Below are 230,686 nucleotides of genomic sequence, written 5' to 3'. Positions count from 1 at the left end.
CCGCACCGACGGGGCGGAATGGACGGCTTCCGACTACAATGTCCACTTCACCCAGCAACCGGCTATCACGCAGCTGCTGCAACGGCTGGTGTTTCTCTGCGCCGAGGATCACCCCAATAAGGACCTATTTGTCCGGATGCACCTGCGCGAATTACTGATCCGGATTATGCAGACGGAATCCCGGCAGTATCACCTGCGTACGGCAACGGACCGGGCCACCCGCAGCCCGCTGGCCGCCGTGATCACCTACGTCCGTAATCACCTCGACGAGAAACTTACCGTAGCCCAGCTCAGCCGCATTGCCTGTATGAGCGAATCGGGCTTTTACCGCGCCTTCCGCAACGAACTGGACTGCTCCCCCGTGGAATTCATCAATCGCGAACGACTCAAACTCGCCGCCAGCCTCCTGCTCGACCCCGATCGCAGCATCCGCGAGGTGGCCCTCCGCTGTGGTTTCAACAGCGTGAGCTACTTCACCCGCAGTTTCGGCGAGCAGTTCGGCCGCAGTCCGGGTGCGTACCAGGAGGAGCAGGTCGTGCTCAGTCTCCCCAGTACCGGCGGAAAGTAGGGCGGAAACTGTAGTGACGATTACGCCGCTGTTGCTCGAACAGCTCGGCCAGTTGACGGGCTCCGTCGGCGAAATACTCCAGCAGGACCTCCGCTTCGGCCATGGCCGCCGCGTCGGCAAAGGCCTTCACCGTACTATCGTGGTAGGCCTCGCTATCGATGCGGCGGGCGGCGATGTATTCGGCCATCAGTTCGGCGCGGTAGAAGTGCAACTCGACCAAGTCCTTCGGATGGATGCTGATCTCGGCGAATTTCTTGATGATCTTCCGCGACTGCGACCGGCCCCGTTTTCCCCGCCCCCGCGCCGGAAAGAAGGACTTGCGCAAATTCGCCTTGTACTTGTCGACTACCCGTTTGGCATCGCCGAGTTCCATCTGGTAGTACTCCTTCAGCACCGGGAAGCGGGCGTACAGGCGCTGCAATTCGTTGCGAAGCTCCTCCTCTTCCAGGTGATTGACGTACTTATTGAAATCGCGTTTCATACTCGCGAAGGTACTCTGGCGCAGAATGGCGGCCATTTTTCGACGTGGCCATCGGTCCCATCGTCCTCCAATGTTAACTCCAGGTTAATTTTTTCACCCTCGTCGGTACGCTAAGTCGTCGGACGACTAGTCGCCCGACGACTAGCGGCGCGACCACTACCCGCGCGACCACTTCTGCCGCGCCGATACCCCCAACATCAGTGAGCACGGATGGTCCATGGCCAACAGGCAATAGCAATGGCGAATCAAGAAAATCAGGTGGTGGGCCTATGCAATTCGTCGGCGGCGTGCATCCATATGAAAAACCACACCGCCGTGAAAAAACTACCCGTCTTCCTACTTTCCCTTTTTGCCCTGCTCTTTTCCGGAGGGCTCGCCGCTTCCACTACCCCGATCACCGGTACGGTAGTTGACGACGATGACGGGCTGCCGCTTATCGGGGTGGCCGTCCACCTGGTTGGCTCGACGATCGGGACCGTATCCGACATTAACGGCTCCTTCAGCCTTACGGTGACCTCCGAAAAGCCGACCGTCCAACTCAAGTTTTCCTATACCGGCTTTCAATCCACGACCGTGAAAGCCAAGCCCGGGGAGGACCTGGGCACCATCCGCCTGTCTTCGGCCGCCACCAATCTGGAGGAAGTGGTGGTTGTCGGCTATGGAGTCCAACGGAGGCGGGATGTCTCTGGCTCTATACAGGGAAAGGTCGCCGGTGTCGCTTTATCAGGCGCTTACCAATCCGGTCACCCGCCCTACGAGCGTGGTAAGCCTGAGCAGTACAACGCCATTGAGGAGAACGGGTGGATAAACGCTTCCGAACAGTCTGTCAGCACGCTCAGCACCGACGTCGACCGGGCCAGCTATGCCAACGTCCGCCGGTTCATCAAAGAAGGGAGCCTGCCCCCCGCTGACGCCGTGCGCAGCGAGGAAATGATCAACTACTTCAACTACGACGATCCGGCGCCGACCGGCCAGGACCCCATTGCCCTGACCACCGAAATAGGTCGTTGCCCCTGGAACGCCGACAACCGACTCCTGCGGGTCGGGCTCCGGGCCCGGGACCTCCCCAGATCGGAATTCCCCCCCGCAAACCTGGTCTTCCTAATCGATGTCTCCGGCAGCATGCAGGGCCCCGACCGACTCCCCCTCCTCAAGCAAAGCCTGATGATGCTCGTTGACCAGCTGCGGCCTGAGGATAAGCTGTCCATCGTCGTCTACGCCGGTGCGGCCGGTCTTGTCCTCCCACCCACCCCGGGCGACCGGGGCAGCGTGATCCGCGAGGCCCTGGAACAACTCAGCGCCGGGGGCAGCACGGCCGGTGGTGCCGGTATCCAGCTGGCCTACCAGACTGCACTGGAAAACTTCATTCCGGGCGGAAACAACCGGGTTATTCTGGCCACCGACGGTGACTTCAACGTGGGCACCCAAGACCAGAACGGACTCGTCAAGCTCATTGAAAGCAAGCGCGAATCCGGCGTCTACCTCACCGTTCTCGGCTTCGGGCGTGGCAATTACCAGGGCGGCACCATGCAGGAACTCGCCGACCGCGGCAACGGCAATCACGCCTACATCGACGGCGTCCTGGAAGCCAAGAAAACGCTGATCGAAGAATTCGGCGGCACGCTGGTCACCGTGGCCAAGGATGTAAAGGTCCAGCTGGCATTCGACCCGAAGCAAGTCGCCGCCTACCGGCTCATCGGCTACGAGAATCGGCTACTCGACGAGGAAGACTTCGACGATGACACCAAGGATGCCGGCGAGATGGGCGCCGGCCACCGCGTGACCGTGCTCTACGAGATCGTTCCCGCCGGTCGCGGTACCGGAGACCTGGGCCAACTGCGCGTCCGCTATAAAGCGCCCGAAGGCGGCTATTCCAGAAAGATGACGCAGCCCGTGTCCGCCGGTCCGGAAAACCCGTCCAATGACCTGGCCTGGGCCGCTGCCGTCGCCGAGTTCGCCATGCTGCTACGCGACAGCGAATACCAGGGCACGGCGAACTACACCGACTGTATCGCCCGGGCCCGTGCGGCCCGCGGGGAGGACCACAAAGGCTACCGCGCTGAAATGATCGGCCTGATGGAACAAGCTTCCGGAATGGCTAAGAAGTAGCCTCCCCCTTTGGCGCGCCGTAAACCTAACTAGCAACTTTAACTAACCCATGTTAACTCCAGGTTAATTTTCAGACCCTCGTCGGTAGGCTAAGTGGTCGGACGACTAGTCGTCCGACCACTAGTGGCGCGACCAATACTCGTCCGACCATTAGCGGTTGGACCAAACGCGGCGCGACCACTACTCGCGCGACCAATACCGGCGCGACCACTACATTCGGCCATGCCCACGCTTACCCTGCCCCTCACCCGCGCCGAAGACGGCACCCAGTACGCCGGTGTCTACGCTACCGTATTCCTGATCCCCGCCCCGGCCATCGTCGACATCCTGGCGCGGGAAAAGAATGCCAACCGGGTCATCTGCCGCATCAACGACGAAGGGGAGGTCCACGTCGGGCTCATGCACGACGGGCAGGGCGGCTATTTTATGACCGTGAACCAACAGCTCTGTAAGCAGTACGGTCTGGAAGTCGGCGATGAAGTGCAACTGGAGTTCCGGCCCGACGATAGCGAATACGGGATCCCGGTACCCAAAGAAGCCAGGGAGCTGTGGGATCTCGACCCGGAAGCGCGCACCGTCTTCCATCAGCTCACGCCGGGCCAACAGCGCGGACTGCTCTACCTGATCGACAAACTGAAGCGGCCGGAAAGCCGGGCCAAGAAGGCCGTCCAGATCCACGAGTACCTGAAGTCGGTGGACGGAAAGCTCGACTACCGCCAACTCAACGCGTACATCAAGGCGGATAACCGGTAGCGACGACCACCGGAATACCTACGGCCCCTAATGGCGGATTTCTCTTCTCCTGCGCCCCGGCGCAATAGGCAACGCACTATCTTACTGGCAAATTGAGACGATGAAATCAACCGCTACCCTGCTCGTTTTGCTGTGCTTTTTGGTCTCCCAGGCGCTCCCGGCGCAGGGGGCGGCCGATACTAGCCGCAGCGAACGCTACAAAAGCCTCGAATTCCGCAACATCGGACCCTACCGGGGCGGACGGACCAACGCCGTCACCGGCGTGCCCGGCCAGCCGCTGCGCTACTACTTCGGGGGCGTGGGCGGCGGCATCTTCCGTAGCGACGATGCGGGGCAGAGCTGGCGCAACATCTCCGACGGACAGCTCAATACCGGTTCCATCGGCGCCTTGGTAATAGCGCCCAGCGACCCCAACGTCATTTATGCGGGTACCGGCGAGCACGCCGTACGGGGCGTGATGACCTCGGCCGGCGACGGGGTATATAAATCCGTCGACGGCGGCGATACCTGGACCCATATCGGACTGGAAGACAGCCGCCACATCTCCGAAATTATCGTCCACCCCTCCGACCCCGACCACCTCTACGTAGCCGTGCAGGGCGCGGTGCACGGCGACAGCGAAGTCCGCGGCATCTACCGCAGCACCGACGGCGGCGCGAACTGGGAAAAACTGTTCTACGTCGACGCCACCACCGGAGCGGCCGACCTCAGCATGGACCCCTCCAACCCCCGCATCCTCTACGCCGGCATGTGGGACCACCGCCGCTACCCCTGGCAGGTGCGCAGCGGCGGACCGGGCAGCGGCATCTACAAGTCCACCGACGGCGGCGACAACTGGGAACGGCTCACTGAAGGCTTGCCCGACACCCTGGGCAAAGTGGCCGTGTCTGTCAGCCCGGCCATGCCGAACCGCATCTACGCCAACATCGAAGCCGAAGGCGACAAGGGCGGCGTCTACCGCTCCGACGACGGCGGCAAAAACTGGCGGCAGGTGAACAGCGACCGCGTAACGGTAGCCCGGGCCTGGTACTACATCGAGATCTTCGCCGACCCGGTCAACCCGAACGAAGTATACGTACTCAATGCCCCCGTGCTGCACAGCATCGACGGCGGCGCCTCCTTCTCCACCATCTCCGTGAACCACGGCGACCAGCACGACCTCTGGATCAACCCCGAGAATCCGGACAATATGATCCTGGGTAACGACGGCGGGGCCGCGATCACCTTTAACGGCGGCAAGAGCTGGAGCACGCAGAATAATCAGCCCACCGCCCAGTTCTACCGGGTCATCGCCGACGAGCAGGTGCCTTACCGCATCTACGGCGGCCAGCAGGACAACACCGCCGTCGACATCGTCAGCCGGACGCGCGGCGGCGGCATCGGCACCTCCGACTGGCACGCTACGGCGGGCGGGGAAAGTGCCTTCCTGGCCTTCGACCCGAAGAACCCGCGCTACGTGATGGGCGGTAGCTACCAGGGCAACGTCTCGGTGTACGACTCCGAAACCGGCACTGAGGTCGACGTGATGGCCACCCCCGTCGCCGGCCTCGCTACCCCCCCCTCGGAAATGAAGTACCGCTTCAACTGGAACGCGCCCATCGTGACCTCCCCCCAGGACCCGAGCGTGTTTTACCATGGCGGGAATAAGGTCCTGAAGTCCACCGACCTGGGCCGCAGCTGGACCGAGATCAGCCCCGACCTGACGCGCAACGATACCACCAAGCTGGTCGACGGCGGTGCGCCCTTCACCAACGAAGGCGCCGGCGGGGAGATCTACGGCACCATTACGTACATGATCGCCAGCCCCCACCAGGCCGGCGAACTCTGGGTGGGCACCGACGACGGCCGCGTCTGGGTAACCCGCAATGAGGGCGGCGACTGGACGGAGATCACCCCGAAAAATATGGGCGAAAAGCTGGTGCACGCCATCGAGGTGTCCCCGACTAATCCAGGGACAGCCTACCTCGCGGTGACTAACTATAAATTCGACGACTTCACGCCGGAGGCCTACAAAACGACGAACTACGGGAAGTCCTGGGAGTCCATCGGCGAAGGCTTCGGCGAGGAAGAGTTCGTCCGCGTGATCCGCGAAGACCCCAAACGCCCGGAACTGCTCTACGCCGGCAGCGAACGGGGGCTCTACCTCTCCTTCGACGGCGGGGAAAGCTGGGAAAAGCCCCGCTTCAACTTACCGGACGTTCCCATCCTGGACCTGGCCATCCGCGACAACGACCTGATCGTGGCCACCTCCGGCCGTGCCTTCTGGGTACTAGACGACCTGAGCGCGCTCCAGCAGACGGCCGGCACCATGCCCGACGATCTGACCCTCTTCGAGCCGAAGCCCACGTACCGGTATACCCTCAGCTCCGGCGGTGGCATGGAAGCAGGCGAGGGACAAAACGTCGCCAGCGGAGTCATCTTCGACTACTACCTCCCTACAGAGATGGACACCACCGAAGTGACCCTAGCGGTACTCAACGCCAACGGCGCGGTCATCCGCCAGTACAGCAGCCAACCGAAAAAAGGGAAGAGCTGGCCCGGTGGCCCCCCAGCCCCTACGGCGCTCCCGACCCAGGCAGGCTTCAACCGCTTCAACTGGGACCTGCGCCGCGAAACGCTGCCCGCGGTCGACGGCATCTTCGTCCTGGGCGATTACCGCGGCGGGCTCGTGGCTCCGGGCACCTATACCCTGCGCCTGGCTACTCCAGCGGATACGGTCACCACCAAAGTGGACATCCTGGCCGACCCGAATCTGGGCGCCAAAGCGCAGGAGTTCGCCGCCCAGGAGGCAATCCTGACCGATGCCGAGGATGCGGCCCGGGACATTCACCGCTCGGTCACGCGCCTCCGCCGGGTACGGGCGCAGGTGAAAGCACTCAACGAGAACCTGGCCGAGACGTCCGGTACGGATGCCCTGGTCCGGAAGGGGAAGGACATCATCCAGCGCATTACCGCATGGGAAGAAAACCTGATCCAACCCAATCAAAAGACCTTTCAGGACGTGGTCAACTTCCCGAACCGCCTGAACGCCGAGTTCATGAGCCTGAAGAGCCGGGTCGACGGGCCGGTGCCGGTGGTGACCCGGGGCGCGAAAGAACGCCTGGAAGAACTCCAAACCGACTGGCGCAACTACCGCCAGGTGCTGGATCGCATCATCGATGAGGATGTTGCCGGATACAACGCCACCTACCGCGAGCTACAACTGCCGGCGATTATCATCCCGCCCGCCGACGAAGCAACAATGCGGTAGCTTTACCGTCACCCAAAAGACCGCCAAATGAAATGCTTCCTGACCTTGCTTGCCGTCAGCCTCTTCGTCCTGCCGTGTACGGGACAGGCGATCGATAGCAGTAGCTTTACCGTTCCCTTCACGAAATTCAGTCTGGACAACGGCCTGGAGGTAGTCCTGCACGTGGACACGTCCGACCCCGTGGTGGCCGTGGCGCTGACTGCCCACGTCGGTTCGGCGCGGGAAAAGGAGGGGCGTACCGGATTCGCCCACCTCTTCGAGCACCTGCTCTTCCTGGAGTCGGAAAACCTGGGGAAAGGCGGACTGGATAAAATGAGTGCCCGCATCGGGGGTAGCGGAGCGAACGGTTCCACCAGCCGCGACCGCACGAACTACTTCCAGACCGTTCCGAGCGATGCCCTGGAAAAGATGATCTGGGCCGAGGCGGACAAACTGGGATGGTTTATCAATACCGTGACGGAGCCCGTCCTGGCGAAGGAGAAACAGGTAGTCAAGAATGAGAAGCGGCAGAGCGTGGACAACCGGCCCTACGGCCACAACAACTACGTGATCGACAAGAACCTCTACCCCGCCGGCCATCCCTACAGCTGGCAGGTGATCGGCTCGCTGGAGGACCTGCAAAACGCCACGCTGGCCGACGTGAAGGAGTTCTTCCGTCGCTGGTACGTACCGAACAATGTGACGTTGGTGATCAGCGGTGATTTCGACCCCGCCCGGGCCCGCCGCCTCGTAGAAAAATACTTCGCGGAAATCCCCGCCGGCGACCCCATCGAGCCGCTTCCGCCCCAACCCGCCGACCTGGACCAAAGCGTGCGGCTATCCCACGAAGACAACTTTGCGCGGCTACCGCAACTCACGATGGTGTGGCCCACCGTACCCCAGTACACCCCCGATGCTTACGCGCTCGACGTACTGTTGCAGTACCTCTCGGATGGTAAGGAAGCCCCGCTGAACCAGGTGATCGTGGAAGAAAAAAAGCTGGCCCCCGAGGTCAACTTCTACGGCTACAACTCCGAGCTGGCCGGTGATGCCCGGCTTCAGGTACGTGCCTTCGCCGATACTCCCCTGGATTCGGTGAACGCCGCGGTACAGCAGGCTTTCACCCGCTTCGAGCGGGAGGGTATCCCCGCCGCCGACCTGCAGCGCATCAAGGCCGGACAGGAAACCCAGTTCTACGCCGGCTTATCGAGCGTGCTGGGCAAAGGGTTTCAACTGGCCCAGTACAATATTTTCGCCGGCGATCCGGGATTCGTGGAAGACGACATCCAAAACATCCTGGACGTGTCAGCGGATGACGTACGCCGGGTCTTCGAAACGTACATCCAGGAAAAACCCTACGTGGCCACGAGCTTCGTACCCCTCGGACAGCCCGATCTGGTCCTGTCCGGCAGTACCCGGGCCGAAGTCGTGGAAGAGAAAATAGAAACCGGTGCCGAGGAAGAAGTGGATCCATCGGTAACGGCCGAATACAGCCCAACTCCCTCCACTTTCGACCGGTCGGAAGAACCCGCTTTTGGCGAGGAATTACGCATCACGACCCCGGAGATCTGGCAGCGGGAACTCGCTAATGGCCTCAACGTATACGGTGTTGAGAACGACGAGGTGCCGCTGGTCTACTTCACGCTGGTGATCGATGGCGGGCAACTCCGCGATTCGCTGGTTAAGCCCGGCGTCGCCTACTTCCTGGCCGAGATGATGACCCGCGGAACGAAAACCAAGACGCCGGCGGAGCTCGAAAATGCCATCGAACTACTTGGTGCCAGCATCACCGTCCGGGCGGGAACTGAATCGATCACCGTTTCCGGCACGACCCTGGCCCGCAATTACCCCGCCACGATCGATTTACTCACGGAAATCCTGCTGGAACCCCGGTGGGACGTTGAAGAAATAGAGCTCGTCCGCCTGGAAACCCTCAGCCGGCTGGAGCAGGACAACGCCGAGCCCAACGCGATCGCGGGCAACGAGTGGGATAAGTTGCTGTACGCGGAGAACGACATTCGCAGCCGCAACATCCGGGGAACGAAGGCTTCCGTAGCGGCCATCACCATGGCGGACCTGCAAACCTACTACGAGCGCTTCCTTTCGCCCTCCGCCAGCAACTTCCACCTGGTAGGCGCGCTCGACGAGGCCGAGGCCATCACCGCCTTGGAGGACCTCACGGATCGGTGGGAGGCGAAGGAAGTCCCGGCCATAGACTGGCCCGCCGTCCCTGTCATCGATACCGCACGAGTGTATTTCTACGACGTTCCGGGGGCCAAACAGTCCGTGCTGCGGATCGGCAACCCCGCCCTGGCGGCGACGGACGATGACTACTATCCTGCCACCGTAATGAATTACATCCTCGGCGGCGGCGGCTTCGCTTCCCGGCTCACCCAGGAACTGCGGGAAGGCAAGGGCTATACCTACGGCATCGGTTCAAGATTCAACGGTACGGCGGACTCCGGAACCTTTCAGATTAGCACCGGAGTACGGAGCAACGTGACACTCGAAGCAACGGAGGCCATCAAGGCCATCCTGGAAGGTTACCCCGACACCTTCACCGAACAGGATCTGGAAACCACGCAGAGCTTTCTCACCCGGTCTAACGCCCGCGCTTTTGAAACGGCGGGCGCCAAGCTTGGCATTCTCGAAAACCTCAGTGCCTACGACTGGGAGGTCGATTACCTATCCAAGCGGGAAGCCACCGTGCGGGCTATGACCCGCGACCGGATCCATCAACTCGCCTCCACTTACCTGCAACCCGAGCGGATGATCTGGTTGATTGTGGGTGACGCGGAAACGCAGTTGCCCCGGCTCAGTGAGCTGGGATTTGGGGAGCCGGTTAAGCTGAACTAAAGCGTTCGAGCCATTAACGGACATCACCTCGACCTGAAAGGTCTCAACCTTGGATTCCACTCGACCCGTGAATATTCCAGGATCGAACGCCCTCCGGACGGAGATAGCAATCCACACAGCTCGACCTGGAAGGTCTCAACCTTGGAACGCAGTGGCGGTTTGCGACAATCCAGGGTCGAGCGCCCTCCGGGCCGAGATAGCAACCTACACCTCTCGACTTGGAAGGTCTAAACTTTGGATTACACTCGACCCGTGAATATTCCAGGATCGAACGCCCTCCGGACCGAGATAGCAACCCACTTCTCCCGACTAGGAAAGTCTCGACCTTAGATTACACTCGACCCGTGAACGTTCCATGACCGAGCGCCCGCTGAACCGACATCGCCTACGGCTATCATGCCCAATTAAGGCTCACTCCTCATTCTTACGCCCCCGCAATCCATTCCTCCACCTTCTTCTCCAAAACCGCCAACGGCAGACAGCCACCCTCCAGCACCAGATCGTGGAACGCCTTGATGTCGAAGGCATCGCCAAAAGCCTCCTCGGCACGGGCGCGCAACTCCCTGATCTTCAGCTGGCCGACCTTGTAACTCAGCGCCTGGGCGGGCATGGCCATGTAGCGCTCGATCTCGGCCACGATGCTGGCCTCGCTTTCGGCCTCGTTCTCCAGGCTGTACTGGATGGCCCGTTCCCGGCTCCACCCTTTGCTGTGGATACCGGTATCGACCACGAGCCGGATGGCCCGGTGCATTTCCGCGCTTAGCATGCCGAAATACTGATAGGGATCTTCGTATAGCCCTAATTCCTTGCCCAGACTTTCGGCGTAGAGGGCCCAACCCTCCCCGTAGGCACTGTACCAAAGGTTACGGCGGAAGGCGGGCAACGACTCGTTTTCCTGCTGCAAGCTGAACTGGTAATGGTGACCGGGAATAGCCTCGTGCAAAAACAGGTCTTCGTCGCTGAAGACATTGTATTCCTCTACCTCCGGGATCGGGACGTAGAAGATACCCGGGCGCGAGCCGTCCTGACTGCCGGGGTTGTACTCCGCCGATGCACTGGCTTCCCGGAAGGCTTCGGTACGCCGCACTTCGAATTCCGTCTTCGGAGTCTTGTTGAAGAGCCGATCGAGCTGGGGCTGCATGCGCTCGTGGATGGCCTCGAAGTTAGCGATCACTTCCTGCGGATCGTCGAAGGGCATGAGGTCGGCATTCGTTCGCACGTAGTCGAAGAACGCTTGCAGATCGCCCTCGAATCCGACCTTCGCTTTGATGCCCTCCATTGCTTCGCGGATGCGCGCTACTTCGCTCAGGCCCAACTCGTGGATCTCGTCGGCCGTCATGTCCGTCGTGGTGTATAGCTTGATCAGGTAGTTGTAGTAGGCCTCCCCCTTTGGCAGAGCATCGATCCCGCTGGTTTCCCGTGCCTGGGGAACGTATTCTTCCCGGACATAGGTGGCCAGATCCGTGAAGAGCGGAATCATGCGCTGCCCGACCATGCCCCGGAAGGCGCCCTGCAGTCGTTCCCGCTCCTCGGTGGGGAAGGTGTCGGGGATCCTATTTGCCGGACCGAAAAAAAGGTGCTCCTCCACGGGCTCGGCTGCCAGTGATTCCAACTGCGGCAACAATTTGAGGGCCAGGGAGCGGGGCAGTAAGTAGCCCCGGGCCGCCCCCCTTTCCATGTTCACCCGGGCGGTATCCATCATCACGGCGAAGTCCTCGGCCCGCGCCAGCCAGTTATCGTAATCTTCCACGGTCTCGAACGGCTGGGCGCCCGCGCCGCTGGCCAGTTGCCCGATCATCAGGTGGGGCCCGGTGAACTGGTCCAGCGGGAGCAGCTGGGTAGCGAAGTCCGCCCCCTGCAGCGCGATGTTGAGCTCCCACTTCAGGACGTCGTAGCTCACCTGATCCGTGGCGCCGAGAACTGACCGATCCACCTGATTGAGCTGGTTGAGGTAGTCTTGGTAGAAGCCGCGGCTCTCCGCCTTGTATTCGTCGGTCAGGCTGTTAGGAAGGCGGTCGTTGTAGCGGTCATCACCGAGCATGGTCGCCTCCAGGGGGTTGAGCTGGAGCCGCCCCTCCTGGTAGGAGGTCAGCAGCGCTTCGAAGGCAGCCTCCGCCGGGGCATCCGTTTCCCGTTCCGTTTCGGGTGGATCACTTTCGCAGGCGAAAAAAGCAAGGCATAACAGGACGATCAGGAAGCGCATAGGGAAGGTAGTTATCGTAGAAGCAGCCAGAGGCGGGCGCCGGCGCGCAGGAAATCAGGGTATCTCCGGTCGGAACACTTCACACTAAAGAAAATCCATGCCAAATGTAAGATTTCACCGCTTTCAGCAACTTACCAGTCACTATGCTAAGCGAAGAAAGCTTTTTACAGTGCTTGAACCGGCACCGGGGCATCCTGCTGAAGGTCAGCCGGATCTACGCCGACCGCCCGGAAGACCGGCGGGACCTGCAACAGGAAATCACGTACCAGCTGTGGAAGGCCTATCCCACTTACCGGGGCGATAGTCCCTTCAGCACCTGGATGTACCGGGTGGCGCTGAATACCGCGCTCGGCGGCTACCGCCGCCGGACGCTCCGGCTATTCTTCCCGGACAAGCTTCCGGATGCTCCGGATACCGGGACCGAAGACCCGTCCCTCACCCGTCTCTTCGCCGCGATTAGACAACTGCCCCGTTCCGATCGGGCACTCCTGGCCTTGTATCTCGATGATTTGTCGCTGTCGGAGATCGGGGAGGTGCTGGGCATAACCGCCAATAACGCCGGCGTAAAGCTGCACCGCGCCAAAGCCAAACTCAAAATCATTTTAAATCCCCCGTCATGAACCTGGAATCCGCTAAGCAAAACTGGCAACAAATCGACAAAGACATCCCCCCACTCCTCCCCGCCGATCACCTGGAAGTCCGCTGGTCTCACCCCGCGCTCCGGGCACTGCGGCGACAACTCCTTTTCGAAGGTGGGTGCTGGTCATTTTTTCTCATCCTGTTCTATTCCGGGCTGGACGGAGATCAGCGGCCCTGGGGCTGGACGGCGGCATTGGGGTTGAGCTTGGTCTTGCTGATTCTCCACGCGATCGTTGGCTACCGACTGGCCGGTCGTCCGGTCGGGGCGATGCCCCTCTACCAGGCAATGGCGGAGCAAATCCGAACCATTCGCCGGTATAGCTGGCTGTCGATCGGGTTACGCATCCTTACCCTGCTAATTCTTTTCGGTTTCCTGTTATCGTACGTACCTGCTCTTTGGAATACACCCCGTCTATGGGCGATCGGTACCATCGTGGTGTGGACTGCCGTCGCCCTGTTTATTCATTATCGGCTCTGGCGCGGCCGGATTAACGCATTGCAAACTACGCTCGACGAACTGAAAGCGTAGCCTCCGGAGCCTAATAGGCGATTTCCAGCACCTCGAGCTTCCGCACCTCATTACCCAGGCGAAAATCCGCGCGCTCCCCTACCCGCAGGCCGGTGATCGCCTGAGCGATAGGCGCGGTGAAGCTGATTTTCTTCTCCCGCACGTTGGCTTCGTCCACGCCAACGATCTGAAATTCCTGCTTCCGGTTGCCGGGTTGCTGCAGCAGCCTGACCCGCGCGCCGAAGCGGACCTCGTCTTGCGGCTGCTCACCGGGATCGAGCACCCGCGCACTCGATATGCGTTGGCTGAGCAGGTTGAGCTTGCCGTCGATAACGGTAGCGGCCCGACGGCGCTCGTCCTCATTATCGCCCGATAGTTGCGACTTATCCGCCTCCAGCGCATCGCGTTCGTCTTGCAGAGCCCGTAAACCGGCGGGCGTGACGTAATTGGTGGCCCCCACGGGCAGCGGCGGGCGGAGCGGTATGATGGGTAGGGTTTCCTGGTCGGATTCTTTGACAAAGCCTCTTGACATGATCGTTGGTGTTTTCTATTTCTATTGCTAACGGAAGCGGGTGGCAGGGAGTTCCCGAAAGCCGGTGGTCGTCGGCGGGTTCCGCGGCAAATTGCGGTATCATTGCACCCGATGGCCGAACACCTCCGCTACTGGTTTTTCCGCATTACATCCGCCCTGCGGTGGTACTTCCGCGCGCAAACCCGCTACGACGTGCACTCTCCCTTCCTGAGCGCTTTTGTCCGGGAGGTGTATCATGACCGACGGAGCTACTACGCATTCGGGCTAATCGATCGGATCCGAAGCTATTGGTCCGGGCAGGAACAAGCGGTCAGGCTACTCGAACTGGGAGCACCGAGCAAGACAACCACCGAACTTCGGCGAAGCGCCGCCAGCCTGGTACGCACGAACGCGATAGGCGACGCATCCGGCCGCCTGCTGTTTCGGATGTGTTTGTGGCTCAAACCGCAGCGGATCGTCGAGTTCGGGACCAATGCCGGGATATCTACGCTGTATCTGCACCTGGCCGACACCCGCACACCGCTACAGACGGTCGAAGGCAATCCGGAAGTTGCCGAGCTGGCCCGCACCACCTTTTCCAGGGCAGGGGCTACTCCTTCCCTGTCCCTGTTCAACGAGCGGTTTTCGGACTGGCTGGAGGCGCGGGAGAACGGGGATAGCAAACGGACCCTCTTCTTTCTGGACGGCGATCACCGCCGCGAACCGACCATCGCGTACGTACGGGCCATGCTCAAGCGGTCTACGACGGAGAGCGTATTCGTAGTGGCCGATATCCACTGGTCGAAGGAGATGGAAGCTGCTTGGGAAGCGTTAGAGCGGTTACCCGAAGTGACGGCTACCCTGGACCTCTACCATTTCGGGCTGCTTTTCTTCCGGTCCGAACTGAATGGTCCGCGCCTCACGCTTATCCCTACCCGGTTTAAGCCCTGGCGGATAGGCTTTTTTTAGGGGTTCCTTGTCCGTCGAAACGAGGATGCCGTGACCTCATTCGTAGTCGTCCCAATCCTCCACTTCCCCCCGGCGTGCATACTCGATCCGGTCGAGCAACCGCAGGATGATGTCGATCCCGGCGGCGTTGACCCCCAGTTCGTTGTGCAAGCGGAGCGCCCGTTCGATGCGGGGTACCTGGGTTTCGGGAATGAGGATCACCTCGGTCGGTGTTTGTACTTCGAAGATGCCGTGGTCCAGAAATTCTTTGATCACGACGGTCTCGCACTGATGGAAGGTGCAGAACTGCTCGATGGTGATGTAGGCTACTCCGGAATTCATATGCTTCGGTTGTCTTGGCTAGCGACCGGCCAGTCGCTCAAAGGTTTCCTTTTCTTCCCCGGACAGGCTTGCGGGGAGTCGGACGGTCAGCTCCAGGTAGAGATCGCCGCTCGCCTGCCCCTTGTATTCGGGTAGCCCCTTGCCCTTCAATCGTACCCGTTTTCCGTTGGGTGTGTTTGCCGCTACCGGAAGATTTACCGCCCCGGTGGGCGTATCGACGGTGATTTTCCCCCCGAGGAGCATCGTGTATAGATCGACCTCTACCGACTTATACAGGTCGGCTCCTTCGCGCCGGTAGGCGGGCGGTGTGTTTACCCGGAAGGTGATGAAAAGATCACCGGCGGGACCGCCCCCGGCACCGGGACTTCCTTGTCCGCGCAGCCGAAGGGTTTGTCCGTCCTCCACCCCGGCCGGAATGGTTACCCGGAGTTGCTTGCCGTTAACCGTGAGGATCTGCTTATTGTCTTCCAGCACATCCTGCAGGTCGACGTGTAGTTCGGCCTCGATGTCTCGCCCCCGGAAGGCTCTACTTTGGCCGCCAAACCTTGCACCCGCGCCCCCGCCGCCAAACATATCGCGGAAAAAGTCCGAAAAGTCAGCTCCTTCGCCGCCGGAGGTGTAGGTATACTCCCCGCCGAAGGGATTGCCGCCGGCAAATCCGCCCGTGGCATTCCCCCGTTGTTGACGGGCCTGCTCGAAAGCCTCGGCGTGCTCCCAATCCTTGCCGTACTTATCGTATTTGGCGCGTTTTTCCGGGTCGGAAAGCACGGCGTACGCCTCGTTGACAGCCTTGAACTTTTGCTCCGCCTCCGCGTCGTCGGGCGCTACGTCGGGGTGGTACTTCCGGGCCAGCTTCCGAAATGCTTTTTTCAGTTGCTTTTCGTCGGCGGTTTTATCGACGCCGAGCGTCTGGTAGTAATCAATGAATTGGGCCATGAGGATCGCTAATTTTCGCCGTCACCACGGTGGAGGGTCGGTACTACGAGCGCAATAATTGTGCCAACGGCCGTGCCTACCAGTACGTCGGTGAAAAAATGGCGGCCCGCACGCATCCGTCCGTAGCTCACGGCAGCCGGCAGTAATGCGGCGCCTAACCATACGTAGGGACGGGCGCTGCTGTTGGGATGCAAATCATTGTACAGCTTGGCCGAGGTGATGGCAAAGTAGGCGGTAGTAGCGCTGTGGCCGCTGAAGAAGGAGTAGCGGCTGGTTTTTCGCATCTTGGTATCCAGGGGCGCGTCCGGGTTGTAATTGTAAGGGCGGGGCCGGCGCACGAGCACCTTAGTCAGGTTGTTGAGGCCCGCATTAATCATGGCTCCCTGAAAAACGACCATGGCTATTTCATTAAAGTTATCCCGCCCAGGTCGATCGAGGAGAAGGAAGAAAGGGCTGGCGAAACTGGCGAGAAGCAGTTTGTCGGTCGCTTCGTCCGCCCTAAGGCTGAGGTGGCGGGTACTGAACATGTCGATACCGGGAATGCGGTCGATTTCCAGGATGCTGATGTCGTCCTCCGTTAGTGGCACGACCCGGCGGTCGAGCAATACGGAGGTCGTGGTCAGGCTGCCGCCGAGCCCCAGAAGGACGGCATTCGTGGTGTTACTCGGGTTGTAGGGTTGCAGGCCTTGGGCCGGCAACAACTGACTGACCAGTAGGGCAAGAATGAAATAAAGCAGCGTTAACGCTCGGTACATAGACGGGATCGTTGTAGTTGGCTAACGATGGGGCGGTAAAATTGTGCTACTCCAACCCCAATTCGGCACGCAGTGGCTGGTTGGCGTTCGCGTTCTGCGACCAGTAAGCTTCCGTGCGCTGCCGGCGGAGCGTAGCAGTGGTGGTGAGCTCGGTGCCGCCACTGGGGTAGGTTTCCGTCCACTGGCGGATAATGTACGGGGAAGCAGTTTCGTAAGTGACTTCCAGCCGTCTGGGAAGCTCCAAGTATTCGAGTACGTAGGTGCGTAAACTGTCTCCCAGATTGGTTGTGGATGCCCGGGCCGTAGCGGCGACGTAGGGCTGATGGGTCATGAGGAGATAGCCGGTATTCGGAATTACCCGGAAGGTGCCCTCCGGCAGTGCCCCGCCGATGCGGATGCGGTTGAACACTTCGTCTTCCAAAAAGTCGGCCGCCAGGGGTTCCTCCCGATCCCCTTCCCGTTCGAAGTAACTACGAAGTTGCATGCGCCAGGTATCGTCGCCGGCATAATTCAACTGGGTGTAACTCTGGCCGCACCAGTCCTGTGAGCTGGTCGTCACTTTCAACGTATGGGGATAAGCCCGACCGTCGGTGGGGGTGAACACGGAGGTCATGAGCGAATAATCGTAGATCCCGGTCACGAAGCGCCGGATCAGGTTGGTCTTCAGTACGGAAGCCGACGCAGCGGCTCCCGCCTCCGCTTCGCCTTCATCCTTTACCTGGCGATCGGCCAGAAAGGGTTCGCTTACCTGTATGAGTACGGCTTCTCCCTCCCGTAGTTCGCCGTAGCGCGCCTGGGTCAGATCATAAGTCGTGATCTCGGCCTCGCCTCGGTACCAATAATCGGGCAATTCTCCGGAGAAAGCGCCCGTTCCGGAAGCTACTGTGGTGGAATCGGCAACAATGTTGGAATCGTTGCCAACGTTACAGGCCTGCAGGAGCAATCCCAAAAGGATGATCCGAATAATTTGCATACACGTACAATGAATCACCCCAACCGGCCACTCTTGGCACGGTCGGGGGAATAGTTCGAAAAAGTCTTACATTAGCGGCGATAGTTTACTAATGCACTCATTGTACTTGTGGCTCCGTCTTCGGGCGGAGCCCAAGCTTTGGTAGGCTTGCCCCCAGTCCCGAATATATGCGGACCGCTCATCTAATCGTTTTGGCCCTGATCTTGTTCGGCAGCCGGTCCGTTTTCGGCCAGTCGCGCGACCGGCTTCGCGCCGTGGAGGCCTTCGACGACGGCATGCAATACATTCTGGACGGAAAGCTGAGCCGGGCAGCCAAGCGGTTGCAGCAAGCCGCCGATTACGACCCGACGTTCTTACCCGGTGTTCGTTCCCTGGGTACGGTGTGCGGTTTGCAAAAGGACTTTGACTGCGCCATCGAATCCTACCGGACCGTACTGGAGGCAGATTCCACCTTCTCGCGCTTATTATACTTTCAGCTTGGGGAGGCTTACCTCCAGGCGGGGGATGCCCGTCAGGCCCTCGACTATTTCCAGCGCTTTCAAGCACTACAGGATCGGGATCGCGGTGCCTTCGGGCTGATGGGCGATCAGGAGATGGCCACCGAGCAACGCATAGTAGATCAGGACCTCGACCGGAGTATTCTGTCAGCGCAGATTTCCGCCGACAGCACCAACTACGTCAACGCCACCAACCTATTGAATATGGGGGCGCCGATCAACAGCGAGGACAACGACTATTTCCCCTTTTTCACCAACGACCTGACGGGGGTGCTGTACACCCGGCAGGAATCCCGCGGCGACGAAGACCTGATCACCGCCAAACGCCGCGGCACGACGGGTAAGTTCCGGACATCCCGTTTCGGCACCTTCAATACCCAGCAACCGGAGGGGATGTGTACGCTGGTACGTGACGGCGAAACCATCTTTTTCACCCTCTGCCACGAAAACGAGGGCGGCGGCGGCTGCGACATTCATTCCGGCGTGCTCATCGACGGGCGTATCGAGCATACCGAGCAACTGCCGAACTACCTGAATTCCCCTACCTGGGATTCCCAGGCGGCCATCAGCTGCGATGGCCGGCAACTCTTCTTTGCGAGCACCCGCCCCGGAGGCATCGGCGGAAGTGACCTGTACCGCTGTTATCGATTGCCGGATGGCAGCTGGTCCGAACCCATTAATCTGGGGGCCGGCGTAAATACCCCCTACGACGAGGAGGCTCCTTTTCTTAGCAACGATGCCGAAACGCTCTACTTCTCCAGCATGGGCCACGAGAGCCTTGGCGATCAGGACATCTTTTACAGCCGCTGGGATCCCAGCCGGGAACGGTGGAGCAAGGCCATGAACATCGGACCGCCCGTCAACAGCCCGGCGCGGGAACTCGGCTTTCACTTATCCGCCGATGGCCGGCAGGGCTTTTTCGCTAGCGACCGGGCCGGGGGCATGGGGGGATTAGACATTTATAGTTTCACGCTTAACGAGGAACTGACCGGCAAGGAAGTCACGTACGTAAGTGGCTTCGTGACCGATAGCCTCACCGGGGAACCGATCGCCAACCAGGAAGTGCCCGTAGCCGGTGGAGACGTATTTCGCACGAATTACGCCGGTCGTTTCTTCATCTGTGCGCCACCCGATGCGCCGCTAACCCTACAGGTGGATAACGCGGCCTACGATCCCTACCGACATACCTTTTCCATTCCCCGCTGGGACAATACCACGCCCTACCGGATCAACCTGCCCTTGACCAAATCCGGCGCACCGCCGCCCCCCGAGCCTGAAGTAAAACCCCGGGAGACCTATACGGAAACCTTGCAGGCCCTTTTCGCCTTCGAGGAATACGAACTCACTTCCGAGCAGCAAAGCGCCCTGCGGGTGTTTGCCGATTCCCTGGATCGCGAGCGGATCGCCTCCATCGCCCTTATCGGATTTACCGACGAGACCGGTGCGGTGGATTACAATATGCGGCTCAGCCAGAACCGGGCGGAAGCCGTCGGAGCTTACCTGCGGAAGCTCGGTATCAACCCCGCACTGATCGTAATCGAGGAAGGAAAAGGAGAGATCGCCGGCCAGCGGGAAAAAAAGTTGAATCGTAGGGTGGACATTGTAGTCACTATGTACGGGGGATAACATTCGCCTACCGAACAATTGGGGTCGCTAGACATTTTTCTCTTTCACATCAAGCGATACTTTTCCATTACCCTTACTGTTCCGAATATGCGATATCCTATCCTTTTCTTCCTGGCTTTAAGCTGTAGCGCCCTGACCGCCCAAACCGAAGCCAAACCATCCTACTGTGAGGAAGCACCTGCCACCTACGGCGAGGCTGGTGTGCCCGGAGGCGAATCCGCTCCCTCCTTACCCAAATTTTCCACTACCCCGACTACCGAGTATAAGGTGCAGGTGGCCATTCTGCGGTACACCGACCCCGCCGAATATCCCTTTCACCCTACCTTAGTAGCGCGTTACCGCCCATGCGAACAGGTTTGGGTCGTAGAAAGCCGCGAAAGCTTCACCAACCGTGACGAAGCGGTCGCCCTACAGAAAACCCTGGAAGACGCCGGATACGGTGACAGCTACATTACCGATCTGGTAGCTTACCAATAATTTACCTCCTATGCGCCTCGTGCTCCTCCTCGGACTTTCCCTCGCTCTCAATCATTGCGCTACCGAGACGGAAGCCCCTACCGAAGCATTCTACGGCGCGGAGTTTTCTACCACCGACGTGCGGCCGGCGGAGTCCCTGCTGGCAACCTACGGGCAAGAAGCCCTCAGGGACTCCGTCCGCACCACCCTACGCGGGACCGTTAATGAAGTCTGCCAGGCCAAAGGATGCTGGATGACGCTCACGGCTGGCAACGGCCAGGAAATGACCGTAACCTTCCGGGATTACGGTTTTTTTGTGCCCAAGGACATCGGTGGCAAGGAAGTCCTTATGCATGGCATGGCCTATACCCAACTAACTCCGGTGGAGGAGCTCCGTCACTTCGCAGCGGACGCGGGCCAGTCCGAAACGGAAATCGCCGCCATTACCGAGCCCCGCAGCGAACTCCGCTTCCTGGCGGAGGGGGTTCGGGTGCTACCGGAATAGGCCATACAATCATAATGATTGTATATAGTCAGTCGCCTAAATGTAGTACGCCCGGAACGGAAGGGGTAAATACATAAGTTGCTGTTTTTTAGCTAGTTATAATTTTGGCACGCCATTTGATATCTCTATGGCGAGTAACCGCGGGTTAGACCGCAAACATTATAACAGTAAGCTATCAGCACTATGACTAACCAAGAATTTACCCAGGAGATTAACAAACTTGAGAACCTGTTATTCTCTTTTGCGCTTCGCCTGACGCGTAACCACCAAGATGCTCAGGACCTGATGCAAGAAACCAGCATGCGTGCCTACCGTCACCGCGATAAATTCACGATGGGCACCAACTTTAAAAGCTGGGTATCTACCATCATGCGCAACACTTATATCAACCGCTACCGCAAGGAAAAAAGCCGCAAGCACGTGAACCAACCCATTGAGACTTTCACTTTCGCACTCGAAAGCACCAGTGCTATCCCTAACCAGGGCGAGCATGACATGCGCCTTAAAGAGCTTAACCGCATGATGAGCACGATCGGGGAAATCTACAGTGTACCCTTCCTGATGTTTTACCGCGGTTACGAATACAAAGAGATTGCCGCCCACCTGAACATCCCTATCGGCACCGTCAAGAGCCGCATCTTCCTGGCCCGCCAGAAAATGAAGGGTATGATCGGCAGCAGAAACTAGGCCTCGGCCCTACCGACCTATACAGAGCAAATTCCTGAAACTAACTATTACGCTTGAGAGACCAGAGTATCTAACTAGTTTGAGACACTAGGATTTATTTGAGAGACTTTGACGCACTATTACACAGACACTTTTAGACGCTTTTACAACAGACACTTTTAGACACTATTTTAAGGACAGACACGATTTGAGGAAGTTTTGGAGCAAACAGCACTTGACAATGCATTTTCCAGATTAACCACGACTTCCATATATTTCACACTATCCAATTCCCGGTGAAGATCATTTCCCTTCATCGAAATTGGATCCCAGGGGGCCGGCACTTAGCCGGCCCTTTTATTTTTCCGCTATTTTCACCGCCGTTATGAACGAGCAATTTCTCGCGCGGCTCTACCGGAATCACCTCCAGGCCAATACCCTACCCTCTCCCCGCCTCATCGAAGAATGGCTGGACGGGTTGCTGGCGTTTCTGTTCCCGGAAATGAGTACCCTCAAGTTCACGTCGGAAGCGGCCTTTCGCGACCACTATCGCACGAATGATTTAAAACTGTACTCCATCCTTTCCGGCATGCCGGGGCGGGGGGGTGCCGCGTCCGGCGTGGATGAAGTGCGTAGCGCTTTCGAGACCCGGCTCCCCGGTATCTACGATAGCCTGGTGGAAGATGCGGAAGCTATCCTGGCCGGAGACCCTGCTGCGGTGAGCCGGGTAGAAGTGATTACTACCTATCCGGGCTTTTACGCCATCGCGGTTTACCGCATAGCCCATGCCGTGCACGAGCTAGGCGTGAGCCTGTTGGCCCGGATGCTTACCGAGATCGCCCACGGTAACACCGGTATCGAGATCCACCCGGGTGCCCGGATCGGTCGCCGGTTTTGCATCGACCACGGAACGGGCATCGTTATCGGAGAAACCGTCGACATCGGCAGCGACGTTAAAATGTACCAGGGAGTGACCCTCGGGGCCCTCAGCGTAAAGAAGGAAATGGCGCGTACGAAACGACACCCGACCATCGAAGACGGGGTCATTATCTATGCGGGTGCCACCATCCTCGGGGGCGATACGGTTATCGGTACGAAAAGCATTATCGGCGGGAATACCTGGATCGTAAGGAGCGTACCGCCGGATAGCCGGATCTACTACCGGGAGCCAAAATTCGAATGATCGAGGTCGACTGACCGGTATGCAAGCCGTTTTAAATCATTACCTTCACGGTATAAATAAATTGCGTAGGCCGGAGAAAAATGGCTTGCGCCCAACAAGCCCCAATGGATATTACGCCCAATGACACCCCGGAAGAGGAGGTTGTCTACTTTGACGAACTCAATCTCGTCGACGAATTACTGGATGCCCTCGATGATATGGGCTTCGATAAATGCACGCCCATTCAGGCGCAGGCTATCCCTCCTTCGCTGGAAGGCCGTGACGTACTCGCGGTCGCCCAAACCGGCACCGGCAAAACCGCCGCCTTCCTCCTTCCGATCCTGGACAAGCTCACCCGGAACCCGGTAAAGAAGGTGAATACCATCATTCTCGAGCCCACCCGGGAATTGGCCATGCAGGTAGACCGGCAGCTCGAAGGCTTTAGCTTCTATACGCCGGCCTCGTCCATCGCCATCTACGGGGGGCGGGACGGCCACAGCATGGAACGGGAAAAGAATGCCCTGAAAACGGGCGCTCCCCTCGTAGTCGCTACCCCAGGGCGTCTGATCGCCCACCTGGATCTTGGCTACGCGGACCTGAGCGGTGTAAAGCATCTCGTGCTCGACGAAGCGGACCGGATGCTGGATATGGGTTTCGTCAATGACATGCTCAAAATTATCGACCTCCTGCCGAAGGAAGGCCTGCAGATCCTCTTCTACTCCGCTACCATGCCGGGCAAGATCCGCAAGTTCTCGAAGGAGATTCTAAAAGACCCGGTGGAGATCAGCATCGCCATTTCCAAGCCGGCGGAAAAGATCGATCAGAAGGCCTTCGACGTGGCCGACTGGGCCAAGATCAGCCTCATCGAGCACATCCTCGAAGACAAGAAAGAGCTGGAACGCATCCTCATCTTTTGCGGGCGCAAGAAAACCGTCCGCGATCTCACCCGACGCCTACAGCGTAAGGGACACAAAGCCGAATCCGTCTCATCGGACCTCGAGCAACAGGAACGGGAAGACCGCCTCGGCGACTTCCGTTCCGGAAAGATCCCGATCGTCATTGCTACCGACGTACTAAGCCGCGGGATCCACATCGACGGCATCGATCTGGTGATCAACTTCGACGTCCCCGGCGACGCGGAAGACTACGTGCACCGCATCGGCCGTACCGCCCGCGCCAGCGCCGAGGGGGAAGCCATTACCCTCATCAGCAAGGAAGATCGTCAGCGCTTCAAGCGGATTGAAGAACTGGTAGAAAAGAAGGTCAGACGCATCCCGCTTCCCGACGAACTCGCCGATGCCGAACCGCCCCAGGGCACAGGAAGCCGAGACGACAAAGGTGGCCGGGGAGGTAACAAGAAAGGCGGCAAAGGCCGAGGCAGAAGTCGTGACAATAGCAACCGCTCCGGGAATTCCCCGTCTTCGGCCCCCGCCAGCGAGGCAAAGGCTCCGGATACGGGTGACCAACCGAAAAAGAAATTCGGCCGCCGCCGTCCACGTCGGGACAAGGGCAGTGGGGGTGGACAACCTTAGCGCTTCGGACGGACCTAAGCGCGAAACGACTGGGGGCGATGGCTAGTGGCAACTTCGGTTGGCTGCCCGGCATGCTCCCTACACCGCTTTCTGATATCCTTCGCTGGCCATTGGCCCACCGATGCTCATGCCTCCGTCAACGTCGTAACTGACGCCGCTGATAAAGGCTGTTTCGTCACTAGCCAGGTACCGCACCATGCTGGCGATCTCGGCGGGATGGCCGGGCCGCTTCGCGGGAATGTACTTCCGCTGCTGATGCAGTGCGTCCTCCGGGTGGGCACTGTTCATGGGGGTGGACACCTCACCGGGACGTATGCCGTTAATCGTCACATTCGTTCCCGCAAGCGCATAAGCGGCACACTTGATGAAACCACCGAGTGCGTGTTTGCTCATGGTATACACCGTGTCTACCGGATTAGCGACATGCTCGTGCACGCTCGTCACGACGATGACCCGGCCGGGCGTCTTTCGCGGTGAGCCGATTTCACCGGTCAGCACCTTCCGGGCCATGGTGGCGATCTCCTCGAATTTGCCCCCGGAACGCTCCGCGTCCATCCCTAACATATAGCGTACCCCGCGCTGGATGGCCAGCACCGCCCCGAAGGTGTTGATCCGGAAAAGGTTTTCGAGATCGGCGAGCTCCAGTTCGGGAAACACTTTCATGCTCATTTGGCCGGCATTACTGACAAATACATCTAAACCGCCCAGTTCCCGTACCATCGCGTCGACGGCCGGTCCGGCGGCCCCGGCATCCGCGAGATTCATATGCTGCACAACAGCGCGTCGACCCAGTCGGCGGATTGCCTCCGCCGTGAGTTCGGCGTCGTCGCGGTGGTGGGCGTAGGTGAGGGCCACGTCACATCCGTCTTTCGCTAGCGTCAGGGCGGTGTAACGACCGATCCCGGTATCGCCACCGGTAACGATGGCATTGCGGATACGCCCGGCGGGAAGACCGCGCTGTCCGGGTGGAGTAAGGGTTTCCAGAAGTTCGTCTACGGTAGTGACCTTGCTGTTCATCGTGGGGTGTTTACCGTATGATGTAGCCGGGTCCGCCGCTTGTTCGCCCGTGCAACGGCCCACTAGCCGTCTGATGCGTTTAACGGGCTGCGCCCGGCACTTTCAGGGTCTTAAGTCCCGCAGGGAAGCGAAAACCAGGTCGGCAACGGCCCCCGCCCCCTCCGGTTGAAAGTGGGTGTTGTCGTCCTGACCGTCGGGGTAGGCCGGATACTTGCCGGCCGGGAGGTTCATGAAATAGTGGGTCGTGACGTATTCCCTACCGCGTTCGCTGAAGGCATCCATGGATAGCTGGTTCAGGTCGATGATGGCGGTACCGGTTTCTTCGGCAATGGCTTTGGCCGCCTCGGGATACTCACCGTGGACGTTTTCCAGGTGGCCGTTTTTCCACGGATAATTGCGGGCTACCGGAGTGAGGATGATCGGCGTAGCCCCCCGCTCCCGGCTCTGTGCCACGTACAGGCGCAGGAATTCTTGATACCCTTCGACGTCCACGTACCGCTCCGGTTTGCCTTCGGCGGCGTCGTTGTGGCCGAACTGCATGAGTACGAGGTCGCCGGGGCGCAGGAGCCGATGCACTTCCCGCCAGCGCCCCTCCTGGAAGAAAGTCCGGGTGCTGCGTCCGCCCCGCGCCCGGTCGTCGACGATTACGCTGTCCGCCGAAAACAAGCCCTGAAAGGCCGACAGATCGGTCGTGTCGAAGCGCTCCTGCATCACCTGCCCCCATCCCGTCACCGGGTAGCGGGTCTGCATATAATTCTCTCCCGGTTCGTAGTTGTCGGCATAATCCGCTACGGTGGAGTCACCGATCAGGTAGAGGGTCACTGCCCCTGGACCAGGCGACGCACAACCGATAATGCAGAGCAGCAAACAGGCCAACGGGAAAGAACTAAAGCGAACGTACATATCGATCGGATCGGGTTTCCCCAAATTTATTCAACGGGGTAGTGACGCCCGATAAAGGCACGCAAAGAGCTAGCCAGATGGTGAAAATTGCGCAGCATTAGCTTCCTCCCCGGGCAAAGTAGGCGCTGATATCGGATGAGCGGGACACGAACGGAGGTATCTGCTTGCACCGGGCTCGATTCCTTGCACCCGCGCGCCGCCGCCCGGCCTGGCTCGCCCACGAGGTTTTGGGTTTAGCGCCGGACTTCTCCGTCCCGTCCCTTTTTCAAATAGCCGATGTAGTCCGCGACGTTGCGAACCTCCGTGTCCGAGAGGATGTCCCCGAAGGCAGGCATGGTACCCAACCCTTTGCGGATCTGGTAGCGGATGGCGAACTTGGGCAGTGGCTTGTTGATAATGGCCGGACCAACGGCCGCCATACCTCCGGGGTGGCAGGAATTGCAGTACTTATCGAACAGAACCCGCCCCTCCGCCAGCGCCTCGGTGGGCATATTTACCACCTCGGCCGCCGGGCGCGTACGGGGGGCAGAGCAAGCGGTAACAACCGTAGCGGCCAGAAGGTATAGCAGTCCGGCGATGATGGGCAGTTTCTTCATCGGGTTTTCGTTATTTTCCAAACTACGCCGGTTCCCTCCCGGGGCATCGGCCCCTGCTCATCGTCCAGGGTAAGGATGCCGAAGTCGACCACGTACAGGGCGTCGCCCGCCGGATCGAAGCTGACCGATACCGGCCGCTCCAGCCCACCGCTGCGCAGCCAACTGGCCGGTCCGTTCTTGGGGCTGTTATTGACGGCGAAATCTGCTACTACGCCCGTTTTGACGTCCACCCGGACCACTTTATAACCCACCGGCGCCAGGGCTTTACCTACGGTCGGTGCCATGTCGCCGAATTCGGCTACAAAGGCCTGGCCGGCGAAACCGAAAGCAGCGCCGGGGGAGAAGTCCAGTCCGTTCGCCGAGGCGTGGACACCGAATTTAGCAACCGCTTCCGCCGGTGCTCCCGGATCTTCGGCCAGGATACGCTGCGGGTCGTTTTTGCCCGGAAACTCGAGGGAGGCCACCGGGATGCCGGAATAGTAGTCCGGCCATCCATACCACGATCCCTCCTCCACCTTCCAGAGCAGGTCGCCCGTACCCCAGGCCGGGCGGCTTCCCCGCACGTCGTACATATTGTCGGTCACGTAAAGAGCCCCGTCGGCGTCCAGGGCCAGACCGTAGGGGTTGCGGAAGCCCCAGGCTACCAGTTCGGCCTCTCCCCCATCGACGGGTACGCGTAGCACCGCTCCGCCACAGGGAATGGCGCCGGGAATCACCTGGCCGTCCTGCACGGTTTCTCCGTAGGGGGAGTAGGGCCCGGTGACCGCCTCGTCGTCGGGCTCATCCGTCAGTACGTTTTCGGTAGTGGAGTTTACGCCCCGGACGGTGATATCCTCGCAGGGGATGTCGTGAAAGTCGGTAAAGCGGTGAAGCCAGCCGTAGGCCGCGTTATCCGTACCCACTACCGCGGCATTGGTGGCCGTGCCCTGGCCGAAGTAGACGTATCCGTCGCGGACTACCGGTCCGTTGGTGTGGTGATCGCCCAGGCTGGGTAAATTCTCCACGAGTATCTCCGCCGTGCCCGCCTCGCTGACCTGGAGAATCTTGCCGCCTTCCAGCTGTCCTCCCTCGGCAATGTAGAAGTAGCCGTCGTCGAAGGTGATGCCATTCCAGGGACCATTGCGCTCCCCGGCGTACACGAGGGTGGTATCTCCGTCCGCGCCGATCCGCAGTAGCTTCGGTTGGAGGAAAACTTCCCCGTACGAGTAGCCTGCCTCAATGACGTGGGGGGTTCCGTCACCGTCGAAGGCGACCGCGGTGGGGAAGGTCAGTCCGTCGGCCACTACCTCGATCCGGTAGCCTTCGGGTAACAGAACATCCTCCGGGTCGGGCGTTCGCCCCTGCGGAGTATAGGACAACTGACCACCCCCCTTCGAGGGAAGAAGGCCGTAACATCCCACTAGCAGCAGGGCGGCAACCAACAGCGTGGTAAGGCGGATGATGTACTGCATGTGCCGGCCGTGTATTGAGTTCTAGATTCACTATTCTACGCGAGTGCCGGCCCGAATGTTCCCGCCTTCAACAACTGTTGGCCTCCTTCAGATCCCGAAGGGAAACGTTTCGGGCGTCATGCCATCCGCTGATTCCGGGTGCGGTGCATCCATTCGGTCCAGGCAAGGAAAGGTAAGCCTGATTTTCGCGGTAGGATAGGTCGACGGATCACGCGCATAGCTCGGGTAGCCAGGGGTTCGATTCACTTGGCAACCGGCAGATCATACGGCCTGGTTCGCCTGTTGTTCTCCGAAAAGCGACGAACTACCTGGTAGTGATCGGCGAACCTACTCCCAGACCAAAACGCAAGTGGTGCTGTTTGACCGGAATTCGGGCGTCGGGGCGCGGGAACCGGCAACGCGATAAACGGAAGCGGGCTCAGTCACCAGCTATCCCCGCCAACCGGAACATCTCCCCGATATCCTCCGCTAGGGGAAATGACCGCATCGGCGGAACGTTCGCTCCGCCCGGATTGCCCAGCGGCACTTTTCCCACGAACGATTTTACCCCACCGACCAGCAATCTGGGTAATTGCCCGGCAATTTCCTTCCCGCTCTTAATTCGAAAACCGAATCGCAGCATTACCCAATGCACGTACGTATGCGGCACCGGATAGCGCTGACCGATCACGTGGGCGCGTTCGAGGTGATGCCAGGCCGTGGGCAGATCACCGCGGTTATACGCTTGGCGGTACGCCGCCATCTCCCGGATGAAATACGGCTGCAAGGTTTCGGGAAAGCGGGTGTTCAGGGTCATGATCCGATGGGCTTATCGAAATAAAAACAGTTGAATTCAGGGGCAAGTTGCCTACCCCGCAACGGCCGGGGGCCGGCTGGATGGACGATCGATACCTACCGGGCCGAGCCTTCCGCATGCAGCTGGTCCCGAACGGGATTGTCGGAGGAATGGAACCGGATTGCCGGAAAGCGAGCGGGTATATCCGACTCGGCTGGCGGTAATGACAACCAATTCAGGTGGCTAGCGATTACCTTTGCGACCCCAATCGAAGCCACAGCATGCAAGCCCTTACCCCCCGCCACGACCAGTTCCGAAACCGCCACATCGGGCCCTCCCCCGAGGAGACCGACGCCATGCTCCAAACGATCGGTGTCGACTCGCTGGAGACCCTTATCGACCAGACCGTACCGGAGAACATCCGGGTCCGGGAGCCCCTCAACATCACTTCGCCGATCAGCGAGTACTACTACCTCCAACACCTGAAGGGTATCGCGGACCGCAACAAAGTATTCCGCAGCTTTATCGGCATGGGTTACCACGGTACCATCACGCCGTCGGTGCTGCTCCGCAACGTGTTCAGCAATCCCGGCTGGTATACCCAGTACACCCCTTACCAGGCGGAGATCGCCCAGGGTCGCCTGGAATCGCTGCTAAACTTCCAGACCATGGTCAGCGACCTGACGGGCATGCCGGTAGCGAACGCCAGTCTGCTCGACGAAGGTACCGCCGCCGCCGAAGCGATGACCATGTTTTACGGCCACCGGAACAAACGGGCCAAGGAGCAACCGGCCAACGTATTCCTCGTTTCCGACCAGGTGCTGCCCCAAACGCTGGCCGTACTACAGACCCGGGCCGAGCCTTTGGACATCGAAGTGCGGGTCAGCCCGGCCGCCGACTTCGAGCTCGACGCGGATAAGGTCTTCGGCATCCTGCTCCAGTACCCCGGTGCGAACGGTCAGATCGCCGACTACCGGGAACTGGCCGAATCGGCCCGCAAGAAGAATATTACCGTAACGGTGGCGGCCGACCTCCTCGCCCTGACCCTGCTCACCCCGCCGGGCGAATGGGGAGCGGACGCCGTTGTGGGCAACACCCAGCGCTTCGGCGTGCCGATGGGCTTCGGTGGGCCCCACGCCGCCTACTTTGCCACCCTGGATACCTACAAGCGGCAAATCCCGGGTCGGATCATCGGCGTAAGCCAGGACCGTCACGGCAACTTTGCCCTTCGCATGGCGCTGCAAACGCGGGAGCAGCACATTCGCCGCGAGAAGGCGACTTCCAATATCTGTACGGCCCAGGCCCTGCTCGCGAATATGGCGGCGATGTACGCCTGCTACCACGGGGCGGAAGGACTGACCGCGATCGCCAAGCGCACCCACCACTTCGCCGTCATCCTGGCGGATACGCTGAAGAAAGCGGGCTACACCCTGGCCACGGATGCCTTCTTCGATACCCTGCAGATCGATCTGGCTCCGGAAAAGCGGGCCGAAATCCGGCAACGGGCGGAACGGAACGGGTACAATTTCTTTTATCCCGAACAGGGAGGCATCCGGATCAGCTTCGACGAGACGGTGGCGACGACGGACCTCCAGGCTATTTGCCGCATCTTTGAGGCATCGCTGGACTACCGGGGTGCCGAACTGACTGACGACGGGGGGATCAGTGGTATCGAAACCCGCATTGCTCCCGCGCTCCGGCGCAAAAGCCCTTTTCTGACGCACCCGAACTTCCGGAACTACCGCACGGAAACGGAAATGATGCGCTACCTCAAGCGCCTCGAGAACAAGGACCTGAGCCTGATGCACAGCATGATTCCGCTCGGTTCGTGTACCATGAAGCTCAACGCGGCTACCGAATTGATTCCCGTGAGCTGGCCGCAGTTCGCCGATATCCACCCCTTCGCCCCGATCGAGCAGGCCCAGGGCTACAGCGAACTCTTCCGCGAACTCGAGCACGACCTCGCGGAAATTACCGGATTCACCGCCTGTAGTCTGCAACCCAACAGCGGTGCCAGCGGGGAATACGCCGGATTAATGATCATCCGCGCCTACCACCAGCACCGGAACGAAGGCCACCGCAACGTAGCGCTGATCCCGGAAAGCGCCCACGGCACCAACCCCGCCAGCGCGGTAATGGCGGGCATGCAAGTCGTGGTAGTCAAGAGCGACGAGGCCGGCAACGTCGATATGGACGACCTGCGCGAGAAAGCCGAAAAGCACGCCGAGAACCTGGCCGCGCTGATGATCACCTACCCGAGCACCTACGGGGTCTTCGAAACCGGGGTGGTGGCGATGTGCAAGCTGGTGCACGAGCACGGCGGCATGGTCTACATGGACGGCGCGAACATGAACGCCCAGGTCGGACTGACCAGCCCCGGTCGTATCGGCGCCGACGTCTGCCACCTAAACCTGCACAAGACCTTCGCCATTCCCCACGGCGGTGGTGGCCCGGGCATGGGCCCGATCTGCTGCAACGAGGCGCTCGCTCCCTTCCTCCCCGGACACCCGCTCCAGAAAACCGGCGGACAGAAAGCCAGCTCAGCGGTAGCTTCCGCCCCGTGGGGAAGTGCCAGCATCCTGCTCATCAGCTACGCTTACATCAAGATGCTCGGCGCCTCCGGACTGCAGGCTGCCAGTGAATTCGCCATCCTGAACGCCAACTACATCAAAGCCCGGATCGAGGATACCTACGACGTACTCTTCACCGGTGAGAACGGCCGCGCGGCCCACGAGCTGATCCTGGATCTGCGTCCGTTTAAATCCGTGATGAGTGCCGGCGACCTGGCCAAGCGCCTGATCGATTACGGATTCCACGCTCCTACCCTCAGTTGGCCCGTAGCCGGAACGGTCATGATCGAACCCACCGAAAGTGAAAGCAAGGAAGAACTGGACCGCTTCTGTGACGCCCTCATCGCCATTCGCGAGGAGGCCGACGAGGTGGCGCGGGGAGACGCCGACGCCCAGGACAACGTACTGGCCAACGCCCCCCACACCATCGCCGAGCTCACGGCCGACGAGTGGGTCCACGCTTACAGTCGCGGCAAAGCTGCCTATCCCCTGCCCTACCTGCAACAAGGGTTCAAATTCTGGCCCAGCGTCGCTCGCGTGGATGACGGATACGGGGATCGGAATTTTGTCTGTACGTGTCCGCCGATTGAAGAGTATGTTTAGGATATAGGGGGTAGGGGGGGTAGTAGGTAGGGGGGTAGTATGTAGGGGGTAGTAGGTAGTATGTAGGCCATAGCGTGTGCTGCTACATTACTACCCCCTACTACCTGCTACCCTAAACCCCCACTCCAGCACTCGTCGGTCATCTCCAGCGGTGAGTAAAGTGTTTCCATCCAACCAGGTTAAGGTATTGACGCTGTTAACGTGCCCCTTATCCCGGACGACTTCGATCACCTTGCAGAGGGATAAGTCGGAAGTACGCCACAGTTTGACGGTCTTGTCGCGACTGGCCGTAGCCAAATAGTGCCCCTCGGGGTGGACGGCCAGGGCGTTTACCGTCATGAGGTGAGCGACCACGGTTTGTTCTCGTTTCAGCTGACCATCCAGTACGGACCAGCGGCTTAGTCCCGCGTCACGCCCACCCGAAAAGAGGTATTCGCCATCGGGGGAAAATCCGAGCGCGAAGACGGACGGGGCGTGGGCGGCCGTACTAGCCAGGGGAGCGAGGCCGCTTCGTTCTAGCAGGTATACCTTTCCGTCGCTGGCCCCGATGGCTAAGCGATCGTAAACCGGGTCGTAGACAATACGCCGCAGGGAGTTGCGCGACAGGGGCACGCTTTCCTTCCTTCTGGCAGTGGGTACGGACCAGACGGTTAGGACGCCATCGCCGCCTACGGTGTATAAATCCGCCCCTACCCGTACTACCGAAAACACGCCATGTTGGTGGTGGGCTACGTGGCGATTGCGCTCCGGGGCATCGGGGTAGAGCCAGTGTACGCCCCCATCGAGTGCGCCGGCGACCAGTCCGTCGGGAATCGTTGTTACGCACAGGAATTTCCCTCCTTCCACATTGGCCACCACGCGCCCGAAATCGACGTCTTCGCGGTGCCAGTGGACCAGAAATCCATCGGCTGCTGCGGTGTAAAACCCCTCCCCGGCGGGGTGCAGATCGTAAATAGCGGCGCGGTGACCGGAACGGGTGCTTTGGCGGTTCAGCATGGATAACGCGAACAAGGTGTTAGGAATGAGGGTTTTACCGGTGTATGAAATATGTTTTCTCCATCATATTAGTCTGGACAATGGGGTATTTGTTGCCCCTTTTTACTACGCTATTGCAGGCACTGCTGGCGATGTTATTCATTTGTCTGGTCGTACTTTGCGTGGCGTACTACATCCATACGCGCATTACCGCGATCCGTTTATAGAAGCTACTTCTTGCCGCTCTTTTTTCACGAATCCATCCATCCCCCCGGCGAATGGGGGCTTTGGCGCATCGACGAGTCCGAGGACTGGCTACGACGCGAACTCGGCGTCCACGCCCACGAGGAACGGCAGCTGTCTCGGATCAAGGGGGAAGAACGCCGCCGAGAATTTTTGGCCGCGCGACTATTGTTGCACCACATGAGCGGTCGCGATGACCGGGGAAGTTTACTAAAGGACACCGATGGGAAACCGCACCTAGCGGATTCGCTGTTCTTCGTTTCCATCAGCCATACGGTCGGTTATTCCGCCGCGATGGCCCATCCGCGCGTCTGCGGAATCGACGTACAGCGCCTGGTTCCGCGGATTACCCACCTAGCCCCGAAATTCGTTGGTGAAGTAGAACAGGCGCAGCTGGTTCCGTCCAAAGAACTTCTGCAGCTCCACCTGATCTGGTCGGCCAAGGAGGCCATGTACAAGGCCTACGGACGGCGGCAGTTAGATTTCAAGGAGCACCTTACGGTTAACCTGGAAGGGTACGGGAGCGAACGTACCGCGGCCACCGGGCACATTCAGACCGCCGATACCCGGATGGAGTTTACTTTGGATTGGAAAGTATACGGGGACTTTGTGCTCGTAGCGGCGGTAGAAGTTTGACGGGGTCCTTGGCATAGCATTGGTGGCGCGCGTTGGGCTTCGGCTTAGCCGGTGCTTAGGGGTCGGGATGCGCTCCGGGTAACGCTGTCAGATACAGGATCTACTGGAACCAGCTGGCGTATTCTAGATAGGCAGCGGCGATGCGTTCGATCGTGTCCGCACGCTGGTCGGGAGCGAGATTCTTGATCTTCTTGGCGGGGATTCCGGCGTACACGCTGTTCGCTTCGCAGCGCATACCGACCGGAACAACGGCACCGGCACCGATAATCACGTTGCTTTCCACTACGGCATCATCCATGACGATGGCGCCCATACCTACGAGGACACTATCATAGATCGTGCATCCGTGCACGATGGCGCGGTGCCCGATGCTTACGTCGTTACCGATGGTGGTGGCCGAACGCTGGTAGGTACAGTGAATACAGGCGCCATCCTGAATATTGACTCGGTCGCCGATCGTGATGCTGTTTACATCACCCCGAACGACGGCGGTAAACCATACACTGCACTGGTTGCCCATGGCGACCGCCCCGATTACGGTGGCGTTTTCCGCGAGGTAGCAATCGACACCGAAGGATGGGGTATACCCCCGCACGCTTTTGATGAGGGCCATTGCTTCAGATCATGTCCTCGTCCTCCTCCTCGACCTTCTTCCGGCGACGGCTTTTCTTCTTCGGCGCCGGTTTGGCCTTCGGCGGTGGCGGCTTCTTGATTTTCGAGATAATCTTGTTGGGGCCTTCCTTACGTTCGTTCGCCTGGCGGGCAAGGTCCTGGGCGGTCACGTCCATAATGCCACTGGCCTGCAGCTTCATGCCTTCCAGGCTCTTGGTGGTGGTCGGAACGGCTTCCAGCCGTTTGCGGTCGATGAGCTTGCCGGTAACGGAGCAGACCCCGTACACCTTGTTCTTGATGCGCAGCATGGCGTTCTGCAGATCCTGGACTTGATCGCGTTTCCGGAGCACCTGCTCGTTGAGCATCTCCAACTGATTAACGGAGCTACTGTCTTGGGTGTAATCCGCTCCGAAGCCCTCGGAGATATTCTCGGAGAACTCACTGACCTGATCGCGCAGCAGCTGCAGCTCCTTCTTTGCCTGCTGGTAATTTTCCTTGATAATTTCTTTAAACTCCTCGAGTTCTTCGTCGCTATATCGTTCCATTCTTAGCTACTTCATTCAAATTTTGAGTGGCGACACCGGGACGGTGGGCCGCACCGGGCGGCATAATACGCACTCGGCGGGATCATTGGTATACTTTTCTACGGGAATGCTGTTCAACCTCCCGTACGATAGTCACTTCCTCTTAATGCAACCCCTATCGCAGTAAGCGGTTTATAAAACACTACCCAAGACCGGGCAATTGTTATTTTTGCCCCCGAAAACCTCTTCCCATGGCCATAATGATTACTGACGACTGCATCAACTGCGGAGCCTGCGAGCCGGAATGCCCGAACAACGCTATCTACGAGGGCGGTGTAGAATGGACGATTTCCGACGGCACCACCATCAGTGCACCGTATACGATCGAGACGGGTGAGACCGTCGGGCCGGACGAAGACCAGGAGCCGGTGAGTGACGAATTTTATTACATCGTTCCCGACAAATGTACCGAGTGCGTAGGCTTTCACGAAGAGCCGCAATGCGCCGCGGTTTGTCCGGTAGACTGCTGCGTTCCCGACCCCGAACGGGAAGAAAGCGAATCCGTACTAGCGGCCCGGCAGAAGACGTTGCATGCTTAGGATAGCGGTATCTTCGGCGCTATTCGCAATTTTTGCCCGTGCTCCGACTGTTGACCCCGATTTTTTTCCTTCTTTTCACCAGCTGTTTGCTCGCTCAGGGTGCGCCCCTGCCGGTCAACGAGGAGGGCTACGATCTCGTACAGCGTCTCTTTAACCGCTACGGGTACCGCGAATTCGCGGCTCCGGCCGCCGATTTCAACCTGCGGCCGGCCAGTCGGGGCGACCTCGTCCGGTTAATCAAGACTTACGACACCCTGTACGGCGCCGATTGGTCGCGGGTTGATCGCTACCGCGTCGACCGGTTCTACCAGGATAACAACGAGTGGCTATCGCTGCCGGCTTTCGACCCGGGTGAAGATGCGGACCGAGCGCCCTATTTCATCGGGGAAGGCTTTGCCGTGGCGGCCGAAAGCACCCCGCTGTACCAGCGCTCCGACCGGCCGATCCTGGGTACGTTCTACGAAACCCCGGCTTTTCTCTTTCAGCACAACCGCCCGGACTTCTATATCCGAGCCAATCCTATTCTGGACTTTCGGTACGGAAAACAGGCCAACGAGGAGCAGGATTACTTCTTTAACCAGCGGGGGTTACGGTTGCGTGCGGGTATCGACGACCGCTTTTTCCTGCACTTCGAAATTCTGGAAACCCAGGCCGGGCTGCCGAATTACCTGGTCAATTACTACCGGGAGCGCATGGCGCTACCCGGTGCGGGATTCGTCAAAACCGAGTTCTCGCTTGACCTGGCGAATATTACCCGTGGCTACGACTACCTGAACGGAGCGGGATATTTATCCGTGGACATCAGCCGCCACGTCGGTGCCCGGATCGGTTACGGCCAGCACTTCATCGGGGATGGCGAGCGATCCATGATCCTGAGCGATTTCAGCAACAACTATCCCTTCCTGGAGCTGAATTGGCGGATCTGGAAGTTCCACTATCGCAACTTGTTTGCCGAATTAACGCAGGGCCCGGTGGCCGATCTCAATAACGGCATCCCCCTGCCAAAGAAATATCTTGCGGCCCATTACCTCTCCGTCAATATCGGCAAGCGGCTTTCCCTGGGGCTTTACGAAGCAGTGATCCTTAGCCGGGAAGACGGTTTCGACTTGGCCTACCTCAACCCCGTTATTCTCTACCGCACCGTGGAGGGCAGTATTGGAAGCCCGGACAACGTGCTGATCGGGTTGACCGGTAATTACCGCCTTCCCTACCGGACCACCGTGTACGGTCAGTTTGTGATCGACGAGTTTAAATACAGCGAATTGTTCGTCGAACGCCGTGGTTGGTGGGCTAATAAATGGGGCTACCAGGTTGGGCTCCGACACACCGATCTGGCGGGTATCGACCAGCTCGACCTGGTACTGGAGCGCAACCAGGCCCGACCATTCATGTATACCCACGACGGGCCCAGCAGCTATACCCAGGTCACCATGCCGTTGGCTCACCCGTTGGGAGCGAACTTTACGGAAAACCTGCTCGGTTTAGATTACCGCCCGCTGCCCCGTTTACACCTGAGCGGACGGTTTTATCTCATCGATCAGGGGGAAAGCACGGAGGATCGGGTGATCGGAGACGATGTCTTCCTGTCCAGCGACTTACGCCCCGCCGATAAGACCTACGGTAACGAAATCGGTCAGGGAGTCGGATACACGAACACCATCATCCAAATACGGGCCGGCTACGAAGTCAAGCCCAACCTATGGCTGGAGGCCGAATTTTTCTCCCGCCAAAAGGATTCTCAGTCCGCCTCCCGCGACCTGGAGACTACCCTCCTCAATGCGGGCATCCGGTGGAACGTCGCCCGGCGGCGGGAGGCTTTCTGACGGTTCAACCGGTAAATACGACGCTTCGGCGTAGCTTCCTTGCGGAAGCCTTTACCCGCCGGCTATTTAGCAGGAAATACCCTGCTATGCACCAGCCTTACCTACTGCTCCTTTTCCTGTTGCCCTTCGGCCTGAATGCCCAACGTATAACGGGAACGCTCGTCGATGCTCAATCCGAAATGCCGCTAACCGGCGCCACGGTGGAACTTGTACTTACTGGCCATTCCAGGGGTACTACGACCGACCTGGACGGCCGGTTCACGATCCCGGACGTTCCCCCCGGCCGGCAAACCTTGCGAATCAGCTACCTCGGCTACCAATCCCAAACCATTCCGAACATCCTCATCACCGCGGGCAAGGATGTGAGCCTCGACGTTACACTCGAGGAAAGCGTAACCAATCTCCAGGCCGTGACCGTAAGTGCCGGCCAATCCCGGGGGGCCGTCAATGAAATGTCGACCATCTCCACCCAGCAGTTCACCGCCGAGCAGGTGAACCGCTTTGCCGGAGGGCGGGCGGACGTAAGCCGCCTCGCCGGCAATCTGGCCGGGGTGGCCACCGCCGACGACAGCCGCAACGATATCGTCATCCGCGGCAACAGCCCCGCCGGCCTGCTCTGGCAACTGGAAGGCATACCGATCCCTAACCCCAACCACTTTGCCACCCTTGGCACCACCGGCGGCCCGGTCTCCGCCCTCAATCCCAACCTGCTCGCCAGCAGCGACTTTTCCACCTCCGCCTTCGCCGCCGAGTACGGCAATGCCCTTTCCGGGGTGTTCGATCTACGCCTACGCCGGGGCAATCGGGACCGGTACGAGTTCATGGGACAGCTTGGCACCTTTTCCGGTCTCGAGGCGATGGCGGAAGGCCCCATCCCGGGCGGCGGCTCCTTCGTAGCGAGTTTGCGCAACAGCTTCGTCGGGCTCACCGAAACCCTCGGTATCGATATCGGCACTAACGCCACCCCCGATTACCGCGATTTCACCTTTAATCTCGACTTCGGCAACGGCCAGGCGGGCTCCTTCTCTCTCTTCGGTATCGCCGGGACCAGCAACATCGACTTCCTCGCCGCGAAGGTTGACTCAACGGATCTCTTTGCCAATCCCGGCCGCAACAGCTACGCACGCAGTTACTTCGGCGTGGTCGGCCTCCGACACAACCTAATCACCGGAGAAAACACCTACCTGCGTACCGTAATCAGCGGAAACTTGCAGGGCAATACCTTCCGGGAGTTTGCCGTAGACGAAGAGCTAGCGGATGACCTGATCTATTCCGACGTAGCCGACCGCACCACGGGCATCAATGCCAAATCCTACCTGAACAGCAAGTTGTCTACCCGTACGACCCTGCGAGCCGGTGTTCAGGCTGACCTAAAACAACTCCGGACCCTGGTCGATGACCGCGACGGGCAGCCCGACCGCGACGAAGACGGCCTTCCGGACCTGGATCGGCTACGCGACTTCGACGGTACCTTCGGCATTCTCCAGGCCTTCGGGCAGGCCCGCTACCGGGCCGGAACCCGCTGGACGCTGAACGCCGGTCTTCACCTGCAGTACTTTACCCTTTCCGAAGCGTTCGCCGGGGAGCCCCGCCTGGCCGCCGCCTACGAAGCGAACCCCGCGCTGACCTTCACCGCGGGCTACGGCCGCCATTCCCAGGTACCGGCTTTACCGGTCTTCTTCTTCCGGGATCTGACTACCGGCCGGAGCGATACCAATCAGGACCTCGGGTACCTCCGGGCCGACCACTACGTAGTGGGAGCGGCGCTGAATCTGGGACCGGCTTGGAAGGTAAAAACCGAAGTATACTATCAGTACCTTTTCGAGATTCCCGTCGATGGCTTCCCGTCGAGTTTCTCGATTCTGAACGCCGGCGCGGATTTTGTTTTCCCGGAGCGCGGTAGCCTGGTCAACGAAGGCACCGGAAAAAACTATGGGGTGGAACTGACCATCGATCGGACGTTCCGCGACAACTGGTACCTGCTGCTTACCGGCTCGGTCTTCGAAAGCCGGTATACGGGTAGTGACGGAATCGAGCGCAACACGGCATTCAACAATGAATACGTCGGCAACCTGCTGGCCGGCAAGGAATGGCCCTTCGGCAAGGGAGGCCGCCACCGGTTCACCCTTAACACCAAGCTGACCGGCTCCGGCGGCCGTTACTTTAGCCCGGTAGATCTGGAGGCCAGCCGGGAGGCGGGCGTGGACCTGCGCGACGAGGCCCTGGCGTTCACCGAACGCTACGCCGGTTACTTCCGCTGGGACCTCAAATTCGGCATACAGTTTAACTCATCGAGCAAGAAGTTCAGTCAGAGCTTTTTCATCGACCTGCAGAATCTCACGAACCGGGAGAATATCTTCCAGGATCGGTACAACCCCGTTACCGGAAACGTCAACACCGTGTACCAATCCGGTTTCTTTCCGGATGTCCAGTACCGGGTGCAGTTTTGAATTATCTTGAGACTATGTTCCTGACCCGCGAAGCACGCATCCGCTACTTAGGCTTTGACGACCACTGGGCCATCGTGCTGGGAGTTCCAACCCTCGCCGCCCTGGCCTCGGTCATCTTCGTGGCCGGCCAGGAACTACCCCCCTCCGCGTTGGGAGTATGCATGGTGATGAGCCTGTTGCATACCTCCTTGTACTGGTGGCTCAACCGAAGGGGGGTCGTCTACCTTCGCGCCAACTATCCGCTGAGCGAGCAAACCCTGCGGAGAATTATCTTCATGCTCGCCTACTCCGCCACCCTGGTGATCGTCATTGAGGGCACCCTGAACGGGCTGGTGTTCCCCCGTCTGGCCTTCCTGGAGCAAGCCGGCTACGGAAAAGCATCCCTCCTCTTCGAAGCCTGCGTAGCCCTCACGCTTTGCCTGCTGGTGCTGGCAATCTATGAGTCGGTGTACTTTTTTAGCCGCTACCGACACAGCGTACTGGAGCAGGAGCGCCTGACCCGGACGAACGTTCAGGCCCAATTGGAAATCCTCAAACAGCAGGTTAACCCCCACTTCCTATTTAACAGCCTCAATACCTTGGTCCAGGTCATACCGGAAGATCCCCCCAAGGCAGTCCTCTTCACCCAACGGCTCTCCGCGGTGTACCGGCGCATCCTGGAATACCGGCAGCGAGACCTAATCACGCTGACGGAAGAGATCAAGGCCCTGGAGGATTATATTTTCCTCATGCAAACCCGTTTCGAGGACAAGCTGCGGATCGTATGGTCGGGCGCCGGCGCGCGGGAGCAATCCATTCCGGAACCGGAGAGTCAGGACGCGTACATCGTTCCCCTCTCTCTCCAGCTAATCGTTGAAAACGCGATCAAGCACAACGTGGTCAGTCAGGAATGCCCCCTGACCATCGAGATCGCGGTTTCACCGGATACGGTCACCGTGACCAACAACCTTCAACCCCGCAGCCAGCGGCAGGTGACTACCGGCTGGGGGCAGCAAAATATCCGCCAGCGATACCGGCTGACCGGCGACCGGGAAATGACGGTTGTCGTTACCCCTACCCATTACCGGGTCAGTCTTCCGCTGGTACGAGTAAAATCCGCCGCTGCTTATGTTACCGCTTAGTTGCTGGATCCTGGAAGACGAGCCGCCCGCCCTCCGCCGGCTGGAACAGGTATTGGCGGAAGTCTCTCCGGCCACCCGCATTACGTTCACCACCGATTCCCTGGCACCCGCGCGCGCCGCCCTGAACGAACGCCCGCACCCCGCTTTGATCTTCAGCGACATTCAGCTGGCGGATGGCGTGAGCCTCGACCTGTGGGAGTCGGCCCCCTGCCAGTGTCCCATCATTTTCACTACGGCCTACGACCAGTACAGCATCCGGGCCTTTCGCACCAACGGCATCGATTACCTCCTGAAGCCGGTTTCCGGCGAGGATCTTTACCGCGCGCTAGAGAAGCTAGGGCGACTACAAGCGACGCCGCCTCCGGACTGGCGGGCGCTTTCCGAATTGCTTATTCCTCCGAAAAAAGCCTACCGCACCCGTATCCTGGCGCGCTACCGTCAAGATTGGGTGCCGGTATCGGTCGAAGACCTGCGCCAAATCTATAGCTCCGATGGCATCACCTTTGGCGTCTCCGCCGATGGCAAGCGATATCTTCTCGAGGAGAGCCTGGATCGATTGGCGGAAGCACTGGACCCCGCCCGGTGGTTCCGGATCAATCGGTCGCAGATCGTCCACATTCTTGGCGTGCGCAAATTAAGCACCTACTTCAACCACCGCCTGGTTCTCGAACTCGATTCGGAGGGCGGGGGCGACAACATCGTCAGCCGCCAGCGGGTGAAGGACTGCAAGGAGTGGCTGGGGAATTGACTTACCTTTGCCACATGGCTTTACCCACCCCCGCTTTTATCATCGAAGAAGACCTGCTCCGCCGCAACCTGGAAATCATTTCCGACGTCGCCTCCGCGGCCGGCGTAGAAATTATCCTGGCACTGAAGGCCTTCGCGTTCTGGCCGGCCTTTCCGCTGATGTCGGAGTACCTGTCCGGGGCAACGGCAAGCAGCCTCAACGAAGCGAAACTCATCAAGACCCAGTTCGGCCGGCGCCCCCACGTGTACGCACCGGTCTACCGGCCGGCGGAATTCAAGGAACTGGCCGGCATGGCCGAGCACCTGACCTTCAATACGCTTACGGAGCTCGAGCGAAACCGGCCCCATTGGGAAGCACTGGGGACCAACGTGGGGCTGCGGGTGAACCCCCAGTACAGTCCGGTGGAAACCGACCTGTACAACCCCTCCAATAAATTCGGCCGCCTCGGGGAGACGCTGCCGAACCTGCCGACTAAGCCACCGAAGGGGCTCAAGGGACTACACATCCATACCCTCTGCGAAAGCGACGCCGCGGCCACCGCCACCCTGATCGAACGTACCCGGGCGCAGTTCGGCCACTACCTCGAGCAGATAGAGTGGCTAAATCTCGGCGGCGGCCACCTCATGACCCGCGAAGGATACGACCTGGATCTCCTCATCACTACGCTGCAGAACCTGCGCGAACGGTACCCTAACCTACAGGTGATCCTCGAACCGGGCAGTGCTCACGTCTGGCAGACCGGTTACCTCAGTGCCACGGTGCTGGACATTGTCAATAACTACGGTTCGGCCACCCTGATGCTGGACGTCAGCTTCACCTGCCACATGCCGGACACCCTGGAAATGCCCTACCGGCCGGTGGTGCGGGGGGCCAGCGCGACGGAGAAAACCGGCTTTGCTTATCCCTATCGCCTGGGAGGAATGAGTTGCCTGGCCGGCGATTACCTGGATACGTACTACTTCAAACAGCCGGCCCGGGTCGGCGACACCCTTATCTTCGAGGATATGGCGCATTACACGACGGTAAAATCCACGATGTTTAATGGCGTTCCGCACCCGGACATCGTGCTGGTCGGTGAAGCCGGCGAAATCGTGTACCGCCGCAGTTTCGATTTTGCGGATTACGAGCGCCGGATGGGGTAGCGCCAGTCGTCCGCACAGCTCCGCTGGTCGGCCGACGGGTCGGTGGGGAAAGGCATGACCCGTGGTACTTCGCTACGGTAGCTGGGCCGACGAGCAGCACCAGTCGTCCGCACAGCTCCGCTGGTCGGCCGACGGGTCGGGGGGAAAGGCATGACCCGCGGTACTTCGCACGGTAGCTGGGCCGACGAGCGATCAGCTTCTCTTCGGCGGTAGCGTCTTTTACCGATAGCTCGGCGGACCAGCGACCTACGCCGTGGCCGAGTTGATGAAGTACACCCCACCCAGTAGGACCGCCCCCGCCACCATCGATTGGACGGTGATCACTTCTCCGTTCAACATGCCACCGAGCAGTACGGCCACCACCGGATTCACGTAGGTATTGGTGGAAACCTTATCGGCACTGACTTGGCCGAGCAGGTAGTTGAAGGCTGAAAACGCGAGGATCGATCCGAAGAACACCAGAAACAACCAAGCGTATGCGGACCGCGTCGTCAGCTCCTGCCAGGACCATCCGGCCCATTCGTCGATCGCCAGGCTGAAAACGAGTAAGATGACCCCCGCGCTGATCATTTGCATGGCGGTGGCCCGCATCCGGTTTTCTCCCAGGTCAAGCCGCTGCCGGAGCAGCATGCCGGCTCCCCAGCAAACCATACCCGTGGTGATCCCCAACAATCCCTTCAGGCTATCTCCCCCGCCCCCCAGGGCAATGGGCTGGGTAATCAACAACATCATACCACAGATGCTCACGAATGCCCCAAAAAACGCTTTGAGGGGCGGACGGCTGGAGAGGGCACCCCACATCATCAGCATGACCACCAGGGGCTCAAAGGCGATGATCAGGGAGGTGGTACTCGTGGGAATGTACTGCTGGGCCCACACCACGGCTCCCGTACCCACACTCAGGAGCAAAACGCCAATGACGGAGCTATTGACCGCCTGCCGCGGGGTGGGAAGGGAACGGTCGCCCCGCAACAGGGTAAAGGCGTAAAGGAGCAGGCCGGCCGCCAGGAAACGGGTACCCCCCATACCGAAAACGGGGATGGAGCCGATGGCCCAGTAGTTGGCCAGGTACGTGGCGCCCCAAACGATGTAGGTAACGAAGAATGCCAGGAGAATGAAGAGGCGGTCGCGTCCCATATTGAAACTGTACTTTTGCGGGGTATCTAAGGAGAGTAGCCGCCCGATAGCGGGCCGGACCTCCGATAAACTCAGTGTTAATGACCGACTTTGCAAGAATACTACCCCTGAGCGCATTAGTTCTGCTCTGCTTCACCTTTTTTGGCTGCGAGGGTACCACCGGAGAAACAGCCCCCGCTAGTCAGGCAGCGGAAGCACCCGCCCGCGCGACCTCCGGCCTCGATATCGTCTTCGTGAAGGTCGATAGCCTGCAAGCCGGTTATACCGCCGTGGCTACCGAGCTGCAACGCCTCGAGGCCAATTTCCTAAAAGCGCAACAGAGCCACGCCGGCCGGGTACAAGCGTTGGAGACGGAAGTAAAGGGCCTGCAGAATCAAATGCAGCAGGGGCTGCTGGCTCCGAATAAAGTCCAGGCCGAGCAGCAGCGCATCGCCCGCAAGGAGCAGGAAATCATGCAGCAGCGCGACCTGGCCCTCAATAGTATCCAGGAAGACCAGATGCGGATCCAGCAAAACTTCAGCGAGCGGGTCCAGGCGGTGCTGGAAGAACTGCAGGAAGAAAACGGTTACGATTTTATCCTCAATCAGGGGCAAAACTCGGCGGTACTCGTTACGAACGACGCCTACGACATCACTAACCTGGTACTGGAGCGGCTGAACGCGGCATCCGACACGATCCAGTAGCGCCAAGGCATGCCCCTTCCCTTTCTCTTTCAGATCGGATTCCTCCCCGTAGATATTTGGGACATCTTCGACGTACTGGTCGTCGGTTACCTCATCTACTGGCTGTACCGATTGCTGAAGGGAAGCATCGCCCTGAACATCTTTGTCGGGATTGTAGCCCTCTTTTTCAGCTATCAGGCCTTCACGGCGCTGGGCATGGACCTGCTGAGCAACATCCTCAACCAGTTCATTCAGGTCGGATTCATCAGCCTCATCATCATCTTTCAGCCGGAGGTGCGGCGCTTCCTGCTCCTACTGGGTAGCGGCACCATCAAGCAGCGGGACAGCTTCTGGAACCGCCTACTCGGCCGCGAAGAATTTGATCGGGAACATGCCCCCCAGACCGCCATCGTGCGCCGAGCCTTCCTGCGCATGGCCCGGCAGCGCACGGGTGCGCTCATCGTGTGTACGCAGGACGCTGACCCGGACACCGTTATCACGGGAGGTACGGAGATCGACGCTGACATAAGCTACGGGCTGCTGGTGAGCATATTCCATAAGGAAAGCCCCCTCCACGACGGGGCGGTGCTCATCTCGAACCGACGGATCGTGAAGGCCAGTGCCATCTTACCCGTGTCAGAAAACTCCGACCTGCCCGCGGCGGTAGGGCTGCGGCACCGCGCGGCCGTAGGCGTCACGGAGAAAATCGACGTAGCCTGTTTCGTAGTTTCGGAGGAAACGGGTAAGATCAGTTTCGCGCACGGGGGTATTCTGGAGCGGGGCATCTCCGAAGAGCGGCTCACCGAGCTGCTGGATATGTATTTGTAGAGGCCCCGGGTCCCGGAGCTTCACCCTAAATCACCGTCTGCTTGTTCCGGCCCAGTAAAAAGTACAGGATGGCGCCCAGGAAGGGAATGACCAGAATCACCACCCCCCAGATCAGCTTTTTCTCCATGGGATAGGGCTTTTTGATCAAATCGATTACGGCCCACACGACGAGGATGAACGCCAGGATGCTACCGATGGCCCAGATACCAATACCGGCACCGACCGCTTCCCCGGCGGATACGTCCTCCCCGCAGGCAGTCAACAATACGGCTAGTAAAGAAAGCAAGGGGGTATAACTGCGTAGTTGCATAGTATAGCGTTTGCTGGTATAACCCGGCACCCGTCCCGCCATGTTCGGCTTTCCGAATTATCATTGCACCCGCGCCCCGGCGCCCTAACCTTGGGGCGGCGTGCGCGTTAGCCAACTAAAACCGAAGCGCATGACCACCCAGGAATACATCGACCAGCACCGCGACCGCTTTTTAGAAGAACTCAAAGCGCTGATCCGCATTCCCAGCATCAGCACCGCCTCCGAGCATAAGGAAGACACCCGGCGTTGCGCCGCCAACGTGCAGGAATACCTGGTGCGCGCCGGACTCGACAAGGCCGAGCTCTACCCCACCGACGGCCACCCGATCGTGTACGGCGAGAAGATCATCGATGCGTCCTTGCCTACCGTCCTGATCTACGGCCACTACGACGTGCAGCCCGCCGACCCGCTCGACGAGTGGGAAACCCCGCCCTTCGAGCCGACGGTTAAGAAAACACCGCACCACCCCGAAGGCGCGCTCTTCGCCCGCGGCGCCACCGACGATAAAGGCCAGATGTTCATCCACGTCAAAGCGGTGGAGGCCATGATCCAGACGGACAGCCTGCCCTGCAACGTCAAATTCATGATCGAGGGCGAGGAGGAGATCGGCAGTCCGAACCTGGTGCCCTTCATCAGTGAGTATAAGGATATGCTGGCGGCCGACGTGATCCTGGTGTCCGACACCAGCATGCTCAGCAAGGACGCCCCCAGCATCACCGTAGGCCTGCGCGGCCTGACCTACCTGGACGTGAAGGTGCGCAGCGCCCGGGCCGACATGCACTCCGGACTCTTTGGTGGCGCGGTGGCCAACCCGATCAACGTGCTCTGCGACATGATCGCCAGCCTCAAGGACGAGAACAAGCACATCACCATCCCCGGCTTCTACGACGACGTGGAATTCCCCAGCGACCGCGACCGCCAGCTGATGCGCGACGCCCCCTTTGACGAGCAGGAGTACATGGACAGCCCCGGCGTCTTCGGTCTCGAGGGCGAAACCGGCTACACCACCTACGAGCGCACCGGCATCCTGCCTACCCTGGACGTGAACGGCATCTGGGGCGGCTTCACCGGCGAGGGTTCTAAAACGGTCATCCCCGCCGTGGCCAACGCCAAGATCAGCATGCGGCTCGTTTCCAATCAGGATTATAAAAAGATCACCAAGCTCTTCACGGAGCACTTCAAAAGCATCGCCCCCGACACGGTCAAGGTGGAGGTACACCCCCACCACGGCGGGCAGCCCTACGTGACGCCCACCGATACCGACGAATACCGGGCCGCGGCCGAGGCCGTCAAAGCGGCCTTCGGGAAGGAACCCGTGCCGATGTATGAGGGCGGGTCCATCCCCATCGTGTCCAAATTTAAGGAGGTGCTGGGCATCGAGACCATTCTGATGGGCTTCGGCTTCGATACGGATGGGCTGCACTCGCCTAACGAGCACTTCGGGCTTTGGAACTTTTATAAGGGGATTGAAGTGGTTCCTAGTTTCTTCGCTGCTTACGCAGCTCGGAAGTAGGGATAAGATTCTCGCTGCTGCGCAGCTTGGGAGGAGGATGGGATAGGCTTAGTATTTCTCTTGCTGCTGCGCAGCTTGATGTGGTTATCTAAACACGGATGGCCACAGATTTTGGGCACGGATTCTACACGGATTTTTGAAGGATTATCGCTGCTGGCGCAGCGGTACACGGGGCGGATGTGCCCTTTGAGTGAATAGGGAAATAAGAAAACTATATGCCTGTGATGCGATGCGGGTGTCACATCACAAAGCGCTTTATCCCGTGCTGTAGATTTTGGGTATTGAAATTTATCAGCATACCCAGCTTCTTGCCGGACAGGCGCAGGTAGGTCAGCATTTGGGCGGTGTGGACGCTATCCAGCTTTTCTATCGCTTTCAGTTCGAGTAGCACCTGGTCTTCTACCAAAAGGTCGATTCGATACCCCACCTCAAGACGAATACCGTAATAAGTCAAGGGCAATCCTGCCTGCTGATCCACCCGCAAGCCCATCTGCCGCATTTCATAGCATAAGCAATTCTCGTACGCAGACTCCAACAAGCCCGGCCCAAGTTCCCTATGCACCTTAAATGCAGCCCCCCGGATGGAATAGGTAATATCATCTAAACTCATTCCGCAAAATTCTCACCGCTCACTCTATTGAGGTGAGAGTGGTGTTAAGCTTTTTGCAGATAATGCCACACGGAGAGCAAGCACTCACCTACAGGCCTGCTTCGCGCTGTCCTAAGCTGCGTCAGCAGTTAGAAAAAATCCGTGTTGAATCTGTGCCCTAAATCCGCGAAATCCGTGTTGAGCTTCCCCCTTGAGCTGCGCCAGCAGCGAAACTCCCCTCCTATAGAGCTGCGCCAGCAGCGAGATGTCAAACTTGAAACAGCTGCGCCAGCAGCAAAGACCTGCGCCTTACAAAGCTGCGCCAGCAGCGCGCCTCCCTACTTCCGCACCCCATCCTCCCCGATAAACTGCTTCCGCACCAGCTCATCCACGGAAGCCTCCCGCACGTCCAGCACCGCCCCGGAAAAGAACAGCGTCTTGCCCGCCAGGGCGTGATTAGCGTCCAGGGTAACCTGCTCGTCGGTCCAGTCAATGATCTTGGCATTTACATCCTTGCCGTTGGCGTCGGTCAGGGTAATGTACTGCCCTTTTTCCAGCAGACCGGGTTCGATCTGTTCGCGTTCGTTTTGAAAGATGTGGATCGGTGCCTTCAGCACGTGGTCCTCGCTACGCTGACCGTAGGCATCGTCGGGGCCGAGCAGGAAGCTGAAGCCCATGCCGCTCTTGAGTCCGAACAGCCGACGTTCCCAGGCGGGCAGCATCCGGCCGGTGCCGAACATGAATTTGAAGGGGTAATTGACGTCCATGCGTTCCAGCAGGGCGCCGGAGGGTCCGCCGTCGCGCACTTCGTAGGTCAGGGTTACTATCGCGTTGTCGTCTATGGTCATGGGAGTTGGTTGTGGGTGGTCCGTTCTCAATCGCGGGTGTAGGTAGGGACAGCTAGCGGACCTCTTGGGTTCGCACCAGCGCGACAGAGATAGAAATCCATGACCCACCCATGAGCTAAACAATGGCGCCGGGGCGCGGGTGCGCAGCCGATCTAAACCATGCAACCTTTTCCAGTAGGCATCGTACTTTGGTAGTTCCTGCAAATAGCTCTCGTATGCCGATGTTCCGAAGCCTTTCGTTATTATTTAGTTTGCTCTTCACCCTTTGTCTTTCCGCCCAGACCCGCTTGCTGAGCGATCCCGCCATTAGTGCCGACCACCTTGCCTTCGCCTACGCCGGCGATTTATGGATTGCCGACCGCGACGGCGATGGCTATCGGGGCAACGTACGCCGGCTGACGATCGCGGAGGGAACGGAGTCCAATCCGGTTTTCAGTCCGGACGGATCGATCATAGCCTTCTCCGGCTCCTACGACGGGAACGTGGACGTGTATACCGTCCCCACCGAAGGCGGAATCCCCGAGCGACTGACCTGGCACCCCTACGACGACCAGGTACAGGGCTTTACGCCCGACGGCAACCGCGTGCTCTTTACCTCCCAGCGGAAGGTATTTACGAATCGCTTCAATCAATTATTTACCATCGGCCTCGACGGGGGGCAGGTAGATCAACTGCCGATCCCCACCGCGTTCTCCGGTGCCTATTCCGCCGACGGCCGCTACGTCGCCTACAGCCCCAACTACGACGCCTCCGCCATGTGGAAAGGCTACCGTGGGGGAACGGTTTCCCGCATCTGGATCTTCGATACGACCGATAATTCCATTACCGAAATCCCCCGGCCGGAAGACGGCAGCAACGATATGGCCCCGCAGTGGCACGACGGAAAGGTCTACTTCCGCAGCGACCGGGCCGGCGAGTACAACCTCTACGTATTCGACCCGGCCACCGGGGAAGTGGAAGCGTTGACCGCCTTCGACGATTTCCCGGTCTTCGATCCGCAGGCCGGTCCCGACGGGATCGTCTTCGAGCAGGCCGGATACTTGCACATCCTGGATTACGCCAGCGGAGAAACCCGGCAATTGGAGGTGACGGTCAACGCGGATATCCTGGACGTGCGTCCCCGCTACGTGTCGGGGTCGGAGCACGTCCGCACGGTGGGCGTTTCCCCCTCGGGAACCCGGCTGATTTTCGACTACCGTGGCGATATCCTTACGGCCCCTTACGAATACGGAGACGTGGACAACCTGACGCAAACACCCGGCGTCCACGAAAGCTACCCGGCCTGGTCGCCCGACGGGAAAACCGTAGCGTACTTCAGCGACGCCTCCGGAGAACATGCTTTGCACCTGCGCTCCGTCGCCCAAAATGAGGTGCGGGAGATCGCGCTGGAGGGCACGGGCTTCTACGCCTACCCGCACTGGTCGCCCGATAGTAAGCAACTGGCCTTCGTGGATAACGGCCGCAACCTCTACGTGCTCGACGTCGCTTCCGGCACTGTGCGGCAGGTGGACCAGGACGACAACTACTCCCCCGGCGCCTACCGCGACCTGTTCGGCTCCTGGGGCCCGAACGGCCGCTACCTCGCCTACACGAAGACCACCACCACCAACTTCGAACGGGCCTACATCTACGATACCGAAAGCAGCACCTCCACCCCGGTAACCGACGGACTGGCCAACGCCACCGAGCCCACCTTCGACCCCAGCGGCAAATACCTGTACCTGGCCGTTTCCACCGACGCCGGCCCGGTCGTCAACTGGTTCCAGCAGTCGAGCAACGACATGCGGTCGACCAACGACCTCTACCTGATGACCCTGCAGCAGGAAACCACCAATCCGCTCCTGCGCCGCAACGACCGGGAGGAAATTGCCTCCGACGACGAAGCGGAAGATGAGGATGGGGAAGCAGATGAGGAGGAGGATGAAGAAGAGGATGAAGACGAACCCGTAGCCTTCCAGATCGACTTCGAGGGCCTGGCCAACCGGGTCGTCCACCTGCCCGTGCCGAACGGGAACTACCACCATCTGGCAAGCGCGAAGGAGGGCGAGTTGCTCTTTATCGGACAAACGGACGCCGGCTCCCAGATGCACCGCTTTTCCCTCGAAGACCGGGAGGTAAAAGACCTGATCGACGTGGCGGGCTTCGAGGTGACGGGTGACGGAGAAAAGCTGCTGGTGTACCACGGCGACCGCTACGGCATTACCGACCTGGGCGAACCCAAGGCCGAGGACCTGAAATCCGCCGACAGCTACAACCTCAGCGTACGGATCGATCCGCGGGCGGAATGGCGGAATATCTTCGCCGAGATGTGGCGGGTGAACCGGGACTACTTCTACGACCCCAATATGCACGGCGTGGACTGGGACGCGATGAAAGAGAAGTACGAACCCTTCCTCGCGGACGTTAAGTCCAGCGACCAACTCTACCGCGTGATGCGGTGGATGGGCAGCGAACTCGGCGTCGGCCACCACCGCTTCGGCGGCACCGGCACCCCGCTGGAGGACCGGGAGACCGTACCCGGCGGCCTGCTGGGTGCGGATTACGAGATCGCCAACGGCCGCTACCGTTTCGCGCGGATCTACGGCGGGCTGAACTGGAACCAGGACCTTGAAGCCCCGCTCGTGGCCCCGGGTGTCAACGTCGCAGCGGGAGATTACCTGCTGGCCGTCGACGGGCAGGAGATTACCGCCGAGGACAACCTGTACCGCTTCTTCGAACGGACCGCCGGGCGGAACGTCGACCTGCGCGTAGGCCCGAACGCCGACGGCTCCGATTCCCGGATCGTGACCGTCACCCCCGTGGAGCAGGAATACAGCCTGCGTAACCGCGACTGGGTAGAAGGGAATCTGCAAAAAGTCAATGAGGCGACGGACGGACGGGTAGCCTACGTGTACGTACCAAATACCGGCTACGGCGGCTTCGAATACTTCAAGCGCTACTTCTTCCCGCAGGTCAACAAGGAGGCCGTGATCGTGGACGAGCGCTTCAACGGCGGCGGGCAGATCGCCGATTACTACATCGAACTGCTGATGCGGCCTTACCAGAACAGCTGGACCTACCGCTACGGCCAGATTCAGCACGCGCCGATCGCTTCGATCCAGGGCCCGAAGGTGTTACTGATCGACGAGACCGCCGGCTCGGGGGGCGATCTCTTTCCCTACCTCTGGCGGCAGAACGAGTTGGGACCGATCATCGGTAAGCGAACGTGGGGCGGACTCGTCGGCGTACTGGGCTACCCCGAATTCATCGACGGCGGCTCCGTCACCGCACCCAACGTAGCCTTCTGGGACGCGGACGGCTACCGCGTGGAAAACGAGGGCGTGGCACCGGATATCGAGGTGGAGCAATTGCCGGCCGCCGTCATCGAAGGCCGCGACCCGCAATTGCAACGTGCCATCGAGGAGGTGATGAAGATGCTAGAGGAGCAACCCGTGGAGCGCCCCGAGCAGCCCACCTTCGAAAAGCGGGGCAGCGCTGCCTTCGGAAACCGCCGTTGACGCGGCCGCGACAGCAAATCGGATCGTTCAGACTTTTTCCAGCGCCGGCGGCGTTGTAAAATTGCTTTGTCTGAAATTTTAACGCCCGGTTGCTTTTTCACTTAGTCTCTCTACAAAAATGAACGGTCCTACCCCCTCCCCCACCCGCACGGCCCTGCAGGCCATCGGTGGCATTCTCCTCTCCGCCACTACGGTTTACTTGCTGTTGCATGGCGCTGAAATCCGCTCCGGAACCCACTACCTCGACTGGCCGCTCATCCGCGCCCTATCGCTTATCGGTTTGCTCACGCTAAGCTACAGCTTCTACGAGGTGCAGCGGTCGTTGCAGCGGAGCTACTGATTGTTGGGGGTAGCCGGCGCCCCGGCCCCGATATTCCTCCGGCGGGTGCTGAATCGAGCGAAAATCGAGGGCGCGTACCCGCGGAAGGCTGCCCCCGCCGCGCATTTCCCCTCGGGAGAATGCGGCGGCGGGCTCATGAGAGGACAGCATTGAAAAAAGAACAACTGAAAAAGGTAGGTACCGGCGGCGGACTTAGCGGTTGAACGTGTAGCGGATACCGAGCTGGAGGCGCCAGGGCGTACCGTTGACGGGTTCGGCGGCCACGCCGGAATTGACGCTGTAGGTATACCCCTGGGTAAGCGGATCGAAGCCGGTGATGCGCATCAGTCGGTTCTCGCGTCCGTAATCGTTGGTTACGCCCCACTCGCGGTTGAGTAGGTTCGCGAAGTTGAAGACGTCGGCGGTAAGCTCCAGTCCGTGGGGCAGTCCCGGTAGCGTGAGTGCGTAAGCCGCCCGCAGGTCGACGGTGGCCCGGAAGGGCGATTTGCCGCCGTTGCGCGCCGCGAAACCGCCGAAGCTCTGCTGCAGGTATTCCTTATAGTGGTCGGGCACTTCGGGGTTTTCCAGGATTTCCTGGTACGCCTCCCGGATGTTTTCCGGAGTGGCCGGGTCATTGGGATCGTAGATGTACGCCGCGTCATTGCGCAAGTTGAAGTCGCCGTTGGCACTCCGGTTGCTGTTCACCGTGAAGCCGTAGGGAGACCCGCCGGAGCCGATCACCGTGAAGCCCAGATTGAAGCCCTTCCAGGTCGGGGTGGCGCCGTTGACCACCAGTTTATGGTCGAAATTGTTGTCCGAGATACCGTAATTGAGGTCGCGGGGGTCGCCGGTGACCGGTAGGAAGGTGGACGTATTCGCCACGCAGCAGTTGTAGCTGCTGTTGTCGCGGGTGCGGTTGAAGGTGAAGGCGGCGTTGAGGTAGCCATCTTCGCCGATGCGAGCGGTGCCTTCGAAGATCAGGGCCGCCTGGTTGAGCTCGCCATCGGAGGTCAGCAGCAGGGTACGACCGATCCGGTCGGAAATGCGGCTATCGGTCCAGTCGGTGGAGCCGTCCGCACCGATCGTTTCGGCGGGGACGAAGACGGGGCGGCCGTCGCTGCTCGAGGTGAAGTAGGGCTCGAGGGCCAGGTTGGCTTCCTGGTAGGTGTAGTTGTTGATGGTGCGGCTCACCAGTACGTTCACGCCCAGGCTGTAGCGGTTGCCGAAGAGGTGGGTGTAGTTGAAGTTGCCCTTGAAGGTGGTGGGCACCTCAAAATCGTTGCTGACGGCGTTGATGGTCGAGAACGGCACCTGGCCGGCCGGCACCCCGGGTACGGAAGCGGGATCTTCCCGGTAGCCCGGAAAGTTGGGGCGGGGTACGTCGTCGCCCGTTACGTCGATGGCGCCGAGCAGCACGCCGCTGTTCTGAATGTTGTTAACCTGGGCGTAGTAATGGGGCTGCGAACTGAACACGCCACCGCCGAGGCGGAAGATGTCCGTACTGCGTCCCTCCAGGTTGTAGGTAAGCTGCAGGCGGGGCTGGACGTTGTCCCAGTCGGAGGGTTTATTGTCCGTGCGGATGCCCAGGTCCTCGAACACCACGGAATTGAAGTCGGCGGCATCCGAAAATACGGTAGCGTCCCAACGCACCCCGAAGGTGGTACTGAGGTTCGGTAACGGCTCGAACTGCACCTGACCGAACAGGCTCAGGTCATATACGGTCTGCTCCACCAGCGGCAAGCCCTGCAGGGGCACTTCCCGGGCGTAGCGGGAAGGGTCGAGGTTTTCGAAATCCTCCAGGGAGTTGAAGAAGAAGCGCCCGTTCTGCTCGTTGGAGAGCAGGGTTTCCAATCGGGTGATCAGGTTATCGGTGCCGAACGTAAAGTTGAACCGGCCGGCGCTGAGGTAGGTGGTGTTGGTGAGCTGCACCATGTTCTCCTCGTTGGTCTCCGGGGAATAGCGCTGTCCGCCGATCTGGGCGGTGAGTGTCCGCTCCGATCCGTTGGGAAGTACCGAGGTCACGTCGACTATTGCCCGGGGAATGTTACGGAAGGGGAGCGCGGGGTTCGGCGCATACGCCCGCTCGGCGTACTGGTACTGCACTTTCAGCTCGTTCAGCAGCGTGGGCGTGAAGGCGCTACGCAGACTGAGCAGGGTGCTGTTCTCCATAGAGGAAAAATCACCCCAGGTTTCGGCAAGATTGATGCTGCTGTTGTCGGAAACGCTGAAGGGATTGTCCCACTTGTTCCAGTTGTTGCGCAGCGTCAGGGTGTGGCGGTCGTTGACCTGCCAGTCCAGACGGGCAAACCAGGTATTGGCGGTAGTCGTGCGGTCGAACTGCCCCACCTGACGGGCATCGCTTACGCCGTACAGTCGGCGGGCAATGTCCTGAAAGCGGTCGAGGTTTTCCCGGGTGATGCCGATGCGGTTCTCGTCGTCCTCGGTTTGCAAATCGGCGATGAACTCCGGCTCCCCGGCCTCCTGGCGCTCAAAGACCGTAAAGAAGAGCAGTTTGTCCTTGATCAGCGGCCCGCCCAGGCTGACCCCGAACTGGGAGTTGTAGAAGTCGGCCTGGCGGTCGTTGCCGCGAATATCGTAGGAGCTCTGGAGCGCGTCGTTGCGGTGGAAGAAGAATGCACTGCCCGAGAGTTCGTTCGTTCCCGACTTGGTGGTGGCGCTGATGGACCCGCCGCCCTGCCGGCCCTGGGTCACGTCGTAGTCGTTGGTCGAAACCTCGAATTCCCGTACGGCTTCCTGGCTGATCGTGTAGGGGCCCTGTCCGATCTCGCCGGCGGTCAACTGGTTGCGGGCGTTCACTCCGTCGATCGTTACGTTCGTGGAGGTACGCCGCATGCCGCCCAGGTTGATCTCACCCCCGCCCTGCAGCGGTGACAGGCTCGTCAGCCGCGTGAAGTTGCGGCCCTCAGTGGGCAGGTTCCGGATCTGCTGGGAGGATATCTCGGTGGTCGAACCGATCTGGTTGATCCGGTTTCTCAGGTCGCTGCCGGATACGACCACCAGGTCCAGGTCGTTCACCGCGGCGTCGATCTCGAAATCCACCCGCACGGTGTTGCCCTGGTTGATGGTGTAGCCCGACCGTTTGGTGATGCCGTACCCCACGTACGAAACGGCCACCTCGTAAGGCCCCCCTAAGGGCACCTGCTGAATGCCGTACTCACCTTCCCCGTTGGTAAGCGTGCCGGTGGTGAATCCGGTGGAGGTGTTGGTGATGGTAACGGTCGCGCCGATCAGGGTTTCCCCGCCCGCCTCACGCACCGTACCGACGAAGGAGGCGTTCGTCGCCTGCCCGAAAGCCTGCAGTACGCTGATCAAACCGAGTGCAAGTAAAAAGATTCTTGGATGGAGTCTCATGGCTAGTGGAATAATTTGCCACAAACCTAGCCCGGCCCCTACCCCACCCTGTGTTCGATTTTAACATCGATCCGAGCCTTCACCTAATGATAATCTTGCCCGATGGGCTTAAGGACGGCTTAATCAACCGGCAACCCTGAGTTTACAATTGACGCAACAGCTTCGCTACGGTCTGCCGGGTAAGGCCGGTTAGGCTCGCCAGATCCGACTGCGTAAGGAGCTCCGGCTGGTTTCCGCCGGTGTCTCCTACCTCCCCCAGCAGGTGGCGCAGACGATCGAGCGGACTAAGGGCCGCGATGCGAAACAGCCGGGCCTCGGTACGCGACCACCTACGGACCATCAACTGTGCAAACCACTCGTGCACCGCCGGCTCGGTGGCTATTAACTGCTTGAAGGCGGTCAGGTCGATGATCGCCAGGTCCAAACGGGTCAGGGCCCGCACGAATTCCTGAAAGCCGCCACGGTTGCCGAGGTACTTTAGGTTGCCGAAGAAGTCGCCCGGACCGGCAATGTCGTACACCACTTCACTACCCTCCGGGCCGTAGCCGCCGATTTTAACCGTGCCGGCCCGGATGAAAAAAATGGAAGTATGGTGATCGCCGGGGCGATAAATGTATTCCCCCCCGCCGTACCGTCGCCCCTGGCAAATGCCCTCGAGTTCTTCCGGCGGAGCTACCGAAATACCAATCTGTTGGGCGGTCAAACGAGTTTCCTTGCGCATCGGCGCGAAGGAAGGTCTCTCCTGTGTCTCCAGTGTAAATTCGGCGTTATCTCTGCCGGCTGGCCCGCTTTCCGTAAGGGGTTGAACCCGGCGCGCCGGCTGCCGTTGGAGTGACCATGTGGACCTGCCCCAAATGCGAGCGTCCCTTCCGGCGGGAAGGCCAGCATCACTACTGTAGCGAGAAGACCATCGACGAGATCTTCGCGGGCAAACCGGACAACGTTGTCCTGGCATTTGACGACGTACTCGTAGCTACCGCCGACTGGGAACCCAACCTCATCACCCCCGCCCGCAAGGCCATCATGTTCACGAATAAGCGGGCGTGGATGGTCGTCCGCCCCATGACCAAGGTGCTGGAACTGAGCTTCTTCACCGATTCGGTTATCCACTCGCCCCTGCTGCACAAATCCACGCTGGACCATATGGGCAAGCAGAAGTTTCGCCATACGATCCGGCTGTCCGGCCCCGATGAGCTCCGTCCCGAAGCCGTCGTCCTCCTGCGCAAGGGCTACGACTGGGGGAACCGCTGACGCGTTTATCGGCTTTGCCCCATCTTCGCGGTATGGCTACGAAACTCTGGCAGAAAGACTACCCCCTCGACCAACGCATCGCCGACTTTACCGTTGGCCGCGACCGCGAACTCGATCTGGAACTCGCCCCCTTCGACATCCTCGGTTCCATTGCGCACGTCACCATGCTGGAGGAGGTCGGACTAATCGACGGGGCGGCGGCGCGCAGGTGCCAAGCCAAACTCCGGGAGTTATACACCCAGGCTAATTCGGGTAATTTCACCATCGAAGACGGCATCGAAGACGTCCACAGTCAGGTCGAACTGATGCTGACGCGGGAGTTGGGCGACGACGGCAAGAAAATCCACTCCGGACGCAGCCGCAACGACCAGGTACTGGTGGACCTGCGGCTCTATTTCCGCCATCGTATCCGGGGCATCGTGGAGCAAACCGCCGAGCTGAGTCGTACCCTGACCAACCTCAGCGAGGAGCACAAGGAGAAACTCATTCCCGGCTACACCCACCTCCAGGTGGCGATGGTGAGCAGCTTCGGCTTGTGGTTCGGCGCCTACGGGGAAGCACTGATCGACGACCTGCGCCTATGGAAGGCGGCTTACGACACCGTCGACCAGAATCCGCTGGGTTCGGCGGCCGGCTACGGCAGCAGCTTCCCCCTCGACCGCGACCGCACCACCGAACTGCTGGGCTTCCAGTCGCCGGTGGTCAACGTCGTAGCCGCCCAGATGGGCCGCGGCAAGACCGAACTGACCGTAGCCTTCGCCATCGCCGGACTGGCACAGACCATCGGGAAAATGGCCATGGACGTGTGTCTTTACAGCAGCCAGAACTTCGGTTTCCTACAGCTGCCAAACGACCTCACCACGGGCTCCAGCATCATGCCCCACAAGAAGAACCCCGACGTCTTCGAGCTGCTACGCGGCCGTTGCAACCTCCTCCAGACCCTTCCGGCCCAGATGAGTCAGCTCGTCGGCAACCTGCCCAGTGGTTACCACCGGGATTACCAATTGCTGAAAGAGGCCATCTTCCCCGCCCTCGATCAATTAGAGGACGGACTGGCGATCGCGCTTTATGCCCTCCCGCGGACGGAGGTGCGGGGGCAGGAACTGCCGACCGATCCGCGGTATACCTACCTCTACAGCGTGGAGGCGGTCAACAACCTGGTGTTGGAGGGGATCCCTTTCCGGGATGCGTACCAGCGGGTAGGAGCGGATATCGAGGCGGGTACCTTCCAGCCGCCTACGGACCTAAAGCATACGCACCTGGGCAGCCTCGGTAATTTGGGTAACGACCGGATAAGCGCCAAGCTAACGGACGTCTTAAAGGGGTTCGCCTTCGACCGCGCCGCTGCCCGTTTGCAAGACTTGGCTTCGGGGGAATAAGGGCGTACCGATCGCTACCGCGGATCATCGTCCGGCGTATCCCACTTGGAACCGCCGATGTCTTCGCCGCGGGCAGTGGCTAGCTGAACATCCAGTGCTTCAAGAAGTCGCGCACCGATAAATTCTACTAAAGTTAGGTAGTCTCCTTCATCGGCGGAGGCTAGGGCGCGGTAATACATCAGCCGGTTGGTCACCGGAATGATCGCCACAGGATACCCTGCACGGAGCAAGGCAAAATTCATGACAATACGCCCGATACGCCCGTTTCCGTCATCGAAGGGATGAATGGCTAAGAATTCGTGGTGCAGAATAGCCGCCCGCAGCAGCGGGTGTAGGGTATCTTCACGTTCCACCTCTTCGTACCAATCAAATAGGTCCCGCAGTAATCCGGCTACAGCATTCGGTTCGGCAAAGTAGTGCATCTTGCCGGTGGAAGTCCGAACGTGGTTCGGTTCCCGTTTATAGATCCCCACGTGAATGGTCCGATAAACTTCCCACCCATCCGGGGTGATCGCCCGTTGTGGATAATTCTCCTTCAGCATGATCTGGTGGAACTGTCGTACGTCCGTTTGTCGCAGGGGCCGCTCTCCCTTGACCATATCCAGCATCACGTTTACCGCGTCACGGTGGCCAATGATATCCAGGTGATCTTTCAGTGGCTTGCCCTTAGCCGTGATGCCGTACAGCAGCAGCGTTAGCGTTTCTCCGTAGGTCAGCGTATTTCCCTCGATCGCATTGGAGTTGTAGTTCCAGATGTTCAGGGTTTGCTGCAGGACGTGTTCTTCCATGTTGCGGCTGAAGGGGCGGCGGGAGTCGATGTCGGCTTTCATGGCCGTCGCTTGCTCGAGTACCGGCAAATCCCGTAGATCGGCCCAGTTGACTTTCTGCCGAAGGCGATCTCCGTAGGATTTTTCCGGCTCGTCGACCCGCCCGCCGCCGTCGGGGTACCGGTACGCCTCCCGCCGTTGATCGACAAAGACCAGCATTGGTTCCTTCCCCATGGCATCGGCCAGATGCGCAATGGTGGACAGCTTGGTATCCGTTGGCGCGTTAATGAGTTTTGATACCCGGCCCTTGCTGATACCCAGCCGGCGGGCTAATTCCGTTTGGGTGATGCCTTCGCGCTGTAAAAAGTCTCTGATCTCCTCCGTCACCAAATGATGAAGGTGCTCGGTAAGGGCCGAAGAGGAAGCGGTACGCATAGCTCGAGTTTATCCTTAGCTAAACTACGGCTCAAAAAGTTTCCCTAGAAGGAAACCGCTCGGTCTTTCTGGTCCTTCCCCTTTTTTCCGTAATCCTGTAAGCTTACCTTCATAGGCCACCTACCCTATCTCCCATGCTACGCCATCTGTGTTTTGCCTTAGCAGTTACCACCACTTTCGCCTGTAGCGAAAAGGTCCTGGACGCGGCCGCGGCCACGCCGGCGTCCCAAAGTCTGAACCTGGGCTACGAGCAAGACGCAGGTACGGATACACCCGCGGAATGGTTTGTCGTCCCCCAAGCGGGCTACCAACCTTACGTTTCCGATGCCGGGGTAGCCTATCAAGGCAACCGCTTTCTGTACTTCCAATCGACCTTTCCCGATACCAGCCAGCGGGTAGTCTGCTTCAATTCGTTGCTGTCGGACGTGATACGGGATAGTCTAGAATTATCCTTCATGGTCAAATCGGATGGGGGCAGGAAACTTCGCTACGGGGTGTATTACTATGCCCACGGCGGAGAAGCGGCGCAACCGCCTCGATTGATCCAGGTGGACCAAACGCGCGCCACCAACTGGGAAAAGCAAACCATTGCGATTCCAAAGCGTGACTTACCGGGGAACATCCTCGACTTCGGCCTCTGGATCGCGGGTGCCGGCGAACTATGGCTCGACGACTGGGAGGTGAAAGCAGACGGCATGCCCTACCATGCCGCCGTTCAGCAGCGCATTCCGGCGGTGACCGCAACGGACCTGGCCGAATTGCAGGCCGCCGTGACTCCCCTGCCGGATGGCCCTCCGCACACTTGGAAGCAGGAACCGCACTGGCTATCCGGGGCCGTCGGGGATGCGGATATTGTCCTACTCGGCGAAGCGACCCACGGTACGAAGGACTTTACCGAGTTGCGGACGCAACTGACCAGGTACCTCGTCGAGGAAATGGGATTTATCACCGTGGCCCTGGAAGCTTCCTTACCCGACGTAGATCGATTCAACTCGGCATTGCACAGCGGGCTTGACCAACCGGCCCTCCAAGAACGCATCGCAGAGGACCTGCAATTCTGGATGTACCGTACGTCCGAATACCTGAGCTTCTTTGAATGGTTGGCATCCACCGAACCCGGAAAGGTGCAACTGCGCGGTGTCGATATGCAGGACTATGCCTATGCACTAGGCGTACTGGACACCGAACTGCGCAAATTGAAGAACGACAGGCTCATCGAATTGGTAGATTCTCTGCAACGGCAGATCAATCAGGCGGAAGTGGCTCTTCCCCTCGCGGAAAAACTCCACCGGGAGTTGTCCGCAGGCGACGATCAGGGTGAAGCCTTTCAGCGGAACGTCCGGTATGCATCGATCATCCGGGATGCCCTGTACTGGCGTTCTACTGCTATGACCTCGTCCTTTCGGGATAGCAGCATGGCGGCCAATGCCCGCTGGTTGCAGGATCGATCACCCAACCGGAAGCTGGTTATCTGGGCCAATAACGGACATACCAGATTGACTGGCGGGGCAATGGGGGATTGGCTGAAACGAAGCAGTAACGGTGGCAAGGTATTCAGTGTCGGGCTGGCCTCCGGGCAGGGAAAATACCTGGCCAAAGATTATATCACCCATAATATGGTGCACGATGATCTGAAGCCGGCTCCACCGGACAGTTGGGATTTTTACTTCGCGCAAATGGGAACACCTAACTTTTACCTGGATCTCCGGCGATCGGGGGCGACGGTCAGCCAATATCCCGACCGACGATTCCGTGGCGTGGGAGCCATAGCTACCCCCCACCAGTACTCCCCCGTAAACCTGGCCGATGATTACGACGCGATCATCTACCTGGATGAAACCGAAGCCGCCGTCCCCTACCGGGTCAATACCCCTGCATCGTAACCCACTGCCGCCCCCCCCCGATCGGAAAGCATCCGCGCCGTGGGTTACTTGCGGCCAACCTGATCTCGGTGGTACCGAAGACATCATAAACCGAGAGTGGATACCTTGCACGGCCGGATGGATAGATGTACCATTCTTCGGTAAGGGAGCCTTGGTTTCCAATTACGGCAAACACCGGTAAGCCGATCGGTGTTATTCCATCTTTTCGGTTCGCCCATCGAACCCAGCGGCCACAATCGGCTTATCAAACTACCCGACCACCTAAAATAAACCCTAACCCCCCGATACTTCATTCAGCCTCACTATGAAAATATTTGGAATAGGATTATCCCGCACGGGAACGACCAGCCTCTCCTCCGCACTGGAGCTGCTAGGCTACCGATCCTTTCACTTCCCCTTTATCCGGTCCTTTTTAGGAAAGATCTACATCAAGCAGCAATACCTGGATAACTACGACGCGCTGACGGACACTCCCGTAGCGCTCCTGTATAAAGAGTTAGACAAAAAATATCCGGGATCCAAATTCATCTACACCGTACGGGATATGGACGGGTGGTTGGCCTCCTGTGAAAAGTATCCCGCATTCCATCCCGCCTCCGATTTTTCGGAAAGCAACAAAATTACCGCCCGCCTGCGCCGTCGGCTGTTCGGTAGCGAGTACTTCGACCGGGAGAAATTCAAGGCGGCTTATCTGCGGCACGAATCCGAAGTAATGGAATACTTCAAGGACCGTCCGGAAGACCTCCTGGTACTCAATGTCACCACCGGCGACGGATGGGAACCGCTCTGCCAGTTCCTGGGTAAGGATATCCCCGAAGTGCCCTTCCCCAACAAGAATAAAAAGAAGGCCCCCGCCGCCAATTAGCCAACCGTTAGGGCCACTCGATCGGGCATGCCTACACCTCCTGCAGCTCCACCAATTTCCGGTAAGCCCCACCCCGCTCCAGCAGCTCCCCGTGGGTGCCCCGCTCGATGGTAAGGTTCAGTTTCACGGGATTCATAGCACCTGGGCATATTGATTTCAAAACCGGAGCTACATCAATTGATCACCACCGTGTAACTGATACTGGGCAGAATCGGGAAAAGCGAATAGGTAAGCGCCCGGTAACTGGCAATTGTTACCTCCTGGCCGGTGGCTGCATCAACAACCCGTTGCCGCTGCGGCCGGATCTCGGCGGCGTAGGGATTGGGGCGGTTATAGGTATTGTAAGTGGACAGCGTCAGCCGGTGTTCCCGATTGGCTCGCTTCTTCCCCGTCCAGGATTTGGTGGCGCCCAGGTTCAGTACGTGAAATGGGGGCAGGCGGGCACCGTTATAGTCTCCCCACTGATAGTAGAAGGCGGAAATGGCAACGGGGGCGGTAAAGCGATGACCCGATTGGTAGATAAATGCCAGGTTCAACCGCCAGTTTCGGGGAAGTTTCTGCGAAGCCGTGATGCCGATATCATGGGTACGGTCAAAGGCGAAAGGAAACCACGCTCCGTTGTTTACCTGCGCGTACTGCCGATCCGAGCGGCTCAGGGTGTAGGCTACACTGTAGGAGAACACTTCGGCTTCGCGCTTGACGTATAGCTCCAACCCTTCCACTTTGCCGTTGCCCCCGCCGATGACATTCTCAGGAAAACGCCGTACGAAGTCATCGTCTCGCTCCTCCCCCGGATTCAGGCGGACCAGGTCATCCAGATACTTCCGGAACAGATCGACGGACCATTGCAGTTTTCCGTGCCGGCCGGCTACGCCGACGGCCAGTTGTTCGGAACGCTCCGCGGGAAAACGATCCCCGGCAAGCAAATACAGCTCGTTCGGGAAGATGGCCACCTCCGGCGTAAGTTGGTGGACATACTGTACGTGCCGGTCGTAAGAGCCGTGTATAAAGAACCCACCGACCGGATTGACCGAGAGGCGCAGCCGCGGCTCGACGTTACGGGGCACGGCAAATCCTAATCCGCTCATACGCATACCCACCATCAGCTGGATTCGATCCCGGGCCAGGCGCAGGTCGGCGGATGCATAGGCGGCCAGTTCAACCGTATCCTGTTCTACCTGGCGGGCAAACAGCACCAGTTCCTCATCGGAAATGATTTCGTCGGACACGCTCGCCCGGAACAGGTGACCGTGGGCGGTTAATCCACCATAAGCGTCGAGGTGCGCACCGATGCTGCGGGCGAATTCCGTGTTGAGCGAAACGTCGTTAAGGTCATTGATGAGCAACCGCTTGGCAGCGTCCAGCGGGAAGGACTGTCCGGGCTTCAGAAACTGTTGCTGTCGGTTTTCATACCGGTAGTTGAGGTACTGGGCGGAGTTGGTCCATACACCGCCGCCCGGAGCCCGGTATTGGTGCTTGACGGTAAACGACCGATTCCCCCAGCCAAAATCATTGGTGACCACGTCGATCCCGTAATCCTCCTGGTCCCAGCCATCGTCCCCACTCAGGAAGGCGGAGGCCGTCACGACGTGTCGTCCCGCTTCACGGCGAAACTTCCCTGCGACATCGTAAAGCCCCACGGTGCTGAATGCACCGTGTTCATTGCGCTTGTGGGACCCGGAAGTGCTCAGATTGTAGAGTAAGATCGGATAGGAATACCTGCCATTGAGCAGAAAAGAAGACTTCTCCCCCACCGGACCCTCCAGACCGGCCTGCAGGGTTCCCAGGCCGAGGGTATAGGATTGGGAAAATCGGTCGCGGCGGCCTTCCTTCAGAATCACGTCCACTACGCCGCTGAGACGTCCGCCGTAGCGGGCCGGCACTCCGCCCTTGTAGACGGTGACCGTTTTAGTGGCGAAGGAGGGAAGCGCGGACAGAAATCCGCCAATGTGGTTGACGTTATAAATGCGATTACCATCGACCAGCAGATCCGTTTGGTTTGGATTCCCTCCCCGAATATTGAGGGCTGCCGTGCCCTCGCTGCCTCCGCTTATGCCCGGCAACAGGGTGAGACTCTTAAGCAGGTCGACTTCCCCGAGGATGGCCGGGGTGCGTTCCAGTTCGGCGACCGACGGTCGGAGAACCGTTGCCGAGGGGGCAGGATTAGCGGAAGTAGCCCTCACCTCAACGGTTGGCAAATCGGCGTTAGGAGTCAGGTCAATCCGGTTCGGTCGGTCGGGATCCAACCGCAGCAGCGACAGCGCCCTAGGTTGGTAGCCAACGTAGCTGAAGTACAGCGAGTCACCCGGCCGGATGCTGTCGATGCGTACAGTGAAGTATCCGCTCGCATCGGCGGTCGCGGACGGCAAATTACCGTTGGCGCGAATGCTGGCGAAGGGCAGGCTTTCGTGGGTCAGGCTGTCTCGGACAATGCCCTGCAGGGATTGCTGCCCGAAAAGTATCGTGCCGCAAAAGACGAGCACCAACCCGAAAGTCCACCTTGTGGGTGCTTTACTGCAGGATGAATAGGTCACCGACGTAGTGTTCAAGGATGACGAAATAGCCTAAACCACCGGTCATATTCGTTGGTATGGAGGATGGCGCTCCTGCATATATGCCGGAGACCGTTAGATCCTGTGCGGTCACGGTCTCGTAGAAGCGGAGGTACTCTGCGGGGTACCGCGTAATATTGACGGTAAAGGAACGATCGATCGGAAAGCCTACGGGCCGTTGATCAATGGCCGGTCCGGGTTGCACGAATACCTGCTTCCCTCCCGCAGTATTGAGCGGGATGCGCCAGTCGGCTACGGGGCCATTTATGCCCCACAACCAATCATTATATACACTCCTACTATCCCGAAAATCAAAATCCAGGTACAGATAAAGCAAATCTTCCCGTCCTCCTGTATAATCGTAGTCAATCGCTATTGTATCAATGGTAAGTGCTTTACGCTGCCTGGAGCCCGTTACTGTATCGGTTACCACGGTTTCGATACTCAGATTCTGCAGGTTGCGATTAAAAACTACCGCTTCGCTACTGACGGTAGGAAAACCAGCGGCCTCCACTTCGATGCGGTACACCGCCCCATCTTGTAGCTGCAGCGAGTCCGGGCTGATATGCTTGCTTGCAGAAAATGGACACCGACCACTAGGACCTACTTCACCACAGTTGGATCCGTAAATCAATGAGTAGAGAAGCGTCGTCTCCAGGCTATCGTTTCGGTAGAGCTTTACCATTGCGCTGGGGACGCCGTAATCGATCGTATCTGCATCGAGCGGGAGCAGCTTGCTGATAAATACCTCGGCGGGAGCTCCGTCGATCAGGTAGGCAAGCACCACCAGCTGGGGGTCAACCGGCTCGCTTGGCAGTATGATATCGCGTTCCACGCACCGGGTAAACAGAAGGCCCGCAACTAGCAGCCCCAATATCAGGCTTATCCGCATAGCATAAAAGTCAGGGTGTAGGTGTGCGCGCTTCTGCAAAAAAGAAGAACCGCATAGGTGAAAAATTCGGTCCGAGCAGCAGGACCATTGCAAATTAGCAATAGTTATCTCTTTGGTGATGGAAACGTATTCCCGGCTCCTGAGGTACGTGAAAGAGAACCCGCTAAGTGATATGAAGGTAGGTTTTCGCAGTGCGCCCCCTACACCTCCTGCAGCTCCACCAATTTCCGGTAAGCCCCACCCCGCTCCAGCAGCTCCCCGTGGGTGCCGCGTTCGATGATGCGGCCCTGGTCCATCACCGCGATCAGGTCGGCGTTCTGAATGGTACTAAGGCGGTGGGCGATCACCAGGGCGGTGCGGTTCTGCAGCAGCCGCTGCAGGGCTTCCTGCACCAGCCGCTCCGACTCGCTGTCGAGGGCCGAGGTAGCTTCGTCTAGAATGAGAATATCCGGGTTGCGCAGTACCGCCCGGGCAATGGTGAGCCGTTGCCGTTGGCCGCCGCTGAGCTTGTTCCCCCGGTCGCCGATGTTGGTCTGATACCCCCCGGGGGTAGCCACGATGAAGTCGTGCGCATTGGCAATCCGGGCGGCTTCCTCCACCCGATCGGGCGTCACGTCCGATAGCCCGAAAACGATGTTGTTGTAGATCGAGTCATTGAAAAGAATGGCTTCCTGGCTGACGATACCGAACCGGTTGCGCAATTCCCGGATGGGATAGTCCCGCAGGTCCTTCCCGTCCAGGGTGATGTACCCCGTGGTCGGATCGTAAAAGCGCGGCAGCAGGTCCGCGATGGTGCTCTTCCCTCCCCCGCTGGCTCCGGCCAGGGCAACGATCTTGCCGGTGGGAATAGCCAAATTAATGCCGTGGAGGACATCGATCCCGTCGGGCCGGTAGCGGAAACCGACGTCGTGGAATTGGATTCCGCTTTGCACCTGCGCCCCGTCGCCCACCTTTGGCCGCTCGTTAACGGAAGTCGGAATCAGCAAGGGGTTCTGTACGGCGAGTACCTCTTCCACCCGTTCCAACGCCCCCAACCCCTTTTGCACGTTGTACCAGGCCTTGGAAAAGTTCTTGGCCGGGTCGATCACCATGTAGAAGGCGAAAATGAAGGCGATGAACGTTCCCGCTTCCATGGTGCCCGCGAATACCTGGCGAGAGCCGTAAAGCAGCAGTATTGCTACGGTCGCGATGCCCAGAAACTCCGTTAGCGGACTGGAAAGATCGCGCCGCCACAGCAGCCGGGTCAGGCTGTAGCGGTAGCTGTCGTTCAGCTCGGCAAAGCGGCCCGACTGGTAGCCCTCGGCCCCGAAGGATTTGATGATGCGGAGTCCGCCCAGGCTCTCTTCCGTGCGGCTGACGATTTCGCCCAGTTTCTCCTGTACCACCCCGCTGCTTCGCTTCAGCCGCTTGCCGACCCCGCCGATGACCACCCCGGTAAATACCATCAGGCCGAAAACGAAGAGGGTTAGCGAGGGGCTCACGAAGATCATGAAGGCCAGCGAGCCGATGATGATGAAGGGCTCCCGAAAGATGGCCTCCAGCACGTTCAGAATGCTGCTCTCCACCTCCTGCACGTCGCCGGTGATCCGGCTCAGGAGATTGCCTTTGCGCTCCTCGGTGAAGTAGCCCAGGGGGAGGTGTAAAAGGTGGGTGTAGAGCTCGTTGCGCAGATCGCGGATGATGCCGTTGCGCACCGGAGCCATGAAAAAGAGCGCCAGGTAGCGAAACAGGTTCTTGAGCAAAAAGGAAAGCAGCAGGAAGGCGCAGATGTAGGTGAGGGCCTGCTCCCTGCCCTGCTCCCGTATCCACTGCGTCACGAGGTAGCCGCCGTACTGTTCCAGGTCATCCAGCGAATCAATGGCTTCCGGAGCGGCCAGTACCGGCTCGGTCTGTTCGAACAGCAAGTTGAAAAAGGGCTGAAAGATCGGGATGGACACCACCGTGAACGCCGCCGTCAGCACGTTGCAGGCGATGGCGATCGCCACCAGGCCGCGGTAATTACCCATATAGCCGAGGAGGCGGCGGAAGGAATGCATGGGGCAAAAGTACGGCAGTCTGCCCGTCCGTAGACCCGGATGTCGATGGCCCGGCTTTCCGGAACCCCTTTATCGTTTCCCCCTTCCCCAAAGGACCTTTACCTTGCCGCCGATGAAAGTGCAACGCTCAACCTACGATTTCCTGCGCGACCTGGCGGCCAACAACGACCGCGACTGGTTTACGGACCACAAACCGCGCTACGAGGCCGCGCGGGCGAACGTGTCGGACTTCGCCGAAGCCCTGCTGGAACGCCTCCGGAAGACCGACGTGATCAGCACGGAAAGCGGGCGCAAGTCCCTGTTCCGCATCTACCGGGACGTCCGTTTCAGCAAGAATAAGCTCCCGTACAAAACTAATATCGCCGGGAGCTTCGAGCGCGATGGATTGCTCCGCCGCGGCGGCTATTACTTCTCCCTTTCCCCGGAGCGGAACATGGTCGGTGGTGGCTTCTACGGCATCGAGCGGGACGACCTGAACCGGATCCGGCAGGAGTTGGCGGCGGACGCGGGTGCGCTGCGGGCCATTTTAGCGGACAAGGAATTTGGCAGGCAATTCAGTGCCCTCCGCGGCGAGCAACTTAAAACGGCACCGCAGGGCTACCCCCGGGACCACCCCGATATCGATCTGCTACGCTACAAGCAGTTCTACGCCGCCCGCGAATTCTCCGAAGCCGAGGTACTGGACCCCGGCTTCATCGATCGGGCGGAGGACGTACTTCTGGCCCTTCGCCCCTTCTTCGATTACTTTAGCGAGGTACTAACTACCGATGCTAACGGCGAAAGGCTGGTCTGACGATGCGGCTGGGCTACGATAGCAAACGACTGTTTCGCAACTTTACCGGCTTGGGCAATTACAGCCGTACGACCCTGTGGAACCTGGTTGCGCATTACCCTGACGAAGCTTACCACCTGTATACGCCCCCCTTCGGTGAAAACCCGGTCACGACGCCTTTCCGGACCCTGGCGAACGTGGACGTACACACCGCCCCGTTCAAGTCCACGGCGTCCCTCTGGCGAAGCTATGGTGTAGTCCGGGAGCTGAAACGACACCGTATCGAGCTATACCACGGTTTAAGCCACGAGCTGCCGCTGGGGCTGCAAGCTGCCGGCATTCGATCAGTGGTAACCGTTCACGATTTGATCTTTCGCACCCACCCGCAGCTGTATCCCCTCATTGATCGGACGATCTACCACCTGAAGACCCGTTATGCTTGCCGGACCGCCGATCGGGTGGTGGCGATCAGCGAAGCCACGAAATCTCAGATCGTAGCCGAGTACGGTATCCCCGCCGAAAAGATCGATGTTGTTTACCAAAGCTGTGATCCGCTGTTCTTCGACGATCGGACGGTGGATATGGCCCGGTTGCGGCAGCGCTATACCCTCCCCGACCGGTACCTCCTCTTCGTCGGAAGCATCACCCGCCGGAAGAACCTGGAAATCGTGCTGGAGGCCTACACCCAACTGGATGATCGGCACCGGCTACCCATCATCGTAGTGGGTCGGGGCAGCAAACACCGGGCCGAGTTGGAGCGCCATCGGGCTTTCGGTACCGCCAGTCCTTACCTACACTGGATAGACGACCTGTCCGACGATCTGGCCCTCAAAACCCTCTACCGCAACGCGACGGCCCTGATCTACCCCTCCCTCGCGGAAGGTTTCGGGCTACCGGTCGTGGAAGCGCTGTTGAGCCGTACGCCGGTGATCACTTCCGACCGGTCTTCCCTACCCGAAGCCGGAGGGCCGGACTCGCTCTACATCGATCCCACCGACGCCGCCACGGTAGCCACGGCGGTAGCCCGGCTGCTCGATGACCCCGACTTAGCGCAACAAATGCGGGAAAAGGGGTACCATTACGCCCTAAACCGCTTCGGCCCCACCGCTACCGCTTCCTCGATGATGGGCGTTTACCGTAAAATTCTTGCTAGATGAGTGCCCCCTCGCCTTCGGTGTTGGTCATTTCGGATTACCGCGACAGCCTCAATGCCATCCGCCCCGAGGGGCAATGGTGGATACGGTTGTCCCGAGACTACGGCTACCGGATTACAATAATGACGCCGCGGCGGGACGCCAACTACCTGGAGGAACTGGAAGCCGCCGGCGTACGCATCATCGACTGGCACCCGGAAAGCAAATTCGGCCGCCGGGATAGCGACCGCATCCGCCGTGAACTGGACGAAGGGCACTACGATATGCTCCACCTGTTTAACAGCAAAGCGGTGGCCGCCGGCCTGCGAGCGGCGCGCGGCTGGTCGGGCAAGGTGGCGACCTACCGGGGCTACTGCGGCAACGTACACTGGTGGGACCCGACCGCCTACCTCAAACACCTCAATCCCCGCGTAGACCTCATCACCTGTGTCAGTCAGGCCGTCAAGGACGACCTGGACGGGCAGCTGTTCTTTGATTCCGAGAAGACGGTGGTAGTCAGCAAGGGGCACGATCCCGCGTGGTACGCCGACGTTGCGCCCCTGGACCTGCACCGGGAATTCAATATTCCCGCCGGGCGGCTGGTATTGATCGTCGTGGCGAACGGGCGAACGATGAAGGGGATGGAGTACCTCGGTACCGCTATTCGCCGATTGCCCGCCGAAATGCCCCTTCACCTGCTCTTCGTGGGCCGTGACCTGGACAACAACGACCTGCGGGCGGACCTGGCCGACAGCCCCTACCACGATGAGGAAGATTTCACCTTCGCCGGCTGGCGGCCGGACGTGCTTCGCCTGATCGCCGCCGCGGATATGAGTTTACTCCCCAGCGTGAAGGGCGAGGGACTGAGTAAAGTACTGCTGGAATCGATGTTCCTCGGGCGGCCAACGATCATGACGGACATTGGCGGGAATCGCGGCCTCGGCATCGATGGGGAAACGGCCCTCATCGTTCCGCCCCGGGACGAATACGCCCTGGTGGAGGCCATTGTCCGGCTCGTCGAAGACAGCAGCCTGCGCGAGCAATTAGGCCCGGCGGGGGCGGCCTTCGTGTCCCGACATTACCGGAGCGAGCAGTCGGCGCGGGATCTGGACCGGGCGTACCGACGCTTACTGGTGCAGTAAGCGGGTCCAAAGCCGGTTTTCGCATTTCATGCTTGCTGCTTACCTTAGGCCATTAAACTACGATCATGTATAAGCCATACCTCAGTGCCTTCTGCGCACTGACCTTGTTAGCCTGCGGTGACAATGTCAACCGGCTGGAATCGGGTGAACAGTCCGGGACCGCCGAAGAACTCGCCCGCACGGAGCAGCCCTCCGACCATGCCGGGGGCGACTGGACTAATTTGCTCGTCGACGGCGATTTGGAGCCCTGGCATTCCTACAACCAGGATGCAGCGGGAAGCGCCTGGAAAGTTGATGATGCAGGGGTACTTTACCTCGATACTTCCAACAAGGGAGAGCACGGCGTAGTGGGCGGTGGCGACCTGACCACCGATGAAAGCTATTCCAACTACGAACTAGAGCTGGAGTGGAAGATCGGGGAATGCGGGAACAGCGGACTCATTTACAACGTGAAGGAAAGCGCCGACCTCGAATCATCCTACTATACCGGTCCGGAAATGCAGATCCTGGATGACAGCTGCCACCCCGATGCCAAGATCGTGACCCACCGCTCCGGCGATCTCTACGACATGATCACCGCAGACCCCGTGAACGTCAAGCCGGCCGGAGAATGGAACAGCATCCGCCTGGTGGTCACCGACGGGCACGTGGAACAGTGGCAGAACGGGGAACTGGTCGTAGCCTACGACAATACCGGAGACGAATGGGACGCCATGATCGCCGAATCCAAGTTCAAAAACTGGGAGCAGTTCGGCCAGTATACTTCCGGCAAGATCAGCCTGCAGGACCACGGCGACCCGGTGTGGTTCCGGAACATTCGCATCCGCCAGCTGGATGCCAAATAACAACTACTCTCAAACTTAAAGTACCACATCATGTACGTAGACTCCAACGATGGAGGCGTAGCCAAGGCTGCGACCCGGCAATATAAAATTCCCGAAAATCGGGACAAACTCTTTCTGGCCAGCTGTATAGCACTGATCGTCACCTCCATGACCTTTGCCATTCGGGCGGGTATTTTGACGGATCTGGCCCGGGATTTTGGCCTAGCGGACAGTCAGCTCGGCTGGATTAACTCCATGGCTTTCTACGGATTTCCGATCGCCATGTTGGTGGGGGGTGCCGTTTACAATAAAGTCGGACCGAAGAATCTTCTAATCATGGCCTTCATCAGCCATATGATTGGATTGGTCCTGACGATGTTGGCCGGCGGATTTTGGGGACTGATCATTTCGACCTTCTTTATCGGGTTCGCCAACGGGTCGGTCGAAGCAGCCTGCAACCCTTTGATTGCGGACATGTATCCGGACAAGCAAACCAGCATGTTGAACAAGTTCCACGTTTGGTTTCCCGGCGGTACGGTGATTGGTTCGCTTATTGCTTTTGCGCTGACGGGCATCGTGGGATGGCAAATCCTGATCGCTACGATGATCATTCCCACTATCATCTACGGGGTTATGGTATTCGGACAAAAGTTCCCGAAGACCGAGAACCTCGTCGGAGACATGACTACCAACCTTTCCGGCATCTTCACTTTTCTATTTATCGCGGTAGCGCTCATTATGACGATGACGGCTACTACTGAGTTTGGGGCCACCCAGTGGGTGGAGCGCATCTTAGGTAACGCCGGAGCAAACGCCATGCTGCTGCTGGCCATGACAGCGGGAATTATGGCCACCGGCCGCTTTTTCGCCGGTCCGTTAATCCATCGGTTCAATTCGGTAGGCGTCTTGATTGCCTCGGCCGTTCTCTCCGCCGCCGGTCTTTACATGCTGAGCATGGTTACCGGCCCGATGGTCTACGTCGGCACCGCCGTATTCGCCCTGGGTCTATGTTACTTCTGGCCGACTATGTTGGGTTTCACCGCGGAATATATCCCTAAGTCCGGCGCGCTCGGTCTATCCCTAATTGGCGGAGCGGGCATGCTCGGAGCCGGTATCTGGAACCCCATCATTGGTGGCTGGATCGACAGCGGACGGCAGGAAGCTTACGCCAGGGGCCTCGAGGGGGCAGCTGCGGAGCTGGCCACCGGCCAGGAGACACTAGGGTCAATCGCGATCTTTCCGACGATCCTGATTCCCATATTCATCATCCTGTACATCTACATCAAACGACAGAAGGGCGAAGTGCCGGCGGACGAAGCCGTACTGAATCCGGATGCCATGTCCGCACCCGGGTCCGCTCGTTAAGGATAAGTTCGGAGCCTCCTCTCCCCTGTTTGGTTGTTCGACGTCTGAAGACCGATACCAGCCCGCTCGGATGTTAGCATCCGAGCGGGCTTTCTTTTGCCAGTTTCAGAAGCCGTCAGCTTGGCTCTTTGAACCGGACACGACGGACAAAGCCGGGTTCGCATCCCGCATTCCGGACCGAGATAGCAATCCACGGTCGAGCACCAGCCGGGCCTAGATAGCGACCCACTTCGTTCGACTTGCGGATGCAGTAGCAATTCGAGACAATCCGTGGTCGAGCGGCCATCCGGCCGAGATAGCAACTCCCTGCTCTCGACCTGGAACGTCTCGCCCCGGGAATCTGGCGGCGAACCTAAATATGCCAAGGTTGGGTGCCTTCCAGACCCAGACACCTCGCTGGCTACATCGCCTAGAGGGGTGAAGAAGTAGCCTAATGTAGGGCTATCGGCTATCAGGAAGCGATTGACCCGATCCAAAACAAGCGCGCCGCTTCCCCGTGTGGGAAAGCGGCGCGTGTTGAATAGGTACGGCTGGTAGTAGCCTAGCCGATAGTAACGTTAATCCAGCGCGTCGGTACGCGTGCCGGCGGAGTAGTTAATCTTTAGCTGGTTGCTTTTACGCAGCTTGGTTTTGACGTCCTGAACGATACCCATCGTCACCTCGCCGTCCACCCGTAGGGAGGAAGTGATGCGAGAGCGCTTGGCTTCCGGCAGCTTCACTTTGTGTTGTTCGAGGAACAGGGGAATGTCGTCGACGGTGGAGATCTTATCCCCTAATTGGATACGGGGAGAGGTGCCGTAGACGCTCTGGAACTGGGTGGTGGGGCGGCCAATGTAGATGTAGTTGACCAGTGACTTTTCGTCGAGTTTCGTTAGCTGGGTTGCTTCGGGGGTGTTGACCTGTAACTTGAGATCGGAGTCCCGAAGTACGGTTACCATCATGAAGAAGAAAAGCAGCATGAAGATGATATCGGGCAAGGAGGCCGTGGAGATCGCGGGAGAGGACTTACCGCGCTTTTTACTGAACTTAGCCATGGTAGAGGTTTAATTTTTATCGGTGCTATTAGACAGATGCAACCGGGAGCCGGTTTGGTGGGTAAAAGAAAACGGGCCGGCCAGGATCTGACCGGCCCGCGGGTTAAACCTAGTTTTCTTCACCAAAGTTGGTAGGCTCGGCTTCGGAGAGAACCATGGGTATCTCATCACGGATAGCTTTACGCTGCGCAAAGGGCATCTCTTCGGAGTAGGGCTCACCGTAGCGCCGCTGGGACAATTCGCTCCAGAGCTCGTCGTAAGCACCCTTCAGCTCGTTGTAGACGGCCAGGTAGGTATCGTAATCCGTACCCCGGTCGTTCTTCAAGGAAATGATCGCGTTCTTAGGTCCTTCGGCAAGATCGGGGCGGTTGGCAGGGTTCATGATGAACTCTTTGGCGCGCTCCCGCAGCTCGCCGATGCGGGCGGGCTCGTCGCGCACCAGCAATTGGTTATCGGCGTTGACGAGAACCGAAAAGACGTTGCGTTCCTTCAGCTTGGTAATATCGGGCTCCTCATCCGACCACGGCGGCAACTTGACGAGGATACCTTTGTCTTCAGCGATGGTAGTGGTGACCAGGAAGAAGATCAGCAGCAGGAAGGCGATGTCCGCCATCGAGCCTGCATTGATCTCGTTATTCATCCGGTCTCTCGTTTTGGTCTTAGCCATGATCTTAGTGTTTGTTGAGGGTTGGATTATTTAAACAGTCCCCGGATACCGAACACGATCAGCGTCAGGATAGCCAGGCCGATCATCACCACGGCGGTGATAATGGATCCACTGATAAATTTGAGGTTTCCTGGAGTAATGGTCGCTTCCTGCGAGGTCTCAAACTTCTCGATGGCATTGGCGATCTCGGGGTCGGTTACCTCACCGCTAGCCGTGGAGTAGCCAATGAAAAGGATCAGCAGCAACACCACCAGTCCGGCGATACCCTTCAGCGAACCCTTGGGATTACTGGCCATCTGAACTACCCCGAAAATCACCGCAACGATGAAGGCCAGGGCGGTAAGGATAACGGAAATGTATATTCCGAAATTGAAGATGCCCGTCTCGTAAGCTTCCGGCGACTTATCATTAGCCAGGAGCATGTCCAGGGTAGTTTCGTCAGCGGAAAAGATCGAAGCAAGGAAGATAATCGTAATCAGCACTCCAATCCCGAAAGCCAGCGCTTGGCCGTATTTGTTCAAAAATGAATACATATTTGATTGGATTTTGCGAGTGGCAGATTATACGCGGGGACGGGTCGTAGTCGTGAAGGTGTTGTTGGTCGCCATGATGTCTACCAGGGCAATGGAAGCGTCTTCCATACGGTTAACAATACCATCGATCTTATTGACGATGTAGTTATACAGGATTTGTAGGATAATGGCAACTACCAGACCGAATACCGTCGTAAGCAGGGCCACTTTAATACCACCGGCTACAACCGCGGGGCTAAGGTCACCTACCGTTTCGATACGGTTAAAGGCCTGGATCATACCGATTACCGTACCCATGAAGCCAAGCATCGGGGCAATGGCGATGAAGAGCGAGATCCAAACGAGGCCGCGTTCCAGCAAACCCATTTGTACGGAACCGTAGCTTACGATGGCCTTCTCTACGGCATCGGGGCCTTCACTGCTGTGACGCAGTCCTTCGTAAAGGACGCTGGCGGTGGGGCCGGGGGTGGACTTTGCAACCTCCTTAGCACCTTCGACGTCACCGGCTTCGAGCCGCTCACCGATGCGCGAAAGCAACTTGTCGGTATTGGTAGAGGCAAGGTTAAGCGTGATGATCCGCTCGATGCAGAAAGCAAGGCCAAGGATAAGACAGATCAGTACGATTGCCATGAAGCGCCAGTCTCCATCGATGAACTGCTTCTTCAAGACCTGGAATCCTTCGGAATCCTGGGCTGCCAGATCAGCGGCAGAAAAGGCTACCAGCGAAAGAACCGCCAGTGTTTTAAATAAATGTCGCATAGCCGTATTTGAGGTTTAACGAATAATTTGCGTGATGATAAGCTGAAGACACCACACCGAACCGGTGCGGGGTGCTGCGGAGAAGAAGGGATTCGAACCCTCGATACGGGGTTACCGTATATACGCTTTCCAGGCGTACCTCTTCAACCACTCGAGCACTTCTCCGTATAAATTTTCAATCGCTGACCGCCATCCATTGATGGGTCACTGAAAGTAGACCGGTGTAGAGGTTGGCGTTTCCATTCTAAATAATGGACTTTTCTTCCCCCTCTCCGCTACGACTTTGGCCCAAGATAGCTTTCTCCGTTGAGAAAAGCGGCGACGGAAGCCCTAGCCAAGAACCGCGGTCGCAGACGCAAAAATTGTAAAAACGTTCAACAAAACAAAATTTTTATCTGCCTCCCGGAAAATAAGCTACCCCATTTATGCGTAAACAGCAGCTAGTCAACCGGCATCGCGCATCGGAAATCGATCCAGGTCGAATAGCCGACGGGCATTGGTGGTGGTTAGCCGGGCAATCTCCTCCGGCGGGGCCTCCCAGGCCGCCGCAATTTGCCGGGCAACCAGGGGAAGATAAGCGCTTTCGTTCCGCTTCCCCCGGTAAGGAGATGGCGCAAGATAAGGTGCGTCGGTCTCTAATACTACCCGATCCCGGGGCATCCACTGAATTACCTCCTGTATTCCACCGTTTTTAAACGTTGCCACCCCTCCGATACCCAGGTAAAACCCTAAGTCAACCGCGCGGCGTGCTTGGCTGACGTCCCCCGTGAAGCAATGAAAAACGCCCCTCAGCTTGGGATTGCCTATACCCTCAAGGATTTCCAGCAAGTTGTCTATGGCATTCCTCGCGTGAATACTGATGGGCAGATCGTACGCAATGGCCCACTCGCACTGACGAAGGAAGGCCTCTTCCTGTTGCCGCTGGAAACTTGCGTCCCAGTAAAGGTCCATACCGATTTCCCCAATCGCGACCCAGGGCCTGGCTGACAAGTAGCGTTCTACCGCTGCCAGCTCTTCCTCGAAATCGTCCTGTACACTCACCGGGTGTAGCCCGATCATCGCAAGGCAAAAATCCGGGTACGCTGCCTCCAGCGCCAGCATGGCCTCGTGGCTTCCGCGGTCAATGGCGGGCAACAGCACCCGTTGAATGCCCGCCTGCTTGGCCCGGACGATCATTTCCGGTCGGTCATGGTCGAATTTCGGACTGTACAGGTGGGTGTGCGTATCAATGAACATTTGCGAGTAGATGCCTTCCCGGCTTAACTTTGGTGTATACCTTCACGCCTATGGCGAAAAAGAAATATTACGTCGTCTGGATGGGTCACCGGCCGGGAGTTTACACCGACTGGGAATCTGCCAAGCAACAGATCGAGGGTTACAAAGGTGCGAAGTATAAAGGTTTTCCCGACCCCGCGCAGGCCGAAGCCGCCTTTCGCAAGGGATTCGGATCGTATCTCCAAAAAAGCATCGGTACCGGCACTAAGAAAGGATCCGGTTCCCGGGGCTCGTCCTTCCCCAGCACCGATAAGATCGTCGGAAAAAGCATCAGCGTCGATGCCGCCTGCTCCGGAAACCCCGGGCGCATGGAATACCAGGGAGTGACCACCACTTCGGGCCAACGCCTCTTCCACCGGGCTTTTCCCTTAGGAACCAATAATATCGGGGAATTTCTGGCGCTCGTCCACGCCCTGGCCTTCCTGCAAAAGCAGGCGCAACCCGATCTGCCCATCTATACCGATTCTAAAATCGCCATGGGCTGGATACGGAAGGGAAAGTGTAAGACTACCCTAGCCCGAAATGCGAAAACCGCCGAACTGTACGACCTCATCGACCGCGCGGAGGCCTGGCTAAAGGCCAACACCATCACCAACCCCGTCTACAAATGGAAAACGGAGGTTTGGGGCGAGATTCCCGCCGACTTTGGCAGAAAATAACCTGGCTACGCGAGCGAAGCGAGCCTCTAAAGCAGCGAGCCCCCCCTACCCCCGAATAAACTTCATCCGGTACTTCAGCTCAATATCCCCCTTCCGGATCTTAGCCAGCCTGCGCTTCACCATTCGCTTCTTCAGCGGCGACAACAGTTCGGTGAACAGAATGCCGTCGATGTGGTCGTACTCGTGCTGAATGACGCGGGCGTTCATACCGGTAAAGGTCCGGGTGTGTTGCTGGAAGCTTTCGTCCTGGTACGTGATGGTAATTTCTTCGGGGCGGTCTACGTCACCGGACACGTCGGGGATACTCAGACAGCCCTCGGAATAGCTGCAATCCGCACCGGCTTCCTCGATAATCTCGGCGTTGATGAATACCGAGCGGATGCCCTTATCTGCTTCCCCTTCGGCCTGCATTGGCGCGCTATCCACTACGAAGAGGCGAATGCTTTTCCCAATCTGGGGGGCAGCCAGGCCAACACCGTTGGCTTCTTCCATCGTCTCCCACATGTCGGCAATCAATTGCTCCAACCCGGGGTAATCCTTATCGATGGGCTCGGCCACCTGCTTCAGTACCGGTTGCCCGTAGGCGTAGATCGGTAAAATCATTTTCTATAGTTTGTATTAGGGCGGTGTGCGCCAAAGCTAATTTCTTTCTTCAAGAAAGTCCTGGAGAATAAGGGTAGCGGCGATCCGGTCGACTTCGGATTTATCCCGGCGTCGCTTTTTCTTCATACCCATGGCCAGCATGCTCTCCCGCGCCCGCCGACTGCTTAAAAACTCATCCTGTCGGTGAAGCCGGAGCTCCGGAAAGCGCTTGGCGACCTTGCGTTCGAATCCTACGATCTCTTTCTGGATGGGATTGGCGGACCGGTCTTCGGTCAGCGATTCCCCCACCACGAGATCGCTGACCTCCTCCCGGTCGAGGTAATCCGTCAACCAGTCCAGCAGCTGGTGGGTAGGCACCGTCATCAGCCCCGTGGCAATCAGTTGCAACGGATCAGTTACGGCTACTCCGCACTTCTTCCTTCCGTAATCGATGCCGAGGATGCGCATTGGTATCAGGTAGTTTCCACGGCCAGCTCCCCTTCTGGTTGTTCCTCCTCCTGATGGCTATACTTGCCGATGACCCGGCGCACGCCCCGGCGGCTTTTGTACAGCAACCACAGCATAACCGGGACCACCACCAGGGTAAGGAAGGTGGCGAATACCAGCCCGTAGATCACCGTCCAGGCCATTGGGCCCCAAAGAGCCGTGTTGTCGCCGCCGATGAAAAGCCGGCCGTCCCAGTTGGCAACAAAACTGAAGAAGTCGAAGTTGAAGCCGACCGCTAGTGGGATAAGCCCCAACACGGTAGTAATCGCGGTAAGCAACACCGGCCGCAAGCGGGTTTCCCCCCCCTCGATGATCGCATCGCGAATGTCATCCATATCCAGTTCGGAAATCTTCTCCAGCCCCCGTTCCTCTACTTTTTCTCGCATCAGCAAGGTCGTATAGTCGATCAGCACGATAGCGTTGTTCACTACCACCCCGGCCAGGGAAATGATGCCTACCCCGGTGAATACGACAGAAAACGTCCCCCCGAAGAAGAAGTAACCCAGCAGTACGCCGATCGTGGACAGAATGACCGAAGTCAATATAATGAAGGGGGAACTGATGCTGTTGAACTGGGCAACGATGATGATAAAGATCAGGAACAGCGCGAATACGAAGGCCCCCAACAGGAAGCCGACATCTTCTTGCTGCTGCTGCTGCTCGCCGGTAAACTCGTAGCTGTAGCCCTGGGGAAAGTCGTAGTTTTCCAGCGCGGCGGTGATCTCCGGAATGATCTCGTTGGCCGTATAGCCGTCCAGTACGTTGGAACTCACGGTAATCACCCGGTCCAGGTCCTTCCGCTTAATCGCGCTGTAGGTACTGCTGTACTGGACCTCGGCCACCGTACTGATCGGCACCTGGGTAATCCGGCCGGTGGCGGGATCGCGGAAGGTAACGCGCTGGTTCAGCAGGTTCTGGACCTGGTTGCGGTCACCCTCGTTCAGCCGGATGATGATCGGGTATTCATCCTCCCCCAGTTTGTAGGTGCTGATCTCCCGGCCGTACACCGACGTGCGCAGCGCCGAGGCGATTTGGCCGGTGGACAGGCCGTAACGGCGCGCAGCCTCCCGGTTGACGTTCACCAGTAACTCCGGTTTGCCGAGTTTGATGTCGGCGGAAAGTTCCTCAATTCCCGGAATCCCCTGACGGTTGATGTAGTTGATAATATCGTCTCCGAGCGGAACCAGGCGCTCGACGTTATCCCCGGTGATCTCGAGGTTGATGGGCTTTCCGGTAGACGGACCGCTGGCATTCTGATCCACGCTGACCTTCACGCCGGGCAGGCCGCGAACCTCCTGCCGAATCTCCTCCATGATGTCGGTGGTGCTCACCCCACCCCGATCGCGAAAGGGAACGAAGGTGACGGTTATGCGGGCTTTGTTGGGCGTTACGCCGGGCTCCGGCGGCGCGCTCGGATCCGCGGTGTTTTCCCCCACCTGCGTCAAGACGGCTTCGACGATATCTCCGTAGGGCTCGAGCAAAGCGAGCAACCGCTGCTCCAGGGTTTTGGCCACATCATCGGTCGCGGAGATATCCGTACCCAGGGGAAGTTCGACGAAAGCATTGACGTACAGGGGGTCCGCACTGGGGAAAAACTCGATCTGCGGCGGCTTAATGGCCGTCAGCACCAACGCGATCAGCAGCAGTGCGATGGTTCCCCCGAAGATGGACTTGCTGTAGCGAAGAGAAAAGCCGATCGATCGGTTGTACTGGTGCTCCAGCCAGGGCAGAAAGCGGTCCTGAAAGATGAAGGACGCCGGGCGCAGGAGAAAAAAGTAAACCAGGGTGGTTAGGGTGGAAATCACCATCAGGTTGAACAACCATACCGCGCCCACCACTAACCCGATCACTCCGACGAGCATTAATATCCCGGCGAGGAACAGGGTGTTGCGCACTTTGCGGCGACGTTGTCTCCGGGTATCGGCGCGCTTATCCACCTCCATGAACTGACTGGCAAATACCGGGTTGATGACCAGCGCCACGATGAGCGAACTGACCAGGACGAGGATCAGCGTAATCGGAAAGTATTTCATGAATTCTCCCACGATGCCCGGCCAGATCGCCAACGGCAGGAACGCGGCCAGCGTAGTGGCCGTGGAAGCAATAATGGGCCAGGCAACTTCACCGGCACCGTATTTAGACGCCCGTTCCGCACCCTCCCCGAGCTGGCGGTAGCGGTAGATGTTCTCGACGATGACAATCCCGTTGTCCACCAGCAGTCCCAACGCCAGAATCAGGGCGAAAAGCACCACGATATTGAGGGTTACCCCACTGAGCCAAATCCACAGGATACCCATCAGCATCGATAAGGGGATCGCGATGCCGACGAAAAGCGCGTTGCGTAAACCCAGGAAAAACAGCAATACCACTACGACCAGGATGACCCCGCTGATGATGCTGTTCTCCAGGTTTTCCACCTGGTCGCGGGTGTTGTTCGACTGGTCGTTAAAGTAGGTGATGCTCAGGTCTTCCGGAAAGCTTTGCTGGATTTCCGCGGCCGTCTCCTTCAGCGCGTCGGTGGTGCTGAGGAGGTTTTCTCCGCTCTTTTTGATCACTTCCAGGCTGATTACGGGTAAGCCGTCCGCCCGGGCAATACTGGTGGGGTCCTCGTAACCAAAGGTGACGTCGGCCACGTCGCGCAGGTAAACCAGTCGCTGGTTTTCCCGCTTAATGACGGTTCCGGCCAACTCGCGGGCATCGTCGAATTCACCAACCACCCGGATGGCGCGGCGAACGCCGTTGTTGACAATCTCACCGCCCGATAACGTCAGGTTTTCGCCCGATACGGCGTTTTCGATGTCCTGAAAGCTGATCTCCAGGCTTTCCATTCGCTGGACGTCCACGGCGATTTCGATTTCCCGATCCTGGACCCCCTTCAGGTTGACGGCGCTGACGCCGTCTACATCTTCCAACGCGTCCTGCATGTCCTCGGCGTAGCGGCGGAGTTCGTCCGGCGGATAATCGCCACTGACATTGATGGTAATGATGGGGATCTTGGCCGTATTGATCTCCTGAACCACCGGATCCGTATCGAGGTCGGAAGGCAGCTCCGGTCGGGCCAGGTCAATGGCGTCCTTCACTCTTCGCGTCGCCTCGTCTACGTCTTCGTCCGAATTGAATTCGATCGTGATGGAGCTAAAATCCTGGATACTCGTCGAAAGGATGGTCTTGACACCGTCGACGCTCTGCAATTCTTTCTCGAGCGGTCGGGTGACCAGCGACTCAATATCGGCGGCGGAGTTGCCGAAGTAGGGCGTATTAACGAATACCTGGGGCAGGTTTACCTCGGGAAATTGCTCCTTCGGCACCTGCACGTAGGCGTACAGCCCGAAAATAAGGATCATGACGGCCAGCAAAAATACGCTGGTTCCGTTCTCGACGGATAGGTTGGTGAGCCCGAAGGTCCGCTTTTGCTGCTTAGCCATTAGTGGTCAGTTTTTCGGGGGCGGCAGTTTCCTGTGGCGAACGGCTCAAGTCGATGGGCTGTCCGTCGGCCAGTCCGCGGGAGCCGTTGGTAATGATGCGGTCGCCAGTCTGTAACCCGCTCGTTACGACTGCGCGGTTGTTGAAACTTTCCCCCGTTTCGATGTAGGTTTTACGCGCCACCGTCTCTCCGTCGGCCTCGTTAGCCGTGAAAACGAAGCGGCGGCCGTCGTTGTCCTGCTGGATGTAGTCCTGGCTGACCACGATCTGCTCGTCGGCGCGGTAGTCCAGTACTTCCACCTGGGCGAGCAAATTGGCCTTCAGCACGTCGATGTACTGGCGCGGCACGTCCAGTTCCACTTCAAAGGTGCGGTTGGCCGGGTCGACGGTACGTCCGATACGCGTAACCGGCGCCTGGAACTCGACTCCGGAGGCTGGCACCCGGACGCGGACGTTATCCCGGAGTTTCACTCGGGAGAGTAGCGATTCCGGCGCATCGGCCACCACCTGAAGGTCGTTGGTGCTGATGATCGACAAGATGGGTGAACCCGGGGCGGCGTTCTCCCCGGTCCGCAACAGCACCTGTTCCACCGTTCCCGTGAGCGGAGCGTAAACATTGCGCTTGTTCGCCTGAATATCGATGGCCTTGATCTGCTGTTGGATCCGCTCGTAATTGTTCTTTGCCTGCAGGTACTGTATCTCGGAACCGATGTTCTGCTCCCACAGCTTTTCCTGCCTTTCGTAAACGGTCCGGGCGAGGTCGGCGGCCGTCTCCAGTTCGGCCCGTTGAGTTTCGGTTCCTTCCACGTCGAGCACGGCTACGAGCTGGCCCTTGCGGATCGGGTCGCCTTCCTCGAAGTTCATCTGTAGTATTCTGCCGGGGATCTCCGGGGTCGCCATGGCACTTTCCGCGGCGCGTACGGTTGCCTGGACCTGGGCGAAGTTGGTGAAGCTGGACGTATCGATGGTTTCGTAGGAAACCAGCGTCGCATTCGGGGCGAAATCAGGGTTGATCTCCGCTAATCGGGCCTCCAGCATTTCCACCTCCTGGGTGAGTTCGCGAAGTTCGGCCCGTCTGCCCTTCAGGACTTCCTGAATCTCCTCGAAGGTTTCCGGTTCGGACTCCTCGGCCGAGGATCCACAACCAACTAATAGGACGGCAAGGCACACAACCGGAACGAAGCGCTGCATGGGGAAATATGTTAGGATAGTTTTCATTGGCCGAGGGCTATGTAAAGGTCTTCTTTGGCGACCAGGGTGTCGTAGAGTGCGTTGAGATAGTTGGCCTGAGCTTCGTAAAGCTGTTGTTCGGCCTGGACCACTTCGATGCTACTACCCACGCCTTCGCGGTATTTGATCTGGGTGGTCTCGTAGATGCGCTGCGCCAGTTCCTGATTCTGACGGGTATTTTCCAGTCGGTCGCGGGCGGCATTGAAGGAGCCGCGGGCGTTGCGGACTTCCAGGTCGATGCTGCGCACCAGGTCGTCGCGCTGATTGACGACCTTCTCCTTATCCAGTCGGGCGCGCTCCAGCCGGGAGCTGCGTCCGCCGAAATCGTAGATCGGAATGGCGGCGGAAAGGCCTACCAGTGCGGTGGGGGCCCAGAAACCATCGCTAAAACTGTCTCCCTGGTACTGATACTGAGCGGAACCGACGAGGCTCAGGCGCGGGAGGTAGGCAGCCTTCTGTAGATCGATGTTGAGATCCTGCAGCGCCAGCGTCTGATCCAACAGACGTACCTCGCTACGCTGCTGGTAGGGAACGTCGCTGCTCAGGGCAGCCGATTCAACCTCGAGCTCCAGGGCCTCAAGATCTTCCGAGACGTCCAGGGGCTGGTTCTCCGGGAAGTTCAGACTGAATTTGAGCGCTCGCAAAGCATTCTCCCGTTGCTGCTCCAGGTCGTTGCGGGTACTGCGCAGGTTATTCAGGCTAAGCACGAGCCGGTCGACATCCAGCTGTTCGACGAAGCCGGCTTCGTACTGGGCCTCCGTTTCCCGCAAGAGTTTTTCCAGGTTGCTGATGTTGCGTTCCACGATTTCGAGATTGGTGGAAGTCAGCAGAACCGGAAAATAAGATTGGGTGACTTGATTGCGAACCTGTCGCTGGGCATCCTCGAGCTGGAGGTTAAAATAGTCGCGACTGGCCCGAGCCGCCCGCAGCCCGACGAAGAAGGAACCGTCGAACAACATCCCGCTGACGTTCAGTCCGCCGGTAAAGTTATTTTTCCGCTGAAACGCGATGCCCTCCGGAGCCGGCGCATTCGGGTCGGGGTTGAGGGCGGCAAAGGCTTCGGGCAGGGGAAGGACGGGTACCTTAAGGTAGCGGGTGTAGTCCAGGGCCGCGGAAATCTGGGGAAAACCGGTACTCAGTTGCTCGCGAATGTTCTGCTCCGCATCCAGTATGTCGACCCGGGCATTGCGGATGCTGTTCGCGTTCTCATAGGCATAATTGACCGCATCCTGGAGCGAAAACACCGGCGGATTGGCCTGCTGAGCCGATAGCCCGAGGCATACGAAAAGCAATACGTAGGTTAATAATGCTTGCATGGTGAGTGATTATGACAGGTCCTCCTGTTGCAGATACGTCTTGACCCGCTCGTAACCGGCCTCGTTGACGATGCCGTTGAAGTGGTAGGTGCTATGCTGGTGGAGAATGAGAGACAACGGACGCTCATGTGCCGGAAAGACCGAGCGGTCCATCACCATGGCGGTCGTTCCCACGAAAAGTTGAGCAATTACTTCGGCGTCGATGTCCGAGCGATAAATCCCCTCGGCGATGCCCCGGTTGAGGTTGTCCTTGACCCGATCCAGAAACACCTGGTGGTGATCCTTTACACGAGAATGAAAGATATCGGGGTAATACTTCTGGAGGTCGTGAACGGCGGTAGGAGAAATCGAGCGCATGGACCGGATGAAGTACCGACTGTTGCGCAGCAGCTCGTCGATGGCGTCCAGGGCCTCGTCGCGGTGCTGATCCAGCACCTTCAGATCCCCGCAGGTTTGCTCCGCCATCACCATTCGAACCAGTTGCTCCTTGTTATCCACTAGCTGATACAGGGTTTTCTTCGACACACCGAGTTCGCGGGCGATATCGTCCATACTCACGCTGCGGATACCAATACGCTTGAATAACTCCCTGGCGGAGTTCACAAGCTTCTGTTGGTCTTCGGTTAATTCCATCCCGCCTAAAACGCCGGAAACTTTAGCGTAGTTGTAAGTTTCCATAGTTTTTTGAGTTTCCTCCGTCACATTTTTTAACGGAACAAAATTCGCGTTGCACCCGCGCTTTGGCGCAAAAGTTCTACCAAAAGTATCTTTGGTACGATGAAATTCTCGAATCTGCGGCAGCGGTTTGGGCGGGGTATCGAAACGACCGCGGAAAGGGAGGAAGAAGACCTCGGCCTTGGTAACAAGATCGCGCGTAAACCCGGCACCCGGCTCATTAACCCCGATGGCACGTTTAACGTAATCCGGCGCGGAAGGTCCGTTTTCGCGCCCTACCAGAACCTGGTCGAGATGTCCTGGCCGCGGTTCATCATCCTTAACCTGCTTGCCTATACGGCCTGCAATCTCCTCTTCGCGCTGGGATTTTACCTGATCGGCACCGATCATCTCAACGGGGTACGGGGCGGACTGACCAACTGGGGAAAGTTCCTGGAATGTTTTTATTTCAGTATTCAGACGTTCACCACCGTGGGCTACGGAGCGATCGCGCCCATTTCGGCGGCCTCAAATACGTTGGCCGCCCTGCTGGCCCTGCTGGGATGGGTGTCACTGGCTCTCGTGACCGGTTTGTTTTTCGCCCGTTTTTCCCGACCCACCCGCATGGTAATTTTTTCGGAGCGGGCCATCTACGCTCCCTACCGGAATGGACTCCCGAGCCTGCAATTCCGGATCGCCAACAAGCGCGATACCAACCTGATCAACCTGACGGCCCGCGTGGTCCTCACCTGGCTGGAAGACGGAGACGGTGACCTGAAACGACATTTTCACCCCCTCAGCCTGGAACGGGATTTCGTCTCGTTGTTCCCGTTGAACTGGACGATCGTTCACCCCATCGATCCGGCCAGTCCGATGCACGGATGGACAAAAGCTGACTACTGCCAGCGATTTTCGGAGCTGCTCGTCACCATCGAAGGGTACGACCGGACGTTCGCCCAGCAAATCACCATTCACAAAAGCTATACCTACGGAGAGATGGAATGGAACGTTCGCTTTGGGCCCATGTACCACGAACGGGAAGCGACCACGGAGCTTTACCTAAGCCGCATCAGTGCTACCGTCGCGGTCGGTGAGGAGGAGTAGCCCGAGGTCGATCAGCGCATCCACGGCCGCCGCCGGATTTTTGCTGAAGGTGCCGGCTCCCCGGTTGGCGAGGAGCGCGGATAGCGAAGCCGACCGGTGGCCCAAAGCGTTGGCCAGGCCGTAGATGCCCGCCGTTTCCATTTCGATATTCGTGATGCGCAGGCCGCGATAGTCAAAACGCCGCAGTACGTCGAGCAGCTCCGGATGGAGTCGGGTCGGCAACCGCAGGCTCCGCCCCTGGGGGGCGTAGAAGCCGGCGGCCGTTAACGTTACTCCCCGCGGCAGTTGCTTGCCGGCCGGGTGGTTTAGAAAGTCGGGCAGGACGGGGCTGAAATAGAGGGGATCGACCGGTAGTCTCAGGCCGTTCGCAGTCACAAATTCGGAAAGGGCGGTGCCGAAGTCATCCCCCACCCCATCGACACCGTAGTAGGGCATCAGGCCGTCGGCGGAGAGCGCCCCGGCGGACAGCAAAATGCTACCGAGGGGCAGATCGGGCTGAAGGGCGCCACTGGTGCCCAGTCGTAGCAAATTCAAGACGGTCAGTTCCGCTTTCACTTCCCGGCGCTCCAGGTCGATATTGACAAGGGCGTCTAACTCGTTCAGCACGATATCGACGTTGTCGGTACCGATACCCGTGGAAATGACCGTGAGGCGCCGTCCGTCGAGCTCGCCGGTGTGGGTAACGAATTCGCGGGCCGCCACGCGCAGCTCCACCCGGTCGAAACGCCGGCTGATTTCCGCCACCCGCTCGGGATCGCCGACGGTGATAATGTCGTTAGCGATCTGCCCGGGCAGTAAATGAAGGTGGTAGACGGAACCGTCCGGATTCAGAATTAATTCGGAACCGGGAATCACGACTGGCCGGCGAGTCGATTGACCTCTTCCTTCAGGCGGTCTTCCTTGATCTCGGAACGCCAGTAATGGGCCACCGCCGCCCCCTGGTGTACGATAATGGCCTGGGGACTGGCGTGCTCGACGTTGAGTTTTTCGGCTACGGCATCCGAGACGTCCTTTTTATACTGCACTACGAGTCCGTAAATTTCCAGATCGTGCTTGGCATTGACTACTTGCTCCTGGGCGCGGGCGCTGAAGGGGCAGTTGTTGCTGTGCTTGAAAATAACGATGGGTTGGTCGTGGCTCGCCTGGATGGCGTCGTCCAGATCGGCCGGGGAATTCAGTGTGTGGAACATGAGGATGCAACGCCGGGACCGCGACGGGGTTCAACCCTAAAAGTGGAATACCAGGTTTGCCTGCACGCCAACGCTGGAATCGTTATCGTCACGTAGCCCCGGGTCGGGATTGCCGATGGCACGATCGATGATGCTGCGGTCTTCGTCGTCGTTCGTGATATCCGTTAGGGTGTGGTACACACGGATATCCAGGCTCGTCCGTGGCAGAATGGGGAACATGACGCCAACGTTAGCGGCTACGTTGAACCGATTGATGTAGGAGTCTTCGTAGTCCTCGATAAAGTCGATTTCGGTTTCCGCAGTGGCATTGGACGGCAGACCGCCGCTCCCCGCCGCCTGTGCGGGGCTGACGGTGGTCCGGGTGGTGACGTCGGAAGAAGCCGCCAGCAAATAGCTGAAGCTGGGACCGACGTAGATATTGAATTTATCCCCGCCGAAGGTGGCCAGCAGGGGTAGGCTGAGGTATTCGAAGCTATTCCGGAACCTGATGTCGGTATTGACGCTTACCTGCTCGGATGCCGGAATAGTAAAGTTGGCATGCTTCTGCCCGCGGCGGTTTTCGTAGAGCAGCTCCGCGTTGAGTTTGAAGAGGGGCAGATCGACTACCTGTGCGGTGATCCCGAACTGATAGCCGACGGCGGGATCGATGGATTCGATCTTATCCCCGTTGAACTCCTCCGAGCTACCGTAGGTGCCGCCGAGGGTTACGCCGGCTTTAATGCCCAGTTGAGCGCTAACGCATACGGAGAGCAGGAAGGCACCAAATAAAAGAGTAAGCTTTTTGTACACGATCGAGGGTTTTAAGTTTGGGCGCCGCGCGCGGGTGCAATGCGGATACCGGAAGTTGAGGGTGAAACCCTGGCGATCACCCACACGTTCGTCCGGATAGACCGCCCTGATGGGTTTTCGTCTTGACCCCGCCAATTGCGACCACTATATCTATCCGTATGAAAGCTCCCCGCCGATTCCAACGTTCCCAGGCACGAAATTCCGGCAAGCCCCCCGGTCTGGACCGGCCCGCAGCGGATATCATCGGCATGCGGCTCAACAAATACATCGCCCACGCCGGGGTTGCCAGCCGCCGTACGGCCGGGGACATGGTCAAGGCCGGAAAAGTAAAGGTCAACGGAGAACTGCAGGACAACCCCGCCTACCAAATCCGCGAAGGCGACGTGGTGGTGGTAGACGGGAAAGAGGTCGCTCCCTCCGACCAGTTCGTCTACATCCTGCTGAATAAACCCCGTAACGTGATAACCACCACGAACGACGAACACGACCGGGCCACGGTGATGGATTTGCTCGAGGAACCCGCCCTTAAACAGATGCGCCTCTTTCCCGTCGGCCGCCTCGACCGGGACACTACCGGCCTCCTGCTCATCACCAACGATGGCGACGTGACCACCCGCCTGACCCATCCCCGCTTCGAGACCGCTAAGATCTACCAAGCCACCCTCGACCGCCCCTTCACCGCGGAAGACTTAGAAAAACTACAAACCGGTTACGACCTAGAAGACGGTCCCTTCAAACCCGACTGGGCCCGCTACAGCCAGGAAGGCGACGACCTAAACGTTACCCTTGAAATTCACAGCGGCCGCAATCGCATCGTGCGCCGCGCCTTCGAACACCTGGGCTACACCGTCGACAAACTCGACCGTACTTACCTCGCCGGGCTCACTAAAAAGAACCTTCCGCGGGGCTTCTACCGCTACCTTACGGAGGAGGAGGTGCGTCGGCTGAAGTACTTTCGTTAGTGGCGCTGCGCGTTAGTGGTTCTGCGCGATAGTACGCCTTCGGCGTGTCAGTCCCGCACACTAACGCGAATCGCCACTAATGCGACCGCAGGGAGCGCTAAGAAACAGCCTCCGTGTTTTGAAACAAGTGCACGTCCCGCTGCGGGAAAGGAATGCTGATGCCTTCCCGATCGAAAGCCTTCTTCACGTACTCGTTAAGGTAGATAAGCGTGGGCCAGTAGGTCGCGTTCTCGGTCCAGGCGCGACAGGCCATGTCGACACTGCTATCGCCGAGGTTGCGGACAAAAATGTCAATGCCCCGGTCGAGCAGTACCTCGGGTACGCTCTCCACGACGGATCTGATAACCTCCCGGGCTTTATCGATGTCGTCACCGTAGCCGATGCCGAAGGTGAGGTCGAGGCGCCGAACCCCCAGGGCGGTATAATTCTCGATGGCGTCACCCATGACCTTGCCGTTGGGAATGATGATGAGGCGGTTGTCCACGGCGTTGAGTACGGTATGGAATACGGTGATCTCCTTTACCGAGGCCACGAAACCATTGGTCCCGATCAGGTCACCCACCTTAAATGGCCGGAAGGTGAGCAGGAGAATGCCGCTGGCAAAGTGCCCGAGATTACCCTGTAGGGCCAATCCGACGGCCAGCGACAGGGCGGACAGGATGGCGATGAACGAAGTGGTTTCCACCCCGAACATGGCCACGACGGACAAAACGAGGAGCACCTTCAGACCGATGCTTAAAAAACTGGTGAGAAAAGCAGACACGCTGGTATCCACGCTGCGCTTCGCCAGGAGTTTCGCTACTTGACGGGTCAGCCAGTTGACCAGCCAAAAGCCCACGAAGAGCAGCAGGATGGCCGCCAGAATTTTCACCGCAATGGCCAGCAGAATAGGTTCGTAGTCCTGCCACAATTGTCTTAAGTCCATGTATCCACTTTGTTAGCGCGTGAAGATACCCGTTGCACCGGCAACCGAGGGAAGGTAAACGCGTTGTACTTTACCACAAATCGTTTTGATTGGCTTTCCCCGAAAAAAAGGTGGTTTACACTGCCGAGCAGGCACTCGAAGCCCTGCAGCATTATTGTGCGTACCAGGACCGCTGTCACCAGGAAGCCCGCGATAAGCTGTATGAGCTCGGTTACGGAGGAGACGCCGCCGAAGAAGTCATCGTGGAACTGATTAAGGAAAAGTACCTGGACGAAGAGCGGTTCGCCCGGTCTTACGCCCGGGGAAAGTTTAAAATGAAAAAGTGGGGGCGCTACCGGATTCGTAGGGAGCTGAAAAGCCGGAAGCTGAGCGATTACTGCATCCGGAAGGCGATGACGGAAATCGACGACAAGGAATATTACGGCACGCTCTGTAGTGAGCTGGAACGGCGCAACGCGTTGGAAAAACCCGGCCAGCATCCCTACCTGAAACGACGGCGGTTGGCCGATTACATGGTCAAACGCGGTTACGAATCCGGCCTCGTCTGGCAGGCGCTCGACGATTTGGAATTTTAGCCGACAAATAGCTGAGCCGGTGTACGTCAAAACCGGGCACAATATCATCTGTTCCATTGATTATAATTCCCCGATCGATGTCTGACTCCCCCTTAAAGGTCTTCCTGTTTTTGCTCTTCGTGATTACCCTCACGTCCTGTACGGACGATATGCAACGCACCCTGCAGCCTACCCCCTCCGCTTTTGGCCGCATCAATAGCCTGGTGGTAGTGGCCGATAGCAGCACCTGGCAGGGTGACCTGGGTGACTCCGTAGCCTACTTCTTCGAAGCCCCCTACATTATTTTGCCCCAACCGGAACCCATTTTCGACGTCCGGTTTATCGAACCGGAGCAAGTTGCGGGAGAGCCGGCCTGGGGGCAGTTGCGTAATTATCTGGTGCTGGCCGATCTGAGCGATACCGACAGCCCCACCACGCAGATGGTGGTCAACGACCTCAGCGACGAAAAGATTCAACAGGTGCGGGAAGAGGGATTCGGCACGGCCGTAGCTAAGAACAAATGGGCCACCGGCCAGCAGCTCGTCTACGTAATCGGGAAGAACTACAATGAGCTACTCACCGGTCTGAGCAGCGTGTATCCCGGTATCGTCAAGCGACTGGAACAAGGTGAGGACGAGCGCATGCGGGTCACTACCTATTTCGAAGGAACGAACCGCCGGTTGGGCGATACCATTCGACAGCTCACCGGTGCCAACCTGGACGTTCCGGGCGGCTACGTACGCGTACCCCTGGATACGGACGAGGTGGTCTGGCTTCGGAAAGAAGTACAGGGAGCGAGCCTGAACATCATGGTCACCAGCGCGCCCTACCAAAACCAATCCCAACTGTCAAAGGAGGGACTCAAGGAGATCCGTGACCGCATCGGCAAGGAGTACGTCAGCTCCACTACCGACAACACCTGGATGAAGATCAACGACACCGACCTCCCCCTCTTCACGGAAGCCATGGAACTCAACGGCTCCTACGCCATCGAAGGCCGGGGAATCTGGGAGATCGAAAACGATTTCCTCGCCGGGCCATTCGTTTCTTACCTGCTCAACGATACTACCGACAATGAACTCATCCTCGTCGATGGCTTCGTATATGCACCGGGCCGCAAAAAGCGTGACCTGATGGAAGAAGTCGTGCAGGTAATCCGTACCGCGAGTATCAATTAAGGGCGCTACCCATCGTCACGAGGTACTTTTAGCGATTGACCCTTCCGGCGTGGAAGGGTCGCTAAACGTAACACCATGTCAGCTGACGAAGCACTCCGTTATCCAATCGGCCGGTTCGCCCTGCCCGAATCCATGACCCCCGAGGCCCGCCTGGCCTGCATCAAGCGGATCGGCGCGTTGCCGGAGACGCTGGAGAAATACGCGAAGGAGCTACACGATCGGAAGCTGCTCGATACGCCCTATCGACCCGGTGGATGGACCGCCCAGCAAGTGATCCATCACCTGGCCGACAGCCACCTGCACGCTTACCGTCGCCACAAAGTTACCCTGGTCGAAAACCACCCTACTCTGGTACCCTACGATGAAGTCGCCTGGGCCGAACTACCGGACGTTTACGCGGTGCCCGTACAGGCAAGCGTTGAACTGCTGCGGGGCCTTCACTTAAGGTGGGCGGTATTATTGGCGCAGTGTACGCCGGAGCAGTGGCTACGTGCGGCCTATCATCCAGGCAGTAAAATTACCTACCGCCTGGAAACACTAGCGGCCACCTACGCCTGGCACGGCGACCACCACTTAGCCCACCTGCGGTTGGTTATGCAAGGAACATGACAGGGATCAGACGAACATCAGGGAGTCTGTCGAGTTTGAGGGGAAATCTCTTTTTGAGAATTTAAAACCCAATTTTTTCCCCAAACAACCTATTTATGACTATGAAATTATCATTTAGCAAACTCAGTTTGCTACTCTTAACCGCTGTCGCTCTTGCATTTACCTCCTGTGATGACGACGACGACCCCATCCTCGGTGGAGAAATCGGCGACGACGGCACCCTATTCCTTTCGTCTAATACCTCCGGCATGGTAGGCATCCTGTCGCTGGAAGACGAGCCCCTCGAAATTGAGACTTTCGCCGCGCAAGGCACCGATGCGGACGGTATTTACTACGACGATGATCAAGGAAACATTTTCCAGGTTAATCGGACTTCCAACACCGTCGTAGAGTATAACGACGTCATCGACGATCTCGACGACCCCAACGGTGTCGACATCGAATCGGAAAGCTCTTCCGATTTTGACAACGGTCGTGGACTGGCCTATCGGAACGATATGCTCGTCGTAGCGAACGACGGCGATACCGATAGCACCAATGCGTTCTACCGTTACGAAATTACCGGCGACGAAGAAATTTCTTACGTCGGTATGCACCCCACTAACATCAACCTGTGGGGCATCCAGTTTTTCGGTACTTCGCTCTACGCCGTTGTTGACAATAGCGACTCGATCGCCATCTTCGACAACTTCCTGGACAACGCCGCCGGCGATACCGTAGTGCCTACCCGGTACATCCAGATCGACGGTATCACCCGTACCCACGGACTGGAGTACAACAGTGAGGACGACATCATGATCCTGACGGACATCGGCGATGCCGCCTCCAATTCGGACGGTGGTATCATGATTATCGACAACTTCACCAGCGTAGCTAACGATAGCGTCATTACCGCAGCGGATTACACCATGATCAGCGGTGCTTCCACGATGTTGGGCAACCCCGTTGACGTGGCTTACGATGCCGATGAAGATCGCATCTACGTAGCCGACCGCGCTACTGAAATGCTTCTCATCTTCGACATGGATATGTCGGGTGACGTTGCTCCCGCCGAATCGCTCGCCTTCCCCGGCATCAGCTCGCTGTTTTTGTACCGCGACTAAGTCGTCCATTACGGCAGTTTCCTAATCGGAAGCAAACCCATCGCCCGCGCTTCGACCGAAGCGCGGGCGATTTTTTTATGCCGAATTGCCTCCTCCGGAGAATGTATCTTCGGTGCGATGCTGAGGAAATTAGGAGAAGGAGACCGGCTGGAAGTACTGCAGCGCGAAAGTTGGCAACTCGAACTGCTGGTGACGGGTTTTGCCCTGGCGGGGATGATCGGCGGGGCGCAGACTTTTTTTGACTGGGTTTCGGAGACACTCAAGGTACTTTCCGGTAAGGACCTTCAGGCCCAACTGGCGGGAGCGCTGCTCGTAGGTGCTTCCTTCGCCTACGTGATCACCCTGACCAACTTTTTTTTCCACGTCGTGCTGCGCTGCCTCTGGATCGGCGCCATCGGTTCCCGTTCCGTTATGGGCCGCACCATCATACCACGCCGGACACTGGCTCCGAAGTTCGAGCGCTTTCTGCGGCGGCGTAGCGGCAACTTCGATGCCTACATTCACCGGCTCGACGATACCGCCAGCCTGGTTTTCGCCTTTACCTTCTTGCTGATCATCGTTGCGCTCAGTTTTATAGCAGTCACGCTGTTTCTCGTAGTACTGGCCCTGGGAATCGCTTACGTTAGTGACACCACCTGGGCCGTGGTGGGGCTGAGTGTCCTGATCGTCGCGATGCTGCTGTTCGGGATCGTATACCTAATTGATTTTCTCACGGCCGGTTGGCTAAAGCGCTTTCGGTGGTTCTCCCACGTCTATTTTCCGCTGTACCGCCTGTTCGGTTGGATCACCTTTGCCCGGCTCTACCGCCCCCTCTACTACAATTTGCTCAACCGCCGGGGCGGCCGCCGGCTGATTCTGCTGCTGATTCCGTACCTCGGTATCGCAATTTACCTCCTAACACTGGAAATAACTCCCAACAAATACATCGCCCGGGAGTACATGACCGAAGATCGCAACTCCGCCTTCACCCTGAATCCCGAACATTACCAGGACAGTAACCCGGATCAACCCGCCTCCGGGAAAATCGTCATCCCCTCGCAAATTATCCGGAGCTCTCCCCTGCGGGTCACCCTACCATTACTGCAATTGTACGAAAATGCTATCTCCCGGCAGTGCCCGGACCTGCCGCAACACTACGAAAGCTCGGTGCATTCGGAGTTATTCGATCAGGGAGAAATCGGAGTGTACCTGGCGCCCGATAGTCTGCAATCCCATCACGTGGTCCTCACGCGCACCGTCATGGATTGCCTGACTAGTGGCGTAGAATTATGGCTCGACGAGGTGCCGATCGACCTAGGTGACGTACTCCTCACCCAAATCGAAAAATCGTCCTACAGCGAACTGATGAAGTTCGTACCGATCGACAGCCTGGCCCCCGGCCTCCACCGGCTTACGCTGCGGCAAATGCAGGGAAGCAGCCGGGACACTACCGGGCTCCAGCAGGTCCGGTCCACCGTACACGTGCCTTTCTACTACGCGCCCGGTTGAATGGCATGGGCAATACGATCTCCGAAGGCCTGTGTGCCAAGCCGTTCGCGTGGGTTTAGGTCCTCGGTACCGACCCCTTCGCCTAACGTACGGTTGACGCTCCTGCGCACGGCGCCCGCCTCTTCCCGCAACCCCAGGTGATCGAGAAGCATGGCGGCGGAGAGAATGGCGGCTACCGGATTGGCCCGGTCCTGCCCTGCCCCCTCCGGCCACGAGCCGTGAATGGGCTCGAACATGCCGACAGTGGAGCCGATGCTGCTGGACGGCAGCAGGCCCAGCGAGCCGGCCAGCACGCTGGAGGCGTCGGAAAGGATATCCCCGAACATATTGCTGGTGACGATCACGTCGAACTGGGCGGGATTCAGGATCAGCTGCATGGCGGCGTTATCGACAAACATGAAATTCAGCTCCACGTCCTCGTTCTCGGCGGCCAGCTCGCGGGTAATTTCGCGCCACAGCCGACTGGTTTCCATCACGTTGGCCTTATCGACCAGGGTGAGCTTGCCGCGCCGCGCCCGCGCTTCCTGGAACCCCATTTTGACGATCCGCTCGATCTCCATGCGGGTGTAGGTGCAGGTATCGTAGGCGGTGTTGCCATCGTCTTTGCGCCCCTTTTCGCCGAAGTAGATTCCGCCGGTGAGCTCCCGCACGATCAGCATATCCACGCCCTTCATGCGCTCGGGGCGGAGGGGACTCAGATCGGCCAGTTCGGCGTAGCCCGCCACGGGGCGGAGATTGGCGTAGAGCCCCAGTTCCTTCCGCAGTTTAAGCAGCCCCTGCTCCGGACGCACTTTCGCGGTCGGGTCGTTGTCGAACCGGGGGTGGCCGATGGCCCCGAAAAACAGGGCGTCGGACCGTTTGCAGAGGGCGAGGGTCTCGTCCGGTAAGGGATTACCGGTTTGGTCGATGGCCACCGCCCCGACGGGCGCGTAGGTGTACTGGAAATCGTGGCCGAATTTGTCGGCGATCACGTTCAGGACCTTCACGGCCTCCGCCGTTACCTCGGGTCCGATACCGTCTCCGTCCAGGACGGCAATATTAAAGTTACTCATGGGAATATGCGTGCTGCGGGGCTAGAGACTAAAGTCCACCCGGTTTTCTTCGTAGGCCTCGATCTTTTCCCGCTGGCTGAGCAGGAAGTCGATGTCGTCGTAGCCGTTGATCATGCAGGTTTTCTTGTATTCGTCGATCTCGAATTTCACGACGGTGCCGGTTTCCTCGTTCGTAAAGGTCTGTGCTTCGAGGTCGATGGTGAAGCGGGCCGCGGGGCTGGCCTCGATGGTCCGGAACGTTTCGTCGAGTACCTCGGGGCTTACGATCAGCGGAAGCAGGCCGTTATTCAGGGCGTTACCGCGGAAAATGTCGGCGAAATAACTGGACACCACCGCGCGGAAGCCGTAGTCGGCCAGGGCCCAGGCGGCGTGCTCCCGGCTGGAACCGCAACCGAAATTGGCTCCGGCTACGAGGATTTCCCCGGAATAGGTCGGGTTATTGAGCACGAAATCGGGCCGGGGGTGCTCGAGTTTGTCGTAGCGCCAGTCGCGGAACAGGTTATCGCCGAAGCCGTCGCGGGTCGTGGCTTTCAGGAAGCGGGCCGGGATGATCTGGTCGGTATCGATGTCCTCGATCGGCAGGGGGACGGCCGTGGAGGTGAGCTTTTTAAAGGCTTGCATACTGGGGTTGGTTAAATCAGTTCGCGAACGTCGACGAGCTTACCGGCTACGGCGGCGGCGGCGGCGGTTAGTGGGCTGGCGAGGATGGTGCGGGCACCGGGTCCCTGCCGCCCCTCGAAGTTGCGGTTGGAGGTCGAAACGCAGTAGCGGCCGGCGGGGATCTTGTCTTCGTTCATGCCCAGACAGGCGGAGCAGCCCGCTCCCCGGAACTCGAATCCGGCGTCGGTAAATACCCGGTCCAGGCCTTCCGCGATGGCCTGCTTGGCTACTTGCTGCGATCCGGGTACCACGATGCCGGTGATATTCTCGTGGATCTGCTTCCCCTTGACCAGCGCGGCGGCGAGGCGCAAGTCTTCCACCCGGCTGTTGGTGCACGAGCCGATGAACACGTAGTCGATCGGCATGCCCTCCATTTGGTTGCCGAGTTCGAGGCCCATGTACTCCATGGCCTTCTTCAGGGTGGCGTCGCCATGGATCTCGCTCTTCGTGGGGATTGTCTCCTTGATACCCATCCCCATGCCCGGGTTCGTACCGTAGGTGATCATGGGGGGGATATCCTCGCCCCGGAAAGTATACTCGGTATCGAAGCGAGCGTCGGGGTCGGAAGGCAGGGTGCGCCAGTATTCGACGGCCGCTTCCCATTCTTCGCCTTCGGGGGCGAATTCCCGGCCCCTAATGTACTCGAAAGTCGTTTCGTCGGGGGCGATCAGGCCGCCGCGGGCGCCCATCTCGATGCTCATGTTGCAGATGGTCATGCGCCCCTCCATGCTCAGTCCCTTTATGGCCGTCCCGGCGTACTCCACGAAGTGCCCCGTACCCCCGCCCGTGCCGAGCTGGGAGATCACGTAGAGGATCAGGTCCTTGGCCGTTACGCCGGGCTGCAGGTCTCCGTCTACGGTGATGCGCATGCTTTTCGGCTTGCTCATCAGTACGCACTGGGTGGCCATGACCTGCTCCACCTGGCTGGTGCCGATACCGAAGGCAATGGCTCCGAAGGCACCGTGGGTGCTCGTATGGCTATCGCCGCAGACCATGGTGATGCCCGGGCGGGTGATGCCGAGTTCGGGTCCGATCACGTGCACGATGCCCTGGTAGGGGTGGCCGAGTCCGTAGAGCTCGACGCCGAATTCCTCGCAGTTGCTGGTAAGCATGTTGACCTGCTTGCGGCTGAGGGGCTCGGCGATGGGCTTGTCCTGGTCTTTAGTGGGCACGTTATGGTCGGCTGTGGCGACGATCCGGTCGCGCCGCAGGATGGGGATGCCCCGTTCCCGCAGCCCGTTGAAGGCCTGGGGGCTGGTCACTTCGTGGATGAGGTGCTTATCGATGTAGAGCACCTGGTTGCCCCCGGGTACTTCCGTAACTACGTGAGCGTCCCAAACTTTATCGAAAAGGGTTGGCATGTCGTCGTAAACTTTGCGTTTTCCGGCAGCTCGTGCTGCGGACGGGCAAAGATAAGCAGGCGGGCGCCGGAGCGCGGGAGAAGGGCTTGCCAATAAATCGGGAAAGTCTGATGGCTATTAGGATAGTGGTCGCGCGACTAGTCGTCGGACGAGTACTCGTCCGACGAGAGTTCGTCGGGCGAGCGTTGGTCGGACGAGGGTTCGTCGGACGACTAGCCTAAACCCTGAATTTAAATCCGGCGGCATACAGCCTTACGATTAAGCCGCGGCAGTACCCTCCATCATCCGCTCCAGGTCGCTGTCTTCGACTTCCTTCTTCTCGTCGGCGATGGTGAGGAATTCAACGTAAAGCTCGTCCAACTGTACCTTGGTAAGATTGTAGCCCAGGTTCTTGAAGCGGTAAGCCAGTGCGGCCCGTCCGGACCGGGCGGTCAGTACGATCTTGGAGCGGTCGACGCCCACCTCGGCGGGATCGATGATCTCGTAGGTATCCCGGCGCTTGATGACCCCGTCCTGGTGGATACCGGAGCTGTGGGCGAAGGCATTATCTCCTACGATGGCCTTATTCGGCTGCACCATCATCCCCATCGCATCGCTGACCATGTGGCTGGTCTCCAGCAGCAGTTTGGAGTTGACGTTGGTGAAGAGTTCCAGCTTCGGGTGCTGCCGCATGATCATGACGACTTCCTCCAGCGAGGTGTTGCCGGCACGTTCCCCGATGCCGTTGATGGTGCATTCGATCTGCCGGGCACCGTTCTGGGCTCCGGCGATCGAGTTGGCCGTCGCCAGTCCGAGGTCGTTGTGGCAGTGGGTACTCAGGATGCATTTGTCGATCCCGGTCACGTTGTCGCGGAGGTAGGCGATTTTTTCTCCGTATTCCTGCGGCAGGCAGTACCCGGTGGTGTCGGGAATATTGAGTACGGTAGCCCCGGCATCTACAACCGCCTGAATGACGCGCGCCAGGAATTCATTGTCGGCCCGACCGGCATCTTCGGCGTAGAACTCTACGTCCTCGACGTAGCGTTTGGCGTACTTCACCGCCGCTACGGCTCGCTCGATAATCTGGTCGGGGGTGGTCCGTAGTTTATACTGTATGTGGCTGTCGCTTACCCCGATACCGGTGTGAATCCGCGGGCGGCGGGCCGGCTTCAACGCCTCGGCGGCCACGTCGATATCCTTCATTACCGCGCGGGTGAGCCCGCAGACGATGACGTCTCTTACGGTCTTACCGATTTCGGCGACCGATTTGAAGTCACCGGGACTGGAAACGGGAAAGCCCGCTTCAATTACATCCACGCCAAGTAGCTCCAGCTGCCTGGCAATAGCAACTTTCTGGCGGGTATCCAGCTTACAACCCGGAACTTGCTCGCCGTCGCGGAGCGTGGTATCGAAAATGTGTACTTGGTTCGTGCTCATAACTGATGCATCCCGGTTTACGGGCTTATTATATCTTTAGGGCTTATTCTAACAGCGCGTAGGCGATCCATAAAATTAACGCATCCCCACAGATTTCGGGGGAGCGGCCCCTTGATTAATCTCCAGGATTGCTACGTGGGTGGCAAAGCAATTGTTTAATAATGCGTTGTCTTCCAGCAATTTACTGAAACAGTTTATACAATGCCTAAGCAGAAAACAGACGACCTACTGAAGCTGGTAGCTTCCCTGAACCGCGCCGAGAAACGTCACTTTCGTCTGTTTGTAAAGCGTAACCAACAGACGAACAGCGAGCTGCTCTTCCTTCAACTGTTTGACATCCTGGAACGCACCGGTGAGTACGACGAGGGCTATCTGCTAAAGCGGATCGAAGGTATAAAAAAGTCGCAGCTCAGCAACCTCAAGGCGCACCTCTACAAGCAATTGCTCACCAGCTTGCGGCTGCTTAACCGGAATAAGGACGAGGAGATCACCCTCCGGGAGAACCTCGACTACGCCCGTATTCTTTACAATAAGGGACTCTACCGCCAGGCGCTCGATATTCTGGACAAAGTCAAGAAGCGGGCCATCGAGGTCGAAGCGCATACCATCGCTCTGGAGACCGCCCAATTCGAAAAACTGATCGAAGGGCAGTACATCACCCGAAGCATCGAGGGGCGGGCCGAGCAGTTGAGTCGGGAGTGTGAGACGCTGACCCGCAAGATTGAGGGAAGCAACGCCTATTCCAACCTTTCGCTACGGTTGTACGGCCTTTACCTCACCGACGGGTTGGTGAGTAACGAAACCGAATACCGGAAAGTCGGCACCTTCTTTCAACATAGCCTTCCGGATTTCGACTACGAGGAATTGGACTTCTGGGGCAAGGTGTATTACTGCCAGAGTTATACCTGGATGCACCTGATTCGCCAGGAGTATCCGCTATGTTTCCGGTACACCCAGCGCTGGGTGGATCTATTCCGGGAGACACCGAAAATGATCGAGGCCAATGCCCCGCTTTATCTCAAGGGCGTGCATAATCACCTGGCCACCCTATTCAATATGTGGCAGTACGACAAGTTCATGGAGGAACTGCACAACCTCGATCTCTTCCCCCACCAGTTCGACCTGACCAACAACGTTAACGTAGCGGGCCTCTATCACCTCTACCAGTTCGACCACCAAATCCGTCGCCACTACATGGAAGGCACCTTCACCAGGGGCCTCGGACTCGTCCCGCAGATCATGGAAGTGATCGAGGACAATCGCTACAACTGGGACGATCACCGGAACATGGTTTTCTTCTACCGCATTGCCTGCCTTTACTTCGGGAGTGGCGACAACGATTCGGCCATCGATTACCTCAATCGGATCATCAACCAGCGTAGTCCGAACTATCGCTCCGATATCCAGGCGTACGCCCGTATTCTCAGTTTGATCTGCCACTTTGAAATGGGCAACGTACAGCTCGTGGAATACCAGGTAAAGAGCGTTTACCGCTTCCTTTCCAAAGTAGAGCACTTACAGGAAACTCAGCAGATCATCTTCCGCTTTCTCCGGCGTATACCCCGAATCCGGGAAGCAGACCTGCAGGAAGAATTCATCGAGTTGAAGAAACGCCTGGATAAGGTTGCCGCCCGGCCCTTTGAATCCCGCCCCTTCACCTACCTGGACATCCCAAGTTGGCTGGAATCGAAAATCGAGGGCATTTCCGTCCAGGAGGTCATTCGCCGCCAATTCGAAGAGCAGCGGAAACCCGTGCATTCGAATTGATCCGGCTCCGTTTAATTGGGCCTGCCTTGCCCGAATAGTCGTACTCGCCAGCACAGCCTATTCGGTCCCTGCAGCCGTTCCGGGGAGATTACTCAGAGCGGCCATCGCAGCTAAGGAAATGCCCAATCGGCACGTGGAGTGGCCTATCAACATCTTTTTGTCTTTCTCGCCACCGACGATTGCTGATTCCGTCAGCCGGGTTGGGCCGGGTACGACGACGATCCTGGGGCAGGTGACTGTGAAGGTTGAGAATAAGCTTCTCTTCGGCTGCTTGCCGGGACTAGGCCCCAACGACCCGGGGAATAGCTAACGATAGCAGTAAAAGAAGACTTCGGGGAGCGAACCAGCATGGCTTAAGCGACGTCCGAAACGACTCATCGGAGGGTCGGGGGAATTTACCGCGCAGTCTAATCATGTCCCTCCATGGATCAACATTGACCTGGAAACCAGTGAGTAGGAAATCGAAGGTATGAACTACCGAACCACTGCCTCCCGGGCCGCCTGCATAGGAATACCGATGCAGCGCTTCTCCATATACAGCATCATCCGGTCCATCAGTTCGCGCGTTTCGGGATCGAGGTCTTCGAGCTCCTTGCGGAAGATCTTGGTCACGGCGGTATGCCGGATCTCCTTGATCCGGCTTGGCACTTCCGACATGGCCCGTTCGATGAGCCGGGTCTGGTACACCATCTCCGTTTCCTTCAGGTGGCGGTCGACGATCTCGTGCGCCAAGTCCACTTCCCGGTGCCGAAACTCCATGTTCTCGGCGGCAAGCGACCGGAGGTGTTCGATGGCAATGTAAGTAAAGGGGAACATCCGGACGGTAGCCTCGTCCACGTCGGCGGGAACTCCGAGGTCGACCACAATCTTTTGGGTGGCCTCTTCGCTCCCCAGTAATTGACGGAACCGCTCCGGCGAAATAGTGGCCTCGGCGGCAGCGGTACAAACGAAAAGTACGTCGAAGCCTCCCGTGTAGGAATCGAGTTGATCCAGTTGCAACCCCGTTCCATCAGCGAAGCCGGCGGCGAGTTGCTGGGCGCGCGCAAGCGTGCGGTTGGCTACGGTCACATGGGTGTACCCCTGCTTGCGGAGAAATTTGGCAACCAGCACGTTCGTCTGTCCGGCGCCGACTAGTAAAATTCGGGCCCGACGGCTTGGAGCGTGCCGCTGTAATTCCTGCATGGATAACGAAACGATGGAAACCGATTTTTCACCGATTCGGGTATTGGCGTAAATGTCCTTAGCTGCCAGCACCGCGCGATTCGTAATGATGCGGAGATCATCCCCGATAAGTCCCCACTTTCGGCACATTTCCTGGCTTTCCCTGAGTTGCCCGAGAATCTGTCGCTCTCCGACCACCAAGGAATCGATAGAACCGGCCACCTCGTATAAATGGCGCAGGGCGTTCAATCCGTTGAAATGCCGCAATTTCGCCAGGCCGGGCTCGGAATGCGGAAGGAGGGATTGCCGAAAGGAGTCGTCTACCCTCCGGTCGGTAGTAAACAGCAGCAAAATGCGGTTACAGGTGGAAGCGTAGAATACTTCCTTTACGATTCCCGCATCCCGGAGACGGGTCAGGTGGTCCTGCAAACCGGTGCCGCCCTCGAACGCCGCTACCAACTCGCCGATCTCCTTGAGTTTGGCATTACGGTGTGTGAGGGTGAGAATGTGAAAATGCTGCAACATACATGGGGTGGAAACGTCCACAAAGATAAATTATCGGTAGAAGGCTTCTGTCACGACGGGGTAGAATTAGTCTTTTAGTTCTTTAGTCTTTTAGTGTGGGACCATTCCAGGGCTCTAGTGCTTTTGAAGCTTTAGTCTTTTAGTGTGGGGCCCTTTCGGGGATCAGTGCTTTTGGAGCTTTCAGTCTTTCAGCGTGGTGATCTTTCGGGGATTCAGTGCTTTTGGAGCTTTCAGTCTTTTAGCGTGGTGATCTTTCGGGGATTCAGTGCTTTTGGAGCTTTCAGTCTTTTAGCGTGGTGATCTTTCGGGGATTCAGTGCTTTTGGAGCTTTCAGTCTTTTAGCGTGGTGATCTTTCGGGGATTCAGTGCTTTTGGAGCTTTCAGTCTTTTAGCGTGGTGATCTTTCGGGGATTCAGTGCTTTTGGAGCTTTCAGTCTTTTAGCGTGGTGATCTTTCGGGGATTCAGTGCTTTTGGAGCTTTCAGTCTTTTAGTGTGGGGCCCTTTCGGGGATCCAGTGCTTTTGGAGCTTTAGTCTTTTAGTGTGGGGCCCTTTCGGGGATCTAGTGCTTTTGGAGCTTTCAGCCTTTCAGCCATTCAGCGTGGTGATCTTTCGGGGATCCAGTGCTTTTGGAGCTTTCAGTCTTTCAGCTTGGTGATCTTTCGGGGATTCAGTGCTTTTGGAGCTTTTAGTCTTTTAGCGTGGTGATCTTTCGGGGATTCAGTGCTTTTGGAGCTTTAGCATTCAGGGGTCTAGTGTTTTCGGATTTCAGCTGTTTAGTTTGTCCGCCTTGAGATTCGTTACGCCTTCGGTTCGTCCGATTGGTTGGGAAGTACCCGAAAGCTAGACAGCTTGCGGCAACCCCGACCAGACGCGGCGCCCCACCTAGTCATGACATCGTGCAAGACTAAAAAACTACCCGACTAAAAGACCACCCGACTAAAAGACTAAAAAAACTACCCGACTAAAAGACTAACCGACTAACCCCCCCCTACCCAGCCTCCTGAATAATAGCCGAGAAGTACCAAGCATAAAACAGCAGTAAAACGTAGCCTTCCCACCGAGTAATCTTCCGGTTGTTGCTCATCACGCCCAAAAGGACCGTCATCACGATCATGAGCGGCAGGTAAACATCGATGATGGATTGCGGAATGGATAACGGTCCGAACCAACGCGGAATTGCCATTACGACAAAGGTGTTGAAAATGTTGGAACCCAGTGCATTACCCACTGCAATCGAAGCTTTCCCCTTCCGGGCGGCGGCCAGACTGACGGTCACCTCCGGCAGGCTCGTCCCGACGGCCACGGCCGACAGCGCGATCACGCTCGGTGCGATGTTGAGGATTACGCTGATGTTCGTGATCGCATCGATGACGTAAGTCGCGGAAATGCTGACCACCGCTCCACCGGCGACCAGGTACACGTAGTCGCTCACCCCCGCCTTCGGCCGGTCTTCCTTATCCGGCTTATCCTGGTCCTTTAGGCTATAAGCCAGAAAGATGATGATCCCCCCAATGAAGAGCGCGCTTTCAAACAGGGTCAGATCCCCGTCCATCACCGTGAAGTAGAGTAAAAAGGCACTTCCCCAGAGAAAAGGAATGTCGATGTGCCACAAATTGTACTCCAGGTCGATATTCTTGACCACCACCGCGGTAAGACCCAGCACCAGGGCGATGTTGGTAATATTGGAGCCGACCACGTTGCCGACGACGATCTGGCTGGCCCCCTCCAGAACGGACACGATGCTGGTAGATAGCTCCGGCAATGACGTACCAAAGGCCACGATCGTCACCCCGATGATGAACGGACTAATCCCCAGGGAAAGGCCGATCCGCTCCGCCGCTTCGACGAAACGGTCGCTCGACCAGAGCAACGCACCGATCGCAGCCAGGAAGATAGCTATCTGTATCGTCAGCTCCATGGACTAACTAATACGGGTGGCCGGCTCGGCAGTATGCGGAACGGCAGCCTCGAAATGGGGCAATCGGGCCAGCATCCGATGTCGTAAATCCCGCAATTCCGAATCATGCCGGCTCGACCCACTGAAACGGCCCGCCCAGAACGCCCGGTACGTTACCCAATACCGCAGGGCAAACAACCCGGATACCGGCAGGCTGAGCAGGTACAACCAGCCCATCGCTTCCGGAAACACCCAGTTGAAAACGAGGGTCTGCACCAGGTAGAGCAGCGGCAACAGGAACCAGGAAGCCAGGGTCTGAAAAGTAGCCTTATAGCCCCGGTCGATGCCAAGCGCGTTCCAGATCCCGCGAATCAGGAGTAACCAGGGAAGATGGTTCAACCAGCCGTACAGAAACAGTGGAAGGGCTAGCAGCAGCCCGACGGACAGTTTTCGGCGGGGATGCGTACTGAATTCCAGGTCCAACTGCCCCGACTCCCGCAGCAAGTTGTCGTACTTCCCGGTAATACCGCAGAGTTCCTCCCTTTCCGCCTCCGGGAGGGAGCGCAGCCAGGTCAGGATGTTCTTGGTGCGGTAGTGGTGGCCGCTGACCGGCATCGGCTTGTCGTTCTGTACGCTGCGATCGATCCGCCGCAGGCAGCGTTCCTCGGTTTTGTCCTTCGTGTGGATCAGCAAATCCTGCATCCGGTCGCTGAGCAGGTTCGTGAGTCCGCGCACGGCCCGCATGGGGCTCTTCTCGTACTGCTCCCGCCACTCCGCGGCGTGGATCGGCTCGCCGTACCGCACGAAGGCGCGGCTGAAGCAGGTGGTCGGACTTTCGTAGTTGACGCCCACCGGTTGTAGGGTCACCCCGAGCTTCCAGTCGTTGCGGGCCTCCCCCTCCAGGGCCAGACTCGCGGCCCCCGCCTTGATCTTGCGGAGTTTCCGCTCCAGTTCGGAGTAGGCTTCCGGGGCGATGTACATGATCTTTCCGGTCTCCAAGGCCTGAAAAGTGCGGTTGAACACTTCGTCCTTACCGCCCTTGTCGGCGCCGGCCTCCTTGTCCTTCGGTCGGGCTACGGGAATGCAGAAGGGATCGATGACGAAGGCCATCGCCGGGTTCATCCACAGGCCGGCGTTGGCCAGGAAATAGGTCTGGTGATCGAGGTGGATACCCGCCATCAGCGGGTCGGCCAGGGTGTTCGGGTGGTTGCCACACAGCAGCGTCGGGCCGGGATGGTTGGCGTAGGCTACCCCTTCCGTTTCCATCGAGGGATAGAAAATTCGCAGCATCCACCGGCTCATAAAGTGCAGTACCCAGAAAAACGGCTTCGACATAGGAAGTTGATCAATAAGCCCGCAAAGTAGGCATAATCCCGCGCGGCCCCTCCGCCCTACCCCTCAGGACCGGAAATTCAACAGGTATTCCCGCACCAGTTCATCGAATCCCGCCCCCCCCTCGAAGTGAAAGCTCACTTCCGCCGGCAGCACGAAAACGGGCAGTTGCTCCGCCGCGATAAACTCCCGGTGAACCTGCAGCCGGGTGGCATCCTTTTCGGTCGTGATGATCGCCCGGTGCCGCCCTTTGAGCTCGTCGAAGCGACGCTTCAGGTTCCCCATATCACTGCCGGAGAAGTAGTGGTGGTCCGCATATTCCAGGCTGCTGACGGTTCGGGCGACGGAGCGCAGGTGCTGGAGCAGGTAGTCCGTATTGGCGATCGCGGAGATGAGCAGTACGTCGATTCCTTCTTCCATCCGCAGGCGGTAGCGCGGATCCAGCAGGTAATAGGGCGTGGCATAGTCATAATAGCTGAAAAACACCCGTTGGTGCTCCAGCGGGGCGATTTCGGCCACCAGCGCATCGGCTTCCGACCGCTCCAGGGAGGCCGGACACTTACTCACCACGATGATATCCGCCCGTTCGTAACCGCTGCGCCATTCCCGAAGCCGGCCGCTCGGCAGCAGGTAGTCGCGGGTAAACGGCAACTCGTACTGGGTAAGTAAAATATTAAGCCCCGGCTGGACGGCCCGGTGCTGAAAAGCATCGTCGAGGAGCACGAGCTGGGTGTCCGGCCGCCGCCCCACGATCTCCGGAATAGCAAAGGCGCGCTCCTCCGCCACGGTGACCATCACCTCGGGAAACTTGCGGGCGTACTGTAGCGGCTCGTCGCCGACCTCTTCCACGGTCATTTCCGGTCGTACCACCAAGAACCCCCGCGTCTTGCGGCGGTAGCCCCGGCTCAGGGTCGCGATCTGCAGGTAAGGATCGAGCAGGCGGATCAGGTATTCGATGTGCGGCGTTTTCCCCGCCCCGCCCACAGAAAGGTTGCCCACGCTGATGACCGGCACCGAAAAAGTGATGCCCCGCAGAATGCCCCGGCGGTACGCCCAGTTGCGAAAACCTACGCCCGCCCCGTACAGCAGGGACACCGGCGACAACAGCAGTTTGGCAAGGGTTGACTGGACCATCGGTACAATAGTACGGTAGTTAAGCGCAATGAAACCGGAGCGAAAGCTGCGAATCGGCTAGCCGGTGGGAAGGCCGGGGCTAGAAGTCCAGGTAAACTTGCGTAGTCTCCGAAATTAGCGTTCCGTCATCTAACATCCCCGCCAGGGTGAAGGTGTAATCACCCGGAGCAATGTCGGCTGAGGCAAAAAAACCTTCCAGGAATATGATTTCCAGACCGGTAGATGACGTATACACCTGGATGTCCTGAAAGGAAAATTGCTCCAGGCTTGGCAGCAGGTTTTCTCCCGCCAACACGGTGACCCCGCGCAAGGATATGGGATGGTCCAGCGACAAGCTCACGGTTTCAGCGTCAAAAGCACGGTCGTACTGCTCATCGCAACTGAAGCCCATCAGGAGCTGGCCGGGCCGGACGGTAGGTACAGCGGTAGCATAACCGTGATAAATTCCAATCGCCCGGTACTGAAAAGGTCCGCGAAGGGTATCCGCCACGGAACCCGGCAAATACGACTCCCCGGGTACAATTTCCAGGACAGTAACTTCTACCTCATCCTGAAAAATTAGCTCCTCGTTGCAGCAGGCCGCACAACCGAGTGCGATGAGGGCAACATAAAACAGACGGTACATCATGCCCCGGTAAACGATCAATTGGACTGGATGCTGCTTCCGCACACCCCTCTACCCGGGCGAAAAAGCATAAAAGAACCGGCGAGCGCTAACCAGCCGGTACAGCGCCAGTCCCGCGACAATCGTTGCACCCGCGCTCGCCGCCCAAAGAATAAGCGAAGCGTCCTGCTGCTTTACCGCGATGGCCACCAGCGCCCAGGCAACGGTGAGGCCGTAGAAACCGTCGGCTCGGGAGGTCAGATAGAGCCCCAGCCCCGTCAGGATGACCACTAAGAGCGTGGCGATGAGGATTTCCGTATCCGCTGAAAAGCTGACGCCGAGTTGCTGAAGCGCCAGGGTGAGGGAAATGACGGTCGCCGCCGAGATCCAGCCCAGGTAGAGTGACGGCGCGAAGTAGGTCCACGCATACGCCGGCCTACCGACCGAACGCCCGTGCTCCCGCAGCGCCGTATACGCCCCGAGCAGCGCCACCAGGTGCCAGAGCAGATCGAAGGCGCCCCAGAGATAATTGCTGCCCAGGCTGATGGGCACGAAGGCGATGCTCGCCCAGCCCGCCAGCACGAGAAAACGGTAGGCCCGTAACAGCGCGGCCGGGGGAGCGCCGGCCCGAAACTGGAAGGCGGCGAATAAAATCATGCCGGTGAAGATGACTCCCCAGATGCTGAAGGCGTAACCGGCCGCGTCGACGCGGGTATCGGTGCCGTTCGTGAAGCGATCCTGGGAGACGTCCAGCAGGATCGGCAGGTAATTGGCGATGGGTACGAGGAGAAAGGTCAGCAACAGCGCGATCCGCCAGTTGCGTACGCTCGATGAGTCCGGCATGGTTTTTAAAGGATACAACCGAACGACGGCTCCGGGGTTAGTTCTGCATACCTTATTAATCGCTTTTCATGCCCCTACAGTCGCACTACGGAAAACAGGGCGTAATGCTCGTCAACCTCGGCACGCCGGACGCCCCCACCCCAGCGGCCGTTAATCGCTACCTGGGCCAGTTCCTCACCGACCCCCGGGTGATCGATAATCTTCCCGGCTTGGCCCAGCAACTGTTGGTCCGGGGCATCATCGCTCCCGTCCGCTCGGGCATTGTCAATCCCTTCAAGGCCGGCGGTTCGACCAAGCTGTACCAGGAGTTATGGACGGAAAACGGCAGCCCGCTCAAATACTACGGCAAAGTGGTAACGGAAAAAGTAGCCGCCGCCCTGGGTGAGGACTACTCCGTAAAGCTGGCGATGCGCTACCAGAGCCCGAGCATCGAGGTCGCCCTCGACGAGCTGCTGGCGGAGCAGGTATCCGGCATACTGGTTTTCCCGCTCTTCCCCCAGTACGCCAGCGCCACCACCGGCAGCGTCCACCAGGAGGTCATGCGCCTGCTGGCCAAGCGGCAGACCATTCCGCCCGTCCAGCTGGTCAACAGCTACTACGAGCAGCCGGAACTTATCCAGGTATTCGCCGACAACGCCCGCGACGTTGGCAACCTCGACCAGTACGATCACATCGTATTCAGCTACCACGGTCTGCCCCAGCGGCAGCTGAAAAAGGCGGACGACTGCAACCATTGCTACGTCGTCGACGGATGCTGCAACTCCATCTCCCGCGTCAATCAGTTCTGCTACAGCGCCCAGTGCCACGCTACCACCCGGGCCATCGCCACGGAACTCAACCTGGACCCCGACCGCTACACCACCAGCTTCCAGAGCCGGCTCGGCTTCGACGACTGGGCGAAGCCCTACACCATCGACGTGCTGGAGGAGTGGGCGAAAGAGCGGGGCGCGAAAAAGATCCTTTGTTTCAGTCCCGCTTTCGTAGCCGACTGCCTGGAGACGACCATCGAGATCGGCGTAGAGTACCAGGAAGAATTCGTGAAGTGGGGCGGAGAGCGGATCGACCTGGTGCCCAGCCTCAACGACGATCCCCGGTGGGTGGCCGCCCTGGTGAGCATGATCCGTTCCGAAACCCGGGAAGCGGTAGCATGAGCAAGAAAGGATTCTTCGTCAGCGGCATTGGTACGGAGGTAGGCAAAACGGTGGCCAGCGCCTTTTTGCAACTGGCCCTGGACGCCGACTACTGGAAGCCCGTGCAGGCCGGCGACCTCGATTTCGGGGATACGGACCGGGTGCGGAGCTGGACGGGTATGCCCGCCGACCGCTACCACCCGGAGCGCTACCGGCTGCGTACGCCCGCCAGTCCGCACTACGCCGCCCGCGTGGATGGCGTGGAAATCCACCTTACCGATTTCACCCTTCCCTCCACCGAGCGCCCCTTGCTGGTGGAAGGTGCCGGCGGATTGCTGGTGCCCCTGAACGAGCAAGCGTGCATGATCGACCTGGCTGCCCACCTGAACTTGCCGGTGATCTTGGTTTCGCGGCACTATCTGGGCAGCATCAACCACACGCTCCTTAGCCTGGAGGTACTGCGCAAGAGAAACATCGAATGCGCGGGCGTCATTTTCAGCGGTGGGGATAATCCGGAATCCGCCCGGATCATCGAAAAGCTGGGGCAAGTACAGGTGCTGGCAAGCCTCCAGGAATTGGAAGAGGTAGATTTCGAATCAATGCATACGCTCCACGTCACCCACGTCGACGAGCAATTGTACAAGGCGCTCGGCTAGGCTACCTTTGCCGCGTGGCTACCCCCAAAGTGCTCATTGTCCGTTTTTCCTCGATCGGGGACATTGTCCTGACCAGTCCGGTGATTCGCTGCGTGAAGCAACAGACCGGAGCCGAGGTCCATTTCCTGACGAAACGGTCCTTTGCCGCGACGGTACGCCACAATCCGTACATCGACCGACTGTGGACCATCGATAAAAACATAGCGGAGATTGCCGCCGAGTTGGTTGCCGGGGATTTCACCCATGTAATCGACCTTCACGGCAACCTGCGAACGCTCGAACTCAAACAGCGGCTGAACTGGGGGCAGCTACTCGCCGGCCGCCGTCCACCCCGTACGGCAACCTTCGATAAGGTCAATTTTCGCAAATTTCTCCTGACGCGCTTTCGCATCGACCGGATGCCCGCGGCACATATCGTGGACCGTTACCTGGCGGCGGCGCGGGTACTGGGCGTAACAAACGACGGGCGGGGATTGGACTACTTCATCGCTCCGGAAGAGGCCGTAGCGCCCCCGGCCCGGAACTACGTGGCCTTCGTAATCGGCGCGGCCCACGCCACCAAACGCCTGGAAGAATGGCAAATGGGGGACATCTGTGCGCGGATCGACCGGCCGGTGGTCTTGCTGGGCGGACCGGAGGAAGCCGCCCTCGGCGACCGGATCGCCGCCAAGTGTCCGAACGCCATCAATGCCTGCGGTAAGTATTCCCTGAACGGCTCTGCCGACCTAGTGCGTCAAGCCGCCGTGGTGGTTACCCACGATACGGGCCTGATGCACGTCGCGGCGGCCTTTCGGCGGCCCATCGTCAGCGTGTGGGGAAATACCGTTCCGGAACTGGGTATGTACCCCTACCTACCGGGAGAGGAACCTGCCGTCGTTGCGGAGGTACGGGGGCTACCCTGCCGGCCCTGCTCGAAAATCGGTTATGCGGCTTGCCCGCAGGGGCACTTCAGCTGCATGCGGGAGCAAAAGCTCGAGGCGATCGTACGGTCGGTATTACTCGCGGTCGAAGCGTAATTCCTGCAGTACCATCCGGTCACCTTTCTTGGCGATGTAGATGTATACGCGGTAGGAACCGTCGGCGGTGGCTAGATTGCCGATACAGTATTCGGCGTCGTCTGCTTTGGAAGAGCCCTGGTGGACCTGGCTGAAGCCGGAAGGCGAGTGGGCGGCGAAAAAGGCCGATAGCTTCTGGACGGCCTGATCGCGGGAGTAGAGATTTTCTTCTTCGAGCAGGCTCAATTCGACCTCGGTGTCCATCGCGGCGGCCAGGGAACGGGTGTCACCGGCACCGAGGGCCCGGGTGATTTCCCCCAACGACTGGGCACTGGCCGTGGCGGTCACCAGAAAAGGCGAAAGCGAAACGGCGATGATGAAGAGAACAGATTTCATAAGCATAGTGCTAAGTAAACGTAAAAACGTTCGGTACGGGTATAGGTTAAGTAAGGTACCGTTAAAGTAGTAGGTTTAGACCGTACCCACCTGACGGGCCGCTTCCGCTGCTTTAACATGTGGGCCGGAGCCCCGTCATTTCCGGGTCGCAGAGAAATTACTGCGGCAAGAACCCCGGGAACGGTTTGGTGATTGAAAGAATAAACACTACCTTTGCGGGCCGCTACGAGCGGTCAAAATTAATTGCAGCCATGGACGCCATCTCCTTCGTACACGAACAAGTAAGTAAGCAGAAAGAATTTCCCCAGTTCCGCGCCGGGGATACCATCATCGTGGACTACCTCATTACGGAGGGAGAAAAGTCGCGTATTCAGCAATTTCGCGGCGATGTTATCCAGATCAAAGGCGAAGGGCTCACCAAGACCTTCACCGTCCGCAAAGTATCCAACGGCGTTGGCGTAGAGCGGATTTTCCCGCTATCCTCCCCGAGCATCGATGCAATCACCATCGTCAAGAAGGGCAAGGTTCGGCGTAGCCGCCTGTTCTACCTGCGCGACCGCGTCGGCAAGAAAGCCCGCATCAAGGAGCGTCGCATGTAATCCGGGTTTTTCCCGAAGAATTATCGAAGCCCGGTATCCAGCAGGATACCGGGCTTCCTTGCATGGTGTCGGCCCCACCCCACAGTACCGGATGGAAGGGATGGCGAGGAGCCGTACCTTACGGTCATGTCCCACGCCAAACGCGCCGCCGAATTCTTGCTCGACGAAGACCGAACCGACTGGCACGACCAGTCGCTCTGGCACGTCCGTTCCAAACGCGACGGAAGTATTGCCGGCATACCGGAATGGGAGGCTCTCCGGCAGCTAGGTTCGGACATTAAGGACAATGTTCTCGGCAACCTCGACGCCTACCTGGAACAGTTCGAGGAAAAGGCTCGGGCCAACGGGGTCATCGTGCACTGGGCCCGGGATGCGGCGGAACACAACGCTATCGTGCACGGTGTCCTCGAAAAGCACGGGGTCGACCGCATTGTCAAATCGAAGTCGATGCTGACCGAGGAATGCCACCTCAACGAGTATCTCGCCGGGCGGGGGGTAAAAGTGGTCGACACCGATCTGGGCGAGCGCATCATCCAGCTAAAAAAGGAGCCGCCCAGCCACATCGTGATGCCCGCGATCCACCTGAAAAAAGAGGAAATCGGCGCGCTCTTTCACGAGCAACTGGGAACCGATGAGGGAGCCAGCGACCCGCAGTACCTGACCGAAGCGGCCCGCCAGCACCTCCGAGAAAAGTTTTTAGCGGCGAAGGCGGCGATCACCGGCGTCAACTTCGCGATCGCCGATACCGGGGGCATCGTCGTCTGCACCAACGAAGGGAACGCAGACATGGGCGTACACCTCGCCCCGGTACAGATCCATTGCATGGGCATCGAGAAAATCATCCCCCGGGCGGAGCACCTCGGGGTGTTTACGCGCCTGCTTGGGCGGAGCGCGACCGGCCAACCCATCACCATCTACACCAGCCACCACCACCGCCCCAAGCCCGGCGGGGAGATGCACGTGGTGATCGTCGATAACGGACGTACCCGGCAGCTGGGTCGGGAGGATTTCCGGAACAGCCTCAAGTGCATCCGCTGCGGGGCCTGTATGAACACCTGCCCGATCTACCGCCGCAGCGGTGGCCACAGCTACGACCACACCATTCCCGGACCGATCGGAAGTATTCTCTCGCCCGGCATCGACCTGAAAAAGCACGGCGATCTCGCGTTTGCCTCCACCCTCTGCGGGAGCTGCTCCGATGTTTGCCCGGTCAAGATCGACATCCACGACCAGCTCTATAAGTGGCGGCAGGTCGTGAGCGAGGAAGGTCATTTAACAAACGCCAAGCGGCTACCCCTTCTCGGTGCGGGCAAGGCGCTCCGCCACAACGGCCTTTACAACTTCATGGGAAAAGCGGCGCGGGTAGCACTTAAACTGGCTCCGCGAATGGCGGTTTACAACCGCTTCAACGCCTGGGGAAAAAGCCGGGAACTCCCCGAATCTCCGGAGGAGAGCTTCAAGGACTGGCACGCCCGCCAACAAAAGGACAACGCATGAGCAGCAGATCAGCCATCCTGGAGGGAATCCGCGAAAATAAACCGGCTAGCCGCCCGCTGCCAACTATGCCGCCCGATCCCCCCCGACCGTCAACGGAAGCGTGGGAAGCGGCCTTCCGCGAAGTACTCACGGCCAGCAAAACCAGCTTCATCCAGCCCCGGGAGTTGGCCGCCCTCGTACGTGATCCGGCTTACCGCACGGTGGTGTCTACCCTGCCCGACGCAGCCGGCAACCTCGACGTCCGGGCGATCGACGACCCCCTCCAGCTTGCGGGGGTTGACTTGGCGGTACTGGAGGCGCGGATCGGCGTAGCGGAAAACGGCGCGATGTGGGTGAGTGAAACCGAGTCCCTTCACCGCGTCCTCCCCTTCATCACCCAGCACCTGGTGCTCGTTCTGGACCGCAAAAACCTGGTCGGAACCATGCACGAGGCGTACCGCAGGGTCAAAATTGATGCCACGGGGTTCGGCGTATTCATTGCCGGACCGAGCAAAACGGCCGATATCGAGCAGAGCCTGGTCATCGGTGCGCACGGCCCCAGAAGCCTGGTGGTTTGCCTGCGCGACTAGCGGCGAATCCCCCCCTTACCAGCAGTGTATCCGTACGGAAAACTTTAACGTTTATCGGTAATACTAAACGGTATCCAGGCGTTTATTACCGCGTCTAACTTTAGTTCGGACACCACTCGGGTAATGGCCCGGCTGTTGCACCAGCTTTTGGAACATCACCCTTCATCAAACCAACGCCCCATGGCAACTATTCAGAATAATCCTAATCCGGAACCCAATAAGTTCACCCCGGCTCCCAAGCCCCAAAAAAGCCGCACCACCCTGCTGGGTGTCATCATCGCCGTGCTCGCCGTAGCCCTGGTCGTACTCGGCATCAGCTTTATGAACCGGGGTACCGAGAATGCCCAACTCTCCACCGAACTCGTGGAGATGGAGCAGTTCAAGGCGCAGGCCGAGAAGCAGTACTATGAGTCACTGGCCGAATTGGAGGAAATGCGGGGGAGCAACGAGGAGCTCAATGCCCTTATCGACCAGCAAAAGGAAGAACTTCGTCTGCAGAACGAAAAGATCACCAGCCTGACGCGTGACTCCCGGAACCTGGCCGCCGCCCGGCGCGAACTGGCCGACCTGAAAGCAAATACCGTTGGCTACCTCGCCGAACTGGAGGAGCTGCGCCTCGCTAATGCGGAGCTTTCCGAACAGAACGAGCAGCTCTCCACCGAGCGCGATATGCTGAGCAACGACCTGCAGGTGAGCCAGCAGACCAACCAGCAGCTTAATAGCGAGCGGGCCGTACTGGTAAGCGAACGGGAGCAACTGGCCAATCGCAATAGCGAACTGAACCAGAAGGTAAACGTAGCCAGCGTCATCAAGACCAACAACATCACCGCCGAAGGGCAGAAGCAGCGCAACAGCGGACGTTGGGTAGGACGCAGCAGCGCCAAGAACGTCGAACGGCTTTTCGTGTGTTTCAATAGCCTTGATAACGCGGTTGCCACTCCCGGCGAGGAAACCTTCCAACTGCGCATCGTTAACCCCAACGGAGAAACCCTGAGCATCGAAGCGGAAGGCAGTGGCGTACTGACGACCAGCGCCGGCGAGCAAGTTCCCTTCACCAAAAACGTTCCCTTCAACTTCCAGGGCGATGCCGCCAATCACTGCGCCGAATGGAACGTACCCGGCCAGGAATTCATGGAAGGCGTCTACACCGTCGAGCTGTACAACAAAGGCTCCCTCGTAGGTAGTACCGAAATGGAACTCAAGTAGTCCGAACCACCGCGTTCCCCACCTTGAAAAGGGCTGCTCCCACCGCGGGGCAGCCCTTTTCCTATCTTTACCGCATGCCGATCGATCCCGTTACCACCACGTTACTGCGCCGTGAATTCGACCTGCCCATGGCCGTCATGACGGAGACCGAACTGCTGGACTGGCTGACCGTCCGCGTCGGAGAAATGATGCGCTATCGCCCGGAATACCTGATGAGCCTTTGCTATACGCTGGATCTGGACGAAGAAAGCGTGGCCCGTGCGCTCGATCCCGTTGAAACCCCGAGCGAACCACCCTTTCGGGTACTGGCGCGTATCCTATACGACCGGCAGCGTGCCCGCGCCAGCAGCAAGCAGCACGTTGCCGTGCCCCCCCTTGACGACCCTAACGCCTGGTAGCCGATGCGAGACCTCTTCGACCCCCTATTTGAATACGCGGAATCCGTTAGTGGACCCGTTCCGTCGTATTTACACGAGGTGGAACGGCAGACGTACCTGAAAACCCTGGCGCCGCAAATGATGAGCGGGCGATTGCAGGGGCGCGTCCTGGCCCTGCTGTCCAAACTGGTCCGACCGCGGACGGCTCTGGAGATCGGCACTTTTACGGCCTACGGTACCCTCTGCCTCGCGGAAGGTCTGCGGGAAGATGGCGTGCTACACACCATTGAAGGCGACCCCGAGCGCGCCGCGCTGGCCGAGCGCCACATTGCGGGATCCCCCTTCCACGACCGGGTAAAATTACACGTCGGAGACGCCGGCGAAATCCTGACGAACCTCCAACCGCCCTTCGATCTCATCTTTTTGGACGGCGACAAAAGGGGATACCCCGACCATTACCGCACCTTGGTCGATCGGTTAACGCCAGGCGGGCTGCTGATTGCCGACAACGTTCTTTGGGATGGTAAAACGGCCAATCGTGGTGACGACCGCGTCGCCAACCGCCTTCGTACCTATAATACTATGCTACGCGACGATCCCCGCGTCGAGGTAACGGTACTCCCCCTCCGCGATGGGCTATCCATCGCTCGCAAGCGGTTGTGAACAAATAACCCATGTATAGACATATATAAATGTATGCGCGTTACGCACGCATGCATTAGTTCTATCACTAAAAATTTATACCATGCTGTTTATTAACACCACCGACAAAAAGTCGGGAAAAGAAGTACGTTTACGCTACCAGGAATACGGCAACGGCCGCCCCGTTGTATTCATCCACGGGTGGCCGCTCACCGGCGACATGTTTGAATACCAGATGGAGCCGCTCAGCCGGGAGGGACTGCGCTGTATTTCCTATGACCGTCGCGGATTCGGCCACTCTTCGAAAGTGGGCGAAAGCTACAACTACGATACCCTGGCGGATGACCTGAATGCTCTCCTGACCGAACTTGACCTTCGCGACGTAACCCTCGTCGGCTTTTCGATGGGCGGCGGCGAGATCGCCCGCTATATCGGAAAATACGGTCAGGACCGCTTATCCGGCGCCGTTCTTGTCAGTTCGGTTACCCCATACATGCTGAAGACGGATAACCACGACGGCGTCAAGTGGAGTGTGTTCCAGGAGATGATTGACGGCATCCGTAAGGATCGCCCCAGTTTCTTTGCTACCTGGGCCAAGCAATTTTACGGTATCGGCCTGTTAAATCACCCCGTAAGCGACGAGTTCCAGTCCTGGACCCTCGGGATGGCGCTGACCGGCTCCAGCCGCGCCGCCATTGACTACGTGGAAGCGTTTGCGAAGACCGACTTCCGTGACGATTTGAAAAAATTCACCGTGCCGACGCTGATCGTACACGGCGAAGACGACAAGGTCGTACCCGTTAACGTAGGTGGTGATGCCACGCACAAATTAGTGCCTAATGCCATCTACCATAAGTACGACAATGCGCCCCATGGCCTGTTTTATACCCACCGGGAACGGTTGAACCGCGACATTCTCGCTTTTGTCAATACCAAAGCCACCCGCCCCGAACGCGAAATCGCGGTACACTAAGTCCGCCGGCGTCGCGCCAAAAGCAAAGCGGCCGCTTCCGATCGGGAGCGGCCGCTTTTTTTATGCGGTAACGGAAGCTTCCTCTTCCTTGGGTAATCCTTCGACCCCGTTAACGGTCGTGTACTTGAAGCTTAGTTTCTTGTCCGGGTAGATGTAGCTGAAGGCGGACTGTACGGCCATAGTACCTTCGTGAAAGCCACAGAGGATCAACTTGAGCTTACCGGGGTAGGTATTGATGTCCCCGATGGCGTAGATACCGGGCACGCCGGTACTGTAGTCACGCGTATCGACTTCGATGGCATTCTTATCGATGGTGAGGTTCCAGTCGGCGATGGGGCCCAGCTTCGGGGACAACCCGAACAGCGGGATGAAGTCGTCTACCTCGATCACCTCTTGTTCGCCGGATTTAAGCTTGACGGTGACACCCTGTACTCCCTCGTCGCCGACGATGCCAACGGCCTGAGCGTTGGTGATCAGGTTGACCCGACCGCTTTCGGCCAGGGCGTGCACTTTTTCCACGCTATCCAACGCACCGCGGAAGCTGTCGCGCCGGTGCACCAGCGTGACCTCCTTGGCGACATCGGCCAGGAAGATGGTCCAATCCAGGGCGGAATCGCCACCGCCGGCCAGCAACACCTTGCGGTCGCGGTAGACCTCCGGGTCCCGAATGACGTAGGCGACGCCATTATCCTCGTATTTTTCGATGTTAGGGATCGGGGGCTTGCGGGGTTCAAAGCAGCCCAGGCCACCGGCGATACAGATAACGGGAGCCTCAATGACGGTGCCGCGGCTGGTCGTAAGCCGGTACATTTTCTCTCCCACCTTCTCCAGTTTTTCGGCGCGCTCGCCGAGCGTGAATTCCGGATTAAAGGGAGCGATCTGCTCCATGAGGTTCTCGATGAGTTCACCGGCCAGCACGCTGGGATAACCGGGGATATCGTAAATCGGTTTTTTGGGATAGATCTCGGTGAGCTGTCCGCCGGGCTGCCCCAGGGAGTCAACCAGGTGGCAGCGCATTTTCAACAGGCCGGCTTCGAATACGGTAAAGAGACCGACCGGGCCGGCGCCAATGATGAGGATATCAGTTCTATTCATGTCTAAATCTTATTTCGGGGGGGATCCGATAGTCTAAAATAATCAGGATACGTGGAGGCCGCATTCGTCCTTGTCGGTGCCGGCCCAGCGACCGGCCCTACCCTGCCCGGGTCGGGTACAGTGGGTGCAGCCGATCGAGCCGTAGCCGAGTTCCTCCAGGGGATGGCGGGGAAGCTTATCCTTTTCGAGGAGGTACAGAAATTCGCCTTCCTCGATATCGATGAGGGGGTGAAAGTGGATGAGTCCATCCACCTCCTCGAAGATTTCCATGGCCGCCCGGTTCATCGTTTGGTAGCTGTGTACCCCCGACATCCACACCTGGTGGCGGGCCTTTACCGCCCGTAGGGGCATCACCTTATTGTAGTGACAGCAGCGGCCGGGCTGGCTTTCCCACATCTTGGTTTCCCGCGTGAGTTGATTGCGTTCGGGGTCGGGAAGGATTTCCACGACCTGCAGTCCCGTCAATTCGGCCAGCGTATCCTTGTAGGCCAGCGTTTCCGGAAAGTGGTAGCCGGTATTCAGTATGTGCACCTTCTGCTGGGAGTTTGCGCGGCTAACCAGGGTGAGCATCACCACGGATTTCGTACCGAAGCTCGAAGTGAACAGCACCTGGTCTACGGGGAAATATTCGTAAAGGCGGGTGATTCGCTCCTGGAAATCCAGCGGGGCAAACTCCTCGTTAAGGGCCGCCAGATCAAACGTCAGGGCGGTTTCTGAGTGGGGTAAGCTCATCGTTAATTCAAATTTTCCTGACCTCCTTCTCCCTTTTCGGGCGAACGGGGCGCAGGTGCAATATCATTCGGTTCGGAAGCAGCCGCCAATAAGCAACCGCCGGGGGGACAGGTACGACCGGCACGCGCCGAGGACAGTAAACCGTTCGTCAGCGTATTCAGTTCACGGACTTTCGTCTGGAAGTTCCCGGTCAGCCGGTCACGGAACAGGTGTAAGTTTTCAATCAGTTCGGTGGTGGCATCTTCCGGAAGCTCGGCCTCCAGCCACTGCCGGAAGCGTTTGGCAAAGGTCGGGCTCTGGCCGTTAGTGCTGATGGCCACCTTGAGCGGACCCCGGGTAACGATGCTACCCAGGTAGAAGTCGCAGAGGTGAGGCGTATCGGCCACGTTCGTGAGTCGCCGCTCGGCTTTGGCCGCTTCCCATACGGCGTAATTAACTTCCTTGAAATTGGTAGCGGCCACCACCAGATCGACCTCTTTCACGTCGGCGGGACGAAATTCCCGTTGGTACCAGGTTATTCGTCCGCCGGCAGGGGTATGCCAAACGCCCGCGAATTGCTCGCCAGACACGGCCACCCGCGCTCCGGCGCCATCCGCTTCTTTAGTTTGCCGTTCGTACGCATCCAGCAATTCCCGTAAGTCCGCTCCCATCCAGGGGGCGACGATCGTAACCCGGGCGTTGGGGCTGCTTTTCAGGATAAAGCTCAGCTTCTCCTCCCCTACTTCTCCGGCCCCCACCACGAGCATGTCGAGGCGGTCGAGGCGAAAAAACGCGGGGTACAGGGGGTTGGTCATTTGACGGTGCGCTTTACGATGGGTGATTTGTGGCTACTTCGCGAATGGTCGACCGTAGATCGCCATTTACAAAGTCAGCGTGCTGACGGACGGTCTCCCCCAGGACGATGATGCCCGGGCCCTTATCCCGCTCGGCGAGCACCCGGGGAGCGATGTCGTTGACGGAACCGACCCAGCAGCGCTCGTCGGGGCGGCTACCGTTTTGGATGACCATGGCGGGAAGCGCTCCCTTGCCTTCGGCGTCCCACAGCGCGCAAATCTGGTCGAGGCGCCCCAGGCCCATAAGAATGATCACGGTAGCGTTCGACCGGGCGGCCCGGAACAGGTCGTCGCTCAGGCCACCGTTGCGGGTGTGGGCCGTGATCACCCAGAAGCTGTCGGCGTATCCCCGGCTCGTGGGGGCCACGCCCTGTAATTCGGGAAGACTGATGCAGCTACTGATGCCGGGCACGATTTCCACCGGGATACCGGCCGCCTCGGCGAATGCCTTTTCCTCCTGGCCCCGGCCGAACACGAAAGGGTCACCGCCCTTCAATCGCACCACGTGGCCGTACTCCAACGCGGTGGTAACGATCAGTTCGTTGATCTCGTCCTGCCGCTTGTAGTGACATCCGGCGCGTTTGCCAACGAAGATGCGCTGGCAGTGTGCCGGCGTTTCGTCCAGCAGCGCGTCGCTACTCAACGCGTCGTAGAGCACCGCATCGGCGGTAGCCAGGGCCCGTAACCCCTTTCGGGTAATGAGGTCCGGATCACCGGGACCGGCGCCGACAAGGGTGAGGCGGGGTTGGATGGGAGGCTGCTTGGGTTGCATGGCGGATATTTGGGTAAGGCTTTTAGGCCTTGTAGTATTCACTGACCACGGTCTTGTCCAACTGACGCTCGCGGGTAGCGATCGCCTTGGTGACAAAGGCCCGGGCCTCCGCAATATACGTAGAAGAAAAGGCCGTATTAGGCTCCGTATTTTTAATACGTAATACGTAGTTTTCGAAATTATCAATTTCGGGGAATCGATCACCGAAGTGCTCCTGAAAATCGCGGAGGATCCCGATATGGGTGTTACACTTCAGGTCCTCCGAAAGGAGCAACGCCTTGGCTGCCGTGACCATCGCCGAATAGGCGTGGTAACCGGCGTCAGCGGGGGCGTCGGCTTGTAGGCTTACCGCGGCAGACTTCAGTTTATCGGTGCTGTCGTTCAAAATGGCCCCGATGACGTCGAGGCTTACGCCGGCACACTCCCCTACGCCGATCTCCTGTTTGTACTCGTCGTCCTGTCCCCAGTCGTAGAACTCCTCGTCGGTGATCTCCGCCGTATCGCCGAGTGACTTCAGCAGACCGTAGAAGTACCGTTTGCCCTGGCGTTCGGCGTAATCGTTGTAGTATTCGCCGTCATTGGCGTGATCGCGGTAGTCCTGGAAGAGGATCCGAATCACGTCGGGTACGCGGCGGGTAGGTACCTTGATAACCTTCTGCGCGATAAACCCGCGGCCATCGGGGGCAATGCCGCCGCCTACGACCACCTGCATAGCGGGGGCGATGCGGTCGCCGACGCGCAGACTGGACCCGTGGAAGCCGATGTTGGCGGCCATGTGTTGTCCGCAGGCATTCATACAGCCGCTAATCTTGATACGGATGTCGTCTTCAGTTACCATCTCGGGATACTCCTTGCGGACTAGCTCCTCCAGCACCTGGGCCAATCCGGTAGAGTTGGTGACGCCGAGGGCGCAAGTATCGGTACCGGGGCAGGCGGTAATATCGGCCGTTGTGTCGTAGCCCGGTAATCCGAGATCGAGCGCGTACAGGCCGTTGTAGAGGTGCGGCAAGGCGCTCGGGGGAACGAAGCGCAGGACCATTCCCTGCTGAACGCTCAGGCGGATATCGTCGCTCGCATATTTGCGGATAACTTCCGCCAGCAGACGGGCTTGCTCGGCTTCGAGGTTGCCGAGCGGCACCCGGATGGCCACGGCGTGGTAGCCTTTCTGTTTTTGCTCGAGTACGTTGGTCTGGCACCACTCGGCGTAGGCGACGCGGTCGACGGGCTCCACCGGCGGAAAGGTATCTTCCGGAATGGATCCCAGCTTGGGCAGCAGGGATTCGTCGACTTCGTAGCTCTTGTGTGCAATGGCGGGCCACTCTTCGTGGACCAGCTCCATGAACCGGTCGAAGCCGAGGTCTTTGATGAGGAACTTCATCCGGGCCTTCATCCGCTTTTCGCGTTCTCCGTAGCGGTCGAAGACGCGAATGGAGGCCTCCATGAACGGAATGATCTGATCGGCCGGCAGGAATTCGAAGGCGGTATGGGCCACCATGGATACGGCACCGAGACCTCCGCCGATTACCACCTTGAACCCTTTCCGCCCCTCCTTCATCCGAGGAATGAAGCCGAAGTCGTGAAAATAAGTGAAGGCGCTATCGCGATCGCTGCTGGAGAAAGCGGGCTTGATCTTGCGGCCCATTTCCTGGCAGATGGGGTTGCGCAGGAAATGGTCGAAGGAGGCGTATACATACGGACTCACATCGAAGAGCTCCTCGGGGTCGACGCCGGCGAGCGGACTGGCCGTCAGGTTCCGAACCGTATTGCCACAGGCTTCGCGGGCCGTCATTCCGGCATCCACCAATTCCTGCCAGATGGCGGGACTGTCATTCAGCTTGACGTAATGCATCTGAATGTTCTGCCGGGTGGTAATGTGTAGCCGGCCGTTGGTGTACTTCTCCGCGATGTTGGCCAGGGCAATCAGCTGGCTCGGGGTGATGTGTCCGAAGGGTATCTTGGTCCGAAACATGTGCACGCCTGGCTGACGTTGACCGTACACCCCGCGCGTCAGGCGATAGTGTTTGAAGCGGTCTTCGTCTTCCTTCCCGCGCTGGTAAGCGTAAATGCGGGCGGTTAACTCGGCGATATCGGCCTGGTTTGCAGCCTGTAGGTCCGGTGAGGTGGGGGATACGGTGGAATTCATACTCCAAAGTACAGGCTGGCGGTCAGGTCGTTCGAGTCCATTCAGGATCAAATGATCATATGAACGGATAGATCAAGGAATCAACTAATTGATTTCCATTTGTTTACGTATATTATTAAATCGATATTAAAAAATGTTAACATATATTTATTCCAATAATATATTTCCCTGCCTGCTTTCAAGCGTGCTTTGCCGCTACGGACGGTCGGGTCTCCACAGTACCTCTCCTGACCGCGTGGCGGACTTTACTGCCCCTCGCTCGAATTTTTTTCACTAGCCGAACCTCCGGGCTTGCATTAGCACGGTCGGATACAATTTCCGAAAGAAAGCCACCGTACCGTGCGTAACGCTCCCGCAAGCCGCACGCTCCATTCACCTCATCCGCGGAATTGCGGAATGGGCCGCCCTGGATACTGGTAGCGTTACGGGAAACCAAATCGAACGCAGCCGAATCCCACCACCCTATATATACGTACAGTACAGCGCACCTTCACCAGGCTGCCCCGATGCCTTCCTCCTACGCGAAAAAGAGCGAAGGCATAGCCGGGTATCCTGGCGCAGCCGGAAAGATGAAAACTTACGGCCGGCGCGACGGGGAAACGACCCCGCTGAAAGGGGCAGCGGACCGGATTGCCCGTCATTCGCTGAAAACCCACTTCATGAAACAATAGCCATCAGGAACATCCGGGAGAATTCGAATATTTTTGAAAAAAATTTAACTTTTCGCATACTTCCCCGAACACCCCTTTCGTTTTCCTGTTAGAGCGCGCATTTGTCACCTAGCGCATGTTTGATTTCGGATTTTGTTTTGTGTCTCTGTTTTTGACTTTAGCTTGGTATTGTCCGTTAACAGCCAGTTAAATATTGTTCTGACGATCTTCTTTTTTTGGTTGTCTGACTTGTTTACCTATCTTTGACGGAACAAGGGGATTGCACCTCCCTCCATCATTTCTAAAGTCTACCATATAGGTCTACGTCTACACTAACTGTCAACTGGCAATAGCGCCGGATCCCACTTCGGGAAATAATCCCAATTTGAAACTTGTTAGTCATGGACGTTAAGACGCTCAACGATCAAGAACTGATCAACCTGTACCTTTCTGGCGAAGACCGCGCATTCGAAGAACTGCTCGGCCGGCACCAACAGAAAATTTACACCTCCATTTACCTTTTCACGAAGGATCACAGCAAAGCGGAAGATATCTTCCAGGAGGTTTTCATCAAGATCATCGACACGCTGCGCCGCGGCAAATACAACCACGAAGGAAAGTTCCTGCAGTGGGCCATGCGGATCTCCTACAACATGTGTGTCGACTCCTTCCGCCGCAACAAGCGTCGTCCCCAGGTCGGTCAGACCGAAACCTTCAACATCTTCGACGTTCTCCAGTCCGAGGAGCACAATGCCGAACAGGGCATGATCCGCACCCAAACGCACGACAAAGTGCGTAAGCTGGTCGACTCCCTGCCCCCCGAGCAGCGGGAGGTAGTCATTCTGCGCCACTACGCCGACATGAGCTTCAAAGAAATCGCCAAGCTTACCCAGGTCAGCATCAACACGGCCCTGGGCCGGATGCGGTACGCCCTCATCAACATGCGCAAGATGATCGAGGAGAAGCAAATCGCCCTCCAGTAAGCACGGACTAACGAGCCAGTAGACAGTAAAGCCCCACCGTCAATCGTGACGGTGGGGCTTTCTTCGTAGGAAGAAATGGACCGCGTCAGGCGTTTTCCGCCAGCGGGATCGGAAATTGCGTGAAAATGTCATCGCCCGGTCGGTCGATGGGCAGGAAATTCTCGTTCAGGCGGCCGTAACGCCGCAGGTCCCACATGAGGTGGCCTTCGCCCCACAGGCTATACCGGCGCTGGTAGAGCATTTCATCGATCAGTGCCTCCTGAGTCGTCGGGCCCGGGTACGCACCAATGCCCGCGGCCTCCCGAATGATATTGAGCGCCGCTTCCCCTTCCTCGAGGTTCCCCAGGTTGATGTTGGCTTCGGCGTAGATCAGCACCAGCTCCTCGTTGCGGATAATGTCTATGGGAGAAGTCGACGTTTCGTAGAGGGCACTTTCGTACTGGCCGTTCAGGCCATCCTTTCCGGTAGGATCCGGGCGCAGTCGAAATTTATCGAACCGCAGGTCCCCGGCGGTGGTATCCGCGATGATCCTGGGATGGACGACAAACTGGTCTCCGCTCTGCCCGGGGGGGCGGTAGATCGGATTTAACAAATCCCCGGCGTTCGTGCTGAAGATATGCTGCGGCCCCGTGGAGAGGTCGCCGTCGAGGTCCAGAAAGCTGGCGTTGGCGTACGCCAGCGCATCCGCATAGCGACCGGCGTGGGTGGCTACCCGCGCGGCAATTGCCCGGTTGAACAGGGAGAAGGTTTCCGGCGTATTGAACCCGGCGAATCCGTCGGACAGCACGAAGGCGAATACCGCGTCATCCAGTTGCTGGTTCGCCTCGTCCAACAGTTCCAGAATGCGGGTAAACCCTTCTTCCTGGCTGAGGTACGGCCCGAGATTTTCCGGATCGGCCACGTCGACGCGCACGCCGTTGCTACCCAGCATATCCAGCACCTGGCTGAGCATATATGCTTTGATCGTATTGGCGAAACCGCGGTACCCCTGCTTCTCCTCCTCGGATACCACGTCGGTATTCTCCAGAGCGGTTAGCAGGATATTCACGTTCTTAACTACCTGGTACCGGGAGGTAAAGGGGCCGGTAAGGTAGAAGGTATTGGCGTCGAGAACCGTTTCTCCCTTCCCCAACAAATCGGCCGTGTTGCGCGGATCGGCATCAAAAATGTACAACTCCCGGGCAATGGTGCCGGATGCGGTAACGTAGCTGGTGTAGCCGGTGCGCATACCGGCTTCGATACCGGTGACCAGCAGGTCAAGCTCCGTTTCGGAGGCGTTTTGCAGCACGCTACTCACGATCGGGCCGTTGGGGTCGAACTGTTCGTCGATCTCACAGGCCGACAAAGCCAGCAACAAAAAGCCGGCAAAGATTATGGAAGATTTCATGCAACTATGGTTGAGCTTTTGCGCCGGAGCGCGGGGAAACACGATCCGGGAAAGCGATGAGGTGAATTAGCGTCGGGGATTAAAAGTCGAACCCGAGGTGGAAGTAAAATTGCTTGGCGCTCGGGAAGGGGGCGACCTCAATGTTCGTCGACAGGCCGCTCCCCCCCTTGACGGAGGCTTCGGGATCGTAGCTGCTGTAGTCGGTAAGGGTGAAAATATTCCTGCCCGAAACACCGATCCGAATGCCCCGAAACACGTCGGACTCTAGGGGGAGGCGATACGTGATGCCGGCCTCCCGGAGACGGAAATAGGAGCCGTCCTCGATGTACCCTTCCAGATTGTCGTATTCACGTGGGGTTGTACGCCCATCGTCGGTCAGTAAGCGCGTTAGGTTGAGCAATTCACTTCCCTGCCGCCAGTGGAAGAGAAAATTGACGTCCAGATCTTGGAACAAGGTCAGGTTGTTGTTCCACCCGAACTGGAAATCGGGTTCGGTATTGCCGGTCTGGGTCGGGACGCCTCCGACGTTCTCCCAGAGCCCGGTGATGGGCGACCCTTCGTTGATGTAGAAGGTACCCAGGCCAAGCCCGAAGGCCACCCCGGAGGGTACGAAGCTCGGAATGTCTTCGCCCTCCGTTCCATCCTCAACCCCCAGGCGGGTGATCTCGCTTCGGTTCAGCCAGAAGTTCAGGGTCGTCCGGTAGCTGAAGTTTGCCGTATTCACGGGTAGGAGGCCCAGCTGGAACTCAAAGCCACGGTTGCGCAGATCCAGGTCATTTCTGATCTCATTGGAAAAGCCGGAAGAGGTGGGTACGGCCCGGTCGTAGAGCAAGTCCTTGACGTCGCGGATGTAGTAGGTGGCCGTAACGTTTACCTTATTATCCAAAAATCCCAGGTCGGTACCGAATTCGATCTCGGAACTGGTTTCCGGCACCAGATCGCCGTCGCCCTGCTGCCCGTCTACCGTGAAGCCGGCGCGCCCGCCGATACTGTTGTTCGTGAGGGTGGTAAACAGGCGCCCGAACGACGCACTGTTGCCCGTTTGGCCGTACGCCGCCCGAAGTTTTACCTGCTGGATGGGATTCGACGGGTTCCAAAAATCAAATTCGTGCAGGTTCAGCGCTACCGATGCCCGCGGAAATGCGTAGAATTTGTTGGGATCGCCGTTCAGGGAAGACTTATCGAAGCGGACACCGGCCGTGGCAATAAGGCGATCGTTGACGTTAACTTCCTCCTGCAGCACGTAGCCGAATTCCTCCACGTTCAGCAAGAATTGGTCGATCTCCTGGGCACTGCCCCGCGCCAGGTTCGTCTGTAACGGAATCAGTTGGGTAGTCTGGCTCAGGAGCTGATCGGCCGACTGGTTGAGGTAGGTGATGCCGGCCTGGGAGGTGAAGTTGATTCCGCTCTCGGTGTAGTAATCGTGCACGGCAATGGCAGAATAATTATAATTGAAGAGATCATTCTTTCCCTCCGCCAGGAAACCGTTCTGCCGGTTGCGCTGTGACTGAAAGGTTTCAGGCACGTAGACGAAGGTTTTGCTCAGAATGAAGTCCAGCCCGCCGTTGAAGATCAGATTAAGCGAGTGGTTGTTCGTCTGCAGGACGTTGTAATTCACGTTGATCCCTTCCAGTACGCGGTTGACGTTTTCCTCGTTGCGGGTCTGATCGCGGGTTTGCAGCGGATTGCCGGCAAAGTTGGGATTGTCCGGGTAGTTGCCCTCCTCGTCCGGGAAGAGGTTTACCCAGTCGCGGGTGTAGGCCAGCGTATAACCGTAGGATAATCCCCCCTCGTTTTCGTTGCCGCTAAAGGAGCGATTGGCCTGGGACCGCACGTAGTAAGTATTCGACTGAATTTTCAGTCGGTCGCTGATCCGGTGGGTCAGGTTCAGCCGGGCGGAAAACCGTTCGTAGCCGGTATTTTTGATGATGCCGGCCTCGTCGCGCCAGCCACTGCTTACGAAGAAGTTGGTTCGTTCGTTTCCACCGCTGACCCGGAGCCGGCTATCGGTGATGAATCCCTTTTCACCGTACAGGATGTCTTCATAGTCAAAGAGCTCGCCGCGCGCCACCGCGGCTTCGTAGAGGGCCCGTTCGGCCCGACCCGCCGCGATTTCGTCGGGTTCGTCGCCACCGAATTCGGCTTCCACCTGCTCGGGGGTAAAGCTCCGCCGGCCGACCTTGCGTATGATGGTATTGAAACCAAGATCCTGATTGAAAGTGACCCGGGTTTCACCCGACACCCCCTTTTTCGTCGTGATGATCACGACCCCCGCGTTGGCGCGCGTACCGTAGATGGCGGCGGCGGAGGCTCCCTTGAGGACTTCGATGCTCTCGATGTCGTCGGGGTTGATATCGGCGATGCGGTTCGAAGAAGATTCCTCGTTAGCGCCGTTCGCACCGGAGGCGGAGCGGCTGCCGTTGGGCAGTTCGACGTTGGAGATGTAGACCCCGTCGACGATGAACAGCGGCTGGTTATTCCCGGATAAGGAGGATACGCCCCGTAGGCGGACCGCGTAGCCGCCACCCGGCGCCCCGCTGGTCTGGGTAATATTTACCCCGGTAAGCTTGCCGTACAGCGCGCCATCCACGGTCTGCTGGGTGGTCACCCCGGTGAGCTCCTCCCCACTGACCACCGACACCGCGTTGGCGGAGTTGGTTCGCTTGATGGTGGAAGCCAGACCGGTAACGACGACTTGTTCCAGGTTAGCCACGTCGGGCATCAGGATGATCTCCAGTGGCGCGATACCCCGGCTTACTTCGATCACCTGGGAGGCGAACCCGGTGTAGCTGAGCCGAAGCTCGGCGGGCTCCTCGGGTATGTCGATGGCGAAGCTGCCGTCGAAATCGGTGACGGTACCGGTAGTCGTACCGACAATCAGCACGGTGACCCCGACCAGCGGTTCCCCTTCGTTATCGGTGACGGTACCGGTAACCGGGTATTGCCCGTAGGCCAGGCAAGGGAGAAAAAGCGCCGGCAATAGTAACCAGCACAGACGGTTTATAGGTTGCATAGGTTCAACGGTAGGTGAAGTAAACGAAGATTCAGCCATGTAATATGGCGAAATTTCGCTGCTAAATACCAGTAATAATATTGACTTTACAATAGTATTCGGTCGAATATTCCGGTTTTTTACTCAACCAGCGACAATTTTTGATTCCTTTTGAAGCAAACGGTGTCTTCGGGCCACAATTCCCGTCGTCGGGTCGTCCAGTACCTGACGATTCGGCGCATCGATGGAGATTAGTCCTTGCACCCGCGCTCCGGCGCAAAGCTGCTTATTACCTTTGTGGCCGCGCAAGCCCCACGCTTTTCTACCTATGCTTACACACCAAACCCCACCGACCGCCCCCCCCGATCATTTGCTGGGCGTGCTCCGAACGCTCTGGCGCTGGCGAAAGCCGATCGTCCTTACTACACTGGCCGGGGCCCTATTGTCGGTGGTGGTTTCCCTGTTACTGCCGGTGTACTATACGGGCTTCACCTCCTTCGTTGCCCTCAGCCCCGAGCAGATCTCGATCGAAAGCACCTTCGGCAATGATGGGCAGCGCGTCCAGTTTTATGGGACCGGCGACGACATCGATCGCCTGCTCTCCGTAGCGGAAAGTAATCAGGTACTCGATTTCCTGATTGACACCTTTAACCTGTATGCGGTATACGGTATCGACAGTACCGTCCAGAAGGGGCCGGTGCGCATGGCCGAGCAACTCCTGAGCAACTACGAAGTGGTACGAAACCCCCGCGACGTGATCGAACTGACCATCGAGGATGAAGATCCCGTGCGGGCGGCGGCGATGGCCCGGGCGGCCCGGGTGCGCATCGACGAACTTAACCTGGCACTCATCCGGGCGACCCACGGCAGAAACGCGGCCGGACTCCGCCGCGAGGTGGAGGAAAGCCAAAAGCAACTGGAGGACCTGAACCGGCGGCTGGCGCAAATCCGCCAGGAATCCGGGGTGTACAATACCGCGACCCAGAGCGAGGTACTCGCCACCGCCTCGTCTCAAATCGACCAGCGGATTGCCCGGACCCAAGCCCGGCTCGAAGAATTTCGGACGCAGGGGCCCCGGGACAGTATCAATAAATTGACGGTTGACCTGGTCGGTTGGCAACAGAGCCGGGTGGCCATCGACGACCAACTGGCGAAGCTGAACGCCAGTATCGGCAGTATCGACAATATGGAAGAAGAACGGCTGCAGGCGAACAACGACCTTACCGAAAGTCGCATCCGGCTGAAGCAGTACGAATCCGTGCTCAACGGTGACCGAAGCACCATAGAAGTGATCGAGGAAGTGACGGTTCCTTTGGTTAAAAGCGCTCCGATCCGGTGGCTGATCGTGGTGGCGTCCACTTTCGTCACTTTCGTGCTCGCCGTGCTCGGAGCTTTACTCATTGATTCCGGTAGGCGATACGACTGGGGACGAATAACCCGCTGATGCAACTGCCCCTGCGCCTTTATGCGGGATACGCCGCCCTGGCCCTGATCAGCCTCCTGGCCGGGATCGGGAGTGGGCATTACTGGGTGGCCGGTTTGCCCCTATTGCTCCTGGTGGTGGGCCTGGCAATCCTGAATTTCCGCCCGCTGTTCTGGCTCTTACTCATCAGCATACCGCTGGGGGCGGAGGTGTTTTTGCCCGGTGGCCTGAGCACCGACTTACCAACCGAACCCATCGCGGTCGGCTTGTCGGCCGTATTCCTGCTACACCTGGCGCGACACTGGGCCGAATACGACCACCGGACCTTCCTTCATCCGATCGCCCTGCTGCTTTACCTTCACGTCGGGTGGATTTTCCTCAGTAGCATTTTTGCCGAAGACCCGCTCGTCAGCGTGAAGTTTTTGCTTGCCAAACTCTGGTACGTGGGGGCCTTCTTTATGTTGCCGCTGCTGCTGTTGCGTACCCCCAAGACGGTCTACGTTTTTGCCCAGTGTATTTTCTGGCCGCTGTTGTTCGTAGCCGTACAGGCGCTGGTTCGCCACGCGGGTTACGGTTTTACTTTCGCCGACCAGTTCCGGACGCTACACCCTTTCATGCGTAATCACGTGGCCTACGCCGGTTGTCTGGCTACCTTTACGCCCTGGTTGGGCTACCTCGTTTTCCGTCGGCGGCTAACAGCGCAACCCTGGCGCTGGATGGTACTGGGCCTGGTACCGTTGTGGCTGATGGCGATCTTCTTTTCGTATACGCGGGCGGCCTATGTTTCCCTCGGCCTGATCGTTGTGGCCTACTACATCATCCGGTATAACTGGCTGCGCCCCGCTACGGTACTCGCCTTCGTGATGGCCGTAACCGTATCCGTTTACCTCGTGCAGGACGATCGCTACCTGGACTACGCCCCGGAATTTACCAGCACGGTCTCCCACCGGGAATTCGATAACCTCATCAGTGCTACGTACAAATTGGAGGACATCAGCACGATGGAACGCTTTTACCGCTGGGTCGCGGCGGGAAACATGATCCCCTACCGCCCCGTAACGGGATTCGGGCCGGGCAACTTCGTTGGGAACTACGAAGGCTATACCAACAACAACTTTGAGACCTACGTCAGTGACAACGCCGAGCGCAGCGGGATCCACAATTACTTCCTGATGACCCTTGTGGAACAGGGTTACCCCGGCCTGTTTGTTTTACTGCTATTCATGGGAAGCATTCTATTTTTCGGGCAGAGGCTTTATCTGCTCCAGTCCGATCCGGAAGCCAAAGCGGCAATGATGGCGGCCCTGCTGGCGGTTATCGTGGTGGGCGCCTTCAGCGTCCTCAACGACCTCCTGGAGACCGACAAGGTAGGCTCGCTATTCTTCATCAGCACGGCGATCCTCATCAATATGGGACACTATCGGTCGCCGATTCAGGAAATTGTTGGACCGCCCGTAAAGTAGACCACCGCGAAAATGCTCAACACCCCCACCAGTACACTGGTGGCGAGGTACAGGAAGGCGAGGAACGGTTGCCCCTCCTGTAGCATCAAGAGCAGCTCGGCGGAGAAAGTAGAAAAGGTCGAGAATCCTCCGCAAAAACCGGTGATGAGCAGCAGCTGCTGGGGCGGAGCGAGTTGTTGGCGCCCAACCAGGGAAAGTCCCATTCCGAGTATCGTACAAGCCAGAAAATTAGCTACGAAGGTACCCCATGGGAAGCCGCCCCCCGTAGCCGGAAGTAGTTTAGCCACCGCCATACGCGCTACCGCGCCAACGCCGCCGCCCGTAAAGACGAGTAACCAGGTCAAGCGGTCTGGGGTAGGCGGGCCGATTCCGTTGGCTCCGTTTGCCGCGCTTTTTTCCGTTTGATGCGGCTGGCATACCGGTGTAGCAGGTAGGTAAGGATAAGGGCCAGACCGATCTCGATGGACAGGATAGCGTGTAAGTTGAGCAGGGGATCCAGGAAGAGCGCCAGGCTAATGAAGGCCAGGTTCACCATGGCCAGCATGAACGTCGCCTGCACGTGGCTGTGGTTCGAATCGATCAGCAGGTGGTGGATATGGCGCCGGTCCGGCTTCATCGGGCTTACCCCCCGCAGAGAGCGGGTAATGAAGACCCGGATGGTATCGAACAGCGGAATGATCAAAATACCGACCGCCACCGCAATGGGGTGCTCGAAACGGTAAGCGGCGCTAATCGGACCGGTAGAGCCAAAATCAATGAACTCAATCGTCATGATACCGAGTAGCATTCCGATGACCAGTGCTCCGGTATCCCCCATGAAGGTTTTCTGCGTCTTCGACATATTGTAGTAGAGGAAGGCCAGCATTCCTCCCGAAGCGGCAAGCGCCAGAATGCCCAGGTAGACGTTTCCTACGACGAAGAACCAGGTGCCGAAGGTGAGCATGGCGATGATGCCAACCGTGCCGGCCAGCCCGTCAATACCGTCGATCAGGTTAAACGCATTGCTGATGACAAGTAGCGTGAAGGCGCTGGCGGCAATGGATAGCCAGTAGGGCAAGGTGGTGGTGACCCCGAATAGCTCGTAGAGGCTTTCCAGCCGTATGCCCCCGCGGGTGACCAGAATCGCAATGGCGATGACCAGACCGGCGGTTTTCTTGCCTGCACTGAGCTGGCTGATGTCGTCCTTGGTGCCGATCATAAACACGATCACCAGGGCACTGAGAATGTACTGGAGGCTTTCCCATTGCTCCATCGGCGTTAGCAAAAGGGAACAAAACAGCACGCCGAGAAAGATCGGGATCCCCCCGAGACAGGGGGTAATCGTGTGGTGGCTACTGCGCTCCTCGGGGGTGGCCACCAGCCTTTTCTCCACCGCAATCTTAATCACGCTGGGCATGATCGCAAAGACCAACGCGAAGGATATCAGAAAGCTGAGTATAAATACGAACATACACGCTATTTGTAGGGGGGTCTAGGGCAGGATATACACAAGCATAGCAGGCTAAAAGGCGTGCGACGCAAAGATACACCAGCCAATAGTATTACGAAACCGTCGGCCAATCGGTTCGCCCGGGGTAGCGGACCTCCGTCAGGAACAATCCTTCCGCCGGGGCGCTTAGGGGCCGGGGCAGGCGCTCCTGTCGGTCCATTACCTCCTTCAACCGATCGAGGCTCAGCTTATCCGTGCCCACTTGCAGGCAGGTACCTACGATCAGGCGTACCATTCCCCGCAGAAAGCGGTTGGCCGAGACCCGGTAGCGCAATTCCGCCGCCCCGAAGTCCCATTCGCTTTCCGTCATCGTACACTTCATGGTGAACGCGTCGCTGTTGGTTTTGCAGAAAGGGGCGAATTCACCGTAATCGAGCAAGAGACCGGCGGCGGCCTGCATGGCATCCCGGTCCAGCGATCCGAAAGCCGGCAGCCAGGTAACGGTGTCTACCCGGAAGGGATCTTTGCGGGGGCTGATGCGATACTCGTAGCTCCTTCCGGTAGCACTGAAACGGGCGTGAAACCGATCGTCCGCTTCGGCCAGTTGGTACAGGGCGATATCCTCGGGCAGGTAGCGATTGAGCCGCGGCAGCAGCCGCGGCGGCAGCGTACCGGCATAATCGAAGTGTGCGACATAGTCGCTGGCGTGGACCCCGGCATCGGTGCGGCCACAGCCCACCAGTTTGATGGGAACGCCAAGGATGGTCGACAGGGCCGAATCGATGGTTTCCTCCACCGACAGGGCATTGGGCTGTCGTTGCCAACCGGAGTAAGCGGTTCCGCGGTACGCCAGTTCGAGTACGTATCGGCGTTCCGTCACAGCAACGGTTTTTTCTTTGACCGGGTAACGTGGGGGGCGTTAAGATAGTAAGGCTCGTAGGACGCAACGTCCGGCTCGGCAAGTAAATGCCGGACTTCCGCCCGCACCAGGTAACGGGCCGAAGCCCGTAGCGGCTCGGCAAACGAGAAGGCGTTGTCTGATGCGGTAGCCTCCCGTATCCGCTGCTGCCCCGGTCCGCAAACCACGATCCGGCCGAGCCCCCGGCCTTCCAGGAGCTTTCCCCGCCACTGCGGATCGGCTAGGCGGACGTTCATGACCTTACTTTCGGGGTGCAGGTCGCCCGAACGAAAAAGCTGACCGAAGACCTCTCCCCGCCTGGAATTGATGGTGGCCAGTATCCGATCGTTTCCCGTAGCGTCGCACTCCCCGGCGAGAGCGGCGAGGGTTGGTACGGTACTAAATTGCAAATGCGGCACGGCCAGACAAAGTCCCTTAGCCGTGGCGGCACCCACCCGGAGGCTGGTATAGCTCCCCGGTCCGTCGCTGAGCACCAGCCGGTCCATCTCCTGGAGGGAGTTACCGGCGTCCCGGAGCGCACCTCGGATCAGTAGGGTAAGGTGACTGGCGTGCTGGTGAATCTCGGTGGCGGTGGCTTCGGCCACCACTACCCCATCCCGGGCAACGGCGACCGAGCAAACGTCCGTAGCGGTTTCGAGTAGCAACTCCGTCATTGGTGAAGCAGCTCGGTAGGTGACCAGAACAGCCGATCGAAATCCCGGACGCGATCGTCCTGAACGACGACCCCCTCGGCTTCTAGCTTTTCCTGCATGAGGCCGGGCGTAGCGAAGTGGTTGCGACCGCTTAACTCCCCCCGGCGATTGACTACCCGGTGGGCGGGAATATCGTCGGCGCGGATGGAATTGAACAGCGCCCAGCCCACCATACGGGCGCTTCCGAGCGTGAGGAAATCGGCGATGGCGCCGTAGGTAGTGACCCGGCCGGCGGGGACTAGCCGGGTGACATCGTGTACTTGCTCGATATAGGCCGCCCCCAAACTACCGGTGGATTTCCTTGGCCATGCGCTTGTCCTTATCGGATCGCGGCATGGTACCGAAAACGTAATCCCAGAGGGGTTGGCTAACCCCGAACAGCACTTCGTCTTCGCTATAGTGATGGATGGAGTGGTTCACCCATAGCGTGCGGAGAAAGTTACGCGGCGGGGCGTACATGTGCACGGTATAATGGACGATCAGGTACAGGGCGTAGCCCACTACGAAGCCGGCCAGGTAGCTGAACGAATACTGGCCCAGGACCAACTCGAAGAGAAACAGCAAGCTGGTGGCCAGCACGATGGCGACGATGGGCGGCATGGCCAGCCGCCGCTTGTCCTTCGGATAGTCGTGATGCATGCCATGCATCTTGTACGTTGCCTGCTTGTACATATCGGATGCACCGTGGGGCGGATGGTAGACCCAGCGGTGAATCGCGTATTCGGTAAAGGTAAAACCGAGAATGCCGGCCAGGAAAAGGCAGATAACCGTAAAAGTAGGAATGGTGGTATTTGCTTCCGTATACCAGAGCAAGCCGGTCGCATACGTGAAAAAGATGACGATGGGCGTGGCTATGTGGGTCTGAGATAGCCGATTTAGAATCTTGTTTTCAAACATCGGTGGAGAAACCTCCACGTTCGATTTAAATTTTCGGGTGCGGGTTTTCATCGAAATACGTTAGTCGGTTCATAGGGTACGGCTGAAAAGAGCCTAAACTAAATTCAGGCGCTGCTTGATCTTTCGACCGTACATGCGCTTGTATACCCGGTACATGCGCTGCAAATGTTTGACGCTGTAGGTAGCCGGTTCGCCGTTGGGCTTCAGGTACCCCTGCTCCTGCATCCAGGCATCGTTGAATACTTTTCCCAGGTATTTGCTGCCATGATCGGGGAAGAGTACGACAACAGTATCGTCCGGGCTTAGTTGTTTCCGGATAGAAAAAACGGCTTCCAGAGCGGCACCGCTGCTGTAGCCGAGGAGGAGCCCCTCCCGCTGTGCCAGCTCCCGGACGCGTAGGGCGGCGGCCCGGTCACCCACCTTGATAAAGTCGTCGATCAGATCGAAGGCGACGTTGTCGGGGATAATGGTTTTACCCAGCCCCTCCACTTTCCAGCTGAAGATTTCATCGGGGTCGAAGACGCCGGTTTGCCAGTACTTCTTCAGCACCGAGCCGTAGGCATCCACCCCGATGATCTTTACCTCCGGATTCTGCTCCTTCAGGTAGCGGGCGGTGCCGGACAGCGTCCCCCCCGTTCCCGCGCAGCAAACGTAGTGGGTAATCTTGCCCTCCGTATCCTTCCAGATTTCCGGGCCGGTGCTGTGGTAGTGGGCGCCGCTGTTGTCGAGGTTCCAGTTCTGGCGTAGGTAGATACTGTTGGGGATGGTGCCGGCCAGTTCCTCTGCCCTGCTGTAGTACGACTCCGGGTCTTCCGGGGCGGCGTCCTTCGGGCAGAGTACGATCTTGGCCCCGAGTGCCTTGAGAAGGGCTTGCTTTTCGGGGCCGGCCTTATCGGTGAGCGTAAGGATGCACTTATACCCCTTGATGGCGGCGATCATCGCGATGCTGAAACCGGTGTTACCGCTGGTGGCTTCAATAATGGTAGCGCCCGGCTGAATACGCCCCTTCCGCTCCGCCTGCTCGATCATGTAAAGCGCCGCGCGGTCCTTTGCAGACTGCCCGGGGTTCATGGATTCCATCTTTCCGTATACGGCCGCGGGGATACGGGTGCCACATATCCGGTCGAGACGGATCAGCGGCGTGTTGCCGATGGCTTGTAAAACACTATCGTGGCGCATAGGATGAAGGTTAATAACCGGGGCGAAGTTAGTAGCTACGGCGTAAACGCACGCACACTGCCGGTGGTTGGGTATATTCGCCCCGCCCCCTTTGCTTTCCATACCCTCCTTACTACATGGCCACATTCAAAGTCTCGCTGAAGGCACGCCTCATTCTGGAAGACCGGGGGCGTATCCTCCTGCTCAAGCAAACCAAACCCAATGGGGGAAACTACAGCCTGATCGGGGGCACCATCGAGCGCCGGGAGTACGCCCTGGAGAGCCTGATCCGGGAGAGTTTCGAGGAAGCCGGGGTTCGACTTACCCCCTCGGACCTGAGCCTGGTCCACGTACTCCACAAACGGTACAAAAAACGCGGCAAGAAGCACCGGATCGTGCTCTATTTCCGGGCTCACCACTACGAGGGCGAGCCAGAGAGTAAGGAACTCCAAAAATTCGAGAACGTGGAATGGCATCCCTATAATAGCCTGCCGTCCAACCTTACCGGAACGGTGCGCCACGTACTTAAGGAATACGGCCGGGGCAAAATCTACTCGGAAATGGAAAAGTGAGGCAATCGCGACGCATGCCCTACCTTTAGGGAACGTTGCGCTGAATGCTTTCCGGCGGTCTCCCCTTCATTCGACCGTCCATGATTACCTCCGTTTCCTCTTCCTCCCTGATTTGCGATCTCGCGCCCGACGAACAACCCCGCGAAAAGTTACTCGCACGCGGGCCCCGTACGCTATCGGATGCCGAATTAGTCGCCATCCTGTTACGCAGCGGTCGGCGCGGGGTATCCGCCGTCGATCTGGCCCGTTGTCTCCTGCGCTCCGCCGACCATGACCTCCACCGGCTGGCACGTATGCAACTGCAGGATCTCGTGCGTACGAAAGGCATCGGAGCCGTCAAGGGCGCCCAGCTGCTGGCGGCTTTTGAACTGGGGCGCCGGCGCGCGGGTGCCATGCATAAACCCCGAACCGTGCTCGACAACAGCGAAGCCTGCTTCCACTACCTTCAGCCGGTACTGGCCGATCTGCCGCACGAAGAATTTCACGTGCTGTGCCTCAACCGGGCCAACCAGGTGCTCGGCGCCCACCTTGTCAGTAGCGGGGGCACCACGGGTACGGTTGCGGATGCGAAGAAAATATTCCGTACCGCCCTGCAGCACGGAAGCGTTACGTCGCTCGTGCTGGCCCACAACCACCCCAGCGGTCAGGCCCACCCCAGCAGCGCGGATATTCGCCTGACGAGCAAACTCTGTCGTGCCGCCCACAGCCTGGACCTGCACGTTCTGGACCACATCATCGTTGCCGGCCACCGCTACTACAGCTTCGCCGATCACCAATTACTCGGCGGCGAGGAATGAAACGGGGCAGAAAGGTTATCTTCGCGCTGCCTTAACCGATCCGGCCCGTTTGTTTACATTGGACCGGAGAAAAACCGATTAATATGGCTTCTACATCCGACATCAAGAACGGCTTCACCTTCCGTCACAGTCATGACATTTACAGTGTCATTGAATTCCAGCACGTAAAACCCGGCAAAGGTGCCGCGTTCGTGCGTACCAAAATAAAGAGCCTCAGCACCGGTCGCGTGCTTAGCGAAACCTTCCCGTCCGGCCACAAAGTAGACGAGGTACGGGTGGAGCGGCACAAGATGCAGTACCTCTACAAAGACGATATGGGCTTTCACTTCATGAACGCGGAGTCTTTCGAGCAGGCCACCATACCGGAAGCCCTCATCGAAAATCCCGGCTTCATGCGCGAGGGCGATACGGTGGAAGTTCTCTACAATACCGAAGACAACACCGCGCTCACCGTAGACCTCCCCCAATACGTCGAAATGGAAGTCACCTACACCGAGCCCGGGGTGAAGGGTGATACCGCCACCAACACCCTCAAGCCGGCTACGATCGAAACCGGAGCCGAGGTACGGGTTCCCCTTTTCGTGAACACCGGAGACAAAATCAAGATAGATACTCGCAGTGGTTCCTATATGAGCCGTGTGTAACCCTTAGAACGCCCAACATGACGCTGAAAGAAATACAGGAACTCATCAAGCTGGTCTCCAAGACCGAGTTGTCGGAATTCAAGTACAAGAACGAAACCGTTAGCCTCCACATTCGCGGTAAGTCGTACCGCGGCGGCAACGACCAACCCGCCACGTCGCCCTCCATCATCAGCATGCCGGCTCCGGCCATGGCCCCTGCCTTCGCGCCCCAGCCGAGCCAACCCGCTCCCGCCGCCGCGGCCGCCCCGGACCGCGAAGCGACGCCGGGTGGAGGAGAGCCGGTTAGCGGCGTCGACGAATCCAAATTGGTGCCCATCAAGTCCCCCATGATCGGTACGTTCTACCGTTCGGCCTCCCCGGACAAGCCCGCATACGTGAAGGTGGGCGACCGGATCGCCAAGGGCGATACCGTGTGCATCGTCGAAGCCATGAAATTATTCAACGAAATCGAGTCGGAAATCGGCGGGAAAATTGTCAAGGTCCTGATTGAGGACGCCCAGCCCATCGAGTACGATCAGCCCCTGTTTTTGGTAGACCCCTCCTAGCTTTATGCCCGAGAAATTTAATAAAATCCTGATTGCCAACCGCGGCGAAATAGCCCTGCGGATCATTCGCACCTGCCGGGAAATGGGGATCAAGACGGTTGCCATTTATTCCACGGCCGACCGCGAAAGCCTGCACGTCCGCTTCGCCGACGAAGCGGTCTGTATCGGCCCGCCCGCCTCGGCCGATAGTTACCTGAGCATTCCGAAGATTATGGCCGCGGTGGAAATTACCAACGCGGACGCCGTGCACCCGGGCTACGGGTTCCTGAGCGAGAACGCCGACTTCGCCGAAATTTGCCAAGATTACGGCATCAAATTCATCGGACCCAAGCCCGAACAGATCCGGACCATGGGGGATAAAATCACCGCCAAGGACACGATGATCCGCGCCGGCGTCCCGACCGTACCCGGCGACGGTAGCCTCCTGAAAAACGCGGAAGACGGCATCCAGCGCGCCCGCAAGATGGGCTACCCCGTCATGATCAAGGCGACCGCCGGCGGTGGGGGTAAAGGCATGCGCATCGTTCGCAACCAGGAGGAATTTACCAACCTCTACGAAAGCGCCCAGAAGGAAGCCAAGGCCAGCTTCGGCAACGACGGCATCTACATGGAGAAATACATCGTGCAGCCCCGCCACATAGAGATCCAGGTCATCGGCGATCAGTACGGCAAGGTGATTCACCTGAGCGAGCGCGACTGCTCGGTGCAACGGCGCCACCAGAAATTACTGGAGGAATGCCCCAGTCCGTTCATGACCGACGACCTCCGCCAGCGGATGGGCGAGGCCGCCATCAAGGCCGGCGAAGCCATTAACTACGAAGGGGTCGGCACGGTAGAATTCCTGGTCGACAAGGACCGGAACTTCTACTTCATGGAAATGAATACCCGCATCCAGGTAGAGCACCCCGTCACGGAGGAATCCATCGACCACGACCTGATAAAGGAGCAAATCAAAGTTGCCTACGGAGAAAAGCTTTCGGGGAAAAATTACCTACCAAAGGGACACGTGATCGAGTGCCGGATCAACGCCGAGGACCCCTGGAACGGCTTCCGCCCCAGCCCCGGCAAGATCAATAGCTTCCACAGTTCAAAGGGCCACGGCGTACGGGTCGACACCCACGTATACGCCGGGTATACGGTGAGCCCGTTCTACGATAGCATGATCGCCAAACTAATCGTGCGCGCACCCACCCGTGCGGAAGCCATCACCAAGATGGAACGCGCCCTCGACGAATTCATCGTGGAAGGAATCAAGACCACCGTGCCGTTTCACCAGTGGCTGCTCCGGCAGGAAGACTTTCGGGACGGGAACTTCGATACCGGTTGGCTTGGACAGCAGGAGCTGCCCAAAGGGTAGGAAACGCGACCACGGTTTCCGCGCTCCCGCATCCGGAACAACCATTCCACGACCACTTTTTCAGTACAAACATTTTGTTTGTTAAAGGTATTTGCCCTATATTCGTCGGGTTCGTTACCCGGTCCGGCCAGGGTTTAGACTTTCCGGCAGAATCCGCCAACCCACGGCGATGACGCCCGGAATTGTCCATACCGAAGAACCGATCTGCTTTCCGAATAGAGCTGCGCAAAACGTAGCGATTCTGAATAGTCGGAGGCCGTCCTTACCCGTATTCACCGCTGGCCTGGGTAGGCTGCCCGGCGTCTCCTTGACCCCGGCCGAACCGTTGCAAGCTGTTTACAACATAGATTTCGTCATCCCGCCGGTAGCTGGTACCGAGCGGCGGGTGGGCGAAGTATTCCTTCCTCCGGCCATCGCCTTCGTTAAGTCGCAGGCTTAACCTACCGGCATGGGTGGTAGCGTGGTTACCGGGGAGGGGCAGTGCGGCGGCGGCTTGGGTGGGATTCCCTCCCTCTTTGCGACCACCTATGTCCCGTCCCGACGGCCTACCCCTGGCGGCCATCCGCCGGTGCGGAAGGGGGGCGGACAGCGTGCTTACGTTTCCGTAATTACCTTGCACCTGCGCCCCGCCGCAAAAAGTTGTCCATGCGTATCACGAATCTCATCCGGTCGAAGGAGGAAAAGGCCATTACTCCGCGCAAAAAAGCCGGCGCGCCCCCCGGGACCATGGTCTACACCGGCCAGCGCAGCATGGATGACGTACACGTCCACCTTACGCAGTACCACGGCGACTTCTTCGACCTGCAAACCTGCCAGGATGAAATTCCGGACCCGCGGTCCGAAGGGGCGACCCAGTGGTTCGACGTGCGCGGACTCCACGATATCGGCTTGATCGAAAGACTAGGCAAACAACACGGCATGCACCCGCTAGCCCTGGAGGACGTAGTCGACGTGCAGCAGCGACCCAAAATGGAACTTTTCGAGGGCGGCGTCTTGATCGTGGTCAAAGCCTTCGCCTTCAACTCCACGACGCGGGATCTCAGCATCGAGCAGGTATCCATTTATCTGACCGAAGGCACCGTGCTCAGTTTTCAGGAAGATGCCGGCGACCTGTTCAATAGCGTGCGCAAGCGATTGGAAACTTCCAGCGGACGGATTCGCAGCCGGGGGGCAGACTACCTCGCCTACGCCCTGGTCGACAATATCGTGGACAAGTATTTTACCGTTATCGACCAGATCGAAGGCGAGCTGGACAAGTTGGAAGACATTATCATGCGCTCGCCCGAAATGTCGACCAAATCGAAGATCCACGACCTGCGCCTCGCCCTCCTGACCCTACGCAAAAGCATCAGCCCGCTGCGGGAGCTCATGAACCGCTTCGGCGACACCGAGAGCAAACTGATCTCCTCCGACACCCAGGTGTACGTGGCCGACCTGCGGGATCACGTTATCCAGATAACGGACCTGGTGGAAACTTACCGCGACGTAACCAACGGCCTGTATGATCTGTACGTCAGCGAAATCAGCTTCCGGATGAACAGCGTGATGCAGACCCTGACGATCGTCTCGACTATTTTTATCCCGCTGAGTTTTTTGGTCGGGGTGTACGGTATGAACTGGCAATACATGCCGGAATTGGGCACCCGCTACGGTTATTTCGTCCTCTGGGGGGTAATGATCTCCGTGATTCTCGGCATGCTGGGATGGTTTCGCAGCCGCCACTGGATTTAGCCTTCGGGGGGCACTATCCCGACGCGTTTCCCGTAAACCGGAAATATGATTGTAAATTTGCGTTTTCAACAGGTCCCGCCCCATGAATAAACGTACCATCACCATCATCGCCATCCTGCTGGCGCTCCTTTTCGCTGGCGCCCTGATCTGGGGGTTTACCACGAAGAGCAAACTGGAAGCCAATTATACCGTGAAGTCGGAGGAAGCTGATCAGCTCGCCGTGCTGCGAGACAACCTGATGCAGTCGGTAGACAGTCTGGAGACGGCGTTTTCGGAGGTTAGCGATGAAAACGCCGAGCTGCAGGGGCAGCTCACCGAAGCCCAGGAAACGGCCAAACGCGCCCTCTACGATATGCGGCAGGCGCAGCGCTCCCGGGAAAACGACAACAACGTCGCCTACCAGATGCGGCTCCAGATCGAAGACCTGATCAACGTTCGCACTATGCTGGAAACCAGTATTACCGAGCTGGAAGAAGAAAACCAGACGCTGCGGGAGAGCAACGTAACCCTGCGCCGCGACCTTTCGACGGCAAAAACGGAGGTATACGAAGCCACTCAGCAAAACGAGAACCTGAGCCGGATGAACGCCAGCATGGAGGCCGACCTGGAGCGCATGACCCTGGGCGCCTTCCGCGCCTCGGCCATGCAGGTGGACCTGCTCCGGAAAAACGGTTCCGCCACCGCCAATGCCAGCCGGGCCCGCCGCATTGCGGTCAGCTTCGACCTGACGGACGTTCCCGAGAATTACCTGGGCGTTCGCCCAATTTTCCTCGTTTTGACGGACGAGTCCGCCACTCCGGTTATTAGCGAGAATCCGGTCCAGACCAAGGTCATCGTCAACGGCGCGGAAAAAGACATTATCGCCCTCGAAGGGCGTGACGTGAACGTGGAGCGCAACCAGCGCCTGACCTTCACCCACGACCTCGACGACAAGCTAAAGGAAGGCTTCTACCGGGCGGAAATCTATACGGACGTCGGGCTTCTAGGCTCGGCCAAGGTCCAGCTCCGCTAGCACGCCATCCGCTCCCCGCTAAACGCCTACCCGTATAAAGTACTATAAATGGTATTCCTGGAATTTGAAAAACCCCTTGAAAAACTCTACGAACAGCTGGAGAAAGTAAAGGAGGTCGGTGCGGACGGCGTCGTCGATATGCAGGCGACCATCGACGAGTTGGAAGGCCGGATCAAACAGACCCGCCGCGATATATACAGCAACCTGACGGGCTGGCAGCGCGTCCAGCTCAGCCGTCACCCCGAACGGCCTTACACCCTCTACTACGTCGAGCAAATGTGCCGCAAGTTCGTGGAATTGCACGGCGACCGGTGCTACGGCGACGATAAAGCCATCGTGGGGGGTATCGGCAGCCTCGACGGGCAGACCGTGGTGATCATCGGCCACCAGAAAGGCGTCAACACCAAGATGCGGCAGTACCGTAATTTCGGCATGGCCAACCCCGAAGGCTACCGCAAAGCACTTCGCCTGATGAAGCTGGCCGAACGCTTCGGCTTTCCGGTCATCTCCCTGATCGATACCCCCGGCGCCTACCCCGGCATCGAGGCCGAAGAGCGCGGACAAGCGGAGGCCATCGCCCGTAACCTCTTCGAGATGGCCCAACTGCGGGTGCCCGTCGTCTGTGCCGTGATCGGAGAAGGAGCCAGCGGGGGCGCCATCGGTATCGGGCTCGGCGACCACGTGATGATGCTCGAGAATACCTGGTACTCCGTAATCTCGCCGGAAAGCTGCAGCAGCATCCTCTGGCGGAGTTGGGATTACAAGGAAAAGGCCGCCGAGGCACTCAAACTCACCGCCGAGGACATGAAAGGATTCGGTATCGTAGACGAGATCGTCAAGGAACCCCAGGGCGGTGCGCATAACGCTCCGGAGGAAATGGCCAAAACCCTCAAGCGACAGCTAAAGAAAGCGATCGCGGCCATCCAGGAGAAATCGATCGAGCAAATGGTGGAAGACCGGATCGAAAAGTACGTCCGCATCGGCCCCGTCACCCACGCCAGCTAGTATGGCACCCCTGGAAGAAATAAAGGCCCGCCTCTTCGCGCGGCGGCTGCGGAAGGAACGCGAACGGGCCGCGACATCCCCGGGCCCCGCCGGCCCCATCCAGTTACGGACGGCCCAGCGCATTACCGTACTGTTTCCCGCCGACAACGCCGAGGACCGCAAGGCGGTCGAGAGCTGGAAGCCGCCCGGAAAGGAGGGACGGCGGGTGACCGCATTCGGCTACTTTACCCACGAAGTAGGGGCCACCAACTTTTCCTTCAAGGCGGTCACGTTACAGGATCTGAACTGGTACGGGGTACCCGAAGGCCAGACCACCGAAGATTTACGGGGCAGCCATCCGGATCTACTCATCCGCCTCGGGCCGCCCTCCCACGCGGTGCTGGATTACCTCGCCGCGATTACGCCCGCCGGACTGAAAGTCGGTCCGGACAGTGATGCGGACAATCTTTACCACCTCCGCTTTTTCCCCGTTCCCGACGATTTACACGCCCAGTTGGCCAGGATCGAAAAAACTTTCACCTTCATCAATGAATAGCCCCCTACCCCCCTTCAGCGGTACCGGCGTTGCCCTCATCACTCCCTTCAGCGCGGACAAATCCATCGACTATCCCGCGCTCGGAAGGGTTATCGATCACGTTATCGAGGGGGGCGTCGACTACGTCGTCTGTCTGGGCACGACCGGGGAGGCCATTACCCTCAGCACCCAGGAATGCCGGGAGGTGCTCGACTTCACCCTACGCCACGTCGACGAACGCGTACCGGTGGTGGCCGGCTTCTTCGGCGGCAATTACACCGAACGGCTAGCCGGATTCATCTCCGGATACAATTTTGACGGGGTTGCGGGCATCATGTCCAGCAGCCCGGCCTACAGCAAACCGCCGCAGGAGGGGATCTATCAGCACTTTATGCGGATCGCCGAAGTAGCTCCGCGCCCGCTAATCATCTACAACGTACCCGGCCGCACCAGTAGCAACGTGCTTCCGGAAACCATCCTGCGTCTCGCCGAATCCAGCGATCGCTTCGCCGCCGTCAAGGAAGCCAGTGGCAACCTCGGGCAGGCCACGGAAATCCTCCGCCACCGCCCGGATCGCTTTGGCGTGCTCTGCGGCGACGACCCGCTGGCCACTGCCATGATCGCCGTCGGCGGACACGGGGGCATCAGCGTAATCGCCAATGCCCTGCCCGGCCCATTCAGCCGCATGGTACGGGCTGCCCTGGACAATGACGTGCACACGGCCCGGCAACTGAACTTCGATATGCTGGACGTGCACCCCCTACTCTACTGCGAGGGCAACCCCGTAGGCATTAAGGCTGCCGTATCGGCGCTGGGGCTCTGCGAAAATTTCCTGCGCGTTCCCCTGGTTCCGCTCAGCGCGCCCAATGCAGCAAAGCTCCGTACCGTTCTATCTTCGGTACCCGGCGTGGCCGTTAGCTAGCCGGGTCGATCCCGACACTATGCGCTTTTTACGAATCGTAGTTCTCATCGTGGTCCTCCTGTTGCTGCTACCCTTCGTAGCCGTGCAGTTTTTCGGTGGGCCCATCGCATCCCGGGTGGTAGCGGCACTCAACGCCCGGTACCCCACGGAGATCTCCGTCGGCGCATACGACCTGAGCCTCCTCCGTTCCTTCCCCCAACTTTCGGTCGATCTCCAGGACGTAACCGTACAGGGCAGCGATGGTGGCTCGCTCCTCGATGCGGCTCACCTGGGCTGCCTGCTCGACCTCGGCAGCCTGTTCGGAAAGATCCGCATTGAGGGGTTCCGAGTGGACCGGGGAACGCTCACCTTGCGAACCGACGTAGATGGAAATACCAACTATCAGCTGACGGGATATACCCCGGTGGGAAATGCGGGCGCCGAAGGCGCAGGAGCAACGTCCGTGGCTTTTGCCGTAAACCAAGCCCGGTTAACCGAGGTCACGGTACGATACGAGGACGCACAACTCCGGACTGATGCCGAATTTACCATCACGGATGGCCGTTTCAACGGCGACTTTGGCGCCGAGACCTACACCCTGCAAACGGACGCTTCCGTACGGATCGACAACGTAGACCACGAGGATACCCGCTACTTCGAATCCGAGACGCTCCGCCTTTCCGGTACCACGACCATCGATCACGCCGCCGGGACCTATACCTTTTCCCCGCTACAAATCAGTCTCCGCGACCTGGACGTAGCGGCTTCGGGCAGCCTACGGCCCACGGAGGAGGGACTGTCGTGCAATTTGCGGCTAGCCAGCACCGCCGGCAGTCTGGAAGATATCGTTTCCCTGTTGCCCCCGTCGCTCACCGGCAGCCTGACCGACCTGGAAACGGACGGGCTCTTATCCCTGGCGGCCACGGTAAGCGGGGAATGGACCCAACGCGATTACCCCCGCATCAATGGGGAACTTCTCTTTTCCGAAGGCCGGATCGAAAGTCCGCGGGTACGCATCGGCGCCAGCGACATCGAATTCCGGGCCACTTTCGCCTTCGTCGACGGGCCCACGGGTGGGGTGCAAACCTTCTCGGTGCCGGAATTCTCCGGAAATTTCCGCGGCGAGCCCTTCCGTATGCGGTTCGATCTGGAGGACCTGAAGGATCCCGTCATTGATTTTTACGCCGACGGCAGCCTCCCGCTGGCGACCCTCCCGGCCTTCCTACCCGAAGAGCAGGAATTGGAAGCCGAGGGAATGGTTTACTTCACCAATCTTCGCCTGCAGGGGCGGTACGCGGACATGATCGAACCCCGGCGGATGAGCCGGGTATCGTCCGTCGGCATTCTGCAAATCGAAGATGGCGAATTCACCTTCAACGACCGCACCCTGGCCTTACCCACCGGCATACTAAAACTCTCCGACAACCGCCTGAAGGTGGAGAACCTGCGGGTAGCCACCGAGCGCTCGGACTTCACCCTGAACGGGGAAACCACCAACTACCTCCCCGTCCTGCTTGCCGACAGCCTCAATACCAAGGACGCCGCACTGAAATTCACTGCCAGCCTGCGGGGAACCGCCTTCGCCATCGATGACATCCTCGCCCTATTCACCGGAAGTGAAGCCGAGAAAACGGACGCCGGCACCCCATCCGTTCGCGATAGCCTGACCCGCCGGGACATCGCGCGTCGGGCCCGCATGACCGACGTACTGGATGGCAGCTTCGCGGCCGAAGTAGATCGCTGGAGCTGGGACCGGCTGGAGGGACAGGACTTCCGGGGCCAATTGGAGTTTTACCGCGGACAGCTGGAAATTCGGGGGCTCACCGATGCCATGGACGGAGAATTCAAAGTCGACGCCTCGACCTTTTTCCGCGACAGCACCCACAGCTCGATAAGGCTTACGGCGAGCAGCATCGACGCGCCCACCTTTTTCTACCAACTGGAAAACTTCGACCAAGACGTGCTCACGAACGAGCACCTCGAAGGTCGGATGAACGCCGATCTGTTACTGGACCTCTACTACGACGAACTCGGGGACTTCGACTACGATCGCTTCACCGCCCTCGGTAGCCTGGAAATCCTGGACGGGGAGTTGCGTGACTTCCCCCTGCTGGAGAACTTCGCATTCGCCCTGAAATCCGCCGATCTGGAGCGGGTCCGTTTCACCCGCCTCGCGAATTACTTGGAGATCCGCGACCGGACCATTTACCTCCCGGCCATGTTCATCCAGAGCAGCGCCATCAACCTGACCCTCAGCGGAAGCCACACCTTCGATCAGTACCTGGAATACTACGTACGGGTCAACGCCGGCCAGGTGATCGCCAACAAAATTGCCCGCCACGACGATCGCTACGACCCCCTGCCGGCGCGGAACGGCTTTTTCAACCTCTACTACACCATCGAAGGGCCACTGGAAGATTATCGCGTAGAAACCGACAAGCGGGCGGTACTGGCCGATTTTCGGCGCAGTACATACCGACGCGACCGGATTCGCAACCGCCTCGAAGCCGCCTTCCGCCGACCGATTACCCTGTTGGACGACAACGAAGCGGAGAATGATGACGCGAACGAGGGGTTCGAGTAATCCCGGAACCGCTTTCTGCGTTTACGGGCTACTATGAACTGACACCATTCGCCCTTGCGCTTCCTCTTTTCCCTCCTCCTTATGCTATCGGCATTTGCGGTACACGCCCAGGTACCCGCGCCCGATTTCCTTTGCACCCGCTCGGAAGCCGGTCAGGAAATCCTGACGTGGGAGAACGTTTCGGTCGACTGCGGCAATTACGTTGCCACCGAGATTTATCGCGCTGCGGCACCCGACGGTCCGTACACCCTGCTGGTCTCTTTGCCCGACAGCACGCAGACCGAATACCTCGATCCGAATCCTAACGGGGAGCAACTGTTTTACTTTCTCCGGTACGTATACGATTGTCCGGGCGCCACCGTACGCACCAGCGATACGCTGGACAACTTTGTACCGCAACCTCCTACCCCCAAGTTTGTGAGTGTGGTCGACGGTGACCTGGAGATCCACTGGCGTCCCTCCCCCTCACCGGAAGTAAATCGGTACGTCGTTTTTGACGTTACCGACAACCAGGTTATTCCGCTCGACACCGTAGGCCTGGATACGGTCTACACGGTGACCGGGGTACCTTCCGATGAACTTACCAGCCGAGCTTACCGCCTCACCGCCCTCGACGCGTGTGGCAACGACAGCCCGCTGAACGAGGGCACGATCAGCGCCTTTGACCTGATAGGCCGGGGCGGTGTGGGGTGCCAATCGGAAATTCAACTTATCCCGCTCCAGCAAGAACTGCTAACGGTCACTGAATTTCGTCCGCGGCAGGGCGATACGGTCAGCCTGTTCGTCTCCGTCAATGGCGGAGGATACACCCTACACGACTCCTGGACGATAGAGGATGTGACGGACACTTCGCAGCTCTATACCTACGAAGCCGCGAACGACGGGGATAGCTTGTGCTTCTACTTTCAAATCAATTACGCGGAGATAGCTCCCAGTCAACGAACCGTCGTCTACTGCCAGGTGGCTAACATTTCCCAGCCGGTCCGCGATTTTGACCTGTTCGGCGCGGAGATTCAGGACAACGGCGAACTACGGTTCGGTTACCAGGATGACGTGGTGCAGGCGGACAACTATTCGGTAGCACTGGAAGTGGCCGGACCCGGTGATACCACTTCCTACAGCCCCGGCGTGGCGCTTTTCCCCGGGGAAGAGCTGATAACGGACGGCGCTGTCCCGATCACGCCAGGCAACTCACTTCGGTTCGTACTCACCGATAGCTGTGGCCGTACCGCCACCACTAACTACGCCAGTCCCGTGTGGTTAGAGGTGCAAAATGATGCCAGCGGCGAAACGACTTTAAATTGGACGCCACCGCACGATCTCCCCGGTGCGGTCTTCTACACGGTCCTCCGCATCAATGATGATTCGACCACCACGGAATTGGCAACCGGTATCCCGGGCCTGACCTATACCGATCCCCTTCCCGATCCGGGTCAGCTTTGCTACCGGATTCAGGCCAACTATACGCCACCTGCGGCGGATACGACCTACACCTTCCTGTCGAACGTCCAGTGCGTCGTAGAAGCGGTTGAGATTTACTTTCCGAACGTGTTTTCTCCCGACGCCCTGCAGGATGCCAACCGGGCGTTTCGTCCCTTCTTTAATACCCCGGCGGGGCTGGAAGCCTACCAACTACGCATCTTTAACCGATGGGGGGCACTGGTTTTCGAATCCGAGGATCCTACCGCCGGGTGGGACGGCACGGTCGATGGCCGTGGTGTGCCGATCGGAACGTACGTCTATAACTTACAGTACACGCCGGTGGGAAAATTCGCCCGGCAGCTGACGGGGACGGTCCACCTGATCCGGTAGGTTTCCACAGAAGTTCGCCCCAACGATTCATCCTGGACGGGAAACTTATGCGCCCCCATGGGCGTTGTCCACCTCGTACGATAAAAACAGCTGACAAAGTTTGGTGCTGCCGTTGCGCTCACCTACTTTTGCAGCCCCCTGGTTGGGTGGCCGAGTGGCTAGGCAAAGGTCTGCAAAACCTTGTACGGCGGTTCGAATCCGCTCCCAACCTCTTTCACGACCGCGTTCGGCTTTGCCGGGCGCGGTTTTTTGCTTGGGGCAATGCAAAATATTATTTGACTGCTTATTTCCATTCCGTTATTTTCATTGGCGTAACTGTGAACAAACACAACCTTCACTATGCCAATCCACGAGACTGTCCAACATATTAGCCTCCGCTTTCCGGCCCTGGTCCTGCTTCAAGTGCTTTGCCTGTATTCTCCCAAAGCCATTTTTGGCAATCCCCGGGCAGACGATAACACCCTGTCCAGCCTCATTACGAAAGATGTCAGGCTATGGAACTCGCGGCCACCTGAGCTTTCGCCGACGGACGTCCTCTTCAGAAGGTTAAACACCACCGAATTTTCCCTCTCCTTTTTGGACGTGGAATGCGGGCAGGTAGGGAGCAATTTAAGCGTGGTGGCGGACCCGACGGCGTCAAGCGGAGAATACGTACAAGCGCCCGTGGGCGCAGTCTACCCGGATGCACCTACCGATAATAATTTGAACAACTATATCCGCCTGACTCAGGCAAAAATCGGAGCGCGCGTTCCCTTTTTCCGCGTTCGCCTGGTAGAAACTACGGAGGGAGGAATTTGGGTTCGCACGAAGGGAGGGCCCTGGGTCTTGTTCCCCCTGACTTCAACCACCGATGATTGGACCTGGGTATCCTTTGTCGGGACTGGCTTGTATTTATCTGATCAAGGTCCGGAACCGGGATATTCGATCGACATCGCCTTTGCTTCCGAAGACGTGCAATTGGATAAGCTGTACGCGGAAGACTCCTACGCAGACGAATGGGTACAAAAAGGTGAACTGCCCCGCCCGCTCGACTTCCCGATCATGGGAACCAATTGCCCGGACTTCGTCAACCAACGCCCCGTAGCGATATTGCCCCCCGGCGAAGAGGTTTACGTGTACGATTTTGAGTTCATCCGCGGGAGCGGTTACGACCCCGACGGTGAGGTCGTATTCTTTTCTCTGTCTCCGAGCGGTGTCGGTGAGGAAGACGATGGGGAACCCTACGGAGATATTCTATGGGAATACTTTGGCGACGTTGGTGTAAGCCTCACTGCTTATGACTACTTTGGCGCTTCGCATACGGCTTTTGCAACCTGGCGCACCATTGAACGCATGGAAGGCTCGGATCGCACCACCTACCGCCTCGAGGGCGAGTATGCCGCGGTGGGCAGCTACTGGTCCGTAGAGACCGAGATCGGTCGCTCCCGGGACTCCCTGGCGGTAGGCGGAAGTCAGAGATCCTTAAATTCCCCGCCGGCCGATGTCCCCGCGAACCAGTTGCGTTTCGTTGTCCCGGATGTATCCGCCGAGGATGCCGGGCAGTATTATCTCGCTGGTTCCTTCCGGAGCACGGTAGAGGAAGGAAACTGTATCTGGACCAGGATCAACGGCGGAGAGTGGCACAACTGGAATATCATCACCCTGGAAAGGTCGTTTTACCCGGGGCCGGACTTCCATCTAGAAGCCGGAACAAATACAATTGAATTCGCTTACTGTAGCCCTAATTTAGGCGTGGATCAATTCATCCTCAGCCCCGATACGGGTGCCCCGAACATTCTTGATCCAGAGCAATACAAGAAAAGCGGCGCCATTATCAATTTACTTCCGCAGGGCGGATTCCCGGAGGAGCCCGAGCCATTCCGGGATGAATTCTGGTTCGAAGCGGAATGCGCGGACATTGGTGACAGCTGGGACGTGAGGAATGAACCGACGGCCTCCGGGGGAAGCTATGCCGTATATCCAGGCGAAACCAACTACGCCACCCCACCCTGGCACGTTCGGGCCAACTACATTCGATTTACCATAGATAGCGTCGAGGGCGGTGCTTATTACCTGCAGGCACGAATCAAGGCGCCTTCCGGCTCTGAAGATTCCTTCTGGATACGCTCCAACGACGGTCCGTGGTACGCCTGGAAATCCGGCATTACCCAGGGCGATACGTTCTCCTGGAATGCATTTAGCGGCGACCCGATCCGTTTATCGCAGGGCCGCGGTACCATTGATTTTGCCTACCGGGAAGGCGGTACGCAGCTGGATAAAATTTACCTCAGCCAAACGGCAAACTCTGTCGCCGGTACGGGTGCCGACGCACAAAACTGCCAGGAAGGTGCGTACGACGCAGTTTCCTTTTGGATAGAAGCTGAGTGCGGAGATTACGGTGATCTTTGGAAATTAAGCGAAGCCGCGGATGCTTCGGCCGGGGAGTACCTGGTTTACCCCAGCGGACCGGCCGCCACGGGAAGCGATGCCCCCGATAGCCAATCCAGCACCATCCGGTTTAAAGTTCCCGTTAATTCGAAATCCGCCGAACTGCCGCTCTACCTCTTCGCCCGGGTAGACGCCGCCACACCGAACAACGATTCGTACTGGGTTCGCTTCAACGGGGGGGAATGGTTCGCCTGGAATTCCATCCTGGACGGTGATGCGGGATTCCAGTGGAACCGCTTTCCAAAGGTGCTGACGGGATCGACAAACGGCAACAACATCGTGGAATTCGCCTACCGCGAAAGGGGGACAAAACTCGACCGGATTTACGTAAGCTCGGTCGACGACTTACCCCTGGAAAAAGCCCCCGTCGATCCGGCTTGCCCCGTAGTGCCGTCCACCTATACTACCGATGCCGCATGTGATGATTTTTACTCGGGATGGGTTACGCTGCGCGATGAAGGCCGCACCGGACGGTCTTACCGGGTGTACCGAGGTGACCGAAAGTTGGAGATGCCAACCACTAACATCAAGGAACAGGAGCTGTTTTACCGCTTTGATCTTCAAGAGACCGGGGAATACGCGCTCTACCTTTTGATGAATGCGCCGGGCACGAACAGTAATTCCGTCTGGGTACAGGTCGACAACGGTGATTGGATCAAGATGTGGAAAGAACGCGACGGCAGCAACCTCTATACCAATGGTTTTCAATGGCGGGAGGTCAGCGACGATGGGGCCGAAGTACGGTTTTCGCTGGAGGCCGGCATTCATACCATTGCCATTGCCAATCGCGAACCTTTGACGGGTATCATGCAATTACACCTGACTACGGCGGAAGAGCCTCCTACCGGCTTGTTCAATACCAGACCTGGCTGCCCCAACGTCATCTATACCACGACAGACCAGCAAGCGCTCCGGCCCGCTGCCATTACTTCGGTACAGGAATTAAAGCTCGGTCTTTACCCAAACCCCGTACGGAACGAGCTCTGGTTAGAGCTTTCGGGCGGCCAGACCGGATACGTACAGGTGGAGGTATACGGCCCCGACGGCCGGACGGTGCGGACCTTTACCCTTCGCAAGGAGTGGGATCGAATCCGCACCGACCTGGACGTGAGCAGTTTGAGCCGTGGCGTGTACCGCATTCGCGTGGTAGAGGGGGGGCGTCATATCAACCGGTCTTTCGTGAAGCTGTGAGCAATCCATAGCCGGTCGAATGGAAGCGGGTCGGTGCCACATAAGCATGCCGGAGGCTGGTAAAATATTGCCTTTGCCAAACCAGCACCCTACCGATCTTTTCCGTATCTTTGCGCTCCCTTAGCCATACCCTGGCGACGGGCGGGGAACGGCCACCCCGCAAGCTGGCTCAGATTTTTAACCTTTTAAACCTGTCACGCTATGCAAGTAGACGATGATAAGGACCCGCAAGACGGGACCACCGAAGAGACCTCCACGGATTCCATTACGCCGGAGGCAAAACAATCCATCGAAGACCAAGCAACTCCCACCAAGGAGGAAGTAACGCCCGAGATCACCGAGGCGCAGTCGAAGATCAAGCCCGGCCGCCAAGCCACCGACGACGACGTGGCCAGCGCCAACGACGACGCCGAGGACAGCCTGGATGACGACGACAGTGAAGCCGAACGGAAAGCTAAGGTAATCCGCAAAGAATCCACCCGCGTCTCCGTAGCCCTCACCGAAGAGGTGAAGGAAGAAGCCGTTGAAATCGACGAGGCCGACCAGAGCGGCGCCACCGGTGCCGCCCACGATGCTTTCGCCTGGGACGCCATCGCTAAGATCGACAACCGGTACTCTGCCTCCGAGCGCGAAGCCATGGAGAAGGAGTACGAGGCCTCGATGACCAACATCCAGGAAGCCGAGATCATGTCGGCCAAGGTGTCGGCCATCATCGACGGCGACGTTATCCTCGACCTGAACTACAAGAGCGACGGCCTCCTTCCCCTCAGCGAATTCCGCGACCAGAACGTAGAAGTCGGCAGCACCGTCGAAGTATACGTCGAGCAGCAGGAAGACGAAAAGGGACAGCTCGTGCTCAGCCGCCGCAAGGCCAAGCTGCTCCGTGCCTGGGACCGCATTCGCGATTCGTACACCAACGGCACCGTCATCAACGGTAAGGTGATCAGCAAGACGAAGGGCGGCCTCATCGCCGACTGCGGCGGTCTGGAAACCTTCCTACCCGGCTCGCAGATCGACATCAAGCCGATCGTCGACTACGATGCCTACGTCGGTAAGACCATGGAATTCAAAGTCGTCAAGATCAACGAGACGATCAAGAACGCCGTCGTTTCCCACAAAGCCCTCATCGAAAGCGACCTGGCCGAGCAGCGCGAAGCCATCATCGCCAGCCTCGAGCGCGGTCAGGTACTGGAAGGTATCGTCAAGAACATCACCGACTTCGGGGCCTTCCTCGACCTGGGTGGCGTCGACGGACTCCTCTACATCACCGACATCAGCTGGGGACGCATCAACCACCCCAGCGACGTACTGGAACTCAACCAGAAGGTCAACGTGGCGGTACTCGACTTCGACGAGAACAAGAAGCGGATCAGCCTCGGCCTCAAGCAACTCCAGCCCCACCCCTGGGAGGTACTGGACGACAACGTTACCGAAGGCAGCACCGTCGAGGGCCGCGTAGTCAACATCGAAGACTACGGCGCTTTCCTCGAGATCATGCCCGGCGTAGAAGGTCTGGTACACGTTAGCGAAGTGAGCTGGAGCAACCAGCCCATCAACGCCCGCGAGTACTTCACCGTCGGTGAAACCCGCAACGCCAAGGTGGTCACCATCGATCGCGACGATCGCAAGATGTCCCTGTCGATCAAGCAACTGCAGCAGGATCCGTGGGACAACATCTTCGAAAACTTCTCCGTGGGCTCCAAGCACACCGGAAAGGTCAAGAACCTTACCCCCTACGGTGTATTCGTCGAGCTTAACGACGGCATCGGCGGCATGATTCACATCAGCGACCTCAGCTGGACCAAGCGCTTCGGTCACCCGAGCGAGTTCACCAAGGTTGGCGATGAAATCGACGTCACCGTACTGGAAGTAGACGACCACAACCGCAAGATGTCGCTCGGCCACAAGCAACTCGAGGAAAACCCCTGGGACAGCTTCGAGTCGGTCTTCCCGGAAGGCAGCTACCACGAGGCGACCGTACTCCGCAAGGACGACCGCGGCGCCATCGTGCAGATGCCCTACGGCCTGGAGGCTTACGCGCCGATCAAACTGATGCGCAAGGAAGACGGCAGCATCGCTGAAGTGGACGAGACCCTGACCGTGAAGGTCATCGAGTTCGACCGCGATCAGAAGAAGCTCATGGTCAGCCACAGCCGCTACGTAAACGACATCCGTCGCGAGGCCAAGGATACGGTCGTGCGCGAACGCCGCGAAGAGCAGCAGTACACTCGCAAGGCGGTCAAGCAGACCAACGCCAGCAACGAGCGCTCTACGCTCGGTGATCTCAGCGCCTTCGAGCAACTACGCGAACAGCTCAACAACGAAGACGAGGACGACGAAAACTAATTCGTCCGCGATACCTTCTGACAAAGGCCACTCCGTACATACGGGGTGGCCTTTTACTTTTGCCCCATGTCCGAAACAGTCTACTACAAGCACGGCAAGCTCCTACTCATTGGCGAGTACTTCGTGCTCGATGGCGCCACCGCCCTGGCCGTACCTACCCGCCTGGGACAGCGATTCACCGTAACCCGCCAGCCGGGAGCCGAGACCACCGACCTGCAGTGGGTCATGATCGATCATACGGGCTCCGAAACCGGGCGATTGGTCATCCCCCGCGACGCCCGGCGGCAGCCGCAACCCCCGGACGAGCCGGTCCGGGATCGGTTACTGCAACTCTTTCACGCGGCGGAGGAGCTGCGCCCCGGCAGCACCGACGTCCTGTCCGGCAGCCGGGTCGTGTGCGAGCTGGAATTTCCCGCCGACTGGGGCCTGGGCAGTAGCTCCACCCTGGTCAGCTTCCTGGCCGAGCACCTGGGGGTGAATCCCTACGCCCTGCTCGAACGCACCTTCGGCGGCAGCGGCTATGACCTGGCCTGCGCCGAGGCCGACGCGCCCCTGCTCTACCAGCGCCACGGCACCGAGCCGAAAATCACCGAATGGGATTGGTCACCCGACTGGCTGGCCACGACCTGCTTCGTGCACCGCAACCGGAAACAGAACAGCCGGAAAGCCCTGGAACTGTACCACTCGTCCGACATCGACGAGGAAATGCTGTGGGAAGCCAACCAGGACGCCCGACTGTTCCTACAGTCCGCTCACCTGCGCGCCGCCGCCCGCGTGGCTACCGGCTACGAACGTCTGGTGGCCGACGTGCTCGGCCTCACGCCGGTACGGGAGGAGCTATTCAGTGACTTCGACGGCGAGATCAAGAGCCTCGGAGCCTGGGGCGGCGACTTCGTCTGGGCACTCACGGAACAGCCCCTGGAAAAGACCCACGCGTACTTCAACGAGCGGGGGTACGCGACGGTTATCCCCTACAACGACCTAGTACTATGAGCAAGTGGAAGGAAGCCGTCATTAACCGCATCGAGCAGCGCAGCCCGACCGTGCGTAGTTTTTGGGTAGCCCTGCCCGACCGCGAGAAGCTGGAATTCCAACCGGGCCAGTTTCTCACCCTTGACCTGCCCATCAGCGAGCGGCGGCGGGAGCGGTGGCGGAGCTATTCCATCGCCTCCCCGCCCAATGAATCAAACGAGGCGGAACTCTGCATCGTCCAGCTACCCGGTGGTAAGGGAACGGCCTACCTCTTCGAGGAGGCCGAACCCGGCACCCGGGTGATGACCAAGGAACCCGGGGGCGTTTTCACCCTACCGGACCGGCCGCTGGAGTATGACGTCGTCATGGTCTGTACCGGCACGGGAGTGGCCCCCTTTCGGTCGATGCTGCTGCAGCGGCTGCCCCACGAGACCCGCCACTTTCACCTGATCTACGGCTCCCGCACGCCCGCCGATATCCTCTACCGGGAAGAATTCGAACGGCTCGCCGAGGAGTTTCCCCACTTCACCTACAGCGTGGCCCTTAGTCGCGAACGCCCCACCGAAGCCCCGACTTTCGAAGTCGCCGACGGCTACGTCCACCAGCTGTACGAACGCGACTACGCGGAGCCCCGCCCCGACGTACGCTTCTACCTCTGCGGCTGGAGCCAGATGGTCGACGAAGCCCGTGCCCGCCTACTGAAAATGGGCTACCGCGAGGAGCAGGTAATTTTGGAGCTCTACGGATAGCAAGCTATCTTTGCGCCGCTTCGGGCCCATAGCTCAGTGGTTAGAGCAGCGGACTCATAATCCGTTGGTCGTAGGTTCAAATCCTACTGGGCCCACTTTTGTACCGGCTTCGCCGTTTTTTAGCACGGTAGTTGATCGCTTCGTCTTCAATTAGGTCGGAAGTTACCGGCCTTCGCCAGCCGGGTAGTTCGCTGATCGCTATTCCGCAGCGTACTACCCGCCTACCCTACCACCGAATTGTCCTGGCGACGGAGCGCGGGTGCAAGGAACCTCGCGAGAAGCCGAGCGAACCTGCTATCGGCAATCCCGGTTAAGGGGGAACACCAAAGCCCCTCGACCATGCATTTCAACCGAAAGCCCTCCCATTACCGCTTCTTCGATGCCAAAACCCATGGCCCGGTGCTCGCAGACGGTGGAGGTAAGGACAAAAAGCCGTCGTCCACACCCAAAAAGGATGTCTCCAAGGACGATGATGACGACGACGACCTTAAACACGTGGACCAGAGCAAAGGCGGCTATGGTCACGGTTCCGGTTTCGATAAGGAAAACTAGCCGCCCCCGGGCCCCTGCACCTTTTTTCTGCAGCTAGCCGTGCCGCGCCGCGCCGGCTGTTACCGCTTTCTACGTTGCTCGTCGATCGCCCGAACCAGCGCTTTTACCTCCGTGCTGAAATCCTTATCCAGAATCCACTTCAGGTAACTGGGTTCGCGCTCGAATACGTCGGCGACCGCTTTGCCCGCGTGCTTTCCGAAGTTGAATAGGGGCTGACCGTCGGGTCCGCGCTTTAACCGGCGGGTGGCGTCCAGGAATCGATCGTCTTTACAGAAGTCCGCAATGGCATCCATATCCGAAAAGGGCGTGATTTCGGTGCCGTCTTCCTTGTTGAACGACGTGCCGGCGTAGCGTTCGAGCTGGCCTTTGAATACGTCCACGGTAGCCCGCACGTCGGCCAGTGCATCGTGGGCTCCCGTCATTTCCTTACCGGCGTAAAATTTCAGGGCCGCGGTGAGCGTGCGGGGTTCCATCTGGTAGAAAATGTGCTGGGCATCGATCAGTCGGCGACTGCTGGTATCCAAATAGAATCCGGCCCGGAAGAATTCTTCCTGCAGCAGGGGAACGTCGTACCGATTGGAATTGTAACCGGCCAAGTCGGCGTCTCCGATGAAGTCGAACAGCGTTTTGGCAACGGATGGGAAGGTCGGCTCTCCCTTCAGGGCCTCGTTCGTAAGCCCGTGGATGGCGGCCGCCTCGGCGCTCACCGGTACCGTTGGGTCGATTTTCATTTCCAGCTCCTGCGCCTCCCGACCGTCGGCGAACAGTTTGATCATGGCAATCTGGACGATGCGGTCGGTGATCACATTCAGCCCGGTGGCCTCGAGGTCAAAAAATACTAGGTCGTTCGTAAGGGGTAGCATATAGGAGCGTTGTACAAGCCGGCAAATTCGTGCCGAATAGGTCGGTAATATATCACTTACCCGGTCCGACTACGTGCCGCAGGCGAATTGACCGCCATTCATCGGGGTGGTATATCCCATAACCGTAAGCGGAAGCCCCCCTACATTGGCCGTCTCTAAGGGTTAACCACCGCTTCCGCCTCCGGTGCCTCATTCTTTATGGAACCTACCAGAAGTTCCAGCTCCCGCGCCACGCTCAGTCCGTTTTCCAACTGATCAGCGGTGAGGGCGGCAGCGTAGGTGGCGGACCATTCTTCCAAGAACACGGTTTGGGCCCGGTAGAAGTTGGGCGTCAGTTTCATGGTTCGTAGGGAGGTGACGACCTCCAGCCCCCACGACCAGAGATCCGGCTCGTGAAACGCCTGGGCAACCAGGGTATGCACGTAGTGTTCGGCGGCGTTGTGCAGGCGGGCCGTGTCCTTCCAGTCGTGGTGCCAGTGAATGAACTCCGTTACGATCCGGTGCAACCTGGAGACATCGGGTGTGCAGGGTCCGCTAAGCAGGTCAAACAGCCTGCGGTGCATGGTGAAGTTAATGGCGGCCAGGTAGCTGTCCGGCAGCGGCAGGTCGTTCACCCGCATGGTACTCATCAACTGGTAATTGGTGTAGTACACGTCGGAGAAACTCTTCGAGGCGATCCGGAGGGTGCGGTCGGTCATCTCCAGCAGGATCTTCCGCTTCTCGTCGCGGAAAAGGTGCCAGATGGAAAAGCTTTGCCCGCCGAAGTGGTCCTTCATGAGATTGATGACCTCCGTTACGTGGCCTACCCGAAATTGCTCCTCCAGCTCGGGTAAGACGGCCTGGTAGTCCGCCTTGTCCATATCCTGGCGAATCTCCCCGATCATGGTCTGCTGCCCGAGGTAGAGCACCGCGAAACTGAACTTCGAGTAACTGTTGGTAATGCCGGACATGATCGTCATTCGCCCGATGCTCAGTCGGAACACGCCCGCGCGCAGTTGTTTCAGATCGTGGATCTGACTGCGGTAGTTGAAGAGCTTCAACTCCTCCGGGCGCTCTTCAAAAACGCTGGACGCGGCAAAGTGCATGCCTACCCGGACCAGGCCGATGCGCGCCGGCATGACGCTATCGCGGTAGGCCACGGCGGCGTTCGGATGGACGTTGCTTTCCACCTTTTCCAGCCGTGCCAGAAAATCGGGGTGATAGTTCGTTCCGGTAAGTACTTCGCAGAGGTGGATGGCCCGGTTGGCGTACTGCAGTACCTGTAGCGTTTCAATACCGGTAACCTCATTGAAGAACCAGGCACAACTGGTGTACATCAACATGGCGTGGCGCTGCATTTCCAGCAAGCGCAGCATGCGAATCTTGCGCTCGGGGGTAATGGTGCTGCTCACGGACCAGTCGCTGAGGAAGGCTTCGGAGCGGCCGGGAGACCGGTCGAGTACGAGGCGAATGTATGCGTCCCGGACTTCCCAGCAGTCGGTAAAGAGCTCACCCGCTTCCCGTTCGAATACCTTGATCAGCCGGTCGCGCACCTCGTCCAGGGCGTCCCGCAACGGTGCGCGCCAGCGTTGGTGCCAGCCCGGCCCGCCACCGGTTTCGCAGCCGCAGTCGCTACGCCACCGTTCTACCCCGTGTACGCAGGACCAGGAACTGTTTTCGTGGATGGTCGCCTCCCAGCTTGGCGGGTGGAGCTCGAGGAATTCCCCGTAGTTCGTCAGGCGGAAATCGGGATTGCGGTCGATGGCATCCAGGCAGGCAGCGAGGGCCATTTCTCCTTTCGCGTGGTGGTGGCCATAGCTCTCGCCGTCCGTCGCAATGTGAGCTAGCTGAACCTCGTCGCTGGCATCGAGGCTATTCATCAGCTTATCCGCGAGAAACCGACCGTCGTTCAGTAAGCCTTCGAAGGCTACGGCTTTGGCAACGTTACCGTCGTAAAAGAAGAGGGAGATGGTTCGCCCACTCGGCAACCTACAGCTATAGGCCCGGCGGGGATCGACGCCGCCATTCACTTCCCGCCATTCACCGGCTGACGTCGGACGGATGGCTTTACACTGGCGCGGGGCCAGAACGGTATAGGTAATTCCGTTGTCGACCAGGGCCTCCAACACATCGGTACTCACGGCGGTTTCGGCCAGCCACATTCCTTCCGGTGCCCGACCGAAGCGGTGCTCGAAATCGGCGATCCCCCACTTGATCTGCGTCTGCTGATCGCGGGCATTCGCCAGCGGCATGATAATGTGATTGTAGCTCTGGGCCAGGGCCGAGCCGTGCCCCCCGAACATCCGCTGACTAGCCTGGTCGGCATCGAGTACCCTCCGGTAGGTGGCAGGATCGTGTTCCTCCAGCCAGGATAACAGCGTGGGACCCATGTTCCAGCTGATGCGGGCGTAGTTGTTCGAGATATCCTGTATCAACTGCTCGTTGTTCAGCACCCGCGCGGTGGCGTTCGGGGCATAGCATTCCTCATTGATCCGCTCGTTCCAGTCGTGGTAGGGAGCCGCGCTATCCTGGATCTCGATCGTTTCGAGCCAGGCGTTTTCCCGTGGGGGCTGGTAGAAGTGACCGTGAATGCAGATGTATTTAGTTGTTGGGGAAGCCATAGGATCAAAGGTACGGAGCCTGGGAATCTCCCCGGTTACCACCCCCGGGAAGATAATTCGGGGTTTGAGCGAGGATCGCGGCCGAACCTGCCTACCTCCCGCCTGGTTTCAAAACGTAACTGGTGTTGTCGATACCAGCAATAACGAATAGCATGAAGCGCGATTTTATCAGAATGGGATTCTGGGTGACGTTGACCTACCTCGTCCTCTACTTTCTGTTCACGATATAGCTTCATCACGCCGGGAAATCATTGGTACCGCAGTATTATTCATCCGAGCGGCTGGCCACTCCACAGTACGCTGCCGGGTACACCCGGCACGAAGCGATTTAGCTTCGGTGATCGCCTTCGGCTCCGCTGTGAAGATTTCGGCCGCCGCTACCTTCCTCCCAAGGCCCTGCCAGGCAGTCGCCGCGAACCGAAACGTAACCGACACCTAAGCGTCGGCTAGGTGGATTGGGTTACGCCCCCCAATCCTAGGTGTTCCCGCAAAGAACAGGAGATCAAACGCCCGCCCCGGATCCTGCTACGGATAGTCAACCCTGACCACCTTATCACGTTCTCAAAGCAAGACGTTCCCGGTGAACGTCCGTCCCTAAAATGGGGCCATTTATTTAATTAATTTAATACCACACTATGTTTACGTTACCCGACCTCCCCTACGCCTCCAATGCACTGGAACCTCACATCGATGCCCGTACAATGGAAATCCACCACGACAAGCACCACGCGGGATACACCACGAAATTGAATGCCGCGCTGGAAGGTACCGATATGGCCGACAAGAAGATCGAGGAAATTCTCGCCAAGGTCGGATCCGCCGGTGCCGGAGTCCGCAACAACGGTGGGGGCTACTACAACCACAATTTGTTCTGGACCATCCTCAGCCCGAACGGCGGTGGAAAGCCCAGTGGCGCACTAAGCGACGCCATCAACAAAGCCTTCGGAAGCTACGATTCGTTCAAGGAAAAGTTCTCTACCGCCGCCGCCGGACAGTTCGGCTCCGGATGGGCCTGGCTCATCGTCAAGAATAACGGCGAACTGGCCGTCACCGCTACGGCGAATCAGGACAATCCGCTAATGGACGTAGTCGACGAAAAAGGCACCCCCATCCTGGGCATCGACGTCTGGGAACATGCCTACTACCTGAATTATCAGAACCGCCGCACCGACTACGTGGACGCGTTCTTTAATCTGGTCAACTGGGAGGAAGTAAACCGCCGTTACCAAGCCGCGAAGTAATTCCCTCTTACATCCAGGGCATTAAAAAACCGCCATTCCCTTCGGAATGGCGGTTTTCTTTTTGAAAGGAGGCGGCTCTCGGCTAGCTCATGGCCGCCCGGGCGTTCTCCCGGTAGGATTCCATCTTTTCACTATCCGCGTTCCGGTAGCGGGGGCCACACTTCTCCAGGACTTCCTTCATTTTATCGTCGGATAGCTTCGAGAATTGATTGATCGTCGTAACCCCGGCTTCTTCGAAATGCTTAGCCATGGTAACACCCACACCACTGATTTCGGTCAGCACACTGGGGGTCGGTTTGGTGGACGGACGGCCGCGGCGGCGCGTGGTCTTCGTCTTGGTGCCAGTAGTGCTCTTGGCCGTAGCCGTTGCTTTTTTACGCCCGCCCGCTTTGGCGGCGGTAGCGCTGCTTTTCCGCGGACGGCCCCGACGGGGTTTCGGAGTAGTAGCTTTTTCGGCGGCGGCTTCGCTCACCGACTCGGGGGCATCGGACACGGCTTCGGCGATCTCCACTTGGGATGCCTCCGTTTCGGACTTACTCGACCGTCCCTTGCGGGCGCTGGCGCTCTTGGGAGCCTTCTCCGAACGTTTGGCCCGGCGGGTATTTCCCTCGGTGGATGGCTGGGCGTTCCCGGTTTCTGTGGTTTCGCGTGCCACTTTCAGCTCTTGTTCCAGACTGGCTACTTGCTGCTCGAGGCTTTTGATTTTAGCCTTAGCCTTCTTGAACTTCTTCTTTTGCTTTTTCGCCTTGTTTGCATCGGCCAGAAATGCTTCCTGTGCGGCATCAAAGCGTTCCATTACGCCTTTAAGCTCTTTCTTTAAACTTGCCATTTAATAATAATTTGAGTGAATGGATTTCGTCGGCGGTTGGTTTGAATAAAGCCGCCTGGCTAATCCGCTGCCAGCAAGGCAGATAAATAAAATTTCGGTAGTCAGTAGGCACTCAATCGATAGAAATGTCCTGCGTACTGAACTAAGAAATACAAGTATTTATTTGCAAAGTTTGTTCCCGGGGCTAAATATATAATTTTAATTCACGGTAATAAGTATCATTGCCCCCCGAAATTGCTTTATACTCCGATTAGGATGCCTGGCAGGGAGCAAACGGTAACGAACTTCAAGACCGGGCACCGGTCTCGCTAGCCGGCTCTGGCCAGTTGAATATTGCCCCTTTACCCGTTCAGGTACACTAATGATTGCGGCGATCTTCCCCCCAATTAAGCTTGCCGCGCAAGGTATCCATGAAGGTGATATCCGGCAGCTTAACCAAATGAATGCCGAAATCATTTTTCCGAACGGCCAGTTCATGTACCGCGGTCACGGTTTCGAAGCGGCTATCCAGGGTAGAAAGGAAATTATCTGCCCTCCCCTCTATTTGAAACGATATCACGGCGTCGTCACTAATCACGATAGGGCGGACATTCAGATTATGGGGAGCCACCGGCGTCACGACGAAATTGCCACTCCCCGGAAAAATGATGGGACCGCCGCAACTTAGACTATAGCCCGTGCTACCGGTCGGCGTGGAAACGATGATTCCATCCGCCCAGTAACTATTGAGGTATGCCCCGTTGATGTAGGTATGTATGGTAATCATCGAACTGGTATCCCGCTTCAGCAAGGTAAAGTCGTTTAGGCCGTAGGGCGTATCACCGAATACCGGAAGGTTACTTTCCAGGTACAGCATGTCACGCTTCTCCGTTTCAAAGCGCCCCCTGGCTAACTGGCGCAGGGCATCCGCCATTTTCGCCTTTTCGACCCGGGCGAGAAATCCCAGGCGGCCGAGATTTATTCCCAGTACCGGTATCTGGCTATCCTTAATCATCAGAATAGCACTCAGTATCGTACCGTCACCGCCCAGGGTGATGAGCATATCGAATTTCTTGATCCGGAAATCGAGGTGGCTTTCGAAAACGCCGACGTCTCGTTTGAAGCGGATGTGGGGCCGAATCTGCTCCAAGTAAGGACCGTATACATAGGTCGAAAAGTTTTCGTCCGCCAGCAGATCGAAAAACTCCTGCACGTGCTCCCGGTCCGTTTCCTTAAACACCTGACTGTAAATGACTACCTGCATATGCCGTCTTGCCTTAGTATTAGAACGCCCCCGTTCGCAAGGTTACAAAATATTAGCCGGCCGCCCCCACCTTTGCTTCGGGCTACCGCTTTAAAATCCTTTGGGAAGGATACAGCTGCTTCACCGCATCGGATATGGTGTTGGCGGTATTGTCCCAGCTGTACGCTCCTCGCCGCTCGCGTCCCGCCTCGACGAGCCTTTCCCGCAGCCCGGCATTGACGGCGATTTCCATTAGTCCACCGGCAATAGCATCCACGTTTTCGGGATCGACGTAGTAAGCCGCCCTCCCGCCCACTTCGGGCAGGCTGGTCCGGTTGCTGGTAAGGATGGGTACTTCGGCGTGCATAGCTTCCAGTAAAGGCACTCCAAACCCTTCACTCAAGCTCGGATAGACCAACGCCAACGAACTACCTAGCAGTTCGGCGATCTCCCGCTCCGGGCGATACCCCAAAAAGGTAATATCTCCGTTGTACGGACTGGTCCGATGGGCCATACGCACGCGTTTCGTCTGCCAGGCCAGTCGACCGCCAAGCAGCAGGGGATGATCGGCACCGCCAAGCTCGCGGAAGCGGGTATAGGCTTGTATGAGTCGTTCGACGTTCTTGCGCGGATGCACCGCTCCGAGGTAAAAAAAGTACGGGCGCCCACCGCTGTAGCGCATACGCACCCCAGCCTTTTCTTCCGCACTCAGGGGAAGAAAAAATGCTTTAACTCCATTCCCCGCTACCCCGATTTTATCGACTGGCAAGCCATATTCTCGAAGGATGTCTTGTTTAATGTATTCCGATACCGTAATAACCCGTTCCGCTTTTTTGAGAAATGCGGGAACCCTTTTCTGGTAATACCGAAAAACCCGTTTCGGGATTACCGCGGGATAGTGGACGTGCGCGATATCGTGAATGACCATCACCTGCGGAATGGAAGTACGGAGCGAACAATATCCGTCTAAATGCAGCAGCACGTCGGCCCGCCAGGTTCTGGCGGCACGCGGCAGAAAATACTCGAACCACATATCCCACAATATCGGATCCCGCGCGGGCGGAAATACCCGCATCCCCTCCACGCGTTCATGGCGGGTATACCGGGGATCGTAGGGGCGGTCAAAACAGAATAAAAAGCGGGCATCGGGGAGCAGGTCGGGCAGCCGCTCACATACCTCCTGGGTGAAATAGCCTATCCCCTCCAATTCCCCCGATTGCAAAAAGCGCGTATTAACGGCAATCCTCATCATCATTTTCGCGGTAGAGGTAAAAAACTGTTGGTCGGATAGGGAGGACGGTGACACGGTGAAGGAGCGGCATGGGCGGGGCCTTACCCTACCGGGCAATCCGCTGCTACTTCCTCAAAGTTACGAGCGCTCCGCCGTTGTTCGGATAAAATGCCCTGCTAATCTAATCCCGGTCGGTTGAAGGGATATACCCAATCCGAATCAGGAATTTTGCCACATACCCAGATCTGGGTATTCGTTCAAAGCCCCATCTCCTTCATCGGACTTGGCAAGGAAAGTATATGACTGGCCATGCTCCTATACCGACTGTCACAGGGAAAATCGCCCCCTTAAAAGCTCATGTTCAGGTTGAGGTATACCCCGTCCTCCCCGAGGTGATTGCGGTTGTACTGGACGCCACCGACCATGTCGTAATAAAGGATAACGTCCAACCCGGCCCCGAAACCGGTGAGCAGGTTGTTGTTGAGCCGGTTAGAATCGTCCACGAAGGGAGCGTTGGCAAATCCCTGGTTGAACTGTAAGGAAACCGCCATTCGGATCGGTACGTAGCGAAAAGCGTCGATAAAAACGAGCTTGCCCAGATCGAGCTTGGTCTTGAAGAGCTCGCGCCGTAACCCCAGCCGCCAGATCATCATGTCCAGCCCGTCGACTACGTAAAATTGATAGCCGATCAGGCCGTTACTCCCAAACCCGATGGCCCGGTTTTCCAGAAAGGGCTGCTGGGTCCGAATCAGGCTATACTTTCCCGCCAGGGCGTAGTTAAACGAGTAATGCTTCCAAAAAGGGATAAATTTCTGATAGTCGGCGTGCACTTCCAGTCCGTCCCGCTCGCCGTAAATGCCGAGTCCGTCCTTACTGATTCCTGCCCGCAACAAAGTTCCCTTCCAGGGGTAGTTCCGGATATCCCGCCGGTCGTTACTCATATCGTAGCTAATGCGGAAGTACCGCTGCGACTGGCGACCGTCTCCGTAAAATTCCGGGTTCAGCAGCTCGGCTATCGTATCGGCTATCTGGGACTCTTGCCAACCGATCCCGAAAGAATGAGAAAGGTAGATTTTCCTACGGTAGCTTACTGAAACCTGGGCGGAAGAGCGGCGATACACGAAGGTGTTCGGATCGGAATAGAACTCCTGCCGGTTGTTGCGGGTCAGGTAATTTTGCTCCCGCCGCCGCTGATAGCTGAACCCAACGCTCATACCAATGGACCCTGCCTTGTTGAGGTAAGGAAACCCGTACGAAGCCTCCATCGAACGGGTGTAGCCCGTGGTGAAGCCTACCTTAAGCCGGTCGCGCTGGCCGGTAACGTTGTAATGGGTCAGTTTCCCTCCGATATTGACCCGATCCAGTGACCGCTCTTGTTCGTTCCACCACACGTTGAAGTTGCGATCGGCCAACTCGAATTCCGGCACGGGATAGATGTACCAGCTTTCGCGCATATTAACCAGGATCACCGTGCTCCCCATCTCCGCGCTCGCGGTATCGTAGGCGATATCCACGCTAGCGAAAAGTCCGGTATTCATCAGGTTATTGTAGCTCCGGTCGATCTCTAATGACAATTCTTCCCGTGCAATTTGCTGGCCTCGCCCGAACGTCATCTCCCGAAAAATTACCCGGGGCCGCGTCTTCTTATGCCCGATGAGCAATACTTCATCGATATACACGCTGTCGCCCGGGCCCGCCTTGACCAGGAATGGGGTTATGAAAAAAATAAAGAGTAACAGTAGCCTCATACATCTTACTTAGGCAAAAGCCGGTGCATCCGTGATGGAACAAATTTTTTCCTCAGATGCTCTCTACCCCACAAGATCGGTAATCTCCGATTGACGATATGTCCCGTTAGTTACGCTTGCTGAGAAATATACCTATCAACACCAAAGCGATGGCCGGCAATTGTAGCAAGGCAAACGCTTCCCCGTCCACGAGTCCCCACATCAGCGCAACCACCGGAATGAGGTAAGATACCGTACTCGCAAACACCGCTCCGGTGCCCTGTATCAGCCGAAAAAATACGAAACTCGCCAGTACCGTACTGCCCACGGCAAGCAACGTAACGTACCCCAAGGCCTCCCATCCCCGGGCGCCGGCCTCCCCCACCGTCTCCGGTATCCCACCGAACGTAACGGCGTACACCAGGGCAGGTAATCCCACCAGAAAGAAACTCACAACGGTAATGGTCAGGGACGGGAGCCGCTGAAAACAGTTCCCGACGAGATTGGCGGAGGTTCCGTAGCAGAGGCACGCCCCCAGCACCAGGGCCGCATAAACCAGTTGGTTGGTTTGTTCCCCCCCGCCGGGGGCTACGTAGGCCAACAGTACAGCCCCCGCCAGCCCTACCGCGATGCCGACTACCTGGTTGCGGGCGGGGCGGTTGCGGAAAATCAGCCAGGCCACCAGAAAGGTGCACAACGGCGTCAGGCTGCTCAACATACCGGTCAGGCTGCTGCTGAGCCGGGTCTGGGCGATGGGAAACAAGAAGGAAGGGATAGCGGTGCCGGTAAGCCCCACCAGTACGAGTACCGGCAATTGCCGGACCCGGATTCGCCGCAGGTGAGTAATGGCAAAGGGGGCCAACGCCAGGGCGGATATCCCGAGCCGGAGCACCGCGATCTGCCGGGCGGAGAATACCTCCAGTCCCCACTTGATCAGGATGTAGCTGGTGCCCCAGATCAGGCTGAGTCCGAGCAAGGTGAGAAAGTCCCGGACCGTAGGTAGCCGTTGCACGCGGCGAAGGTAGGTCGCCTCTTAATTAAACGGAACCCATACTATCCCGCCGCCACGTGGAGTTAGCTGTGGCGAATAAACATTCCCACCTAATTACCCCTATAGATGAAGCACGCCCTAACTTATTTGTGCTATTTCCTACTCTTCCTGCTCCCCCTGTCCGTACCCGCGGCCATCGGTGTACCGGCACCGGTTGCCGTGGAGGCTTTACCGACGGCCTCCCTCGACCGCCACGACGTCGAAGCTAGCCTCGGTCGCAAACTGACCTTCCGGGAGCGTATCGCCCTCGGTATTGCCAAGCGCCAGTCCCGCCGGGCCGACTCCGCCCAGGGCGAAGTCAGTCAGGGCAACGGTATGGCGGTGGCCGGTTTCGTGTGCGGGGTAGTCGGCCTCTTCGTGTTCGGCGTCATTCTCGGTCCCCTGGCCGTGGTGTTCAGCGCTATCGGACTCGGGAAAGCCCGCCGCGAGGGGCTTCCGTTGAAGGGTTTGGCAGTGGCCGGTTTGATCCTTGGCATCGTCGGCACCATCGGCGCGTTGATCGTCATTGCCTCACTATAAGCTCAGCTTTCGCTACTCCCCGGGGTACCGTACGCCGATCAGTTCCCTGACGCGGGTCAGGGTGCGGTGCAGGAGCAGGCTATCGTCTAATGACCAGCGGGTGGACTCCTTGCGGCCGGCCCGCACGTCTTCCATAACGGCCATGGCTTCGAACTGGTAGCCGTTGCCTTCGTAGCTGCGGTAGTGATTCTCGGGCGGCTCGTCCGTTCCCCGAAGGACGCTGAAGCCCTGTGCGTGGTGGAACCGGCCGTGAATGTGCAATTCCCCCTCGGTACCCAGCAGCAGGGCGTCCGTTTTCGTTTCGCCGAGCAGCGTCGAGTAGCAATGCGCCAACCGCCCTCCGGGATACTTGAGGGTCACCTGGGTGTCGATGTCCGCCCCGAGATCGGTGAGCCGGGCCGTGGCATGAATTTCATCCGGCACGCCGAACAGGAACTGGGCCAGCCAGACCGGATAAATACCGATGTCGAGCAGGGCTCCCCCACCGAGGGCCGGATTGTAGAGCCGGTCCCGGTCGAAGTCATCCCGTGGCTGCCCGCGAAAACCGAAGTCGGCACGAACCCCCTCCAGCGTACCGATCCCCCCCCGGTCTACGAGTTCCTTCATCTCCACGATGGAAGGAATAAAGCAGGACCACAGTGCTTCCATAAGGTAGGTATTGCTCCCGCGCGCCGCCGCCACCATGCTTTCCACTTCGTTCAGGTTCAGTCCCAATGGTTTCTCGCAGAGCACCGGGATGCCCCGCTCCAGGCACCTCAGCGTCAGCTCCCGGTGGCCGGTATGCGGCGTAGCGATGTAGACGGCGTCGATCTTCGGCCCGTCGAAGGCCGCTTCGTAGGTGCCGGCGGCGTGTTCGGCCCCGAAGTCCTCGGCAAAGGCCCGTGCTCTTTCCAGCGACCGCGATCCGACCGCAACCAGCTTGGCGTCATCGATGCGTTGGAGGTCTTCGGCAAATTTGCGGGCAATATTGCCAAGGCCCAGAATAGCCCAATTGAAGGTAGCCATAGAGGAGTAGGTTTGTGGCCAGCGAATGTAGGACATTATGGCGGCGGAGCGCGGGTACGGTACTTAGTTTAAAATCGAAGCTAAGCAACTTATCCGCTTTTTCCCCGTTATATAGGCCTTACCGTAAAACAACGATATATGTCTGCCGAAATCGATCTCGCTACCCAAAACCTGAAGCGCCGCGGCTTCCTGGACCTGGATGTTGACCCGACGCTCGACCTGGCGGCGGAAATTAATCGCCTGAAGAAGGAGCGCAACGCGGTCATTCTGGCCCACTACTACCAGGAAAGCGAGATCCAGGATATTGCCGACTACATCGGCGACAGCCTCGGGTTGAGCCAGCAAGCCGCCAGCACGGATGCGGACATCATCGTCTTTGCCGGTGTCCACTTTATGGCGGAGACGGCCAAGATGCTCAGCCCCCAGAAGAAAGTCCTGCTTCCCGACCTGAAAGCCGGTTGTAGCCTGGCAGACTCCTGCCCCGCCCCGGTCTTCGCCAAGTTCAAGGAAAAGTACCCGGACCACATCGTCGTCAGCTATATCAACTGCACGGCCGAGCTCAAAACGCTCACCGACATTTGCTGCACGAGCACCAATGCCCGACACATCATCGATTCCATCCCCCGGGATCAACCCATCATTTTCGCCCCCGACGTCAACCTCGGTCGCTGGCTGGTAAAGGAAACCGGGCGGGACATGGTGCTGTGGAACGGCAGCTGCATGGTCCACGAGATCTTCAGCCACGAAAAGGTAACCAAACTGAAGATCGCCCACCCCGAGGCTGCCTTTATCGCCCACCCCGAATGCGAGGCCCACATCCTGGACATCGCCGACCACGTGGGCTCTACTTCCAGCCTGCTCCGCTTCACCCGGGATAGTGGCTACAACGAATTCATCGTGGCCACCGAGCCGGGCATCATCCACCAGATGGAGAAATCGAATCCCGGCAAGCAATTCTACCCCGCCCCCCCCAATAATACCTGCGCCTGTAACGAGTGCCCCCACATGAAGCGCAATACCATGGAGAAGCTCTACCTCTGCATGGAGTACGAGCAGCCGGAGATCAAGCTTCCGGAGTGGGTGATCGAAAAGGGGGTGAAGAGCATCGACCGGATGCTGGAGATCTCGGCGGCCGCGGGCTTGTAGAAGTATAATGTCTAAAGTCTGAGGTACGAAGTTGGAAGGTGGGGGAATTTCTTATTGCCCATTGGGCAGTGCTTGCCGGTTTTGTTGGTTGCCCTCGACTTGTCATTGCTTTTTTTGGTTGCTCGCCTGCGGCTCGTTGTGGTGGGCGCTGCGCGTAGCTTTCTTTGCCTTCGGCTGGGAAGGGCTCAACACGGATATCCGCAGATTTTGGGCAGGGATATACTCGGATTTTTCTGTCCTGGGTTGCTCGCCTGCGGCTCGTTTGGGTTAAACACAGCGGGCGCTGCGCGCTTCACGGAGGGATGCACAGAGGTGCCACCGAGGGGTGCACTGCCTTCGGCTGGGAGGGCTCAACACGGATGTCCGCAGATTTTGGGCACGGATATACTCGGATTTTCTGGTCTGCCGTGCTCGCCTGCGGCTCGTTGGGGGGTTAAACACAGCGGGCGCTTCGCGCTTCACGGAGGGATGCACAGAGGTGCCACCGAGGGGCTCTCCCCTACATTCATTGCCTTTTCCTAGCATTAATTCTGCCCTAATCAACTCTATAGTACCTCTGTGCCAAGGCTGTGTTTCCCCTTGTCGCGCAGCGATCACGTCACATCAGTATGCTCATCTCTCTGTGGCACCTCTGTGTGTACCCCGTGGCAACTATGTATTTCCCCTAAAGCCGCGCAGCGACAAGGTCACATCAGTATGCGCATCTCTCCGTGGCACCTCTGTGCGTACTCCGTGGCACCTCTGTGTTTCCCCTAAAGCCGCGCAGCGATCACGTCAAATCAGTATGCTCATCTCTCTGTGGCACCTCTGTGCGTACTCCGTGGCACCTCCGTGTTTCCCTCTTTAGTCGCGCAGCGACAAGGTCACATCAGTATGCACATCTCTCTGTGGCACCTCTGTGGGTACTCCGTGGCACCTCCGTGTTTCCCTCTTTAGTCGCGCAGCGACGACCCACTTAAAACCATCTCCAGGCCACCTTTGTGTTTCCCCTAAAGTCGCGCAGCGACCACGTCACCCTACCCCCGCCCAAACACTCCCCGCACCAACCGCACCGTCACCGCCACCCCCGGCAGCAGTGCCGCCAGCGCGTAGCAAACCACCACGAAACTAAAAAAACCGCCGCCCCCCAAGCCCTCGAGGAATTGTAGCAATATGCCGATCGCCAGGTTGGGGACAAAAAAGGTCAGGTAAGCGAAGAAAGTGGCCCGCCCGCTGAAATCACCGTACCGCCTCCAGGCGTCCAGGTAGCCGGCGACCCAGCGATTATGGACGAGGCCGGCGGTCATTCCCCGATCTCGAAACTGTACTCCACCAGCTCGATAACCGGTCGGCCGTCCTTATCGCTCTGCTCGAGGAAAATGTCGATGCCCAGCGTTTCGGGAGCCTCCTTTTCGGTGCTGTCGAAAGTCACCTGAATGCTACCGCGCTCACCGGGGCCGTACACCTTACTGTTATCGTGCTCGACGGTAGTGCACTCACAGGCCTGGATCAGCATGATCTGGGCGGGCACCTCACCGCGGTTGGTGAATTCGTAGGTAAAAGTGGGCTTATCGCCCTTGGTAACGGAACCCAGATCCACCTGCCGGCGGTCGAAGACCAGGATGGGTAGCTCGCGTACTTCCTCGGCCGGTTTTCCGTAGAGCGTACTCATATCACTGATGGAATCCAGCGGATAGATCGCGCCCTGGGGGCCCTCGTCTCCCTGTGGCTCGGCGTTCCGCTGGGGACCTTCGATGGCCCGCTCGATGATGTCGCGGCGGATGATGATTTCCGTAGGGCCTTCCAGGACCTTGAATTCCGTCCGACGGTTAAGCTGGTGCGCCAGCTCCTTCAGCTCGTTGGACGGCAGGGCATTGATGTAGGCTTCGGTGAGGGTATCTCCCTGGTCAAAGGCGCCGGTGCGCTGGGCCAGTCGCTCGGAGATGACCTGCGGCTGGGTTTCTCCGTAACCCTGGAATTTGATGCGCGCGGCTTCGATACCTCCCTGGCTGATGAGCCACCGGCGGGCGGCGTCGGCGCGGCGGCGGCTGAGGCCTTCGTTGTAGTCGTCGTTGCCGCGGAAGTCGGTGTGGGAGCTTAGCTCGATCACCATATCCGGGTATTCGTTCATGATCTCGGTCAGAGCCCGGAGATCGCCCTCGGCATCCGGTCGGATGTTCGACTTATCCAGGTCGTACAGGATATTTTCCAGGGCGATGGACTCCTCGATCGCGATGGTATCGTAAACGGGTATGGTCGAAGGATCCACCCGCAGGAAGAACACCTGCTCAAAACTCTTACTTTCCTCCAACCCCAGCGTACTCAACTCCACGGTATCGGGAAAGTAGCCCGGGTGGCTGGCCACGACGCGGTACTCCTGCTCGAGGTTAAGCCCGAAATCGAAGCGGTTCCCGTTGTCGCGGGTATTCTGCTCCCCGGTGCCTACGTCACGGCCGTTGCGGATCGGCTGCAGCACGATGGTACCGTTGTTCAGTGGCTCGCGCTCGGTATTGAACAGCCCGACGACGAGGTTGGCGAAGATGGTGGGAATCTCGAAGGCGTAGATATCGTCGCAGCAGGTGCGGCTCTTCACCGACCGCCCGTCGCCCGGCCGATTGCTGGTCATGAAGCCGGTGCGGCCCTCGTTGTAAACGCTCAGGCTCAGATCGTCGGTGGGGCTGTTGAAGCCGACGCCCATGTTCTGGGGCTCGCTCCACACGCTTCCGTTCCAGACGCTGTAGAACAGGTCGGTACCGCCCATGGTCGGCAGGCCGTCGGTACTGAAGTACAGGGTGCCGTCGAAGTAGAAGGGCGTCATGTCGTCGCCCACGGTGTTAATCCGCTCACCGAGATTGACCGGGGAGGAATAGCTTCCGTCGCCCTGGTAGGTAGCATAATAAAGGTCATAACCGCCAAAACCACCGTCCATGTCGCTCGCGAAGAACAGTACTTCGCTACCGAACAGTTCGCCGGTGGCGGGTTGAAGGGCGCGGTAGTCGTCGCTGTTGATGCCGGATACGGGATTACCGCTGCGCCAGCCATTATCGTCGACGTCGCTGTAGTAGATTTTCGCCTGATCCACGCGGTTGCTGTTCATCAGGATGCGGTTGTAGTACAGGCGGCGACCGTCGGCACTAACGTTGGGGTTCGCGGAATGGACGCCGGGGCGGTTCACTTCTTTGCCCAGCACTTCGGGGCGTTCCCACTCGCCCTCCTCATCGCGGGTCACGCTGTACACCTGCAGGAACCGATCTTCGTCGTTGGCGTCTACCAGTTCCACCGGGCTGCTGGCCTTCACGGTAGCGAAGTACAGGGTGTTTCCATCGGGAGAGAGCACCGGGGAGTACTCGCTCCACACGCTGTTGATGCTACGGTCGAGGTACTGGACCTCTACTTCACCCAAGTTCTCGGGAGCATCCCGGTACAACTGCGCCCCTTCGATCTCCCGCCGCGCCAGGATGCCGAGCACGGAATCCTGGTTATGCTGCAGAAAGTTTTGCAGATAGGTGACGGCCTCATCGTACTGCTCGTCCATCTTGAGCATCCGACCGAAGTAAAAGCGGTGGAGGTTATAGGTAGTATCCGACGCTTCGGTGCGCCGGAAGGCGCGGGTGTACAGCCGAATACCGGAGGCGATGTCGCGCAAATTGTAATTCATCTCCGCCATCAGGGGCAGCAGGTATTCCTCCTCGGTGATTTCGTAGACTTTGTCGTAGTTGTCCAAGGCCACGCTCCAGTTGTAGGACACGCGGGCGGAATCGGCGGCGGCTAGTAACTGCTCCACGTTGGAGGATCCGCTCAGCGGCTGAGCCACGAGGGGCAAGCCGGCCACCGTTCCGATCAGGATCAGGGCGTAGAGGCTAAGGTGCCGATGAAATTCCAGTAGGGTCGGTTTCATGTAGTCGCGGGAATAGATGAACAAAAGAACGCGGCGCGGGGCCGGACAGTCGGGGCGGGCACTAAATTTTAGGGCACAGCATCGTGGGCACGACAGTCGGTTTCTTATAAATATTGATGATGTACTGGGCGGCCAGTTCGAAAGCCCCCTGGTAGTTGTCGACGTTGCGGGCACTGCTGACGGTCAGGTCGTAGCTGAGTGCGGCCCGTAATTGCTGGTAGTCCAGGCCGATCAGCACCTGCGCCGCGTCGCCCGTACGGTACCCGAGACCGAGCCGCAAGTTCACGTCGGGTTTGAGTCTGCGGCTTCCCCAGGCCTGTACCGACACGGAAGTGACGGAAGCGGAAGTCTGGGCGTAAATGCTCGGCTGGAAGCGCCAGTCTTCGTTTAGCTCCAGGTCCAGCCGGGCGTTTCCCCGGAGCGTGGACCGGCGGTTCAGATCTTCCCGATCGAAGGCGCCGAGGGTGGTGCTGTCGAGGCCCATCGAATCGGTGGGCTCGGCGATCAGGCTTTCCTTTTCCGGCCCACCAATATGAAACATCGAGACCCCGATCTCTAATACGTTTCCCTTATCGGCGTCCAGCACGGAACGCAGCATGACCCCGGCGTTGATGCTGCTGTAACTCATATCGTCCATCATCTCATCCATGCCCGATGGCGTGAGTTCGCCCTGGGTTAGTCCGCCACCCCCTAGATTGGGGTCGATCGTCAGTTGCTGCCGCAACGCGCCGGATTCCACGTCGATCCCGTAGGAGGTGCTCCCGTACTGGGCACCCAGCGTAAAGACGTTGCGGCGGCGGTTATCGAGCGCGAGGTGATAGGCCGCCGAGAATCCGAAGTAGGTGGATTGCAGTCCGATGTCGGCTCCTACCCCGGCCTTGTCGCTGATCAGGTTTGCCCCGACCCCGATCCAGTCGAACTCCCGCAACCCCCGGATCACGGGTGCATCCACGTACGCGCTCGGGGTACTCATTCCGTTGAGGGTAAACCACTGGCCGCGGTAGATGCCGCCTACCCGTACCGTACCGCTGAAGGCACCGGTCTGGGCCGGGTTCAACCACAGCGGGTTATAATCATGAAGTGTAAAATGCGTGTCCTGTGCCCCGACCGTAAGCGAGAAACAGAGGGACAACAGCACAATCAGGTAAGGACTCGATCGCATGGGCCATGTTTACGGCCCAAGATAAGGTGTAGCCGGGTACAGCCCGTTCGGCATTTAGTCCGGGATCCGCGGGACGCCGGCTTTACTCCCTTTTGAAGGGTTGCTTATAGACCGGAACGGTGCTGCAGGGCTCGCCGAACATAATGGATTTGGCGACGGGGCGCAGGAGCGCGGTAACTTCCAAATAGGCGGCGGGCGGCACGTTGCGATCGCCACAACCCTTCACCACGATGCGCTGGTCGGCGTAATCGGCGGGGTCGAATTGCTTGATGACCCGACGGTAATGGTCGCGCAGGTATTCCTCCTCGGTGCCCTGGTAGATATCGGCGGCGTAGGGCGAGGCGGAAGCGGCTACCAGCATATAGGCCCAGGCCGGAATGATCGCGTCGGCGGAACAAAACACCAGTAGCGTTTTCCCTTCGTATTGCGCGAAGTCGTGCTCCTTGATGGCATCCCGGAAGTCCTTCTCTTTAAGGATGAGTTCCATGAAGAGATAATCCTTCAGGTCGAAAGCGACTAGGGGGGCATCAGGCCAGTAGTCTTCTAGTTTGAGCGTGATGAGACCGGAGGCGGCGACTTTATTGACCATGGGGGCAGTGCTTAGTTTTCGGATTCTACCATCAGCTCCTCCGGTTCCCCGATCGTATTTTCGGGCAGTTGGAACTCTTTGGGTTGGGGCAGATCGTTCATCGACCGGATACCGAAATAATCCATGAACTTTTCCGTCACGCCGTAGAGTAGCGGTTTGCCCACGGTATCGGCCCGGCCGGTAATGGTAACAAGCTCCTTTTCCAATAGTTTCTGAATGGCATAGTCGCAGCTTACCCCCCGGATCTTCTCCAGGTCCGACCGGGTGACCGGCTGTTTGTACGCAATGATGCTAAGCGTCTCCAGGGCGGAGCGGCTCAGCTTTTTGGTGCTTTGCTGCCGCAGGTGCGTGCCGATCGTCTGGTGGTAGGCGCCCTTGGTCATGAACCGATACCCCCCGGCGATCTCCACTACCTCGAAGCTGTGCTCCGCGTGGTCGTACCGCCGCCGCAACGCAGCGATGGCCTCCAGTAGCGCCTCGTCGTTGAACTCAGCGCCGACGCTTTCCCGCAGGACGGCACGAATATCCTCGAGGGAAACGGACTGGGGAGCGGCGAAGATGAGGGCCTCTATGTGTTGGGGTAGGGATTGCATCTTTTAGTCTTTTAGTCTTTTAGTCTTTTAGTCTTTTAGTCTTTTAGTCTTTTAGTCTTTTAGTCTTTTAGTCTTTTAGTCTTTTAGTCTTTTAGTCTTTTAGTCTTTTAGTCTTTTAGTCTTTTAGTCGGCAAGATCGCCCGGCTCTTCTTGTTCACTAACAGCGGATCAAATTGGCCAGTCTTTTCCGGAGATGATCGCATCGCAATGGAATCAAAGAGAGCCGGAATTCCAGCTATCCCGTAAGTTCAGATTGCTAAAAATTACCCCGAAGAACGTACTAAAAGACTACCAAGGGAGCGAAGCGACCGCCTAATTACTCTTCCTCGAAATTATCCCGGATGTGTTGCAGAATATTTTGCAAGCGATTGAAATCATCTTCGGAAAGACCGTTCCAGGTACGTAGCCGCAAGTCTTTTACGTAGGGCGTGATCCGGTCGTGGACGTCCTTTCCGGTTTTGGTAATACAAACGAGGTAGCGGCGTCGGTCATTGGGGAAACGGCGGCGTTCGACGAGCTTCTTCTTGGCGAGTTTATCGATGATGCGGCTTACGGTCGGAGCGTCCTTGTACGTTCCGTTGGCGAGCTCCGTCTGGCTGGCATCGCCGGAGGAATACAGTCGGTCGAGCAGCACCCATTGCTCCGTACTGATATCGATACCCTCCTCGCGAAAGGCGCGGAGATAATGCTGTTTCAGAAGGCGAGTGGTGCGGTCCAGAATGGTACCGACATTGGGGTAAGCCAAAGGTTTCACGGTGGCTAAGGTAACACAGTCACTAAACTATTCTGGTAGTATTCCGCCAATAATCGTTCCGGCAGCCAGTGACTACCGGGATAATGGTGCAATTCCACCGAGGGCAAGGGCTCGTACATGCGGGTCAGCCGGTCGTGGTGCAGCAGCGGATCCTTATCCCCCACGAATACCGTGCAACGGATATTTCGTTCCCGTAACGCCCGCTCGAAGGCTTCCGGTGAGGGCGGAAATTTCAGGACGCTGCGCAGGGTACCGGCCAGCCGGCGGCGAAAGGGCCGGTCGTTCAGGTTGTACTTCAGGTATTCGGCCGAGTAGCCATTGATGATGCCCCGCTTCTTTAACCAGTCCGACATCCGCAGTATCGCGCGCGGCCGTTCGGTGAGCCGGGCGAGCGGACGTATGAGTTTGGCCGGCAGGGTATCGATCCAGTTGGTATAGCGCCCCCCGGCCCCGTCGGGTGCGACCAGCGCCAGATCCCGGAGTTGCGGATGATGCAATCCGGCCAGGCAAGCGCTCAGGTAACGACCTCCCAGACTGTGGCCGAGGAGGAATACGGGGCGGTCGGCAAAGCGGTCCAGCAGCTGCTGCAGCAGTTCGGTCATTTCCGCGATATCGTACCGGTCGCCGTACCATTCCGAATTTCCGTGGTACGGCAAATCGGGAGCGAGGGTCGTAAAATGCTTCCCGAGATTCATTCCCAGTCGCTCCATCCGCGCCCCGTTTCGTCCGAACCCGTGCAGGGCCAGCAAGACCGCGTGCCCCGTACCGTACTTTCTCACGTAAAGCCGATCATCGGGTTGGTCGGGATTTTTTTTCGGCTTCGTTGCCGTCAGCCAGAAATGCGTATTCATAAAACGGGGCACTAGATTCGGTTTGCAAACAGCGCAAGCGGGAGAAAGTATTAAATACCGACCCGGCGAAACCAACTAACTGCACAAACCCTAACCGCGCGAAGCGCAACTAACCAACCCCCTCTACCCCCATCCCAAACAGGGCGAAATCGAACCGCGTAGGATCTTCGGAATCGAATTCCCGCAGGTTAGCCGTCAGCTCGGTCACGGCCATCCAGTCACCCTGTTTGCGTTGGAGTAGCCCCAGCGACCGCCCCACCCGCTCCACGTGTACGTCCAGCGGCATGCACAGTTGATCCGGACGAATGCGCCGCCACTGCCCGAAGTCCACGCCGCGATCGTCCTGTCGGACCATCCAGCGAAGGAACATACACAACCGTTTGCAGCGCGACTTCCGCGCCGGCGTGGCCACGTGCTTTCGGGTGCGGCGGGGCGCATCGGGCAGCCGGAAGAAATCGTCGTGAAAGCCACGCAGGGCCGGTTCGATGGTGGTGCTGTCGGCGGTCAGGTGACGGGCGAAGGCGTCCTCCAGGCTGTCGTGGCGCCGGTAATACCACTGCAACCACTGCAGGAAATAGCTGGTATCGGTGAGGGTAAAGGTGCGGTGCTTCCAGGTGCCAAGCTCCCGCTGGATGGTATCCTCGCAGCTGCCGTACTCCATGACGAAGCGATACGGCTCCCCGCCCATGGCTTCGATCAGTTGTTGTCCCTTATCGATGATGGTGGCGCGTCGCCCCCAGGCCAGCATGGCGATCCAGAAGCCGACGATCTCCCGGTCGCGCGGATCGGTAAAGGCATGCACCAGGCCGATGGGATCGTCGGGAATGAATTCCGGCCGATTGTACCGATCGTGGTAGTGCTCCAATACCTCCCGTTGCCATCCTTTTTTCTTACGATTCACCACGGCTAAACTACCCGCGAGGGCGACAATGGTTGGGCTAGCCGCCGACCAAGCGGAGATAGTCGGCAATTACTTCGGCCACCGCCTCCCGTTCGGTGTCGGTCGATAAATCCAGCGAATCACGCTGGCTACCCACGGCATTCCGCAGCCGGCGGGCTTCCTCGGTGGTGACGACGCGACCGTCCAGGACGAGCTCCGCCCGGTCTTGCAGCCAGTTGTTGCGAATGAGCAGACTAGGGCTGCCATCCAGGTCGTCGTGGTAGAATACATCGGTGCCTTCCTCGGGGGTGACGGATCGGTAGTCCCGGCTGCGGGTATTCATAAAGAAAAGATGATCGGGATCGCTGACGTAGGTAGCTCCCCGCTCGGCGCGGCGATCTTGCGTCCGGCCATCGCAGCTAGCCAGCAGCAACAGCGATAGACTGATGCCAGACAATAGTGGGTATAACAGGGTACGCATGGGGAATTATAATAAGGCGGACGGATTTTAGTTCGTTCCCCACCCATTACCTTCGCAATCCCCTACTCTGACCTATGCGCTGGACCGTTCCGCTTATTTCCGCCGTGCTGTTGCTCGGCTGGCTGCTGCTTGGAAGCATTCCCGGGGTTTTCGGTCTGCCCCTGCCGGAGTTGGGTCCCTTCTTTAATCCGGCCCGGGGATTCTGGCAAAATACCGGGGAGGGCGCGCGGACCGAGGAGTTAAGCCTCCACCTCGACGATGCGATCGCCCGGGGAGAAATCCACTTTGACGATCGCGGCGTACCCCACATCATCGCCGGCAGCCGCGAGAGCGCCATCTTCCTGCAGGGCTACGTGAACGCCTACGACCGGCTCTGGCAGATGGACATCAGTACGCGGGCGACGGAGGGCGCCTTGGCGCAGGTGCTGGGGCCGTCGTTGAAGGAACGCGATCTGGTAAAGATCCGAAGTGGGTACCGGGAAATCGCCGAGCGGATGGTCGATACCCTACGGACCGACTTTCCCGAGGAGTACCGGATCCTGGAGGCCTACGCCGCCGGGGTCAACGCGTATCTGGATCAGCTCGAACCGGAGGCATACCCCCTGGAATACAAACTGCTCGGCCACGAACCGATCCGCTGGTCGCCCTACCGTATCGCCCTGTTGGTAAAGGGGATGTCCACGGGCCTCAGCGGAGCCTACAACGACGCCGAGGCGACCGCCACCCTCGATCGGCTGGGGCGGGAGCAATTCGACTTCCTTTTTCCGGAACGGTTTCCGGAGGACAGTCCGGTAGTGCCGGACCCCGACGTGCCCACCAGCCAGCTTTCCCTGTTTCCGTGGGAAACGCTGGCTCCCGCGCTCCGGCGCCCGAATTTTCACCTGATCGACAGCAGCGCCTACTCCTATTTCCCCCCCGACCCCGACAACGGCAGCAACAACTGGGCCGTGGGACCGACGCACTCCAATACCCGGCTGCCGCTGCTGGCCAACGACCCTCACCTCGCGCTGACGTACCCAAGCGTGTGGTACGAGCTCCAGATGACCTACCCCGGATGTAACGCCCGCGGCGTAGGCCTGGCCGGCGCGCCCGGCATCATGATCGGTTTCAACGAAAACGTGGCCTGGGGAGAAACCAACGTGGGCCACGACGTGACCGATTGGTACCGCATCAGCTGGACGGACAGCGCCCGCACCACCTACCTCCTCGACGGAAAGCCGACACCGGCGGTCTACCACGTCGACACCCTGAGCGTGAAGGGGGAGGAAGCCACGATCGTCCGGACGCCCTGGACCGTATTCGGACCGGTGCCGTTTACCGAAGGGCCCTATGCGGACATGGCCATGCGGTGGCGGGCGCAGGATACTCCCGGCAGTGCAGTCCGGCCCCACACCATCATCGGCACCTTCCTGCGCTTGATGGAAAGCCGCAACTACCCCGACTACGTAGCGGCATTGGAGGGCTACGTCGATCCGGCGCAGAACTTCATCTTCGCGGCGGGTGACGGCGATATTGCCATCCGCCCGAACGGCTTTTTTCCGCTGCGCGCGGAGGGGGAAGGCCGGTTCATCCGGGAAGGCGACAGCCTGAAAAACGCCTGGCGGGGCTGGATCCCCTTCGCGGACCGGCCGGTGCAGTACAATCCCGCGCGTGGCTACGTGAGCTCGGCCAATCAAGTCACCACGGGTCCGGCATACCCCTACTACTACCTCGGCCGTTTCGACGAATACCGGGGCCGGTACATCAACCGGGTACTCGATCGCCAGCCGACCATGAACCAACGCCGGATGAAGGAACTGCAGCTCGACGATTACTCGCTCCTTGCGGAGGAGCTATCGCCCTTCCTGCTGGCGCGGATTAACCGACGGGCGTTGACCGAGGACGGTCGACGGCTGCTACGGGTACTATCGGAATGGGACTACCGCTACACGGGCGACAGCAGGGGGCCAACGCTATTCGACGCCTGGCGAAAGAAATTCTACCGCCTCACCTTCGACGAATTCTCCGCGGCCGAGCGCTTTCTTCAGCCCGAGTGGTGGAAGCTGACCGACCTGCTGGAGAATGACCCGGGGAACGTCATTTTCGACATCGACAGCACCCCTTCCTTCCGGGAAACGGGCGCGATACTGGTGCAACGGTCCTTCGAGGAAGTACTCGACGAGCTGGACGGCGCGCTGCCGCTCACCTGGGCCGAGGAGCGGGACGCCCGAATCTACCACATCGGTCGCATTCCCGGGCTGGGTTCGGGACTGATCACGACCGGCGGAGCCCGCATGACCCCGCGGGTGGTCGACGACGGCTTCGGGGCCAGCTGGCGCATGGTGGTGGAACTCGGAGAACGCCCCCGGGCCTGGGGTGCGCTGCCGGGGGGGGCTTCGGGAAACCCCGGAAGTGAATACTACGACAATGGATTTGAAGAATGGGCCGGCGGGAGGTACCACGAACTCACCCTGGCGAAACGGCCGATCGACCCGATCGGCAGCTGGATATTTGAATAGGCGCTATGTACCGATTTTTTCTGCTCGTTTCCGTGTTGCTCGTCTGCGTTCTGTGCCTCTACCTGGATGCCAGCTGGTACGCTCCGGCCGTGGCGAGCATTGCCCTGGGATACCTCTTTCCGGTGTGGCGGCGGGGGGGCTTTTATTTCCCTTTCCTGGCGGCGGTGATGGTGTGGGGCTGCTACGCCGGCTACCTCCACCTCTTCTCGGAGGGCCGCCTCGGCGACCGGCTGGCGGTGACCTTCGGGGTACCGACGGGCTGGGTATTGGTGGCGGTTACGGCCCTCTTCGGTGGCATCACGGCGGGGCTGGGTGGCTTCCTCGGGGCGTCGATCCGTATCGCGCTGGCGGGAGGTAAGCGGTAATTTTGTTTCTTTGGAGCAATCGCTCGACACGGATTACCGGTACGATGAGTACGGACACGCCTCGGTTTATGCAAACTTTCGACTTCGGCGTATCGCGACACCGTACCGTTCACTGCTTAACCCCCTAACCAATCCGGCCATCACCAACGGGAACGGCCGGCTAACCCCCCACCAAATTACAACCTGACCTACATGGATTCATCGACCCTACGGCACCCGGAAGACGGGGGCAGCATCTTTGGCCACCGGCCCGGACTCTTCGTACTCTTCTTCACCGAGATGTGGGAGCGGTTTAGTTATTACGGGATGCGGGTGTTGCTGGTAGTTTTCCTGGTTGACATTGCTTTCGGAGAGACGCCGTGGGAGCGGGCGGATGCCCTGGCGTTGTATGGTATCTATACCGGGCTGGTTTACTTTACTCCCATGATCGGCGGGATTTTGGCCGACCGACTGCTGGGGTACCGCAAAGCCGTCGTACTCGGGGCGCTGATTATGACTCTAGGGCACGCCGCGATGGCCTTTGAAACTTCGGGGCTGTTTTATACCGGTCTGGCCCTGTTGATCATTGGAAATGGATTGTTTAAACCCAACATATCCTCCATAGTAGGGCAACTCTACGAAAAGGATACCGACCGCAAGGATGGTGCGTACACCATATTCTACATGGGCATTAACTCAGGTGCTTTCCTGGGGATATTGCTGTGTAGCTACTACGGGGAGAGCGCAGACTGGGGTTACGGTTACGGCTTCGGTCTGGCGGGAATATTCATGTTCATCGGTCTGGTTCAGTTTTGGTTCGCCCAGGACATCTTCGGGGACATCGGGCTTTCTCCGCGGCAGACCCGGGAACGGGAAGAAAGTAAGACGGCGGTCACCGAATCCCGCGCCGTAGAGCCCGAGGGTTTCACCGTGGATGCTTCCATGACCCCCGTTGAAGCGAAAGGCGACTTTGCGCCGTCGGTAGGCGGAGATGACGACGGTCAGCGCGCGATGGTGTGGGGCGGTATCGGATTTGCGGTAGCCGCCATTTTTTACTTTCTCATTGCCAGTTTTGCCGAGCCGCAGGCCAATGCCCTGCAGACCTTCAGTCGGGAGTTCATGCCCCCCATCATCCTCGGGGCGGTGGTTGGTTTCGTTGGCTGGATCGTGGCGGACAAGTCATTGACTAACGTGGAGCGTGACCGGGTCTGGTCGATTGTGGTCTTCAGCTTCTTCATCATCTTCTTCTGGTGGGCCTTCGAGCAGGCGGGCGGATCGATGACCATTTTCGCTCTCGACTATACGGAGCGCAATTTGACGGGTGAGGGGGCTACGTACTTCCGGATCGCGAACACGGCAATTACCGTCATTCCGGTGGTGGTACTGACCTGGGTGCTGTTCAAGCTCTTCGCCATCACCTTCAAAAATTACAGTCTGGCCAACCTCGTGCTCGGGCTAGCCTTCGTGATCATCTGGATCCTGATCGGCAACATGCTGTACGAGCAGTTTACCGAGGCTGCCCCGGAAGTTCCGGCCGGATGGTTCCAGATTTTTAATAGCCTGTTCATCATTTGCTTCGCACCGGCCTTTGCCAAACTGTGGGAACGGAAGATCTCCTTCCTACGGCGGGGACCGATCAAATTCGCCCTCGGCCTGACCTTGCTGGGGCTGGGCTTTGCTATTCTGGCCGTCGGATCGCTGAGCATTCCCGATGGAGCCAAGACCGCTAGCGTGAGTATGTTCTGGCTCATCGCCGCCTACCTTTTCCACACCCTTGGGGAACTGTGTATCTCGCCGGTCGGGCTTAGTTACGTATCCAAGCTCGCGCCCGTGCGGCTGGTGGGCCTGATGTTCGGGGTGTTCTTCGTGGCGAACTTCATTGCCAACTTCGCGGCCGGACTGACGGGTTCCTACATCGACGAAATTGCGGAGGCGGTCGGCCTGAGTGGCTTCTTCGGCATCTTTGCCGCCGTACCGATCACCGCGGCACTGATATTCGTCGCCATCTCCGGCTGGATGAAAAAGATGATGCATGGCATCGAATAGGTGGTTCCAGCAGTTACAGACCATTTTCTACGCGCTGCTGATGGCGCAGCTCATCTACGCGGTAGTGGTCTGGTTCCTGATCCGGGGGGAGACGGCGCGCTTCTTCATGGATGCGCAAACCGACCTGTACGTACTGGCGGGCTATGCGGTGTGCATGGTCGGGGGTGCCTGGTTCCTGGATCAGTTTCGGGCCAGGACGGTGGCGAAGCAAAAGGGAATTCGCGACCGGGCGGCCAGCAGCTACCGGGCTACGGTCTTTATCCGGCTGGCGATTCTGGAAAGCGCTACCCTACTGATCACTACGGTGGCCCTGCTGACCAACAACTACGAGGCGCTGGGGCTGGTGGTCCTGATGCTGGGGGCTTTTTGGTACTTCCGGCCTCGGCTGGAGCAGTTTGCGGATAGGTATATATAGGGGTGGGTTGTGGTGAGTTGTCGGTTTTTGGTTGTCGGTTGTCGGTTGTCGGTTTTGAGTTGTCGGTACTCAGTTGTCGGTACTCAGTTGTCCGCTATCCAGTTTCGCTAACCGACATCCGACAACTGAATACCTAAATCCATAACCCGACAACTGACCTCCGACAACCAAAACCCGACAACCGCCCCCCTACACAAACTTCTCCCCGTGGGCACTTTCCGCCTTGGCGCGCAGTGCCTTAATCTCTTGTTCGCGATTGCGGGGGTATACCAGCAGGACGTCGCCTTCGTCGATGACCAGGAGGTCGTCCACGCCGCCGACTACGACCAGTTTATCCTTGGGGGCCCGGATGAGGCTGTTGTGGGTGTCTTCGATGATGACCTGACCGGTAATGACGTTGCCGTCCTCGTCCTTGCTGGATTCCTGGTAGAGGGCGCCCCAGGCACCAAGGTCCGACCAGCCGAACTGGGCCGGAATGGTAAAGATGTTGGCGGCATTCTCCATGATGGCGTAGTCGACGGAGATGCTGGGCGTTTGGGGATAGAACTCGTCGATGAAAGATTGCTCCTCCTCGGTGTTGTAATAGTTTAGTCCCTGGGAGAGAAGGGCATAAATTTCCGGCGCATACTGCTCGTAGGCATCCAGGATGGTTTTGGCGCGCCAGATAAAGATGCCGGCGTTCCAGAGGTAGTCGCCGCTGCGCAGGAAGGACTTGGCCGTTTCCAGGTCGGGCTTTTCGGCAAATCGCTTCACCCGGTAGACGTCTTCGGTGTCGGTGGCCTCGTCCAGGTACTGGATGTATCCGTAGCCGGTATGGGGGGCATCGGGTGAAATACCGAGGGTGACCAGAGCATCGTTGGCTGCCGTAAAGCGGAGGGCCTTGTTGATGTTGGCCGCGAAGAGGGAATCGTTGACGATCAGCGCGTCGCTCGGCGCAATCACGAAATTGGCTTCCGGATCGATATTCTGCAATTTGAAGGCGGCGTAGGCTACGCAGGGCGCGGTGTTATTCCGGCTGGGTTCGCAGAGGATCTGCTGAGAACCGATCTCAGGCAGGTGCTCCTGGACCAGGTCCCTATACTTCCCGTTGGTCACGATGAAGATCTTATCGGCCGTGGTGAGCTTCAGAAACCGCTCGAAGGTCATCCGCAGCAGACTGCGACCGTCGCCGGCGATATCCAGGAATTGCTTCGGTTTATCTTCCCGACTGGCGGGCCAGAAGCGGGAGCCGACGCCACCGGCCATGATGGCTACGTAGGTGTGATTATCCATGGGGAGGTTCTTTGGGGTGTGGTTTGGTGCGAAAGTACGACGTTGCGGCAGTAAGCAGCTGCCTCCGGTAGCGATGGTAGGATGCTGCCTCCGGCAGCGGAAGCACAATGCTGCCTCCGGCAGCGACACAACCCAGAAACCCCACTACCTACGCCACCCTAGGCAAAACAAATGCCTCGTACAGATCGGGTGCCCACCAATTTCCTATCCAGTCTAGCGGTGAATCGGAAAGACCGGCTTTAATCGGATTGTTAAGCACGTACCAGAGTACGTGTTCAAATCCGCCATGCCGCACCGTGCGGCTGTATTCCTTCTCCGCCCAGACCCGTCGCCCCGGCATCCCGTGCAGACGATTCAGCCTGGTGGCGGTAAATTTTTTATGGTTCTCTAAAACTTGAATCAGCGACACCAGACGTTCCTCCGATCGGTTTTCCAGCAGTACGTGGACGTGGTTATCCATGACACTGATGGCGTAGATCTTCAGGTTCTCCTGGCGAGCAATATGGTGCCAGGAATCGAAGATGATACGCTTGGCTGCGGCCCCCTGCAGATAACGGGGCCCCGTAGTTGCCCGGTCCAGTAGTTGATCGTACCGTAGATAATGGTCCACCTCTGCTGACAAACAGGCGGCCACGTACTGTTGCTTGGATTCCCTATCCTCATTCCGCCGGTCGGCAGGGAATTTCTCCTGTAAACGGAGCTTTCTCAGGCGGTGGCTGCTGTGAAGCTTCTGAAGCGGAAGGTTGGGTATACTTCCGTAGAGGCGGTAGGTGATATGTATGGGGGTATCGGGAATGTAGCGGGTGCGCATGGTGGTGGTAGATTTCACATAAAACTAGTTTTTGTTTTTAAACTATGCAAATCTAATATTATGTTTTGATTAAGGCCTTTCTCCTATTCGCTGCCGGAGGCAGCTTTGTACTGGCGCTGCCGGAGGCAGCATTTTACTTCGCTACCTTTACCCCATGGCCCCACCCCCGGACGACCAAACCCTGATAGAGCGCTTCCGTCGCAGCGGAAAGCCCCGGGACCTCTCCCCCCTTTACGAGCGGTACGCGGAAATGATCTACGGCTGGTGCCTCCGTTACCTCGGCACGCCACAACGGGCGGAGGACGCGGGAGCGGAACTCTTTCCCGTCCTGTTGGACAAGCTGGCCAAGCACGAGGTGACCAACTTCCGGTCGTGGCTACAGACGCTGGTCCGCAATCACTGCCTGATGCAACTACGCCGGGAAAAACGCGACCCGTTGCAACTAGGGGAGTCGCTGGATATGCAATCCGGACTGGCAGCGCATCTAAACGGGGAAGACGCTACGGGGGACACCGATACGCGCCCGCTTTACCACTGTTTGAAACAGCTCATGGAGGAACAAAGGCAGTGTATCCGACGCTTCTACCTTCAGGAGGGGGAAAGCTACCGTAGTATCGCCCTCGCACTAAATCTAAGCGTGGGTCAGGTACGTTCACATTTACAGAACGGTCGCCGCAATTTAAAAATCTGCCTGGCCGGTATCAACCAACCCGAACGTGCTGCCGACTGAATACCGTGACGAAGAGTTGTTGCACCGCTGGATCAGCGGCGCGATCACCGCGCCCGAAGAGGCGGAGTTGGAGCGGCGTGCCGCGGCCGATCCGGCCTTGCACGAAGCGCTGTCCGGGTACCAGGCCACGCCGGAGGAAGATCACGTCGCCCGCGTAAGCGCGATGACCGCCCGGGGCCGACCCACGGCCGCCCGCCCCACCCTATTCGCGCGCTACGCCGCCGCCGCTACGGTGCTTGTCCTGCTGGGAATCGCCGCCCTGCTCCTGCCCCGGTACTTCGACGCACCGGAACCGGCTATTGCCATGGAACGGACCCAGCCGACCTTGCCAGACCGCCCGGCCGCTTCCCCGGAAAATACCGCACCCGCGCCGCCGCCGCCCGCCCCCCATGCCGCCAGCCCGTCGGAGCCCGACGCCACTACGTCCATCGCCCGTCGGGAAAGCGTAGAAGCCGAGGTGCCCGCGCCCGACGAAGCCGAATCAGCCCCCGAAGCGCTTCCGGATGCGGAAATGCCAACGCCCGCGGCCGAGCAGGAATTACCCCAACTACAGCGGAACCGCCCGGCTCCGGCCCCTACCCTCGCGGCACCACCCGCGCCGGAACCGGTCGCGCAACCCCTGCGCCGACTGGCAATAGCCACGCCCCCCCAGCCCGTCAGCGGCCGCGTAACGGACGAGGACGGCAACCCCATAGCGGAAGCCGAGGTATACCGACTGGGGCAACCGCTGGGCACCAGAACCGACAGCACGGGAACCTTCCGGATACCGTACGATGCCACGCTGAGTCAGATCGTAGTTACTCACCCGAACTACGAGGAGGAAACCGTGGAGGTGTTCGATACCGGCGCCCTACTGCAGATTAGCATGAACGAAGTGCCGGAGCGACCGCGCTTCCGCACCTGGACGGAAACCGCCTCCGTATCCGAGGTACCCCTAGAAGCGAACCGTGCCCCCCGCCCCCAGGCACGTCCGGAGGAAGGCTACCGCGAACTGCGCCGGCGCATCGAGAACGAGCGCCCCGCCACCGTACCCGCCGGCAAGGTAAAGGTGAGTTTCCTGGTACAGGAGGACGGCAGCCTGACTGACTTCCGCTTCCGCGGACAACCGAACGGAGCTACGATGGACTACGTAGGGAAGGCGCTCGTCGAATCTTCCACCTGGCAGGTCGTTCGGGGGGAATCGCCCGTCCGCGTTTATTTTACCTTACGTTTCGAATAGCATAGAATAGGGATATGACCTACGAGAACTTTACTACCAAAGCACAGGAAGCCATCATCCAGGCCCAGAAGATCGCCAAGGAAATGGACCAGCAACAGGTAGATACCCCCCACCTGCTGGCGGGCATCATTACGGTAGACGAAAGCGTGGCCGATTTCATCTTTAAGAAAGTCGGCGTCGGCCTACCGGAAGTCCGGCGGGAACTGAAGCAGGTGCTACAGGACTATCCCCGCGTCAAGGGGCAGACCAAACAGTACCTCACCGGCGATGCCAACCGGGCACTCAGCCGGGCCAAGAAAATGCTTACCGACTTCGGCGATCAGTACATCAGCATCGAGCTGATGCTGCTCGGCATCATCCAGGGGGCCAGCGACAAGGGCGCGCGCATCCTGAAGGACCTCGGCGCCAGCAACGAGGGCATCCGTACGGCCATCCAGGAACTGCGAAAGGGCAAAACGGTGAGCGACCCGTCCAGCGACGACACCTATAACCTGCTGGAAAAATTCACCGTCAACCTCAACGAGCGGGCGGAAAACGGCAAGCTGGACCCGATCGTGGGCCGCGACGAGGAGATTCGCCGCCTGCTGCAGATCCTCAGCCGGCGCAAGAAGAACAACCCCCTGCTGATCGGTGAGTCGGGCGTGGGCAAAACCGCTATCGTCGAAGGCATCGCCTGGCGGATCGTCAAAGGCGACGTGCCGGAGAGCCTGCGGGAAAAAAAGATCTTCGTACTCGACATCGCCGGCATGCTCGCCGGGGCCAAATACAAGGGAGACTTCGAGGAGCGGCTCAAGGGGGTCATCAAGGAAGTGACGAGCAGCAACGGCCGCTACATCCTTTTCGTGGACGAGATCCACACCCTCATCGGTGCCGGAGGCGGCAACGGCGCCATGGACGCCGCTAACATCCTGAAGCCCGCCCTGGCCCGCGGCGACCTGCGGACCATCGGTGCCACCACCCTAGACGAATACCAGAAGTACTTCGAGAAGGATAAGGCCCTGGTGCGCCGCTTCCAGACCGTCCGCATCGAAGAGCCCAGCGTGGAAGACACCATCTCCATTCTGCGGGGGCTCCAGGAGCGCTACGAGGTGTACCACAAGATCGAGATCCTCGACGAGGCCCTGGTGGCCGCCGCCGAGCTGAGCAACCGCTACATCAGCGACCGCTTCCTCCCCGACAAGGCCATCGACCTGATCGACGAGAGTGCCGCCCGCCTCCGCCTGGAACTGGACAGCGTACCCGAAGAGATCGACGAATGGGAACGCCGCGTGCGCCAGCTCGAGATCGAGCGGGAAGCCATCAAACGAGAAGGCAGCGCGCCAAAGTTGAACATCATCGAGGAGCAGATCGCCAACGCCCGCGAGAAGCGCGACAGCCTGCGCGCCCGCTGGCGCAACGAAAAGGAACTCGTCGACGCCAGCCAGAACATCAAGAAAACCATCGAGGAACTGGAGCACGAAGCCGAACGGGCCGAGCGCAACAGCGACTTCGAAACGGTGGCCAAGATTCGGTACGGTCAGCTGCAGGACCTTAAACGACAGCTCGCCGCGGCCGATAAGGAACTCGAAAATCTGCCCGATGAGAACCGCTTCACCAACGAGGAGGTCACCGCCAACGATATTGCCGAGGTGGTGGCCCGCTGGACCGGCATCCCCGTTCAGCGCATGCTCCAGAGCGAGCGGGAAAAACTGCTCCAGTTGGAGGAGGAGCTGCACAAGCGCCTGATCGGTCAGGAGGAGGCCGTGCACGCCGTTTCGGACGCCGTGCGCAGGAGCCGGGCCGGACTACAGGACGAGAACCGCCCCATCGGCAGCTTCATCTTCCTGGGGCCCACCGGCGTAGGTAAAACGGAACTGGCTAAGGCCCTGGCCGAGGTGCTCTTCAACGACGAGCGCGCCATCACCCGCATCGACATGAGTGAGTACCAGGAGCGCCACTCCGTCAGTAGACTGGTCGGAGCGCCTCCCGGCTACGTTGGTTACGACGAGGGGGGACAGCTCACCGAAGCCGTGCGCCAGCGCCCCTACTCCATCGTCCTCCTCGACGAGATCGAAAAGGCCCACCCGGACACCTTCAACATCCTGCTGCAGGTGCTCGATGACGGCCGCCTTACGGACAACCGCGGGCGGGTGGCCAACTTCAAGAATACCATCATCATCATGACCTCCAATATGGGGTCGGATACCATCCTCGAAAACTTCGAGGACCTGGCGAATATGGATGACCGCCACCGCGAGGACATCATCCAAACCACGAAGGAGGAAGTCTTCGAAACCCTCCAGGAAAACCTGCGACCGGAGTTCCTGAACCGCATCGACGAGCGCATCATGTTCACGCCGCTTTCCCGCGACGAGATCAAGCACATCGCCCGGCTGCTGCTGCACCGGACCGAGAAAATGCTGGCTCGCCAGGGCATGATCATCAAGATCAGCGACCGCGCCCTCGGCTGGCTGGCCAAGCGGGGCTACGATCCGCAATACGGCGCCCGCCCGATGAAACGGGTGCTCCAGGCAGACTTGGCCGACGAGCTGTCGAAGGACCTCATCTCCGGCAAATTCCTGGCGGGCGACACCATCTATACCGATCTCGGAACCAAAGGCCTGGTATTCAGTAAGGAGCCCTTCCCCGCCGAGCCCGCCGCCGAGAGCAGCGCCGAAGATGCCGCCGAAGCCGAGGCGGTAGCGAGGGAGAAGTCGGCCGACGAGCAAACGGAGAAAAAGAAGACCCGCCGGGGCCGGAAAAAGAACGAGGAAGCGGATGCCGAAGACCCGGAAGGCACCGTGGAGGAATTGAAGAAGGCTACCCAAGACTTGTTAGACGCTACGGAGGAGGCGAAGAAGGAGTAAACGCGCAACCCGTATTCGCCCAAATTATAATCGGCCCTGAACTAAAAGACGGAATTGTGGTTGGGAACTATGTTTAAACATAGAACAATGAAAACAATCGCTCTCCGTTTTGGTCTTTATTTTTTCGGCGGCTTGGTAGCCATCTTTCTGCTCAGCTATTTGCTCGGTCTCGCGGGGAACTACGAGTTGCGAGTAGTCAATGGTTTGCTGCACGTGACCGTACTGTATTACGGTATCAAGCAGTTGCGGCTTAAGCAACCCGACACCCACCAGAATTACGTCAGTGGCGTGGCCCAGGGGCTCTACATCGGTGCGGTAGGCACCGTGCTGTTTACGATCTTCACCGTCCTGTTCCTCTCCGCCGATTCCGGCCTCATGGCCGAGCTACAGGCGGCAACTCCGATTGGTAATGCGCTTACGCCCCTCACTTCCGGCGTGTTTATCCTGATGGAAGGAGTCGCCGTCAGCCTCATCGGTTCCTACCTGTTGACCCGCTACGTCGATGCGCGGCTGGAGGCAAAAGAAGGGGCGGACAACGCCTATGCAAGTCGGGGATCGATCGTGGGATAAGCATTTCTTTCGCCCGACGCCGGTGAAGCGAGTGCTCCGGCACAAGCCGCATGACAACGCATAGGAAGACAGCAATGAAGCCGGTAGCACCTTCGCAGCAGCAGCCGTGGAGCGGGAGAAGCCAGCCGACGAGCAGGCGCAACCGGCCCGGGAGAATCGCCACCAAGATCCGGAGGGTAGCAGCGGGGGACACATAAAGGCCACTCAGGCGTTGTTGGAGCGCGACGGAAAAGGCAAAAAAGAATAAGCAGGTTTTCGCGCCGGGCGCGGGTGCAATGCACACCGGTGAAGGATGGGCAATGTATATTTAGCCGCCTTCAATCATCGATCATGCAACGCTTTATCCCCCTCCTTCTCGTCCTGTTGACCCTGGCCTACTGTGCCGAGCAGCCGGAAGTCACCGGCCCGATCTACCCCGACCGAGACATTGACCTGGAACCCGTGGCCGCCAGGGAACTGGCCGGCAAGATCCGGGCGGAAACCAACGTCGAGGTTTCCGATGACCTGGAGCTCAGCCTCTGGGCCAGCGATAGCCTCATTGCAGACCCGGTGGCCATCAGCGTAGCTCCCGACGGTCGGGTTTTTTACACTAGCGCCAACCGACCGATCAGTTCCGAATTTGATATCCGCGGTCACCGCGACTGGATGACGGCTTCCATTTCCTTCGAGTCGGTAGAGGACCGTCGTGATTTTCTCCGCAAGACCTTCGAGCAGGGCAGTGATCAGTCCGAACGACACCTCAAGGATCTCAACGAGGACGGCGTACGCGACTGGCGGGACCTGACCGTAGAGAAAGACGAGGTGTGGTTCGTCGAGGACCGCAGTGGCAACGGGGTGGCCGACCACGCCAAGCTCTACATCGAAGACTTCAACGAAGAGGTTACGGACGTGACCAACGGCGTAGAATACGCGGATGGCCAGGTATACATTTCGGTCGGCCCCGACCTTTGGAAAACCAGCGACACCGACGCGGACGGGATCGCCGACGAGAAAGAATCGCTAAGCCACGGCTGGATCGTCCACATCGGCTTCGGTGGCCACGGTATGTCGGGCGTCACCGTCGGGCCACAGGGACGCATCTGGTGGGGTGGCGGAGACGTAGGCATGAACGTGATCGACAAAGACGGCCAGGAGCATAAGTACCCCAACGAGGGCACCATTGTCCGGTGCGACCCGGACGGCACCAATTTCGAGGTATTCGCCCACGGCCTTCGCAACACCCACGAATTCGTCTTCGACGATCTGGGCAACCTCATCTCCGAAGACAACGACGGGGACCACAGCGGGGAAAGCGAGCGCCTGGTTTACCTCATCGACGGATCGGACTCCGGGTGGCGTATAAACTGGCAGTTTGGGAAGTATACCGATCCGGACAATAACGACTACAAGGTGTGGATGGAAGAGCGGATGTACGAACCTCGCTGGGAGGGACAGGCCGCCTATTTCCTGCCGCCCATCCAGAATTACGTGAACGGTCCTACCGGCTTTGTTTACAACCCCGGCACGGCCCTGGGGCCGGAGTATTATCGCCACTTTTTCGTCGCCGAGTTTCGAGGCAACCCCGCCAATTCGCCCGTCCACGCCTTCACCCTAGAGCCGGAAGGAGCCGGTTTTAAACTAGGATCTACCCGGGAAGTCGTTTCGGGCCTGCTCCCCACCGGCATAGACTTTGGAGCCGACGGCGCCCTTTACGTGGCCGACTGGATCAACGGGTGGAACCCCAAACAGGAGGGTCGCATCTGGAAACTGGACGTGCCGGGAGGAGCCGACACCCCGATTCGCCAGGAAGTAAAACGGCTGCTCAACCTGCAGCTATCCGAACTGGGCCTCGATACCCTGGCCGTATTGCTGGCCCACCAGGATCAGCGGGTTCGGAAAAACGCCCAATTCGAACTCGTCAAGCGGGGCAACGACGGCTACCTGACCCTGCTAAACACCGCCCGCAAGGACCCGGATCAGTTTGCCCGCATTCACGGATTATGGGGTATGGCCCAGATGGCCCGCGCCGAACCGGGATATGCCGACGAACTCGCTTCCTTCCTGGTCGACAATGATCCCGAAATCGTAGCCCAGGCCGCCAAAATGATCGGCGATGTTCGCTTCGAAGGCGCCGGTACCGAGCTCATCGACCTGTTGGAGCGGGAAGAGCCGCGCGTAGTTTTCATGGCCACCGAGGCACTCGGACGCACCGAGAACAAAGACGCGGTACAGCCCATCCTGGACATGATCGAGCGGAACGACGACGAAGACGTCTATCTCCGCATGGCCGGCATGATCGCCCTCGGTCGGATCGGCCAGACGGAACCGCTCGTAGCGCTCCAAGACAGTCCTTCCCGTGCCCTGCGCACCGCCGCGGTAGTGGCCCTGCGCCGGATGGAATCGCCCGAGATCGCCCGGTTCCTGGATGACGAGGAGGAATACATCGTAGCCGAAGCCGCCCGGGGCATCAACGACGATCTTTCCATTCCCGATGCCCTGCCTGCCCTGGCGGCCACCCTGGATGACCCGCGCTTCACTTCCGAGCCGCTGCTACGGCGCGCCATTAACGCCAACGTACGCGTCGGCGGACAAGAGAGTGTGGAGCGGCTAGTGGCCTACGCCAACCGCGGCAACGCCCCCGCCGAGTTGCGGGCCGAGGCCATCTCCGCGCTGGCCGTTTGGGCACATCCCAGCGTATTCGACCGGGTAGATGGCCGCTACCGGGGCGAGTTCGAGCAGGATTCGACGGTAGCCGCCGCAGCACTGGCGCCCCGCATCGCGGGACTGATGACGCGGGGCGACGAAGCCGTACGCCTGGCCGCCATTGAAGCCGCCGGCAAACTGAACCTGGAAGCGACGATCCCCCAGCTGACCCAGCTCCTCGCGACCGATCGGTCTACGCTGGTCCGCACCGAAGCCCTCAACGCCCTCCACCAACTCGGTGCGCCCGACCTGGACCGGAACCTGGAAACGGCTCTCGCCGACCGCGACGGAAACGTACGGGCACGGGCACTGGAAATTCTACCCAGTTCGGGGATTTCCGAAGACCGGTCGGTGCTGCTTTACGATAAAGTACTGCAGCGCGGTACGGTAGTGGAGCAGCAAGCTGCCCTGCTTGGACTGTCTCAGATCAAGGGAGAATCCGTCGACGCGTTGTTCGCCGACCTGCTCGACCGCCTCGAGGCCGATAACATCCCCACGGAGGTGAAACTCGACCTGGCCGAAGCCGTCGAACAGCACGGCAACCCCCAGCTTAACGCCATCCTGACCGATTACGCCGGCACCGTAGACGGTGACCTCGGCCTCTATGCCTTCGCCCTCGAGGGCGGAAATGCCGAACGGGGAAGGAACCTCTTCTACCGCAACGAATCCGCCCAGTGCGTGCGCTGCCACGCCATCTTCGAATACGGTGGCAACGTAGGTCCCGGACTGGAGGGCATCGCCGACCAACTATCCCAACGCCAATTGTTGGAAGCCCTGATCCGGCCCAGCGCCCGCCTGGCCCCCGGTTACGAAACGATCCTGGTTACCCTGAACGACGGCACCGTCACGGCGGGAACCGTCATGCGGCGCACCCCGGAGGAGATCACCCTGAAGATCGGTAAAGAGGATATCCAGACTATTCAACGAAGTGATATCGCCGAAGAAGAAACGGTACCTTCAAGCATGCCCTCGATGGAAGAGCGACTGAATCGCCGGGAGATCCGGGACCTGGTCGCATTCTTGTCCAGCTTGCACTCCGAAGAGAGCTAATCCTTCCGAAAGCGTAGCCGCACCGGCCCTGTCCAGTCCTTGTCCGGATCGACGGGCGTTCCCGACTGGCAAATGTCAATGCGTCCCTTCGCGGCCAGCGCACGGGCTCGGTCACGTACCCGCTCCATGAGCGGCCGCCAGTCGTCCGGGCATAGGCCACGGGCTACTTCCGACGGGCATACGGTTTTATCGGTTCCCCGGGCTTCGGTTTGGGCGAGGATTTCAGCGTCGATCCGGGTGTCGGTTATAATCGTCTGCATACTTGGTGAACAACGGCCAGGATTTAACGCCTTATGTGTGTATTACAAAAGATCCACCTATGAACACGAAGACGAACAACATCGCGGAGCAATCCGGCACCTACACACTCGGTAACGACCTCACCATCCACCGCCTCGGCTACGGCGCCATGCGCATCACCGGAGACGGCATCTGGGGGCCACCCAAAGATAAAGACGAAGCGATCCGGGTATTGAAAGCCACCCAGGACCTGGGCATCAATTTTATCGACACCGCCGACAGCTACGGCCCGAACGTATCGGAAGAACTGATCGCCAAAGCCCTGCACCCCTACCCCGACGGCCTTTTAGTCGCTACGAAGGGCGGACTGGAGCGCACCGGCCCGAACGAATGGCCCGTGAACGGACGCCCCGAGCACCTGGAAGAAGCCCTGAAGGGAAGCCTGAAGCGCCTCAAACTGGAACGGATTGATCTGTACCAGCTCCACCGCTTCGACGAAAAGGTCCCCGCCGATGAATTTTTGGGCAAACTGGCCGAACTGCAGCAACAGGGATACATCCGCCACCTGGGATTATCGGAAGTGAACGTCGACCAGATCAAGCAGGCCCAGGAGCATTTCGAGGTAGTCAGCGTGCAGAATAAATACAGCCTCACCGACCGCCAGTGGGAAGACGAAGTGAAGTGGACCCGCGAGAATGGCATCGGCTTTATCCCCTGGTACCCCCTCGACGCCGGTGCGCTGGAAAACAAAGACCTGCAGCGGATCGCCAAAAAGTACGACAGCAGCGTCTACCAGATCGCTATCGCCTGGTTGCTCGCCCACAGCGACAATATCCTACCCATCCCCGGCACGAGCTCCGTCAGCCACCTCAAGGAAAACACCCAGGCGGCAGCTATCGAATTGGACGATGAGGACGTGAAAACCCTGGATGACCTGGGCTAATCCCCTACCGAGACAGGAAAAGCTCACGGGTGTTCCCCGCCGAGAGAAACGTAAACGGCCCGACCCCGGACAGGGGGAGGGTCGTTTACGTTTTCTGTAGGGAGGCGCGTCGATCGGCGGCAATTCGGGCTCCCCCCCCCCAATCTGGAAGGTTTTGACCCGGTATTCACCTGACCCCATCAATCTGCCGGGTCGGGTGACGTATGGACCGAGCCCTATACGCCTCATATGTTAACTCCGGGTTAAATCTGGGATGGTCGCCGGTAGATTAGTGGTCGGACGACTAGTCGTCCGACCACTAATCTACCGGCCAACAAACACCCTCCATTCCCAAGGCTGCAGACTAACTTCCTCCCCTTCCGAAATCTCCTGTTCGTTGCCGGTCAGGCCGTCGGCGTATTTACCGGGATATAGCCGTTCCGAAAAGCGTAGCACCCGCGTCTCGGCGCAAAAATTGAAGATGGCGAAGATCTTGCTTGCGTCATCCTGGCGGACGAAGCTGAGGACCTCCGATTCATAATTATTCGGCACCCGGATCATCGTCGCGCCGTACGGTGCATTGGCGAGGGCCGTGTGCGCCTTCCGCAGCTTGATGAGCTTGCGGAAGAGCCCGGCGAAAGGATGTTCCTTCCACTCGATGGGGTCCCGGCGGAAGAAAGCCAGTCGCTTATCGAGGCCGGCTTCCTGTCCGTTGTGGATCAGGGGGATGCCCTCACCGATGAAGGAAAGCGCGATGGATGCCTCGAGGGCATCGCCGAGCATCTCGTACATGGTACCTTCCCAGGCGTTTTTGTCGTGGTTGTCGGTGAAGGTGAGGCGCATGGCGTCCGCCGGCCAGGCGCGTTCGTTCCAGGAATAGAAGACGAACAACGCTCCCACCCCATCCTTGCCGTGGGCGATCCGGTGCAGGGTTTCGTGCCAGCTCCAGGCGTAGGTGGCGTCAAAGGCCGCGTTGTGCAGGTCCCGCGCTTCCCACTCGGCGAGCATGAAGACGGGTTTGATCGCGTCGAGTCGTTCGCGTACGGCCTCCCAGAACACCGTCGGTACGTAGCCGGCCACGTCGCAGCGGTAGCCATCGATGTCGCATTCGCGCACCCACCACTCCATTACTTCGAGCATGTAGTTGCGCGTGCCTTCCTCCCTGTAGTTGAGATCGATGATGTCGGACCAGTCCCACCAAGGTGTAGGCCGGAAGTCCCCCTTATAGTCGCGGGCGTACCAATCGGCGTGTTCTTCTACCAGTACGTTGTCCCAGGCAGTGTGATTGGCGACCCAGTCGAGGATCACGTACATGCCCTGGTCGTGGGCCCGACGGACGAAGGTCTTCAGGTCATCGATCGTTCCGAACTCCGGATTGACGCCGTAATAATCCTTGATCGAGTACGGGCTACCCAGTTCCCCCTTCCGGTTCTTTTCCCCGATGGGGTGAATGGGCATAAGCCAGAGAATGTCTACGCCTAGTTCCTTTAACCGGGGCAACTCCTCCGCCGCCGCGGCAAAGGTGCCTTCCGGTGTAAATTGGCGGGTGTTGATTTGGTAGAGAACGGCGTTTTTAGACCAATCGGGGTGTTGCATAGGTTCTTGGGTGCTGGTTACGGTATCGTACATACAGAGTGCCCTAGCCGGCGAGAAGTTCTATCTTTCCCGAAAGATCGAATTATGCAACGCAGAAAGTTTTTCCGGGCGGGGGCCGCAGGTGCCATAGCCGTCGCCGGAAGCCAGTTAGGTGCCACCCATTCGCCCAACCAAACCACCGAGAAAGAGCTGATCGAATGGCGGGTCTACGAAATGGCCTGGGGCGGCAACCAGGGAATGCTGCTGGACTACCTCCAGAACACCCTGCAAGCCGCCCTTCGACGGAACGGAGCCACCCAGTTTGCCGTTTTCAACGAATACGGCAACAGCAATCCGGTGAAGCTCCACGTCATGATCGCCTACCGGAACGCCTCCGCCTACCTGGCCAGCCAGACCCTCGACGATGACGCGGTTTTCCAATCGGAGGCGACGGAGTATGACGCCGTAGGTGCCGACCGCCCCCTGTATACCCGCTTTTCCTCCTGGCTGATGAACGCTTTCGATGGCATGCCCCAAAGCGTTCCGGCGGACCCCCAGGCCGGGCTCTTCGAACTGCGCATCTACGAAGGCTATTCCGAGGATGCTACCCGCCGCAAAATTCGGATGTTCAACGAGTCGGAAGTCCAGATCTTCAAGGAAACCGACCTGGATGCCGTGTTCTACGGCGACATGATCGCCGGCCCCTACCGCCCCGCCCTGGTGTACCTCCTCCAGTTCGACGACATGAAAGAGCGCGACGCCAACTGGAGCAAATTCGGCAGCCACCCCGAATGGAACCGGATCAAGGACCTGCCGGAATTCGCCGACTCGGTGAGTAATATCCAGCGGATTTTCCTGATGCCGGTTTAGTCCTGCAGGGCTTGCCGCAGGGCCTTGTCGAATAAACCGAAGGCCTCGATGTGGGGAAGGTGGCCGATGCCGTCCAGCTCGATCAGTTCGGAATCGGGAATCTGCTCGCTGATGGTGTGGCCGAGGTCGTCGTACCGCCCCATCGTTTCCCGCACTTCCTCGCTCACCAGGGGCTTGCCCAGGGCGGTGCGGTCACGGGTCCCGATGATGAGGGTGGTCGGTACGGTGAGTTCACCGAATTCGTACACCACCGGTTGGGTGAAGATCATATCGTAGGTGAGCGCCGAGTTCCACGCAATTCGGGGGTACTCCGGGTGCTTGGTCCAGCCGGCCAGTAATTTCGCCCAGGGCTCGTAGCGGGGCTCCCAGTTACCGGCGTAGTAGCTCTGCCGCATGTATTCCTTGATGGATTCGTAGTCTTTTTCCAGCTCGCTCTCGTACCACTGGTCGATGGTCTGGTACGGAACTTTCAGCTTCCAATCCTCCAGACCGATGGGATTGACCAGGATCAACTCCGTAACTGCACCGGGGTACATCAGGGCAAAGCGGGTAGCCAGCATACCGCCCATGGAATGGCCCAACACCACGGTAGAATCCACGCCGAGCGTATCGAGCAGCGCCCTGGTGTTATCGGCGAGTTGCTGGAAGGTGTACTGGTAATATTCCGGCTTGGTCGACTTCCCGAAGCCGATCTGGTCGGGCACGATGACACGGTAGCCCTGCTCCAGCAGGAAGGTCATGGTCTCGCCCCAGTAGGCGCCGTTGAAGTTCTTGCCATGGAGGAGCACGATGGTGCGGCCGTTGGCTTCACCGGTGGGGAGTTGGTCCATGTAGACCATCTCCAGCTCTTGCTGCTGGCTGGTGAAGGCGTAGGTTTCGGTCGGGTAAGCGTAGTCGTAATCGGTGAGGCGCGGATCGAGGGTCGGGATGGAATCCGACTGGGCGTACGGGCCGGAAAGAGGCAGTAGGAAAATGATGGCGGAAAGAAGACGGTAGGGCATGGCGATTCGGTATACCCCTTGATCGCCGTGGGGTGGTTGGGGGTTCGGTCCGCCGGTCAGACTAGTAGTACACCTTACAATTCGGCAGTGCGTTTCGGATCCGGTCGAGTTCGCCCGCGGCCAGCGGGTTATCCGTAAGGATGAGGGTGCGCAATTCCTTTAACCCCGACAGATCGTAGGGCAACCGCTCCAAAAGATTATCGGAAAGGACGAGCAGTTTGAGTTGGCCCAGTTGACTGATGCTTGCGGGTAGTTGGGTCAGTTCGTTACCGGTGAGTATCAAGGAGGTCAGCTTCGGCAGTGTACCGAGGGAAGCGGGCAGCCGCCGCAGCCGGTTGGCTTCCAGGTTCAGCTCGACCAGGGAGGGCAACTTCGCCCAGGCAATGTCGGCCTCCCGTAATTGATTGTACCCAAGATTCAGTTGGGCAAGGTGCTTCATCCGATCCAAAGAGCGGGGCACTTCGCTGAGCTGATTCCCGTGCAGATCCAGTAGTTGAAGCCGGCGGCATTCCGAAAGGCTGGCGGGCAGTCGATCGAGCTCGTTCAGGTCAGCGTGAAGGTAAGTGAGTTTCCGGAGCCGGCCGACCTCCGGCGGCAGGGTTTTCAATTGATTGTGGGTGAGCACCAATCGCCGGATGTGCCGTAGATCGCCGATGGCCGGCGGCAACTCCCGAAGGTGGTTTTCCTGCAAGTTGAGCACTTCGAGCCGGTGTAGCGCGGTGAGTTGGTCGTCCCAGCGCTCGAGCTCGTTCCGCATCAGGCTGAGGTAGGTCAGCCGTGCCAGGTACCGCGTCCCTTCCGGCAAACGGAAAAGCTGCTGATCCCGCAGATTGAGTTGGTACGCGGTGGGGCGGGCGGTATTGGCTAAATCCACGCGTTCGTACACCGGAAGGTCAGCGTTGGCGTATTGGGCGCCGAGCGCGGGTGAAATGAGACTAAGGATGACGATGAGGAGCAGGGGCATGATGAAAGTAAAGTGCCCAAGTGCACCGGTGGAACCGGTTGCACTCGGGCGCGACGAAAAAAAGGAGAACGATTACCGGCTGAAGTGAATCATGCGGTGGGTGACTTGGTCACCGGCCGTAATCTTGAGGACCACGGTCTGGTTAAGACTACCGAAGGGGGAAACTTCGTAGGTCCACGTATGCGTTCCGGGCATTCCCTTGACCCGGTCGAGTTCGGTGATCCGCCTTCCGGTCAGGTCGAACAGTTCGAAGGTCAGGTCCAGGTTGGCGGTTTCGTCCATCCGGATCGAGAGCTTACCCGTAGTGGGGTTCGGGAATACGGAAAGACCGGTCGTTTTGGCCAAATCGGTTACGCTGGTCGATTGAACGACCTCGATGTAATCGACCCGGGTGATGGTATCTCCGCCCTGTCCGTTGGCCACCGCCAGGCGTACCTGGTACAGTCCGAGTCCGTTATACCGGACCGTCACCATCGAATCGGAAGAAATGGCGGGAACGCCACCGTCGAACACCCATTGCCGTTCGGTAACGCCGTTGGCACTCACGTCGGTGAAGTGCACGGTCTCTCCTACCGCTACCCGCTGTACGTCGGATACGAAGGCAACGACGGGGGGCTGAGCACCGAGCTCGCCGCTTCTGGCGATCACTACCGACGCCGAAGCGTCAAACACTACTTCGTCTCCGGTAGCATCCTCCTGTGGCTGGTTGGCTCCACTCGGATGTTGTACGCTGAAGAAACCGAAGCGATAATCGGGGCTGAACGTCAGGCCGGTCGGCTCCGATCCGATGGGCACGCTGGCGAAGAGTTCCACCTTCGGAGCCTCCTGGGTGTGGTCGGGGCGCACCATCCAGATGTAGTTATTGCCACCGTCCTGCAGTACCCAGAGGTTGCCGCGGTCGTCGAAGGTCAGGTTGTCGTTACCGCCGCCCCAGGGCTCGACGAAGACGCCGTCCGCGGTATTCAGTACGTAGCTCATACCCCCCACGAAGGTTTCGAATTCGGTGACGCCATCCGCGCCGTCGGTAAAGCGGTAGGTCCGGCTGGCTCCCTTGGCCGCGAAGTAGATCTGACCGGTGAGCGGGTTGACCTCTACGTCTTCGATGCCGTTGAAGTTGGTAGCGTTGAGCGCGATGGCGAGCGAACGGGTATTGTTGCGGTCCTCCTTAGTGGTGTTGGGTACCACGACCCAGCTTCCGGTGGTGCCGGTGGGCTCGTACTCCACCACCGGATCGTCCAGTACCAGGGTGTATAGCGTACCGCTAGAAAGGTCGCGGGGGTTATCGGCCACGAATTTAAACAGGGCGCTGGAGCCACCGTCTTCCCCGGTAAAGAGCGTCACTTCGTCGTCGAGCACCAGGGCGTTCTCGTGACTGATGTTGCCTACGGCCCACAGTTTCTCTTGCTTTCCTTCGGTGGAGGTTACGATTTTGGGGTCTCCACCTTCTCCGTAGCTTAGGACACGGGCGGTGACGGGATCGATTTCGACCAGCCAGCCCACGTCGGTGTAGCCGTCGTTGTTCGCATCGCCGCTGTTGCCGGTTTCTTCGGCCGTAATGACGGTACCCCACGGCGTGATGCCGCCGGAACAGTTGCGCGTCGTAGTCACCAGATTTTCGTTGTAGAAATCGACGGCCTGGGAGTTGTCGATCTGCCAAAGCCGGGAGAGGGAGTCGTAGTGCAGATCCACCATCGATACTCCGCCCGGGGTGTTCTCGTGGTTGATACTCAGGTGGCCCCGCTCGCTACTTCCGTCGGTGGGTACGTAAGCGGTAAAGTCGTGGTTGCCCGGTACGGTGCCACCGCCGATGGTGTAGGCCGTTCCCTGCTTGTGGATGAGCTGGAAGCGATGACTGGTATCGGGGATGATCAGCTTCGTGGTCTGGGCGGTTGGCGCGATCGAGGTGAAACAGGCGATGTGGTCCGCCCCTTCCGTACAGCCGAGTGCCGGCGGGTTCACCACGGGCGCGGCGTCCAGGTACAGGTCGAATACCAGATCCGAGCTCGTGGGAGAAACCTGGTGGATTTCGACCGCGAGCGTATTGACGCCGTCGCGGAAGCGGGAAGGCAGGAGGGTTGTGGTCACGTAAGCCGCTTCGAGCGTCCCCCCGATTATTTCGCTGGCGAAGGTGCGGTAATCGACGGTGTCGCCGGCGGGCATATTCGAGCGAAGGATTTCCTCACCGTTGAGGTAGACGATGGCGCCGTCGTCCCGCCGCAGCCCCAGCTGTATGCTATCGGGTAGCTCGGCCGGATCGATGTCGATCTCCCGGCGGAAGTAGCTGGTGACGTATTTATCGTCGGGGTCGGGACCGTACTTGATCTCGGTGGTGGCGTCGTCGCCGTAGCCGAGCGGACCGTAGCCCCATTCCCAGGCATCGTCGAAGCGGGCGTAGGTCGTATCCTGCCAGGCAACGCTGTCCAGGGAGCGGCCGGTATCGAGGAAGTGCCAGGCCGATCCCTTCGCGAGCGGGTAGGTCGCCGGTTCCAGCGGGGGCAGCGTGAAGGACACCTCCATATCGAAGGCGACGTCGTCGCTGGTCGGATCCGATTGGTGGAGTTCGACCGCGATGACGTTCAGTCCGTCGCGTAGGAGGTTACCGGTTTTGGACCGGTAGTAGGCGGTTTCTGCCGGCCCGGCTACGTTGTTTTGGGCGTAGTCGTCGAACGTGACGGGGCCCACCCGCATATTTTGCCGGAAGGCCTCCTCCCCGTTGACGTACACGATCACGCCGTCGTCGCGCAGCACGTCGAATAGCAGGCTGTCGTACTGGCTGGCGTCCTCCACTTCGAAGAGGTGGCGGAAGTAGGTTGTCACGTGCCGGTTAAGGGTGTCGTTGCCGTAGTCGATTACGGTCGATGCCCGGCCGTCGCCGTAGCCCAGCGGGGCATCGCCGTAGGCCCAGTTTGCATCGTCGTAGTCTAGTCCGGTCCAGTCCGCTTCGTCCAGCGAGATTCCACTGTCAAGGTACTTCCAGGAAGATGCACGGGCTACGGGAAAGGAACCGTTCAGGTATTCCAGCGGAGGGAAGTAGGTGACCACCAATTGGGCACTGGCTTCGGGGCTCTTGTCGTAGCTCTGAGCGGTGCGCTTCCCGGTGTTCCCGGAGTAGCCCGGAACGTTGAGGGCTATGGGGTCGACCATACCGATCACCACGGCATTACCATTGCGCCAATCCTCCCGGTTGATGAGCTGCTGCAGCGATCCGGAGAGGTCGGGGGTCCGCTGCTCCGGTCCGGCAGCATCTTCGGTAGTCCAGTCGGGAATGTCGTTCCAGAATACTTCCAGGGCAAAATCTCGATCGGTGGGCAAATAACTTCCCCCGATCGGATCGGGATCGCCCGATTCCTCGAAGAGGATCATGACGTCCACGTCGCCGCCGGTGGTCACTTCGTCTACCGTGAATTGAACGTAGGCGCTACCGATGGTCGAGTTGGCGGGAAGGGATACCTCGGGGAACCGCAGACTGACCACCTGGGGTGTTTCGCCATCCGTGGTCAGTTCCAGATCGGAACTGTTGGTGTACAGGCTACCATTGCTCAGGTCGCTCTCTACGTCGTCCTCGCTGGCGGTCAGGGAGAAGGTGGCGGTCATGGCCTTGACGTACTCGACGACCAGCATGGGGGCTTCGGAGGGGGTTCCGTCGTAGGATTCCGCGGTGCGTTCGCCCGTTCCGGTCAGGATAAAGGATACGGCGTTACCGCTCGCCCAGCCGTCACGGCTGATCACGGCCTGGACAAGGTCGGCAAGGTTGGGTGTGCGTTGGTCTTCACCGGCATCGCCGGCGCTCGTCCATTCCGGAATGTCGCTCCAGGTAATGGTATCGGCTACTACGGGGCGACCGGAGATGCCGCCACTGGTCTCGTCGAAGGTCGCGGCGTCGTCCGTATCCTCCACCATGATCAGCACGGAGCCGCCCAGGTTGTCCGTCTCGTCGACGGTAAATTGGATGTAAGCGTTCGTGATGAAGGCATCGGCCGGAACTTCGAGCGCGGGGAAGCGAAGCCCGATGAATTGATTGTTGCCATCCCGGACGAGCTCCACGTCGGAACTCGTCAGATCGATGGCGCCGGGATTGGAAGCGTCCGCCCCCGCTTCCTCGGCATCGTCGCTACTACTGGCGATGCGCACCGAAGTAGTTTGGAACTGGGCCGTGAGCGGCAACGCACCCAGCAGGAAGAGCATGATTAAACAAAGGGTAGATGTGTTAGGCATAGAGACTGGAATTTTTAGGTCTGTTCCAAAGGTCTCTATGGGGTGTGTCCTGGAAATTAAAGCACTGTTAAGTGCATTTAATTCACAATATCTTCACAATGACACATCCTGCTTAACGTGTGGTTAGCTCCGAAAGGGCGGGGATCGGATCGGTGAGCGATTCCATGAACGCGATCAAGGCGGCTTTTTCGTGCGGGGTCAGTTGCAAACGATCGGCGGGGAGGGTTTGATTAGCGACTTCCAGGCCGATACCCGCTCCCCCACCGAGATCGTAAAAATTCACGACCGCTTCCAAACTGCTATACGCCCCGTTATGAAAGTAGGGAGCCGTTAGCGCGGCGTTGCGCACGGTAGGTGTTTTAAAGGACCGCTCGTAGATCCATACGTTTTCGTATTCCAGCCCCCCTGCGGCTCGTCCGCGGTCGGCATCCAGCGTTTTGGTCCAGTCGTGGGGCTTAGCCAGTACCCCGAGTATCTCACTTTCGTTATCCATATATAAGGGAGGTACCAAACCCGAAAAGGTGGGCGCGAAATGACAGGTGCCGCAGCCCGCCTTGCCCATGAACAGGTTGTACCCCCGGCGCGCCAGCGAATCGAGTACGTCGGTTTCTCCCCGTGCATACCGGTCGAACGGGCTATTGAAGGAGCGGAGGGACAGCACGTAGCTAGCCAGAGCGGCGCGAAACGTGGCCTCGTTAATGGTGGCCCGGCGGCCGAACGCTTCTTCGAAAGCAGCGCTATACGTAGGACTTTCGCTCAATCGCCGGATGAGGCGAGGGTAATCCGTGTCGAATTCCCCGTGGTCGTAAATCACGTGCTCGGCCTGCTGCTCCAGGGAGAAGGCACGGAGATCGTAAAAATACCGATCCGCATAGACCGCATTGATCAAAGTGGGTGCGTTCCGATCGGTGATCCCCAGGCTTCCGTCGGTGAATGCCCGCTCCGGCCGGTGACAGCTGGCGCAACTCAGGGTACCCGTTTCACTGAGCGCGGGGTCGTAAAAAAGCCGTTCTCCGAGGGCGCGTAATTTCGGTCCGTCTTCCTCCGCCCGAAGTTCCGTGTAGGCGTAGGGATCTAGAAATTCATCGGCGAAGAGCGATAAGCCATTCGGATTCCGTCCGGTCGGAAATCGAACGGCGGCCGGTAGCCCCGCTTCCCGCTGAAGCTCTCCCAGCTCCCGGTATAGGCCGTTCAGATAGTCCCGCTGGAAAGCTAATCGGTCGAAATCATCAAAATGCGCAACCCGGGAGAGGTGTAAGGCCGCCCCGTCGAAGGTATTGAGCAGGCCGGAAAAGGCGGGAAAATCCGCGAGTACGGATTGCTCCCGTAGAATGGTTGCCATGGCTTCGAGGGCTGCCTTTGCTTCCGGAATCCCCATCAGCGAGCCCGGCGTATCGAAGCCGGTGAGATAAAGCGTCGGAATGCGGATCACTTCCATCCGCATGGCCTCCAGTACTTCCTCCAGGGCATAGGGTCGACCGGCCACTTCCCCGGCCAGCTGGCGGGCGTGGGTTTGTACGTCTTTCGCCAGTATGGCGATTTGTTCCTTATCGAGGGGATCCGTGTACACCATTTCATCGAGCACTTGCAGTCCCCGCGGCGGTTCGATCGTGGAATGGGTACCGTATTTCTCCGCCTTCAGCAAGGGGGCCCCATTGAAGTGTTTGGTCGCGAAACTCGGATAGTAGTAGTCGATCAACCAGGCCGTTCGCTTGTAGGCCAGGCGCGCATCCGCTACGGCACGTTGCAGTTCCTGCGCTCCGGCGCCCCCATTGCGAACGGCTTCCGAAACCGCAACCAGGTTGTCGGTCCGGGTGACGAAGACCGCGTAGGCTGCTCCCGGTTCTCCGAGCACCGCCCGCTGTTTGGTAAAGGACAGATTCAAACCGAGCGCGATCAACACGGCGAGAAAACAGACTACTGGCTTCATGGGCCGCAAAGTACCCGGCGACCTTGAAGCGCAGGTTAAGGCCAAATTAAGCTTGCTGGAAGTCGTTTCCCCTGCTCCATTCGGGCACGAGTACACCCTTTTCAGCCGGCCGTCCGAAAACACGAATTAAAAGGAGGTCTTCGACTTGCGTTGGTATGGGACTTCTTGTATATTTGCACCCGCTTACACGAAGCCTGGGGTCGAGGGCCCTGCGGTGACGTATAATGGCGCGGTAGCTCAGCCGGTTAGAGCGCAGGATTCATAATCCTGAGGTCGGGTGTTCGAGTCACCCTCGCGCTACGAAGGACTTTCCCAGATCGGGGAAGTCCTTTTTTTATGTGACGCAGGATGCATAATCCTGAAGTCGGCCCCGATAACTATCGGGGGAGTCACCCTCGCGCTACGAAGGACTTTCCCAGATCGGGGAAGTCCTTTTTTTATGTGACGCAGGATGCATAATCCTGAAGTCGGCCCCGATAACTATCGGGGGAGTCACCCTCGCGCTACAAAGGACTTTCCCAGATCGGGGAAGTCCTTTTTTTATGTAACGCAGGATGCATAATTCTGAGGTCGGCCCCGATAACTATCGGGGGAGTCACCCTCGCGCTACAAAGGACTTTCCCAGATCGGGGAAGTCCTTTTTTTATGTAACGCAGGATGCATAATTCTGAGGTCGGCCCCGATAACTATCGGGGGAGTCACCCTCGCGCTACAAAGGACTTTCCCAGATCGGGGAAGTCCTTTTTTTATGTAACGCAGGATGCATAATTCTGAGGTCGGCCCCGATAACTATCGGGGGAGTCACCCTCGCGCTACAAAGGACTTTCCCAGATCGGGGAAGTCCTTTTTTTATGTGACGCAGGATGCATAATCCTGAAGTCGGCCCTGATAACTATCGGGGGAGTCACCCTCGCGCTACAAAGGACTTTCCCAGATCGGGGAAGTCCTTTTTATTGATCCTACTGGATACATTATATTGAGGTCAGCTCGACTCCGTTTTCGGAACTACCCTCGTTTCCAAATTTCCCTTGTAGTTGTTTTACGTTTACATTTTGTATAGCGAACGCATCCATCGCTGTTACATTGGAAGTACAGCGCTAGCCCCCAAAGAGCGTCTACAACAGCATAATTCCGTGGATAAGTCCACCCCCTTTACAGCGAAAGGACAGCCCTGGATGCTTGTGTCGAGCATGGTCTGCACGACACGTCTACAGGCACTCCGGGTGGAACGTCACATTAAGCGTATGAAAAGCAAAGTGTACATCCAGAACTTGGTAACCTACTTCGAGATGCGGGAAAAGCTTATAGCCCGCTACGCGGAACATTGATCAGGCGTTTGAACTGTTGGTCGCGTTTGCTATAATTGAGATGGCACTTAATTTCTGCAACTGCTTTTACGAAGCGGGGGGCAAGGGGACCTGCGGTGAAGTTTCTAGGCACTGTAGCTTTTCGATAGCTATCGGGAATATAGAGCGCAGGATTTATAATCCTGAGGTCGGCCCCGATAACTATCGGGGGAGTCACCCTCGCGCTACAAAGGACTTTCCCGGATCGGGGAAGTCCTTTTTTGTGCCGTGCAGGATGCATCGTCCTGAGGCCACCCCCCCAAAGGTGTCGGGATATCAGGGCAGACACCCTCGCGAAACGGGAGCTTATCGGCGGAGAAAAGGTCCTTCCTTATGCCACCTGCTCCGCAATCGACTGAATGGTAGAGCTATCGCCCATGGTGTAGTAGTGCAAGCAAGGGACATCCCGCTCCTTCAGTTCCTTGCTCTGTGCGGCGCACCATTCGATCCCGACCTGGGTACGGGCGTCGCTGCTTTTAGCCTGGGAGATTTCCCGAACGAGGTCATCGGGCAGGTCGATGTGGAACAGGCGGGGGATGGAATTCAGCTGATAGAGCTTCGTCAGTGGTTTCAATCCCGGCACGATGGGGACGTTGATGCCGACCTTGCGGCAGGCGTCGACGTAATCGAAGTACTTCTGGTTATCGAAGAACATTTGGGTCACGATGTAGTCGGCCCCGGCTTCCACTTTCTGCTTGACGTACCGTAGGTCGTGCTCCAGGTTGGCGGCCTCGAAATGCTTTTCGGGGTAGCCGGCCACCCCGATACAGAAGTCCGTCTTACTGGCGTGTTCCCCCTTAATCAGGTCGTCGAGGTATTTCCCGTCGTTCATATCGACAATTTGCCCGACGAGTTCACAGGCGTAATTGTGGCCGTCTTCCTCGGGAATGAACCGTCCTTCGAATTTCCGGGCGTCGCCACGCAGGGCCAGTACATTCTGTACATCCAGGAAAGCGAGGTCGATCAGGGCGTTTTCGGTATCCTGCTTGGTAAAGCCGCCGCACAGCAGGTGGGGGACCGCATCGACGCCATAGCGGTGCATGATCGCCGCACAGATACCCACGGTGCCGGGCCGCTTCCGGATGGCCGTTTTCTCGTAATACCCGCTGGCCCGTTTCTTGTACACGTATTCTTCCCGGTGGTAGGTCACGTCGATAAACGGAGGTTTGAATTCCATCAGCGGATCCAGCGTATCGAAGATCGCCTGCATGCTCCCACCCTTGAGGGGAGGTAAGACTTCAAAGCTAATGAGGGTCTGGCCGTCGGCCTGTTTAAAATGCTCAGTTACTCGCATATTATACGGGCTGTCGCCCTTATTAGAGGACCTTCGACCAGTGAATGGCCTTCGGCCGGTAGAGACTCGCCTCGCTCGCCGGTAGGAAGGACCACCCCATCCTACCAGCCTGCAACGAAGCGTTTAATTTTTGGGGTTGCAAAAGTACGTAACCTCATCGGGAACGATTCGTTCATCTTAACCCGCGACCGCAGGGAGCCCCTACCAGCGAGCGTCTAAACCCGCAGCGATTCAAACAACTCCTCCCATCCTTTCCGATTCCGCACCACCACGTCCACGTACTCCCGCCACACCGCGCCGTCCCGCTCCGGATCCTTTACCACGGCACCGGAAAGACTGGCCGCCAGGTGCTCGGTTTCGATATCGCCGGTACCGAAATGGTGGCTGAGGGCCCGGCTCTGGTTGACCACGGAAATGGCTTCCGCGGTGGAAAGGGTCGAGCTGGGCGACTTCACCTGGGTGCGGCCGTCCTCGGTGCGCCCGTTGCGCAGTTCCCGGAAGATAGTGACCAGGCGCGTGATCTCGACCACCGCGTCCTTTTTTACGGGCGGAAGCTGCATGCGCTCGGCGGCGGCGCGGCTACGGTCGGTGACGATGCGTACTTCTTCCTCCAGCGTAGCCGGCAGCGGCATTACCACGGTGTTAAAGCGGCGACGCAACGCGCTCGAGAGCTCGTTCACGCCCCGGTCGCGATCGTTGGCGGTGGCGACCACGTTGAAGCCCCGGCGGGCCTGGGTTTCCCGACCCAGCTCGGGAATGGGCAGGATCTTTTCGGAGAGTACCGTGATCAACGCATCCTGGACATCGCTCGGCACCCGGGTGAGCTCTTCGATCCGTACCAGTTTGCCTGCCCGCATACCGACCATGATCGGGCTTGGCACCAGCGCCTCCTCACTCGGCCCCTCGGCCAGCAAGCGGGCGTAGTTCCAGCCGTAGCGCAGGGCGTCCTCACTCATGCCGGCCGTCCCCTGCACCAGTAACTTGGAATCTCCGCTGATGGCGGCGGTCAGGTGCTCGCTCACCCAGGTCTTGGCCGTTCCGGGAACGCCCACCAGCAGCAGGGCGCGGTCGGTTACCAGGCTGGCGACGGCGACCTCGATCAGGCGGCGGTCACCGAAGTACTTGGGCGTAATTTCCGTGCCATCGTCCAGCGTATCGCCCATAAGGTAGCGGACGACCGCCCGCGGGCTCAGCCGCCAGCCGGCCGGCCGTACCCCCGAATCTTGCGCTTCCAGGGCGGTAAGCTCGTGGGCGTAGGCGTCCTCGGCGTGGGGTCGTAGAATTTCATTCATGCAGGGGGTGGCTCAGAAGGTTTCGGCGGAGGAGGGCTTGTTGCGATCCATCAGCATGGTAGCCACCCGGCGGTCCCCGTCAAAGAGTTTGACGATGTTTTTTTGGTCGGCGTAGTATTCGGTCAGGACGCTGTTCTCGACCGTGATGCCGTCCGGATCGGACACCTCATTGGCCGCCAGGTAAATCCACAGGCCGTGCATGTCGTCCTCCAGCTCGTAGCCGATCATCTCTACCGGCAGTTTTTCTCCGTTCCAGTCGATACGGAAATGCTTCTCCAGGTAAGCCGTCAGGTACCGCTCGGCTTCGGCGTGCTCCTTTGCCGTGCCGATGCGGAGGCGGGGCGCGCCGGCCTCCTCCATGGCTTCTTCGATATCGTCCACGAACACCTGCATTTCGATCTGCAACTGATTACGATCGGCTACGTAGCGGACGTTCGTTTTGCTCACGTGGTAGTCGTGCACGGGCGGAGACAGGAACAAAAGCAGGGTCAGCAGGAGGGACATGGCGGTAACTTTGGACGGGGATACACAAAAATAGCCCGCTGCGGGGCAACGGGCTGGTAACAGTTATCCTTTCCGGAGGGTTGGACTACCCTATTCCTCCAGCTGGTAGTAAAAGACGAGGTGCAGGGAATCCGACGTTACGCCCGGGGCGTTGTCGAAGCCCATATTGACGAGGTAGCGGCCCATCCGTTCGGTCTCCTCGAGTAAGGCCCGGTCGCCGTTTACCTTCATCTGGCCGCCCACGGGGGCACCGCCGGTGTTGTCGGGGGTGACGACGGTCAGATTTAGCGGATCTTTGAGCTGGACCTGGGGCGTCAGGGGCACGGCCTTCCAGTCGGAGCCCTCCTCGGTGACGTAAATCTTCAGCAGGTAGGGACCGGTGCGGCGGGACTCGCGGGCCGTGGGCGGATAAATGACCTCCTCGTAGATGGTCTTGAGCAGGTGCTTCTGCGGGGAGTCCCCTTCGGCGGCGCCGCGCAGCGTGGGTCGTTCGACCTGGGCGGAGAGCGGGGCGGCCGCGAGCAACAGCAGCAGGGAGAGAGCTAAAAGTTTCGGAAAAAAGCGGTTCATAGCGTCGTTGGTTTACTAATGCTTGGTAGTGGCGTAAACCGGCGAGGGGGTGGGAAGGATTAATGGACGGAAATTTCCGCCGAAGCCCGGTTGGGTTTCCTCCTGCGCGCCGGCGCAAACCTTAGTTCTCCAGCATGAATTTTACTTCGAATTGCAAAACCGCAGGTACGGGCACGCCATTTTCGGTCGCGGGTTTAAAATTGCCGATGGACCGGATGGCACGCTCTACCTCGTCGTCCAAGCCTTCGGAAGCTTGCGTTGTGACAAGTTCGACGGCGGAGTCATTTAATCTATCGGAATAGCCTACTACCACAATTTTGTCTGGACCGGCTAACTCGGGTCCGCCGACCACCGCCGTTTTTACGTCCAGGATTTCGCCGGCGGCGGAAAGCCGAACCTCAGCGGCGATGGTACCGACACGGCCCATGTTCCGCTCGCTTGCCGGATACCGGACCTGGCCGTAAAAGCCATGCAAAAAGGTAGGATATTCCTTGTTAAGGGGTCGAGGAGCGGTCTCTTCCTGATGAAGTTGCGGGATAGTAAACACACGGGCCTCGGCCGTGGGTAAAACGTCTTCACCGAGACTTTCGGTGGTACAGGCCGCTACGAGAAATCCTAGCACTGCGACGAATACAGTCCAACGGGCAGGGCCGAACCGGCGGGGGGTGGTTTGCTGAGTTAACATGGCAATTCGCTTTTTAAGGGGTGAAGAAAACAGCGCCGGCACGAGGGTCGGCGACTGGGTGGCCCGCAGCAGCTGCCGGCCGTATACTTTGGGGTCGATGTCCCGCGTGACGGCGGCGTCGGCCTCGTATTCCTGCACTTCGCCGAGCAGGCGGGCGTAAAGCCAAACGAGCGGGTGAAACCACAGCCCGATGGTGGCCAGCTGCAGAAGCAAGCGCTCGTAGGGGTGGCCGGCGCGCAGGTGGGCCGCTTCGTGGAGCAGGGCCGTCCGTTCGAGGTCGGGAGCGAGCCGTTCGGGCAGGTAAATCCGCCCGAAGGCCGCATACGGCGACCGAACCAACGAACTGCGGACCACGCGGAATCCCCGGAAGGTTTCGGATGTTTTGGCGGCGGGGCGCAGGTGAATGGCCAACCGGTAAGCGGCACTGATTGATCCGACGACCACCCCTACCAACCAGGCCAGCAGGGCAAGGTCCCAGACAGCATAGGCGGTCGAGTCGGTCGTAGCCGCCGCGGAAGCCGGTTGCACGGCCGGTATCACGTAGCCGAGTAGGTCGGCGGGCAGGCGGGGTACCGCTACGGTTCCGCCCAACCCAATCGAGGGCAGCAGGGGGATTCCCCAGCCCAGGGCAAAGGCCAGCAGTAGGAAGCGGCGCCGGGCTCGCCAGTCGTCGCTCCGGCGAAAGGCCAGGGCGTAGAAGACGAGGAGAGCGGACCAGACCAGGGTGGCTTCACCGAGATAGTGGATGACGTCGTTCATTCTTCCTCCAGTTGGCGCACGAGCGCGTTGAGCTCGTCGAGGCTGAGGTTCTCATCCTTGACCAGGTAGCTCACCGCCGCCGAGCCGGAGCCGCCGAAGAAGCGCTTGACCAGGCGGCTCAGGCGCTGGCGGCCGTAGGCTTCCCGCGAGATGATGGGGGTATACACGAAGGTGCGGCTGTATTCGCGGTGGGAAAGAAAACCCCGTTCGTCGAGCGCGAGCGTGAGGGTGGAAATGGTACTGTGGGCAGGGAGGGTGCCGGTCTGCTCCTTAATACGTTGGCGGAGGTCACCGACGGTGCATTCGCCGAGCTCCCAGACGTGGTGCATCAGGTCTTCCTGGGCGCGGGTAAGTTTTTGCATAGCTAGCCATTTAACGTAAATATACGTTATATATCGTTACCAAACGACGGTCGCTGGTAGTTAAAGTGGTCGGACGACCATTCGTCGGACGAGAAGTGGCGCGACGACTAGTCGTCGGAGGAGCGGCCGCGCGACCACTTTCGCGCCAACGAGCCCTCAGTGGGGGAAGGGGGCAAGCTCCGAGCGTCCGCCAAACGACTCCGTTCACTCATCTTTTCCGCAGCCTTATTGTTAAATTTCCCTACACAAACGACGAATCATGGCCTTTCTCCGCCTCTTCAAGCCCCCCCGCAACCAGCAATTCTCCTACAAGCCTCGCTACTGGGACCCGAAAAAGGAGGAAGCCGAGGAGCGTCGCCTGCGCATCGAAACCCTTCAGAACGGGGGCGTGGATGGCATGAAAGAACGGCTCCGCGGCGGCTTTCGCAAGGGCAGCGGCGGTGAGGCCGCGGGGCGCTATCGCAACGAGCGGGTGCGCCGGTCTAACTACAGTTTGCTGATTATTCTGGTCACCCTGGTGGTGCTTAGTTACGTAGTTTACGTACTCTATTTCCCGGAGCTGGAGCAACTGCTCGGTTAATTCTTAGTAATTTGGCCATTGCAACCCATTCCCGTGTATGTCGGACAATCTCGTCCAGCTTCTTCCCGATGCCATAGCCAACCAGATTGCCGCCGGTGAGGTCATCCAGCGCCCCGCAAGCGTGGTGAAGGAGCTCGTGGAAAATGCCGTGGACGCGGGTGCCAGCGAGGTGAGCCTGATCGTGAAGGACGCCGGTAAATCGTTAATTCAGGTGATCGATAACGGTTGCGGCATGTCGGAGACCGACGCCCGGATGTCGCTGGAGCGCCACGCCACCAGCAAACTCCGGACCGCCGCGGATCTCTTTACCCTACACACGATGGGCTTTCGGGGAGAAGCCTTGGCCAGTATCGTCGCCATTGCGCAGGTAGAAATGAAGACCCGCCGGGCTACCGACGACCTGGGGACCCGGATCACCGTAGAAAGCAGCGAAGTACAAATTCAGGAGCCCACCGCGGCGCCTCCCGGCACCAGCATTGCCGTGCGGAACCTCTTCTTCAACGTGCCCGCCCGACGGAACTTTCTGAAAAGCGATTCGGTGGAACTGCGCCACATTCGCGAAGAATACATCCGCATCGCGCTGGCCCACCCCACCGTCCGCTTCGACCTCCACGTCAACGACAAATTGGACCTTTCCCTAGTGTCCGGCAACCTCCGGCAGCGGGTCATCGCCGTTTTCGGAAAAAAATACCGGGACATGCTCGTCCCCATCGAGGAAGCGACGGATGTACTCAGTATCGGCGGTTACGTAGGGAAGCCCGAAGCGGCCCGCAAGAGCAAGGTGGGTCAGTTCTTCTTTATCAACGACCGCTACATTCGCAGCAGCTACCTGCACCACGCCGTGACGATGGCCTACGACGAGTTGTTGGGAAAGGACAGTTACCCCTTCTACGTAATCTTCCTGGAGATCGACCCGGCGCGGATCGACGTAAACGTGCATCCCACCAAACAGGAGATCAAGTTCGAGGACGAGCGCCTCATCTACAATTACCTGAAGGCGACCATCCGCCACGGTCTCGGCCGCGCCAGCATCATGCCTACTATCGACTTCGAATCCGACAATCCCTTCTCGCCTTCCCGCACCCGCTACTCCGCGTCTCCGGCGGCCCAGGATCCCGACCAGGCGCTGCCCAGCAAGATGAACCGGGAAACGCCCCGCTCGCCCTCCCCCGACCCACCCGGCGAGGCGAGCCGGCACGCCAACAACCTGCGGCAGTGGGAACAGCTCTACGAAAACCTAGAAGTGGAGGTCGACACCGATACGGGCGAGGTACTGCAAAGCCGGCTGGGCCAGGAAGAGGATGCCGACACCCCGCCCGCCCAGGGACGAGCACCCGTCCAGCTCCACCACCGCTACATCCTGAGCGCCATCAAAAGCGGCTGGCTGCTGATCGACCAGCAGGCGGCCCACGAACGCATCCTGTACGAGGGCTTTTTGCGGACGCTGCGGGAAAAGCCGGCCACTTCCCAGAAGTCGCTGTTTCCCCAAACGCTGGACCTGCCCCACGCGGATGCCGAACTGATGCAATCCCTCCTTCCCGAACTGAATCAACTCGGTTTCGACCTCGAGGCCTTTGGCGGTGGCAGCTTCATCGTTCGGGGCATCCCCGCCGAACTGGCCGGTCGCAACAACGAACTGGATCTCCTGGAGCGGCTACTGCAGCAGTACAAACGCAACGTGGACTTTAGCAACAACGGTCACGACCGCTTGGCCCGCACCCTGGCCCGGGCCGCGGCGATCAAACGGGGAACCGGATTGGATGAAGCGGAAATGCGCTCGCTCATCGACCGCTTATTTGCGTGCGAGCAGCCGCGGATGGCGCCGAACGGAAAAAAATGCTTCGTCAAGTACGAGCTGGAGGCCGTCGAGCGGCTTTTCGAGTAGTAGGGCTTGCCCCGAGCTTTCGACCAAGCGGCTTCTGCGAGCTACCAACCACCACCGGCGGGGGGAACCCTAAGGCCATCCCAAGCATTAGGTAACAAATCTTCCCGCGCATGCCGCCCATGACTCCTCTGGTCAAAAATTTGCTCATCATCAACGTGGTGGTGTTCGCCCTGCTTAATTTACTCCCCTATCTCGGCATATCCACCAATGGCATGGCGGATTACCTGGCCCTGCACTACCCTACCAGTGACCGCTTTCACCCTATCCAGTTGGTATCCCACTTTTTCGTGCACGGCGGGCTCACCCACATCTTTTTCAATATGTTCGGCCTGGTCATGTTCGGGCCGCTCCTGGAAAGACGATATGGGGGCCAACGCTTCCTGATCCTTTACCTCGTGGCGGCGGCGGGTGCGGTAGCCCTGCATTTCGGTTGGACCTGGTACGAAATCAACGCCCTGGAAGACACCCTGGCCAGCTTCCGGGTCGACCCTACCCTCGCCTCCTTCACCGACTTTTTCTCCTCGGTCGATACGCGCAGTCTGACGATGGACGACGGCACCCCCGTCAGCCGCGTCGTGGGCGACATCGCCACCGAGCTTACCCTCAATAGCGACGACCCCAGCCTGGTACGCGAGGAAGCTACGGCGATGATGCAGGAATACATCGATTTCAAGACCGACGTACCCATGGTAGGGGCATCGGGAGCGCTGTACGGGGTGGTGGCAGCGTTCGCGATTCTGTACCCGAGCTTCCCGTTGATGCTCATCTTTCTCCCCATTCCGATCCGGGCCAAATTCTTCGTACCGATCCTGTTGGCGGTCGACCTCTTTTTGGGCGTCATGCAGTTCAGCTGGGACCCCATCGCCCACTTCGCGCACTTAGGCGGCGCTATTGCGGGCGGGTTGTTGGCCTACTTCTGGCACCGGAGCGATCCACCGGCCGGAGCCCAGCGCTGGGATCGGGGCGTACCCCGCTAATTATGTAGTTTACCGGGCATTATTGCCGGCTGCCTAAATCTTTTCGCCCCCAAAACGTTTGTAAAGGCACACCTTGGACAACTATGCTACAATCCATCTGGGACGATATTCGCCGGGAGTTCGATTATGGCAACATGATCAACCGCATCATCATCGTGAACGTCGCGGTTTACCTGTTCATCAACCTGGCCTGGGTTTTCCTGCGGGTATTTGAAGGCTGGCAGACTCCCAATCTTTACTTCGACATCCGGGATTTTCTGGCCATTTCCAGTTCGGGGTGGCACATGCTTACCCATCCCTGGTCGATCATCACCCACATGTTCCTGCACGAGGGGTTTTGGCATATTCTGTGGAATATGTTGTTCCTCTTCTGGTTCGGCCGCATTTTCGGTGATTTACTAGGTGACCGCCGGGTGCTTCCGCTGTACATTCTCGGTGGGCTGGGAGGGGCCCTCTTCTTCTTTATCGGCGCGGCACTGCCCAATTTTCCTGGTGGCGGCGGAGTGGCCTTTGGCGCCAGCGCCGCCGTGCTCAGTATCGTGGTGGCTGCGGCGGTCTTCGCGCCGGATTACAACGTTCGCCTCCTGATCATCGGCAACGTCAAACTGAAGTACATCGCCGCTTTCATGGTCATCATGAACGTGATCGGCCTCGGCGGCGACATGAACACCGGCGGTGCCTTCGGCCACATCGGTGGCATCTTTATCGGCTTCCTGTTTTCCTGGTACCTGCGGCGCGGTACGGACCTGACAACGCCCATCCGCTCGGCCATTGACGGGATCGATCGCTTTTACCACAACATCCTACGGCCCAGCAAGGACCACCGGAGCCGCGGGCCCAGAGCGGCCTTCCGCGGCGGCCGATCGGTCAAGGAAACCGCCACGAAGGAGCGGCCCGGCTTCATGCGTCGTGCCGGTGGAGCCCCTAAACCCAACCAATCATCCACCGGAGGTACCACCTCCACGGGAGAAGCCGGCCACCAGGAACAACTCGACGCCATTCTGGACAAGATTAAGGACAAGGGCTACAACAGCCTCACGAAGGAGGAAAAAGCCTTCTTATTCCGGGCCAGTAATCAAAATTAAGCCTGTTGCGTAAGCTGTTTCTACTTGCGGGCAATCTCGTTGCCCTTACGGCCGCCTTCGGTCTGCTGGCTCGCTACGTTTCCCCGGAGGTTTTCTGGCCCCCCGCCATCATCGCATTGTTATTGCCGGGCTTGCTACTGCTTACCCTGCTTTTCCTATGTATCCAACTCGCCCGAAAGCGGTGGGCATCCCTGATTTTTCCCGCTTTGGTACTGCTATTGTCCTGGCCCGTAGTCAATCGCCTGCTGGCCTGGCCAACCCAGCGGGATCCGCCACCACTCGACAGCCCTACGGTGACCGTAGTAACCGGCAATCAGCGAATGTTTCGCCACGATGACCGAACCGACGCCACCTTGGAAGAAGTCCGAAATTTCTTTTCCGGCACGAATACCGACATCTTACTGCTCCAGGAAACCTGGCCCCGACAGCGGAACAAGAATTACATCAGCGCCATGCAAGAAGGGACCGGTCTGGAAGAACGACACCAGCGGGACAAGACGCTCATTGCTACTTATGCCGACGGGATCGTGGGTCAAACAGAATATTTTCAGGATAGTGAATACCACGGGATTTTACTCACCGATGTACAGACCGAGTTGGGCACCCTTCGCATCATAAATTCGCATTTGCAATCCAATCGGATCAGTGACATGGCGGAAGGGATCAGCGGCGAGAACTCGCTGTCCAATCAGCTCACCACCTTCGGGCGTATGCTGGCCGGGTACGGACGCACCACGCGGCAGCGGGCCGCCCAGGCGCAGCAGATTCGCCGTTTCGTGGAGGAGAGCCCCTACCCGGTCATCCTGGGGGGAGATTTCAACGACGTCCCTTCTTCTTATATGTACAACGAGATCCTCTCCCCCCGCCTCCAGGATGCCTGGGTACAGGCCGGCACGGGATTAGGGACCACCTTTACCGGCCCCCTGCCCGGCTTACGAATCGACTACTTTATGGTGGATACCAGCCTGTCGGTAGTCAGTATGGAAAGACTGTCCTCTCCGTGGTCGGATCACCGGCCCCTCCGGCTCGTCGTGACCCAATAAAGACCGACATCACCATCGCAGCTCCCCGCTTAGTAGCCGGAGTATCGGGCGCCGTAGGAGCGCCGCCTTCCTTCCCGTAGCCTACAACGCTCCCGAAGGGGGGCACTTGCTCCTTACTTGCCAGTGTTCCATCGTCGGAGCGTCGGGGCGAGCATCCTTACACGTGCAGGGCCCGGTCGCCGGTCGCCGCTAGGGCAGCTTCCCGGAAAGCCTCCGTATAGGTCGGATGAGCGTGACTCATGCGGGCGGCATCTTCGGCACTGGCGCGGAACTCCATCAGGGCGACAGCCTCGGAAATCATGTCTGCGGCGCGGGCACCGACCATATGGACTCCGAGAATTTCGTCCGTTTCGGCGTCGGCCAGGACCTTCACCATCCCATCCAGGTCGGTACTGGCACGGGCCCGACCGAGGGCCTTAAAGGGGAATTTACCCGCTTTGTACTTAATGCCGGCCGCTTTCAGCTCTTCTTCGGTCTTACCAACGGCGGCTACTTCGGGCCAGGTGTACACTACGCCGGGGATAAGATTATAGTCTACGTGGGGTTGCTGACCGGCGATGTGCTCTACGGCGTAAATCCCTTCTTCCTCGGCCTTGTGGGCGAGCATGGCTCCGCGGACGACGTCGCCGATGGCGTAGATGTGGGGAACATTGGTCTGTAGGTGGTCGCCAACCTTGACCCGTCCGCGCTCGTCGACCTCGACGCCGGCCTTATCCAATCCGAGCTTGTCGGTATACGGCCGGCGGCCCATCGCCAGCAGGACGTAATCGTACTCCTTGGTGGTCGCTTCGCCGTTGCTTTGCTTCTCGAAGGTGAGCGTGGCACCTGCGTCCCCGCCCTTTACCGCGGTCACCTTATGACTGGTGTAGAAGTTCAGCCCGGTTTTCTTGAGCGACCGGGTCAGTTCCTTGCTGCAGTCCTTATCCATGGTGGGCAGGATACGGTCTTCCAGCTCGATCACGTCAACTTCCGTGCCGAGGCGACCGAACACGCTACCGAGTTCGAGTCCGATAACGCCGCCGCCAATGATGGCCATGCTTTTGGGCACCTCGGCGATATTCAGCGCTTCGGTGCTGGTGATCACCCGCTTTTTGTCGTAGTTGAACATGCCCGGGGTGATGGGCTTCGAGCCGGTGGCAATGATGAAATGCTCGGAAGTGATCGTCTTGTCTTCCCCTTCGTTCATGGCGATGGCCAGCTCCTTGGGACCCGTAAAGGAACCGTGGCCGTAGAAAACTTCAATCTTGTTCTTCTTCATCAGGAACTGAACGCCCTTTACGGTCTGATCCACCACCTCGTTCTTCCGCTTGATCATCTGCGGCATATTTACTTTCAGGCCACTGAGGTCGATACCGTGTTCGGTAAACTTGTCGTGGGCGTTGTGGTAGTGCTCGGAGCTGTCCAGCAGCGCTTTCGACGGGATGCAGCCAACGTTCAGGCAGGTGCCTCCGAGGCTGTCGTAGCGCTCGACGATGGCAACGTTCATCCCCAACTGGGCAGCGCGGATGGCGGCAACGTAGCCGCCGGGGCCACTACCGATGATGGTAAGGTCGAAATTCATGGATATCTCTTTGGGGTGATTGGCTAAAGTAACCGCTTCGGAGCGGAAAAGATGATGGCGGCGGCGGTTTATTCCTTCTTTCCGTTGTCTCCCGGCCGGGGCTTCCGGCGGTTGCGGCTGCGCTTTTTCCGGCGCGGCTTATCGTTCGGTTCATGGGTACCCCCCCCCTGTGCTTTTGGCGTACCGGAAGCCTTTTTCCGGCGGTTTCCCGATTTTTTGCTCCGGGTACCGCGTTTTCGCTTTTCGGCGGGGAGCTCCACCGCTCCGGTGACGTCTTCGTAAACGAAGTCGTCGCGGGTATCGACGGCCTGCTGAAAGGATTGCAGATCGGCGGGTTTCTTTCCCTCCCGGTTCAGGGCCAGGATCTCGTGCACTTTGTCGACTGGCAGGGGGAAGAGCAGGCCGCGGTTCTCCCGGTAAGTGTAGTACATCAGGCCCTTGAAGATATCGGTTTTGACGAGTTGCCCCGTGCCGGCCTCCGTTCGCAGTTTATCCGCTTTGTCCGGAAAGGCCTCCAGCGCTTCCATGTACGTATTCAGTTCGTAGTTCAGGCAGCACTTCAGGCGGCCACACTGGCCGGAAAGTTTGCTCTGGTTGATGGCGATGTTCTGATAACGGGCCGCGGCGGTGTTGACGCTCTGGAAATCGCTCAGCCAGGTAGAGCAGCAGAGTTCGCGACCACAGCTCCCGATGCCACCGAGGCGACCCGACTCCTGCCGCGGACCGATCTGGCGCATTTCGATCTTCACGCGAAGCTGGTGGGAAAACTGGCGGACCAGCTGCCGGAAGTCAATGCGGTTGTCGGCGGTGTAGTAGATGGTAGCCTTGCGCCCGTCTCCCTGGAACTCCACGTCGGAGACCTTCATGGCCATGTGGTTCGTCCGCGCGATGGCGCGGGCGGTGGTCAGCGCCTGAATTTCGTTCCGTCGCGCTTCGTGCATTTTTTCCAGGTCCCGGTCGTTGGCCTTGCGCAGGACGCTTTCGGTAACCTTGGCCTCCTTGACGTTTTTCTTTTTTAGCTGGAGCAGGACCAGCTCCCCACTAAGGGAGATGCATCCTACGTTGTAGCCATTGCTGGTTTCCACGGCAACGTAATCGCCGGTGTACACGCCCAGATTCGGGGGGGCGTGGTAGAAGCCCTTGGAGGCGCCGTCCTTGAAGCTGACTTCGACGATATCGGTGGTAAACGCATCGTCGACGCCCAGATGACTAAGCCAGTCGAAGGAGCTCATCTTATTGCAGGATCCGGTACCGCAGTTGCCCTTGCTGCCGCAGCCTTGTGGTGTTCCGCAGGAAGTACATCCCATTGGTCAGGTAATTTATGGTTACGCCCTTGCGGCCCCTTCGGGCACGCGGTGGCGGAGTATTTGGTGCATGCGGATACCCGCATCCATGAAGAGTATTTTGGGATTGGCGTTGCGCTCGACGTGTTCGGCGCATTCGCTGAGCAATCCCGTGATGTCCGCCAACTGGTCTTGGTCGATCAGCGGCAGCATTTTCTTGGCGCTCTGCAGTTCGGCTTCCGGGAGGCGGACGCCGCCGTGGGCGTCGCCCGTCACCGACAGGAGAAGGAACTCCCGCCAGAAGTGGAGACAGTAGCGTAAAAAGTGTTTCTGGGTCTCCCGCCCCAGTTTTGCGAATTCGTCCGTCCAGGCCACCAGCCGTGCCGGACTTCCCTGGAAGCAGGCCCGCATCCAGTCGAGCAGCAGGGGGCCGTGAGCGTCGGCTTCGCTTTCGGCCAGGGAGAGGGCAAGATTGTAGTTGCCCGCGGCCAGGCGCGCGGTGGCGGTGGCGCGAAGTTCCGGCAGCCCGTTCTTCCGCAGGGCCGCAGCGATCTCTTCCCCGTTCGGCGGTAGCAGCTTCGTCAACTGGCAGCGGCTCAGGATGGTGGCCAGGATCAATTCGAGCCGCTCGGCCACCAGCAGAAAGATGGTGCTTTCCGGAGGCTCCTCGATCATCTTCAGCAGGCGGTTTCCCTCGTTCCCCAGGTACTCGGGGAGCCAGATGAGCATAATTTTGTAGCGGCCCTCGAAAATTTTCAGGTTCAGTTTGCGCAGGATGGCGGCGCAGTTGTCGCGGTTGATGTTGCCCTGTTTGTTTTCGGCGCCGATGCGCTGGAGCCAGTCATTCGCTTCCATGTAGGGCGATTCCCGTACCGCGTTCCGCCACTGCGGCAGAAACTGATCGCTACTCGCTTTGGAGCCGACGGTCGGGAAAGCGAAATGGAGGTCGGGATGTACGCAGCCAGCCGTTTTGCGGCAGGCGCGGCAGCTCCCGCAGGGCGTATCGCGGTGCTCCCCCTGGCGATTTTCGCAGAGGAGCAAGGTGGCCGTAGCCAGCGCCGCGGCCAGTCCGCCCCCGCCCGGAGGAGACAGCAGCATATTCGCATGGGGAAGCCGGTCGGCGGCCGCCATCTGGCGAAGTTGGGCAAGCCCCGGGGGCTGGTGTATGAGCTGATCGAACCGCATGGTGCTGGGCGCGAAGGTACGAAACGGCAACGCTGCGCGGGTGGCAAGTACACGACCCACCGTTTTGCCGGGTTGCAAACCCCGGGGCCGTATTCCCGTTCCATCCCCAAAAGCTCCCGATGAAAAAGATTATGGTCGCCACCGATTATTCCGAAAGTGCCAACAGCTCCGTCCAGTACGGCGTTTCCCTGGCCAATCATTTCGGCAGTTTGCTTTCCCTGGTATCCGCCGTGGAGGAACCCTACTCCGCCGCGGCCGGCGCGCTCATCGACGTGAAGGATCACATCCGGGACGAAGCCATGGAAACCATGGACAAGGTAAAGCGGGAGGTGAGCGGCCAGCTTACCAGTGGGGCGACCATCGACACCCACACCGTCGACGGAGAACCCGGCCCGACCATCACCCGGGTAGCCAAGGCGAAAGATTATAATCTTATCGTCACCGGCACCAAGGGCAGCGATGCGGCCCGCGAACTGTTTACCGGTAGCGTCGCCAATTCGGTCATCAAAAATTCCAAGCTGCCCGTTCTGGTGGTCCCCGATAAGATTCCCTTTCGGGAATTCCGCCGGATTTTGATCGCCGTCGACGAAAAATCGCTCGCCGGTAGCCACGTCCTCCAACCCCTGATTGACGTACTCAGTGCCTACGACGCCGAATTGATCGTGTACCACGGTGACGAAGACGGCGACGGCAAGGGCTACGATCCGCGCCTCGGCCAGTATCTGGGTGACGTCAATCACCGCTTCGAAGTCAGAAGCGGCAAAGACGATAGCATCGCCGAAGGCATCGAGCAAGCCGTCAAACTGCACGACGCCGATCTCCTCGTGATGATCTACCACGACCGCGGATTTTTCGGTCGCCTGTTTAATGAAAGTACGGTCAGCAAAGTCGTCTTCAAGAGCACCGTTCCCCTACTCGTCCTACAGGATGTGTAGCTTCGCGGCATGTACCGTCTCCTCAAACCGCTACTTTTTCGCCTTGCCCCCGAGCGGGCACACCACCTGACCGTGCAGGGGCTCGCCGCCACGCTGAGCCTCCCCGGCGTCAGCGATCTTTTTCGCCGCCAGTACGACTTTGACGACGAACGCCTCCACCGCACCGTTTTCGGCCTCCCTTTTCCCAATCCCGTGGGGCTTGCGGCGGGCTTCGACAAAGACGGTAAGTATTACCGCGATATGTCCAGTCTGGGCTTCGGGTTCCTCGAACTGGGAACGGTAACGCCCCGCCCCCAGAGCGGCAATCCCCAGCCCCGTCTCTTCCGGCTGCCCGCCGATCGGGCGCTCATCAATCGCATGGGCTTCAATAACGAAGGCGTGGACGCCCTGGCCCGTCGACTCCTCCGTGACGGTCGACCGGGCATGGTGGTGCTCGGCGGCAACATCGGTAAGAATAAGGATACGCCGAATGAGGAGGCTACCGCGGATTACGTCCACTGTTTCCAAAAACTCTTCCCGCTGGTGGACTACTTCGTGGTCAATGTCAGCTCACCCAATACCCCCAATCTGCGAGCGCTCCAGGACCGGGAGCCCCTCACCCGCCTACTCACCGCCCTGCAGGAACTGAACCACCAACTCACCCGCAGCACGCAGCGCCCCCCGGTCGGATTGGGACGACCGGGTGCACTGTGGCAGGAAAAACCGATCCTGCTCAAGATCGCGCCCGACCTCAACGAGGCGCAACTGGACGATATCCTGCAGATCGTTTCCGATACCGGTATCGCCGGCATCATCGCCACGAATACCACCGTAGCCCGGGAACCGCTGAAAACGGATGCCCGAAAGGTGGCGGCCATCGGAAACGGCGGACTGAGTGGCGCCCCCCTCCGCCGCCGGTCGACGGAAGTCATTCGCTACCTCTACGAGCAAAGCGGCAAACAACTACAGATTATCGGAGTCGGTGGCATCGATGACGTAGCTTCCGCCAGGGAGAAGCTGGCGGCGGGTGCCCAATTGATTCAACTGTACAGCGGCATGGTGTACGCGGGCCCGGGGCTGGTGCGGAACATCAAGAAAAGCCTCGTTAGTTCCGGCGTTCCTTCACCTTCTTAACCCGAATCTTTCTTCCCTTGAAGACCTTCGGGCAGAGGACGTCGCCGAAGTAATAATTGATGCCGATGCCCAGGAAGATATAGTGGTCGTTGTTCGTGCTATCTCCCCTTTGGGTACCCGTACGGTCGATGCGCTCCCCGTCCGGTCCCGGCAGCCCGCGATCGCTCATGCGGGCGGAGTTGCTGTTCGGCCGCCTTTCCCGTAGCACATCCAGATCGGGATAGACGGTACTAACGTCGTCCAGGTAGTCGGTAGCGGTGTTCCGCAGGCTCAAACTGGCGTCCATGCTGAGCTCGTAGGTAAGATCCCAACGAAAGCCGATACCGTAGGCCAGGGCCAGACTCACCCGGTGGTATTCGTCGCCGATGGGCTGCCCCTCCGTTCCCAGGCGCTGCAGTTTGATGGTCTCGCCGGTGGAAGTAACCCCCTGCGGATTAAAAGTAAAGGCGGAAAAGCCCGCGAAGGCGTAAGGCGTAAAGGGATATTTGGAACTCCCGTGGTAATAGGGTAAAAAGTTGAACTCGAACTGCCCGGTGAAGTCGAAGACGTTGGACACGAAGTTCAGATTCCGGCGTTGTTCGAAGGTATTGCGGCTATCGCTGTCATCGGCGAAGAGGCGCCCGTAGTTGAGGCTGGCGCGGGCGGCGAGGCGATGGTTGAAATTATAGCGGGCGGCAATTCCGCCGGCGGGCCTGGGCCGGTTGAAACGAAACTCCGTGTTGAGGTCGCCCAGGTAAAAGGCGGCACCGAGCCACGGGCCGACCTCCAAACCGCGCATCTGGAGTTGTGCCGCTGCTTTACCGTTAAAGAGTACTAATGCAAAGAAGAAAAGAAAGATTGTTTGCCGCATAGTGCTTCTGAAGTGAAGGTGGTAACGCGCCTATGCCAGTAAAGATTGCCCTTCCCGGAAAGACCTGTACCCCTGCGTCTCGGCGCCGTCTAAATATTGAGCCAGTAAGTTACTTTGGCTACGATCGAACGGTTCTTCACCCCGAAGTCCAGGCTGTCGTAATTGTCGGTGTATACGAGGAAAAAGTCGCTCACCGGCGCGAAACGCCACTGCAATCGGGCGTTGACGTTGATGTTGTCGATCTGGTCGTTGTATTGCAGGAAGGTGGTCAGGAAAATTGCCTTCGTGAAGGTGAAGTCGATCCGCGGCCCGATTAGGAACAGGGCCTTCGAGGCGTAGGGCGAGGGCAGGTCGATGTACTGGTAACTGAACCGCAGGTCGATGCTGCCGAAGGGCTGGTAGCGGTACTGCAGGTTCCCGCTCAGGCTGTAGCCGTAGCCGTTGAAGAATTCCCCGACCTCCGTTTGCAATCCCGTACTCAGGCGTTTGCGGCCGTCGCTTTCGTACTCCGCGCCGGCCCGCCAGTAC

General features: G+C 58.8%; 198 protein-coding genes and 4 tRNA genes (2 of these 202 only partly in view). 100 read left to right on the top strand and 102 right to left on the bottom strand.

Translation table 11 applies throughout. The features are described 5' to 3' along the window. Nucleotides 1-568, top strand: the 3' portion of a protein-coding gene (locus CLV84_RS12590; protein ID WP_104420144.1) for an AraC family transcriptional regulator. 362 nt of this gene lie to the left of the window's left edge; 568 of the gene's 930 nt are visible here — the last part of the coding sequence; its start codon lies off the left edge, out of view; it ends in the stop codon at nucleotides 566-568. Here the strand turns inward: CLV84_RS12590 and CLV84_RS12585 are convergent. After that, on the bottom strand, nucleotides 540-1,049 hold the full coding sequence (locus CLV84_RS12585) for a DUF6155 family protein (RefSeq protein WP_146088796.1): 510 nt from the start codon (nucleotides 1,047-1,049) through the stop codon (nucleotides 540-542). The genes CLV84_RS12590 and CLV84_RS12585 overlap by 29 nt on opposite strands. Before the next feature lie 315 nt (nucleotides 1,050-1,364). On the opposite strand from CLV84_RS12585, the gene CLV84_RS12580 reads away from it, so the two are divergent. The 4 genes from CLV84_RS12580 to CLV84_RS12565 all read left to right on the top strand — a co-directional run bounded on the left by CLV84_RS12580 (nucleotide 1,365) and on the right by CLV84_RS12565 (nucleotide 9,996). Then, nucleotides 1,365-3,158 (top strand): vWA domain-containing protein, encoded by a 1,794-nt coding sequence (locus tag CLV84_RS12580; RefSeq protein WP_211295252.1) that lies wholly within the window; start codon nucleotides 1,365-1,367, stop codon nucleotides 3,156-3,158. Nucleotides 3,159-3,380: 222 nt separating this feature from the next. Further along, nucleotides 3,381-3,911, top strand: coding sequence for a YdeI/OmpD-associated family protein (locus tag CLV84_RS12575; RefSeq protein WP_104420141.1), 531 nt, complete (start codon nucleotides 3,381-3,383; stop codon nucleotides 3,909-3,911). A gap of 100 nt (nucleotides 3,912-4,011) precedes the next feature. Beyond that, the gene (locus CLV84_RS12570; RefSeq protein WP_104420140.1) at nucleotides 4,012-7,161 is read left to right on the top strand and encodes a WD40/YVTN/BNR-like repeat-containing protein; all 3,150 of its coding nucleotides are present in this window, start codon (nucleotides 4,012-4,014) and stop codon (nucleotides 7,159-7,161) included. A gap of 27 nt (nucleotides 7,162-7,188) precedes the next feature. Continuing rightward, nucleotides 7,189-9,996 (top strand): M16 family metallopeptidase, encoded by a 2,808-nt coding sequence (locus CLV84_RS12565; RefSeq protein WP_104420139.1) that lies wholly within the window; start codon nucleotides 7,189-7,191, stop codon nucleotides 9,994-9,996. Nucleotides 9,997-10,420: 424 nt separating this feature from the next. Here CLV84_RS12565 and CLV84_RS12560 read toward each other — a convergent pair whose 3' ends face one another. Beyond that, a complete protein-coding gene (locus tag CLV84_RS12560; RefSeq protein ID WP_104420138.1) occupies nucleotides 10,421-12,199 on the bottom strand; it encodes a DUF885 domain-containing protein in 1,779 nt (592 codons plus the stop codon). A 143-nt stretch (nucleotides 12,200-12,342) separates the two neighbouring features. Here CLV84_RS12560 and CLV84_RS12555 point away from each other — a divergent pair, with 143 nt between their 5' ends. After that, a complete protein-coding gene (locus CLV84_RS12555; protein WP_104420137.1) occupies nucleotides 12,343-12,819 on the top strand; it encodes a sigma-70 family RNA polymerase sigma factor in 477 nt (158 codons plus the stop codon). Continuing rightward, nucleotides 12,816-13,367 (top strand): hypothetical protein, encoded by a 552-nt coding sequence (locus tag CLV84_RS12550; RefSeq protein WP_104420136.1) that lies wholly within the window; start codon nucleotides 12,816-12,818, stop codon nucleotides 13,365-13,367. The genes CLV84_RS12555 and CLV84_RS12550 overlap by 4 nt, the downstream gene beginning before the upstream one ends. A gap of 10 nt (nucleotides 13,368-13,377) precedes the next feature. Here CLV84_RS12550 and CLV84_RS12545 read toward each other — a convergent pair whose 3' ends face one another. Then, a complete protein-coding gene (locus tag CLV84_RS12545; RefSeq protein ID WP_104420135.1) occupies nucleotides 13,378-13,878 on the bottom strand; it encodes a GreA/GreB family elongation factor in 501 nt (166 codons plus the stop codon). A 111-nt stretch (nucleotides 13,879-13,989) separates the two neighbouring features. On the opposite strand from CLV84_RS12545, the gene CLV84_RS12540 reads away from it, so the two are divergent. Further along, complete coding sequence (locus CLV84_RS12540; protein WP_104420134.1) at nucleotides 13,990-14,826, top strand: O-methyltransferase; 837 nt, start codon at nucleotides 13,990-13,992, stop codon at nucleotides 14,824-14,826. A gap of 36 nt (nucleotides 14,827-14,862) precedes the next feature. Here the strand turns inward: CLV84_RS12540 and CLV84_RS12535 are convergent, their stop codons facing one another. From CLV84_RS12535 to CLV84_RS12520, 4 genes are read right to left on the bottom strand one after another with little or no spacing between them, the layout of a single operon-like run. Further along, entirely contained in the window at nucleotides 14,863-15,147 is a 285-nt protein-coding gene (locus tag CLV84_RS12535; RefSeq protein WP_104420133.1) for a chaperone modulator CbpM, read from the bottom strand. 18 nt (nucleotides 15,148-15,165) lie between these two features. Next, the gene (locus CLV84_RS12530) at nucleotides 15,166-16,083 is read right to left on the bottom strand and encodes a DnaJ C-terminal domain-containing protein (protein WP_104420132.1); all 918 of its coding nucleotides are present in this window, start codon (nucleotides 16,081-16,083) and stop codon (nucleotides 15,166-15,168) included. Between the two features lie 8 nt (nucleotides 16,084-16,091). Continuing rightward, nucleotides 16,092-16,838, bottom strand: a complete 747-nt coding sequence (locus tag CLV84_RS12525) for a phosphatase PAP2 family protein (protein WP_104420131.1) — start codon at nucleotides 16,836-16,838, stop codon at nucleotides 16,092-16,094. A gap of 46 nt (nucleotides 16,839-16,884) precedes the next feature. Continuing rightward, nucleotides 16,885-17,811 (bottom strand): septum formation inhibitor Maf, encoded by a 927-nt coding sequence (locus CLV84_RS12520; RefSeq protein WP_104420130.1) that lies wholly within the window; start codon nucleotides 17,809-17,811, stop codon nucleotides 16,885-16,887. A 191-nt stretch (nucleotides 17,812-18,002) separates the two neighbouring features. On the opposite strand from CLV84_RS12520, the gene CLV84_RS12515 reads away from it, so the two are divergent. From CLV84_RS12515 to CLV84_RS12490, 6 genes are all read left to right on the top strand, one after another. Further along, nucleotides 18,003-19,934: an OmpA family protein gene (locus tag CLV84_RS12515; protein WP_170067688.1), complete on the top strand. Its 1,932-nt coding sequence runs from the start codon at nucleotides 18,003-18,005 to the stop codon at nucleotides 19,932-19,934. Between the two features lie 87 nt (nucleotides 19,935-20,021). Next, complete coding sequence (locus CLV84_RS12510; protein WP_104420128.1) at nucleotides 20,022-20,411, top strand: hypothetical protein; 390 nt, start codon at nucleotides 20,022-20,024, stop codon at nucleotides 20,409-20,411. Between the two features lie 10 nt (nucleotides 20,412-20,421). Continuing rightward, the gene (locus tag CLV84_RS12505; protein WP_104420127.1) at nucleotides 20,422-20,895 is read left to right on the top strand and encodes a DUF4920 domain-containing protein; all 474 of its coding nucleotides are present in this window, start codon (nucleotides 20,422-20,424) and stop codon (nucleotides 20,893-20,895) included. Between the two features lie 183 nt (nucleotides 20,896-21,078). Then, complete coding sequence (locus CLV84_RS12500) at nucleotides 21,079-21,582, top strand: RNA polymerase sigma factor (RefSeq protein ID WP_104420126.1); 504 nt, start codon at nucleotides 21,079-21,081, stop codon at nucleotides 21,580-21,582. A 364-nt stretch (nucleotides 21,583-21,946) separates the two neighbouring features. Beyond that, complete coding sequence (gene epsC, locus CLV84_RS12495; RefSeq protein ID WP_104420125.1) at nucleotides 21,947-22,744, top strand: serine O-acetyltransferase EpsC; 798 nt, start codon at nucleotides 21,947-21,949, stop codon at nucleotides 22,742-22,744. Between the two features lie 104 nt (nucleotides 22,745-22,848). Further along, nucleotides 22,849-24,255: a DEAD/DEAH box helicase gene (locus tag CLV84_RS12490; RefSeq protein ID WP_104420124.1), complete on the top strand. Its 1,407-nt coding sequence runs from the start codon at nucleotides 22,849-22,851 to the stop codon at nucleotides 24,253-24,255. Nucleotides 24,256-24,333: 78 nt separating this feature from the next. On the opposite strand, the gene CLV84_RS12485 is transcribed toward CLV84_RS12490, so the two are convergent. The 5 genes from CLV84_RS12485 to CLV84_RS12465 all read right to left on the bottom strand — a co-directional run bounded on the left by CLV84_RS12485 (nucleotide 24,334) and on the right by CLV84_RS12465 (nucleotide 29,018). Then, nucleotides 24,334-25,272: an SDR family oxidoreductase gene (locus tag CLV84_RS12485; RefSeq protein WP_104420123.1), complete on the bottom strand. Its 939-nt coding sequence runs from the start codon at nucleotides 25,270-25,272 to the stop codon at nucleotides 24,334-24,336. Nucleotides 25,273-25,374: 102 nt separating this feature from the next. After that, complete coding sequence (locus CLV84_RS12480; protein ID WP_104420122.1) at nucleotides 25,375-26,175, bottom strand: rhamnogalacturonan acetylesterase; 801 nt, start codon at nucleotides 26,173-26,175, stop codon at nucleotides 25,375-25,377. 233 nt (nucleotides 26,176-26,408) lie between these two features. Further along, a complete protein-coding gene (locus CLV84_RS12475; RefSeq protein WP_104420121.1) occupies nucleotides 26,409-26,771 on the bottom strand; it encodes a c-type cytochrome in 363 nt (120 codons plus the stop codon). After that, nucleotides 26,768-28,222, bottom strand: coding sequence for a PQQ-dependent sugar dehydrogenase (locus tag CLV84_RS12470; protein WP_104420120.1), 1,455 nt, complete (start codon nucleotides 28,220-28,222; stop codon nucleotides 26,768-26,770). Before CLV84_RS12470 ends, CLV84_RS12475 begins: the two co-directional genes overlap by 4 nt. A 418-nt stretch (nucleotides 28,223-28,640) precedes the next feature. Then, on the bottom strand, nucleotides 28,641-29,018 hold the full coding sequence (locus CLV84_RS12465; protein ID WP_104420119.1) for a DUF3703 domain-containing protein: 378 nt from the start codon (nucleotides 29,016-29,018) through the stop codon (nucleotides 28,641-28,643). A 260-nt stretch (nucleotides 29,019-29,278) separates the two neighbouring features. On the opposite strand from CLV84_RS12465, the gene gcvP reads away from it, so the two are divergent. Then, nucleotides 29,279-32,170: an aminomethyl-transferring glycine dehydrogenase gene (gcvP, locus tag CLV84_RS12460; RefSeq protein ID WP_104420118.1), complete on the top strand. Its 2,892-nt coding sequence runs from the start codon at nucleotides 29,279-29,281 to the stop codon at nucleotides 32,168-32,170. A gap of 90 nt (nucleotides 32,171-32,260) precedes the next feature. On the opposite strand, the gene CLV84_RS12455 is transcribed toward gcvP, so the two are convergent. Beyond that, entirely contained in the window at nucleotides 32,261-33,166 is a 906-nt protein-coding gene (locus CLV84_RS12455; protein WP_104420117.1) for a WD40 repeat domain-containing protein, read from the bottom strand. Nucleotides 33,167-33,382: 216 nt separating this feature from the next. Between CLV84_RS12455 and CLV84_RS12450 the strand changes: the two genes are divergently transcribed. Next, on the top strand, nucleotides 33,383-34,024 hold the full coding sequence (locus CLV84_RS12450) for a 4'-phosphopantetheinyl transferase family protein (protein ID WP_104420116.1): 642 nt from the start codon (nucleotides 33,383-33,385) through the stop codon (nucleotides 34,022-34,024). Nucleotides 34,025-34,124: 100 nt separating this feature from the next. Here the strand turns inward: CLV84_RS12450 and CLV84_RS12445 are convergent, their stop codons facing one another. Both CLV84_RS12445 and CLV84_RS12440 read right to left on the bottom strand, forming a co-directional pair. Then, nucleotides 34,125-34,637, bottom strand: coding sequence for a gamma carbonic anhydrase family protein (locus tag CLV84_RS12445; protein ID WP_104420115.1), 513 nt, complete (start codon nucleotides 34,635-34,637; stop codon nucleotides 34,125-34,127). A gap of 4 nt (nucleotides 34,638-34,641) precedes the next feature. Then, a complete protein-coding gene (locus CLV84_RS12440; RefSeq protein ID WP_104420114.1) occupies nucleotides 34,642-35,181 on the bottom strand; it encodes a TraR/DksA family transcriptional regulator in 540 nt (179 codons plus the stop codon). A gap of 230 nt (nucleotides 35,182-35,411) precedes the next feature. Between CLV84_RS12440 and CLV84_RS12435 the strand changes: the two genes are divergently transcribed. From CLV84_RS12435 to nspC, 6 genes are all read left to right on the top strand, one after another. Next, nucleotides 35,412-35,759: a 4Fe-4S dicluster domain-containing protein gene (locus tag CLV84_RS12435; protein WP_104420113.1), complete on the top strand. Its 348-nt coding sequence runs from the start codon at nucleotides 35,412-35,414 to the stop codon at nucleotides 35,757-35,759. 38 nt (nucleotides 35,760-35,797) lie between these two features. Next, nucleotides 35,798-37,582 (top strand): capsule assembly Wzi family protein, encoded by a 1,785-nt coding sequence (locus CLV84_RS12430; protein ID WP_146088795.1) that lies wholly within the window; start codon nucleotides 35,798-35,800, stop codon nucleotides 37,580-37,582. Between the two features lie 86 nt (nucleotides 37,583-37,668). Further along, on the top strand, nucleotides 37,669-40,032 hold the full coding sequence (locus CLV84_RS12425; protein WP_104420111.1) for a TonB-dependent receptor: 2,364 nt from the start codon (nucleotides 37,669-37,671) through the stop codon (nucleotides 40,030-40,032). Between the two features lie 14 nt (nucleotides 40,033-40,046). Next, a complete protein-coding gene (locus CLV84_RS12420) occupies nucleotides 40,047-41,153 on the top strand; it encodes a sensor histidine kinase (RefSeq protein ID WP_104420110.1) in 1,107 nt (368 codons plus the stop codon). Then, nucleotides 41,140-41,901 (top strand): LytR/AlgR family response regulator transcription factor, encoded by a 762-nt coding sequence (locus tag CLV84_RS12415; RefSeq protein ID WP_104420109.1) that lies wholly within the window; start codon nucleotides 41,140-41,142, stop codon nucleotides 41,899-41,901. Before CLV84_RS12420 ends, CLV84_RS12415 begins: the two co-directional genes overlap by 14 nt. Before the next feature lie 14 nt (nucleotides 41,902-41,915). Further along, nucleotides 41,916-43,043 carry a carboxynorspermidine decarboxylase gene (gene nspC, locus CLV84_RS12410; protein ID WP_104420108.1) on the top strand — a complete coding sequence of 376 codons (1,128 nt, stop codon included), beginning with the start codon at nucleotides 41,916-41,918 and terminating at the stop codon, nucleotides 43,041-43,043. 246 nt (nucleotides 43,044-43,289) lie between these two features. Here the strand turns inward: nspC and CLV84_RS12405 are convergent, their stop codons facing one another. Beyond that, nucleotides 43,290-44,180, bottom strand: a complete 891-nt coding sequence (locus tag CLV84_RS12405; RefSeq protein ID WP_170067687.1) for an EamA family transporter — start codon at nucleotides 44,178-44,180, stop codon at nucleotides 43,290-43,292. A gap of 80 nt (nucleotides 44,181-44,260) precedes the next feature. On the opposite strand from CLV84_RS12405, the gene CLV84_RS12400 reads away from it, so the two are divergent. Both CLV84_RS12400 and cdaA read left to right on the top strand, forming a co-directional pair. Further along, nucleotides 44,261-44,863, top strand: coding sequence for an OmpH family outer membrane protein (locus tag CLV84_RS12400; RefSeq protein WP_104420106.1), 603 nt, complete (start codon nucleotides 44,261-44,263; stop codon nucleotides 44,861-44,863). Nucleotides 44,864-44,872: 9 nt separating this feature from the next. Continuing rightward, on the top strand, nucleotides 44,873-45,670 hold the full coding sequence (gene cdaA / locus CLV84_RS12395; protein ID WP_104420105.1) for a diadenylate cyclase CdaA: 798 nt from the start codon (nucleotides 44,873-44,875) through the stop codon (nucleotides 45,668-45,670). A gap of 25 nt (nucleotides 45,671-45,695) precedes the next feature. Here cdaA and CLV84_RS12390 read toward each other — a convergent pair whose 3' ends face one another. Further along, nucleotides 45,696-45,980, bottom strand: a complete 285-nt coding sequence (locus CLV84_RS12390; RefSeq protein ID WP_104421177.1) for a PLD nuclease N-terminal domain-containing protein — start codon at nucleotides 45,978-45,980, stop codon at nucleotides 45,696-45,698. A 130-nt stretch (nucleotides 45,981-46,110) separates the two neighbouring features. On the opposite strand from CLV84_RS12390, the gene CLV84_RS12385 reads away from it, so the two are divergent. After that, a complete protein-coding gene (locus CLV84_RS12385; protein ID WP_104420104.1) occupies nucleotides 46,111-47,493 on the top strand; it encodes a dipeptidase in 1,383 nt (460 codons plus the stop codon). A gap of 238 nt (nucleotides 47,494-47,731) precedes the next feature. Here the strand turns inward: CLV84_RS12385 and CLV84_RS12380 are convergent, their stop codons facing one another. Further along, nucleotides 47,732-48,103, bottom strand: coding sequence for a GxxExxY protein (locus CLV84_RS12380; RefSeq protein WP_104420103.1), 372 nt, complete (start codon nucleotides 48,101-48,103; stop codon nucleotides 47,732-47,734). Between the two features lie 317 nt (nucleotides 48,104-48,420). Beyond that, nucleotides 48,421-48,930: an FKBP-type peptidyl-prolyl cis-trans isomerase gene (locus CLV84_RS12375; RefSeq protein WP_104420102.1), complete on the bottom strand. Its 510-nt coding sequence runs from the start codon at nucleotides 48,928-48,930 to the stop codon at nucleotides 48,421-48,423. A gap of 215 nt (nucleotides 48,931-49,145) precedes the next feature. On the opposite strand from CLV84_RS12375, the gene CLV84_RS12370 reads away from it, so the two are divergent. Continuing rightward, nucleotides 49,146-52,427 (top strand): S41 family peptidase, encoded by a 3,282-nt coding sequence (locus CLV84_RS12370; protein WP_245911496.1) that lies wholly within the window; start codon nucleotides 49,146-49,148, stop codon nucleotides 52,425-52,427. Nucleotides 52,428-52,545: 118 nt separating this feature from the next. After that, nucleotides 52,546-52,767: a hypothetical protein gene (locus CLV84_RS12365; RefSeq protein ID WP_104420101.1), complete on the top strand. Its 222-nt coding sequence runs from the start codon at nucleotides 52,546-52,548 to the stop codon at nucleotides 52,765-52,767. Between the two features lie 192 nt (nucleotides 52,768-52,959). On the opposite strand, the gene CLV84_RS12360 is transcribed toward CLV84_RS12365, so the two are convergent. Continuing rightward, the gene (locus CLV84_RS12360; protein ID WP_104420100.1) at nucleotides 52,960-56,118 is read right to left on the bottom strand and encodes a TonB-dependent receptor; all 3,159 of its coding nucleotides are present in this window, start codon (nucleotides 56,116-56,118) and stop codon (nucleotides 52,960-52,962) included. 142 nt (nucleotides 56,119-56,260) lie between these two features. Continuing rightward, nucleotides 56,261-56,839, bottom strand: a complete 579-nt coding sequence (locus CLV84_RS12355) for a Crp/Fnr family transcriptional regulator (protein WP_170067686.1) — start codon at nucleotides 56,837-56,839, stop codon at nucleotides 56,261-56,263. 116 nt (nucleotides 56,840-56,955) lie between these two features. On the opposite strand from CLV84_RS12355, the gene CLV84_RS21850 reads away from it, so the two are divergent. After that, entirely contained in the window at nucleotides 56,956-57,369 is a 414-nt protein-coding gene (locus CLV84_RS21850; protein ID WP_170067685.1) for a DUF5655 domain-containing protein, read from the top strand. Nucleotides 57,370-57,401: 32 nt separating this feature from the next. Next, nucleotides 57,402-58,748, top strand: coding sequence for an argininosuccinate lyase (argH, locus tag CLV84_RS12345; RefSeq protein WP_104420097.1), 1,347 nt, complete (start codon nucleotides 57,402-57,404; stop codon nucleotides 58,746-58,748). Nucleotides 58,749-58,762: 14 nt separating this feature from the next. Here the strand turns inward: argH and CLV84_RS12340 are convergent, their stop codons facing one another. Beyond that, nucleotides 58,763-59,950, bottom strand: coding sequence for a Fic family protein (locus CLV84_RS12340; protein WP_104420096.1), 1,188 nt, complete (start codon nucleotides 59,948-59,950; stop codon nucleotides 58,763-58,765). Between the two features lie 134 nt (nucleotides 59,951-60,084). Between CLV84_RS12340 and CLV84_RS12335 the strand changes: the two genes are divergently transcribed. Both CLV84_RS12335 and CLV84_RS12330 read left to right on the top strand, forming a co-directional pair. Next, nucleotides 60,085-61,833 (top strand): erythromycin esterase family protein, encoded by a 1,749-nt coding sequence (locus CLV84_RS12335; RefSeq protein WP_104420095.1) that lies wholly within the window; start codon nucleotides 60,085-60,087, stop codon nucleotides 61,831-61,833. A 304-nt stretch (nucleotides 61,834-62,137) separates the two neighbouring features. After that, nucleotides 62,138-62,698: a sulfotransferase family protein gene (locus CLV84_RS12330; RefSeq protein WP_104420094.1), complete on the top strand. Its 561-nt coding sequence runs from the start codon at nucleotides 62,138-62,140 to the stop codon at nucleotides 62,696-62,698. A gap of 173 nt (nucleotides 62,699-62,871) precedes the next feature. Here CLV84_RS12330 and CLV84_RS12325 read toward each other — a convergent pair whose 3' ends face one another. From CLV84_RS12325 to CLV84_RS12315, 3 genes are all read right to left on the bottom strand, one after another. Further along, a complete protein-coding gene (locus CLV84_RS12325; protein ID WP_170067684.1) occupies nucleotides 62,872-65,181 on the bottom strand; it encodes a TonB-dependent receptor in 2,310 nt (769 codons plus the stop codon). A 28-nt stretch (nucleotides 65,182-65,209) separates the two neighbouring features. Further along, nucleotides 65,210-66,085: a DUF4249 family protein gene (locus CLV84_RS12320; protein WP_170067683.1), complete on the bottom strand. Its 876-nt coding sequence runs from the start codon at nucleotides 66,083-66,085 to the stop codon at nucleotides 65,210-65,212. A gap of 257 nt (nucleotides 66,086-66,342) precedes the next feature. Further along, the gene (locus CLV84_RS12315) at nucleotides 66,343-68,178 is read right to left on the bottom strand and encodes an ABC transporter ATP-binding protein (protein ID WP_104420091.1); all 1,836 of its coding nucleotides are present in this window, start codon (nucleotides 68,176-68,178) and stop codon (nucleotides 66,343-66,345) included. A gap of 112 nt (nucleotides 68,179-68,290) precedes the next feature. Between CLV84_RS12315 and CLV84_RS12310 the strand changes: the two genes are divergently transcribed. The 5 genes from CLV84_RS12310 (at nucleotide 68,291) to CLV84_RS12290 (ending at nucleotide 73,414) form a co-directional block, all read left to right on the top strand. After that, nucleotides 68,291-68,971, top strand: a complete 681-nt coding sequence (locus CLV84_RS12310; protein WP_104420090.1) for a DUF2461 domain-containing protein — start codon at nucleotides 68,291-68,293, stop codon at nucleotides 68,969-68,971. A gap of 2 nt (nucleotides 68,972-68,973) precedes the next feature. Further along, complete coding sequence (locus CLV84_RS12305; protein ID WP_104420089.1) at nucleotides 68,974-70,107, top strand: glycosyltransferase family 4 protein; 1,134 nt, start codon at nucleotides 68,974-68,976, stop codon at nucleotides 70,105-70,107. Further along, nucleotides 70,104-71,225: a glycosyltransferase family 4 protein gene (locus CLV84_RS12300; RefSeq protein ID WP_104420088.1), complete on the top strand. Its 1,122-nt coding sequence runs from the start codon at nucleotides 70,104-70,106 to the stop codon at nucleotides 71,223-71,225. Before CLV84_RS12305 ends, CLV84_RS12300 begins: the two co-directional genes overlap by 4 nt. Before the next feature lie 65 nt (nucleotides 71,226-71,290). Continuing rightward, nucleotides 71,291-72,070, top strand: coding sequence for a 3-keto-disaccharide hydrolase (locus CLV84_RS12295; RefSeq protein WP_104420087.1), 780 nt, complete (start codon nucleotides 71,291-71,293; stop codon nucleotides 72,068-72,070). A gap of 30 nt (nucleotides 72,071-72,100) precedes the next feature. Beyond that, on the top strand, nucleotides 72,101-73,414 hold the full coding sequence (locus CLV84_RS12290; protein ID WP_104420086.1) for an MFS transporter: 1,314 nt from the start codon (nucleotides 72,101-72,103) through the stop codon (nucleotides 73,412-73,414). A 557-nt stretch (nucleotides 73,415-73,971) separates the two neighbouring features. On the opposite strand, the gene CLV84_RS12285 is transcribed toward CLV84_RS12290, so the two are convergent. The 6 genes from CLV84_RS12285 to CLV84_RS12260 form a co-directional block, all read right to left on the bottom strand. Beyond that, the gene (locus CLV84_RS12285) at nucleotides 73,972-74,448 is read right to left on the bottom strand and encodes an ExbD/TolR family protein (RefSeq protein WP_104420085.1); all 477 of its coding nucleotides are present in this window, start codon (nucleotides 74,446-74,448) and stop codon (nucleotides 73,972-73,974) included. A 109-nt stretch (nucleotides 74,449-74,557) separates the two neighbouring features. Further along, nucleotides 74,558-75,115 carry an ExbD/TolR family protein gene (locus CLV84_RS12280; RefSeq protein WP_104420084.1) on the bottom strand — a complete coding sequence of 186 codons (558 nt, stop codon included), beginning with the start codon at nucleotides 75,113-75,115 and terminating at the stop codon, nucleotides 74,558-74,560. Nucleotides 75,116-75,141: 26 nt separating this feature from the next. Further along, nucleotides 75,142-75,648 (bottom strand): hypothetical protein, encoded by a 507-nt coding sequence (locus CLV84_RS12275; RefSeq protein ID WP_104420083.1) that lies wholly within the window; start codon nucleotides 75,646-75,648, stop codon nucleotides 75,142-75,144. A 27-nt stretch (nucleotides 75,649-75,675) separates the two neighbouring features. After that, complete coding sequence (locus CLV84_RS12270) at nucleotides 75,676-76,407, bottom strand: MotA/TolQ/ExbB proton channel family protein (RefSeq protein ID WP_104420082.1); 732 nt, start codon at nucleotides 76,405-76,407, stop codon at nucleotides 75,676-75,678. Nucleotides 76,408-76,484: 77 nt separating this feature from the next. After that, nucleotides 76,485-76,572 (bottom strand) — tRNA-Ser (locus tag CLV84_RS12265). 279 nt (nucleotides 76,573-76,851) lie between these two features. Then, entirely contained in the window at nucleotides 76,852-77,643 is a 792-nt protein-coding gene (locus tag CLV84_RS12260) for a TatD family hydrolase (RefSeq protein ID WP_104420081.1), read from the bottom strand. Between the two features lie 50 nt (nucleotides 77,644-77,693). Between CLV84_RS12260 and CLV84_RS12255 the strand changes: the two genes are divergently transcribed. Next, complete coding sequence (locus CLV84_RS12255; RefSeq protein ID WP_104420080.1) at nucleotides 77,694-78,341, top strand: ribonuclease H1 domain-containing protein; 648 nt, start codon at nucleotides 77,694-77,696, stop codon at nucleotides 78,339-78,341. A 45-nt stretch (nucleotides 78,342-78,386) separates the two neighbouring features. On the opposite strand, the gene def is transcribed toward CLV84_RS12255, so the two are convergent. The 6 genes from def to CLV84_RS21845 are packed head-to-tail and all read right to left on the bottom strand — an operon-like array spanning nucleotide 78,387 to nucleotide 86,077. Continuing rightward, nucleotides 78,387-78,944 carry a peptide deformylase gene (gene def / locus CLV84_RS12250; protein ID WP_104420079.1) on the bottom strand — a complete coding sequence of 186 codons (558 nt, stop codon included), beginning with the start codon at nucleotides 78,942-78,944 and terminating at the stop codon, nucleotides 78,387-78,389. 36 nt (nucleotides 78,945-78,980) lie between these two features. After that, complete coding sequence (gene ruvX / locus CLV84_RS12245; RefSeq protein ID WP_211295251.1) at nucleotides 78,981-79,391, bottom strand: Holliday junction resolvase RuvX; 411 nt, start codon at nucleotides 79,389-79,391, stop codon at nucleotides 78,981-78,983. A 5-nt stretch (nucleotides 79,392-79,396) separates the two neighbouring features. After that, nucleotides 79,397-82,855, bottom strand: a complete 3,459-nt coding sequence (locus CLV84_RS12240) for an efflux RND transporter permease subunit (protein WP_104420078.1) — start codon at nucleotides 82,853-82,855, stop codon at nucleotides 79,397-79,399. Next, a complete protein-coding gene (locus tag CLV84_RS12235) occupies nucleotides 82,848-84,044 on the bottom strand; it encodes an efflux RND transporter periplasmic adaptor subunit (RefSeq protein ID WP_170067682.1) in 1,197 nt (398 codons plus the stop codon). The genes CLV84_RS12240 and CLV84_RS12235 overlap by 8 nt, the downstream gene beginning before the upstream one ends. 23 nt (nucleotides 84,045-84,067) lie before the next feature. Then, a complete protein-coding gene (locus CLV84_RS12230; RefSeq protein WP_104420076.1) occupies nucleotides 84,068-85,399 on the bottom strand; it encodes a TolC family protein in 1,332 nt (443 codons plus the stop codon). A gap of 9 nt (nucleotides 85,400-85,408) precedes the next feature. Continuing rightward, the gene (locus CLV84_RS21845) at nucleotides 85,409-86,077 is read right to left on the bottom strand and encodes a TetR/AcrR family transcriptional regulator (RefSeq protein WP_170067681.1); all 669 of its coding nucleotides are present in this window, start codon (nucleotides 86,075-86,077) and stop codon (nucleotides 85,409-85,411) included. A gap of 99 nt (nucleotides 86,078-86,176) precedes the next feature. On the opposite strand from CLV84_RS21845, the gene CLV84_RS12220 reads away from it, so the two are divergent. Continuing rightward, nucleotides 86,177-87,157 carry an ion channel gene (locus CLV84_RS12220; RefSeq protein WP_104420074.1) on the top strand — a complete coding sequence of 327 codons (981 nt, stop codon included), beginning with the start codon at nucleotides 86,177-86,179 and terminating at the stop codon, nucleotides 87,155-87,157. Here the strand turns inward: CLV84_RS12220 and CLV84_RS12215 are convergent. From CLV84_RS12215 to CLV84_RS12205, 3 genes are read right to left on the bottom strand one after another with little or no spacing between them, the layout of a single operon-like run. Then, nucleotides 87,113-88,012, bottom strand: a complete 900-nt coding sequence (locus tag CLV84_RS12215) for a nucleoside phosphorylase (RefSeq protein WP_104420073.1) — start codon at nucleotides 88,010-88,012, stop codon at nucleotides 87,113-87,115. The genes CLV84_RS12220 and CLV84_RS12215 overlap by 45 nt on opposite strands. After that, nucleotides 88,009-88,347: a bacillithiol system redox-active protein YtxJ gene (gene ytxJ, locus CLV84_RS12210; RefSeq protein WP_104420072.1), complete on the bottom strand. Its 339-nt coding sequence runs from the start codon at nucleotides 88,345-88,347 to the stop codon at nucleotides 88,009-88,011. The genes CLV84_RS12215 and ytxJ overlap by 4 nt, the downstream gene beginning before the upstream one ends. A 36-nt stretch (nucleotides 88,348-88,383) precedes the next feature. Next, the gene (locus tag CLV84_RS12205) at nucleotides 88,384-89,136 is read right to left on the bottom strand and encodes a porin family protein (RefSeq protein WP_170067680.1); all 753 of its coding nucleotides are present in this window, start codon (nucleotides 89,134-89,136) and stop codon (nucleotides 88,384-88,386) included. Between the two features lie 158 nt (nucleotides 89,137-89,294). Here CLV84_RS12205 and CLV84_RS12200 point away from each other — a divergent pair, with 158 nt between their 5' ends. Continuing rightward, nucleotides 89,295-90,098, top strand: coding sequence for a pseudouridine synthase (locus tag CLV84_RS12200; RefSeq protein WP_104420070.1), 804 nt, complete (start codon nucleotides 89,295-89,297; stop codon nucleotides 90,096-90,098). Nucleotides 90,099-90,195: 97 nt separating this feature from the next. Here the strand turns inward: CLV84_RS12200 and CLV84_RS12195 are convergent, their stop codons facing one another. Then, nucleotides 90,196-91,023 carry a mechanosensitive ion channel family protein gene (locus tag CLV84_RS12195; RefSeq protein ID WP_104420069.1) on the bottom strand — a complete coding sequence of 276 codons (828 nt, stop codon included), beginning with the start codon at nucleotides 91,021-91,023 and terminating at the stop codon, nucleotides 90,196-90,198. Between the two features lie 89 nt (nucleotides 91,024-91,112). On the opposite strand from CLV84_RS12195, the gene CLV84_RS12190 reads away from it, so the two are divergent. The 5 genes from CLV84_RS12190 (at nucleotide 91,113) to CLV84_RS12170 (ending at nucleotide 95,955) form a co-directional block, all read left to right on the top strand. Beyond that, a complete protein-coding gene (locus tag CLV84_RS12190) occupies nucleotides 91,113-91,598 on the top strand; it encodes a regulatory protein RecX (RefSeq protein ID WP_104420068.1) in 486 nt (161 codons plus the stop codon). 77 nt (nucleotides 91,599-91,675) lie between these two features. Further along, nucleotides 91,676-92,755, top strand: coding sequence for a DUF4837 family protein (locus CLV84_RS12185; RefSeq protein ID WP_104420067.1), 1,080 nt, complete (start codon nucleotides 91,676-91,678; stop codon nucleotides 92,753-92,755). 75 nt (nucleotides 92,756-92,830) lie between these two features. Next, nucleotides 92,831-93,364: a YfiT family bacillithiol transferase gene (locus tag CLV84_RS12180; protein ID WP_104420066.1), complete on the top strand. Its 534-nt coding sequence runs from the start codon at nucleotides 92,831-92,833 to the stop codon at nucleotides 93,362-93,364. A 101-nt stretch (nucleotides 93,365-93,465) separates the two neighbouring features. Beyond that, the gene (locus tag CLV84_RS12175; RefSeq protein WP_104420065.1) at nucleotides 93,466-94,467 is read left to right on the top strand and encodes a hypothetical protein; all 1,002 of its coding nucleotides are present in this window, start codon (nucleotides 93,466-93,468) and stop codon (nucleotides 94,465-94,467) included. A gap of 117 nt (nucleotides 94,468-94,584) precedes the next feature. Further along, complete coding sequence (locus tag CLV84_RS12170) at nucleotides 94,585-95,955, top strand: hypothetical protein (RefSeq protein WP_104420064.1); 1,371 nt, start codon at nucleotides 94,585-94,587, stop codon at nucleotides 95,953-95,955. Here CLV84_RS12170 and leuB read toward each other — a convergent pair. The 4 genes from leuB to CLV84_RS12150 all read right to left on the bottom strand — a co-directional run bounded on the left by leuB (nucleotide 95,940) and on the right by CLV84_RS12150 (nucleotide 100,444). Beyond that, complete coding sequence (gene leuB / locus CLV84_RS12165; protein ID WP_104420063.1) at nucleotides 95,940-97,007, bottom strand: 3-isopropylmalate dehydrogenase; 1,068 nt, start codon at nucleotides 97,005-97,007, stop codon at nucleotides 95,940-95,942. The genes CLV84_RS12170 and leuB overlap by 16 nt on opposite strands. 21 nt (nucleotides 97,008-97,028) lie before the next feature. Beyond that, complete coding sequence (leuD, locus tag CLV84_RS12160; protein ID WP_104420062.1) at nucleotides 97,029-97,628, bottom strand: 3-isopropylmalate dehydratase small subunit; 600 nt, start codon at nucleotides 97,626-97,628, stop codon at nucleotides 97,029-97,031. Between the two features lie 11 nt (nucleotides 97,629-97,639). After that, nucleotides 97,640-99,028, bottom strand: coding sequence for a 3-isopropylmalate dehydratase large subunit (gene leuC, locus CLV84_RS12155; RefSeq protein ID WP_104420061.1), 1,389 nt, complete (start codon nucleotides 99,026-99,028; stop codon nucleotides 97,640-97,642). Between the two features lie 258 nt (nucleotides 99,029-99,286). Next, nucleotides 99,287-100,444, bottom strand: a complete 1,158-nt coding sequence (locus tag CLV84_RS12150; RefSeq protein WP_104420060.1) for a 2-isopropylmalate synthase — start codon at nucleotides 100,442-100,444, stop codon at nucleotides 99,287-99,289. Nucleotides 100,445-100,645: 201 nt separating this feature from the next. On the opposite strand from CLV84_RS12150, the gene CLV84_RS12145 reads away from it, so the two are divergent. Further along, nucleotides 100,646-102,211 carry a hypothetical protein gene (locus tag CLV84_RS12145; RefSeq protein ID WP_104420059.1) on the top strand — a complete coding sequence of 522 codons (1,566 nt, stop codon included), beginning with the start codon at nucleotides 100,646-100,648 and terminating at the stop codon, nucleotides 102,209-102,211. 474 nt (nucleotides 102,212-102,685) lie between these two features. Here the strand turns inward: CLV84_RS12145 and hemA are convergent, their stop codons facing one another. The 6 genes from hemA to CLV84_RS12115 form a co-directional block, all read right to left on the bottom strand. Then, complete coding sequence (gene hemA, locus CLV84_RS12140; protein WP_104420058.1) at nucleotides 102,686-103,897, bottom strand: glutamyl-tRNA reductase; 1,212 nt, start codon at nucleotides 103,895-103,897, stop codon at nucleotides 102,686-102,688. Between the two features lie 990 nt (nucleotides 103,898-104,887). Continuing rightward, nucleotides 104,888-105,817 carry a calcium/sodium antiporter gene (locus tag CLV84_RS12135; protein ID WP_104420057.1) on the bottom strand — a complete coding sequence of 310 codons (930 nt, stop codon included), beginning with the start codon at nucleotides 105,815-105,817 and terminating at the stop codon, nucleotides 104,888-104,890. Nucleotides 105,818-105,820: 3 nt separating this feature from the next. After that, the gene (locus CLV84_RS12130; protein WP_104420056.1) at nucleotides 105,821-107,131 is read right to left on the bottom strand and encodes a 1-acyl-sn-glycerol-3-phosphate acyltransferase; all 1,311 of its coding nucleotides are present in this window, start codon (nucleotides 107,129-107,131) and stop codon (nucleotides 105,821-105,823) included. Nucleotides 107,132-107,194: 63 nt separating this feature from the next. Beyond that, complete coding sequence (gene lpxK / locus CLV84_RS12125; protein WP_104420055.1) at nucleotides 107,195-108,262, bottom strand: tetraacyldisaccharide 4'-kinase; 1,068 nt, start codon at nucleotides 108,260-108,262, stop codon at nucleotides 107,195-107,197. 79 nt (nucleotides 108,263-108,341) lie between these two features. After that, complete coding sequence (locus CLV84_RS12120; RefSeq protein WP_146088794.1) at nucleotides 108,342-108,890, bottom strand: hypothetical protein; 549 nt, start codon at nucleotides 108,888-108,890, stop codon at nucleotides 108,342-108,344. Between the two features lie 48 nt (nucleotides 108,891-108,938). Continuing rightward, complete coding sequence (locus tag CLV84_RS12115) at nucleotides 108,939-109,709, bottom strand: hypothetical protein (protein ID WP_104420053.1); 771 nt, start codon at nucleotides 109,707-109,709, stop codon at nucleotides 108,939-108,941. Between the two features lie 68 nt (nucleotides 109,710-109,777). Between CLV84_RS12115 and hemH the strand changes: the two genes are divergently transcribed. Genes hemH through CLV84_RS12100 form a run of 3 tightly spaced genes read left to right on the top strand, consistent with a single transcriptional unit; the run spans nucleotide 109,778 to nucleotide 112,511 of the window. Next, nucleotides 109,778-110,860, top strand: a complete 1,083-nt coding sequence (gene hemH, locus CLV84_RS12110; RefSeq protein WP_104420052.1) for a ferrochelatase — start codon at nucleotides 109,778-109,780, stop codon at nucleotides 110,858-110,860. Then, nucleotides 110,857-111,495: a dethiobiotin synthase gene (bioD, locus tag CLV84_RS12105; RefSeq protein ID WP_104420051.1), complete on the top strand. Its 639-nt coding sequence runs from the start codon at nucleotides 110,857-110,859 to the stop codon at nucleotides 111,493-111,495. The genes hemH and bioD overlap by 4 nt, the downstream gene beginning before the upstream one ends. Before the next feature lie 14 nt (nucleotides 111,496-111,509). Further along, nucleotides 111,510-112,511, top strand: a complete 1,002-nt coding sequence (locus tag CLV84_RS12100; RefSeq protein WP_104420050.1) for a glycosyltransferase family 9 protein — start codon at nucleotides 111,510-111,512, stop codon at nucleotides 112,509-112,511. Here CLV84_RS12100 and CLV84_RS12095 read toward each other — a convergent pair. Then, complete coding sequence (locus CLV84_RS12095) at nucleotides 112,491-112,892, bottom strand: DUF4783 domain-containing protein (RefSeq protein WP_104420049.1); 402 nt, start codon at nucleotides 112,890-112,892, stop codon at nucleotides 112,491-112,493. The genes CLV84_RS12100 and CLV84_RS12095 overlap by 21 nt on opposite strands. Nucleotides 112,893-113,137: 245 nt before the next feature. On the opposite strand from CLV84_RS12095, the gene rplS reads away from it, so the two are divergent. From rplS to CLV84_RS12060, 7 genes are all read left to right on the top strand, one after another. Then, nucleotides 113,138-113,485: a 50S ribosomal protein L19 gene (rplS, locus tag CLV84_RS12090; protein WP_104420048.1), complete on the top strand. Its 348-nt coding sequence runs from the start codon at nucleotides 113,138-113,140 to the stop codon at nucleotides 113,483-113,485. A 126-nt stretch (nucleotides 113,486-113,611) separates the two neighbouring features. Beyond that, entirely contained in the window at nucleotides 113,612-114,982 is a 1,371-nt protein-coding gene (locus CLV84_RS12085; RefSeq protein WP_104420047.1) for a lactate utilization protein B, read from the top strand. After that, nucleotides 114,979-115,551: a LutC/YkgG family protein gene (locus tag CLV84_RS12080; protein WP_104420046.1), complete on the top strand. Its 573-nt coding sequence runs from the start codon at nucleotides 114,979-114,981 to the stop codon at nucleotides 115,549-115,551. The genes CLV84_RS12085 and CLV84_RS12080 overlap by 4 nt, the downstream gene beginning before the upstream one ends. Before the next feature lie 180 nt (nucleotides 115,552-115,731). Beyond that, nucleotides 115,732-116,757: a hypothetical protein gene (locus CLV84_RS12075; RefSeq protein ID WP_146088793.1), complete on the top strand. Its 1,026-nt coding sequence runs from the start codon at nucleotides 115,732-115,734 to the stop codon at nucleotides 116,755-116,757. A gap of 74 nt (nucleotides 116,758-116,831) precedes the next feature. Further along, nucleotides 116,832-117,155 carry a hypothetical protein gene (locus CLV84_RS12070; protein WP_104420044.1) on the top strand — a complete coding sequence of 108 codons (324 nt, stop codon included), beginning with the start codon at nucleotides 116,832-116,834 and terminating at the stop codon, nucleotides 117,153-117,155. Nucleotides 117,156-117,158: 3 nt separating this feature from the next. After that, nucleotides 117,159-117,797, top strand: coding sequence for an O-methyltransferase (locus CLV84_RS12065; RefSeq protein WP_104420043.1), 639 nt, complete (start codon nucleotides 117,159-117,161; stop codon nucleotides 117,795-117,797). A gap of 82 nt (nucleotides 117,798-117,879) precedes the next feature. Further along, entirely contained in the window at nucleotides 117,880-118,749 is an 870-nt protein-coding gene (locus CLV84_RS12060) for an alpha/beta fold hydrolase (RefSeq protein WP_104420042.1), read from the top strand. A 60-nt stretch (nucleotides 118,750-118,809) separates the two neighbouring features. Here CLV84_RS12060 and CLV84_RS12055 read toward each other — a convergent pair whose 3' ends face one another. Genes CLV84_RS12055 through CLV84_RS12035 form a run of 5 tightly spaced genes read right to left on the bottom strand, consistent with a single transcriptional unit; the run spans nucleotide 118,810 to nucleotide 124,324 of the window. Next, complete coding sequence (locus tag CLV84_RS12055; protein WP_104420041.1) at nucleotides 118,810-119,844, bottom strand: NAD(P)/FAD-dependent oxidoreductase; 1,035 nt, start codon at nucleotides 119,842-119,844, stop codon at nucleotides 118,810-118,812. A 42-nt stretch (nucleotides 119,845-119,886) separates the two neighbouring features. Further along, the gene (locus CLV84_RS12050) at nucleotides 119,887-120,576 is read right to left on the bottom strand and encodes a phosphoadenylyl-sulfate reductase (RefSeq protein ID WP_104420040.1); all 690 of its coding nucleotides are present in this window, start codon (nucleotides 120,574-120,576) and stop codon (nucleotides 119,887-119,889) included. Nucleotides 120,577-120,578: 2 nt separating this feature from the next. Further along, nucleotides 120,579-121,370, bottom strand: coding sequence for a precorrin-2 dehydrogenase/sirohydrochlorin ferrochelatase family protein (locus CLV84_RS12045; RefSeq protein WP_104420039.1), 792 nt, complete (start codon nucleotides 121,368-121,370; stop codon nucleotides 120,579-120,581). A gap of 13 nt (nucleotides 121,371-121,383) precedes the next feature. Then, entirely contained in the window at nucleotides 121,384-122,181 is a 798-nt protein-coding gene (gene cobA / locus CLV84_RS12040; protein ID WP_245911495.1) for a uroporphyrinogen-III C-methyltransferase, read from the bottom strand. Between the two features lie 22 nt (nucleotides 122,182-122,203). Further along, a complete protein-coding gene (locus CLV84_RS12035; RefSeq protein ID WP_104420038.1) occupies nucleotides 122,204-124,324 on the bottom strand; it encodes a nitrite/sulfite reductase in 2,121 nt (706 codons plus the stop codon). 1,051 nt (nucleotides 124,325-125,375) lie between these two features. Between CLV84_RS12035 and CLV84_RS12030 the strand changes: the two genes are divergently transcribed. Beyond that, complete coding sequence (locus CLV84_RS12030; RefSeq protein ID WP_104420037.1) at nucleotides 125,376-125,957, top strand: sigma-70 family RNA polymerase sigma factor; 582 nt, start codon at nucleotides 125,376-125,378, stop codon at nucleotides 125,955-125,957. Between the two features lie 85 nt (nucleotides 125,958-126,042). Here CLV84_RS12030 and CLV84_RS12025 read toward each other — a convergent pair whose 3' ends face one another. Beyond that, the gene (locus CLV84_RS12025; protein WP_104420036.1) at nucleotides 126,043-127,344 is read right to left on the bottom strand and encodes a RagB/SusD family nutrient uptake outer membrane protein; all 1,302 of its coding nucleotides are present in this window, start codon (nucleotides 127,342-127,344) and stop codon (nucleotides 126,043-126,045) included. A gap of 79 nt (nucleotides 127,345-127,423) precedes the next feature. Continuing rightward, nucleotides 127,424-130,357, bottom strand: coding sequence for a SusC/RagA family TonB-linked outer membrane protein (locus CLV84_RS12020; RefSeq protein ID WP_104420035.1), 2,934 nt, complete (start codon nucleotides 130,355-130,357; stop codon nucleotides 127,424-127,426). 307 nt (nucleotides 130,358-130,664) lie between these two features. Here CLV84_RS12020 and CLV84_RS12015 point away from each other — a divergent pair, with 307 nt between their 5' ends. Beyond that, complete coding sequence (locus tag CLV84_RS12015; protein WP_170067679.1) at nucleotides 130,665-131,780, top strand: GumC domain-containing protein; 1,116 nt, start codon at nucleotides 130,665-130,667, stop codon at nucleotides 131,778-131,780. After that, nucleotides 131,780-133,222 (top strand): O-antigen ligase family protein, encoded by a 1,443-nt coding sequence (locus CLV84_RS12010; protein WP_104420033.1) that lies wholly within the window; start codon nucleotides 131,780-131,782, stop codon nucleotides 133,220-133,222. Before CLV84_RS12015 ends, CLV84_RS12010 begins: the two co-directional genes overlap by 1 nt. On the opposite strand, the gene CLV84_RS12005 is transcribed toward CLV84_RS12010, so the two are convergent. The 7 genes from CLV84_RS12005 to CLV84_RS11975 form a co-directional block, all read right to left on the bottom strand. Further along, nucleotides 133,192-133,566, bottom strand: coding sequence for a FluC/FEX family fluoride channel (locus CLV84_RS12005; protein ID WP_104420032.1), 375 nt, complete (start codon nucleotides 133,564-133,566; stop codon nucleotides 133,192-133,194). The two genes, CLV84_RS12010 and CLV84_RS12005, sit on opposite strands and share 31 nt — an antisense overlap. Further along, nucleotides 133,563-134,672 (bottom strand): glycosyltransferase family 4 protein, encoded by a 1,110-nt coding sequence (locus CLV84_RS12000; RefSeq protein WP_104420031.1) that lies wholly within the window; start codon nucleotides 134,670-134,672, stop codon nucleotides 133,563-133,565. Before CLV84_RS12000 ends, CLV84_RS12005 begins: the two co-directional genes overlap by 4 nt. Before the next feature lie 91 nt (nucleotides 134,673-134,763). Then, the gene (gene truA, locus CLV84_RS11995) at nucleotides 134,764-135,531 is read right to left on the bottom strand and encodes a tRNA pseudouridine(38-40) synthase TruA (RefSeq protein WP_104420030.1); all 768 of its coding nucleotides are present in this window, start codon (nucleotides 135,529-135,531) and stop codon (nucleotides 134,764-134,766) included. Further along, nucleotides 135,528-136,223, bottom strand: coding sequence for a tRNA (adenosine(37)-N6)-threonylcarbamoyltransferase complex dimerization subunit type 1 TsaB (gene tsaB / locus CLV84_RS11990; RefSeq protein ID WP_104420029.1), 696 nt, complete (start codon nucleotides 136,221-136,223; stop codon nucleotides 135,528-135,530). Before tsaB ends, truA begins: the two co-directional genes overlap by 4 nt. Then, complete coding sequence (locus CLV84_RS11985; RefSeq protein WP_104420028.1) at nucleotides 136,220-136,546, bottom strand: MGMT family protein; 327 nt, start codon at nucleotides 136,544-136,546, stop codon at nucleotides 136,220-136,222. The genes tsaB and CLV84_RS11985 overlap by 4 nt, the downstream gene beginning before the upstream one ends. 1 nt (nucleotide 136,547) lies before the next feature. After that, complete coding sequence (locus CLV84_RS11980) at nucleotides 136,548-137,210, bottom strand: sterol desaturase family protein (RefSeq protein WP_104420027.1); 663 nt, start codon at nucleotides 137,208-137,210, stop codon at nucleotides 136,548-136,550. Nucleotides 137,211-137,252: 42 nt separating this feature from the next. Then, nucleotides 137,253-138,338, bottom strand: coding sequence for a PLP-dependent cysteine synthase family protein (locus tag CLV84_RS11975; RefSeq protein ID WP_104420026.1), 1,086 nt, complete (start codon nucleotides 138,336-138,338; stop codon nucleotides 137,253-137,255). 116 nt (nucleotides 138,339-138,454) lie between these two features. Between CLV84_RS11975 and CLV84_RS11970 the strand changes: the two genes are divergently transcribed. From CLV84_RS11970 to CLV84_RS11875, 19 genes are all read left to right on the top strand, one after another. Beyond that, nucleotides 138,455-138,889 carry an NUDIX domain-containing protein gene (locus tag CLV84_RS11970; protein ID WP_104420025.1) on the top strand — a complete coding sequence of 145 codons (435 nt, stop codon included), beginning with the start codon at nucleotides 138,455-138,457 and terminating at the stop codon, nucleotides 138,887-138,889. An 80-nt stretch (nucleotides 138,890-138,969) separates the two neighbouring features. Beyond that, the gene (radC, locus tag CLV84_RS11965; RefSeq protein ID WP_104421173.1) at nucleotides 138,970-139,686 is read left to right on the top strand and encodes a RadC family protein; all 717 of its coding nucleotides are present in this window, start codon (nucleotides 138,970-138,972) and stop codon (nucleotides 139,684-139,686) included. 83 nt (nucleotides 139,687-139,769) lie between these two features. Beyond that, entirely contained in the window at nucleotides 139,770-140,330 is a 561-nt protein-coding gene (efp, locus tag CLV84_RS11960; RefSeq protein ID WP_104420024.1) for an elongation factor P, read from the top strand. Between the two features lie 17 nt (nucleotides 140,331-140,347). After that, nucleotides 140,348-140,875, top strand: a complete 528-nt coding sequence (gene accB / locus CLV84_RS11955) for an acetyl-CoA carboxylase biotin carboxyl carrier protein (protein WP_104420023.1) — start codon at nucleotides 140,348-140,350, stop codon at nucleotides 140,873-140,875. A gap of 4 nt (nucleotides 140,876-140,879) precedes the next feature. Continuing rightward, nucleotides 140,880-142,232, top strand: a complete 1,353-nt coding sequence (gene accC, locus CLV84_RS11950) for an acetyl-CoA carboxylase biotin carboxylase subunit (RefSeq protein WP_104420022.1) — start codon at nucleotides 140,880-140,882, stop codon at nucleotides 142,230-142,232. A 645-nt stretch (nucleotides 142,233-142,877) separates the two neighbouring features. After that, complete coding sequence (corA, locus tag CLV84_RS11940; protein WP_104420020.1) at nucleotides 142,878-143,963, top strand: magnesium/cobalt transporter CorA; 1,086 nt, start codon at nucleotides 142,878-142,880, stop codon at nucleotides 143,961-143,963. A gap of 82 nt (nucleotides 143,964-144,045) precedes the next feature. Next, entirely contained in the window at nucleotides 144,046-144,975 is a 930-nt protein-coding gene (locus CLV84_RS11935) for a hypothetical protein (RefSeq protein WP_104420019.1), read from the top strand. Between the two features lie 48 nt (nucleotides 144,976-145,023). After that, a complete protein-coding gene (locus CLV84_RS11930; protein ID WP_104420018.1) occupies nucleotides 145,024-145,980 on the top strand; it encodes an acetyl-CoA carboxylase carboxyltransferase subunit alpha in 957 nt (318 codons plus the stop codon). 1 nt (nucleotide 145,981) lies between these two features. Beyond that, on the top strand, nucleotides 145,982-146,515 hold the full coding sequence (locus CLV84_RS11925; RefSeq protein WP_104420017.1) for a DUF6913 domain-containing protein: 534 nt from the start codon (nucleotides 145,982-145,984) through the stop codon (nucleotides 146,513-146,515). Next, the gene (gene dapA, locus CLV84_RS11920) at nucleotides 146,508-147,416 is read left to right on the top strand and encodes a 4-hydroxy-tetrahydrodipicolinate synthase (RefSeq protein ID WP_104420016.1); all 909 of its coding nucleotides are present in this window, start codon (nucleotides 146,508-146,510) and stop codon (nucleotides 147,414-147,416) included. Before CLV84_RS11925 ends, dapA begins: the two co-directional genes overlap by 8 nt. A gap of 19 nt (nucleotides 147,417-147,435) precedes the next feature. Continuing rightward, nucleotides 147,436-149,979, top strand: a complete 2,544-nt coding sequence (locus CLV84_RS11915; RefSeq protein WP_170067678.1) for an AsmA-like C-terminal region-containing protein — start codon at nucleotides 147,436-147,438, stop codon at nucleotides 149,977-149,979. Nucleotides 149,980-150,033: 54 nt separating this feature from the next. Next, entirely contained in the window at nucleotides 150,034-151,791 is a 1,758-nt protein-coding gene (locus CLV84_RS11910) for a T9SS type B sorting domain-containing protein (protein WP_104420014.1), read from the top strand. A gap of 140 nt (nucleotides 151,792-151,931) precedes the next feature. Next, nucleotides 151,932-152,002, top strand: a tRNA-Cys gene (locus CLV84_RS11905). A gap of 128 nt (nucleotides 152,003-152,130) precedes the next feature. Continuing rightward, nucleotides 152,131-155,409, top strand: a complete 3,279-nt coding sequence (locus CLV84_RS11900) for a T9SS type A sorting domain-containing protein (RefSeq protein ID WP_146088791.1) — start codon at nucleotides 152,131-152,133, stop codon at nucleotides 155,407-155,409. A 201-nt stretch (nucleotides 155,410-155,610) separates the two neighbouring features. After that, a complete protein-coding gene (gene rpsA, locus CLV84_RS11895) occupies nucleotides 155,611-157,755 on the top strand; it encodes a 30S ribosomal protein S1 (protein WP_104420012.1) in 2,145 nt (714 codons plus the stop codon). 66 nt (nucleotides 157,756-157,821) lie between these two features. Next, entirely contained in the window at nucleotides 157,822-158,748 is a 927-nt protein-coding gene (locus CLV84_RS11890; RefSeq protein WP_104420011.1) for a GYDIA family GHMP kinase, read from the top strand. After that, nucleotides 158,745-159,476, top strand: coding sequence for a ferredoxin--NADP reductase (locus CLV84_RS11885; protein WP_104420010.1), 732 nt, complete (start codon nucleotides 158,745-158,747; stop codon nucleotides 159,474-159,476). The genes CLV84_RS11890 and CLV84_RS11885 overlap by 4 nt, the downstream gene beginning before the upstream one ends. 22 nt (nucleotides 159,477-159,498) lie before the next feature. Then, nucleotides 159,499-159,571: transfer RNA gene (locus CLV84_RS11880), tRNA-Ile, on the top strand. Between the two features lie 244 nt (nucleotides 159,572-159,815). Beyond that, the gene (locus CLV84_RS11875; RefSeq protein WP_104420009.1) at nucleotides 159,816-160,028 is read left to right on the top strand and encodes a hypothetical protein; all 213 of its coding nucleotides are present in this window, start codon (nucleotides 159,816-159,818) and stop codon (nucleotides 160,026-160,028) included. A gap of 59 nt (nucleotides 160,029-160,087) precedes the next feature. Here the strand turns inward: CLV84_RS11875 and CLV84_RS11870 are convergent, their stop codons facing one another. Then, a complete protein-coding gene (locus CLV84_RS11870) occupies nucleotides 160,088-160,891 on the bottom strand; it encodes a 3'-5' exonuclease (protein WP_104420008.1) in 804 nt (267 codons plus the stop codon). Nucleotides 160,892-161,046: 155 nt separating this feature from the next. Then, the gene (locus tag CLV84_RS11865; protein ID WP_104420007.1) at nucleotides 161,047-163,491 is read right to left on the bottom strand and encodes a DUF3536 domain-containing protein; all 2,445 of its coding nucleotides are present in this window, start codon (nucleotides 163,489-163,491) and stop codon (nucleotides 161,047-161,049) included. A gap of 635 nt (nucleotides 163,492-164,126) precedes the next feature. Between CLV84_RS11865 and CLV84_RS11860 the strand changes: the two genes are divergently transcribed. Then, complete coding sequence (locus CLV84_RS11860) at nucleotides 164,127-164,732, top strand: superoxide dismutase (protein ID WP_104420006.1); 606 nt, start codon at nucleotides 164,127-164,129, stop codon at nucleotides 164,730-164,732. Nucleotides 164,733-164,814: 82 nt separating this feature from the next. On the opposite strand, the gene CLV84_RS11855 is transcribed toward CLV84_RS11860, so the two are convergent. The 5 genes from CLV84_RS11855 to CLV84_RS11835 form a co-directional block, all read right to left on the bottom strand. Further along, a complete protein-coding gene (locus tag CLV84_RS11855) occupies nucleotides 164,815-165,561 on the bottom strand; it encodes a hypothetical protein (protein WP_146088790.1) in 747 nt (248 codons plus the stop codon). 358 nt (nucleotides 165,562-165,919) lie between these two features. Then, nucleotides 165,920-166,804: an NAD kinase gene (locus tag CLV84_RS11850; RefSeq protein ID WP_104420004.1), complete on the bottom strand. Its 885-nt coding sequence runs from the start codon at nucleotides 166,802-166,804 to the stop codon at nucleotides 165,920-165,922. Nucleotides 166,805-166,886: 82 nt separating this feature from the next. Next, a complete protein-coding gene (locus CLV84_RS11845) occupies nucleotides 166,887-168,038 on the bottom strand; it encodes a glycosyltransferase family 4 protein (protein WP_104420003.1) in 1,152 nt (383 codons plus the stop codon). A gap of 323 nt (nucleotides 168,039-168,361) precedes the next feature. Continuing rightward, nucleotides 168,362-169,762 (bottom strand): BamA/TamA family outer membrane protein, encoded by a 1,401-nt coding sequence (locus CLV84_RS11840; protein WP_104420002.1) that lies wholly within the window; start codon nucleotides 169,760-169,762, stop codon nucleotides 168,362-168,364. A 106-nt stretch (nucleotides 169,763-169,868) separates the two neighbouring features. After that, on the bottom strand, nucleotides 169,869-170,753 hold the full coding sequence (locus CLV84_RS11835) for a DMT family transporter (RefSeq protein ID WP_104420001.1): 885 nt from the start codon (nucleotides 170,751-170,753) through the stop codon (nucleotides 169,869-169,871). Nucleotides 170,754-170,858: 105 nt separating this feature from the next. On the opposite strand from CLV84_RS11835, the gene CLV84_RS22000 reads away from it, so the two are divergent. Further along, nucleotides 170,859-171,311, top strand: a complete 453-nt coding sequence (locus CLV84_RS22000) for a DUF4190 domain-containing protein (RefSeq protein WP_211295250.1) — start codon at nucleotides 170,859-170,861, stop codon at nucleotides 171,309-171,311. Between the two features lie 12 nt (nucleotides 171,312-171,323). On the opposite strand, the gene CLV84_RS11825 is transcribed toward CLV84_RS22000, so the two are convergent. Further along, the gene (locus CLV84_RS11825; RefSeq protein ID WP_170067677.1) at nucleotides 171,324-172,316 is read right to left on the bottom strand and encodes a Gfo/Idh/MocA family protein; all 993 of its coding nucleotides are present in this window, start codon (nucleotides 172,314-172,316) and stop codon (nucleotides 171,324-171,326) included. A gap of 138 nt (nucleotides 172,317-172,454) precedes the next feature. Between CLV84_RS11825 and nadA the strand changes: the two genes are divergently transcribed. Next, nucleotides 172,455-173,462 carry a quinolinate synthase NadA gene (gene nadA / locus CLV84_RS11820; RefSeq protein WP_104419999.1) on the top strand — a complete coding sequence of 336 codons (1,008 nt, stop codon included), beginning with the start codon at nucleotides 172,455-172,457 and terminating at the stop codon, nucleotides 173,460-173,462. Between the two features lie 1,016 nt (nucleotides 173,463-174,478). Here nadA and CLV84_RS11815 read toward each other — a convergent pair. The 9 genes from CLV84_RS11815 to CLV84_RS11775 form a co-directional block, all read right to left on the bottom strand. Continuing rightward, nucleotides 174,479-174,748 (bottom strand): DUF805 domain-containing protein, encoded by a 270-nt coding sequence (locus CLV84_RS11815; RefSeq protein ID WP_104419998.1) that lies wholly within the window; start codon nucleotides 174,746-174,748, stop codon nucleotides 174,479-174,481. Next, nucleotides 174,745-177,339: an OmpA family protein gene (locus tag CLV84_RS11810; protein WP_104419997.1), complete on the bottom strand. Its 2,595-nt coding sequence runs from the start codon at nucleotides 177,337-177,339 to the stop codon at nucleotides 174,745-174,747. The genes CLV84_RS11815 and CLV84_RS11810 overlap by 4 nt, the downstream gene beginning before the upstream one ends. Before the next feature lie 61 nt (nucleotides 177,340-177,400). After that, nucleotides 177,401-178,501, bottom strand: coding sequence for a PorP/SprF family type IX secretion system membrane protein (locus tag CLV84_RS11805; protein WP_104419996.1), 1,101 nt, complete (start codon nucleotides 178,499-178,501; stop codon nucleotides 177,401-177,403). A gap of 82 nt (nucleotides 178,502-178,583) precedes the next feature. Then, nucleotides 178,584-179,090 carry a DUF2480 family protein gene (locus tag CLV84_RS11800; protein WP_104419995.1) on the bottom strand — a complete coding sequence of 169 codons (507 nt, stop codon included), beginning with the start codon at nucleotides 179,088-179,090 and terminating at the stop codon, nucleotides 178,584-178,586. A gap of 11 nt (nucleotides 179,091-179,101) precedes the next feature. Next, entirely contained in the window at nucleotides 179,102-179,683 is a 582-nt protein-coding gene (gene scpB, locus CLV84_RS11795; protein ID WP_104419994.1) for an SMC-Scp complex subunit ScpB, read from the bottom strand. 316 nt (nucleotides 179,684-179,999) lie between these two features. Further along, entirely contained in the window at nucleotides 180,000-180,428 is a 429-nt protein-coding gene (locus CLV84_RS11790; protein ID WP_170067676.1) for a MarR family winged helix-turn-helix transcriptional regulator, read from the bottom strand. 14 nt (nucleotides 180,429-180,442) lie between these two features. Beyond that, nucleotides 180,443-181,288, bottom strand: a complete 846-nt coding sequence (locus CLV84_RS11785; protein WP_104419992.1) for an alpha/beta fold hydrolase — start codon at nucleotides 181,286-181,288, stop codon at nucleotides 180,443-180,445. A 109-nt stretch (nucleotides 181,289-181,397) separates the two neighbouring features. Beyond that, complete coding sequence (locus tag CLV84_RS11780) at nucleotides 181,398-182,189, bottom strand: TIGR02757 family protein (protein ID WP_104419991.1); 792 nt, start codon at nucleotides 182,187-182,189, stop codon at nucleotides 181,398-181,400. 37 nt (nucleotides 182,190-182,226) lie between these two features. Then, nucleotides 182,227-182,649, bottom strand: coding sequence for a hypothetical protein (locus tag CLV84_RS11775; protein WP_146088789.1), 423 nt, complete (start codon nucleotides 182,647-182,649; stop codon nucleotides 182,227-182,229). Nucleotides 182,650-182,723: 74 nt separating this feature from the next. Between CLV84_RS11775 and CLV84_RS11770 the strand changes: the two genes are divergently transcribed. The 4 genes from CLV84_RS11770 (at nucleotide 182,724) to CLV84_RS21495 (ending at nucleotide 187,952) form a co-directional block, all read left to right on the top strand. Continuing rightward, nucleotides 182,724-185,147 (top strand): penicillin acylase family protein, encoded by a 2,424-nt coding sequence (locus tag CLV84_RS11770; RefSeq protein WP_104419989.1) that lies wholly within the window; start codon nucleotides 182,724-182,726, stop codon nucleotides 185,145-185,147. Nucleotides 185,148-185,152: 5 nt separating this feature from the next. Next, entirely contained in the window at nucleotides 185,153-185,512 is a 360-nt protein-coding gene (locus CLV84_RS11765) for a hypothetical protein (protein ID WP_104419988.1), read from the top strand. Between the two features lie 192 nt (nucleotides 185,513-185,704). Further along, on the top strand, nucleotides 185,705-187,537 hold the full coding sequence (locus CLV84_RS11760) for a peptide MFS transporter (protein WP_104419987.1): 1,833 nt from the start codon (nucleotides 185,705-185,707) through the stop codon (nucleotides 187,535-187,537). Further along, nucleotides 187,524-187,952 carry a hypothetical protein gene (locus CLV84_RS21495; RefSeq protein WP_146088788.1) on the top strand — a complete coding sequence of 143 codons (429 nt, stop codon included), beginning with the start codon at nucleotides 187,524-187,526 and terminating at the stop codon, nucleotides 187,950-187,952. Before CLV84_RS11760 ends, CLV84_RS21495 begins: the two co-directional genes overlap by 14 nt. 189 nt (nucleotides 187,953-188,141) lie before the next feature. On the opposite strand, the gene CLV84_RS11755 is transcribed toward CLV84_RS21495, so the two are convergent. Next, on the bottom strand, nucleotides 188,142-189,224 hold the full coding sequence (locus CLV84_RS11755) for a mannose-1-phosphate guanylyltransferase (RefSeq protein WP_245911493.1): 1,083 nt from the start codon (nucleotides 189,222-189,224) through the stop codon (nucleotides 188,142-188,144). Between the two features lie 148 nt (nucleotides 189,225-189,372). Continuing rightward, a complete protein-coding gene (locus CLV84_RS11750) occupies nucleotides 189,373-190,053 on the bottom strand; it encodes a transposase (protein WP_146088787.1) in 681 nt (226 codons plus the stop codon). 136 nt (nucleotides 190,054-190,189) lie between these two features. Here CLV84_RS11750 and CLV84_RS11745 point away from each other — a divergent pair, with 136 nt between their 5' ends. The 5 genes from CLV84_RS11745 to CLV84_RS11725 all read left to right on the top strand — a co-directional run bounded on the left by CLV84_RS11745 (nucleotide 190,190) and on the right by CLV84_RS11725 (nucleotide 199,132). Next, nucleotides 190,190-190,765, top strand: coding sequence for an RNA polymerase sigma factor (locus CLV84_RS11745; RefSeq protein WP_104419985.1), 576 nt, complete (start codon nucleotides 190,190-190,192; stop codon nucleotides 190,763-190,765). Beyond that, nucleotides 190,752-191,984 carry a carboxypeptidase-like regulatory domain-containing protein gene (locus CLV84_RS11740; RefSeq protein ID WP_146088786.1) on the top strand — a complete coding sequence of 411 codons (1,233 nt, stop codon included), beginning with the start codon at nucleotides 190,752-190,754 and terminating at the stop codon, nucleotides 191,982-191,984. Before CLV84_RS11745 ends, CLV84_RS11740 begins: the two co-directional genes overlap by 14 nt. A 14-nt stretch (nucleotides 191,985-191,998) precedes the next feature. Further along, nucleotides 191,999-194,830: an ATP-dependent Clp protease ATP-binding subunit gene (locus CLV84_RS11735; RefSeq protein ID WP_104419983.1), complete on the top strand. Its 2,832-nt coding sequence runs from the start codon at nucleotides 191,999-192,001 to the stop codon at nucleotides 194,828-194,830. Nucleotides 194,831-194,917: 87 nt separating this feature from the next. Beyond that, on the top strand, nucleotides 194,918-195,400 hold the full coding sequence (locus CLV84_RS11730) for a DUF4199 domain-containing protein (RefSeq protein ID WP_104419982.1): 483 nt from the start codon (nucleotides 194,918-194,920) through the stop codon (nucleotides 195,398-195,400). A gap of 330 nt (nucleotides 195,401-195,730) precedes the next feature. After that, entirely contained in the window at nucleotides 195,731-199,132 is a 3,402-nt protein-coding gene (locus CLV84_RS11725; protein WP_104419981.1) for a HEAT repeat domain-containing protein, read from the top strand. Here the strand turns inward: CLV84_RS11725 and CLV84_RS11720 are convergent. Further along, on the bottom strand, nucleotides 199,129-199,392 hold the full coding sequence (locus CLV84_RS11720) for a DUF3253 domain-containing protein (protein ID WP_104419980.1): 264 nt from the start codon (nucleotides 199,390-199,392) through the stop codon (nucleotides 199,129-199,131). The genes CLV84_RS11725 and CLV84_RS11720 overlap by 4 nt on opposite strands. Nucleotides 199,393-199,451: 59 nt before the next feature. On the opposite strand from CLV84_RS11720, the gene CLV84_RS11715 reads away from it, so the two are divergent. Next, nucleotides 199,452-200,315 carry an aldo/keto reductase gene (locus CLV84_RS11715; RefSeq protein ID WP_104419979.1) on the top strand — a complete coding sequence of 288 codons (864 nt, stop codon included), beginning with the start codon at nucleotides 199,452-199,454 and terminating at the stop codon, nucleotides 200,313-200,315. A 303-nt stretch (nucleotides 200,316-200,618) separates the two neighbouring features. Here the strand turns inward: CLV84_RS11715 and CLV84_RS11710 are convergent, their stop codons facing one another. Continuing rightward, nucleotides 200,619-201,890, bottom strand: a complete 1,272-nt coding sequence (locus tag CLV84_RS11710; RefSeq protein ID WP_211295249.1) for an alpha-amylase family glycosyl hydrolase — start codon at nucleotides 201,888-201,890, stop codon at nucleotides 200,619-200,621. A gap of 84 nt (nucleotides 201,891-201,974) precedes the next feature. Between CLV84_RS11710 and CLV84_RS11705 the strand changes: the two genes are divergently transcribed. Beyond that, nucleotides 201,975-202,739: an NIPSNAP family protein gene (locus CLV84_RS11705; protein WP_104419977.1), complete on the top strand. Its 765-nt coding sequence runs from the start codon at nucleotides 201,975-201,977 to the stop codon at nucleotides 202,737-202,739. Here the strand turns inward: CLV84_RS11705 and CLV84_RS11700 are convergent. The 4 genes from CLV84_RS11700 to CLV84_RS11685 form a co-directional block, all read right to left on the bottom strand. Continuing rightward, nucleotides 202,736-203,740, bottom strand: coding sequence for an alpha/beta fold hydrolase (locus tag CLV84_RS11700; RefSeq protein WP_104419976.1), 1,005 nt, complete (start codon nucleotides 203,738-203,740; stop codon nucleotides 202,736-202,738). The two genes, CLV84_RS11705 and CLV84_RS11700, sit on opposite strands and share 4 nt — an antisense overlap. Nucleotides 203,741-203,801: 61 nt before the next feature. After that, the gene (locus CLV84_RS11695; RefSeq protein WP_104419975.1) at nucleotides 203,802-204,704 is read right to left on the bottom strand and encodes a leucine-rich repeat domain-containing protein; all 903 of its coding nucleotides are present in this window, start codon (nucleotides 204,702-204,704) and stop codon (nucleotides 203,802-203,804) included. A 72-nt stretch (nucleotides 204,705-204,776) separates the two neighbouring features. Then, the gene (locus CLV84_RS11690) at nucleotides 204,777-208,919 is read right to left on the bottom strand and encodes an alkaline phosphatase PhoX (RefSeq protein ID WP_104419974.1); all 4,143 of its coding nucleotides are present in this window, start codon (nucleotides 208,917-208,919) and stop codon (nucleotides 204,777-204,779) included. 112 nt (nucleotides 208,920-209,031) lie between these two features. Further along, nucleotides 209,032-210,849 carry a cytochrome-c peroxidase gene (locus tag CLV84_RS11685; protein WP_104419973.1) on the bottom strand — a complete coding sequence of 606 codons (1,818 nt, stop codon included), beginning with the start codon at nucleotides 210,847-210,849 and terminating at the stop codon, nucleotides 209,032-209,034. A gap of 226 nt (nucleotides 210,850-211,075) precedes the next feature. Here CLV84_RS11685 and CLV84_RS11680 point away from each other — a divergent pair. Continuing rightward, nucleotides 211,076-211,149: transfer RNA gene (locus CLV84_RS11680), tRNA-Met, on the top strand. A 734-nt stretch (nucleotides 211,150-211,883) separates the two neighbouring features. Then, a complete protein-coding gene (locus tag CLV84_RS22325; protein ID WP_104419972.1) occupies nucleotides 211,884-212,177 on the top strand; it encodes a GIY-YIG nuclease family protein in 294 nt (97 codons plus the stop codon). Between the two features lie 349 nt (nucleotides 212,178-212,526). On the opposite strand, the gene metF is transcribed toward CLV84_RS22325, so the two are convergent. The 6 genes from metF to CLV84_RS11645 all read right to left on the bottom strand — a co-directional run bounded on the left by metF (nucleotide 212,527) and on the right by CLV84_RS11645 (nucleotide 217,661). Beyond that, nucleotides 212,527-213,489 (bottom strand): methylenetetrahydrofolate reductase [NAD(P)H], encoded by a 963-nt coding sequence (gene metF / locus CLV84_RS11670; RefSeq protein ID WP_104419971.1) that lies wholly within the window; start codon nucleotides 213,487-213,489, stop codon nucleotides 212,527-212,529. Nucleotides 213,490-213,704: 215 nt separating this feature from the next. Then, entirely contained in the window at nucleotides 213,705-214,781 is a 1,077-nt protein-coding gene (locus tag CLV84_RS11665) for an ATP-binding protein (protein WP_104419970.1), read from the bottom strand. 12 nt (nucleotides 214,782-214,793) lie between these two features. Continuing rightward, nucleotides 214,794-215,285, bottom strand: coding sequence for a DUF6702 family protein (locus tag CLV84_RS11660; RefSeq protein WP_104419969.1), 492 nt, complete (start codon nucleotides 215,283-215,285; stop codon nucleotides 214,794-214,796). 90 nt (nucleotides 215,286-215,375) lie between these two features. Continuing rightward, the gene (locus tag CLV84_RS11655; protein WP_104419968.1) at nucleotides 215,376-215,855 is read right to left on the bottom strand and encodes a hypothetical protein; all 480 of its coding nucleotides are present in this window, start codon (nucleotides 215,853-215,855) and stop codon (nucleotides 215,376-215,378) included. 121 nt (nucleotides 215,856-215,976) lie between these two features. Next, nucleotides 215,977-217,299, bottom strand: a complete 1,323-nt coding sequence (locus CLV84_RS11650; protein ID WP_104419967.1) for a M56 family metallopeptidase — start codon at nucleotides 217,297-217,299, stop codon at nucleotides 215,977-215,979. Beyond that, nucleotides 217,296-217,661, bottom strand: coding sequence for a BlaI/MecI/CopY family transcriptional regulator (locus CLV84_RS11645; RefSeq protein WP_104419966.1), 366 nt, complete (start codon nucleotides 217,659-217,661; stop codon nucleotides 217,296-217,298). Before CLV84_RS11645 ends, CLV84_RS11650 begins: the two co-directional genes overlap by 4 nt. A 259-nt stretch (nucleotides 217,662-217,920) precedes the next feature. Between CLV84_RS11645 and CLV84_RS11640 the strand changes: the two genes are divergently transcribed. From CLV84_RS11640 to CLV84_RS11620, 5 genes are all read left to right on the top strand, one after another. Then, a complete protein-coding gene (locus CLV84_RS11640) occupies nucleotides 217,921-218,241 on the top strand; it encodes a hypothetical protein (protein WP_104419965.1) in 321 nt (106 codons plus the stop codon). A 37-nt stretch (nucleotides 218,242-218,278) separates the two neighbouring features. Next, nucleotides 218,279-220,126, top strand: a complete 1,848-nt coding sequence (mutL, locus tag CLV84_RS11635) for a DNA mismatch repair endonuclease MutL (protein WP_104419964.1) — start codon at nucleotides 218,279-218,281, stop codon at nucleotides 220,124-220,126. Nucleotides 220,127-220,236: 110 nt separating this feature from the next. Continuing rightward, complete coding sequence (locus CLV84_RS11630; protein ID WP_104419963.1) at nucleotides 220,237-221,103, top strand: rhomboid family intramembrane serine protease; 867 nt, start codon at nucleotides 220,237-220,239, stop codon at nucleotides 221,101-221,103. Between the two features lie 83 nt (nucleotides 221,104-221,186). Then, the gene (locus CLV84_RS11625) at nucleotides 221,187-222,188 is read left to right on the top strand and encodes a rhomboid family protein (RefSeq protein WP_104419962.1); all 1,002 of its coding nucleotides are present in this window, start codon (nucleotides 221,187-221,189) and stop codon (nucleotides 222,186-222,188) included. Between the two features lie 5 nt (nucleotides 222,189-222,193). Continuing rightward, nucleotides 222,194-223,231, top strand: coding sequence for an endonuclease/exonuclease/phosphatase family protein (locus CLV84_RS11620; protein ID WP_104419961.1), 1,038 nt, complete (start codon nucleotides 222,194-222,196; stop codon nucleotides 223,229-223,231). Nucleotides 223,232-223,388: 157 nt separating this feature from the next. Here the strand turns inward: CLV84_RS11620 and lpdA are convergent, their stop codons facing one another. The 3 genes from lpdA to CLV84_RS11605 all read right to left on the bottom strand — a co-directional run bounded on the left by lpdA (nucleotide 223,389) and on the right by CLV84_RS11605 (nucleotide 227,320). Then, nucleotides 223,389-224,792 (bottom strand): dihydrolipoyl dehydrogenase, encoded by a 1,404-nt coding sequence (gene lpdA, locus CLV84_RS11615; RefSeq protein WP_104419960.1) that lies wholly within the window; start codon nucleotides 224,790-224,792, stop codon nucleotides 223,389-223,391. Nucleotides 224,793-224,860: 68 nt separating this feature from the next. Then, nucleotides 224,861-226,024 (bottom strand): PSP1 domain-containing protein, encoded by a 1,164-nt coding sequence (locus CLV84_RS11610; protein ID WP_245911491.1) that lies wholly within the window; start codon nucleotides 226,022-226,024, stop codon nucleotides 224,861-224,863. 93 nt (nucleotides 226,025-226,117) lie between these two features. Further along, a complete protein-coding gene (locus CLV84_RS11605; RefSeq protein ID WP_245911488.1) occupies nucleotides 226,118-227,320 on the bottom strand; it encodes a DNA polymerase III subunit in 1,203 nt (400 codons plus the stop codon). Nucleotides 227,321-227,379: 59 nt separating this feature from the next. Between CLV84_RS11605 and CLV84_RS11600 the strand changes: the two genes are divergently transcribed. After that, complete coding sequence (locus CLV84_RS11600; RefSeq protein WP_104419957.1) at nucleotides 227,380-228,195, top strand: universal stress protein; 816 nt, start codon at nucleotides 227,380-227,382, stop codon at nucleotides 228,193-228,195. A gap of 9 nt (nucleotides 228,196-228,204) precedes the next feature. Continuing rightward, a complete protein-coding gene (locus CLV84_RS11595) occupies nucleotides 228,205-229,308 on the top strand; it encodes a quinone-dependent dihydroorotate dehydrogenase (RefSeq protein WP_104419956.1) in 1,104 nt (367 codons plus the stop codon). Here CLV84_RS11595 and porG read toward each other — a convergent pair. After that, nucleotides 229,280-230,158, bottom strand: coding sequence for a type IX secretion system protein PorG (gene porG / locus CLV84_RS11590; protein ID WP_104419955.1), 879 nt, complete (start codon nucleotides 230,156-230,158; stop codon nucleotides 229,280-229,282). The genes CLV84_RS11595 and porG overlap by 29 nt on opposite strands. Before the next feature lie 89 nt (nucleotides 230,159-230,247). Next, nucleotides 230,248-230,686: the end of a DUF5916 domain-containing protein gene (locus tag CLV84_RS11585; protein WP_245911487.1), read on the bottom strand. Its footprint extends 1,784 nt past the window's final position; only the last 439 of its 2,223 coding nucleotides appear in the window; its start codon lies beyond the right edge, outside the window — the gene reads right to left on this strand; its stop codon occupies nucleotides 230,248-230,250.

It is taken from the genome of Neolewinella xylanilytica, from assembly GCF_002934605.1.
Taxonomy (GTDB): domain Bacteria; phylum Bacteroidota; class Bacteroidia; order Chitinophagales; family Saprospiraceae; genus Neolewinella; species Neolewinella xylanilytica.
This window is presented reverse-complemented; position numbering and strand designations above follow the sequence as displayed.

What these genes read in the sequence shown, in the direction of transcription:
- CLV84_RS12585 (WP_146088796.1), bottom strand. Translation starts at nt 1,049, where the DNA reads ATGAAACGCGATTTCAATAAGTACGTCAATCACCTGGAAGAGGAGGAG.
- CLV84_RS12575 (WP_104420141.1), top strand. Translation starts at nt 3,381, where the DNA reads ATGCCCACGCTTACCCTGCCCCTCACCCGCGCCGAAGACGGCACCCAG.
- CLV84_RS12570 (WP_104420140.1), top strand. Translation starts at nt 4,012, where the DNA reads ATGAAATCAACCGCTACCCTGCTCGTTTTGCTGTGCTTTTTGGTCTCC.
- CLV84_RS12565 (WP_104420139.1), top strand. Translation starts at nt 7,189, where the DNA reads ATGAAATGCTTCCTGACCTTGCTTGCCGTCAGCCTCTTCGTCCTGCCG.
- CLV84_RS12560 (WP_104420138.1), bottom strand. Translation starts at nt 12,199, where the DNA reads ATGCGCTTCCTGATCGTCCTGTTATGCCTTGCTTTTTTCGCCTGCGAA.
- CLV84_RS12555 (WP_104420137.1), top strand. Translation starts at nt 12,343, where the DNA reads ATGCTAAGCGAAGAAAGCTTTTTACAGTGCTTGAACCGGCACCGGGGC.
- CLV84_RS12550 (WP_104420136.1), top strand. Translation starts at nt 12,816, where the DNA reads ATGAACCTGGAATCCGCTAAGCAAAACTGGCAACAAATCGACAAAGAC.
- CLV84_RS12545 (WP_104420135.1), bottom strand. Translation starts at nt 13,878, where the DNA reads ATGTCAAGAGGCTTTGTCAAAGAATCCGACCAGGAAACCCTACCCATC.
- CLV84_RS12540 (WP_104420134.1), top strand. Translation starts at nt 13,990, where the DNA reads ATGGCCGAACACCTCCGCTACTGGTTTTTCCGCATTACATCCGCCCTG.
- CLV84_RS12535 (WP_104420133.1), bottom strand. Translation starts at nt 15,147, where the DNA reads ATGAATTCCGGAGTAGCCTACATCACCATCGAGCAGTTCTGCACCTTC.
- CLV84_RS12530 (WP_104420132.1), bottom strand. Translation starts at nt 16,083, where the DNA reads ATGGCCCAATTCATTGATTACTACCAGACGCTCGGCGTCGATAAAACC.
- CLV84_RS12525 (WP_104420131.1), bottom strand. Translation starts at nt 16,838, where the DNA reads ATGTACCGAGCGTTAACGCTGCTTTATTTCATTCTTGCCCTACTGGTC.
- CLV84_RS12520 (WP_104420130.1), bottom strand. Translation starts at nt 17,811, where the DNA reads ATGCAAATTATTCGGATCATCCTTTTGGGATTGCTCCTGCAGGCCTGT.
- CLV84_RS12510 (WP_104420128.1), top strand. Translation starts at nt 20,022, where the DNA reads ATGCGATATCCTATCCTTTTCTTCCTGGCTTTAAGCTGTAGCGCCCTG.
- CLV84_RS12505 (WP_104420127.1), top strand. Translation starts at nt 20,422, where the DNA reads ATGCGCCTCGTGCTCCTCCTCGGACTTTCCCTCGCTCTCAATCATTGC.
- CLV84_RS12500 (WP_104420126.1), top strand. Translation starts at nt 21,079, where the DNA reads ATGACTAACCAAGAATTTACCCAGGAGATTAACAAACTTGAGAACCTG.
- epsC (WP_104420125.1), top strand. Translation starts at nt 21,947, where the DNA reads ATGAACGAGCAATTTCTCGCGCGGCTCTACCGGAATCACCTCCAGGCC.
- CLV84_RS12490 (WP_104420124.1), top strand. Translation starts at nt 22,849, where the DNA reads ATGGATATTACGCCCAATGACACCCCGGAAGAGGAGGTTGTCTACTTT.
- CLV84_RS12485 (WP_104420123.1), bottom strand. Translation starts at nt 25,272, where the DNA reads ATGAACAGCAAGGTCACTACCGTAGACGAACTTCTGGAAACCCTTACT.
- CLV84_RS12480 (WP_104420122.1), bottom strand. Translation starts at nt 26,175, where the DNA reads ATGTACGTTCGCTTTAGTTCTTTCCCGTTGGCCTGTTTGCTGCTCTGC.
- CLV84_RS12475 (WP_104420121.1), bottom strand. Translation starts at nt 26,771, where the DNA reads ATGAAGAAACTGCCCATCATCGCCGGACTGCTATACCTTCTGGCCGCT.
- CLV84_RS12470 (WP_104420120.1), bottom strand. Translation starts at nt 28,222, where the DNA reads ATGCAGTACATCATCCGCCTTACCACGCTGTTGGTTGCCGCCCTGCTG.
- CLV84_RS12465 (WP_104420119.1), bottom strand. Translation starts at nt 29,018, where the DNA reads ATGACCCTGAACACCCGCTTTCCCGAAACCTTGCAGCCGTATTTCATC.
- gcvP (WP_104420118.1), top strand. Translation starts at nt 29,279, where the DNA reads ATGCAAGCCCTTACCCCCCGCCACGACCAGTTCCGAAACCGCCACATC.
- CLV84_RS12455 (WP_104420117.1), bottom strand. Translation starts at nt 33,166, where the DNA reads ATGCTGAACCGCCAAAGCACCCGTTCCGGTCACCGCGCCGCTATTTAC.
- CLV84_RS12445 (WP_104420115.1), bottom strand. Translation starts at nt 34,637, where the DNA reads ATGGCCCTCATCAAAAGCGTGCGGGGGTATACCCCATCCTTCGGTGTC.
- CLV84_RS12440 (WP_104420114.1), bottom strand. Translation starts at nt 35,181, where the DNA reads ATGGAACGATATAGCGACGAAGAACTCGAGGAGTTTAAAGAAATTATC.
- CLV84_RS12435 (WP_104420113.1), top strand. Translation starts at nt 35,412, where the DNA reads ATGGCCATAATGATTACTGACGACTGCATCAACTGCGGAGCCTGCGAG.
- CLV84_RS12425 (WP_104420111.1), top strand. Translation starts at nt 37,669, where the DNA reads ATGCACCAGCCTTACCTACTGCTCCTTTTCCTGTTGCCCTTCGGCCTG.
- CLV84_RS12420 (WP_104420110.1), top strand. Translation starts at nt 40,047, where the DNA reads ATGTTCCTGACCCGCGAAGCACGCATCCGCTACTTAGGCTTTGACGAC.
- CLV84_RS12415 (WP_104420109.1), top strand. Translation starts at nt 41,140, where the DNA reads ATGTTACCGCTTAGTTGCTGGATCCTGGAAGACGAGCCGCCCGCCCTC.
- nspC (WP_104420108.1), top strand. Translation starts at nt 41,916, where the DNA reads ATGGCTTTACCCACCCCCGCTTTTATCATCGAAGAAGACCTGCTCCGC.
- CLV84_RS12405 (WP_170067687.1), bottom strand. Translation starts at nt 44,180, where the DNA reads ATGGGACGCGACCGCCTCTTCATTCTCCTGGCATTCTTCGTTACCTAC.
- CLV84_RS12400 (WP_104420106.1), top strand. Translation starts at nt 44,261, where the DNA reads ATGACCGACTTTGCAAGAATACTACCCCTGAGCGCATTAGTTCTGCTC.
- cdaA (WP_104420105.1), top strand. Translation starts at nt 44,873, where the DNA reads ATGCCCCTTCCCTTTCTCTTTCAGATCGGATTCCTCCCCGTAGATATT.
- CLV84_RS12390 (WP_104421177.1), bottom strand. Translation starts at nt 45,980, where the DNA reads ATGCAACTACGCAGTTATACCCCCTTGCTTTCTTTACTAGCCGTATTG.
- CLV84_RS12385 (WP_104420104.1), top strand. Translation starts at nt 46,111, where the DNA reads ATGACCACCCAGGAATACATCGACCAGCACCGCGACCGCTTTTTAGAA.
- CLV84_RS12380 (WP_104420103.1), bottom strand. Translation starts at nt 48,103, where the DNA reads ATGAGTTTAGATGATATTACCTATTCCATCCGGGGGGCTGCATTTAAG.
- CLV84_RS12375 (WP_104420102.1), bottom strand. Translation starts at nt 48,930, where the DNA reads ATGACCATAGACGACAACGCGATAGTAACCCTGACCTACGAAGTGCGC.
- CLV84_RS12370 (WP_245911496.1), top strand. Translation starts at nt 49,146, where the DNA reads ATGCCGATGTTCCGAAGCCTTTCGTTATTATTTAGTTTGCTCTTCACC.
- CLV84_RS12365 (WP_104420101.1), top strand. Translation starts at nt 52,546, where the DNA reads ATGAACGGTCCTACCCCCTCCCCCACCCGCACGGCCCTGCAGGCCATC.
- CLV84_RS12360 (WP_104420100.1), bottom strand. Translation starts at nt 56,118, where the DNA reads ATGAGACTCCATCCAAGAATCTTTTTACTTGCACTCGGTTTGATCAGC.
- CLV84_RS12355 (WP_170067686.1), bottom strand. Translation starts at nt 56,839, where the DNA reads ATGCGCAAGGAAACTCGTTTGACCGCCCAACAGATTGGTATTTCGGTA.
- CLV84_RS21850 (WP_170067685.1), top strand. Translation starts at nt 56,956, where the DNA reads ATGTGGACCTGCCCCAAATGCGAGCGTCCCTTCCGGCGGGAAGGCCAG.
- argH (WP_104420097.1), top strand. Translation starts at nt 57,402, where the DNA reads ATGGCTACGAAACTCTGGCAGAAAGACTACCCCCTCGACCAACGCATC.
- CLV84_RS12340 (WP_104420096.1), bottom strand. Translation starts at nt 59,950, where the DNA reads ATGCGTACCGCTTCCTCTTCGGCCCTTACCGAGCACCTTCATCATTTG.
- CLV84_RS12335 (WP_104420095.1), top strand. Translation starts at nt 60,085, where the DNA reads ATGCTACGCCATCTGTGTTTTGCCTTAGCAGTTACCACCACTTTCGCC.
- CLV84_RS12330 (WP_104420094.1), top strand. Translation starts at nt 62,138, where the DNA reads ATGAAAATATTTGGAATAGGATTATCCCGCACGGGAACGACCAGCCTC.
- CLV84_RS12315 (WP_104420091.1), bottom strand. Translation starts at nt 68,178, where the DNA reads ATGCATTCCTTCCGCCGCCTCCTCGGCTATATGGGTAATTACCGCGGC.
- CLV84_RS12310 (WP_104420090.1), top strand. Translation starts at nt 68,291, where the DNA reads ATGAAAGTGCAACGCTCAACCTACGATTTCCTGCGCGACCTGGCGGCC.
- CLV84_RS12305 (WP_104420089.1), top strand. Translation starts at nt 68,974, where the DNA reads ATGCGGCTGGGCTACGATAGCAAACGACTGTTTCGCAACTTTACCGGC.
- CLV84_RS12300 (WP_104420088.1), top strand. Translation starts at nt 70,104, where the DNA reads ATGAGTGCCCCCTCGCCTTCGGTGTTGGTCATTTCGGATTACCGCGAC.
- CLV84_RS12295 (WP_104420087.1), top strand. Translation starts at nt 71,291, where the DNA reads ATGTATAAGCCATACCTCAGTGCCTTCTGCGCACTGACCTTGTTAGCC.
- CLV84_RS12290 (WP_104420086.1), top strand. Translation starts at nt 72,101, where the DNA reads ATGTACGTAGACTCCAACGATGGAGGCGTAGCCAAGGCTGCGACCCGG.
- CLV84_RS12285 (WP_104420085.1), bottom strand. Translation starts at nt 74,448, where the DNA reads ATGGCTAAGTTCAGTAAAAAGCGCGGTAAGTCCTCTCCCGCGATCTCC.
- CLV84_RS12280 (WP_104420084.1), bottom strand. Translation starts at nt 75,115, where the DNA reads ATGGCTAAGACCAAAACGAGAGACCGGATGAATAACGAGATCAATGCA.
- CLV84_RS12275 (WP_104420083.1), bottom strand. Translation starts at nt 75,648, where the DNA reads ATGTATTCATTTTTGAACAAATACGGCCAAGCGCTGGCTTTCGGGATT.
- CLV84_RS12270 (WP_104420082.1), bottom strand. Translation starts at nt 76,407, where the DNA reads ATGCGACATTTATTTAAAACACTGGCGGTTCTTTCGCTGGTAGCCTTT.
- CLV84_RS12260 (WP_104420081.1), bottom strand. Translation starts at nt 77,643, where the DNA reads ATGTTCATTGATACGCACACCCACCTGTACAGTCCGAAATTCGACCAT.
- CLV84_RS12255 (WP_104420080.1), top strand. Translation starts at nt 77,694, where the DNA reads ATGGCGAAAAAGAAATATTACGTCGTCTGGATGGGTCACCGGCCGGGA.
- def (WP_104420079.1), bottom strand. Translation starts at nt 78,944, where the DNA reads ATGATTTTACCGATCTACGCCTACGGGCAACCGGTACTGAAGCAGGTG.
- ruvX (WP_211295251.1), bottom strand. Translation starts at nt 79,391, where the DNA reads ATGCGCATCCTCGGCATCGATTACGGAAGGAAGAAGTGCGGAGTAGCC.
- CLV84_RS12240 (WP_104420078.1), bottom strand. Translation starts at nt 82,855, where the DNA reads ATGGCTAAGCAGCAAAAGCGGACCTTCGGGCTCACCAACCTATCCGTC.
- CLV84_RS12235 (WP_170067682.1), bottom strand. Translation starts at nt 84,044, where the DNA reads ATGCAGCGCTTCGTTCCGGTTGTGTGCCTTGCCGTCCTATTAGTTGGT.
- CLV84_RS12230 (WP_104420076.1), bottom strand. Translation starts at nt 85,399, where the DNA reads ATGCAAGCATTATTAACCTACGTATTGCTTTTCGTATGCCTCGGGCTA.
- CLV84_RS21845 (WP_170067681.1), bottom strand. Translation starts at nt 86,077, where the DNA reads ATGGAAACTTACAACTACGCTAAAGTTTCCGGCGTTTTAGGCGGGATG.
- CLV84_RS12220 (WP_104420074.1), top strand. Translation starts at nt 86,177, where the DNA reads ATGAAATTCTCGAATCTGCGGCAGCGGTTTGGGCGGGGTATCGAAACG.
- ytxJ (WP_104420072.1), bottom strand. Translation starts at nt 88,347, where the DNA reads ATGTTCCACACACTGAATTCCCCGGCCGATCTGGACGACGCCATCCAG.
- CLV84_RS12200 (WP_104420070.1), top strand. Translation starts at nt 89,295, where the DNA reads ATGAAAGCTCCCCGCCGATTCCAACGTTCCCAGGCACGAAATTCCGGC.
- CLV84_RS12195 (WP_104420069.1), bottom strand. Translation starts at nt 91,023, where the DNA reads ATGGACTTAAGACAATTGTGGCAGGACTACGAACCTATTCTGCTGGCC.
- CLV84_RS12185 (WP_104420067.1), top strand. Translation starts at nt 91,676, where the DNA reads ATGTCTGACTCCCCCTTAAAGGTCTTCCTGTTTTTGCTCTTCGTGATT.
- CLV84_RS12180 (WP_104420066.1), top strand. Translation starts at nt 92,831, where the DNA reads ATGTCAGCTGACGAAGCACTCCGTTATCCAATCGGCCGGTTCGCCCTG.
- CLV84_RS12175 (WP_104420065.1), top strand. Translation starts at nt 93,466, where the DNA reads ATGAAATTATCATTTAGCAAACTCAGTTTGCTACTCTTAACCGCTGTC.
- CLV84_RS12170 (WP_104420064.1), top strand. Translation starts at nt 94,585, where the DNA reads ATGCTGAGGAAATTAGGAGAAGGAGACCGGCTGGAAGTACTGCAGCGC.
- leuB (WP_104420063.1), bottom strand. Translation starts at nt 97,007, where the DNA reads ATGAGTAACTTTAATATTGCCGTCCTGGACGGAGACGGTATCGGACCC.
- leuD (WP_104420062.1), bottom strand. Translation starts at nt 97,628, where the DNA reads ATGCAAGCCTTTAAAAAGCTCACCTCCACGGCCGTCCCCCTGCCGATC.
- leuC (WP_104420061.1), bottom strand. Translation starts at nt 99,028, where the DNA reads ATGCCAACCCTTTTCGATAAAGTTTGGGACGCTCACGTAGTTACGGAA.
- CLV84_RS12150 (WP_104420060.1), bottom strand. Translation starts at nt 100,444, where the DNA reads ATGAGCACGAACCAAGTACACATTTTCGATACCACGCTCCGCGACGGC.
- CLV84_RS12145 (WP_104420059.1), top strand. Translation starts at nt 100,646, where the DNA reads ATGCCTAAGCAGAAAACAGACGACCTACTGAAGCTGGTAGCTTCCCTG.
- hemA (WP_104420058.1), bottom strand. Translation starts at nt 103,897, where the DNA reads ATGTTGCAGCATTTTCACATTCTCACCCTCACACACCGTAATGCCAAA.
- CLV84_RS12135 (WP_104420057.1), bottom strand. Translation starts at nt 105,817, where the DNA reads ATGGAGCTGACGATACAGATAGCTATCTTCCTGGCTGCGATCGGTGCG.
- CLV84_RS12130 (WP_104420056.1), bottom strand. Translation starts at nt 107,131, where the DNA reads ATGTCGAAGCCGTTTTTCTGGGTACTGCACTTTATGAGCCGGTGGATG.
- lpxK (WP_104420055.1), bottom strand. Translation starts at nt 108,262, where the DNA reads ATGGTCCAGTCAACCCTTGCCAAACTGCTGTTGTCGCCGGTGTCCCTG.
- CLV84_RS12120 (WP_146088794.1), bottom strand. Translation starts at nt 108,890, where the DNA reads ATGATGTACCGTCTGTTTTATGTTGCCCTCATCGCACTCGGTTGTGCG.
- CLV84_RS12115 (WP_104420053.1), bottom strand. Translation starts at nt 109,709, where the DNA reads ATGCCGGACTCATCGAGCGTACGCAACTGGCGGATCGCGCTGTTGCTG.
- hemH (WP_104420052.1), top strand. Translation starts at nt 109,778, where the DNA reads ATGCCCCTACAGTCGCACTACGGAAAACAGGGCGTAATGCTCGTCAAC.
- bioD (WP_104420051.1), top strand. Translation starts at nt 110,857, where the DNA reads ATGAGCAAGAAAGGATTCTTCGTCAGCGGCATTGGTACGGAGGTAGGC.
- CLV84_RS12095 (WP_104420049.1), bottom strand. Translation starts at nt 112,892, where the DNA reads ATGCTTATGAAATCTGTTCTCTTCATCATCGCCGTTTCGCTTTCGCCT.
- rplS (WP_104420048.1), top strand. Translation starts at nt 113,138, where the DNA reads ATGGACGCCATCTCCTTCGTACACGAACAAGTAAGTAAGCAGAAAGAA.
- CLV84_RS12085 (WP_104420047.1), top strand. Translation starts at nt 113,612, where the DNA reads ATGTCCCACGCCAAACGCGCCGCCGAATTCTTGCTCGACGAAGACCGA.
- CLV84_RS12080 (WP_104420046.1), top strand. Translation starts at nt 114,979, where the DNA reads ATGAGCAGCAGATCAGCCATCCTGGAGGGAATCCGCGAAAATAAACCG.
- CLV84_RS12075 (WP_146088793.1), top strand. Translation starts at nt 115,732, where the DNA reads ATGGCAACTATTCAGAATAATCCTAATCCGGAACCCAATAAGTTCACC.
- CLV84_RS12070 (WP_104420044.1), top strand. Translation starts at nt 116,832, where the DNA reads ATGCCGATCGATCCCGTTACCACCACGTTACTGCGCCGTGAATTCGAC.
- CLV84_RS12065 (WP_104420043.1), top strand. Translation starts at nt 117,159, where the DNA reads ATGCGAGACCTCTTCGACCCCCTATTTGAATACGCGGAATCCGTTAGT.
- CLV84_RS12060 (WP_104420042.1), top strand. Translation starts at nt 117,880, where the DNA reads ATGCTGTTTATTAACACCACCGACAAAAAGTCGGGAAAAGAAGTACGT.
- CLV84_RS12055 (WP_104420041.1), bottom strand. Translation starts at nt 119,844, where the DNA reads ATGAATAGAACTGATATCCTCATCATTGGCGCCGGCCCGGTCGGTCTC.
- CLV84_RS12050 (WP_104420040.1), bottom strand. Translation starts at nt 120,576, where the DNA reads ATGAGCTTACCCCACTCAGAAACCGCCCTGACGTTTGATCTGGCGGCC.
- CLV84_RS12045 (WP_104420039.1), bottom strand. Translation starts at nt 121,370, where the DNA reads ATGACCAACCCCCTGTACCCCGCGTTTTTTCGCCTCGACCGCCTCGAC.
- cobA (WP_245911495.1), bottom strand. Translation starts at nt 122,181, where the DNA reads ATGCAACCCAAGCAGCCTCCCATCCAACCCCGCCTCACCCTTGTCGGC.
- CLV84_RS12035 (WP_104420038.1), bottom strand. Translation starts at nt 124,324, where the DNA reads ATGAATTCCACCGTATCCCCCACCTCACCGGACCTACAGGCTGCAAAC.
- CLV84_RS12030 (WP_104420037.1), top strand. Translation starts at nt 125,376, where the DNA reads ATGGACGTTAAGACGCTCAACGATCAAGAACTGATCAACCTGTACCTT.
- CLV84_RS12025 (WP_104420036.1), bottom strand. Translation starts at nt 127,344, where the DNA reads ATGAAATCTTCCATAATCTTTGCCGGCTTTTTGTTGCTGGCTTTGTCG.
- CLV84_RS12020 (WP_104420035.1), bottom strand. Translation starts at nt 130,357, where the DNA reads ATGCAACCTATAAACCGTCTGTGCTGGTTACTATTGCCGGCGCTTTTT.
- CLV84_RS12015 (WP_170067679.1), top strand. Translation starts at nt 130,665, where the DNA reads ATGCTTACACACCAAACCCCACCGACCGCCCCCCCCGATCATTTGCTG.
- CLV84_RS12010 (WP_104420033.1), top strand. Translation starts at nt 131,780, where the DNA reads ATGCAACTGCCCCTGCGCCTTTATGCGGGATACGCCGCCCTGGCCCTG.
- CLV84_RS12000 (WP_104420031.1), bottom strand. Translation starts at nt 134,672, where the DNA reads ATGTTCGTATTTATACTCAGCTTTCTGATATCCTTCGCGTTGGTCTTT.
- tsaB (WP_104420029.1), bottom strand. Translation starts at nt 136,223, where the DNA reads ATGACGGAGTTGCTACTCGAAACCGCTACGGACGTTTGCTCGGTCGCC.
- CLV84_RS11980 (WP_104420027.1), bottom strand. Translation starts at nt 137,210, where the DNA reads ATGAAAACCCGCACCCGAAAATTTAAATCGAACGTGGAGGTTTCTCCA.
- CLV84_RS11975 (WP_104420026.1), bottom strand. Translation starts at nt 138,338, where the DNA reads ATGCGCCACGATAGTGTTTTACAAGCCATCGGCAACACGCCGCTGATC.
- CLV84_RS11970 (WP_104420025.1), top strand. Translation starts at nt 138,455, where the DNA reads ATGGCCACATTCAAAGTCTCGCTGAAGGCACGCCTCATTCTGGAAGAC.
- radC (WP_104421173.1), top strand. Translation starts at nt 138,970, where the DNA reads ATGATTACCTCCGTTTCCTCTTCCTCCCTGATTTGCGATCTCGCGCCC.
- efp (WP_104420024.1), top strand. Translation starts at nt 139,770, where the DNA reads ATGGCTTCTACATCCGACATCAAGAACGGCTTCACCTTCCGTCACAGT.
- accB (WP_104420023.1), top strand. Translation starts at nt 140,348, where the DNA reads ATGACGCTGAAAGAAATACAGGAACTCATCAAGCTGGTCTCCAAGACC.
- accC (WP_104420022.1), top strand. Translation starts at nt 140,880, where the DNA reads ATGCCCGAGAAATTTAATAAAATCCTGATTGCCAACCGCGGCGAAATA.
- corA (WP_104420020.1), top strand. Translation starts at nt 142,878, where the DNA reads ATGCGTATCACGAATCTCATCCGGTCGAAGGAGGAAAAGGCCATTACT.
- CLV84_RS11935 (WP_104420019.1), top strand. Translation starts at nt 144,046, where the DNA reads ATGAATAAACGTACCATCACCATCATCGCCATCCTGCTGGCGCTCCTT.
- CLV84_RS11930 (WP_104420018.1), top strand. Translation starts at nt 145,024, where the DNA reads ATGGTATTCCTGGAATTTGAAAAACCCCTTGAAAAACTCTACGAACAG.
- CLV84_RS11925 (WP_104420017.1), top strand. Translation starts at nt 145,982, where the DNA reads ATGGCACCCCTGGAAGAAATAAAGGCCCGCCTCTTCGCGCGGCGGCTG.
- dapA (WP_104420016.1), top strand. Translation starts at nt 146,508, where the DNA reads ATGAATAGCCCCCTACCCCCCTTCAGCGGTACCGGCGTTGCCCTCATC.
- CLV84_RS11915 (WP_170067678.1), top strand. Translation starts at nt 147,436, where the DNA reads ATGCGCTTTTTACGAATCGTAGTTCTCATCGTGGTCCTCCTGTTGCTG.
- CLV84_RS11900 (WP_146088791.1), top strand. Translation starts at nt 152,131, where the DNA reads ATGCCAATCCACGAGACTGTCCAACATATTAGCCTCCGCTTTCCGGCC.
- rpsA (WP_104420012.1), top strand. Translation starts at nt 155,611, where the DNA reads ATGCAAGTAGACGATGATAAGGACCCGCAAGACGGGACCACCGAAGAG.
- CLV84_RS11890 (WP_104420011.1), top strand. Translation starts at nt 157,822, where the DNA reads ATGTCCGAAACAGTCTACTACAAGCACGGCAAGCTCCTACTCATTGGC.
- CLV84_RS11885 (WP_104420010.1), top strand. Translation starts at nt 158,745, where the DNA reads ATGAGCAAGTGGAAGGAAGCCGTCATTAACCGCATCGAGCAGCGCAGC.
- CLV84_RS11875 (WP_104420009.1), top strand. Translation starts at nt 159,816, where the DNA reads ATGCATTTCAACCGAAAGCCCTCCCATTACCGCTTCTTCGATGCCAAA.
- CLV84_RS11870 (WP_104420008.1), bottom strand. Translation starts at nt 160,891, where the DNA reads ATGCTACCCCTTACGAACGACCTAGTATTTTTTGACCTCGAGGCCACC.
- CLV84_RS11865 (WP_104420007.1), bottom strand. Translation starts at nt 163,491, where the DNA reads ATGGCTTCCCCAACAACTAAATACATCTGCATTCACGGTCACTTCTAC.
- CLV84_RS11860 (WP_104420006.1), top strand. Translation starts at nt 164,127, where the DNA reads ATGTTTACGTTACCCGACCTCCCCTACGCCTCCAATGCACTGGAACCT.
- CLV84_RS11855 (WP_146088790.1), bottom strand. Translation starts at nt 165,561, where the DNA reads ATGGCAAGTTTAAAGAAAGAGCTTAAAGGCGTAATGGAACGCTTTGAT.
- CLV84_RS11850 (WP_104420004.1), bottom strand. Translation starts at nt 166,804, where the DNA reads ATGCAGGTAGTCATTTACAGTCAGGTGTTTAAGGAAACGGACCGGGAG.
- CLV84_RS11845 (WP_104420003.1), bottom strand. Translation starts at nt 168,038, where the DNA reads ATGATGATGAGGATTGCCGTTAATACGCGCTTTTTGCAATCGGGGGAA.
- CLV84_RS11840 (WP_104420002.1), bottom strand. Translation starts at nt 169,762, where the DNA reads ATGAGGCTACTGTTACTCTTTATTTTTTTCATAACCCCATTCCTGGTC.
- CLV84_RS22000 (WP_211295250.1), top strand. Translation starts at nt 170,859, where the DNA reads ATGAAGCACGCCCTAACTTATTTGTGCTATTTCCTACTCTTCCTGCTC.
- CLV84_RS11825 (WP_170067677.1), bottom strand. Translation starts at nt 172,316, where the DNA reads ATGGCTACCTTCAATTGGGCTATTCTGGGCCTTGGCAATATTGCCCGC.
- nadA (WP_104419999.1), top strand. Translation starts at nt 172,455, where the DNA reads ATGTCTGCCGAAATCGATCTCGCTACCCAAAACCTGAAGCGCCGCGGC.
- CLV84_RS11815 (WP_104419998.1), bottom strand. Translation starts at nt 174,748, where the DNA reads ATGACCGCCGGCCTCGTCCATAATCGCTGGGTCGCCGGCTACCTGGAC.
- CLV84_RS11810 (WP_104419997.1), bottom strand. Translation starts at nt 177,339, where the DNA reads ATGAAACCGACCCTACTGGAATTTCATCGGCACCTTAGCCTCTACGCC.
- CLV84_RS11805 (WP_104419996.1), bottom strand. Translation starts at nt 178,501, where the DNA reads ATGCGATCGAGTCCTTACCTGATTGTGCTGTTGTCCCTCTGTTTCTCG.
- CLV84_RS11800 (WP_104419995.1), bottom strand. Translation starts at nt 179,090, where the DNA reads ATGGTCAATAAAGTCGCCGCCTCCGGTCTCATCACGCTCAAACTAGAA.
- scpB (WP_104419994.1), bottom strand. Translation starts at nt 179,683, where the DNA reads ATGCAATCCCTACCCCAACACATAGAGGCCCTCATCTTCGCCGCTCCC.
- CLV84_RS11785 (WP_104419992.1), bottom strand. Translation starts at nt 181,288, where the DNA reads ATGAATACGCATTTCTGGCTGACGGCAACGAAGCCGAAAAAAAATCCC.
- CLV84_RS11775 (WP_146088789.1), bottom strand. Translation starts at nt 182,649, where the DNA reads ATGCGTACCCTGTTATACCCACTATTGTCTGGCATCAGTCTATCGCTG.
- CLV84_RS11770 (WP_104419989.1), top strand. Translation starts at nt 182,724, where the DNA reads ATGCGCTGGACCGTTCCGCTTATTTCCGCCGTGCTGTTGCTCGGCTGG.
- CLV84_RS11765 (WP_104419988.1), top strand. Translation starts at nt 185,153, where the DNA reads ATGTACCGATTTTTTCTGCTCGTTTCCGTGTTGCTCGTCTGCGTTCTG.
- CLV84_RS11760 (WP_104419987.1), top strand. Translation starts at nt 185,705, where the DNA reads ATGGATTCATCGACCCTACGGCACCCGGAAGACGGGGGCAGCATCTTT.
- CLV84_RS21495 (WP_146088788.1), top strand. Translation starts at nt 187,524, where the DNA reads ATGGCATCGAATAGGTGGTTCCAGCAGTTACAGACCATTTTCTACGCG.
- CLV84_RS11755 (WP_245911493.1), bottom strand. Translation starts at nt 189,224, where the DNA reads ATGGATAATCACACCTACGTAGCCATCATGGCCGGTGGCGTCGGCTCC.
- CLV84_RS11745 (WP_104419985.1), top strand. Translation starts at nt 190,190, where the DNA reads ATGGCCCCACCCCCGGACGACCAAACCCTGATAGAGCGCTTCCGTCGC.
- CLV84_RS11735 (WP_104419983.1), top strand. Translation starts at nt 191,999, where the DNA reads ATGACCTACGAGAACTTTACTACCAAAGCACAGGAAGCCATCATCCAG.
- CLV84_RS11730 (WP_104419982.1), top strand. Translation starts at nt 194,918, where the DNA reads ATGAAAACAATCGCTCTCCGTTTTGGTCTTTATTTTTTCGGCGGCTTG.
- CLV84_RS11725 (WP_104419981.1), top strand. Translation starts at nt 195,731, where the DNA reads ATGCAACGCTTTATCCCCCTCCTTCTCGTCCTGTTGACCCTGGCCTAC.
- CLV84_RS11720 (WP_104419980.1), bottom strand. Translation starts at nt 199,392, where the DNA reads ATGCAGACGATTATAACCGACACCCGGATCGACGCTGAAATCCTCGCC.
- CLV84_RS11715 (WP_104419979.1), top strand. Translation starts at nt 199,452, where the DNA reads ATGAACACGAAGACGAACAACATCGCGGAGCAATCCGGCACCTACACA.
- CLV84_RS11710 (WP_211295249.1), bottom strand. Translation starts at nt 201,890, where the DNA reads ATGCAACACCCCGATTGGTCTAAAAACGCCGTTCTCTACCAAATCAAC.
- CLV84_RS11705 (WP_104419977.1), top strand. Translation starts at nt 201,975, where the DNA reads ATGCAACGCAGAAAGTTTTTCCGGGCGGGGGCCGCAGGTGCCATAGCC.
- CLV84_RS11700 (WP_104419976.1), bottom strand. Translation starts at nt 203,740, where the DNA reads ATGCCCTACCGTCTTCTTTCCGCCATCATTTTCCTACTGCCTCTTTCC.
- CLV84_RS11695 (WP_104419975.1), bottom strand. Translation starts at nt 204,704, where the DNA reads ATGCCCCTGCTCCTCATCGTCATCCTTAGTCTCATTTCACCCGCGCTC.
- CLV84_RS11690 (WP_104419974.1), bottom strand. Translation starts at nt 208,919, where the DNA reads ATGCCTAACACATCTACCCTTTGTTTAATCATGCTCTTCCTGCTGGGT.
- CLV84_RS11685 (WP_104419973.1), bottom strand. Translation starts at nt 210,849, where the DNA reads ATGAAGCCAGTAGTCTGTTTTCTCGCCGTGTTGATCGCGCTCGGTTTG.
- metF (WP_104419971.1), bottom strand. Translation starts at nt 213,489, where the DNA reads ATGCGAGTAACTGAGCATTTTAAACAGGCCGACGGCCAGACCCTCATT.
- CLV84_RS11665 (WP_104419970.1), bottom strand. Translation starts at nt 214,781, where the DNA reads ATGAATGAAATTCTACGACCCCACGCCGAGGACGCCTACGCCCACGAG.
- CLV84_RS11660 (WP_104419969.1), bottom strand. Translation starts at nt 215,285, where the DNA reads ATGTCCCTCCTGCTGACCCTGCTTTTGTTCCTGTCTCCGCCCGTGCAC.
- CLV84_RS11655 (WP_104419968.1), bottom strand. Translation starts at nt 215,855, where the DNA reads ATGAACCGCTTTTTTCCGAAACTTTTAGCTCTCTCCCTGCTGCTGTTG.
- CLV84_RS11650 (WP_104419967.1), bottom strand. Translation starts at nt 217,299, where the DNA reads ATGAACGACGTCATCCACTATCTCGGTGAAGCCACCCTGGTCTGGTCC.
- CLV84_RS11645 (WP_104419966.1), bottom strand. Translation starts at nt 217,661, where the DNA reads ATGCAAAAACTTACCCGCGCCCAGGAAGACCTGATGCACCACGTCTGG.
- CLV84_RS11640 (WP_104419965.1), top strand. Translation starts at nt 217,921, where the DNA reads ATGGCCTTTCTCCGCCTCTTCAAGCCCCCCCGCAACCAGCAATTCTCC.
- mutL (WP_104419964.1), top strand. Translation starts at nt 218,279, where the DNA reads ATGTCGGACAATCTCGTCCAGCTTCTTCCCGATGCCATAGCCAACCAG.
- CLV84_RS11630 (WP_104419963.1), top strand. Translation starts at nt 220,237, where the DNA reads ATGCCGCCCATGACTCCTCTGGTCAAAAATTTGCTCATCATCAACGTG.
- CLV84_RS11625 (WP_104419962.1), top strand. Translation starts at nt 221,187, where the DNA reads ATGCTACAATCCATCTGGGACGATATTCGCCGGGAGTTCGATTATGGC.
- lpdA (WP_104419960.1), bottom strand. Translation starts at nt 224,792, where the DNA reads ATGAATTTCGACCTTACCATCATCGGTAGTGGCCCCGGCGGCTACGTT.
- CLV84_RS11610 (WP_245911491.1), bottom strand. Translation starts at nt 226,024, where the DNA reads ATGAGCTCCTTCGACTGGCTTAGTCATCTGGGCGTCGACGATGCGTTT.
- CLV84_RS11600 (WP_104419957.1), top strand. Translation starts at nt 227,380, where the DNA reads ATGAAAAAGATTATGGTCGCCACCGATTATTCCGAAAGTGCCAACAGC.
- CLV84_RS11595 (WP_104419956.1), top strand. Translation starts at nt 228,205, where the DNA reads ATGTACCGTCTCCTCAAACCGCTACTTTTTCGCCTTGCCCCCGAGCGG.
- porG (WP_104419955.1), bottom strand. Translation starts at nt 230,158, where the DNA reads ATGCGGCAAACAATCTTTCTTTTCTTCTTTGCATTAGTACTCTTTAAC.